210 protein-coding genes and 2 tRNA genes (2 of these 212 cut by a window edge) are annotated in these 230686 nt (G+C 57.8%); 68 read left to right on the top strand and 144 right to left on the bottom strand.

Features of this window, described 5'->3' with window-relative positions; genetic code table 11:
- Window positions 1-886, bottom strand: the 5' portion of a protein-coding gene (locus G547_RS0118555; RefSeq protein WP_027331110.1) for an efflux RND transporter permease subunit. Its footprint begins 2288 nt before the window's first position; only the first 886 of its 3174 coding nucleotides appear in the window; it begins with the start codon at window positions 884-886; its stop codon lies beyond the left edge, outside the window.
- A 3-nt stretch (window positions 887-889) separates the two neighbouring features.
- The gene (locus tag G547_RS22275; RefSeq protein WP_051235720.1) at window positions 890-2020 is read right to left on the bottom strand and encodes an efflux RND transporter periplasmic adaptor subunit; all 1131 of its coding nucleotides are present in this window, start codon (window positions 2018-2020) and stop codon (window positions 890-892) included.
- Between the two features lie 151 nt (window positions 2021-2171).
- Between G547_RS22275 and G547_RS0118545 the strand changes: the two genes are divergently transcribed.
- Together G547_RS0118545 and G547_RS0118540 are read left to right on the top strand one after the other, a co-directional pair.
- Window positions 2172-2528, top strand: coding sequence for a hypothetical protein (locus tag G547_RS0118545; RefSeq protein WP_027331109.1), 357 nt, complete (start codon window positions 2172-2174; stop codon window positions 2526-2528).
- Complete coding sequence (locus G547_RS0118540) at window positions 2518-3078, top strand: hypothetical protein (protein WP_036189355.1); 561 nt, start codon at window positions 2518-2520, stop codon at window positions 3076-3078. Before G547_RS0118545 ends, G547_RS0118540 begins: the two co-directional genes overlap by 11 nt.
- Window positions 3079-3092: 14 nt before the next feature.
- Here G547_RS0118540 and G547_RS0118535 read toward each other — a convergent pair whose 3' ends face one another.
- Window positions 3093-6179 (bottom strand): phosphorylase b kinase regulatory subunit alpha/beta, encoded by a 3087-nt coding sequence (locus G547_RS0118535; protein WP_027331107.1) that lies wholly within the window; start codon window positions 6177-6179, stop codon window positions 3093-3095.
- Window positions 6180-6340: 161 nt separating this feature from the next.
- Here G547_RS0118535 and G547_RS0118530 point away from each other — a divergent pair, with 161 nt between their 5' ends.
- From G547_RS0118530 to G547_RS0118510, 5 genes are all read left to right on the top strand, one after another.
- Window positions 6341-8038: a VRR-NUC domain-containing protein gene (locus tag G547_RS0118530; protein WP_211224593.1), complete on the top strand. Its 1698-nt coding sequence runs from the start codon at window positions 6341-6343 to the stop codon at window positions 8036-8038.
- Window positions 8031-10295: an ATP-dependent DNA helicase gene (locus tag G547_RS0118525; protein WP_027331105.1), complete on the top strand. Its 2265-nt coding sequence runs from the start codon at window positions 8031-8033 to the stop codon at window positions 10293-10295. Before G547_RS0118530 ends, G547_RS0118525 begins: the two co-directional genes overlap by 8 nt.
- Window positions 10296-10404: 109 nt before the next feature.
- Window positions 10405-11286 carry a M23 family metallopeptidase gene (locus tag G547_RS0118520; RefSeq protein ID WP_027331104.1) on the top strand — a complete coding sequence of 294 codons (882 nt, stop codon included), beginning with the start codon at window positions 10405-10407 and terminating at the stop codon, window positions 11284-11286.
- A gap of 135 nt (window positions 11287-11421) precedes the next feature.
- Window positions 11422-12009 carry a hypothetical protein gene (locus G547_RS0118515; RefSeq protein WP_157209941.1) on the top strand — a complete coding sequence of 196 codons (588 nt, stop codon included), beginning with the start codon at window positions 11422-11424 and terminating at the stop codon, window positions 12007-12009.
- A complete protein-coding gene (locus G547_RS0118510; RefSeq protein WP_027331102.1) occupies window positions 12009-13112 on the top strand; it encodes a rhomboid family intramembrane serine protease in 1104 nt (367 codons plus the stop codon). The genes G547_RS0118515 and G547_RS0118510 overlap by 1 nt, the downstream gene beginning before the upstream one ends.
- A 23-nt stretch (window positions 13113-13135) precedes the next feature.
- On the opposite strand, the gene G547_RS0118505 is transcribed toward G547_RS0118510, so the two are convergent.
- The 8 genes from G547_RS0118505 to G547_RS0118470 all read right to left on the bottom strand — a co-directional run bounded on the left by G547_RS0118505 (window position 13136) and on the right by G547_RS0118470 (window position 19492).
- The gene (locus G547_RS0118505) at window positions 13136-13783 is read right to left on the bottom strand and encodes a response regulator transcription factor (protein ID WP_027331101.1); all 648 of its coding nucleotides are present in this window, start codon (window positions 13781-13783) and stop codon (window positions 13136-13138) included.
- 58 nt (window positions 13784-13841) lie between these two features.
- Window positions 13842-14375, bottom strand: a complete 534-nt coding sequence (locus G547_RS22890) for an ion channel (protein ID WP_169449475.1) — start codon at window positions 14373-14375, stop codon at window positions 13842-13844.
- A gap of 99 nt (window positions 14376-14474) precedes the next feature.
- Window positions 14475-14684 carry a hypothetical protein gene (locus G547_RS0118495; RefSeq protein ID WP_027331100.1) on the bottom strand — a complete coding sequence of 70 codons (210 nt, stop codon included), beginning with the start codon at window positions 14682-14684 and terminating at the stop codon, window positions 14475-14477.
- Window positions 14685-14794: 110 nt separating this feature from the next.
- Window positions 14795-15061: a hypothetical protein gene (locus G547_RS0118490; RefSeq protein ID WP_027331099.1), complete on the bottom strand. Its 267-nt coding sequence runs from the start codon at window positions 15059-15061 to the stop codon at window positions 14795-14797.
- 24 nt (window positions 15062-15085) lie between these two features.
- Complete coding sequence (locus G547_RS0118485; RefSeq protein ID WP_027331098.1) at window positions 15086-15316, bottom strand: hypothetical protein; 231 nt, start codon at window positions 15314-15316, stop codon at window positions 15086-15088.
- Between the two features lie 462 nt (window positions 15317-15778).
- Complete coding sequence (locus tag G547_RS0118480; protein WP_027331097.1) at window positions 15779-16213, bottom strand: hypothetical protein; 435 nt, start codon at window positions 16211-16213, stop codon at window positions 15779-15781.
- A gap of 63 nt (window positions 16214-16276) precedes the next feature.
- A complete protein-coding gene (locus G547_RS22265) occupies window positions 16277-17749 on the bottom strand; it encodes an SLC13 family permease (protein WP_169449474.1) in 1473 nt (490 codons plus the stop codon).
- Window positions 17750-18034: 285 nt separating this feature from the next.
- Window positions 18035-19492: a glycosyl hydrolase gene (locus G547_RS0118470; RefSeq protein WP_036189346.1), complete on the bottom strand. Its 1458-nt coding sequence runs from the start codon at window positions 19490-19492 to the stop codon at window positions 18035-18037.
- A 276-nt stretch (window positions 19493-19768) separates the two neighbouring features.
- On the opposite strand from G547_RS0118470, the gene G547_RS0118465 reads away from it, so the two are divergent.
- The 4 genes from G547_RS0118465 (at window position 19769) to G547_RS0118450 (ending at window position 21993) form a co-directional block, all read left to right on the top strand.
- Window positions 19769-20203 carry a hypothetical protein gene (locus tag G547_RS0118465; protein WP_027331095.1) on the top strand — a complete coding sequence of 145 codons (435 nt, stop codon included), beginning with the start codon at window positions 19769-19771 and terminating at the stop codon, window positions 20201-20203.
- Window positions 20204-20459: 256 nt separating this feature from the next.
- The gene (locus G547_RS0118460) at window positions 20460-20738 is read left to right on the top strand and encodes a GNAT family N-acetyltransferase (protein ID WP_027331094.1); all 279 of its coding nucleotides are present in this window, start codon (window positions 20460-20462) and stop codon (window positions 20736-20738) included.
- A 29-nt stretch (window positions 20739-20767) separates the two neighbouring features.
- A complete protein-coding gene (locus G547_RS0118455; protein ID WP_027331093.1) occupies window positions 20768-21532 on the top strand; it encodes an SDR family oxidoreductase in 765 nt (254 codons plus the stop codon).
- 11 nt (window positions 21533-21543) lie between these two features.
- Complete coding sequence (locus G547_RS0118450; RefSeq protein ID WP_027331092.1) at window positions 21544-21993, top strand: YchJ family protein; 450 nt, start codon at window positions 21544-21546, stop codon at window positions 21991-21993.
- Between the two features lie 62 nt (window positions 21994-22055).
- On the opposite strand, the gene G547_RS0118445 is transcribed toward G547_RS0118450, so the two are convergent.
- The 3 genes from G547_RS0118445 to G547_RS22255 form a co-directional block, all read right to left on the bottom strand.
- Window positions 22056-23738 carry a GGDEF domain-containing protein gene (locus G547_RS0118445; protein ID WP_027331091.1) on the bottom strand — a complete coding sequence of 561 codons (1683 nt, stop codon included), beginning with the start codon at window positions 23736-23738 and terminating at the stop codon, window positions 22056-22058.
- Complete coding sequence (locus G547_RS22885; RefSeq protein ID WP_169449473.1) at window positions 23738-25402, bottom strand: PAS domain S-box protein; 1665 nt, start codon at window positions 25400-25402, stop codon at window positions 23738-23740. The genes G547_RS0118445 and G547_RS22885 overlap by 1 nt, the downstream gene beginning before the upstream one ends.
- Window positions 25403-25815: 413 nt before the next feature.
- Entirely contained in the window at window positions 25816-27387 is a 1572-nt protein-coding gene (locus tag G547_RS22255) for a carboxylesterase/lipase family protein (protein ID WP_036189342.1), read from the bottom strand.
- 266 nt (window positions 27388-27653) lie between these two features.
- Between G547_RS22255 and G547_RS0118430 the strand changes: the two genes are divergently transcribed.
- On the top strand, window positions 27654-28100 hold the full coding sequence (locus tag G547_RS0118430) for a hypothetical protein (protein WP_027331090.1): 447 nt from the start codon (window positions 27654-27656) through the stop codon (window positions 28098-28100).
- A gap of 229 nt (window positions 28101-28329) precedes the next feature.
- Here G547_RS0118430 and G547_RS0118425 read toward each other — a convergent pair whose 3' ends face one another.
- From G547_RS0118425 to G547_RS0118330, 20 genes are all read right to left on the bottom strand, one after another.
- Entirely contained in the window at window positions 28330-28737 is a 408-nt protein-coding gene (locus G547_RS0118425) for a 3TM-type holin (protein WP_027331089.1), read from the bottom strand.
- Window positions 28738-28831: 94 nt separating this feature from the next.
- Entirely contained in the window at window positions 28832-29056 is a 225-nt protein-coding gene (locus G547_RS0118415; RefSeq protein ID WP_027331088.1) for a hypothetical protein, read from the bottom strand.
- Complete coding sequence (locus tag G547_RS0118410; protein WP_084646208.1) at window positions 29053-29535, bottom strand: hypothetical protein; 483 nt, start codon at window positions 29533-29535, stop codon at window positions 29053-29055. Before G547_RS0118410 ends, G547_RS0118415 begins: the two co-directional genes overlap by 4 nt.
- Window positions 29536-29537: 2 nt before the next feature.
- Window positions 29538-29945 (bottom strand): hypothetical protein, encoded by a 408-nt coding sequence (locus G547_RS0118405; protein WP_027331086.1) that lies wholly within the window; start codon window positions 29943-29945, stop codon window positions 29538-29540.
- Window positions 29945-31432, bottom strand: coding sequence for a hypothetical protein (locus tag G547_RS0118400; protein WP_027331085.1), 1488 nt, complete (start codon window positions 31430-31432; stop codon window positions 29945-29947). The genes G547_RS0118405 and G547_RS0118400 overlap by 1 nt, the downstream gene beginning before the upstream one ends.
- The gene (locus tag G547_RS0118395) at window positions 31432-32139 is read right to left on the bottom strand and encodes a hypothetical protein (RefSeq protein ID WP_027331084.1); all 708 of its coding nucleotides are present in this window, start codon (window positions 32137-32139) and stop codon (window positions 31432-31434) included. Before G547_RS0118395 ends, G547_RS0118400 begins: the two co-directional genes overlap by 1 nt.
- A gap of 3 nt (window positions 32140-32142) precedes the next feature.
- On the bottom strand, window positions 32143-32373 hold the full coding sequence (locus G547_RS0118390; protein WP_027331083.1) for a hypothetical protein: 231 nt from the start codon (window positions 32371-32373) through the stop codon (window positions 32143-32145).
- 8 nt (window positions 32374-32381) lie between these two features.
- Complete coding sequence (locus tag G547_RS0118385; protein ID WP_157209940.1) at window positions 32382-32660, bottom strand: hypothetical protein; 279 nt, start codon at window positions 32658-32660, stop codon at window positions 32382-32384.
- A gap of 32 nt (window positions 32661-32692) precedes the next feature.
- On the bottom strand, window positions 32693-33547 hold the full coding sequence (locus G547_RS0118380; RefSeq protein ID WP_027331081.1) for a major capsid protein P2: 855 nt from the start codon (window positions 33545-33547) through the stop codon (window positions 32693-32695).
- 9 nt (window positions 33548-33556) lie between these two features.
- On the bottom strand, window positions 33557-33727 hold the full coding sequence (locus tag G547_RS23565) for a hypothetical protein (RefSeq protein ID WP_157209939.1): 171 nt from the start codon (window positions 33725-33727) through the stop codon (window positions 33557-33559).
- A 132-nt stretch (window positions 33728-33859) separates the two neighbouring features.
- Window positions 33860-34432 carry a hypothetical protein gene (locus G547_RS22245; protein WP_245573512.1) on the bottom strand — a complete coding sequence of 191 codons (573 nt, stop codon included), beginning with the start codon at window positions 34430-34432 and terminating at the stop codon, window positions 33860-33862.
- Window positions 34401-34952, bottom strand: a complete 552-nt coding sequence (locus tag G547_RS23895) for a hypothetical protein (RefSeq protein WP_245573511.1) — start codon at window positions 34950-34952, stop codon at window positions 34401-34403. Before G547_RS23895 ends, G547_RS22245 begins: the two co-directional genes overlap by 32 nt.
- On the bottom strand, window positions 34934-35353 hold the full coding sequence (locus tag G547_RS0118365; RefSeq protein WP_027331080.1) for a hypothetical protein: 420 nt from the start codon (window positions 35351-35353) through the stop codon (window positions 34934-34936). The genes G547_RS23895 and G547_RS0118365 overlap by 19 nt, the downstream gene beginning before the upstream one ends.
- Window positions 35353-35505, bottom strand: a complete 153-nt coding sequence (locus G547_RS23560) for a hypothetical protein (RefSeq protein WP_157209938.1) — start codon at window positions 35503-35505, stop codon at window positions 35353-35355. The genes G547_RS0118365 and G547_RS23560 overlap by 1 nt, the downstream gene beginning before the upstream one ends.
- Entirely contained in the window at window positions 35498-35701 is a 204-nt protein-coding gene (locus G547_RS23640; RefSeq protein WP_169449472.1) for a hypothetical protein, read from the bottom strand. The genes G547_RS23560 and G547_RS23640 overlap by 8 nt, the downstream gene beginning before the upstream one ends.
- Before the next feature lie 114 nt (window positions 35702-35815).
- Window positions 35816-36067, bottom strand: a complete 252-nt coding sequence (locus tag G547_RS0118350; RefSeq protein WP_027331078.1) for a hypothetical protein — start codon at window positions 36065-36067, stop codon at window positions 35816-35818.
- A 16-nt stretch (window positions 36068-36083) separates the two neighbouring features.
- Window positions 36084-37328: a hypothetical protein gene (locus tag G547_RS0118345; protein WP_027331077.1), complete on the bottom strand. Its 1245-nt coding sequence runs from the start codon at window positions 37326-37328 to the stop codon at window positions 36084-36086.
- Between the two features lie 525 nt (window positions 37329-37853).
- Window positions 37854-38054 (bottom strand): hypothetical protein, encoded by a 201-nt coding sequence (locus tag G547_RS0118340; protein ID WP_027331076.1) that lies wholly within the window; start codon window positions 38052-38054, stop codon window positions 37854-37856.
- On the bottom strand, window positions 38051-38215 hold the full coding sequence (locus G547_RS23555) for a hypothetical protein (protein ID WP_157209937.1): 165 nt from the start codon (window positions 38213-38215) through the stop codon (window positions 38051-38053). The genes G547_RS0118340 and G547_RS23555 overlap by 4 nt, the downstream gene beginning before the upstream one ends.
- Complete coding sequence (locus tag G547_RS0118330; RefSeq protein ID WP_157209936.1) at window positions 38212-38586, bottom strand: hypothetical protein; 375 nt, start codon at window positions 38584-38586, stop codon at window positions 38212-38214. The genes G547_RS23555 and G547_RS0118330 overlap by 4 nt, the downstream gene beginning before the upstream one ends.
- Window positions 38587-38925: 339 nt before the next feature.
- On the opposite strand from G547_RS0118330, the gene G547_RS23550 reads away from it, so the two are divergent.
- Window positions 38926-39153: a hypothetical protein gene (locus G547_RS23550; protein ID WP_157209935.1), complete on the top strand. Its 228-nt coding sequence runs from the start codon at window positions 38926-38928 to the stop codon at window positions 39151-39153.
- 166 nt (window positions 39154-39319) lie between these two features.
- On the opposite strand, the gene G547_RS22240 is transcribed toward G547_RS23550, so the two are convergent.
- The gene (locus G547_RS22240; protein ID WP_051235715.1) at window positions 39320-40255 is read right to left on the bottom strand and encodes a LysR substrate-binding domain-containing protein; all 936 of its coding nucleotides are present in this window, start codon (window positions 40253-40255) and stop codon (window positions 39320-39322) included.
- Window positions 40256-40373: 118 nt separating this feature from the next.
- Between G547_RS22240 and G547_RS22235 the strand changes: the two genes are divergently transcribed.
- Complete coding sequence (locus G547_RS22235; RefSeq protein WP_051235714.1) at window positions 40374-41276, top strand: pirin family protein; 903 nt, start codon at window positions 40374-40376, stop codon at window positions 41274-41276.
- A 68-nt stretch (window positions 41277-41344) separates the two neighbouring features.
- Here the strand turns inward: G547_RS22235 and G547_RS23240 are convergent, their stop codons facing one another.
- Complete coding sequence (locus G547_RS23240) at window positions 41345-43075, bottom strand: non-reducing end alpha-L-arabinofuranosidase family hydrolase (protein ID WP_027331073.1); 1731 nt, start codon at window positions 43073-43075, stop codon at window positions 41345-41347.
- 267 nt (window positions 43076-43342) lie between these two features.
- Here G547_RS23240 and G547_RS23235 point away from each other — a divergent pair, with 267 nt between their 5' ends.
- From G547_RS23235 to secD, 6 genes are all read left to right on the top strand, one after another.
- The gene (locus G547_RS23235; protein WP_084646206.1) at window positions 43343-43501 is read left to right on the top strand and encodes a ubiquitin family protein; all 159 of its coding nucleotides are present in this window, start codon (window positions 43343-43345) and stop codon (window positions 43499-43501) included.
- Window positions 43502-43698: 197 nt separating this feature from the next.
- The gene (locus G547_RS0118300; protein WP_027331072.1) at window positions 43699-44565 is read left to right on the top strand and encodes a c-type cytochrome; all 867 of its coding nucleotides are present in this window, start codon (window positions 43699-43701) and stop codon (window positions 44563-44565) included.
- 55 nt (window positions 44566-44620) lie between these two features.
- The gene (locus G547_RS22230; RefSeq protein ID WP_051235713.1) at window positions 44621-45994 is read left to right on the top strand and encodes a cbb3-type cytochrome c oxidase subunit I; all 1374 of its coding nucleotides are present in this window, start codon (window positions 44621-44623) and stop codon (window positions 45992-45994) included.
- The gene (locus G547_RS0118290) at window positions 45969-46802 is read left to right on the top strand and encodes a CbbQ/NirQ/NorQ/GpvN family protein (RefSeq protein WP_051235712.1); all 834 of its coding nucleotides are present in this window, start codon (window positions 45969-45971) and stop codon (window positions 46800-46802) included. The genes G547_RS22230 and G547_RS0118290 overlap by 26 nt, the downstream gene beginning before the upstream one ends.
- Before the next feature lie 62 nt (window positions 46803-46864).
- Complete coding sequence (locus G547_RS0118285; protein WP_027331070.1) at window positions 46865-48919, top strand: nitric oxide reductase activation protein NorD; 2055 nt, start codon at window positions 46865-46867, stop codon at window positions 48917-48919.
- A 569-nt stretch (window positions 48920-49488) separates the two neighbouring features.
- Window positions 49489-51795 carry a protein translocase subunit SecD gene (gene secD, locus G547_RS0118280; RefSeq protein ID WP_027331069.1) on the top strand — a complete coding sequence of 769 codons (2307 nt, stop codon included), beginning with the start codon at window positions 49489-49491 and terminating at the stop codon, window positions 51793-51795.
- Window positions 51796-51856: 61 nt separating this feature from the next.
- On the opposite strand, the gene G547_RS0118275 is transcribed toward secD, so the two are convergent.
- Genes G547_RS0118275 through G547_RS0118250 form a run of 6 tightly spaced genes read right to left on the bottom strand, consistent with a single transcriptional unit; the run spans window position 51857 to window position 56822 of the window.
- Window positions 51857-53233, bottom strand: coding sequence for a sensor histidine kinase (locus G547_RS0118275; RefSeq protein WP_027331068.1), 1377 nt, complete (start codon window positions 53231-53233; stop codon window positions 51857-51859).
- Window positions 53230-53898, bottom strand: a complete 669-nt coding sequence (locus G547_RS0118270; protein WP_027331067.1) for a response regulator — start codon at window positions 53896-53898, stop codon at window positions 53230-53232. The genes G547_RS0118275 and G547_RS0118270 overlap by 4 nt, the downstream gene beginning before the upstream one ends.
- The gene (locus G547_RS0118265; RefSeq protein ID WP_211224592.1) at window positions 53895-54785 is read right to left on the bottom strand and encodes an FAD:protein FMN transferase; all 891 of its coding nucleotides are present in this window, start codon (window positions 54783-54785) and stop codon (window positions 53895-53897) included. The genes G547_RS0118270 and G547_RS0118265 overlap by 4 nt, the downstream gene beginning before the upstream one ends.
- Before the next feature lie 54 nt (window positions 54786-54839).
- Entirely contained in the window at window positions 54840-56120 is a 1281-nt protein-coding gene (locus G547_RS0118260) for a DUF3570 domain-containing protein (RefSeq protein ID WP_027331065.1), read from the bottom strand.
- Window positions 56111-56332: a DUF4266 domain-containing protein gene (locus tag G547_RS0118255; protein WP_027331064.1), complete on the bottom strand. Its 222-nt coding sequence runs from the start codon at window positions 56330-56332 to the stop codon at window positions 56111-56113. The genes G547_RS0118260 and G547_RS0118255 overlap by 10 nt, the downstream gene beginning before the upstream one ends.
- 16 nt (window positions 56333-56348) lie before the next feature.
- Window positions 56349-56822, bottom strand: coding sequence for a TlpA disulfide reductase family protein (locus G547_RS0118250; protein WP_027331063.1), 474 nt, complete (start codon window positions 56820-56822; stop codon window positions 56349-56351).
- Window positions 56823-57100: 278 nt separating this feature from the next.
- Between G547_RS0118250 and G547_RS22225 the strand changes: the two genes are divergently transcribed.
- Window positions 57101-58849 (top strand): protein-disulfide reductase DsbD family protein, encoded by a 1749-nt coding sequence (locus G547_RS22225; RefSeq protein WP_051235711.1) that lies wholly within the window; start codon window positions 57101-57103, stop codon window positions 58847-58849.
- A gap of 197 nt (window positions 58850-59046) precedes the next feature.
- Here the strand turns inward: G547_RS22225 and G547_RS0118240 are convergent, their stop codons facing one another.
- Window positions 59047-59478, bottom strand: a complete 432-nt coding sequence (locus G547_RS0118240; RefSeq protein WP_027331062.1) for a CBS domain-containing protein — start codon at window positions 59476-59478, stop codon at window positions 59047-59049.
- Between the two features lie 208 nt (window positions 59479-59686).
- On the opposite strand from G547_RS0118240, the gene G547_RS0118235 reads away from it, so the two are divergent.
- The gene (locus G547_RS0118235) at window positions 59687-60997 is read left to right on the top strand and encodes an acetyl-CoA C-acetyltransferase (RefSeq protein ID WP_027331061.1); all 1311 of its coding nucleotides are present in this window, start codon (window positions 59687-59689) and stop codon (window positions 60995-60997) included.
- Window positions 60998-61009: 12 nt separating this feature from the next.
- A complete protein-coding gene (locus tag G547_RS0118230) occupies window positions 61010-63112 on the top strand; it encodes a 3-hydroxyacyl-CoA dehydrogenase NAD-binding domain-containing protein (protein ID WP_027331060.1) in 2103 nt (700 codons plus the stop codon).
- Between the two features lie 29 nt (window positions 63113-63141).
- Here the strand turns inward: G547_RS0118230 and G547_RS0118225 are convergent, their stop codons facing one another.
- From G547_RS0118225 to glgC, 7 genes are all read right to left on the bottom strand, one after another.
- On the bottom strand, window positions 63142-64554 hold the full coding sequence (locus tag G547_RS0118225; protein ID WP_027331059.1) for a TonB family protein: 1413 nt from the start codon (window positions 64552-64554) through the stop codon (window positions 63142-63144).
- A gap of 5 nt (window positions 64555-64559) precedes the next feature.
- Window positions 64560-65099 carry a hypothetical protein gene (locus tag G547_RS0118220; protein ID WP_027331058.1) on the bottom strand — a complete coding sequence of 180 codons (540 nt, stop codon included), beginning with the start codon at window positions 65097-65099 and terminating at the stop codon, window positions 64560-64562.
- A 79-nt stretch (window positions 65100-65178) separates the two neighbouring features.
- On the bottom strand, window positions 65179-66369 hold the full coding sequence (gene chrA, locus G547_RS0118215) for a chromate efflux transporter (RefSeq protein ID WP_027331057.1): 1191 nt from the start codon (window positions 66367-66369) through the stop codon (window positions 65179-65181).
- A gap of 94 nt (window positions 66370-66463) precedes the next feature.
- Window positions 66464-66898, bottom strand: a complete 435-nt coding sequence (locus G547_RS22875; protein WP_051235710.1) for a PilZ domain-containing protein — start codon at window positions 66896-66898, stop codon at window positions 66464-66466.
- Window positions 66899-66909: 11 nt separating this feature from the next.
- Window positions 66910-68418 (bottom strand): 4-alpha-glucanotransferase, encoded by a 1509-nt coding sequence (gene malQ, locus G547_RS22215; RefSeq protein WP_051235709.1) that lies wholly within the window; start codon window positions 68416-68418, stop codon window positions 66910-66912.
- Entirely contained in the window at window positions 68418-70139 is a 1722-nt protein-coding gene (locus tag G547_RS0118200; protein ID WP_027331056.1) for a glycoside hydrolase family 57 protein, read from the bottom strand. Before G547_RS0118200 ends, malQ begins: the two co-directional genes overlap by 1 nt.
- On the bottom strand, window positions 70129-71397 hold the full coding sequence (glgC, locus tag G547_RS0118195) for a glucose-1-phosphate adenylyltransferase (protein ID WP_027331055.1): 1269 nt from the start codon (window positions 71395-71397) through the stop codon (window positions 70129-70131). Before glgC ends, G547_RS0118200 begins: the two co-directional genes overlap by 11 nt.
- A gap of 309 nt (window positions 71398-71706) precedes the next feature.
- Between glgC and glgB the strand changes: the two genes are divergently transcribed.
- From glgB to G547_RS0118175, 4 genes are all read left to right on the top strand, one after another.
- The gene (gene glgB, locus G547_RS0118190) at window positions 71707-73899 is read left to right on the top strand and encodes a 1,4-alpha-glucan branching protein GlgB (RefSeq protein WP_027331054.1); all 2193 of its coding nucleotides are present in this window, start codon (window positions 71707-71709) and stop codon (window positions 73897-73899) included.
- A complete protein-coding gene (gene glgA / locus G547_RS0118185) occupies window positions 73896-75398 on the top strand; it encodes a glycogen synthase GlgA (protein ID WP_027331053.1) in 1503 nt (500 codons plus the stop codon). Before glgB ends, glgA begins: the two co-directional genes overlap by 4 nt.
- Before the next feature lie 103 nt (window positions 75399-75501).
- A complete protein-coding gene (gene imuA / locus G547_RS22210; RefSeq protein ID WP_051235708.1) occupies window positions 75502-76191 on the top strand; it encodes a translesion DNA synthesis-associated protein ImuA in 690 nt (229 codons plus the stop codon).
- A gap of 9 nt (window positions 76192-76200) precedes the next feature.
- On the top strand, window positions 76201-77607 hold the full coding sequence (locus G547_RS0118175; protein ID WP_027331052.1) for a Y-family DNA polymerase: 1407 nt from the start codon (window positions 76201-76203) through the stop codon (window positions 77605-77607).
- Window positions 77608-77692: 85 nt separating this feature from the next.
- Here G547_RS0118175 and G547_RS0118170 read toward each other — a convergent pair whose 3' ends face one another.
- Both G547_RS0118170 and G547_RS0118165 read right to left on the bottom strand, forming a co-directional pair.
- The gene (locus tag G547_RS0118170; protein ID WP_027331051.1) at window positions 77693-80758 is read right to left on the bottom strand and encodes an efflux RND transporter permease subunit; all 3066 of its coding nucleotides are present in this window, start codon (window positions 80756-80758) and stop codon (window positions 77693-77695) included.
- Between the two features lie 28 nt (window positions 80759-80786).
- On the bottom strand, window positions 80787-81908 hold the full coding sequence (locus tag G547_RS0118165; RefSeq protein WP_027331050.1) for an efflux RND transporter periplasmic adaptor subunit: 1122 nt from the start codon (window positions 81906-81908) through the stop codon (window positions 80787-80789).
- 337 nt (window positions 81909-82245) lie between these two features.
- Between G547_RS0118165 and G547_RS0118160 the strand changes: the two genes are divergently transcribed.
- Window positions 82246-85347, top strand: coding sequence for an error-prone DNA polymerase (locus G547_RS0118160; RefSeq protein ID WP_027331049.1), 3102 nt, complete (start codon window positions 82246-82248; stop codon window positions 85345-85347).
- A gap of 37 nt (window positions 85348-85384) precedes the next feature.
- On the opposite strand, the gene G547_RS0118155 is transcribed toward G547_RS0118160, so the two are convergent.
- The gene (locus G547_RS0118155) at window positions 85385-85987 is read right to left on the bottom strand and encodes a DUF938 domain-containing protein (RefSeq protein WP_027331048.1); all 603 of its coding nucleotides are present in this window, start codon (window positions 85985-85987) and stop codon (window positions 85385-85387) included.
- 45 nt (window positions 85988-86032) lie between these two features.
- Window positions 86033-87616 carry a fused MFS/spermidine synthase gene (locus tag G547_RS22205; protein ID WP_245573509.1) on the bottom strand — a complete coding sequence of 528 codons (1584 nt, stop codon included), beginning with the start codon at window positions 87614-87616 and terminating at the stop codon, window positions 86033-86035.
- 129 nt (window positions 87617-87745) lie between these two features.
- Here G547_RS22205 and G547_RS22200 point away from each other — a divergent pair, with 129 nt between their 5' ends.
- Window positions 87746-88444, top strand: a complete 699-nt coding sequence (locus tag G547_RS22200; protein WP_051235707.1) for a Frag1/DRAM/Sfk1 family protein — start codon at window positions 87746-87748, stop codon at window positions 88442-88444.
- On the opposite strand, the gene rimO is transcribed toward G547_RS22200, so the two are convergent.
- Window positions 88374-89714 carry a 30S ribosomal protein S12 methylthiotransferase RimO gene (gene rimO, locus G547_RS0118140; protein ID WP_027331047.1) on the bottom strand — a complete coding sequence of 447 codons (1341 nt, stop codon included), beginning with the start codon at window positions 89712-89714 and terminating at the stop codon, window positions 88374-88376. The two genes, G547_RS22200 and rimO, sit on opposite strands and share 71 nt — an antisense overlap.
- Before the next feature lie 115 nt (window positions 89715-89829).
- On the opposite strand from rimO, the gene pabB reads away from it, so the two are divergent.
- Window positions 89830-91221 carry an aminodeoxychorismate synthase component I gene (gene pabB / locus G547_RS0118135; RefSeq protein WP_027331046.1) on the top strand — a complete coding sequence of 464 codons (1392 nt, stop codon included), beginning with the start codon at window positions 89830-89832 and terminating at the stop codon, window positions 91219-91221.
- A 51-nt stretch (window positions 91222-91272) separates the two neighbouring features.
- On the opposite strand, the gene thrH is transcribed toward pabB, so the two are convergent.
- Complete coding sequence (thrH, locus tag G547_RS0118130; protein WP_027331045.1) at window positions 91273-91890, bottom strand: bifunctional phosphoserine phosphatase/homoserine phosphotransferase ThrH; 618 nt, start codon at window positions 91888-91890, stop codon at window positions 91273-91275.
- A 479-nt stretch (window positions 91891-92369) separates the two neighbouring features.
- Between thrH and G547_RS0118125 the strand changes: the two genes are divergently transcribed.
- Window positions 92370-93095 carry a phosphoadenylyl-sulfate reductase gene (locus G547_RS0118125; protein ID WP_027331044.1) on the top strand — a complete coding sequence of 242 codons (726 nt, stop codon included), beginning with the start codon at window positions 92370-92372 and terminating at the stop codon, window positions 93093-93095.
- A 38-nt stretch (window positions 93096-93133) separates the two neighbouring features.
- Window positions 93134-93469 (top strand): hypothetical protein, encoded by a 336-nt coding sequence (locus G547_RS0118120; RefSeq protein WP_027331043.1) that lies wholly within the window; start codon window positions 93134-93136, stop codon window positions 93467-93469.
- 72 nt (window positions 93470-93541) lie between these two features.
- Here the strand turns inward: G547_RS0118120 and msrA are convergent, their stop codons facing one another.
- The 8 genes from msrA to G547_RS22190 form a co-directional block, all read right to left on the bottom strand.
- A complete protein-coding gene (gene msrA, locus G547_RS0118115) occupies window positions 93542-94195 on the bottom strand; it encodes a peptide-methionine (S)-S-oxide reductase MsrA (RefSeq protein WP_027331042.1) in 654 nt (217 codons plus the stop codon).
- 355 nt (window positions 94196-94550) lie between these two features.
- Entirely contained in the window at window positions 94551-95612 is a 1062-nt protein-coding gene (gene sohB / locus G547_RS0118110; RefSeq protein ID WP_027331041.1) for a protease SohB, read from the bottom strand.
- A 42-nt stretch (window positions 95613-95654) separates the two neighbouring features.
- Complete coding sequence (locus tag G547_RS0118105) at window positions 95655-96308, bottom strand: hypothetical protein (protein ID WP_027331040.1); 654 nt, start codon at window positions 96306-96308, stop codon at window positions 95655-95657.
- 7 nt (window positions 96309-96315) lie between these two features.
- Window positions 96316-97158: an NAD(+) diphosphatase gene (gene nudC / locus G547_RS22195; protein ID WP_084646202.1), complete on the bottom strand. Its 843-nt coding sequence runs from the start codon at window positions 97156-97158 to the stop codon at window positions 96316-96318.
- Window positions 97133-98842: a FimL-related protein gene (locus G547_RS0118095; protein WP_027331039.1), complete on the bottom strand. Its 1710-nt coding sequence runs from the start codon at window positions 98840-98842 to the stop codon at window positions 97133-97135. Before G547_RS0118095 ends, nudC begins: the two co-directional genes overlap by 26 nt.
- 136 nt (window positions 98843-98978) lie before the next feature.
- Window positions 98979-99686 (bottom strand): DNA polymerase III subunit epsilon, encoded by a 708-nt coding sequence (gene dnaQ / locus G547_RS0118090; RefSeq protein ID WP_027331038.1) that lies wholly within the window; start codon window positions 99684-99686, stop codon window positions 98979-98981.
- A gap of 1 nt (window position 99687) precedes the next feature.
- Entirely contained in the window at window positions 99688-100125 is a 438-nt protein-coding gene (gene rnhA, locus G547_RS0118085) for a ribonuclease HI (RefSeq protein WP_027331037.1), read from the bottom strand.
- 4 nt (window positions 100126-100129) lie between these two features.
- Entirely contained in the window at window positions 100130-100963 is an 834-nt protein-coding gene (locus G547_RS22190; RefSeq protein ID WP_157209932.1) for a class I SAM-dependent methyltransferase, read from the bottom strand.
- 81 nt (window positions 100964-101044) lie between these two features.
- On the opposite strand from G547_RS22190, the gene gloB reads away from it, so the two are divergent.
- Together gloB and G547_RS0118070 are read left to right on the top strand one after the other, a co-directional pair.
- Window positions 101045-101833 carry a hydroxyacylglutathione hydrolase gene (gene gloB / locus G547_RS0118075; protein WP_027331036.1) on the top strand — a complete coding sequence of 263 codons (789 nt, stop codon included), beginning with the start codon at window positions 101045-101047 and terminating at the stop codon, window positions 101831-101833.
- Between the two features lie 130 nt (window positions 101834-101963).
- Window positions 101964-103568, top strand: coding sequence for a lytic transglycosylase (locus tag G547_RS0118070; RefSeq protein ID WP_027331035.1), 1605 nt, complete (start codon window positions 101964-101966; stop codon window positions 103566-103568).
- A gap of 456 nt (window positions 103569-104024) precedes the next feature.
- On the opposite strand, the gene G547_RS0118065 is transcribed toward G547_RS0118070, so the two are convergent.
- The 13 genes from G547_RS0118065 to G547_RS0118005 all read right to left on the bottom strand — a co-directional run bounded on the left by G547_RS0118065 (window position 104025) and on the right by G547_RS0118005 (window position 120482).
- A complete protein-coding gene (locus tag G547_RS0118065) occupies window positions 104025-105890 on the bottom strand; it encodes a SurA N-terminal domain-containing protein (RefSeq protein ID WP_027331034.1) in 1866 nt (621 codons plus the stop codon).
- Between the two features lie 248 nt (window positions 105891-106138).
- Complete coding sequence (locus tag G547_RS0118060) at window positions 106139-106444, bottom strand: HU family DNA-binding protein (protein WP_281167799.1); 306 nt, start codon at window positions 106442-106444, stop codon at window positions 106139-106141.
- Between the two features lie 362 nt (window positions 106445-106806).
- Window positions 106807-109227 (bottom strand): endopeptidase La, encoded by a 2421-nt coding sequence (gene lon, locus G547_RS0118055; RefSeq protein WP_051235704.1) that lies wholly within the window; start codon window positions 109225-109227, stop codon window positions 106807-106809.
- 157 nt (window positions 109228-109384) lie between these two features.
- Window positions 109385-110674: an ATP-dependent Clp protease ATP-binding subunit ClpX gene (gene clpX, locus G547_RS0118050; protein WP_027331031.1), complete on the bottom strand. Its 1290-nt coding sequence runs from the start codon at window positions 110672-110674 to the stop codon at window positions 109385-109387.
- Window positions 110675-110797: 123 nt separating this feature from the next.
- Window positions 110798-111433 (bottom strand): ATP-dependent Clp endopeptidase proteolytic subunit ClpP, encoded by a 636-nt coding sequence (clpP, locus tag G547_RS0118045; protein ID WP_027331030.1) that lies wholly within the window; start codon window positions 111431-111433, stop codon window positions 110798-110800.
- 163 nt (window positions 111434-111596) lie between these two features.
- Window positions 111597-112910, bottom strand: a complete 1314-nt coding sequence (tig, locus tag G547_RS0118040; protein WP_027331029.1) for a trigger factor — start codon at window positions 112908-112910, stop codon at window positions 111597-111599.
- A 71-nt stretch (window positions 112911-112981) separates the two neighbouring features.
- Window positions 112982-113066: transfer RNA gene (locus G547_RS0118035), tRNA-Leu, on the bottom strand.
- Between the two features lie 156 nt (window positions 113067-113222).
- Entirely contained in the window at window positions 113223-114155 is a 933-nt protein-coding gene (locus tag G547_RS0118030) for a TraB/GumN family protein (RefSeq protein ID WP_169449471.1), read from the bottom strand.
- A gap of 203 nt (window positions 114156-114358) precedes the next feature.
- On the bottom strand, window positions 114359-115540 hold the full coding sequence (fadA, locus tag G547_RS0118025; protein ID WP_027331027.1) for an acetyl-CoA C-acyltransferase FadA: 1182 nt from the start codon (window positions 115538-115540) through the stop codon (window positions 114359-114361).
- Window positions 115537-117702 carry a fatty acid oxidation complex subunit alpha FadB gene (gene fadB, locus G547_RS22185; protein ID WP_036189330.1) on the bottom strand — a complete coding sequence of 722 codons (2166 nt, stop codon included), beginning with the start codon at window positions 117700-117702 and terminating at the stop codon, window positions 115537-115539. The genes fadA and fadB overlap by 4 nt, the downstream gene beginning before the upstream one ends.
- 44 nt (window positions 117703-117746) lie before the next feature.
- The gene (locus tag G547_RS22180; protein WP_051235703.1) at window positions 117747-118328 is read right to left on the bottom strand and encodes a helix-turn-helix domain-containing protein; all 582 of its coding nucleotides are present in this window, start codon (window positions 118326-118328) and stop codon (window positions 117747-117749) included.
- A 44-nt stretch (window positions 118329-118372) separates the two neighbouring features.
- Window positions 118373-118732 (bottom strand): MmcQ/YjbR family DNA-binding protein, encoded by a 360-nt coding sequence (locus G547_RS0118010; RefSeq protein ID WP_027331026.1) that lies wholly within the window; start codon window positions 118730-118732, stop codon window positions 118373-118375.
- A gap of 52 nt (window positions 118733-118784) precedes the next feature.
- Window positions 118785-120482 (bottom strand): NAD-dependent malic enzyme, encoded by a 1698-nt coding sequence (locus G547_RS0118005; RefSeq protein WP_027331025.1) that lies wholly within the window; start codon window positions 120480-120482, stop codon window positions 118785-118787.
- A 194-nt stretch (window positions 120483-120676) separates the two neighbouring features.
- Here G547_RS0118005 and G547_RS23545 point away from each other — a divergent pair, with 194 nt between their 5' ends.
- Window positions 120677-120898, top strand: a complete 222-nt coding sequence (locus G547_RS23545) for a hypothetical protein (RefSeq protein ID WP_157209931.1) — start codon at window positions 120677-120679, stop codon at window positions 120896-120898.
- A gap of 53 nt (window positions 120899-120951) precedes the next feature.
- Here G547_RS23545 and G547_RS0118000 read toward each other — a convergent pair whose 3' ends face one another.
- From G547_RS0118000 to ffh, 3 genes are read right to left on the bottom strand one after another with little or no spacing between them, the layout of a single operon-like run.
- Window positions 120952-121458 (bottom strand): SRPBCC family protein, encoded by a 507-nt coding sequence (locus G547_RS0118000; RefSeq protein ID WP_027331024.1) that lies wholly within the window; start codon window positions 121456-121458, stop codon window positions 120952-120954.
- Between the two features lie 11 nt (window positions 121459-121469).
- Window positions 121470-121916, bottom strand: a complete 447-nt coding sequence (locus G547_RS22870; RefSeq protein WP_051235702.1) for an META domain-containing protein — start codon at window positions 121914-121916, stop codon at window positions 121470-121472.
- A 9-nt stretch (window positions 121917-121925) separates the two neighbouring features.
- Window positions 121926-123329, bottom strand: coding sequence for a signal recognition particle protein (gene ffh, locus G547_RS0117990; RefSeq protein ID WP_027331023.1), 1404 nt, complete (start codon window positions 123327-123329; stop codon window positions 121926-121928).
- Window positions 123330-123535: 206 nt separating this feature from the next.
- On the opposite strand from ffh, the gene G547_RS0117985 reads away from it, so the two are divergent.
- Both G547_RS0117985 and G547_RS0117980 read left to right on the top strand, forming a co-directional pair.
- Window positions 123536-124336, top strand: a complete 801-nt coding sequence (locus G547_RS0117985) for a cytochrome C assembly family protein (protein ID WP_036189327.1) — start codon at window positions 123536-123538, stop codon at window positions 124334-124336.
- A gap of 113 nt (window positions 124337-124449) precedes the next feature.
- Window positions 124450-125730 (top strand): HlyC/CorC family transporter, encoded by a 1281-nt coding sequence (locus G547_RS0117980; RefSeq protein WP_027331021.1) that lies wholly within the window; start codon window positions 124450-124452, stop codon window positions 125728-125730.
- Between the two features lie 5 nt (window positions 125731-125735).
- Here the strand turns inward: G547_RS0117980 and G547_RS22170 are convergent, their stop codons facing one another.
- From G547_RS22170 to G547_RS0117920, 12 genes are all read right to left on the bottom strand, one after another.
- On the bottom strand, window positions 125736-125954 hold the full coding sequence (locus G547_RS22170; protein ID WP_036189324.1) for a hypothetical protein: 219 nt from the start codon (window positions 125952-125954) through the stop codon (window positions 125736-125738).
- Between the two features lie 43 nt (window positions 125955-125997).
- Window positions 125998-127389, bottom strand: coding sequence for a cysteine--tRNA ligase (gene cysS / locus G547_RS0117970; RefSeq protein WP_027331020.1), 1392 nt, complete (start codon window positions 127387-127389; stop codon window positions 125998-126000).
- A gap of 3 nt (window positions 127390-127392) precedes the next feature.
- A complete protein-coding gene (locus tag G547_RS0117965) occupies window positions 127393-129111 on the bottom strand; it encodes a glutamine--tRNA ligase/YqeY domain fusion protein (RefSeq protein ID WP_051235701.1) in 1719 nt (572 codons plus the stop codon).
- Between the two features lie 163 nt (window positions 129112-129274).
- Window positions 129275-130309 (bottom strand): endolytic transglycosylase MltG, encoded by a 1035-nt coding sequence (mltG, locus tag G547_RS0117960; RefSeq protein ID WP_027331018.1) that lies wholly within the window; start codon window positions 130307-130309, stop codon window positions 129275-129277.
- A gap of 2 nt (window positions 130310-130311) precedes the next feature.
- Entirely contained in the window at window positions 130312-131166 is an 855-nt protein-coding gene (gene pabC / locus G547_RS0117955; RefSeq protein WP_027331017.1) for an aminodeoxychorismate lyase, read from the bottom strand.
- Window positions 131167-131267: 101 nt separating this feature from the next.
- The gene (gene fabF, locus G547_RS0117950; protein WP_084646195.1) at window positions 131268-132506 is read right to left on the bottom strand and encodes a beta-ketoacyl-ACP synthase II; all 1239 of its coding nucleotides are present in this window, start codon (window positions 132504-132506) and stop codon (window positions 131268-131270) included.
- A 186-nt stretch (window positions 132507-132692) separates the two neighbouring features.
- The gene (gene acpP / locus G547_RS0117945; protein WP_012487300.1) at window positions 132693-132929 is read right to left on the bottom strand and encodes an acyl carrier protein; all 237 of its coding nucleotides are present in this window, start codon (window positions 132927-132929) and stop codon (window positions 132693-132695) included.
- Between the two features lie 208 nt (window positions 132930-133137).
- Window positions 133138-133884 carry a 3-oxoacyl-ACP reductase FabG gene (gene fabG, locus G547_RS0117940; protein WP_027331015.1) on the bottom strand — a complete coding sequence of 249 codons (747 nt, stop codon included), beginning with the start codon at window positions 133882-133884 and terminating at the stop codon, window positions 133138-133140.
- A gap of 6 nt (window positions 133885-133890) precedes the next feature.
- Complete coding sequence (fabD, locus tag G547_RS0117935; RefSeq protein WP_027331014.1) at window positions 133891-134841, bottom strand: ACP S-malonyltransferase; 951 nt, start codon at window positions 134839-134841, stop codon at window positions 133891-133893.
- Window positions 134842-134891: 50 nt separating this feature from the next.
- Window positions 134892-135893 (bottom strand): phosphate acyltransferase PlsX, encoded by a 1002-nt coding sequence (gene plsX / locus G547_RS0117930; RefSeq protein WP_051235700.1) that lies wholly within the window; start codon window positions 135891-135893, stop codon window positions 134892-134894.
- A 33-nt stretch (window positions 135894-135926) separates the two neighbouring features.
- A complete protein-coding gene (rpmF, locus tag G547_RS0117925; RefSeq protein ID WP_027331012.1) occupies window positions 135927-136109 on the bottom strand; it encodes a 50S ribosomal protein L32 in 183 nt (60 codons plus the stop codon).
- A gap of 40 nt (window positions 136110-136149) precedes the next feature.
- Complete coding sequence (locus G547_RS0117920; RefSeq protein ID WP_027331011.1) at window positions 136150-136689, bottom strand: YceD family protein; 540 nt, start codon at window positions 136687-136689, stop codon at window positions 136150-136152.
- Between the two features lie 129 nt (window positions 136690-136818).
- Here G547_RS0117920 and G547_RS0117915 point away from each other — a divergent pair, with 129 nt between their 5' ends.
- Window positions 136819-137412 (top strand): Maf family protein, encoded by a 594-nt coding sequence (locus G547_RS0117915; protein ID WP_036189317.1) that lies wholly within the window; start codon window positions 136819-136821, stop codon window positions 137410-137412.
- 60 nt (window positions 137413-137472) lie between these two features.
- On the opposite strand, the gene G547_RS0117910 is transcribed toward G547_RS0117915, so the two are convergent.
- Together G547_RS0117910 and rluC are read right to left on the bottom strand one after the other, a co-directional pair.
- On the bottom strand, window positions 137473-138108 hold the full coding sequence (locus G547_RS0117910; protein WP_342664702.1) for an HAD-IA family hydrolase: 636 nt from the start codon (window positions 138106-138108) through the stop codon (window positions 137473-137475).
- Between the two features lie 19 nt (window positions 138109-138127).
- Entirely contained in the window at window positions 138128-139138 is a 1011-nt protein-coding gene (gene rluC / locus G547_RS0117905; RefSeq protein WP_084646250.1) for a 23S rRNA pseudouridine(955/2504/2580) synthase RluC, read from the bottom strand.
- Between the two features lie 770 nt (window positions 139139-139908).
- On the opposite strand from rluC, the gene rne reads away from it, so the two are divergent.
- From rne to G547_RS0117870, 7 genes are all read left to right on the top strand, one after another.
- Window positions 139909-143274 (top strand): ribonuclease E, encoded by a 3366-nt coding sequence (rne, locus tag G547_RS0117900; protein WP_027331007.1) that lies wholly within the window; start codon window positions 139909-139911, stop codon window positions 143272-143274.
- A 131-nt stretch (window positions 143275-143405) separates the two neighbouring features.
- Window positions 143406-143496 (top strand) — tRNA-Ser (locus G547_RS0117895).
- Window positions 143497-143719: 223 nt separating this feature from the next.
- Entirely contained in the window at window positions 143720-144403 is a 684-nt protein-coding gene (locus tag G547_RS0117890; protein WP_027331006.1) for a Bax inhibitor-1/YccA family protein, read from the top strand.
- Between the two features lie 70 nt (window positions 144404-144473).
- Window positions 144474-144866, top strand: coding sequence for a sulfurtransferase complex subunit TusD (gene tusD, locus G547_RS0117885; protein ID WP_027331005.1), 393 nt, complete (start codon window positions 144474-144476; stop codon window positions 144864-144866).
- A 1-nt stretch (window position 144867) separates the two neighbouring features.
- Window positions 144868-145230, top strand: coding sequence for a sulfurtransferase complex subunit TusC (gene tusC / locus G547_RS0117880; protein WP_027331004.1), 363 nt, complete (start codon window positions 144868-144870; stop codon window positions 145228-145230).
- Between the two features lie 14 nt (window positions 145231-145244).
- A complete protein-coding gene (gene tusB / locus G547_RS0117875; RefSeq protein WP_027331003.1) occupies window positions 145245-145556 on the top strand; it encodes a sulfurtransferase complex subunit TusB in 312 nt (103 codons plus the stop codon).
- Between the two features lie 3 nt (window positions 145557-145559).
- Window positions 145560-145892, top strand: coding sequence for a TusE/DsrC/DsvC family sulfur relay protein (locus G547_RS0117870; protein WP_027331002.1), 333 nt, complete (start codon window positions 145560-145562; stop codon window positions 145890-145892).
- A gap of 382 nt (window positions 145893-146274) precedes the next feature.
- Here G547_RS0117870 and G547_RS0117865 read toward each other — a convergent pair whose 3' ends face one another.
- The 7 genes from G547_RS0117865 to G547_RS0117835 form a co-directional block, all read right to left on the bottom strand.
- Window positions 146275-147648 carry an alanine/glycine:cation symporter family protein gene (locus tag G547_RS0117865; RefSeq protein ID WP_211224589.1) on the bottom strand — a complete coding sequence of 458 codons (1374 nt, stop codon included), beginning with the start codon at window positions 147646-147648 and terminating at the stop codon, window positions 146275-146277.
- 3 nt (window positions 147649-147651) lie between these two features.
- Window positions 147652-147981 carry a preprotein translocase subunit YajC gene (yajC, locus tag G547_RS0117860; RefSeq protein ID WP_027331000.1) on the bottom strand — a complete coding sequence of 110 codons (330 nt, stop codon included), beginning with the start codon at window positions 147979-147981 and terminating at the stop codon, window positions 147652-147654.
- Window positions 147982-148114: 133 nt separating this feature from the next.
- Entirely contained in the window at window positions 148115-148558 is a 444-nt protein-coding gene (locus G547_RS0117855; protein ID WP_027330999.1) for a helix-turn-helix domain-containing protein, read from the bottom strand.
- A 369-nt stretch (window positions 148559-148927) separates the two neighbouring features.
- Window positions 148928-149401: a thioredoxin-dependent thiol peroxidase gene (gene bcp, locus G547_RS0117850; protein WP_027330998.1), complete on the bottom strand. Its 474-nt coding sequence runs from the start codon at window positions 149399-149401 to the stop codon at window positions 148928-148930.
- Window positions 149402-149459: 58 nt separating this feature from the next.
- Window positions 149460-150341, bottom strand: a complete 882-nt coding sequence (locus tag G547_RS0117845) for a carbon-nitrogen hydrolase (RefSeq protein WP_027330997.1) — start codon at window positions 150339-150341, stop codon at window positions 149460-149462.
- On the bottom strand, window positions 150328-151371 hold the full coding sequence (locus G547_RS0117840; RefSeq protein ID WP_036189312.1) for an agmatine deiminase family protein: 1044 nt from the start codon (window positions 151369-151371) through the stop codon (window positions 150328-150330). Before G547_RS0117840 ends, G547_RS0117845 begins: the two co-directional genes overlap by 14 nt.
- Before the next feature lie 47 nt (window positions 151372-151418).
- On the bottom strand, window positions 151419-151955 hold the full coding sequence (locus G547_RS0117835) for a lipocalin family protein (protein ID WP_084646248.1): 537 nt from the start codon (window positions 151953-151955) through the stop codon (window positions 151419-151421).
- Window positions 151956-152045: 90 nt separating this feature from the next.
- Here G547_RS0117835 and G547_RS0117830 point away from each other — a divergent pair, with 90 nt between their 5' ends.
- Window positions 152046-152522, top strand: coding sequence for a J domain-containing protein (locus G547_RS0117830; protein WP_027330994.1), 477 nt, complete (start codon window positions 152046-152048; stop codon window positions 152520-152522).
- An 11-nt stretch (window positions 152523-152533) separates the two neighbouring features.
- On the opposite strand, the gene G547_RS0117825 is transcribed toward G547_RS0117830, so the two are convergent.
- The 14 genes from G547_RS0117825 to G547_RS0117750 form a co-directional block, all read right to left on the bottom strand.
- The gene (locus tag G547_RS0117825) at window positions 152534-153346 is read right to left on the bottom strand and encodes a methyltransferase domain-containing protein (RefSeq protein WP_027330993.1); all 813 of its coding nucleotides are present in this window, start codon (window positions 153344-153346) and stop codon (window positions 152534-152536) included.
- A gap of 12 nt (window positions 153347-153358) precedes the next feature.
- Window positions 153359-153970: a MiaE family protein gene (locus G547_RS0117820; protein ID WP_027330992.1), complete on the bottom strand. Its 612-nt coding sequence runs from the start codon at window positions 153968-153970 to the stop codon at window positions 153359-153361.
- A gap of 14 nt (window positions 153971-153984) precedes the next feature.
- On the bottom strand, window positions 153985-154485 hold the full coding sequence (locus G547_RS0117815; protein ID WP_027330991.1) for a DUF1289 domain-containing protein: 501 nt from the start codon (window positions 154483-154485) through the stop codon (window positions 153985-153987).
- A gap of 3 nt (window positions 154486-154488) precedes the next feature.
- A complete protein-coding gene (locus tag G547_RS0117810; RefSeq protein ID WP_051235698.1) occupies window positions 154489-155514 on the bottom strand; it encodes an SMP-30/gluconolactonase/LRE family protein in 1026 nt (341 codons plus the stop codon).
- Window positions 155515-155815: 301 nt separating this feature from the next.
- Window positions 155816-160114: a PKD domain-containing protein gene (locus G547_RS23715; protein ID WP_211224588.1), complete on the bottom strand. Its 4299-nt coding sequence runs from the start codon at window positions 160112-160114 to the stop codon at window positions 155816-155818.
- Window positions 160115-160498: 384 nt separating this feature from the next.
- Complete coding sequence (locus tag G547_RS0117790; protein WP_027330989.1) at window positions 160499-161461, bottom strand: AgmX/PglI C-terminal domain-containing protein; 963 nt, start codon at window positions 161459-161461, stop codon at window positions 160499-160501.
- A gap of 3 nt (window positions 161462-161464) precedes the next feature.
- The gene (locus G547_RS22155) at window positions 161465-162043 is read right to left on the bottom strand and encodes an ExbD/TolR family protein (protein WP_245573507.1); all 579 of its coding nucleotides are present in this window, start codon (window positions 162041-162043) and stop codon (window positions 161465-161467) included.
- A gap of 11 nt (window positions 162044-162054) precedes the next feature.
- Window positions 162055-162552 (bottom strand): ExbD/TolR family protein, encoded by a 498-nt coding sequence (locus G547_RS0117780; RefSeq protein WP_027330988.1) that lies wholly within the window; start codon window positions 162550-162552, stop codon window positions 162055-162057.
- A gap of 5 nt (window positions 162553-162557) precedes the next feature.
- Window positions 162558-163262 carry a MotA/TolQ/ExbB proton channel family protein gene (locus G547_RS22150; protein WP_036189305.1) on the bottom strand — a complete coding sequence of 235 codons (705 nt, stop codon included), beginning with the start codon at window positions 163260-163262 and terminating at the stop codon, window positions 162558-162560.
- An 84-nt stretch (window positions 163263-163346) separates the two neighbouring features.
- On the bottom strand, window positions 163347-163646 hold the full coding sequence (locus G547_RS0117770) for a hypothetical protein (RefSeq protein ID WP_027330987.1): 300 nt from the start codon (window positions 163644-163646) through the stop codon (window positions 163347-163349).
- A gap of 6 nt (window positions 163647-163652) precedes the next feature.
- On the bottom strand, window positions 163653-164468 hold the full coding sequence (locus tag G547_RS22145; RefSeq protein ID WP_084646184.1) for a tetratricopeptide repeat protein: 816 nt from the start codon (window positions 164466-164468) through the stop codon (window positions 163653-163655).
- Window positions 164455-167319: a tetratricopeptide repeat protein gene (locus G547_RS0117760; RefSeq protein WP_027330986.1), complete on the bottom strand. Its 2865-nt coding sequence runs from the start codon at window positions 167317-167319 to the stop codon at window positions 164455-164457. The genes G547_RS22145 and G547_RS0117760 overlap by 14 nt, the downstream gene beginning before the upstream one ends.
- Window positions 167320-167327: 8 nt before the next feature.
- Window positions 167328-169058, bottom strand: coding sequence for a tetratricopeptide repeat protein (locus tag G547_RS22140; protein WP_245573506.1), 1731 nt, complete (start codon window positions 169056-169058; stop codon window positions 167328-167330).
- A 28-nt stretch (window positions 169059-169086) separates the two neighbouring features.
- Window positions 169087-169647: a hypothetical protein gene (locus G547_RS0117750; protein ID WP_051235696.1), complete on the bottom strand. Its 561-nt coding sequence runs from the start codon at window positions 169645-169647 to the stop codon at window positions 169087-169089.
- A 452-nt stretch (window positions 169648-170099) separates the two neighbouring features.
- Here G547_RS0117750 and G547_RS22135 point away from each other — a divergent pair, with 452 nt between their 5' ends.
- Window positions 170100-170744, top strand: a complete 645-nt coding sequence (locus G547_RS22135; protein ID WP_051235695.1) for an outer membrane beta-barrel domain-containing protein — start codon at window positions 170100-170102, stop codon at window positions 170742-170744.
- Between the two features lie 44 nt (window positions 170745-170788).
- Here G547_RS22135 and G547_RS0117740 read toward each other — a convergent pair whose 3' ends face one another.
- Complete coding sequence (locus G547_RS0117740; RefSeq protein WP_027330984.1) at window positions 170789-171403, bottom strand: outer membrane beta-barrel domain-containing protein; 615 nt, start codon at window positions 171401-171403, stop codon at window positions 170789-170791.
- A complete protein-coding gene (locus tag G547_RS0117735; RefSeq protein ID WP_027330983.1) occupies window positions 171373-172140 on the bottom strand; it encodes an SH3 domain-containing protein in 768 nt (255 codons plus the stop codon). The genes G547_RS0117740 and G547_RS0117735 overlap by 31 nt, the downstream gene beginning before the upstream one ends.
- A 461-nt stretch (window positions 172141-172601) precedes the next feature.
- Between G547_RS0117735 and acnB the strand changes: the two genes are divergently transcribed.
- The 4 genes from acnB to thpD all read left to right on the top strand — a co-directional run bounded on the left by acnB (window position 172602) and on the right by thpD (window position 178287).
- On the top strand, window positions 172602-175220 hold the full coding sequence (acnB, locus tag G547_RS0117730) for a bifunctional aconitate hydratase 2/2-methylisocitrate dehydratase (protein ID WP_027330982.1): 2619 nt from the start codon (window positions 172602-172604) through the stop codon (window positions 175218-175220).
- An 88-nt stretch (window positions 175221-175308) separates the two neighbouring features.
- The gene (locus G547_RS0117725) at window positions 175309-176046 is read left to right on the top strand and encodes a dienelactone hydrolase family protein (RefSeq protein ID WP_027330981.1); all 738 of its coding nucleotides are present in this window, start codon (window positions 175309-175311) and stop codon (window positions 176044-176046) included.
- Between the two features lie 83 nt (window positions 176047-176129).
- A complete protein-coding gene (locus G547_RS0117720) occupies window positions 176130-177146 on the top strand; it encodes a DUF3080 family protein (protein ID WP_027330980.1) in 1017 nt (338 codons plus the stop codon).
- Window positions 177147-177339: 193 nt separating this feature from the next.
- On the top strand, window positions 177340-178287 hold the full coding sequence (thpD, locus tag G547_RS0117715) for an ectoine hydroxylase (protein ID WP_027330979.1): 948 nt from the start codon (window positions 177340-177342) through the stop codon (window positions 178285-178287).
- On the opposite strand, the gene G547_RS0117710 is transcribed toward thpD, so the two are convergent.
- Both G547_RS0117710 and G547_RS0117705 read right to left on the bottom strand, forming a co-directional pair.
- Window positions 178284-179354, bottom strand: a complete 1071-nt coding sequence (locus tag G547_RS0117710; protein ID WP_027330978.1) for a proline racemase family protein — start codon at window positions 179352-179354, stop codon at window positions 178284-178286. The genes thpD and G547_RS0117710 overlap by 4 nt on opposite strands.
- Window positions 179341-180450: an alcohol dehydrogenase family protein gene (locus tag G547_RS0117705; protein WP_027330977.1), complete on the bottom strand. Its 1110-nt coding sequence runs from the start codon at window positions 180448-180450 to the stop codon at window positions 179341-179343. The genes G547_RS0117710 and G547_RS0117705 overlap by 14 nt, the downstream gene beginning before the upstream one ends.
- A gap of 158 nt (window positions 180451-180608) precedes the next feature.
- Between G547_RS0117705 and G547_RS0117700 the strand changes: the two genes are divergently transcribed.
- Complete coding sequence (locus G547_RS0117700) at window positions 180609-181445, top strand: SDR family oxidoreductase (RefSeq protein WP_027330976.1); 837 nt, start codon at window positions 180609-180611, stop codon at window positions 181443-181445.
- A 42-nt stretch (window positions 181446-181487) separates the two neighbouring features.
- On the opposite strand, the gene G547_RS0117695 is transcribed toward G547_RS0117700, so the two are convergent.
- From G547_RS0117695 to G547_RS0117675, 5 genes are all read right to left on the bottom strand, one after another.
- Window positions 181488-181943 (bottom strand): methylglyoxal synthase, encoded by a 456-nt coding sequence (locus G547_RS0117695; protein WP_027330975.1) that lies wholly within the window; start codon window positions 181941-181943, stop codon window positions 181488-181490.
- A gap of 32 nt (window positions 181944-181975) precedes the next feature.
- Window positions 181976-182998, bottom strand: coding sequence for a quinone-dependent dihydroorotate dehydrogenase (locus G547_RS0117690; RefSeq protein WP_027330974.1), 1023 nt, complete (start codon window positions 182996-182998; stop codon window positions 181976-181978).
- Window positions 182999-183066: 68 nt separating this feature from the next.
- Window positions 183067-183279 carry a DUF2835 domain-containing protein gene (locus tag G547_RS0117685; protein ID WP_342664701.1) on the bottom strand — a complete coding sequence of 71 codons (213 nt, stop codon included), beginning with the start codon at window positions 183277-183279 and terminating at the stop codon, window positions 183067-183069.
- Window positions 183280-183284: 5 nt separating this feature from the next.
- Window positions 183285-184169 carry a substrate-binding periplasmic protein gene (locus tag G547_RS0117680; protein WP_036189300.1) on the bottom strand — a complete coding sequence of 295 codons (885 nt, stop codon included), beginning with the start codon at window positions 184167-184169 and terminating at the stop codon, window positions 183285-183287.
- A gap of 104 nt (window positions 184170-184273) precedes the next feature.
- A complete protein-coding gene (locus G547_RS0117675) occupies window positions 184274-184612 on the bottom strand; it encodes a tRNA-binding protein (RefSeq protein WP_027330971.1) in 339 nt (112 codons plus the stop codon).
- Between the two features lie 192 nt (window positions 184613-184804).
- Between G547_RS0117675 and G547_RS0117670 the strand changes: the two genes are divergently transcribed.
- Window positions 184805-185707, top strand: a complete 903-nt coding sequence (locus tag G547_RS0117670) for a dienelactone hydrolase family protein (protein ID WP_027330970.1) — start codon at window positions 184805-184807, stop codon at window positions 185705-185707.
- A gap of 186 nt (window positions 185708-185893) precedes the next feature.
- Here G547_RS0117670 and G547_RS0117665 read toward each other — a convergent pair whose 3' ends face one another.
- From G547_RS0117665 to G547_RS0117635, 7 genes are all read right to left on the bottom strand, one after another.
- Complete coding sequence (locus G547_RS0117665; protein WP_036189296.1) at window positions 185894-187099, bottom strand: pyridoxal phosphate-dependent aminotransferase; 1206 nt, start codon at window positions 187097-187099, stop codon at window positions 185894-185896.
- A 13-nt stretch (window positions 187100-187112) separates the two neighbouring features.
- Window positions 187113-188519, bottom strand: coding sequence for an amidase (locus G547_RS0117660; RefSeq protein ID WP_036189293.1), 1407 nt, complete (start codon window positions 188517-188519; stop codon window positions 187113-187115).
- Between the two features lie 33 nt (window positions 188520-188552).
- Entirely contained in the window at window positions 188553-189509 is a 957-nt protein-coding gene (locus tag G547_RS0117655) for a D-2-hydroxyacid dehydrogenase (RefSeq protein ID WP_027330967.1), read from the bottom strand.
- A gap of 29 nt (window positions 189510-189538) precedes the next feature.
- Window positions 189539-190801 (bottom strand): aspartate aminotransferase family protein, encoded by a 1263-nt coding sequence (locus G547_RS0117650; protein WP_036189290.1) that lies wholly within the window; start codon window positions 190799-190801, stop codon window positions 189539-189541.
- A gap of 230 nt (window positions 190802-191031) precedes the next feature.
- Window positions 191032-192195, bottom strand: coding sequence for an isocitrate/isopropylmalate dehydrogenase family protein (locus G547_RS0117645; protein ID WP_027330965.1), 1164 nt, complete (start codon window positions 192193-192195; stop codon window positions 191032-191034).
- A gap of 4 nt (window positions 192196-192199) precedes the next feature.
- Window positions 192200-193678, bottom strand: coding sequence for an NAD-dependent succinate-semialdehyde dehydrogenase (locus G547_RS0117640; RefSeq protein WP_027330964.1), 1479 nt, complete (start codon window positions 193676-193678; stop codon window positions 192200-192202).
- Between the two features lie 219 nt (window positions 193679-193897).
- Window positions 193898-198775, bottom strand: coding sequence for an NAD-glutamate dehydrogenase (locus tag G547_RS0117635; protein WP_027330963.1), 4878 nt, complete (start codon window positions 198773-198775; stop codon window positions 193898-193900).
- 191 nt (window positions 198776-198966) lie between these two features.
- On the opposite strand from G547_RS0117635, the gene G547_RS0117630 reads away from it, so the two are divergent.
- From G547_RS0117630 to G547_RS0117580, 11 genes are all read left to right on the top strand, one after another.
- Window positions 198967-199926, top strand: a complete 960-nt coding sequence (locus tag G547_RS0117630; RefSeq protein WP_027330962.1) for an AAA family ATPase — start codon at window positions 198967-198969, stop codon at window positions 199924-199926.
- Window positions 199926-200903, top strand: a complete 978-nt coding sequence (locus G547_RS0117625; RefSeq protein ID WP_245573505.1) for a DUF58 domain-containing protein — start codon at window positions 199926-199928, stop codon at window positions 200901-200903. Before G547_RS0117630 ends, G547_RS0117625 begins: the two co-directional genes overlap by 1 nt.
- A gap of 2 nt (window positions 200904-200905) precedes the next feature.
- Entirely contained in the window at window positions 200906-201454 is a 549-nt protein-coding gene (locus G547_RS22130) for a DUF4381 domain-containing protein (protein WP_051235693.1), read from the top strand.
- A complete protein-coding gene (locus G547_RS0117615; protein ID WP_027330960.1) occupies window positions 201447-202442 on the top strand; it encodes a vWA domain-containing protein in 996 nt (331 codons plus the stop codon). Before G547_RS22130 ends, G547_RS0117615 begins: the two co-directional genes overlap by 8 nt.
- Entirely contained in the window at window positions 202442-204364 is a 1923-nt protein-coding gene (locus tag G547_RS0117610; protein ID WP_027330959.1) for a VWA domain-containing protein, read from the top strand. The genes G547_RS0117615 and G547_RS0117610 overlap by 1 nt, the downstream gene beginning before the upstream one ends.
- Window positions 204365-204691: 327 nt before the next feature.
- Window positions 204692-206389, top strand: coding sequence for a BatD family protein (locus G547_RS22865; RefSeq protein WP_211224587.1), 1698 nt, complete (start codon window positions 204692-204694; stop codon window positions 206387-206389).
- A gap of 16 nt (window positions 206390-206405) precedes the next feature.
- On the top strand, window positions 206406-206693 hold the full coding sequence (locus tag G547_RS0117600; RefSeq protein WP_036189286.1) for a GIY-YIG nuclease family protein: 288 nt from the start codon (window positions 206406-206408) through the stop codon (window positions 206691-206693).
- Window positions 206690-207280, top strand: a complete 591-nt coding sequence (locus G547_RS0117595; protein ID WP_027330956.1) for a tRNA-uridine aminocarboxypropyltransferase — start codon at window positions 206690-206692, stop codon at window positions 207278-207280. The genes G547_RS0117600 and G547_RS0117595 overlap by 4 nt, the downstream gene beginning before the upstream one ends.
- A gap of 85 nt (window positions 207281-207365) precedes the next feature.
- On the top strand, window positions 207366-210302 hold the full coding sequence (locus G547_RS0117590; RefSeq protein WP_027330955.1) for an insulinase family protein: 2937 nt from the start codon (window positions 207366-207368) through the stop codon (window positions 210300-210302).
- Window positions 210303-210395: 93 nt separating this feature from the next.
- Window positions 210396-211247 (top strand): PP2C family protein-serine/threonine phosphatase, encoded by an 852-nt coding sequence (locus tag G547_RS0117585; protein WP_027330954.1) that lies wholly within the window; start codon window positions 210396-210398, stop codon window positions 211245-211247.
- Window positions 211247-213610: a bifunctional serine/threonine-protein kinase/formylglycine-generating enzyme family protein gene (locus G547_RS0117580; RefSeq protein WP_036189283.1), complete on the top strand. Its 2364-nt coding sequence runs from the start codon at window positions 211247-211249 to the stop codon at window positions 213608-213610. Before G547_RS0117585 ends, G547_RS0117580 begins: the two co-directional genes overlap by 1 nt.
- Window positions 213611-213632: 22 nt before the next feature.
- Here the strand turns inward: G547_RS0117580 and murB are convergent, their stop codons facing one another.
- The 7 genes from murB to G547_RS22120 all read right to left on the bottom strand — a co-directional run bounded on the left by murB (window position 213633) and on the right by G547_RS22120 (window position 220949).
- Window positions 213633-214652 carry a UDP-N-acetylmuramate dehydrogenase gene (gene murB / locus G547_RS0117575; RefSeq protein ID WP_027330952.1) on the bottom strand — a complete coding sequence of 340 codons (1020 nt, stop codon included), beginning with the start codon at window positions 214650-214652 and terminating at the stop codon, window positions 213633-213635.
- A gap of 13 nt (window positions 214653-214665) precedes the next feature.
- Window positions 214666-215139 (bottom strand): low molecular weight protein-tyrosine-phosphatase, encoded by a 474-nt coding sequence (locus G547_RS0117570; RefSeq protein WP_027330951.1) that lies wholly within the window; start codon window positions 215137-215139, stop codon window positions 214666-214668.
- Window positions 215140-215582: 443 nt separating this feature from the next.
- A complete protein-coding gene (kdsB, locus tag G547_RS0117560; protein ID WP_027330950.1) occupies window positions 215583-216341 on the bottom strand; it encodes a 3-deoxy-manno-octulosonate cytidylyltransferase in 759 nt (252 codons plus the stop codon).
- Window positions 216338-217369, bottom strand: a complete 1032-nt coding sequence (gene lpxK / locus G547_RS0117555; RefSeq protein WP_027330949.1) for a tetraacyldisaccharide 4'-kinase — start codon at window positions 217367-217369, stop codon at window positions 216338-216340. The genes kdsB and lpxK overlap by 4 nt, the downstream gene beginning before the upstream one ends.
- Before the next feature lie 22 nt (window positions 217370-217391).
- Window positions 217392-217817, bottom strand: coding sequence for an ExbD/TolR family protein (locus G547_RS0117550; RefSeq protein ID WP_027330948.1), 426 nt, complete (start codon window positions 217815-217817; stop codon window positions 217392-217394).
- 46 nt (window positions 217818-217863) lie between these two features.
- Complete coding sequence (locus G547_RS0117545; protein WP_027330947.1) at window positions 217864-218490, bottom strand: MotA/TolQ/ExbB proton channel family protein; 627 nt, start codon at window positions 218488-218490, stop codon at window positions 217864-217866.
- A 131-nt stretch (window positions 218491-218621) separates the two neighbouring features.
- Window positions 218622-220949, bottom strand: a complete 2328-nt coding sequence (locus G547_RS22120; protein ID WP_051235691.1) for a DNA internalization-related competence protein ComEC/Rec2 — start codon at window positions 220947-220949, stop codon at window positions 218622-218624.
- A gap of 169 nt (window positions 220950-221118) precedes the next feature.
- Here G547_RS22120 and G547_RS0117535 point away from each other — a divergent pair, with 169 nt between their 5' ends.
- Together G547_RS0117535 and G547_RS0117530 are read left to right on the top strand one after the other, a co-directional pair.
- Window positions 221119-223275, top strand: a complete 2157-nt coding sequence (locus tag G547_RS0117535; protein WP_027330946.1) for a hypothetical protein — start codon at window positions 221119-221121, stop codon at window positions 223273-223275.
- A 75-nt stretch (window positions 223276-223350) separates the two neighbouring features.
- Window positions 223351-223887, top strand: coding sequence for a DUF2062 domain-containing protein (locus tag G547_RS0117530; protein ID WP_027330945.1), 537 nt, complete (start codon window positions 223351-223353; stop codon window positions 223885-223887).
- 2 nt (window positions 223888-223889) lie between these two features.
- On the opposite strand, the gene G547_RS0117525 is transcribed toward G547_RS0117530, so the two are convergent.
- From G547_RS0117525 to G547_RS0117515, 3 genes are read right to left on the bottom strand one after another with little or no spacing between them, the layout of a single operon-like run.
- Window positions 223890-225125 carry a lipoprotein-releasing ABC transporter permease subunit gene (locus tag G547_RS0117525; protein WP_027330944.1) on the bottom strand — a complete coding sequence of 412 codons (1236 nt, stop codon included), beginning with the start codon at window positions 225123-225125 and terminating at the stop codon, window positions 223890-223892.
- Window positions 225112-225801, bottom strand: coding sequence for a lipoprotein-releasing ABC transporter ATP-binding protein LolD (gene lolD, locus G547_RS0117520; protein ID WP_027330943.1), 690 nt, complete (start codon window positions 225799-225801; stop codon window positions 225112-225114). The genes G547_RS0117525 and lolD overlap by 14 nt, the downstream gene beginning before the upstream one ends.
- The gene (locus tag G547_RS0117515) at window positions 225794-227032 is read right to left on the bottom strand and encodes a lipoprotein-releasing ABC transporter permease subunit (RefSeq protein ID WP_027330942.1); all 1239 of its coding nucleotides are present in this window, start codon (window positions 227030-227032) and stop codon (window positions 225794-225796) included. Before G547_RS0117515 ends, lolD begins: the two co-directional genes overlap by 8 nt.
- Before the next feature lie 116 nt (window positions 227033-227148).
- Here G547_RS0117515 and G547_RS0117510 point away from each other — a divergent pair, with 116 nt between their 5' ends.
- A complete protein-coding gene (locus G547_RS0117510) occupies window positions 227149-227739 on the top strand; it encodes a PilZ domain-containing protein (RefSeq protein ID WP_027330941.1) in 591 nt (196 codons plus the stop codon).
- Window positions 227740-227756: 17 nt separating this feature from the next.
- Complete coding sequence (locus tag G547_RS0117505) at window positions 227757-228086, top strand: hypothetical protein (protein ID WP_027330940.1); 330 nt, start codon at window positions 227757-227759, stop codon at window positions 228084-228086.
- Here G547_RS0117505 and sthA read toward each other — a convergent pair.
- The 3 genes in view from sthA to G547_RS0117490 are tightly spaced (at most 27 nt apart) and all read right to left on the bottom strand, a layout consistent with a single transcriptional unit that may run on beyond the window.
- Window positions 228073-229470 (bottom strand): Si-specific NAD(P)(+) transhydrogenase, encoded by a 1398-nt coding sequence (gene sthA / locus G547_RS0117500; RefSeq protein WP_027330939.1) that lies wholly within the window; start codon window positions 229468-229470, stop codon window positions 228073-228075. The two genes, G547_RS0117505 and sthA, sit on opposite strands and share 14 nt — an antisense overlap.
- Window positions 229470-229781, bottom strand: coding sequence for a (Na+)-NQR maturation NqrM (nqrM, locus tag G547_RS22115; protein ID WP_084646174.1), 312 nt, complete (start codon window positions 229779-229781; stop codon window positions 229470-229472). The genes sthA and nqrM overlap by 1 nt, the downstream gene beginning before the upstream one ends.
- A gap of 27 nt (window positions 229782-229808) precedes the next feature.
- On the bottom strand, window positions 229809-230686 hold the 3' portion of the coding sequence (locus G547_RS0117490; protein ID WP_245573504.1) for an FAD:protein FMN transferase. The gene runs 109 nt beyond the window's last position; the window shows 878 of its 987 coding nt (coding positions 110-987); the start codon falls outside the window, past its right edge; its stop codon occupies window positions 229809-229811.

The raw sequence follows: 230686 nt of genomic DNA, 5'->3' as shown, positions 1-230686 counted from the left end.
CGATGACGTTGGAGCCGCTTTCACGTCGCACCGAGAGGCTGATGACCGGGCGTTCATTCACGTAGGATTTTTCGCGAACTTCGAAATGGTCGAGCCGGACCTCGGCGACATCGGACAGGCGAGTGATACTGTCGCCGTTGCGTTCAATGATCAGCTCTCGCAGATCCTTCAGGTCCTCAAACCGGCCCATGGTTCGCAGCAGATAGCGTCGCTTGCCGCTTTCCACCTCGCCTCCGGAGAGATCCTGGTTACGGGCGCGAATGACATTGCTGACCTGCCTCGGCGTCAGTTCTCGCTCCGCGAGTCGGTCCGGGTCAAGGAGTATCTGAACCTGCCGTTCGGCGCCGCCCCCGACGTTAATCTCGGACACGCCGGGAACACCGGAGAGGCGCGGGCGAACATTGTCCTCGATGTAGTCACGCATCATCACCATATCCAGGCCGCGGGGGTTTCCCTCCAGCGGCGAGATACGGAAGTACATGAATGAGTTGGCGGAGAAGGAGGTGGCAAAAACCCGTGGTTCATCCACGTTTTCGGGGTAGGAAGGCACCTGGGTCAGGGCGTTGTTGACCCGGATCAGGGTTTCGGTGATATCCACGCCGAAAGGGAATTCCAGCTCAATCTGGGCCTCGCCGAAATCCGCGCTGCTTTGCATCTCCGCCAGGTAGGGAATGTTGCGCAGGTATTCTTCCTGCTCAATCAGGATTTCCTTCTCCACATCCTGTGGCGTGGCGCCGGGCCAGCTGGTACGGATGGAGATGGTTCTGACTTCCAGATCCGGGATCATCTGCACGGGGATACGGGTGGCGGCCAGGATCCCCAGCACACAAATGATCAATACCGTGACGGTAACCAGAATGCCGTGCCGGATAATCTGCTGAAACATCGTTTATTGCTCCCCGAAGGCGGAACCGTGATCGTCGATGGACTCGGGCAGGACCCGCTGGCCTTCCTGCAGGGCCTCGTTGCCCCGGGTAATCACGACATCCCCGGTCTCCAGTCCGGAGCGGACTTCGACCCACCCGGACGAGCTCATACCGGTTTGCACCTGTTGTTCGCGTACGGCGCTGACTTCGCCGACGGCGGGCTCGGTCACCACCCAGACGGTCACGCGGCCGTCCGGGTAACGGATCAGTGCATCTCGCGGCACGGCGATGCCGGTCTGGCCGGTGTTCAGCCGCAGTGCGCCGGAGGCTGACATGCCGGGAATCAATGTGACATCATCGTCTGTGGGAGCGGTCACCCGCAGTAAAAAAGTGCGAGTGCCGTTTTCGCTGAGCGGCACGGTGCGATGGATGGCGGCATTGAAGGTGCGGTTCGGATAGCCATCGAAGCGCAGATCCATATTGGCGGAAGGGTCGACCCGGGGATAGTAGCGTTGGGGCACCTGGAAATGAACCCGCAGAGGAGTGATGGCAACCATATCTACCAGGGTGTCGCCGGGGGAAACCCACTCGCCCAGGTCCACGTGTCGGGCGCTGATGATACCGGAATAGGGGGCCCGCACCCGATGCCGCTCCAACTCCGCCTCAAGGCGGGCGACGTTTGCTCGGGCGGCATCCCGAATGGACTCCTGAATCTGAACCTGCGCTTCGAGCGTTCGAATGTCACTGGCGGCGATGGCACCGCTTTCCAGGTTCTGTGCCTCCGTAAGTCGCCGTTGGCGGTCCTGAAGCTCGGCCTCAGCACTTTTCAGCTCGGCCCGGGCCCGATCCCGGTCAATCCCGGTCAGCTCAGGGTCCAGCTCCAGAAGCAGGTCTCCCTGCTGGACCTGATCGCCGATATCGGCGGTAATACGATGGACGAGACCCTCCACCTGGGTGGATACCTGAGACTGGCGCTCGGCGTTCACCGAGCCGGTCAGCGGCACCGTCTCAATCAGCGGTTGGGCTTTCAGGCGCACCGCTTCCACACGGGTCGCGTCCTCGCCCGGTGGCTGCGCCAACGCCCGGGTTTGAAGGAAACTGATCGCGCAGAGCGAAATCAAAAGGAACCGCTGAGCGGTATTCAGGGTCTTCATGTTCCGAGGCTCCCAATATCCGTGGTGAGGCCGGCTTTGAAACGGCCCGGTCATCGCTGTGAGGCGAAATTATGGTACTGTTGGGGCAATTAACGAACCCTTCCGCCTGTAAGGAAGGGTAAAGTAAAGTGAGATGTACGGATTTAATACTATGGCCGATCAACACAACCGGCGCAACGCCGCCTGGCGCGCGGCGCAAGACTGGCGCCAACGGGCGCAGTCGGCCAGCCGCTGGCGGGGACCCAAACTCTTTCTCGCCTGGTTGGTCTTTGGCGTACTGATGGTAATGGGGCTGATCATTGCCCTGGTGTTCCTGCTTATTGGCTGGATCGCCATGCCCTTTCTTCGCCATCGCCTGCGCAAACGCACCGAACACATGCGCGCGCAGGCCCAAGCGGCCGCAGACCGTGCGGCGGGGCGCTCGTCCCGCTCCGGCTCTCGAGGTGATGGCCGAGGGAACGTGATTGAGGGCGACTACTCGGTCGAGGACAAAAATAATGACCGTTGATATCCTCGCACTGAGAGGACTGACGCTCGGACTGCTGCTGTTTGTCTCCGGCTGTGCATTTTGGAAAACCGATATCAGTCGGGAAAACTGGCCGGAGAAGGCGCCTCCGCGCTCTGACTTTGAGGCGGAGTATGCGGCCGACAAAGCCAACCAGGCCGTTCAGTCAGAGAGGGAATACCTGCTCTGGATCAAACGTTTCTATATCGGCTGGCGGTTATACGCCGATGGTTGGAATGACCTGGTCCCTGAAGTGCTTTCGGAAGTGAATGATGCCGAACTCAGGGCCGAGTTAGAAGCCCAGCTTTACGAAATGGGTCAGGATATCGCCAGCGAATGGGCCAAGAATACCGAGGATCGCCGGGTTCACACAAGGCATCTGTCAGTGTGGGGCAATGCCCTACGTGAAGCAATCGCAAGCGGGGAAACCAAGGAGATGATTGCGGAGATTGCCCGCGACGTCGACCAACTGATGGACCACACGCTCACCATCGGAGACATTACCGCTTCCCGTTATCAGGAGTTTGAAGAAGACGACGTCTTTCGTCCTTGATCACTAGCGGTCCCTCAGGCCGGCGCCATCGCCCGATCCATTTCCCTTAGTACCCGGTTAACGTAATCCTGCAATACTCTGGGTGCTTGCTCCAACAGGTTGTCGATGTCCCGGCTGTTGTCGCGCTTGTGGTTGCACTCCTGAACAAAGAGCTTGGCCGCCGCTTCCAATATCTGACTGAATACTACCGGCTTCTCAAAATACGCGTCTTTACGGGTTTGACAGTATTGAGTGAATACAAACAGCGCTTCAACCACGGCGCTTTTGTAATAGGCCGGATGCAGTTGCTGCGTCAGACGGTCAATCAACTGCGCGAAACTTTCTTCTCCAGAGGTCATGGAGCTGCGTACCAGTTCGCAGTCTAGCGTTGAATCGTCGCTATCCCGGTCCCCGAATTCCAGTATGGCGGTGTGCGACAGACTCTGCCAGATGGCTTTGAGAAAGTCGTTGTCAAAGCGGGTGACAAGCCCGCGAGCGAGTCGCCATTCAAACCAGTCCGCGTCCAGAGCGTGGTACTGCACCGCATCACTGATGGCGACGCTATCGGACTCGGCATTCTCAAACGGTTTGCTGAGCTGGATGTCTTCTGAAAAAATCCGGCGCTGGTACGTCAGTATATCCATCAGCCGCTTCATGACGGTGGAAGGGGGCAGAATACCCAGCTCGTCCAGCGACCAATAGCCCTCCGACACATGTCCCTGCCGCAGACACAGCTGCATAAAGTTATGCAGATGAATCGAACGAAGCCCGTCGAACAGTTCCGCCCGGGTGCGAACCAGGGTCCCAATCTGCGCCAACATCTCCTGGGCCAGGGTGCGCTCGACCGGGTCTTTGTAGGTTTTCAGAATGCCGGCCATCAACTGGTCGTTTTTGAGTTGGGCGCTCACCACGAATTCGTGCTTCTGATCACCCAGCACAATCAACAGGTGCCGCATGGCCAGTACCGAGAGGCTACCCGCCAGATCACTGTGGAAACGATTGAGTGCAGCAAAGCAGAAGCGCGCAAGCAGCCAACGGTTCAGTTCCCGGGCGCGTCGATAGAGCACTTCCAACCATCGCTGAACGCAGACCGCTTCGCCCTCGTGAGAGCCGATGACCTCGTCGAGTTTGCGTTTGTGCAAAAACTCTTTCAGTTGTTGTTGAGTCGAGGCTTGCTCACCATCCGCAAACTGCTCCCAGATACTGTGTGCGGTGGGGTCCAGCTCGTCCCAATGGTTCTGGCAGGTAAAGCAGGGGCTCGGAGCCAGCGGCTTGAACTCCATATTGTTGATGCTCAGGGAGTTGACCCTTGAAGCCCGGTGAGCCAGGTTGGCGGAGGCATACCCGACGTGCTCGTGTTCGGTGCGCAGCTGCAGCGACCGGATGGCGTCGAACAATTCCTCCACATTGGGCATCTGGCACAGCTCGTGGGTCAGCAGCAACGTAAAGACAGCCACTTCCTGGTTAATCCAGTGTTTGCGAATGTGTTCGATTTCTTGTGCCAGGCTTTCGCTGAACCAGTGTGCGTCGTATAGCCGATAGTCGTCGTCCTCGCTCTGCAACCAGGACAGGCTCAAGTAGACTTTGCCGTTGATCTGGTAGGTCTGGGAGCTGGCCAGGCTCTGAAGGCGCCGGGCCGGCCGACCGGTAAGACGAAGTGCCGCATTGGCTCCCACAGCGCTGTACGCCTTGACCAGTTCCGGCGCGGAGAGAGCTGTCAGCGGCTGAATATCCTGGAGGGTTTCCGCGATGACGCCGTTCTCGGAGAGGGTGTTTTTGGTGGTTTCATTGTCGGTGAGCACCACCAGGGCAATCTGGGACTTGATGAACTTGGTTGCCCTGCGACGCAGGAACAGGGGGTCCAGGTGGTCCGGCTCCAGCAGCCCTTCGTGCAGAATCAACCCCGTCCAATACAGGCTTTGAGCCCACACAAGTGGCACGTTGTCATTGGGAACCCGCTGCTGAGAGCCGGGCTGCTTTTTCTCTGCCGCAATGGATTCCTCGGGCAGATAGTAGAGTTCCGGCAACAGGCCCAGGCCATCGACGTCCACCATCAGAGATTCGAGCCGCTCCCGGTAGTGCTGGGCGGTGGATTCGTTACCATCAAACAGCGCCTGGATGTAAAGGTAGGTAAAAAACAGCGGCCACTGGGATTCTATGTGCTCGAAGTTGACCAGTTCGGAGTGTTCATAGTAAATCCGTGAGGTCTCTTCCACGGCAGTCTGGTGCCCGTCCCAAATAAAGCGCTTGCAGCCGTAATGGCCGCCCAGCTTTGCCAGAATTTCATCACGGGTTCGGGTCACGAGCTTTTCCCGGCTGACCGCAAAGGCCGGAAAGCCGATGATGCTCAAGAGGGCGCTGTCTACCTCTTTGGACACGGACTCTCGCGGTAACAGAGAGGCGAGGGTAGTTCGCGCCAGAGAAATGGCGTCGGCCACCACGTGAATGGTGGCGCGTTTATCTCCCGAGGGGCCAAACAGATTGAAGCCGTCCAGGGCCTGAAGTGCCGCCTTGGCCATACCCACGGAGCTGGCGTTGATTTCGGTCTTGCCATTGTTGATCTTGTTGCCCCGCTCCCAGATACCGTAGTCCGGGGTCCGGTAGGCACTGGAAATGTAATACACCAGGTTCTGGACGAAATCGACTTCGCTGAAAGTGGTGACAATGCGCAGGCCAGAAGCGCTCATTTGCGCCAGCATCAGCAGGTAGAGTGAGGTGGCATCAATCTGGAGGTGGCCCCAGGCGTCATCCGCCACCACCGTCAGGCCGGTTTCGGTGTCGTATTTGGCGTGCAGCGCGTCTTTCGGATCGAGCGTGGACTTGAAGGTTTCCACTTTGTCCGCCTGGCGCATCATGGCCTGGAGGAGCCCGCGCATCAGTTTGATGGTGGCCTGCTCCAGCTGATCGCTGCGGTCCTTGTCACCGGCGTGGCGCAGCGCCATTCCCAACGACCAGACACAGATGATGGAGTAGACGTTATCGCGCACCCAGGCGTCGGTATAGTCGCCGTGGTGGTTGACGCTGGTGCTGGCGGGTAGCAGCCCCGTTACAGGGTGCTGGCGGCTGAGAATGACCGCCTCAATATCGTGAAATAACCGATTCAGTACTGACTTGCTTTTCATAGGCTGACTACACTACCCGGCCGAGCGGAAGAAAAGGGCTTTAGCCCCCTCAGTATATTGATAGAATAGCAGCGCCGATATGACAATCTTTGGCGTCGATAATCTTCATCCAATAGCAAAGCATAATCTGTGCCCAGCACCCCGGGCACTGGAGCCGTTTTTTGAGCACCCCTGCAACCACACCTGAAACGCAAGGCCCGGCAAGCCTGGACGACCCCCTGTACTATCGGCGCAACTTCGAATGGGTGTTGGAGTGGGTCAACGGTCGCTATGGGGATCTGCTGCCCGACTCCGAGCGCTCGTTTATCGAGACGGTCATGACGCTGCCCGAGGCCAGCCGGGGGTTGTTGGTCCGGATGGTCATGCGCAAGGGCGATCTGTTTCGGCCCGAGGCGTTGGATTACCCGGAACTGGGTGACACCGCGATTGCCGCCGAGTCCCTGTTGCGCCTGGGCTGGCTCAACCCTCAGCCGCTGGTCACGCTCGATGAACTGTTTCGGCTGGTCACCTGGGCCCGCCTGAAAAACGCGCTGAAGCCCCGCCTGGAAGAAACCGGGCTGGTTACGGCCAGCCTCCGCAAGGGGGAGGCCCTGGAGCACCTGAAAGCCCAGGCTCTGGAGCCTCGCCCGGTGGAAGACTGGGGGCTCGCTGAGCAGACCTTCTGGCAGTTGACAGTGATGCCCACCTGCGACCGGCTCCGCTGGTTGTTTTTCGGAAACCCCTATCAAGACTGGTCGGAATTCGTATTGACGGAGCTCGGGCTATACCAGTACGAGCCCGTGGTGTTCGACGAAAGCGCCCGACCGGTGCATTCGCGCACCGAACTGGAAACCTACTGGCAACTGCTGGAGTGCCAACGTCAATGGCAGGACGAGGACGCACCGGAGGCCATTCTGCCGCAACTGCCGCCCGAACCCACGGCCAACCCCTGGTTGGTCCGCCACTATCACCGCCTGCTGTTCAAGCTGGCCCGCCACTGGGAGCGGGTAGGGGAGCTGGAACGGGCCCGGGACCTCTACGAAGTCTGCAACTACCCCGGGGGCCGTGGCCGCCGGCTGCGAGTGTTGGAGCGGCTGGAAGCCTTTGAGCCGGCTCTCGCTCTGGCGACGCAGGCCCAGCAGTCCCCCGAAAGTGAAGCGGAAGCCCAGCAACTGGAGCGGCTGATCCCGAGGCTGAGACGCAAGGTTTTCAGAGAGAAAGCGAGCAGGCCCCGATCCACTAATACGGAACAGATAGCGTTGACGCTACCGAGTAACGGGTTCGTGGAGCAGGCTGTGCTTGAGCACCTCGGCACGCCGGAAGCGCCGATCTACTACGCCGAGAATACCCTGCTCACCGGCCTGTTCGGACTGCTCTGCTGGGAGCCGATCTTCCAGCCGCTGCCCGGGGCTTTCTTCCACCCCTTCCAACGCGGGCCCGCGGACCTGTATTGGCCGGACTTCTACGCGCGACGGGCGGAGGCCTTCGACGCCTGCCTGGCGATGCTGGACGACGGCCGGTACATCGAACAGATCTGGCGTCACTACCGGGAGAAGTGGGGACGCCAATCACCGTTTGTGTTCTGGGGAGCCATGACCGAGGAGCTCCTGGCGGTGGCGCTCGAGTGCATTCCGCCCGAGCACCTCGCCCTCTGCTTCCGACGCCTGCTGCGCGATGTCAAAGCCAACCGCGCCGGACTGCCGGACCTGGTGCAGTTCTTCCCGAATACCGGCGAGTACCGCATGATCGAAGTCAAAGGCCCCGGGGATCGCCTGCAGGATAACCAGAAGCGCTGGTTGGCCTTCTTCGAGCAGCACCGTATGCCCGTGGCGGTCTGCTATGTCGATTGGGCCGACCCGGAGGAAGCCTCCGATGCCTGAGTCCTATCGCGTCTCGGTGCGTGCCCTGTGTGAGTTCACCGCCAAAACCGGCGATCTGGACCTGCGCTTTACGCCCTCTCCAACCGCCCGTGAGGGAATGGAAGGGCACCTGGCCGTGGCGCGGCGGCGCAACGAGGCGTACCAGTCGGAAATCGCCCTGAGCGGGGAATACGACGCGCTGACCGTTCGGGGGCGAGCCGATGGCTACGCCCCGGACGCCAACCGCCTGGAGGAGGTCAAAACCTTTCGCGGCGATCTGGACCTGATGCCGGCCAACCACCGGGCACTGCACTGGGCTCAAGTCAAGGTTTACGGTTGGTTGATGTGTCAGCGGGACGAACTGGAAGCCATCGAGTTGGCGTTGGTGTACTTCGATATCATCAAACAGCAGGAAACGTTGATCAAAGAGTCCTTTCAGGCCAGTGAGTTAGAGGCGTTTTTTAAAGCCCAGTGTGACATTTTTCTTGCCTGGGCCCGGCAGGAAATGGCGCACCGCCAGGCCCGCGACCGCGCCGCTGAAACTCTGACATTTCCCCACGCGGACTTCCGCTTCGGTCAGCGCCCCCTGGCCGAAGCGGTGTACCAGGGCGCCGCTACCGGTCGGTGCCTGCTGGCGGAGGCGCCCACCGGTATTGGCAAAACCCTGGGTACGCTGTTCCCGCTGGTCAAAGCCATGCCCACCCAGCAGGTGGACAAGATTCTGTTTCTCACCGCCAAGACACCGGGCCGTCGGTTGGCGCTTGACGCCCTTGCCCAGTTGGATCAACCCGAGCTGAGAACCCTGGAGCTGGTTGCCCGCGACAAAAGCTGCGAGCACCCGGACAAGGCCTGCCACGGGGATTCCTGCCCCTTGGCCCAAGGCTTTTACGATCGTCTGCCCGCGGCCCGGGCGCAGGCCGTCACAGAACCGCGGCTCACCCAATCCCGCCTGCGGGAACTGGCATTGAGCCACAACATCTGCCCCTATTACCTGAGCCAGGAAATGACCCGCTGGAGCGATGTGATCATCGGGGATTACAACTATTACTACGACCAGAGTGCCATGCTGTATGCCCTGACCACCCAGCAGCAGTGGCGCACGGCGGTGCTGGTCGATGAGGCGCACAATCTGGTGGAGCGGGCGAGAAGCATGTACTCCGCCCGCCTGGATCAGATTCACTTCCGCACCACCAAAAAACAGGCGCCCAAGGCCCTGAAAAAACCACTGGAGAAGGTCCATCGGGCCTGGAATGCGCTGAACCGAGCCCAACCCGAGGACGAAACGTTCATCATCCAGTCCGAACTGCCCGACGAATTTGGCCAGAGTCTGCAACTGGCCACGGCTGCCATTACGGACTATCTGACCGAGCATCCGTTCGCACTGGACAGTGACTTGACCCAGTTTTACTTCGATGCCCTGCAGTTTCTTCGAATTGCCGAGCTCTTCGATGAACAACGCTTTCTCTGCGATGTGGAGTGGCGCTCGCCGAGCCGCGGACGAAAGGGCACTGTGGTCAGCCTGCGCAACCTGATCCCGGCGGAGCAACTCAAGCCCCGGTTTGAAGCCGCGCTCAGCACCACATTATTTTCGGCCACCCTCAAGCCCGCGCGCTATTATCGGGACCTGCTCGGTCTGCCGACAGACACTGTCGCCCTGGAAATGGCCTCACCCTTTACATCGGATCAATTGGCCATTCACATTGCCGGGGATATCTCGACCCGCTACCGGGACCGCGCCGCATCCATTGAACCGATCGCCCGGCTCATTCAGGAGCAGTACCAGGGGATGCCGGGCAATTACCTCGCTTTCTTCAGCAGCTACCAGTACCTGCAACAAGTGCTGGAGCAGGTTCAAACCACGTACCCCGAACTGCCTTTGTGGGTACAGGACCGGCGAATGAGCGAAAGCGCCCGGCAGGCGTTTCTGGATAAGTTTGTCGAAGGCGGGCAGGGCGTCGGCTTCGCGGTACTCGGTGGCGTTTTCGGGGAGGGAGTGGACCTGCCGGGCAACCGTCTGATTGGTGCCTTTATCGCGACCCTCGGCCTGCCCCAGGTCAATCCGGTCAACGAGGCATTAAAACAGCGTCTCGATGAACAGTTCGGCCACGGCTATAACGACACCTACCTCTACCCGGGCCTGAGGAAAGTGGTCCAGGCCGCCGGCCGGGTGATCCGCAGCGAGCAGGACAGGGGAGTGATACACTTGATCGACGACCGTTTTCGGTGGAAGCAAGTGAAAGACCTGTTGCCCACCTGGTGGCCCACCAGTGGTGACTGACCCCGTTACGCTGGCATTCAGAGCACTCGTGCTGGCAATAACCGAACTGGAACGAACCGAATTGAGAGACAATGAGTCAATGTCGGTTAAACGAATAAAAGGACGAAACATGAGACTGGTGGTACTACTGGCGTTGTTGAGCACTCCCTTGATTGCCTTCCCTGGCGCTTCCAATGTTTTCAAGTATCAGGACGAATCCGGTAACTGGGTCTTCACCGATAAGCCGCCCACCGACGCCGAATTCGAACTGATTGAAATCGAAAGCCAAGAGCAATACCAGATCCGGCCCCGACTTTATACCGAAAAAGTCGAAGGGAAAACGGCGATATTCGTTCAAAACCCGCTGTTTGCGCCTATTGAGCTCTTGGTGAAATCGGAGGACGGAACCGTTTCCTTTCAGGGGGTTATCGACGCGCAAAGCGCGAAGCGCGTTTCCACCCTGCAGGGGCGAGAGCGCTACCGGTATAAATGGGCTCTGGGCAGCCCTGCCGCAAAGCACACCTCTCCTTCCTACGGTTTTCCGGTGGCGCAGAAGGGCAAGTACCCGATCAGCCAAGGCGCCAATGGGCGCTTTTCTCACTTCCAGGAACCCAACGTTCACGCCGTGGATGTTGTCATGGCGGTGGGAACGGAAATTGTCGCGGCCAGGGCAGGGACGGTGATCTCCGTAAAGGATGACTACCATATGAGCGGCCAGAATGGTTATTTTCTGGACAAAGCCAATTATGTCAGCGTACTCCATGACGACGGCACCTATGCGACTTACGCGCACACGCTGATGGGCAGCGCCCGAGTTCAGCCGGGAGACGCGGTGGACCTGGGGCAAGTGCTGGCGCAGTCCGGCTCGTCGGGTTTTTCCACCGGTCCTCATTTGCATTTCGTGATCCGTAAAAACGCCGGTATGAGAACCGTCTCCGTTCCCTTCGCGGTGACGACCGATGCGGGACAACAGGTGCCCCTTCGCCGAGGCATTGTGGTGACGAACCCGTAAGCGCGATCCATGTCTCACTTTGGCGCTAAATACCCTTTTTCTCAGCAGCCAACCATTGGCAGCTGCCGTTAAATAGTACAAAATTGCACTCTCGCAATTACGTTTAACCCACCCGTTGTTCAGGGAGTGTTACCAGTGCCCATAAGGACCGTGTTCGGCCGCTTGACCCATCGTTTACGCAATCCCCTGACCTCCGGGGAACTTCGCTACGCCAGCTTCTGGTTCAGTCAGTTGTTGATGATTGGTGCTACTGTCTTGGGTGTGTACCTGGCATCCGCCGAAGGGATGAAGGTGGCCATCCAGTTCAACGAGCTGACTCGAATGGAGCGTAACTACTACTTGCGACAGTCCCTCGCCAACGAGCTTGAGTGGAATGCGTCGATGGTGGTGGAGTACGCCGAAGAAATTCAGGGTGGCATCCCCTCACAGAGTTACTTTCAGATGAACCCGCTGGAACTTGATCAGTTCGTCTGGCAGGCCATGCGTGAGTCGGAAGCCACGCTGGAAACCCCCAGCGGCTTTCTCAGTGCCGCCCAACGGTTTTATCGCGAAGTGCCGGCCATGTACCAGAAGCTTTCGAACCGCTCCGTCGGTGTCAGCTATGGCTCCAAGCAGTTGCTCGCCTCGGCGCAGACCATCCTTGAAGGAACCGTGCCCGCCCTGCGAGAAAACGTGGCTACGCTTAAAACTGAACTGGAACATGCCGGAATGGAGTTGAACTGATGCCCTCGACAATGGCCCGCTGCCCCAACTGTGTCACTCTTACGCTGGTGGAAACTCGCACCGCTCGCCAGGCCGTGCTGCAGTGTGATCACTGCCGGGGTGTCTGGTTTGAGGATGGAGCACTCAACCGCGCCATCGCGCACAAACATGAGCATATTGACGAGTACGATCACGAAGAACATCTCGGGGCCAAAATTGGGAAGGGCGACCGCCTATGTCGTCGGTGCGATAGCGCCATGGAGCGCTACCACCTGTTGAAGCACTACGAGGTGGAGGTGGACTGCTGCCCGAGCTGCGATGGTGTCTGGCTCGATCGCCACGAAGTCACCGAGGTGATGCAGTCTCCTCAGTTGAAGGACGCGCTCGCCACCCTGAACCGATCCACCAGTTGGCGCTCCTGGGCGTTTCAATTGCTGACGCAGATGCCAGTAGAATTTAACCTCAAAGCACACCGCACCCCCTGGGTCACCTACGGCATCATCGTACTTTGCAGTCTATTATTCATTGCCGGACAAGTCGTTCCGGGCCTGGAAATGCCACTCTATGCCTGGCTGGGCTTCAACTCCGACGCGCCTTCATGGCTTCAGCCCTTCCAACTGGTAACCCACCAGTTTATGCACGGGAGCTGGATGCATTTGCTCGGCAATATGTATTTTCTGTGGTTGGTGGGGGATAACATCGAAGACGCACTCGGTCACTGGCGATACCTCATGCTTTACCTGGTTAGCGGCATTGCCGCGGCGTTAGCCGAGTGGCTGTTCTTCGATGCCTCTGGCGGCCCCCTGTTGATGGTGGGGGCCAGCGGCTCCATCGCGGCGCTGTTTGGGGTGTACATGATCTGGTTCCGGTACGCCAGTCTGACCATGATGATCGTTGTTTTCCAGATAAAATTGGCACCTCATTGGTACTTCCTTTTCTGGAGCGGATTCAACATCGTCGGTATGTTGATCGGCGACACCGGCGTGGCCTACTGGGCGCACTTGGGGGGCTTCCTGTTTGGGCTGGTCGTCGGGCTGACGTCAAAGTCAAGGATAATGGAGCAGAACCTCCTCATGAAGCTTCTCAATCAACCCGAGATCAGAGTCCAGCGAAGCTCTCGATGACAGCCTCAAGGCTCAGAGTGTTGTCAACAAATAAGCTTGCGATGCATGGCCTCGTAGACGGCACCAGGCGCATTTGGCACATTGAGCTTGACGAATATACTTTTTCGGTGGTTTTTGATTGTTGATACGCTCATGTGAAGCTTGTCGGCCGTGGATTCCGCCGAGAGCCCTTCTGCGGCACACTTGAGAACCGCGATTTCACGGTCTGTCAGTAGGGGCTGGAGTGCCAGCATCGGGTCCACTTCGTCGCGGTGGCTGAGAAAGCGCTGAATGCCTTGTTGTGCCTCATCAGAGAAGAAGGTTCTCCCCTCCCTGACTTTCCTTATACATTCGATAATAACTTCTTTTCGCTCCTTTTGACTGATGTAGGCATAAACACCCGCAGAGATGGCGCTACTCACCATCTCGCCAGAACAGTTCTGGGAGATGACAATGGTCTTTGCGGGAATTCCCTGACCTTTCAGCCCTGTGCAGATATGAGGAACGGCACCATCCGGGAAGTTCATCTCGGTAAGAATAATTTCAGGCCTGAGCCTCTTTGCCTTTGCTACCACATCGTCCGCCCGGTCGGTTACACCAACGACTTCAAATTCAGGCACTGACGAGATAATGCTTACCAGGCCCTGACGCACAAGGGGCTGGGGGTCTGAGATCAGTATGCGTGCTTTCATTACAAACATCCTCACTGTTTCAGTTATAAGAATACGACAATGTTTAACGAATTGACGCCTAACCAGGCACAAGGTTGACGCTTACCTTGTGAATACCATCTTGCCGAATGATAGTGAATTCCACCGGGTTATTGAGTAGAGCTTTGGTGGTGATATCAAAGACCTGACTGACCCGGTGAACAGGCTTATTGTTAATGAATACAATGACATCTCTATCTTTAATACCGGAGCGACCGAGAGCTCCGCTGCTTGACACCGACAGGGCCACTACGCCCCGAGTGGAGGGGAGGTCCAATTGGTTGGTGAGGCGCCGGCTGTTCTCCAGAATACTGGCTCCCAATATCGGGGCGCTCAGAGTGTTAACGGCTCTGTTGGCAATATCTCTGATGAATATGCCAAACATCGCCACACCGCAGACGACAAAGAGCATGGTGAATACTTTGGAGACGTCGGTAGTCGGAGAAAGGTCGCCGTAGCCAATGGTGGTTAAGGTGATAATGCTGAAATAGAGTGCGTTGATCAAAGACCAGCCCTCTTCCAACGCATAAAAGACGGTGCCGGAAAGCACCACCGCTGCGACAATGGCTACCACTGTCAGAAGGCGCCTCTCATTGGTATGTATAGAGAACAGCATTGGTCTTATCCATTTTATCAAGAAAGAAGGGGCCACAAACGTGGCCCCTTTTCCGCCTCAGTCGGCAGCGGTGGAGGATTGTTGGAACACCAGATTGCGAAGGTCACGGATATCCGCTCGAACCCCATCGATCTGGTTGGTCAGGTCGTTCACCTCGTCCCGCATGATTTCAAGAATGTTGAAAAGGCGATCTTGATTCAGTGACGATTTGATTTGGGACAAATCGTTTCGCATAGCCTCAAGTACGGCTGTTTGATCAGTAGGCATGTTGGCCTCCTTTTGTTAGTTGGTGAGAAATAGGCGAGTCAGCTTGTTCTGACTTTCCGTTATTCGCCGTTCCGCCATGGCGTTACAGCGAATTGATATACGATCTCCTATCAATCCTGTGCCGGGAAGAAGCTTTCGACAATGCGGGTCTGAAGCTCCTCCTGGATGGACATGATGGATTCAATGGTCTTTATTACGCCATCGAGTATGGTTCTCAAGATTTCTTCGGCTTCGCCCTGAAGAGAGCCTGAGGGGCTGTTGGTGATATCAGTCTTGATACTCTCCATCAGGCCAACCAGGCGGTCGATGGTGGTCTGATTGAAATCGATCAGAGTATCGATGATATCGGGCAGAGATACGGTGCCGTGAGTAGACATGGAAGACTCCTTGTTTGCTGGGTTTTAGTGGCCGTCAGTGAGCGTTCTGTTCAGCTCTGAGACATGTTGAATCAGGTTGTCGACACGACTGTCGATGGTTGAAACAATGTTTTCGATATCGTCATCCAGGTTGGGGGTTGACGATTTCAGCTTTTCGATCTGATCTTGAATAATGGAAAAGCGAGCGATCAAGTCGTCGTTTTCATCCATAAGTCGGTCTTTAAGGTTTTTCAGTGAGTCGTCTTGGGGAATCATGAAGTCCTCTCCTTTGTTTTGGTTCAGTTTTATACTAGGACTTTCTGTATTTTTATGGTATCGCAGCTTTGGCCAATAATTCGGCCATTGAATTCCGCCAGCCGAGTAGCCTTTCAGATAGATTGTTATAGACTAATTTTGAAGAATTAATAAAAAAATTGATGTTTAAGTGCGGCTATAAATCAAAAAAATATAGAACACTTCGTTTCCATAATGGAATCTGTCTTTTTTATTAAGAAATAACGTTTATTATCCTTAAAGAATTACATTCGGTAATGAAAATTGGCGCGTCAGGGTAAACGTCAGGAGGTGGCGGGAGGCTTTGATAGAGAGATTCATTCTATAAGAGGGGAGGGGTTATTCGAGATTTCAGCCCATAACGTCAGTACCAGTGGTCCGGTGTTGACCGCATCCTTGCGGTAACTTGTAAAGCCTGGCCGTGTATGACGACGATTGCGAAGGCTAGACGGTTTTTTTAGGGCGAGGGGTGTCAGGTTCGACCGCAGCATCCTTTTGGTGTACGGTCACATTGCTCCCGTTGGCGGCGTTGCTGCTTGCTGCAGCGCCGTCAGGACCAACGGCGACCACCCCAATTTTGCTGGCAGCCGAGGCGGAGTTGGGCCCCACCACAGCCACACCCGCTTCACTCGCCGCCGCCGCATAATCTTTGCCGACGACGACTGAGGCCACTCTGGTACTGGGGGAGTTTTTCCCCACGGCAGAGGCGCTGGCGCTGGCGGCAGCGGGCCCGTCTCCTTGCTCAGCTTCCGCCGCAACCGATGTTGTGGCCGCGAATTCGGGTACGGCCGCACCTGGTGCTGCGGGTTTAGGGCTGGCTTTTGCTTGGTTTTTTTCCTGAGTAACGTCTCCAACGGAGCCGGAAGTTGCACTACTCATAATATTCTCCTGTTTCAGAAAGTTTTCAAATTTGCGGAGCCTTAGCCCGCGCAGAGAAGCTGGTCATAACACATTGAGCCACCGGACCACCAAAAGAACACCGGTGACGACGACGGCAATACCGGACAGGTCGACCAGTAGGCCTGTCTTTACCATTCGCCGAAAAGGAATCTGGCCTGAGCTGTACACGATGGCATTGGCTGAAGTGGAAATTGGCAGCATAAAGCCGTAGATGGCAGCAAAAGTCGCAATCAAAGCCGCTGCTTTGGGGTCTCCACCACCGGAGACGGCTAAGGTGGGAATGATCGGCACCAGCACACTGATACTCACCAGGTTGCTGGTGAGCTCCGACATTGAAATGGCCAGGGCTGCGGCAGCGATGTACACCCAGATCGCGCCCACGCCCGCAATTTCCCCGGCAATGTGTTGCCCCAGCGTTTGCGCCAGGCCGGTTCTCTCCATCATGGTGCCTAACGCCAGCGCGGAGCCCACGAGCAGCAGCGGCCCCCAGTCCATACTGGCGGTGTCTCTCCAGCGCAGAGTGAAGCCCTTTTCTCGGCTGATGGGCAACATGAAAAGCAGGGCCGCCGCCAAAATCGCCACGACCGAAGGCGGCAACTGTCCAGAGGCGAACTGGTAGATCACGTTTTCCTTGCCGACAACCATTCCGATGACTGGCGGTAAAAACCAGAAGGTAACCGCAAAGCAGAAGGCAATAAGCGTGTTGACTTCACCTCGGTCCATTGGCCCCATGGCTTTGAGCTGGTTTTTGATACGCGTTGTGGCATTGGGCAAGGAGCCAATTTCTGGCCGGTTGACCAGCAGAATAATGCCACAGAGAAAGGCAAACATCGTGATCACGATCGGTCCGCCCATGGCCATCCATTCCAGTACGGAAATATCGGTATCAAACTCCGTCTGTATGAACTTCCAGCCGACGAGATTGGACGCATCACCAAAAGGGGTAACCAGTGCTCCAAGGGTGGCTCCGTAGGCGGTAATCAACAAAAGGGCACTGCTCAGCCTGAGCGGCGTGGCGCCATTGACGTTTATGCCTTTTTCTTCCACATCCGACGAAAAAATCTTGACCAGCCCGAGAGCAATCGGAAGCAGCATAGCGGCCACCGCCCCGTTGTCGATAACGCCGGAAAGCAGCGTTGCCAAAGCACCGAAGACAATAATGATGCGGTAAGTGGATCGCGCCACCCCCGGCAAAAGCAATGCCTTTAGAGCAATGCGTTGCCCAAGCCCGTATTTGGACATGGACTGTGTCAAAATGAATCCGCCGATGAGCAGAAACAATGTGGGGGAAGAAAAAGCACCGAAGACGGTGGATGCGGGAGCCACATTGAAAATGATGCAAAGCGCCAGCCCCAGCACGGAAGTGACGGGAATAGGCAAGGGCTGAAATACCCAGAAAGTAACGGTCACAACGATAACCGCCAGCAGGTTCTGCTGCTCCTGTTCGAGACCTGAGGGGAGAAACATGGTGATCAGCATCAATGCCGGACCCAGCAGCAGGCCCAGAATTTTCACTTTGCTGATGCGCCGCTTCTTCGGGCGCTGGCTGTCAGAGCGCACGGGCTCCGAGACGTGGTTGGACGGTTTTTGATTCATAAAACACCCCGAATAATGGCTTGAATTTGATTCTATCGGGGGTTCGGGGTTGCTTAATATCGCCGCTTTGGCTATAAATTCCGCTACTTTTTCTGTCGCCGTTGACTCAAATTATTCGACGTTAAGGTAGCCAAAGGGTGTGTAAAAGAAAATGAAGGAGAAGGGGGGGGGGGGCGGCACGTCCATGTGCCGTTTAACAGTTACTTAAAACGCGGGAAGCTCCTCTAGCGTGATGATGTTTTCATGCGTGTATACGTGAACCTTGTGCTCATCGGTATTGTAATGTTCGCCGGTCCAGAAATTACTGCTACTGGTGACGCCGGCTTCTGAGTCGCCGTCATTCCAGACGACAAACCAGAGCCACCAGGCGCCGTCGGCCGCCATCATATCCGGGTCTGGAATATTGCTGTTCTCGCTCAGGGCAACCATTTTAGTCTGCAGCGGGTACTGCGCTGTTTCGTTGTAAACCTCGATCTGGGATTCGTAGTTCTGTGCGCCGTCGTAGATGTCGGTACTGACGATATCGACATAATCGTTACCCGGATACCAGCCCGCGCTCTGACCGTTCCATACCCAGATCAGGTTGTTCAGACCGTGGTAGTTTGTGAGACGTTCGTAGAGGTGACGCCACAAAACGACCTGTGCATAAGCTGGCGGTACACCGTCGGTGCGAGCACGACCCCACCAGAACCAACCGCCGGAGGCTTCGTGTAGCGGGCGCCAGAGCACGACGACGCCTTCGTCCTCCAGGCGCTGCAGCTCGGCGGCAATAGCGTCGATGTCATTCTGCATGGCATTGAAGGCGTCGCTCTGGGTGTCCAACTGCCCGTCGGCCACGGGTATCTCAAAATCCGTCTGATCCGAATAGAACTGGGCACCACTGTCCGCGAGCGGGTCACGCCAATGCCAGGCAAAAGTGACCAGGCCCCCGCGGTCCCAGTGCGCCATAGCCTCTTCGGTCTGCGTCAATCCCGATCCGGAATTGAAGCCGTAATTCATAAAGTCATAGCCCATAATGGCGGGCGCCTTGCCGGTATCGTCCACCACCCGTTGGTACATGTCCGTGGAATCTTTCCAGGTCAGGTCCTGCTGGCCGGACAGAGTCTCGCTGCCCCAAATCGAGCGGAGGTAGTCGTACACCGCTTCCGCAGTCGCGGAGGCGTTTTCATTCATGAGGTCTTCCGCGAGAGGGGCCTGCTCCTGCGTCCGGTTGGCCGGACAGAAGCTCTCGGAGACGCAGATCTGGCCGCCATCATAGCCCCAACTGGTGTTGTCTACCGAGCAGTAAGACCAGCTGCTGGTGCCAATGACACACCCTTCGAAGTCCCCACGGTCCGGATCGGCGGCGGAGTGACGGACCACGCAAGTCTCGCCGCTTTCCCAGCCCCAGCCATCGCCGTCCGGGTCCGAGCCGGCGGGGGTACAGTAGGGATCACCGTCGGAGGTTTCGACAGGAAGGGCGGGCGAACTGCTTGAGCTGGAGCTACTTTCACCGGCGCTGCTCGTCGTTTCACTTGAGTGACTGGCGTCCGCGGACTGGCTACTGGAGGCGCTGGAAGCAGGCTCCGGGTCAGGCTGGGTACCGCCACCACTGCTGCCACAGGCGCTTAATACCAGAGCGAAACATAGGGACCCAAAACAAGAGAGTTTCAGTTGTGACATGGGTGTCTCCAGAGGACATTATTGTTCTAGTGGCCTTGATGGATGCCGTAATACCCACCAATGTAATCGGTTACTTTCTAGTGTAACCGGTTTTATGGCACAAAAAAAGTGGTTTTGATCGTAACGAAGAGAAGACTCCAGCAAATTCAGGGGGAGGGCGCATCGAGCCCCATCGGGCTGGCAATGAACCCCAGCTTTGCTAGTATTGACCGTGGCAGGCCGCACAGCCAGAGCCTGACCACCTCACCACTATAATGATGACATGGAGTTGAACGGATGCTGTCGACAAAAGCCACTTACGCTCTGGCCGTTCTGGCTGGCTTGGCCATCGGTTTTATCGCCCCGGAAATTCTTGGGTACACCAACGCTATCACACTGCCCGAGTTTTACCGGGAGTTCTCCGGGGGTTGGCAGACGTTCGGTCTGATTCTTTGGGAATGGTTGGTGGTGAGGGTGCCGGCATACGGTTTGCTGGGCGCGCTCGCCGTCGTAGTGCTGATGCGCTCCGGCAGTGGCGCCTGGTTGAAGCTTTGCCTTATTGTCATCGCTGCGGAGCTGATAGTCTCCTTCTGGGTGCTACCCACCTTGTACGGAATGACGCCCCCCATGCGGATGCTCCCGGAAGTGTGGGCATTTCACCTGGCAGCGCTCCTACCGGGGGTATTGATTGCCGGGTTTCTTGAAGGCGGCCGACAGCCGCATTCAGCGTGACGAGACAACATCGGCAAGCAAGCGGGCGGAGCGGTCGCCCCACCCGTGGGTAACATCACACGAAGTGAAAAAAACGATAAGTGGACTGATCATCGTTCCTGTAAACGCTGAAAATGAGCCAATCAAAGAAACAAAAAAAATCGTAACGATCGCGAAAGAGAAACTCTCCTTTGGCGCATGGTTGATCCTACTCGCCCTGTTATACTGACCGATATGACTGCTAACCTACGGTTTACCCATACAGCAGGAGGTTGAGATGAGTAAGAGCGACATCATCCACGAGCCGGAAAACAAGCGTTTTATTATTCCACTCGATGGCGCAGACCCAGCGGAGCTGAACTACGCCATCAGTACGGACCACTCGCGCGATCCGGGCCGGTCCGTCGTCGATTTTACGCGCACCTACGTGCCGCCGGAGCACCGCAATAAAGGCCTGGCCGAAAAACTGGTTCGCCACGGCATAGCCTGGGCGCAAGACCGCGACTGCCGGATGGAAGCCAGCTGTTCCTACGCCGCAAAATTTTTGAAAACTTGATCCCAGGGCTCAATGTATTGAGGTACGAAATGGCGAACGAACCCAAGGTGGCCTTGGTCACCGGAGCGGCCCAGGGCATTGGCAGAGGCATTGCTCACTACCTTCTTGAGAAAGGCTGGCGAGTCGCCCTGTTCGACATTGACGAATCGGCAGGCCTGCAATCTCTGGAGCAACTACCAGAGGGCAGGGCGGCGACGTTTATCGCCGGGGATGTCTCCAACGAAAACGACGTACGCCACGGTATTGAGCGCACGCTGGATTGGGGCGGCCGCCTGGATGCACTGATCAACAACGCCGGCCTGGCCGACCCACACTCAGGCCCCCTGGAAGACCTGTCACTGACCGATTGGCAGCGCCGGCTGGACGTCAACTTGACCGGACCTTTCCTGATGGCAAAGCATGCGGTTAAGGCCTTGCGGAACGCCAAGGGCACCATCGTCAATATCGCCTCAACCCGCGCCCTGCAATCAGAGCCTCAATGCGAATCCTACGCAGCCAGCAAGGGCGGCATAGCGGCCCTGACGCACGCCCTGGCAATGAGCCTCGGCCCGGACGTTCGGGTCAACAGCGTCAGCCCCGGCTGGATTGATGTGCGAGCCCAGCAGGCAGACGCACCGACCAACCTGAAACCCCTGCCCGCCAGTGCCCACGAGCAACACCCGGCCGGCCGGGTAGGGAAGCCGGAAGATGTTGGGGCACTGGTCGCTTACTTGATCTCGCCGGAAGCGTCGTTCGTGACGGGGCAGGATTTCGTCGTGGACGGTGGCATGAGCCGGAAGATGATTTATGAATAGGGAGTCCGGCTATGACTGACACCCGGATGTGCCCCTGCGGCAGCCGCGCAATCTATGAACACTGCTGTGGCCGCTACCATGCCGGAGAGCCAGCGCCGACACCCGAGGCACTGATGCGCTCGCGGTTTAGCGCCTTTGTGGAGAACCGAACGGATTACCTGACGGCGACCTGGCATTCTTCGACTCGCCCCAACACCCTGGATTTGACCGATAGCCCGAACTGGGTGGGGTTGTCGGTGTTGGCGAGCGACGCCAGCGATGACCAGGGCCATGTTCACTTCAAAGCATACTACCGCGCTGGCGAGCAGTGGTGCTTTCTGGAAGAGCACTCGGACTTTGTGCGGGAGGAGGGGCGTTGGTTCTATGTCAGCGGCGAAACCCGGGATGAGGGCTTCAAACCGGGGCGGAATGAAACCTGCCTGTGCGGCAGTGGCCGAAAATTCAAGCGATGTTGTGGTTGATAGCGCTCGCAAGGCACGGTCGCCCTGCGATAAGCCATGCTAAATAGCACCTAATGAGGTGCTTATCCGTAATAAATCTTCACACAGTTTCGTCCGTCGTTTTTAGCGGCGTATAAGGCGCCGTCGGCTCGCTTTAGCGGAAGCTCGATTGAATGCTCGCCAACCTTACACCGGGCAATACCGATGCTGGTCGTCATGCGTATGGTTTTTCCCTCATAGAGTATGTTCATGTCACTGCATGCTTCCCGCAGTCGCTCCGCGATGACCGCAGTGTGGTTCAAGTCGGCTTTCAATAACAATACAGCAAACTCCTCGCCGCCGAGTCTGCCAACGATGTCGCTTTCGCGAAACTGCTGACGCAACAGACCTGCAAAGGCACGCAGTGCCGCGTCTCCGCCAGCATGCCCATATTGGTCATTGATGTTCTTAAAGTAATCAATGTCCATGGTGAGGACTGTAAGGTCTTCATGGTACCGGCCTTGACGTTGCAACTCTTGATTTGCCAGCACATTAAACTGCCGGCGGTTGTTCAGGTTCGTTAGTGGGTCGAGCGAAGCCAGCCGACGCATATCTTCTTCCAACTGATGGCGCTCTGAAGCGTCTACCATTGTCACCTGCAATGCCGGCGCCTCGTCCCAATGCACCGTTGAAGCCACCAGATCAATCCAGATTTCCTTTCCAGTTTGGGTACGCGCCTCCGCGCGAAGCTGAACGCTTTCAATATTGCCGTTTAGTAGTTGTCGCCACTGCTTATCCTCTTCTCTTTCAGCGGGCACAATCGCCATCTTATCGAGGGAATAGTTCTGGCAAAGCTCTTGGTCATCGGAAAAACCAAACAATAGCGCTGCGGCGCTATTGGCAAACAGAATACTATTTCCAGCGTTGGGCGCACAAACGACAACCGCTTGTATTGAACCCTCTGCCAACGACCGAAAACGTCGCTCATTGTTTGCGAGCTCTCTTTTCAGAGCTTCTTCTTCAGTTACGTCGGTGATAATGCCGCTGAACACGACCTCGGTGTCAGTTCTTTTCACCGCTCGGCTTTCCAGTCGCACCCAGCGCCAATCCCCATCCGGGCCGCGCACTCTGAGCTCATAAGACCAATGCGTCGAGTAAAGCTCGACTGAGCCAATGGATCTGCTCATCTCTAGTAAGTCGTCCGGATGAACCAGCGTCGTCCATTCAAGCAGGAATGTTTCCGGTGTTAGACCGAAGAGGTCCTCGGTTCGAGGGCTCACATAGTAAAACCCCATATCACCGTTAAGCCGCTTATACCATTGGTAGACAACCCCAGGGGCTGTTTCGGCAATCTCGCGTATTCGCTCCTCGGACTGGCGGATTGCAACCAAAGCATCGGAAAGCTCTGCGGTGCGTATCTGGACACGCTCCTCCAACTCTTCACGCGCTCGGCGCAGCTCTTTCAGGGCCGACTCACGTAAAGTGACATCATTTTGGATGCCAATAAAATGGGTTAACACGCCTGTCTCGCCATAGACAGGGGCTATGCTTAGTTCGTTAATAAACAAGGTGCCGTCTTTTCGGTAGTTGCGGAGCATCACTTTTGCTTCGCTTCCACCCGCAATGGCGTTGCGGATGGTGACCAAGCCTGTCTGATCGCAGTCAGTGTCCTGCAAAAAACGACAATCTCGACCGATGGCTTCATTTGCGGAATAACCCGTTAACTCCTCGAAGGCAGGATTGACAAACTGGATTGGCTGACCCGCAGCACTCGCCTCGGTGATCACTACGCCGTTAGCGGTGGCAAAAGCGCCCGGTGAAACAAATGCTCAGCATCCTGGGCACGCTTGCGTTCACTGATGTCTTGGATGGCCGCGATCGCCTCAATGATCTGACCATTGGAGTCGCGGTGCAACGAGCCCGTCAAGCTGATCCAAACCACGGAGCCATCTTTACGAATATAGCGCTTATCCATGCTGTAGGACGTTATCTCACCGGCAAACAGTTTGGTGGCCTGGGCCAAGTCAATTTCCAGATCATCTTCGTGAGTGATATTTTGAAAAGTCAGCTCTAGCAGTTCCTCTTTAGGGTAACCAACAATGTCGCAAAGCCGTTGATTGACCTGCAACCAACGACCATCGGTGCCTACAAGAGCAAGACCAACCCCGGTTTGCTCAAAAATGGTCTCAAGTTTCTGTGTGGTTTCTTCCAGCGAGGCGGTTCTGTCGGCCACTTGCTGCTCGAGCCTGGAACGCAGTTGCTTTCGCTCCATATCTAGACGCAGCTGCTCGCCAATATCCAGAATCAGATTGATTGAACCCGATTGGCCATCCAATTCCGGGAAGGGCGCTGCGGTAATACTCACGTCTACGGTTGCGCCGTCCTGCTTTTTCATCCGGGTTCGCAGAGGCTCAGTTGGCAAACCCACTTGCTGACTTTCAATGAGCTGCTTGAAAGCGGGCTCATCTTCGGGTGGCATAAACGTTTCCGAAAGGCCTTCAACGTCAGCTGCTTCATAGCCCAGAAGCCGCTCGGCCGCCGCATTCCACAAAATGATTCGCCCGGCCTCGTCGCGCGCGCACATTGCGATGGGGGCGCTGCTGATCAGGCTCCGTAGACGTTCGTTGGAGCGGTTTAGCTGGGATAGGGCCGCTTCTTTATCCGACAAAAGCGCTCGCCGCTCCTCCAGCACGGCCTCGTGATAAAGCGCACTGGCAACAATATCCCCCATAATCGTCAACGATTTCAGATCCAGGGCGTCAAAAGCGTGCGGCTGTCTGCCGATTATTTTCAGTACCCCGACAACCTCTCCAGAGTGACGCAGAGGCGTACAGACCATGGAGCGCAAGCCAACGCGCCGGCTGGCCGCACGGTCGACCCGCGGATCCAGCTCGCTGTCGTCACACTTCAAAACCTCCCCCAGTCGAACGCACAGGCCAGAAAGGCTCGACTGTATCTTCAACCGCACGCCGATACTTCCGGCCGCGTCGCCATTGGCACTGCGATACACCATCTCGTCGCCTTCGGCGAGCTCGACCACCGCGCCATCAGCGCCGGTGAGCGTCTGTACTTCGTCCACCACCAGTTGCATGAGTGATTCGAGGTCCAGTTTGGTGCTGACGATTCTCGCCTGTGCCTCAATCAATCTCGACAGGCGCTCGACGTCTTCCGCTTTACCGGCCCCAGTACTGGCGCCAATTTTCGGTTGTAACCAGCGCTGGAGCCTCGCCTCCACCCCGTCCCGGGGTGGCGAGAGGTAATCCCAGGCACCTGCATCCAGCGCTGCCAGCCGGGCCGCATTATCGTCAGGCCCGATCACCACCAGAGGGAGGCGCTCGAGCAGCGCGGCTTCGCTCAGGCAGTGGCATGCCGCGACGGCCTGCTCTCCTTGATCGACTACCAGTAGTACCGCATCAGGCAGGGCGCCGCGTTCCGCACTGTGCTTGATCAAGCTGTTTATGTCCGGAAATTGCTCAAGTTGGGCAACAACTGGCGGCAACGTGTGGGTATTTCCGGTAGAGGAGGGGATCAACGCAGTGAACATAAAAGCCATTGGAGAGTAACAAATTGCACGGTAACCGTCCCCCTGTAAACAGTAGGGGAGGTATAGTTAAGGACCTGTGGGTGAGTATAGAGTTGCAATAAGGTGTTTGCGCGATAGAGTTCGCGGATTCAAGGGTGAGGGCGGGGTGGCTCGCAAAGCGCGCGATTATAGAGAAAGACCGCCTCACTGGCCACCCCGAAATCGCGATTTGTCCAGCGCTGCGGCCGCCAGCCCTTCCGGCTGGCCGCTACACTCGTTTGCGACCCCGATCAGTTGGCTTACCTTATGCAGCCGAACATGGGATTGACGAGGTCGGTTTCTTAGTGGCTGTCGTCGATCAGCTCCATCAGCGCCCGGTCGTGGTTGTTTACCACTTCAGGCGTGGCATCGAAAATCATGGTCGCACCGTTTTCCCGGGAATAAGGGGGCCACTCCGGCAACTGGCCGGCCACATTGGGGTCACCGGTGTGGGCAAAATTGATCCATGCCTGGCTCATCACATCCGCCAGCCGCCTGGCCTCCTCGCTGGTGCCGGTCCAGTGCTGGCCCAGCTCAATATTGTTGAATGCCAGCGGTATGTCCAGGCCATGGAACGAGCCGCGGGTACCGCCGTCAACCGGACTTTTCCAGGTCAGCAGATAGCTGTAGACAGGCGCATCGCGTTTCTCTGAGCGAGTATCGGCAGTCTCTATGGTAGTGGGGCGAAAGAGAGTGTCGATCGACAGCAGATCCTGCGGCGTATAGTCCGGATAAGCGTCGGCGTAATGCGCCAAGTAGGCGTCCGTGTCGTCACCATAGGTGTCGGCCAAACGCGCCTTGGCCTCCTCCAGTGTCAGGTCTCTTTCGTCGTAAGCCGTTCTCACCAATTCATTGAGTGTGGTCCCGATTAGCAGGGGAACGCTTTCCGAGGTATCGGCGAAGCCGGGTGAGAAGGGCTGTTGCAGCAGATTCACGCCATCCGGTACAGGCCCGAAACCAAACATGGTGCGCGTGCCGGGCACCCTCAGGCCCACGGTCTTCTCTAGCGCTTTGTTGCCTACGGCGACCAGTTCTTTGTAAGGAAGAGTCTGTAGCGGGCCGAGATCGTCCCCGGAAAGCTCCAGCTCGGCCACCAAAGCCCGGCCGACGGCCCGCGATTTTTCCTGGGTCATCACATTGACCAAGGTGCCGCTCTGAATAATGGCTTTATGAAACAGGCCCTCGGCCGCGGGCATCGACATCAGTGTGCCGACTTTCCCGCCGCCACCTGACTCGCCCACAACCGTCACGTTGTCAGGGTCGCCCCCGAAGGCTTCAATATTGTCCTTGATCCATTCTAGAGCCGCCACAATATCCAGCATGCCGACATTGGCTGAATGGGCGTATTGATCGCCAAAGTCCGACAAATCGAGAAAGCCCAGGATATTAAGCCGATGATTCACCGATACAAACACAATATCGCCGGTTTCTGCCATCCTGTGACCATCCGTGACGGGGTCGTTACTGGAGCCGACGCTAAACCCTCCACCATGAAGCCATAAAATCACCGGCCTTTTCTTGCCGTCGTCCAGTCCCGATGTCCAGACATTCGCAGTGAATAGACGCTTTTCATCCATCGCCGAGCCTGGCGTCCAGTCATTGATTTGCATGGCGACCGGGCCAAACTCCGTGTGTTGACGAATGCCTTGCCAACTATCGGGTTTCCGGGGCGGCATAAATCGCTCAGCCTGGGCGTAAGGGATACCTTTGAAGCTGAAAACCCCATCCTCAATGTGCCCAGAGCTGGTGCCATAAGTGGTCGTGACAAGGGGAGGCTGATGTTGCTCTGGCGGCAAGCTGCAGCCTGCGACAGCAATTCCTAACAGGGCGGCCAAGGTCAGCCAGCCAATGGGCGTATATTTCTTTTGGGTCATGAGCGGGAGAGTCCTTATTAAAGCGGATGTCTGTCTAATTAATATCGACGTAATGATATAGCTTCCGAATGCTGAGTCTAGGCTCAAACACCAAATTTAACATAATATACATTATGCGAAGTGTATGTTATGAGCTACTACAAAACGCCAACAGAATCAACAGCCTACGGGACACCGCCCCCGCATTATATAACGAAACATTCTTACAGCTTGGCGCCAGAATCGCCATTATGCCCGCCCCAAATGGACTACAGGAGTAATTGGGTATGAAATTTGACGAGAGTAACCCCCCTTCATGGCGTCAGATCGTGGATTCTATCGGCGTTTCAGAGCGAACCGCCCGCCGCTGGCTCAAAGACGGCGCCCCGGCCCACGTGGTGCGGTTGATCGACTTGGAGCAACGCGGGCGCATCATCCCGGAGAGCTGGCCGGAGTTTTACCGGTTCAACCACCGCGGCTATTTTGAGACCGGGAGCCACCACAGCGCCGTGACGTGGCAGGAATTGACGTGGCTCGAATACTGCGTCGGACTCTGGCACCAGTCGTTAGAGGCGATCAAGGAAGCCCAGGCGAGCATCGACTATCTGAGCGACAAACTACCGCGCGCGGACGTGATCGAGCTGGAAGCGCACCGGGAGCGGTTGCGGGCGCTGGAACGCCAGAAGCGCGTCACCGTCGCCGATGCACTGGAAATGGCCACACGCGGCCGCTAAGGAGGGAGCGCCCCACGCGGGCGCTTTGTTGGCCGAGCTCTGGCGCTCCAACGCATTTTCCAGTTGCTCAATGCGGTACACCAGGAGCTTTTGCGTGATGGCCATGGCCTCGATTTTCTCAGGGAGCGAGCGCATTTGATTCCCGAACAGGAACAGCACCAGCGTCAGCAGCGCGACGGCCGCGCCGTTTATTTTCCCGCCGTCCATCTTTTGCACCTTATCCAGCCACTCACTCATTGCGCTTTAACACCTGTTTTAGCTGAGGGGCGATTTTCTCGGCGGATCGCCCGACCACGTAGCCACCCAAACCGATCTGCAGAAGGGTCCAGGCTTCACCGGATAGCCGAAATTCGGTTAGGCCCATGGTATCGAGCACGACCAACACCAGGAAGGTCAACATGGTGATAGGCCGCCAACTGCGTTGCAGCCACCCCTGCCCCTGCGCTTCGGCTGTGATGATTTTCGACTGAGCGTCCAGTACTTTGCGTTCGTAATCGACCAGCTTACCGGCCATTTCATTTTGCATGGCCACCAGCTCATTTTTCAGCTGATACTTTTCCGCGTCGCTGGTGTGCAGGTCATCAATCAGACCGGTCACCGGCTTTATCAGCTCGCCCAGGAAGCCAAAAATGTTCACTGGCCATTCCCCCAAATCTGGCGCTTGGCCCACTCGGCGGCAACGCCACCGACCACCGTGGCCGCGATCATGAGTATGAATTTCTTTTCGTTGGTCATCGACCACCACCCCCGATGTCTTCACTGTCTTCACTATCCCCGCCACCTATTTTGTAGCTGAGATAGTCCCAAACGTCTTTGTAAAGCAACGGACTTGACCACCGAATCGCTTTGGAGGTGCCCGCCTCCACCGTTTTTGTGGCCGCTTCGGCTACGCTGGATTTCAGCCACCACAGCCCCAGCCCGATACCCGCCGCCATGTAAAGGTGTTTCTTTTTCATGCCAGCTCGAACGCCTCCGCAATCTGTGCATCGCTGTACGGCTGTTCGCCGTTCTCGTGCAGAATGATGGCTTCCACCAGGGGCCGGTAATGCTGCTGCGTAATGGGCGCATCCGTCGCAATGCCGAGCTTTTGGCTCAGGTGCGCGATGTAGGCGGCCGTGTCGTTCTCGTGCTCGGGCGCGTAGACGCTGATGAGCTTTTCCAAGGTGTTCAACCCGTCTTGATTTATATCGCCAACCACGTCGAGAATCATGGCGCGAATGCCCCACACCGGGTCCGTGAATTGTTCGTAACGGCCATCGGTGTTTTGAGCGTTCGGCACCTTGCCGTTCCACGGAATGTCCGTGATCACCAGATTCCCCGGATTGTTGTTGCGAATGCCCCGCTTTTGGTCGGTCATGCCCTGCCCCTTGGTGTCGTTACTGAATGCCAGCCCCAGCGCCGCGAGCGGCAACAGGGCCGCGAGTGCCCGGAACATGGTTAAACGATGCTCGCGGGCGTTTCGATGCACATTTTGGCGTCGAGCGTGGCTGTTACGCCAGCATCGCCCGCCGTGGTCACATCGACCGACACCGACCAGTCAACAGAGCCGCCCACGTTTTCAATTTGCAGCTCCTTTTCACCGCTGATAATCGCCTGATCCAGAGGCAGACTGATCACCGCCGCCTCGGTTTCGCCCTTGTAGATTTTCAAGGTGGCCACGCCGGTCGCACTGGTTGCGCTGAGTCGCACCAGGTACTTCAACCGGCACGGCTTATAGATCACGTTGGCCAGTGGCCCCAGGCGCGGGCGGTAGGCTTCAACGGTTCGCGTTTCCGCGACCGAATCCAGCGCCAACGCCATTTTGGGTTCAAAATTCAGCTCGGTAATTCCCGCCACGATAGACATTATAGGTAGCCCCCCATCTCGATATCGCTGTCATGTGTAATGGTGATTCGACAGGGTGTTAGCACCGCGCCGGAATCGGTTTCCTTGATGCGCTCAAGGGTGTTATTGCCCCCGCCTTTGCTCTGAATCGGCAGGCCGGTGCCGCCGCGTGAGGCGGCGAAGTGGTAGACGTGATTCATGTAGTTTTTGGGCATCCGCCGCCCGTAGAACGATTCCAGAGCGCACCGGATCACCTCGCCGTTAATCAATGCCCCGTCTGCCACTTCGAACACCTGGACATCAGCCCCGGAATACACCTCTTTGCGCTTTTGCATCACATAGCGGTATTCACTGCCCGCCTCATAAGCGCCGAAGGTGGGAATGGTGGTGAAGTCGATACCGGCGAATTTTTGGATAATGAGCGGGTCCTGATCATTCTTTGCCATGTAGACAAAATTGGCCTTCACCAGCCACTGCGTTTTTCCAGTTGGAAAGGCTGGCCATACTTTCGTGCCGTCCTGCTCTGAGATCAGCTCGAACGTTTCCGCGTTGATAATAATCAAATCGCTGGACCCATACGCCATCCAAATCGTATCCGTCGCCGCGTCATATCGCACTGAATCATAGGTTGTGATCGACCCAATATTGTAGCTTTTAAGCACTGCCTTTTTATTCAGATCATACGCGATCACTTCGCCGTCGCGGCGCTGGTAGGCCACCACGTCTTCACGGATAAAACAGAAACTATTCACCGTCTCATAATCAGGATTAATGGGAAGCTCTAGCAGTTTTTCAAAGGTTCCGCCAATGGTATAAACCCAACCATACTCACCCGGCGAACTGATCAGCGCCAGCAGCCCGTATTTTTCCGAATACGCAAAGTCCCCCACGGTCCCCGCGCCGTCGATGCTGTAAGGCGCTCGACCGCTAAAGTCGATCACCTCACCCTCTTTGGTCATGCGGTAGATGTTATAGGCCGAATCCTCCCCGCCCTCATCATTTCGATTGAAGAACCAAAGTTCATCGTTCGGCCCATCAATTATTTTGTTTTGGCTCTCGCTTTCGCTTATGTAGCCTACGCCGGTTTTGTATTCCTGGACCACATCGCCCTGACTGTAAGGCGTCTGGTCTCGGCTGGTGGACGTGAAGATAAACTCCCGCGTCTGGCGAGTGTCCGGGCGCACGTCACCGAAGGCACCGCGCACCACGTCCTCTGTCTGAACCTCCCCGGTCATGATGTACTGATCATAGTCCCCGGTTCCCACGTCGAACACTACAGGAAATTCCAGCTCGTTACTTAGGTTATCGACCTGAAATGAATCAAAGGCAGCCCGCCCCGGCTCTGTGATTGGAACACGGATTTTTGACCCGGGCGTCATAGTGGTCGGGTTTTCGTTCACCAACACCCGCACCGGGACAGGTGATGACTTCAGGAAAATATAATTCCCCGTCGCATCAACTTTCAGCCCTGTTTGACCGGCCTTAAGATAGACTTTTTTGTCACTCATTAGCTGAACGCCCCTTGCTTGAATGCTTCACGCAACACCAGGGTTGCGCCGATGATGCCGCCGCCCCAGATCAACGCCTTTATGCCCGCGTCCAACACGCCCGCGCCTTCGCTTCGGTTCTGGCTTTCGACAAACGCCATGGACCGATCCACGGTTTGCGAGCTTTGCTCAGACCAGAATTGAAAGTTATCGGACAGCGTGTCGATGGTGTCCCGGTTGGCCTGCTCCACTGTATCAATCGCTTCGCTACCGAAGCCCAGCGCTTCAGAGGTGCCAATGGCCAAGCGATCCATGGCGCTCTCGCCAAAACCAAAGGCGCGGTCACTGTTGTATTCCACGGTGCCCAACGCATCGCGGGCGAAATCACCCACTTCCATAATGGCATCGCCGGTCAGGTCCATCGCCTGCCCTGCCACCGCCTCATTGGACATGAGCGCCTCACCGGCCACCCCCGCAGAGCTTTCGAGCGAGTCCGCCCCAAAGTCCAGCGCCGCAAGGCTTAACTGGTTGGCGTTTTTCAGCGCCCCACCGTCCAGGGAATTGACGATCACATCACCGCTGGTTTGCCCGGTGCTGACGTTCCCACCGATGGACGACCCCTCATAACCAACACGGTTGTCCTCCGTCGCGAGATTATTTTCTTTGGTGGTCTGAGTATTCGTCGTATTGCTTGAACTGTACGACTTGCTATCAGAAAAAAGCCCCATAGGTTACCCCTTCACCACCAGATAAACGCCAGCGACCACCGCCACCAACACCATTGGATTACTGATCACACCTGTCATGGTGTTGGGATTCCCCCCGCCGAAACTGAAATTTTTTGTGCCGGTCGTTGTGGTGCTGGTCACCGGCCCACTGGTTGCGCTGGACTCTGCCGAACTGGTGGCCCCACCCATGGGACCACCGCCGCCACCACCGCCCAACAACGTAAACGGATTCATGGCGCCCCCTATTTCAGCAACCGGATGGCGACCAGCCCACCGATCGCCAGACCGGTAAACGCCAACACTCGACCATCCAGCGGCACACCGCCCACATTGAAAGTGGGCGACGGCGGGCCGTTCACGTCAGTGCGACCGACTGAAGTCTGATCCGGGATCGACTCCGGGCGAACGTCCGGAGACGCTTCACCCGCTTTCGATTCCTTCGCGACCTCAATATCGCGGTAGTAACCCGCGAACCGGTCCAACACGCCCATGAAGCCGCCACTTGAATTTTCAGTAGCCATTTACTTAACCCCACTACGGGGACTCCGGGCGATTAATCGCCCAGGAGCCCGGTGTATTCCAGGATGCCATCAACGGTCATGGCGCCGGAGCAGTCGAACTTGATGCGGAAGTCCTGCACCTTGCTCGCGATCCGCCCGTTTTCGCCGATCTGTGCCAGACCGATCTGGTTGGCCCCATAACCACGCTCAGTGGTATCGAGCACCCACCAGCCCGACACAGGGTTGCGGCCGGCATCGCTGTTGTTCTGCACCCATTCATTCAGCGCGGTATCACGCTCCCAAATGTTGTACAGCTCACGCTCAACGGTCACTTTGTTGATCTGGTTGGCGCTCGGGATGAAGTAAGCGCGGTTCAGCGCCATGGTGGGAATGGTGCCGTAGGTGTAATCCGACACTTCCAGCTCACCCTGCCCAGCGATGTTCCGGCTTGCCTTCATGATATTCAGCATGATGCCCGGACCACCGGCCACCGGGGCCGATTGAGTAGCCCGCATTTCCAGCGATGGCGCCGTCGCATCCGGATGGATATCAATTTCCACTTGAAGCGACTTAATGGCACGGCCATTTTTGTCGAACACGTTGGTGTTGATCGCCGTGGCTTCCTGCTGATCCCGGTTTTTCAGACCCATGCGCTCAAACGGAATTTGCAAAATACCGTTCGCGGCCGCCAAGCCGACAAACTGGTTCATTTTGTCCCGTTGAGTACCGCTGAAACGCTGGAAAACCTTGCCGTTGGCCAGGATGCGGATTTCGGTCATCTGCGCCAGCGTCACGCCGGAGTACTTCAAAAACAGATGGTGAAAGCGCCGACCGATCGGCAGCTTCAACAGTGCTTGGTTGCCTGCGGCCACCCCTTCGAAGGGGGGCATGCGTTGTTCAAGTAGCATAGGTCCCCCTTACTTAGATTTGCGCTGAGTGGCGATGTCAGCCGCTTGCTTCAGCGGTTTGACTTTGGACTTGTGCGCGAGAAAGGCGACAACGCCCAACCCTGCGGCACCCATCGCCGATGAGAATGCGACTTTGCCGTCGAAGTTACGACGCCAAAGCATTTTCAAGTCGTTAAGCATAACGATTGCCCTTTGTTGGTTTGCCCTGTCCGCGAAATGCGTGATTGACAGGGCAAACTTTCGGGCCGGTTACGGTTAACGGCGCAAGGGGGTTTTGGTCACTGTTTGGTCAAGGTTCGGTCACTTTTTCGGTCAGTTCGGTCTAATTATTTTCTTTTCAGTGCCGTGTGAGTCGTCCGGCGTGAAAATATGTCGCTCTTCCGCCCTCAACATGCCGGTGTCCCAATACCAGAAATTACCGCGTTGGGTTGCCCGCAGTGCCTTGGCGTCCACTTCAATCTCGGCCCCGACGCGCTTGGCCGCGAGCGTCCCCATGGACCCGGCGTAAATGATCCCGGCGTTTTCCAGGGCGTCCTTACTGATCGACTGCGGCCGCTGGCTGGTGGCCTGCCAGACCAAGCCGAACTTTCGGCCCTGAGTCCAGCACAGGTAGTGGTTTTCGTCGCGCTGAACGTCGATACCGCCCGCGTTCCGGCACACCGCCCCGTATTCTTCCGCGATGGCGTAGGTCAAGTGGTGACCGTCCAGGACCGCCCACAGTGCCGCGCACCAGTCTTCGAACATATCGGGGCTCGGTTTTGGTGGCGTCAACGCCACCCGGTAACCCTTGCCGCTGGCGTGGCACTTTTTCAGCGCCCGGAAGAAGTCGGCCGGTTTCTCGTATCGGCGGGCGTCATGGTCCCGATTCGGGTCCCATAGCACCACCCTCGCCCCCCTCCGGGGAATAGGGGCTTTGCGCTTGAGGCATTGACTCTTCCCGTGGCCTGATCTCGCCAGGTATAGCGTATGGAGATTGTTCAGCCGGGTGTTCTCGTTGATCGCCATTTTGCTGCTTTTCCCGCTCCCGTTTATCGTTCTCCCACAGCGCTTTGGCCGTGAGCCATGTTTTTTTCATCAGTGCGCCCAACCAGAAACCGGCTTTGATTTCCTCACTGTTGGGCAGCTGGTCTTCACTGACGCCCAGGCCGTACTTGCTCAGCACCGGGCCCAGCTTTTCGCGGCCCTCGCTGTACACGTTTTCGGTGTACTTCAACCGGGGATCGACCCGAGACCAACCGAACTCGACCGCCCGGAGCGTCATATAGGCCAGATTCTCGGCCCCCTCGGTTGGTCTGGATTCGGTCTGCTTTTGGTCAGGCTCCGCTCTGGCTTCGGTCTCTTCCTGCTCGGCACTGTCGTACCGGTCCGCCAGATCATCCAGCGGGTTTACGGCTTCCGGGTCCATACCCAACCCCCTATTGCGCTACCGATGAGCGTCACCCCGGCAATCAGGCGCGGCCAGCTTCGCCCCGGTGTCGGTTCCGGTTCGGTCTCCGGCTCCGGTTCACCTGGGTCAAAGTCCGGTTCACCCTCCGGCTCCCGCTCGGTCTGTGTCGGTTGCGGTTGGTCACCGCCTTCGGTCCCGTCCTCGGTCAAATACTGCACGTTGGACGGCTTTTCCAGCTTTGCCCCCGCGAAAAACTTCGCTTCATTCCAGAGCTGCGTTTGTCGCTTTGCCCCGGTCCGCTGATCCAGACCGCAGCAGGCGCAATTGGTGTACAGATGGTGGCCCCGGCGCTTGGTTTGCATCACATCCGCTTGACCGCCCGCATCGCACCGCCAGTGCCCTATCACTTCATTCGCCATTACTGCCCCCCAGGTACCCAAGAAAGCGTGAAGGTGCCGCCGTCGCCAGTGGCGAACGCGACCGCACCGATAACGATGGCCGCCGCCATCGCGCCCTTTGTGGCCATGCTGGCGATAGCCAGCGCTTTGCCGTATTTGATTAATTCACCCATTCGTGATTGCCTCCGCTACGTTCATCAGTTTGTTTTTCAGCGCCTTCACTTCCAGTTTCAGGCGGTCATTCTCCTTCCACACCTCTGAGATTTTCAGCTTTTCCACCGAATCGACCCGCGTGTAATCCCCGCACTCGAAGTCATCCACCCCAAGAGACGGCGGCTCCGCCAGCGGCGGCGTTTCCGTAGTGATCACAACAATCACCCCGCCTTCACAGTAGGCAAACTCTTCCCCACGGCTAATAGCCTCAAACTGACTGACAGAGAGGCCCACCCTGACCAACTTATCTCTCGAAAAAATGCCCACCGGTCACCCCTTCGCCTGATATTTGTCTTTGAACACCTCACCCGGGCACACGTAGCCACAGACCCCTTCCCGTTGCTCTATCACAACGAAATCACCACGCGACGGGCGCACTTGAGCTGACACAGCTATTTTTTCTTTTCGCCCCGCCACCTTGACCAGCCACCGACCCCTTCCAGCCGCCACGGCTGGAAATGTGATTTTTGCAGCCTTGACCGTTGTCTCTGGCTTCACCTCATAATCTTTGAAACCTTCCATCGCTCACCCCGTACAGTTATTGACACAAGTCCAAGCCCGCCCACTCGGCCCAGGCGTTCGCCGTGGCCGTGCGGGCTTGCTCCCATTGCTGTTGCATCCATGCCGCTATCTGGCCGGTCACCGCGTGGCGCCGGCGCTTCACTTCCTGAAACTTCTTTTTCAGGTTGCGGAAGTAGTGGGCCGACTGCGCCCCCGGTGCCGCACCTGGTTCCCACGCCAATTCCTTCGGCAGCTCCGGCAGCCATTCGGGCGGGCGGTTGCTATCGCCCAGGGCCCAGCTTAGAAACGTCTGCTTTGCCTCTTCGCCCTTCAAAATCACCTGGTACTTGTTACAGCGGATGGGCTCAGCGTTCAGCTTCTCGCGCACCGCCTGCAGGCGCTGGCCGATTTCGTGGCGGGTGGCCGTGGCGGTCTTCGGCGTTTCTTCCAATTTTTTGTTGAGCTCCTTGCGACGGCGGTAGTCGTCGCCGTTTTTTTTGGTGAGGTGGTCGTACACGTCCGCGATAATCTGGCCCATGGCGTGTAGTTGCTTCTGGCCGATGGTCACCCAATCGGGGGCTCGAGCCACTTCACTGATGCCGTACCGGTTGCCGCGAACCTTGCCCTGGTTCCCGTCTTCGCCCTTGGTCATGTAGCCGGCCGCTTTCGCCATGTAAGCGCCGGCGCACTTGCAGTCCTTGATTTTTTCCAGGTGGAAATACCCATTCCCCCAGATGCCCTCGATTCGCTCCGCCCAGTTTTCGAACTGCTTATAGGGCACTTGCCAGCCCAGCAGCATGTGGACGTGAGGGTTTTCTTCGCCGCCTTCGTTCAGCGGCACTTCCACCACCCAGCAATACGGCAAGCCCTCAGCGTGGCCGGGCACCTTTTCGCCGCTTTTCATGGTCCAGCCGCGGCGATACATTTTTTGCATGGCATCCATGCACCGGGAAACTTCCTTCTGGATGGTGGTTTCCCCGTTCGCGATACTGGCCCGCGTTTCTTCGTTGAAGGTGCCGGTCACGAAGGTTTTGTAACCGCCCTTCTGGAGACTCATATACTCGCAGCTTTCGGCGATTTTCTTGGCGCCGCGCTGGCTGAGCATTTCACTAATGCGCTGACCGTCGACCTGAGGGGGCATGTTGTTTGCGGTTTCGACCTGAGTGCGAATGCGCCACTCGTCGGACCACTCGCGGAATTGAATCACCGTGGCGCACCCCGTTTGCCCGGTGGGCGTTACCTGGTGCGTTCGCTCGACTTCGGCGGCGGGTTTCGGAGTCACGGCGCAGTGGCGCAGTTTCTCGGATTCAAAAGCGAACTGGTGGCGAGCTAAGGCGCGCTGAAACTCCCTTTCTGCCCTTGTCGGACTTTTGGAAGCCTCGACAAGCCTATGCGCCGCTCCGCGACGCGGGGCGCTTTGCGCCCCCGAAACCGGGGACAATTTCCCAATTAACAGACCACCCAAAAAAGCCCGCGTGATTAACGCAGGCTGTTGGGTGGTAGGTTTTCGGTAGTGAGTCGGAGGGCTAGAAGGGGAAATCATCATCCAACCCCCATGCTTGGATATCGTGCTGAGCGTGAAGCCACACACAGATATTTCTTTCACACGTCGACATTAGCGGATGGTGCGGATCAAGCCCCCTTTCTGCCAGATCGCGGCGCCGCTTCAGCAACCGTTTCAACTCGGCCAGCGCCGGTCCTTCGATTACCAGCTTATCGGCAGGCTTGGAGGGTTTACGGCAAGAGCAACCCGGCCCCTCGCAGTCAGCTTCTGGGCAGCACATGGCGCGGTTCATTCGGGGCTGAGTCATTGGCCGCACTCCCCTTCCAGCTTCCGCACCAACGCCTTAGCCGCTTTACACAGCTTCGACACCTCTTCCAACTGCAACACGCCGTCTACCTGAAAAATAACGCAGTGGTCTGCGGCGTCGATAACGTCGAGCACTTCCTCTTCGATATCCACCACCAGCGGAACGACAGATTTATTCAATTTATCAAGCCCACTCATGCCACCACCTCGTATTCTTCCACGAAGTCTTCGGGGCTATTTATCTCGTCATCAAAAACGATTACCGGCGTACCCTCACCAATAAATATTTCCAGGTCCGAAGAACAATAGCCCCGGACATAATTACGGCCAAATCCAAAGCAAACTATCATCTTAATCATGCCGCTTTCCCCTCTTCCGCTTTCAGTCCTTCGATACCCTCGTTCATCAACTTGCCAATGGCCTGGATCTGCTTTTTCACTTCTCCCAGCTCACGAATAAACCCGCCCTGAAAATCGGCGGCGCTCTCTTCGGTGCGGTAGCTCACGTGGGGGTTTTGTTTTTCGCTCAGGATCATGAAGGCGAGGTGTTGAGCCCCACGGGTGGCTTCGAGCATCTGGCCGCAGAGCGCCCAAAGCACTTGGGCTTCGGTTTCGGTGAAGTTATACGCGGCCTGCATGGCGCGGTCGGCGTATTGTTGTTCGAGGGTTTTACCCTTGCCCTTTGGGTGGCAGGGGGTGCGATTCATTCTTGATTCAGACTGTTGTGACATGATGGCTTCTCCCGTCAGTTGAACTCGGCCCCTGTCGAGTAGCCCCCCGCGTCGGGTATAACGCCGATGCATCCGAGGGGCGTTCCTGACAGGAACAGGGAGAAAGCTATATTGAGTAACTCAACAGTTCAAGTGCGCTGAACTATGGAAAAGTGACCCACAAGGTCTAGAATGAGGTTTTAATAGCTAATGGATATAGATAACCGGTGCCAGCCAGTGCTAAAGACAGTTGCCATACTTGACCTCTTAAAAGGTCACCTAGGGTCCGATTACAAGACCGCGAAGGCCCTCGGTGTTCCCCCCAACTACATCTCCAACTGGCGCGCCAAAGGCTACGTCATGAACGACGCACATGGCCTGAAAGCTGCGGAAATACTGGACTTCCCAAAAGATGCCATGCTCTTATCACTGGCCGCCGAACGCGCCATGAACACCCCAAATGCGAAGGAAATCCGCCGCCTCGCCGAGCAGCACTACCCCCGCGATTACCCAAAGTCCGACGATATCCAACCCTCCGAGCCCGACGATATCCAACCGCCCCACAAGGCCCACAGAAACGCCTCCTGACTGTCGCCAGAATTGACAGAACGCCGCTTAAGTTAATGCGCTAAAGGTTTGATATAGAAGGGAACTTCGGCGAACGTGGCGCCAACGCTTTATACATTATGCGAAGTAAGGGACAGTTCGTATTCAGGGGTTTTTTCCTTCAATACTCTATCTTGCACCAAACGGCTTATACCCTAGTGGTCGAGATTGATTGTGAATCTTCGCGCTCGTCAATCCGTTCAAACCATTGTTCCAATGCTTCTACCAGCGCCTTTACCGCGGGCAGCTGGCCGCGCCGCGACGTGGTGATCAGGCTGATATAGGGACGCCCGACAGACCATTCGGGAAGTATCCGTATCAAGCTTTTTTCAATGACACAGTCGGCGCAGACATACGTGGGCAAAGCGACGACGCCCAGTCCTTTCTTGGCGGCGTATTTTAATTGCATCATGCTGCCGGAAACATACCGAGCTCGGTTTTGGATGATGACATCCGGCAGATGCTCGTGTTGCAGCGTCCAGCGTTTATCGGGATCATTGCCCGTTAGCAACCTCGGATGTGCCTCAAGCTCCTCGGGTGATTGCGGTTGGTCTCTATTCGCCAGGTATTGGGGCGCGGCAAACAGTCCCCAGCAGACCTGAGCGAGTCTTTTTTGAATTAGTTCGGAATCCGGCAGTGGTTGGTCGTGGGCTCGAATGACCAGATCAAACCCCTCTGCAATCGGGTCAACGTAATGATTGCCAACGTCCTGAACCAACGTAACCTTGGGGTTTTCTTCCAGGAAACGGGGCAAAAGCCCGCCCAGGGCAAATTCCGCAATACCGTGGGAGCAGCTCAGTTTAACGGTGCCAGAAGGCTCGGACAAACGTTGGCCCACGGCGCTCTCCGCCGCCTGCGCCTCAATTAGCATGGCTTTGGCGTGTTCGTAGAGGGACGCACCGATATCCGTCACCGAAAATTGCCTTGAGCTGCGGTGCAGCAACTTTACTTGCAAAGCCTCCTCCAGCGCACTGACGCGACGGCTTAGCCGGGATTTGGGTATACCCAGCTCGCCACTGGCCGCCGTGAACCCGTGGAAGTCCACTACATGGACGAAATATTTCAGGTCGTTTAGATCCAGCAATGTTGAAGCTCCCTACCCTCTATAGTTCTATTTATGGAACGAACTGTTTTATTTTAGGCTATTGAGAACATATTGTCTCAAATATAGGATGATGATTGTCGATTAAAAGGAGAGGAAGATGCAACCCAATAGCAACGTTGTACAACTCGATGGCATTACAACAAGTGGCCCCGTCCGCGGCGGCGAATTTACCAAGGGTCGTGGCTTTTCAGCCCGTCAGTTTCGACGCGAGGATTTCGATGGATTAATGGATCCATTGATCATGGTAGACGATTACGCCATGACCGAGCCCACTTTTGGCGCTCACCCGCATGCGGGCATCGCCGCGATCAGCGTTTTGTTTGAAGACAGCAAGGGGCTGTTCTACAACCACGATTCGCTGGATAATCACTTGGCGCTTCGCGCCGGGGATCTTTACTGGCTGAATGCTGGCAAGGGCGCCATGCACGATGAGTCCCCCCTGCCCCACGAGGCTCGCATTCGCGGTCTGCAAATGTTTTTGAAATTGCCGGCCAACGCCTCCGAGGCGGCTCCTACGGCCCATCATGTTCGCGCCGATGATATTCCCGTGCTCCAATATGATGGTGTCCGGGTACGCGTGATCGCTGGTGAAACCCACGGCCTCTCGGGTTTTTGCAATGATGTCGTGCCGGCCACAGTATTGGATGGGCAAATCGCTACGGGCGCCACCTTTGAATATTCCGCACGAGGGTCCCATGCCGTATGGATTTATGTCGTTTCCGGAGAAGCCCATCTGGGCATTGACGGCCACAGCCAAGTTATTCAATCAGGAGAATCCATTGCCATTCACAATCACCAATCCGATCAGCGCCTCGACATTACCGGAACGCGCGATAGTCATGTGGTTATTGTGGAGTCGCCAATTTCGAGCGAGACCTATGTGAACCATGGGCCTTTTGCGCTGAAAGACTGCAGCGCAATCGCTAACGCTCAAGCTGCAGCGCAAGCGGGTGAGATGGGACAAGTCATTAAAAAAGCGGTCACCAATCTGTCGATATAAGGCGCTCCCAAGCGTTGCGCCCAGTTAACGCGGCACCTCCTTGTGCCGAAGAATGAATGATGAGTCAGTTAGTTAGCGCGAATCAGACCCAGTTCGTATGGCAAGAGGTTGTAATCCGCATTCGAATTGGGGTCCCTACCTTGATACAAAAACTGCATATTGCATGCATCGATTTCCATTGTCTGATCGTGGCCGGCCCGAAGCATTTCGCCGTGGCTGATATCACTGGTCCATCGGCCACCGGGGAAAGACACATTATTTAAACCGGCGAAGGGGTCGGACTCCGAGGTTTTGTAAGGCGTCCAGGGCCCGTCCAGACTGCTTGAAGTCCAGGCTCTGAAGAAACGCGGACCCGACTGCCAGCCTTCTACCAGCAACAGATACTGGTCTCTACCCTGCACCTTGTACACGTTCGCCGCTTCAAACAGCACGTTTTGCGGGCCGTCCATGACGGTGGTGTAACCACTAAAATTAGGGAAATTGCCGATGGTGGTTTTACTCATGTACAAGGCACCATCGTCCCGGGAGAAGAAAAGATAGCAGTGGGTGTCATCACAAATTACCCAGAAATCCAAAGATCCGCTCGGCTCTCCTGCCAACAACGGTTGTAGTGGAGTCCAACTATTGGGGTTGTTGATGTCGGTCGTCGTGGCGTATCGACCACCCCACTGCGTAATGATGTACCAACGATCATGCGGCTCAAAGTAGAACACCTGGGGGGCAACCGTGGAGCTACCACCGGGTGAGAAGCTGATCTGATTGGCCGAGCCCGCCTGATTGATGTCGGTAAAGTTCATGTAAATCGATTTGTAGCCGGAGTTATAAACGGTCGCGAATAAATGGTGCTCACCGTTATAAGGAACGATGGTAGGATCCTTAATCGACACATTGCCATTCTGCGGTGTGATCAATGGCTGCGTGGACGTCCAGTTCAGAGTGTTCGGCAAATCACAGCCCGGTGCGCTGCTCGAACCGCTGCTGGAGGAGCTGTTCGACGAGCCGGACACATCGCCAAAGCTAATATGGCCATTACAATGCATCCACTCACTGTTGGAACCACCCCCGCAGGTGTCGTTCGCCCAAAGGCCGGTATTGGTGCTCTGGTTTTCGGCTTGGCGAGTCTGGCCGTTGACCTGAATATAATCCACCTGAACGTCCCGGTCGCTCGCATCGTTGGTGAAGGCGACCCGGACTTCCCCGGAGAGGTTGGTCGAGGCGGTGTAGTTTTGCAGGCTGGTCGCCATTGTCCAGGTTTCTACCGTGGTACCCCCCACCTGCAGGCTGACCGACTCATCGCCGTTGGTGCCGAGGGCGCGAACGACAACGGTGTTGGCGCCATCATTGGATGACGAACTGGAGCTGCTACTGGATGAACTCGAAAAGCTACTGGAAGAGGAAGAGCTGCTGCTGGATGACGCAGCGTCACCAGAGCAAGTTGGCGCTTGAAAATTGCCGTTGTGTGTCCCCTGGAAGCCAAAAGTGGTGCTCTGCCCCTCGGCCAGATTGCCGTTCCAGCCGCAGCAATTGGTGAATAGGGGTGTCGCGGTATCGCCGTCGCTTTCGGTTGCATTCCAACTGCTGACCACATTAGCCGGCTCGTCGAAGTTGAGCGCAACGGTCCAGCCGCTGATCGAACCCGGGCCGTCATTGGTCACCGTTACGTCCAATTGATAGCCACCACCCCAGACGCTGGTTGAAGTGACAGAACAGCTGTAAGACGCGAACGCTTGGCTTGCCAGGAGCAGGCAGCAAAGAAGCCCAAGCTGGAAATAACGGACAATACATTTATTGGCGTTCATATTATTATTCCTCCACTATTTTAATCGGTTAAAAAAGGGAACCTCTTCTTTAAGCGAGTAGATTAGAATGGGGGCGCAGAGAACGATAGAACTTATGGACAGCTCTTATAAAAAGAGGAGAAATTTCTAGTATTCCTGCGGATTTTTTTATTTCCGAAGCGAGTGAAAACGCCCGAAACCTGATTCAATTCACGCTTTTCAGCGGCCCGATGTTGGGAGACAGCTGTCCACGATCTTTCCCGGTGTTGATTTGAGCGCCAGAGACTGATGATCAATCAATACCTGATCGAGTCCCTCGATGTGCCGCATTCAGAGGTGGCATTGATTGTCGCCTACGGTGTCACTGTGGACCGTCACTATTTGGTGGATCCTGGCGACCGGATTGTCGTTTTACTCGGAGGGGGATGTTGCGCTGTTGATCTTTAAGTTATGTGTGCTAGTGTTTTATGCACTGTTCTGCATTTAGGCGGCACGGAGGAATTATGCAACAGAAAAAGCTATACGCGCCAATAAAGTACGTGAGCTACGCTGTGTTAGTGCTGATGGGATCAGCCATCGTCTACGCGTTTTCCATTGCCATTCTGTATTGGACCGGTATTGGAGTATAAAACAAAGAGGCGACCATGAATAATCGACAAGCCCGTATGTTTGCGGTTGGGTCCACCGCCATTGCTGCTCTTGTGTTTCTGATATTGACGCTCGACAGCCACCGGCAGTTTCCCGAACTGACGCACTCAGAGAATATCACGCCACAAGTCACTCGTGGCAAGGACGTGTGGCACAAATATAATTGTATAAACTGCCATACCCTGTTCGGCGAGGGTGCATACTATGCGCCGGATCTCACCAAGATTACGGAGCACCGCGGGGACGCCTACTTGCAAGCCTACATGCGCGACCCCTCCCAGTTTTACGATGAACAAACCCACCGCCGCTTGATGCCTGATCAGGACTTGAGTGAAGAGGAAATTACTGATCTGATTGCGTTCCTGGATTGGGTCAGCAAAGTAGACAACCAGGGTTGGCCGCCCCGCCCCATTCGTGTTACTGGGGGCCCCATGCAAAGCGCTTCGAGACAGGTCTCCCCTTCTGGTGGCGAGAAAACCAGCGCAGCCGGCACGAAGACATCGGGAACCACACCAGTAACTGAGGAAGATGATTATCGCGCCCAAGGCGAAAGCGTTTTCGAAACGGCTACTCCGGCCTGTACGTCCTGCCATTCCACGGCGCCCGGCGCTGACATGGCTGGACCTACCATGGCGGGCATTGTCTCGCGGGCACGCGAAACACTGAAGTCGGATGATTACACGGGTGATGCCACCGACTTGGAGAGTTATATTCGCGAATCGATAGTAGCGCCCAGCGCTCACATTGTTTCTGGCGGTATGTACTCCTCCGGGGGCACCTCGTTCATGCCCTCCAACTACGAAGAAAGCCTTACCGAAAAAGAAATTGCTCAGTTGGTCGCCTATCTGGCAACGTTGAAATAACATTCGCGGCCTGGAGCCTTCCAGGCGTCTCGCAATAAATTCAGGGAGAACAACAATGCGGTACAGTTCCCAGTCGGTCGCGTATTGGTATTTTGCAGTGGCAATGGTGCTGTTCGGCCTGCAGCTGGTATTTGGTCTGCTCTCTGCCACCAAATACCTTGGTCCGGATCCATTGCTTTACATTCTGCCGTTTGACGTTACCAAGGTCATGCATACAAACCTGTTGATTGTATGGGTGTTGGCAGGCTTTATGGGGGCGAGTTACTGGATGATACCAGAAGAGTCCCGCAGTGAACTGCATAGCGTCAAGCTCGCCTATATTCAATTGGTTTTGTGGACGTTAATGGGCGTGACCGCCATTATTGGGTACTTTTTTCGGTACGGTACGGGCAACAAGTTGTTGGAGCAGCCGCTACCCCATAAATTGGTGATTGTGCTGTGCATGCTGATATTCCTGTACAACATCGGCATGACCATCAAGAAGTCCGGGCGCTTTACGACCACCGAGGGTGTCTTGGTCTTGGGCCTCGTGAGTTCAGCCGTTCTCTTCTTCCCCGCCCTGTTTCACTATGAAAACTACACCGTGTCCATTTTCTATCGCTGGTGGACAATCCACCTGTGGGTTGAAGGGGTATGGATGATGATTATGGGGTCATTCCTCGCGTACCTTCTGATCCGGCTTTCTGGCGCAGACCGGGAAGTCATGGAGAAATGGCTCTATGTAATTGTAGGCCTGGTATTTATTGCAGGCATTCTCGGTACAGCTCACCACTACTATTGGGTTGGCGTACCTCAATACTGGTTGCCCATTGGTGGCTTCTTTAGTGCCTTGGAGCCTCTGGCACTCGCAGGCATGGCAGCGTATGCCTACGCCGCCATGCGCCGCTCCGGGCTGGCGCATCCGAATACCTTGGCACTGCATTGGACCATTGGCAGTGCGGTGTTCTCACTATTCGGGGCGGGTCTGCTGGGTCTCGCGCACACATGGCCCGCTGTGAACAAATGGACCCACGGCACGTTGATCACCGCCATGCATGGACACGCCGCTTTTTACGGCGCCTATGTCATGATCGTGCTGGCTATGATTACTTACGCCCTGCCAGGCTTGACGCAGGGTCGACGGGAGCAAGGTAGCGTTATGGGTTACTGGGCGTTCTGGCTACAGATCGCCGGCATGTTTGGTATGACATTATCGTTCGCCACCGCGGGCATTGGGCAAGTGTACCTTGAGCGTATTATGGGCATGGGCTATCTGGATGCTCAGCTCAAGATCCAGGTTCACTTTTTGATGCTGATTGCCACCGCCTCCTTTTTCACCGTCGGGGTTGCCTTGTTTATTATCGACTTTTTCCGGTATCCACCGCGCCTTAGCGTAGATGAGGCCTCCGACCAGGAAAGTTTGAATGCCGGAGCAGCCAGTGGTCAGTGACAGCGCTCACAAGCTTACCGCCATCGAACCAGCGGAGGAGCCCTACTATGCCCCGACGGGCAATGAAGTCTCGCTGTTTGAGCAGTGCCATGCCCAGCAGCTGGCTGTAATGCTGAAGGGGCCCACCGGTTGCGGTAAAACCCGACTGGTGGAGCATATGGCTTGGCGACTCAAGCGCCCGCTCATTACCATTGCCTGCCATGATGACTTGGCGGCGAGCGACCTTGTGGGCCGCTTTCTCATCCGCCACAACGGCACTGAGTGGCAAGACGGCCCCCTGACACGGGCGGTAAGGGAAGGCGCTATTTGTTACCTTGACGAGGTGGTAGAAGCCCGACAGGACACGGTGGTCGTGCTGCACGCACTGACCGACCACCGCCGAATGTTGCCCATCGATAAAACCGGCGAGACCGTGCAAGCCGCGCCCGGCTTTCAATTGGTGGTGTCATACAACCCCGGTTACCAGCGGATGCTCAAAGACCTGAAACCCAGTACCCGGCAGCGGTTTGTGGCGTTGGACCTCAACTTCCCAACCCTGGAGCAGGAAACCGCCATCGTTGAGCGTGAAAGCGGCACCGATCGCGCTACCGCCCATGCGTTGGTTTACCTCGCACAGCGGATTCGATCCCTGCGCGACCGAGGGTTGGCCGAGGTACCCAGCACCCGCCTGCTTATCGCCACGGCGGCACTGGCACGCCATGGTATCCCGATTCGCGACGCGTGTTACGCCGGTCTGGTTTCGCCGCTGTCCGACGACGAATCTCTCGTCGGTGCCATGGAAGACCTGGTGAACGCAACATTTGTGTAGCCTTCCCGTTTCCAGAGAGCAAATTCGCACGAGGAGGCGGTTGACCCAACCGCGTTTCCCGAATGGCCGAAGCTGAAGAAGTCATTACTGATGCGGCGCGCCACGCTACAGTGTTTGCCCAGAACCTATGGCGTAGGCATCGAACGCCTCCGGAGATGGAGCCCACGGTCACACTGGAAGATGTGATCACGCGTCTTGATCTGTTTGTCAGCGCCGTTTTTGGCGGTAGCTACTCAATACGGCGAGCCCAACTTCCCGCTCGGGCGACGCTTCTATCCGTTGTTTTCAAGCGCCACCAGAAGCCTCGCCTACGCCGGCAAATACCCGCGACCGATGGAATCTCGCTGTGGCTGCCGCCCGACTTACTGCTGACGGATGTAACGCTGGCGACCGAACTTTACCGTGTGATGGCACTACAACAAGCGGTTCGCGCCGGCCGCGCCAGCGCTGGCCATATTAAGCAGGAGTTGAAACCATTGCTGGCAGATGTGTACCTGCTTCTGGAGGCCTATGCCGCAGACGAAGAGCTCGCCGCCCTGCTTCCAGGGATGGCTCAGTCCGTCAATGTGCTGCGACGGCACGCCTTGAGAGCCCGGCCGCCGCTATCGCAATTTCCAAAAGCGCGACAGCCCCTGGAGCGACTTCTCCGCCAGCTACTGAGCAGCGACTGTGGTACCCCCCGTAGCGATGTTCCGATAGCGTATTCTCCCGACCAGTCCCTGGTGCTGGCAAGGGAGCTTATCCGGGACTTTCACCTGGTGCCCAAAGGCTTTACCGAGCGCCAACTGGGCCCTTTTCCACTGGTTAAAGACTGGTGGACCGGGGAGTTACGTCGTCCTCCTCCCGATATTGTGGCTCCGGTTTCGGCCGGTGAACAGGCAGCTCTGGAGAGTGAGCAGGATTCCACACCTCCGCGCGGCGCTCGTCTGAATCGGCGTCCCGAAGAGCGGGAGGCGGAAGACGGCGAGGATGACGACGAGGAGCATCACGGTCCCTGGATGGTTCAAGTGGACGAACCGCACCAGCATGCTGAAGACCCCATGGGCCTTCAGCGGCCCACGGACCGAGACGATGAAACCAGTGCCGAGGAATTTGGTGATCTGGTCTCAGAGCTGCCGGAAGCGCGACTGGTCAGCACTCCGGGGCGACCCAAAGAGGTGCTCTTGTCGGACGACCCGCCCGATGCCCGCGCGCGCAAGGAGTTAAAAACCGCAGTCTCCGAGGGTCGGGGGGTCAGCTATCCCGAATGGGATTATCAAGCCCGGGTCTACCGTGAACACGGCGCCACTGTGCGGCGGCTGTCGACCCCCGCCGGTTCCCAGCAATGGGTGGATCACACAATGGCTGAGCATGAGTCCATGCTCCACAGTATTCGCAGACGCTTTGAAATGCTCAGTGCCCGGCGTGTGTGGCAACGTAAGCAGCTTGATGGGGACGAAGTGGACCTGGATGCCTATATCGAAAGCTACGCCAACTTTCGAGCGGGTAACTCCATGGCCGAAGGCCTGTATCAGACACGACGAACGGCCGATCGCAACACGGCCATCACCTTGCTGATTGATATCAGTGGCTCTACTGACAGTTGGGTTTCCACCAATCGGCGAATTATTGATGTGGAGCGCGAAGCGCTGCTACTGGTGTGCATTGCTTTGGAGGGCCTGGGTGAACCCTACTCGGTTCAGGCTTTCTCCGGCGAAGGGCCTCACGCCGTGACAGTGCGGGAGATAAAGTCTTTTGAGGAAGCCTATAGCAATGACGTGGCGCTGCGAATAAGCTCTCTCCAACCGGAACATTACACCCGCGCCGGCGCGGCCATCCGTCACGCCAGCGTGGACCTGATGCGCCAACCCGCTGCGCATAGACTCTTGCTGCTTTTATCCGATGGCAAACCGAATGATAAGGACAATTATGAAGGGCGCTACGGAGTCGAGGATATGCGTCAAGCGGTTACCGAGGCCAGTCTTCAGGGTATTTCTCCCTTTTGCCTGACAATCGACCGGCAAGCCGCCAACTACCTTCCGCGAATATTCGGTGCTCACCACTATGCCCTGCTGCCCAAACCTGAACTGTTGCCGATGGTCTTGCTGGACTGGATGAAGCGCTTGGTAATATCCTAGCGTGACCCTGTCACGCGCAGCCTGAATTTAAAAAAATGCCCGTGATCGGGTCGTTGAGGAAATTTTGATAGGGGTATATTGACTTTTACCCACTCCGGCCCCACTGTAACTTCACTAACGTTTGGGCCCTACCGGCATGAGCCACTCCACCATACAGACAACCGCTTCGCCACCGCGCCTTGGGCGCGTTTTGTGGCTGGGTTTGTTGTTGCTGTCCGGGTTATCCGTCGGGGTGTGCCTCAACCAATGGTCCTCCTCGGCGGAGGGTTCCGCGCACCTTGACGAGAGTCGGTCTGTCCAGCTCAGCATTCCCTCTGACTCGCTTCGGTGGTGGCAGCGCCTCGGCAATGAGCCCACGAACGACTCCCAGGACGACAACCAGCCGACCGCGGCGCTAGCTGCATGCGTAAACGCTGCTGCCTTTGGAGGCTGCACCCCCCGTCCGTCCGCCCTATCCTTCCAGACGTTCATTGGCCTCGCCAATAATACCCACGCTCCTCGCGGTCCGCCCCTCGTTTAGTCCGTTTCGAGAAAACACAGCTAACCAACGGATTTAACGAGGAATTTTCATGCAATCCCTGAAAAGTCGGGCCATTGTGTATGGCCTATTGATACTGCTCGGCTTATTGAGCGCCCTTCCTAATGTAATGCCAAACGCAAGCCTTGACCGGTTACCCGCATGGTACAGCCAAAACCAGTTGGCCCTCGGGCTGGACTTGAGCGGTGGTTCCCATCTGCTGTTGAATATCGATACCCGTGAACTTGGGCTTGAGTCCATGCCGACCGCTGAACGAGCGACGGTGCTTGATGATGTGATGGAAAAAAGCCTGGAAATGGTGCGCCGGCGTCTGGATGAAACCGGCCTGGTGGACCCGACCGTCACCCGGCAGGGGGAGGATGGCATTCTGGTGCAGCTTCCGGGGGTGGGAGACCCCGGCCGCATTCGGGACCTGCTGGGCACGACTGCGAAAATGACATTCCACTGGGCGGCAAACGACAATACCATTGGGCCGGTCATCCGTTTGAAAGACCGCGATACCGAAGCGCGCTACGCATTGGAGAAAGCCGTGGCGCTGAAGGGCGAACATATTCGCGATGCCCGCATGGCGTTCGATCCGGACACCGGCGAACCGGTGGTGACCTTTTCGTTGGATAACACCGGTGCCCGACGCTTCGGCGAAATGACCCAGAAAAATATCGGCCGTCCCCTGGCAGTGGTACTGGATAACACAGTGCTCACGGCGCCGGTCATCCGCTCCGCCATTATGGGCGGCAGCGGTGAAATCACTGGTGGCTTTACCACTGAAGAAGCCAGTGACCTGGCGTTGATGCTTCGGGCGGGCGCTCTGCCCGCCCCGCTGAATGTGGTGGAAGAGCGCACCGTGGGCCCGGAGCTTGGCAGTGACTCCATCGCCATGGGCGTCAGCACCGGGATCTTGGGCACGGCGTTGGTGTTCGGTTTTATGTTGCTGGTCTACCGGCGTTGGGGGTTGATTGCCTGTACGGCATTGGCCATCAATATTGGGCTGATTTTCGGGCTGTTGAGTCTGTTTCGTGCCACCCTGACGTTACCGGGCATTGCTGGGATCATCCTCAGCATCGGTATGGCGGTGGACGCCAACATTCTGGTGAATGAACGTATCCGCGAGGAGCTGCGCAGCGGCAATCGGCCCTGGAAAGCACTGAATGCGGGTTTCAGTCGAGCCTGGGCGACCATTCTGGACTCGAACATTACGACCTTGATCGCCATCAGTTTATTGTACCTGTTCGGTAGTGGACCGGTTCGCGGTTTCGCGGTGACCATGGCCATTGGTCTGCTGACCTCAATGTTTACCATGATTGCCGTCGCTCGGGTATTGATGGAATGGCGGGTTAATAGCCTGGGCCGACAGTCGCTCCGCCTCTCGGGGCCCGATGGCTTCGGCCGGGATGGCCAAGCGCCCTGGAATATCATGCGCGCCCGTGTCGTAGGCGTGGCCTTGTCCGCCATCCTGTCTCTGGGTTCCATCGGGCTGTTTGTGTACCCGGGGCTGAACTACGGGATTGATTTCACCGGTGGAAGCGTTATTGAAGTGGAAGCCCCCGCCCTGTCCGTGGAGACCTTACGCACAACCCTCGCGAGCGATCCGGCGCTGTCTGGGGCGGCCATTCAGGAGTTCGGTAAGCCGGGATACTTCCAGGTTCGGTTGCCGACACACTCCGCTGAAGAAGTCGCCTCTGGCGACGCCGTCACGGCGTTAAAGGCGGACGTGCTCCAGGCGGATGCAACGGCTGAGTTTCCGAGGGTGGAAATGGTGGGGCCGAAGGTCAGTGGGGATTTCTCAGAAGCGACGATATTGGCGATTCTGATCGCTGGCGCCGGGATGCTGGGTTATCTCTGGTTCCGGTTCGAATCCCATTTTGCCTTGGCGGCGACGCTGACGTTGGCGCTGGATCTGGCCAAAACCATCGGCTTCTTCGCCCTGACCGGTATTGAGTTCAACCTGACAGCCGTGGCAGCGTTGTTGGCCCTGATTGGCTATTCGGTGAACGACAAGGTGGTGGTGTTCGACCGTATTCGGGAGAAGTTGCGGGAAGATCCGGCCCAGCCAATGCTCGCACTGATGAACGCGAGTATCACGGCTACCCTAAGCCGCACACTGCTGACCTCCGTCACCACCTTCCTGGCGATTGTTCCCATGGCCATTGCCGGCGGTAGCGCCGTGGCGAGCTTCGCCTGGCCCATGTTGTTCGGCATCGTAGTTGGCACCAGCTCCTCAATTTTTATTGCCGCTCCCTTACTCTATTGGTTGAGTCAGTGGCGGACTCGCCGTGGGCTGCCTCAGCTGCGCCCGACCGCTGAAGAGTTGAACGCGATGTTGGAAGCCAAGCCGTGATGAAGCGGTACTGACTCCTAAAGGCTACTCTGCTCTGGAGTAGCCTGCTGTCGCTCTCCCGCTAATGAGAGGTGTCGAGCTTTCGGAAGGTGACTTGTACAACCAGACCTTGGGCGTCCTCCCTGTCCAAAAATCTTAGTTCTCCTGCATGAAGATCTACAATTTTTTGTGTTATTGCTAATCCAAGGCCACTGCCATAGGTCTGGGTATCTGAAACACGGAAATTTCGTTTCGTGGAGTTCCTTTTTTGTTCGTTTGTCATGCCTGGTCCACTGTCGATAACCTCCAGAACGGCCAGATTCCCTTCCGTTCTTACCGCAACGACAATGTTGGCCTTTTCATCGCTATACTTTGAAGCGTTTTCAACCAAGTTCCTAATCAAGGCGGCAATGAGTGAACGGTTCCCCAAAACAAACACATTACGTCCGACCAGCTCAATTTCGTTCTTTCTGTGGATCTGCTGCGGCAACAATGATAGGACTTCTTTAGCCAAATCGTACAACCCAACCTCTTCCTGCAAAAGCTCAAGTTTTCTTGAACCAATACTATTGAGCAAAAGCAGTTGCTCGATGGTTTTCGACATGTTTTCTACGCCACGCGTCATACGCGCTAATGATAGCCGCCCCTCATCGCTAACAACCTCTTTTAGCTCCAAATTTTGAGCATGGACCTTTATCGCTGCTAAAGGGGTTCTTAACTCATGTGATAGGTCGGCGCTGAAGCTCTTTTCCTGTTTTAGTGCCTCATCAATGCGTTCAAGAAGACGGTTGACGCCCTTCTTTATCGGGTATAGTTCTTTGCTTACGGGGAGTGCAATGGGGTCAAGATTCTTACCATCGCGGGTAGCAATTTCTCGACTAAAAACCGAAATTGGTCTTGTCCCCAATATGACGCCTAGCGGAACAACAAGAAGAATCAGAAAGGTTACTACCAGCATAGTGAGCAGCTGATCACCTGTAATGAGCTCAATAAGTTCGTCTCGCGCCTCCGATTTCTGTGCGGTGTAAATCCATTTTTGAGTTAAATTTGAATACAGTGAAAAAATGTGCCACACGTCACCATCGTACTCGGTTCGACTAAAACCAGGAGCTGTTGCGGCAAGCGGATAGAGCGGGGCATTCTCAGACATGAGCAAAAGGTTACCCTCCAAATCCCATACCTGATACGCTATTTTCTTCTCGTAATGATGCCCCTGGGCTCCGTGACCAAGCAAATCATCAATATCAGGCACACTGGAAACCGAGGTGTCCTGCCGGTCGGAGATCGCCGTATCGGCGATGATCTGCTCTATCGTTCGCGCCACTTGTGCTTGTTGAGCATTAAAAATTTCCTCGATTTCCTCCTGTGTATGGCGATAGATATAATAGCCGGAGACGATATTGATTACTAATAACGAAACGAATAAAAAGCTGATTATCCGATAGCGAATTGATATCACGAGAAATGCTCTTCCACCAGCATATACCCTACACCTCGAACCGTCTTAATAGCATTATTGCCAAGTTTTTTTCGAAGGCGATGAATATGAACTTCCAGTGAATTACTTTCAATCTCTTCGTCCCAGCTATACGATAGCTCCTCCAGACTTTCGCGAGTAAAGACTTTCCTGGGTCTTTCAAAAAAAGCATGGATTAGCGAAAACTCGCGACGTGAAAATGTAATTCTTGAATTCTTCAGGAAAAGAGCGCGTTCGTTAACGTCCAATTTGGCATCACCCACTTGAAGCACGTCTGTGCGGCGCCCGTTAGCCCGTCGTGTCAGCGTCCGTATTCTCGCTTCAAGCTCATTGATATCGAATGGTTTTACCATGTAATCGTCAGCACCGGCATTTAACCCGGAAATTTTGTCATCGACCTGATCTCTAGCGGTCAATACCAGTATGGGAATATCAAGTTTTCGCTGCCGAGCTCCCGTAAGCACTTGCATGCCATCAATGTCGGGCAACCCGAGATCCAAAATTATCAAAGCATAATCAGCACTTTCCAGCCCTGCGATAGCGTCTTTTCCTGTGCCAACCCAATCTACGCTGTAGTGAAAATGTTTTAGCGCGGTTTTTATACCCTCTGCAAGAAGCTCATCATCCTCCACCAATAAAATTCTCATGTTCGGGTGCACCAATACTTTACGTCTTGATTTTTCAAAAATTGCTCTGCCTCTTTTCCGCTAAGCAAGGCGAGTGTTGCTAAACAGCCGGCTTGAACACAAAGCGGTGCATGTGTCGTCACGGATGACGGCGCGTTTCTGATTGGCCACCCTGTTTTTGGGTTTAGGATATGACCATAACGCTTACCGTTCTTGAGCAGATAGCGCTTCGCATCTCCGCTGGTGGCGAGAGCGCCTTGGATTATAGGAATGACCTGCTTGTGATTTTCTATTCCAACGCGCCAAGGGAGGTTTCTCTCACGAGGTTTTGTGACCTGAATATCCCCTCCCAAGTTTACCAATACAGAAACGTTTGGTGCATGGTGTAGGCATATATCCGATACCGAGCTAACGGCATATTCTTTTCCTATTCCGCCGAAATCAACTTCCATCCCAGGCTGCATTTGAATGTGGCGATCGGTAAATCTCACTTTTTCCCAACCAACAAGCGGGAGCAAATCGTCGATTTGGTGTTGTTGTGGGAGTCGGTCACTACAATCGAACTTCCAAGCACGACGAAGGACGCCAGACGTCAAATCAAACATACCTTCGGAGAGTTCGTAACAGGTTTGTGCGAACGACAAAAGCCGATAGCACTCATCGTCAATCTCGACAGGGGCGCCGTCGGCGTTATTGATAGCGAAACAGAGGTTATTTTTGGCGTATCGACTGAACTTTTCTTCAATTCGCTGGACTTCCGCCACTCCTTTCTCGGAAAGCCACTCTGCAAGCGACTGATCACGTGTATCAAAAAGCAGCTCACAGGGACTCGCCATCGCATGAAATTTAGCAGAAAAATAGGAATTGTGGCGACTAAGCTCATAGTTTTTGAGGGCTCTGATCGCCACGATAGACTCCTAGATCAAGTTAGGTGATGAGTATCGAGAATTATAGCATACGCATCAAAACTTATAGTCAAACTGCAAAATTACGGCATCGAGACTTGGATAGAGATCAAGTGATTCCAACTGGCCCAGCGGTTCTACTCCGACGCTCTGGGGCGCTTGGCTATAGTACTCAAGCCGTACCCCATACTCTCGGCCGTTTTCCAGTTTCTTTCCATATTTGACTCCCAACGTATAGGTGTTTAATTTACCTATTCGATAGTCTGCGCTAGCGAATTCAGGAAGTGACTCACCCTCTCGCAAAAAAGGTGTATAGAAATCCGCCTCACTTTGCTGATAGAAACGAACATGGGGCTCTATATAGCGGTTGTTGCTCAACAGAAAATGATAGCGAGACTCAATTGTATGGCTCTGTATTCCCCAGTCGTCGTTGGTTAACCGATAAGAAATATCCCAGACGGATTTTTCAAAGTGATATTTTGATTGGGCAAAAAATGCCTGTTTGGAGCGGGTTCCCGGCCGGTTTTCATACAGTTGATTTACTGACAAGCCCGAAGTGTCCACTTGGCTGACCACTTTGTAAGGGTCTGTAAGATAGCCATCCACCTCCGACAGGCTGATGTTAAACTGCGTTATCCAACGGCGATTGATGACCTGTGTCAACCCCAACACCACATCCACGGTATCTTTACCGTCCTCGCCACCACTCTGTCTTGTTGCATCAAAGGCCGCCTGGAAGGCCTCGGCGTTCGCAAACTGACCTTCATCAACAACCATCGTGGATAGGCCTACCGGACGGCCGCCGACGGCATCAACGGAGTCCATCGCATAAGAAAGCCCTAACGATACCGTGGTATTTTTGTTGTTCAAATATCGGCCAATCGAACTATTAAATGCTGCTGACTGATAATCATATTCATTTGAGAAGTTTGCACCAGTGGAGACAATGTATTTTTCCCCCAAAGGTTGAGACCACTGCGCAGCAACTTGGACGCGCGTATCCAGAAAGCTGTCATCAAGCGGTGTCTCGCCCGCCCCGGCTGTGTACTGCCCGTTGCCCGACGGTGTGGTAAACGTTTGAGCGGATGTCTGGGGTACCGCTCCATTGGCGGAGGCCCCTGTAAGGGAGTCGACTACGAGCTTGGAACTGAATTCCCGATCATCTTTCAAGGTTCTATTGGCTTTGAATATACCCTCTATCGCTTGAACTCGATCGGACTCCCCGTAGTACATTAGCGCTGCATCAAAGTCCCAGTCCTTCGCGACCGAATTTCCGGCTAATAGGGAGCACGATGCTGCGAACAAGGCCTTTTTGATACTCGTTTTTTTCAGTTGCATCCGCAGCCACCTCCCGCAAAACCACGTCCACCACTGGTACCCTCTTTGCTAAAATAGATATGATCATCAAGGGCCAAGTCGGTAGCGCCTGCGCTTAATGACATTTCTTCTTTTGCCAATAAATCCCTCTCCCAGGGTTGCACGCCAAGGGAGCTGCAGCCTGCCATGCCCAAGGCTACTAGAACCATAGAAAATTTGATTACTTTGAACATTGACCGTTCCTCATATCTATTTCGTTAACAAGGATTTAATTTCTTTCTCATAGGTGGCTTCGCGGTCTTCAAAAAATCCCTTATGAGACATCAATAGGTTGCCTTCATAGTCAACAATAAAGCTGGAAGGCATTCCTTTGAGGTCAAAAATTGTCGCGAGACGTCCTTTGGGGTCATAGAAAACTGGAAACTCAGTATTGATACTTGCTAAAAATTTATCGGCAAGGGCTCGCTCCTTGTCGACATTGACAGCAAGCACTTTGAATCCTTTGGAATGATGTTTTCTAACCATTTCATTCATCCAAGGGAATGATTTCCGGCAGGGGTTGCACCACGACGCCCAAAAATCGATATAAAGAATGTCTCCTTGCTTCATTGATGCTGAAGCCTTTATTTCCTCAAATACCTTGGCAGGAACGACGGATGGTTCAGCCCAGCTACTAATACTTAAAAGTAATAAAGGAATCAGAAAACTAAACTTTTTGAGCATTTCTCACCTCGATAGTGACCTTCCATTCTGAAATAGCCCCGCCACAGCGGGAACCAGGCACGGCATAATACCCAGTCTGTCAGTTGAACCTTAACGAAACCTTACAGCTCCCGAAAAGAAACGGAGGAAGGGTCGGAAAATCCATATACCCGAGGGGTCCAGCCATGTATGAATCCTGGAGTTAATCTGCCATTTTTGGCCAGTGTCTGGCTTCGTAAGGTTACCGTAAGGCTTCTGTGTCACCATGAAAATAACGCAGACTTTGAATGGAGCAATCGGTGAAATTACTATCAACTCAGGTGTTTTTTCTGTGGCTGGCGGCAGCGTTTAGTGGTTTTAGCACTCCCTCGCTTGCGTCTGAATCGGAATCCTTTCTCGACCCAGAGTATGCCTTCCAGCCGGCCGTTTCTTTACACGGCGAGCAACTTCAAGTTCATTGGCAGATAGAAGATGGCTACTTCTTGTACCGCCATGGTTTTAAGATTGAGGCCTTTCTTCCGGGTGGCAACCATGTGGAGATTCCCTACGACGCTCCAACGGGTCAAAGGAAATTTGATGAATTCTTGGAGCGCGAGGTAGAGATATACCACAGCGCCACCACCCTAACCGCTGAGATGAGTCCTTACGTGGGCAGGGGCTTTGATATCGCCGTGACGTCGCAAGGGTGCGCGGATAAAGGGCTTTGCTTCCCTCCGACGTCCTACCGGTTTAGAGTCAGTAAAAGCGGCGAGATTACGACTCTTTCCAACACCAGCAATTTAGGCAGTAAAATTAACGTCGGCGGCCTCCCTCTACAAGGGACTCCAACTTCGCAAAAGACGAGCTTTAGCGAGATCGTACTGACGCTGATTGGGGCATTGCTGGGTGGTCTAATACTGAACTTGATGCCTTGCGTATTTCCTGTTCTTTCCCTCAAAGCGCTGAGTTTTGCCAGCGGACATGAGTCAAAAGCCACGCTTCGAAAACACGGGTGGAGTTACACTCTTGGGGTTGTGGCCTCTTTCCTGTTCGCGGCAACTGCAATTTTGGCCGCACGGTCAGCGGGGCAGACGTTAGGCTGGGGATTTCAACTACAACATCCTGTCTTTGTCGCGCTCATGGCTTACTTGTTTTTTGTAATGGCGCTATCGCTATCTGGTGCCATCGAGCTTGGCGGATCATTTATGGGAATTGGCCAGAAGTGGACGACGGGCAATTCAGTGCAATCGTCATTTTTTACTGGTGTTTTGGCCGCGTTGGTGGCGAGCCCCTGCACGGCCCCTTTCATGGCAACGGCTCTGGGGGTAGCACTGACTCAATCCGCTCCGATATCTCTGCTTATATTTGCTGCGCTCGGGATGGGGATGGCGCTACCGTTTCTTGCGTTGAGTTATAGCCCCGCTCTTTCTCGGTGGATGCCAAAACCCGGTGCCTGGATGGAAAAGTTTAAGCAAGCGCTGTCTTTTCCCATGTATTTGACGGTCATTTGGTTGCTTTGGGTACTTTCGCACCAATCCAGCAGCGACACCGTTATTCTTACACTCGTAGGAATGCTGCTTATTTTCCTCACTTTGTGGATACGCGGACTTTCGGCTCAGAGTAAGCGCGTTGATATCCTGAAAAATGGCCTTGCACTTGTCGTATTCGTTCCTGCCCTTTTGATTGTCGCAAACATGGAAAGCGTCTCCGATAGCCATGGAGCCGATGCGGCGGAGACCTTCACCTTCGAGCGATTGGACCACTACCGATCACAGGGAACTCCTGTTTTCGTAGACCTCACAGCGGATTGGTGTCTTACGTGTAAAGTCAACGAGAAAGTCGCGCTGACGCCCTCTGTAAAAGCACAGTTGAAAGAACATGGGGTGATTTTCCTGGTCGGCGATTGGACCAACAAAAATTCCGAAATTGCTGAGTTGCTCAAACGTCATAATAGAAGTGGTATACCACTATATCTCATGTACCCTGAAGGCGGTGGCGAACCCGAGTTGCTGCCTCAACTACTTAGCGAAAGCATTGTCGAGAATGCGATGGGGCGAGCGCTACTTTAACGACGGCCTGCGGGTCGTTCTGCTGCGTTGTCCTTGCGCCGGAGGGTCTCGCCCGGTGCCTACCGAAAGGGTGGGCTTTTGGGAGCGTCTCAAGGGAGAAGTGTCATTGGCTTAGCCCTTTTTGCACTGTCGTTGAGGGCACCACTGTGGGTAAGAACGGGTGGACCAAACGTTTGGCCCACCGGGCTGGTTGATTATCAGTGATACCGCTGGCAGCAGTTTATTACGCGCTGAGAGGTATCCGGGTCCTTCTTGGCATCGCATTTTTCAGCAATATCACTGAGGCTGATGACACCGACAAAGTCCTTGTTGGTGTCGTTGTTCAGTACAATCAGACGCTGAACGCTTTGCTGGAACATGTTTTGCAAAACGTCTTTGACATCATCGTTTTCATAGCAGTACAGCACCTTACCGCTCATGATCGAACTGACCTTATCATTGGGGGATTTGCCGTTGGTCATGCCCCTGAGCGCGATATCGCGATCGGTGAGCACGCCCACGAGTTTCTCCCGGTCGGCCACCGGTGTAAAACCTCTACCCTCCTGTTCCAGACGCTTGGCGGCTTCACCGATCGTAGCGCTGGCTTCGATGAATTCTGGTTTGGGGCTCATGAGCTTTCTGACTTGCATCACTTGCTCTCCTTCTCATCGTTAATGTGAAGCGTTGCCTTACTAGGGACAAGCCTAGCTGATAAGAATTCCACTTTCCTCCCAGTACGATTCAATCAGCCCCCGTTTTTGTATTGCCTCTGACAATCACGCTGAGTTGTCATTCTGCAAGAGAAGGCCTTATGCTTGAGGGTATCGAAGTGTTTCACTGATCGTTCAAGGAGCCCTCATGGCGAATGATTCCCACTCTACTGCCGGCCATCGTCCGGTTTACCTCGTCGATGGCGCCCGAACCCCGTTTCTGAAAGCGCGGGGACGGCCCGGCCCCTTCACCCCGGTCGATCTGGCGGTTCAGGCGGGACGCCCGCTATTGATGCGCCAACCCTGCGCTCCCACCGCGTTTGATCAGGTGATTCTGGGGTGCGTCAACGTGATCTCCGAAGAGATGAACCCGGCCCGCGTCGCCGCATTGCGGTTGGGCATGGGAGAAAACATGCCAGCCTTTACGGTGCAGATAAACTGCGGTTCCGGCATGCAGTCCATCGATACGGCCTATCGTTATATACAAAGCGGCAGTTCCGACCTGATTCTGGCGGGGGGTGCCGAGGCGCTGAGCCACTCTCCCCTGCTGCTGCAGCAAAGAACCGTCAATTGGCTCGCGGATCTGCAACTCGCCAAAGGGCCGATGGCAAAATTGAAGGCATTGAGCCGGCTCCGGCTCGGCATGTTGAAGCCCGTGGTGGGCCTGGAGCGCGGGCTGACCGACCCCATTGTGGAGCTGAACATGGGGCAGACGGCGGAGGTGATCGCCCAGCTGTTTGGCATCACCCGCCAACAGGCGGATGAGTACGCCGTCAGTAGTCACCTGCGCCTGGCGCAGGCCCAGAAAGAAGGCTGGCTGGACAATGAAGTGGTTCCCGCCATCGCACCGGACGGCACGCTCTACCCGGAAGACAACGGGGTTCGGCGGGACAGCTCGGTCGAGCACCTCGCCAAGCTCAAGCCAGTGTTCGAGCGACCTTACGGTATTGTCACTGCCGGCAACAGCTCCCAGATTACCGATGGCGCCTCCTGGATGATTCTGGCCTCGGAAGAGGCGGTGAAGAAGCATAATCTGACGCCCAAGGCCGTCATTACCGACAGCCACTGGTCCGCGCTAGACCCCCAAATAATGGGCCTGGGGCCGGCCATGAGCATTGCGCAGTTATTGACCCGCCACAATATGAGTCTGGAGGATATTGACCTCTGGGAGCTCAATGAGGCCTTTGCCGTTCAGGTGCTGGCCTGCCTGGCCGCGCTCGATGACGATACCTTCTGCCGGGAAGCGCTCGGTTTGAAACAGCGCTTTGGCCGCATCGATATGGAAAAGCTGAATGTTGATGGCGGCGCCGTTGCGCTTGGGCATCCCGTGGGTACCAGTGGCAACCGCATTGTTCTGCACCTGATGAACACGCTGGAGCGCAAAGGGCTCAAACGCGGTATCGCGACACAATGCATCGGCGGCGGCCAGGCCGGCGCCATGATGATCGAACGACTTTAAGGAGAGCGCCAGATGACAGGTCCCGTATTTTCCGCACTACAGGCACGCGCCCTCGAATTGGGCCCGTTTGGCTATGAGCCCGGGCAGGACAGCAGCGGCCCCTGGAAGCATTGGCAGCTCAAGCGCGACGATGAGGGCATCGCCTGGCTGTTACTCAACAAGGCGGACTCAAGCGTGAATGTAATCTCCGCCGAAGTGTTGGAGGAGCTCAGCCAAGTACTCAACGAGCTTGAGGCCGACCTCCCCAAAGCCTTGGTATTACGCTCGGGAAAAACCGGCAGCTTTTGCGTGGGCGCCGATATCAAGGAGTTTCGCCATCTTCACAGCGAAACGGAGGTGAAAGACAAACTCTCTCACGCTCATGCGGTGGTAAATCGGCTGGTGGATCTTCGCTGCCCCACCGTGGCCGTCATCCACGGTGCCGCGCTCGGTGGCGGCCTGGAGCTGGCACTGTGCTGTGATTACCGCATTGCGGTGAAAGGCGCGACGTTTGGCACGCCGGAAGTGCTGTTGGGGCTGCACCCCGGCCTGGGAGGTACTGGTCGGCTGGTGGATCTGATCAGCCCTGTGCAGGCCATGACCATGATGCTGACCGGCAAAAATACCCGCGACAAAAAAGCCAAAGCGCTGGGCCTGGTGGATGCCCTGGTGCAGGAAAGGCATGTGGCGAACGCGGTGAGAGCGGTGGCGGACGGCAAGCTCTCGCGCCGCAAAAATCACTGGACGGCAAAACTGTTCCGCATTGACCCGGTACGTCGCTACGTCGGCAAGAAAATGCGGTCGCAGGCCGCGAGCAAGGCGCCGCCTGAGCATTACCCGGCGCCCAATGCGCTGATCGAATTGTGGGAAAGGCACGGCCGCAGCGGCAAGGATTTGCTGCGGCACGAAGTCAGCTCCTTCGCCAGACTGTTGACCAGCGAAACCTCCCGCAACCTGGTACGGGTCTTTTTCCTCAGAGAGCAACTTAAAGGCCTGTCGTCGGTCTCCGATGACATACCGCCGGTAAAGCAGGTCCACGTGATCGGTGCTGGGGCCATGGGGGGCGATATCGCTGGCTGGTGCGCGATTCAGGGACTTCGGGTGACGCTATTCGATACCCAGCCGGAAATGATTGCCAAAGCCATCGGGAAAACCGCCGACTTGTGCCGGAAAAAGCGCTTCAGCTCGGCGGACACCCGAGAAGTGCTGGACCGGTTGATCCCCGACTTCACCCACCAGGGGATCGGCCAGGCAGATCTGGTACTTGAAGCCGTCCCCGAGAAGCTGGAAATCAAACACAAAGTGTTCGCCGAGGTCGAGCCCCAGCTCAAAGAGGGGGCGATTCTGGCCTCCAACACCTCAAGTATTCCCCTGGAGCAGTTGCAGGAAGGCCTGAAGCAACCCGAGCGGCTGGTGGGCGTACACTTTTTCAATCCGGTCGCGCAAATGCAACTGGTCGAGGTGGTCAAACACTCGGCCCTCAATGACCACACCTACGACCGGGCCCGCCAGTTTGTCGGGCAGATCAGTCGCCTGCCCTGCCCGGTTTCTAGTGCGCCCGGGTTTCTGGTCAATCGCGCCCTGACGCCCTACCTGATCGAAGCGATCATGATGCTCGATGAGGGCGTCAAGGCGGAGAGCATTGACCGAGTGGCACTGGACTTCGGCATGCCCATGGGGCCGATTGAGCTGGCGGACCAGGTCGGTCTGGATATCTGCCTGGGCGTGGCGGACATGCTGCGCGAGCGGCTCGACAATGACCTGCCGGAGGCGCCACAGTGGTTCCGGGACAAAGTCGAGCAAGGCAAGCTCGGCAAGAAAACCGGTGAAGGCCTGTACCTGTGGGACAAAGGCAAACCGAAAAAGCAGGGGCAGGCCCCCCGAGCGCCAGAAGAGACTCTGGATCGTTTGATCCTGCCCATGCTCAACGCCTGCATGGCCTGCCTGAGCGAAAAGGTCGTGGAGGATGAGGAGCTACTCGACGGCGCCATGATTTTCGGCACTGGCTTTGCCCCCTTCCGTGGCGGCCCGATGAAATACGCCCATGAGCGCGGTTTCGGTGATATTCACCAGCGGCTTCAGCAGTTGGCCCAACTGCATGGGGAGCGCTTTAATCCCGACGCCGGCTGGTCCTGATGGCGCGTTGAGCAAGGACGCTCAGCCGCTTATAAATCCACTCTCAATGGTTTTTGCTGCCGGTATAGCGCCAGGCGATCTTCCCGTCGAGCGGTAGGAATTTTTAGCTCGCGAGCATCCTCTAGGGCCTTCTCCTGCCACTGGACAGCCTTTTCGAAGTCGCCGTTTTCCGCCGCGATGGCGGCAGCCGTCTGATAATAGCGCTGGCGATCGTGGTAGTCCTCATCAAGGGCCGCCCAGTGTTCTCTGGCCAGCTTTCCGTCGCGATAATGGTCGTCTGGGTAAGTGGCCAGAACCCAGGCATACCGGAGTCGAGCAGCGGTATTACTTTGAGCCGCCCGCTGCAGCCAATAGAAGCCCTGGTCCACATCTTTTGTAAATCTCACCCCGTGCAGGAGTTCCATTGCCAGCAGGTATTGCGAGTCTGAAATGCCCTCCTCGGCCGATTGGACCAACCAGAAATGACTCTTGACCGGGTCCGGGTAACAGCCCTTGCCACTGAGCGTATTTCTTCCGAGAAAAAAGCCCGCCACACTGTAGCCCTGTTTGGCGGCTTTCATATACCAGTCGTTTGGATTCTGAAGGTTTTCTTCTGAAAGGAATCGATCATCACCAAAAGACGATCGGGCCGCGCCCGTCAAGTAACCATAAGCGAATTGGTCTTCCGGGTTACCGGTTTCCGCTTTTTCCCGGGCGGAGGTCAATTGCCGGTTCATAAAACGACCTCGTTCTGATTCCGAAGAATTCTCCATCACGAACAGGAAACGGTAGACCACGCCGTGTTCGGGTACCGGCTTGCCCGCCACCGTGGACGGTTCGAACTGGAACGTTCTGAGGGCTTCTATCGCCGCTTCGGAGAAAGCCGAATCAGCGCTGATGTAGGCGTAATGATCGCTGGTGGTGCCGTCGGTTTCGATCGTAAACATGATATCCGCCCAGCCTTGGAGACCCCGGCGGGCCGCCGACCCCGGATAGTCAGGGCGCTGGGTGTGAAGCGGTTGAAAGCCCTTTACAGCCAGGGTTCCGGACGATAAAGCGGGACGCATTCTTTCGCGTAAGGCGTCATCATCGTACTGTTTAGATAACGCTTGATACCGCTTGAGGGCCAACGCTTTCTGGTCCTCTTCGAGAACATTCAATACTTTTTCATGAGTACCCGCTTCACGAAACTCCTCGTCCTGGGCCGCGAGCGCTAACCAGGCATAGGCCTCGACATAATCCTGTTCGACGTATTGGCCTTTCAGGTGCATGACCCCGATATTTCGCTGCGCCAGATGGTCGCCGCGTTTGGCGGCTACATCAAACGCATCGTACGCCAATGCAAAATTCCCGGCTTCGTAATGCTCCAAGGCCTGGGTTACGTTGGCAACGGCGGGCGCACCCATCAAGATCGAAAGCACAAAGGCGGGAACCCGCAATGAGCAAAGCGTCCATTGAATCATTGGGGTCACTCCTGGTTATCGTTGTTGGGCCGATCTTCAAGGGCGTTGTAATGGATGGAGAGCGTGGCTTCATCATCGCGACGAACCCCCTCCACTCGTATCTTTTTTGGAAAATGCTTCAATGGAACCTGATGTTTCTCATCATTCACGGTGGCCGTCAGCGTTGAGCGACCCCAGACCAGTTCGACGTTGAGGGGCTTGCCCCAGGGAATTTCGTTCTCAAAGTAGAGACTCTGGTAACCGTTGCGTTCATTGCTTTCAAACACCAAACGGCCTCGGTGGCCAGCATCACAATCTTCATCCAGGAGCTGAAAAAAGCCGGCCTGGCGCAGTCCACCACTACCCTTCCCGTCGAGGTAGACCGTAACGCGTTCAGCTGGCGCCAGCCGAGTGGTAAAGGTAAGCTTTCCCGCATCGGAGCGGGTGGCTAAATCCCAAGGATCTTTGGCATCGTCAAAGTAAACGTCGTAGGTGCCCGTGCTTTCGCAGGCGCTCAAGAAAAGGCACAGAAGCCCCCAAAGGAGCAAGAAGAAGGCGTGTCGCATAGAGGCAATCCCTGTTTATCAACGCTATTTATTCGTTATATAAATAGTATAACTTGCGCTTTGAGTCGTCAAACACGCACTACAGCACTGGATAGATCAAGGCGGTTGCGATCACCACGAGCCAGGGAGGCAGCCGCCAGAACATCAGAGCCCCAAAGGCAGCCAAGGCCAGCGCAAAATCACCGGCCGTAGCAATCGCACTGGTCCAGACCGGATCATAGAGGGCCGCCAACAGCAGTCCCACCACCGCGGCATTGATGCCTGACAGTGCTCGCCGTAAGGTCTCTTGACGACGCAGACGGCCCCATAGCGGGAACGCGGCCAAAAGCAGTAAAAACCCCGGCAGGAATATCGAGACCAAGGCCAGAAGCCCCAGCACCACGGCTTCCGGCCCCGTGCCGATGGCTGTGCCCAGGTAGCCGGCGAATGTGAATAGCGGGCCCGGTAAGGCCTGCGCCGCGCCGTATCCCGCCAGAAAAACATCAGGGGAAACCCACCCATCCGGTACCAGCTCCGCCTGCAACAGGGGTAAAACCACGTGGCCACCACCAAACACCAGGGCGCCAGCGCGATAGAAGCTGTCCATGAGTGCGAGGTAGGCGGTTCCAAATTGCGTCGACAGAAAAGGCAGGAGGGCCAGCAAAACGGCGAAGAGCAGCAGCGCAACCCAGCCTGTACTCGCCCTGGCCCCCGCAAACTCCCCATCGGTGGCCGTAGCGCGCGCTTTCAGCCAGAACACGCCCGCCGCCGCGCCCAGGGCGATGCCACTGAGCTGTCCCCAGACCCCACCGATCGTCAGGGCCAAAAGCGCTGAAATGACCGCAAGGGTGGCGGTGAGTCGGTCGGGACAGAGCGATTTGCCCATGCCCCAAAGGGCCTGGGCAACCACGGCAACGGCCACCACCTTCAAGCCCGCGAACATCTCGGGCTCGTAGGCCAAGCCGGTCTGGGTAAGCGCCAGGGCAAAGCCGATCATCAATGCGGCAGAGGGTAAGGTAAAACCCAACCAGGCTGCCAGAGAGCCCGGCAAACCCCGGCGGAAAAGGCCGATACCCATACCAACCTGACTGCTGGCGGGCCCCGGTAAAAACTGACACAGCGCCACCAGGTCCGCGTACTCGCTGTCGTTCAGCCAGCGACGGCGCTCAACAAATTCAGTGCGAAAGTAGCCGATGTGAGCCACAGGCCCGCCGAAACTGGTGCAGCCCAACGTGAGAAACGCAAGGAAGACTGAAAACAACGAGTCTCTGTCAGTACCGGGTGATGCCATGGGAAGCCCTTGAGCCTGTTCGCCGAAGCGCCCTATCCTAACCCTTAAGGCTTAAAATCGGCAATTCGAGCGCGGGCTCCATTGGCTCTGTGCTTCAATGGCGCCGCAAGCGAGCCGGGCTATAGCCCACCGGTTCTTCCGGCTCCTTGCTGACCTGTGCCGCGCGTGCGGCCGTCTCGGCCAGAAGATCTCGATGGACCCGGTGCTGATCCAGGCGACGCTGTTCGATAAACGCCCTCAATGGCCGGGCGCCCTGATCTTCCAGGACTTCCAACTCAAGCCCCATGCCAAACTGGGATTTGCGGACAACCAGAGCGCTGATACGGCAGCGTCGGTCACCCTTGATTCGCTGGCCCAACAGGATGTCGAGTTCCAGCTTTTGCAGTTCGCGCACGTCCTCATAGTCGGTTTCAACGTACAGGCCGTGACTGCTGCCATTTTTGATGCGCCCCATTGCCACCGGTGTGCCGTGTTTGTAAATCAGCGCATTGATGTTTAGTGGGACTCTTCGACTGCAGCGATGCTCCATGGCAATACACCTCATAATCGTGAGTGTTCGAGTGGTAAGTTGGGCGGACGCCCGTACAGCGTCAGCCAGTGAACCAGTGTCTGGGACAAATGAGGCGGAATTTGCGGCCAGACGAATCGCCAAAGCCAGTTGCCCTCTTCTGTGCCGGGGCGGTTCATTCGATGTTCGCTGTTAAGCCCCAACAGGTCCTGCAGGGGGATAACCGCGAGGTTGGCGACTGACGACAATGCCAGTCTGACCAATAGCTGCGGCATTCCGTCGTGACTGTGATGGCAATAATCCAGTAAGCGGTTCTGTGCTGCCTCGTCTTGCGAGCAGAACCAGCCGAGGCTGGTATCGTTGTCGTGAGTGCCGGTGTAGACCACCGTATGAGGTTTGTAATTGTGTGGCAGGTGGGGGTTTTTCGAGTCGCCGTCAAAGGCAAATTGCAACACCACCATACCCGGTAACTTGAACGCTTCGCGAAGCGCTTCGACCTCCTCGGTGATAAACCCCAGGTTTTCCGCCACCAGTGGCAGGTTTTTGTGTTCTCGGAACAGGCTGTTCAACAATGCCTTCCCCGGTGCCTCTACCCAGCGCCCGAGGCGCGGTTCTGGGGTTTCGGCGGGAATTTCCCAGAACGCTTCGAGGCCACGGAAATGATCGAGTCGGACCAGGTCAAACCAGAGCAACTGGGTGTTGACACGCTGACGCCACCACCGAAAACCGTTGGCCTGCATTTCGTCCCAGTTGTAGTGGGGGTTTCCCCAGTGTTGCCCGTTTTCGGAAAAATAATCCGGCGGTACGCCCGCCACCGTAAGCGGTTGGCCGGCGGCATCGAGCTGAAACAGAGACTGATTCGCCCAGACATCAGCGCTGTCGTGGGCGACAAAGATGGGCATGTCGCCGAACAGGGCGATTTGCTTTTTCCGAGCGTAATCACGCAATGCTTGCCACTGCTGATTAAAAATAAATTGCTCGAACCGATAGGCTTCAATGCTGTGGCTCAGCTCGCGTCGCATGCGTGCCATGCCTTGAGCCCGGCGTAAACGGATATCATCCGGCCAGTGGGTCCAGTCGCCCTCGGGGTAGCAATCACGCAGGGCCATAAACAGCGCGTAGTCATCCAGCCATTGGCGCTGTTCGAGACAGAACCGCTCGAAACCTTCAGCCCATTCTGGATGTTGGTCATAGCGCGAGAAAAAAGTGTCCGCCGCGCGCCGCCGCGCCTGTTTCGGGCTTTCATTAAAACGGTGCTCATGGGAAAGCCATTGCCTCGCCACCAAGTCATCCAGGTCGATCAACTCCGGGTTACCGGCGTGAACCGACAGCGTCTGGTAGGGGGAGCGGTTGAGATGCGTAGGCCCCAATGGCAACATTTGCCAGAGCGTGAAACCGCAGTCGGATAAGAAATCCACAAAACGGTAGGCATCCGCACCGAGGGTACCGCCCTCACCTTCCCCAGGCAGCGACGTAGGATGGAGCAGAACGCCGGCCCGGCGGTCGCGCAGGAGCGGATGAGGCAGATCACGCAGAGCCATCAGGCGGCGCCCTCCGCATGGCCTTTGCGCATCACGCCACCGGCGGCGGGCGAGCCGCCACCGTGACTGAAGGCCGACTTCAAATACTCTGGCGCCGGCTGTTTCAGGAGCGTATACAGGTTGATCAGATGGCGACGGTACAGGTAGTCAAAGTCTCGCACGCTCTCCGAGGGGTTGTAGTCTCCAAACCACCAGAACCAGTCCGAGCCCTCGCACTGGGCCAGTTGCAGTGCAGCCGCTTCCCGCTCTTCCTCGTCAAGCGTTTCTATCGACTGATCGTAAACCGCTTTGGCTTCACACAACATATCCCAGGCGCGGTTTTTATCCCGGTCCCCAATCCAGGTGGAAAAAGTCCCGTACACCCAGCTTCCCGCGACCATGTGCTTGAGGGAAACCGGTTCGAGTTTACGCTCGCTCAGCGCCGCCTCGTAGGTGGTCATTTCCAGGCGGGGATGATCGCTGATGCGCCGATAGAGGGCTTCAAGAAAGTGCCAGGCATTTTCCGGGTAATATTCCCAGGCGTTTTCCCCATCCATGATGATGGAAATGACACAGTTTTCCGAATCGTTGCTCTGGTTGGCGATATTGACCAGGTGGTTGATCAGATCGCCCACGGCGTCTTCGGCATGCCAATCGGCGTACTGGAAGCCGATCAAGTCCGATAGGCCGTCATCCCGGAAGAAGGTATAAAGGTCACTGCCTTCGAACTGATAGGCCCGATGTAGATGTTTGGGGGCCAGGCCAGCATTGGCCTTGTGCTTGATACTGTTATGCAGTACCGAGTCCCCGGTGGCGCTCCACAGAAACGACTCTTCGCTGAGCAATGCCAGAGTGGCATCGCTCAATGCTCCCTCCGATGCCCAGCAACCTTTCGGGCGACAACCAAAGTATTCCTCAAAAACGGAAAGGCCGTGCTGCAAATGCCAGTGCGCTCGAGCTTCACCACCGGGATATTGCGACGCCTGGGGCAGAGCCACATTGGGCATGGCTTCCCGTGCGCTGCCGAGGTCGATCAGCAAGGGCAGTATGGGATGAGCGTAGGGACTCATCGCCAGTTCGATGCGCCCCTGTTCCTGCAGTTTCCGGTAACCGGGTTTTATCAGTCGAATCTGGTCGGCAATGACCGACAATAACGTTCTCCGGTCCTCCATGGTGAATCCGCCGGCCTTTTTCTGCAGCGCCTTGATATGAGAGCCACTTCTGCGTTGGTGTTCACCGAGCCAGGCCAGGTGATACCAGACCAGCATGTCAATCAGAAACTGTTCGTTTAAATAATTCAGGCCCTGTGGCGCTTCCAGAGTCTGTTCAAACAATTGAACCAATGCGCGATAGGGAGCGAAACGTTCAACCATCCGGTCGCGGTGGGCACGCAAACAGTTCTCGGCCAGCGTCTGGAACGCCTCGGTGCCCGGCGCCGGCAAGGCGTCCTTGGTAAGCGCGGCAAGCATCGGGTCGCGTATCGCCTCGCCCCTATCCAGGTACTGGTCCAATTGCAACAGATAGTCATCCAGCTGCTCAAGCAGGATCGGCGCAAAATTCACCACCGCCCGGGCGCCCGGATGCGCCTCCAGGTGAGCCAACATATCGGTGTAGTCTTTCAAGGCGTGCAGGTAGGTCCAGGGAAAGTAATATTCGCCGGTGAGCCGGTCGCGATAATCCGGTTGGTGCATATGCCAGCAAAACACGACCTTGGCCGAAGGCCGGGTCACTTCAGAACACATGGGGGTAGCCCTCGTCCAACATTTCGGGAGTCACAAGAACGACCCCGTTGGGTGAAACATGGAACCGCTTCCGATCGTCCTCCAGGTTATGACCAATCACTGTGCCGGGAGGAATCTGGCAGCCACGATCAATCAGCGCCTTTTTAATACGACAGTTGCGCCCGACATCAACATTGGGAAACAGTACCGAGTCGGTGACCTCGGCATACGAGTGAACCCTCACTCGAGGAAACAACAGGGAATGGTGTACGTGCGCACCCGATACAATACAGCCACCGGCGACCATGGAGTCCACCGCGCTCCCCCGCCGCCCCTCGTCATCAAATACAAATTTGGCCGGCGGCACCTGCTCCTGGTAAGTCCAGACCGGCCACTCGGAGTTGTACAGATCCAGCTCCGGGGTAATGCCGGTCAGCTCGAGATTGGCCTCCCAGAGGGAGTCGATGGTTCCCACATCCCGCCAGTAGGCTTTGCCACCCGAGACCGGGTCCCGGAAAGGGAAAGCCATGACGCGATGGCTTTTCATCAGGGAGGGAATGATGTCTTTACCGAAGTCGTGGGAGGAGCCCGGCAGGTTTCGGTCATTGAGCAGTTCCCGGAACAACACTTCGGTATTGAACACATAAATGCCCATGGAAGCCAGCGCCTGGTTGGTTGAGCCGGGCATGGGCTCCGGGTTCTTCGGTTTTTCCTGAAACTTGATGATCTTATTGTCCTCATCAATGTTCATTACCCCGAAGGCGCTGGCTTGCTCCAGGGGCACTTCGATGCAACCCACCGTAATGTCGGCTTCTCGTTCCACATGGGCTGCCAACATGGTGCCATAGTCCATTTTGTAAACGTGATCACCCGCCAGGATCAGGACATAGGCGGGGTTGTGTCGGCGGATAATATCCAGGTTCTGTAAAACCGCATCCGCCGTACCCGCGTACCAGTTTTCACCCATACGCTGCTGGGCCGGAAGCAACTCGACAAATTCCCCCAACTCCCCACCAAGAAAACCCCAGCCCCTCTGAATGTGACGATCCAATGAATGGGATTTGTACTGGGTCAGCACGCTGATACGACGGATTCCGGAGTTCACGCAATTGGATAATGGGAAGTCGATAATGCGAAACTTTCCGCCATAGTGCACCGCAGGCTTGGCGCGCCAATTGGTTAACTGGTGCAGGCGGGATCCGCGTCCGCCGGCCAATACAATCGCCAGGGTCTCGCGGGTCAAACGGCTGACAAAACGTCCGGATGTGGAGGTGAGCATAAAGGATCCCCAGAACAGGAAGCCATCGTCAATAGGGTGCCCCCTTCGACAATGGTTTCACGACAACAGTTGAGCAATAAGGGTGCCAAGGATTCCCGCAACGACTGAAACTCTTCGGGCAATCCGTCGGCCGTTTTACATGACTCAATTAAGTGTAGTCATAAAAACGAGAGGTCAACTTGTTCCTGATCAACTCGCGCTGTTTTTTGTGGCACCAAAAGCTTCATTGATGGAAGCTCATAAACCGCTGGTAATATAACGGCATCCCTATTACGCTTTAACGACATACGCTTGGAAGAGTCATGTCCTATGCCAGCGACTGCCTTGAAGGAAGCCAGCGAGCGCTTGGCGCAAGCCCGTCACCACGACCCGTTTCAGGTGCTCGGCCGCCACCCCCTGCCGGGGGACGCTTCATTGGTCACGTTCCGTGTTTTCCTGCCTTACGCGGACAGTATCTCAATATCTGGCGTAACCTCCCCGCTGACGTTAACCCGGAAAACCAAAGACGGCCTCTGGTGCTGGGAGGGGGACAAAGCCTTATTACCCCCCCACCCCGAATTGCACTGGCGGGACGCCAAGGGCTGCACTTATACGGAGCGAACCCCCTACACCTTCGCCCCACAAGTGGGCGAGCTGGACCTGCACCTATTCGGAGAGGGGCGGCATTGGCAAGTGCACGATGTGCTCGGCGCCCACTGCAAAACCGTGGACGGTATCGAAGGCGTGCTGTTCGCGACCTGGGCGCCGGCGGCGGAACGCGTGAGCGTGGTCGGGGATTTCAACTTGTGGGACGAGCGTCGCCATCCAATGCGTATATTGGGTGGCAGCGGCGTCTGGGAGCTGTTTATTCCCGGGCTGAGCCCGGACAGTCTTTATAAATTCTCGGTTCGCAATCGCGACACCGGCCATGTACAAGCCAAAGCCGACCCTTACGGTCGCGCCTTTGAAGTTCGCCCGCAGACCGCCGCCCGGGTGGTGGCTCCCAGCCGTTATCGCTGGGGTGATGCCGACTGGCTCAAGCGACGGTCCGAATGGAATTGGCAAGCGGCTCCTGTTTCGGTGTATGAGTTGCACCTGGGCTCGTGGCAGCAGACCCAAGACGGCGGGTTTATGAACTATCGCGATCTGGCCCACCAGATCGCGGACTATGTGAAACCCCTCGGTTTCACTCACATCGAACTGCTCCCTATCACCGAGCATCCGCTGGACGACTCCTGGGGTTACCAGACCACCGGCTACTATGCCCCTACCAGCCGCTTCGGGTCACCGGATGATTTCCGGTATTTTGTCGACCACCTGCACCGGGCCGGGGTGGGCGTCCTGCTGGACTGGGTTCCCGCCCATTTCCCCAAAGACGAACACGCTCTCGCCCGCTACGACGGCACCGCTTTATACGAACACGAAGACCCCCGTCGGGGAGAACATCGGGACTGGGGCACGCTGATTTACAACTACGGCCGCAATGAAGTGCGCAACTTTCTCTTGGCCAACGCCCTTTATTGGCTGAAAGAGTTTCACATCGACGGGCTGCGGGTCGATGCGGTGGCCTCCATGCTCTACCTGGATTACTCCCGCGAAGAAGGCGACTGGCTGCCCAATCGTTATGGTGGCAACGAGAACCTGGAAGCGATTGATTTCCTGCGCCAGTTGAACGAGCTCTGCCACGGGGAACACCCTGGAGCACTGGTGATGGCAGAGGAGTCCACGGCCTGGCCTCAGGTCACACGCCCCACCTGGGTGGGCGGCCTGGGCTTTTCCATGAAGTGGAACATGGGTTGGATGCACGACACTCTGCTCTACATGAGCAAGGATCCAATTTACCGTCACTACCATCACGACCAACTCACCTTTGGTCTGGTGTACGCCTTCACCGAAAACTTCATGTTGCCGTTTTCTCACGACGAAGTCGTGCACGGCAAAGGTAGCCTGGTGGGGAAAATGCCCGGCGATGACTGGCAAAAGCTCGCCAACCTCCGGTTACTCTACAGTTACCAGTGGACCTACCCGGGTAACAAGCTGTTGTTTATGGGGTCGGAATTTGCCCAGTGGAAAGAATGGGCCTATCGCAAGCCCTTGGACTGGTTCCTGTTGGACCTTGAGGCGCACCGCGGCATTCTGAGCGCGGTGACGAATTTAAACCACCTGTATCGCAACCGGACTGAGCTGCACCAGCGCGGCTTCCGGCCAGAGGGGTTCGAGTGGATCGATTGCCATGACAGCACCCAGTCCATTATCAGCTACCTGCGCTCTAGCGATGCGGGTTTCCTCATCGTAGTTCTGAACTTTACCCCCACCCCCCGGGAAGGCTACCGGCTGGGCGTGCCCTGTGCCGGTCAATATCGAGAAATTTTCAATTCGGATTCCACTTATTACGGGGGAAGTAATATCGGCAATCCGCTGCCCATTCCCTCCGACGCTTCGCCCTGGATGAACCGCCCCCATTCGATTCAGGTGACTCTGCCGCCGTTGGGAGCCATTATTTTTGAATGTCAGGCACTATGAATATTTTGTGGTTGGCGAGTGAAGCGTTCCCCCTGATCAAGACCGGCGGCCTCGCCGATGTGGCCGGTGCCCTGCCCCGGGCGTTGATCAAACGCGGCCACTCGGTCCGTCTGGTGTTGCCCGCCTACGCCTCAGTGTTTCAGAGGCTGGAGTCACACGGTACTGAGGGCAAGGCGCCCCCACTCAAACCCCGGGGCACCTTGCTATTGGATGGGCGCGAGGTTCGTCTCTGGCAGAGCCGCTTGCCGGGTACCCGGGTCATTGCCTGGCTGGTGGATATTCCCGAGTTTTCCGAGCGGGCTGGCAACCCCTATGTCAACGCGCAAGGCCGCGACTGGCCCGACAATCATCGGCGTTTTTACACGCTGTGCCGTGCGGCGGTGGAGTTGGCCATGGGGCGGGCGGGGATCGACTGGAAGGCGGACCTGGTGCATGCCAATGACTGGCAGGGTGCCATGGCCTGCGAGCTGTTGGCCCGGGAGGACAAAGGCAAAACCCGACCACCGGCCAGTGTCTTTACCATTCACAACCTGGCCTATCATGGCCTGTTCAGCCATTCCGCGCTGCAAGAGCTGGGGTTGCCGCCCTGGCTGTGGCAACCCGATTACCTGGAGTTTTACGGTCAATTGTCCTTTATCAAGGGAGGGCTTGTGTTTGCCAACCGGTTGACCACCGTCAGCCCCACCTATGCGCAGGAGGTTCAGACGCCCGACGTCGGCTGCGGACTGGACGGTTTGTTGCGAGCCCGGCGGCATCAGTTCTGCGGCATTCTCAATGGCATTGATATGAACGAGTGGAACCCCAAGCGGGATCCGCACCTGAGTGCCCGCTATGACCGCGAGCATTTGGGAAAGAAAAAGCTCAACAAGCAGGCCCTGTGCGAACAACTCGGCTTGGCCTATGTGCCGGATAAACCGCTGTTGGGTTTTATCGGAAGGATGGTGGAGCAGAAAGGTCTGGATCTGCTGCTGGGGACGCTGCCGGAGTTTCTGGCCCGAAACGAGATTCAGGTTGCCATACTCGGCAGCGGCATGACGGAATATGAAGAGGCGTTCCAAAAGCTGGCCCGGGACTATCCAACGCAGCTGTCCGTCAACCTGGGTTACAACGAGGCATTGGCTCACCGGATTGAGGCGGGCGTCGACCTGTTTTTGATGCCCTCCCTGTTCGAGCCCTGCGGGCTCAACCAGCTATATAGCCTCCGGTATGGAACCTTACCGCTGGTCCACGCCGTGGGCGGCCTGAAAGATACCGTCATTGATGGGGATGACCCGGAACAGGCCAATGGCTTTTGCTTTCAAAGCCCGACCACGAGTGCTCTGCGGGCGACCATCCAGCGTGCCCTGTCACTGTACCGTGAGCACCCCGAGGCCTGGCAGGCAAGGCAGCTCAACGCCATGGGCGGTGACTACTCCTGGGACCGGAGCGCCGCCGAATACGAACGGGTGTATGAAGCGGCCCTTTTGGAGTCCGCTTCGGAGTTACCTTCCATGGGCTGACCCCATATCGCTGTCTCTCAACCGAATTTCTGTCAGTGGAATCCTTTTCAGGCTGGCAGTGGCACGCTATACTGTTTATATATACAGTTTTTGTGAGGTTGATGTGGTATCCACTCTCGAGCAGCTAGAACAGCAACGGTTGATCTGGCGCGGCCGGGAAGCCAATCGTCCGACTCAGGCCCGCCCCAGCGGCTGGGCCGAGCTGGACCAGCACCTGGGTGGCTGGCCCGGCGCCGGGGTGACCTCCATCCACGCTCGCACCGGTGTTGGGGAGTTGCGCTTGCTCTTTCCCTGCCTGCAACAGGCAGCACGGTTGTCGGTGTTCATTGCTCCCCCCTATTCCCTGAACGCGGAAAGCCTGGAGGGCAGCGGTCTCGATCTGGAACAGGTGTTGGTGCTCCACCCCGAGAGCCCCCAAAGTCGGTTGTGGGCGGCGGAACAAAGCCTGAAAAGCGGCGCCTGCCACACGGTTTGCCTCTGGCCGGCTCAACCTCTGCAGATCGTTCAGGCTCGCCGGCTGCAGTTGGCCGCACGCGCGGGCGATGCCAGTCTGTTTCTGTTGACCGGCTCACAGCCTGGGGCCCGCCAGGACACAGGGCTGCCATTGGATTTGTGCCTTGAGTTAACCCCACATTCCCGGGGCGTCATGGTGGCTGTTCCCCGCCGCCGACATGGCTGGGCACTACCGCCTTTTCTGGTTTCCATGGAAAGTGCCTGGCCGGAGCTGACGTCTTCGGCGGTTCAGCCAACAGCCAATCGTTCGACCCGTTGGCGTACGGCTGAAGGTCAATAAAGGACGGGTATGCTGTGGCTTTATCTGTACTTCCCCCGACTGCAACTGGAAACGCAGGAACCGGATAGCCCGCTTCCCTTTGGAATTGTGGATGAGCGGGACAACCGGTTGGTACAACTGAATGACGCGGCCAAACACCAGGGAGTGACGCTTGGAATGGGCCTTGCCACGGCCGCAGCGCTCTGTCCGGGCATTCAGTTACTGCCTTTGAAAGAGGCTATTGCCCAGCGCCGGATTAAGGAGCTGGCCCAGGGCCTTTATGACCTGTCGGGTGATATTTCTCCAGATATACCAGAGGGTATATGGCTTGGAGCCACAAGGATGGTTAAATACCATAATGGATTCGACAATTATTGTAAAAACATTCAGCGTTTTTTATGCCAACAGTCGCTGACTTGCCAGCTCGGTGCCGGCCCTTCTCCTCTCGCAGCCCGACTGCTGGCCAAAGCCGACACTCCTTTGACCGACCAACCCGAAACGTTGGCCCAATCCTATCGTCAATGCCCGCTGGCACTGACCGACTTACCCCAGTCCACCTGTGAACACTTGCAGCGTCTGGGAATTCAGACCCTGGCCGACTTACTGGCATTACCGTTCAAAGCGCTGTCCCGTCGCTTCGATGCGGACCTGGCTCAGTATGTGGGCCGCCTGACCGGACAATTGCCTCACCCACTGCCATTTTTCCAGCCGCCAGAGACGTTCCGGCGTCACCGGGAGCTTCCCCAGGAGCTGGAGACCAGCCAACGGCTAATCCCCTGGATTGAGCGCCTGCTGGGAGAGCTGGAAACGTTTCTCCAAAACCGGGAACAAGTGGTCAAGCGGGTGGAACTGACACTGTACCCCAGGGAGGGTGAGCCCATTGTTCAGTGGATTGGTGCCGCTCGGGGCGAGTCTCGGGCAGCGCGTTGGCTGCCATTGGTTGAATTGACGCTTGAACGCCAGCCCTTGAGCGCGCCGGTCGCCGCGTTGGCGTTATCGGCCCGAGAGTTGCTGCCCCGGCCCAAGGACACTCAGGACTGCCTGGATCCGCACAGTACGGCCAGTCTTTCCTGCGAACAATTGGTGGATTTGTTACAGGCGCGCCTGGGAGAGGAACGGGTTCGACGGCTGGTTGTAAGGGAGGATTTTCGCCCCGACAAGGCTTCCACCGAACAAGACCCCTTGTATCAAACGGAGCGCAACACCGACACCCCTGCGCCACCCAGCCTGCGGCCCGCTTTTCTGTTGGTCACCCCACAGCCCTACTCTCAGCCACTGGAAATCGTCCACGGGCCGGAGCGTATCGCCGCCGGGTGGTGGGACCATCAACCCCAGGTGCGGGATTACTATATAGCCCGAAACAGTGAGGGGCTGTGGTATTGGGTGTTCAGGGAGCCACAACAAACCGGGTGGTTTGTACAGGGATACTTTTCTTGAAAAAAGGGGGCTTGAAAAAGAAGTGGTGTCTGAAGAAGAAATGGGCTCCGTCGCGTTCGCGACGGAGCCCATCAGAGCAGACTCATCAGGCTGGCTGATCCGCTTCGCCATGATAATCCCGTGCGATCCAGAGGTAGACCGCGGGTATCACAAACAGCGTAAACAGCGTCCCGATGGTCATGCCACTGGCAATCACCAGTCCCATGGCGAAGCGAGAACCCGCGCCCGCACCGGTCGCAATCAGCAACGGAACCATACCGAGCACGGTCGCTGCTGTAGTCATCAGAATCGGCCGCAGGCGGATGGCCGTGGCTTCTTCAATTGCTTCGCGCTTGCTACGCCCGTCTTGCTGGAGCTGGTTAGCAAATTCCACGATCAGAATACCGTGCTTGGCGATAAGGCCGATCAACGCCAGCAGCCCCACCTGGGTGTAGATATTGATGCTGGTAAGACCTATGCTGATGAAGATCAGCGCGCCGCAGATACTCATAGGCACCGTTACCATGATGATCAGGCTGTCGCGGAAGGACTCGAACTGCGCCGCCAGTACCAGAAAGATCACCAGCAGGGCGAAGAAAAAGGTCACCACCAGTTGCTGCCCTTCCTGCTTCAACTGCCGCGACTGACCGGCGTAGTCCACACTGAACCCTTCGGGCATGACTTTCGCCGCGATCCGATCGAGCTCGCTCAACGCATCACCCAGAGCGACACCCGGCATAGGCACGCCGCTGATGGTGACCGAATTCAACTGCTGGAAACCGGTCAGAGAACGCGGCTGTACCGAGGATTTCAACGTGACCAAAGAAGACATGGGCACCAGCTCGCCCTGACGGTTACGGGTGTAGTAATCCTTCAACTGGCTGGGATTCAACCGCTCTTCCCGTTCAACCTGGGGAATCACCCGATAGGAACGGTTATCGAGGGAGAATCGCCCGACATAGCCGCCGCCAGTCAGACTACCAAGGTCGGCCGCCGCCCGCTGCATATCAACGCCCATGAGAGCCGCTTTTTCACGGTCAATTTCGACTGTCTCCCGGGGGCGATCGATCTTGAGGTCCTGATCGATAAAGATGAATTTCCCGCTTTGCTGAGCCTGGGAGACGATTTCCGCCACCACTTCATCCATCACCTGATAAGGCTGGGTAGAACCGACCACAAATTGGATCGGCGTACCACCGCCCCCCGGTGAAGGCAGTGAGGGCGGTACCGTGGCGAACACGTTCACCCCAGGCAGATTATTCAGGAACGGTTGAATATCCTGTTGAAGAATTTCATCCGTGCTGCGCTCGCGCTCATCCCACGGAGCCATGACAAAACCGGCAATACCGACGTTGGTGCCGTTGGTGCCGTTGATGATGAACAGGTTTTCCAGCTCTGGAATATCCTCGAGCAACTGCTCAATGTGACGGGTATTGATTTCCAGGTAATCGAGCGTGGCATAAGCATCAGCGGTCGCCTGGGAGAATACGAACCCCTGATCCTCCGCCGGCTCAAGCTCATTCTTGCTGGAGACAAACAGGAAGTAACAGGACGTCAGGATAATGGCCGCAAATACCAGTACCACCGGCATGCTGTTCAAGGTACCGTGCAACAGTCGTTGGTACCGCCGGCGCAGCTTCTCGAAATGATCATCCAGCCAGACTTCCAGCTTCGGGCGCTGCCCTCCGGCATCTCGAGAGCGCAGAATTCTCGAGCACATCATGGGCGAAAGCGTCAGGGCCACCACGCCCGAGAGCACGACCGTGGAGGCCAGAGTAAAGGCAAACTCCACAAACAGCACCCCGGTCAGTCCGCCGACAAAGCCCAGCGGAATGAACACGGCCACCAGCGTGGTAGACATGGCCACAATCGGCCAGGCCAGCTGTTGTGCACCGAGCATCGAGGCGTCCATGCGCGACATGCCCTCTTCCACATGACGCTGGATGTTCTCCAGCATGATGATGGCATCATCCACCACAATGCCGATGGCGAGCACCATGGCCAGCAACGTCAGCAGGTTGATCGAGAAGCCCAGAATCCACATAAGGAAGAAGGTGCCAATCAGTGACAGCGGCACCGCCACTGCAGGCACGATGACACTGCGCACCGAACCCAGGAAGGCGTAGATCACCAGCACCACGATAATCAGCGCCAGAACAATGGTGATGGCGACCTCGTCGATGGCGCTCTCAATGTACTCGGTAGAATCGTAAGGAATATCCGCGCTCAGCCCCTCGGGGAGTTCGGGGATGATCTCATTATCCCAGACATCCCGAACCCGGCCGATCACATCGAGGGCGTTAGAGTCGGGGGATATCTCGATACCGATAAAGGTCGCGGCCTTGCCGTTGAAGCTCACGGAGGACTCGTAACTTTCCGCCCCCAATTCCACATCCGCCACATCGCGCAAACGCACGATGGAGTCGTCGTTGGAGGTGACCACCAGCTCTTCAAAGGCTTCGACACTGCGCAAATCGGTACCGGCGTTCAAGTCAACAGACACCATCTGTCCCTTGGTACGACCGAGCGCCGCCAGCACGTTTTTGGCCCGCAACGCGGTCACCACTTCCGTGCCCGTCAGTCCGAAAGCCGCCATGCGTTGCGGGTCAAGCCAGATGCGCATCGCGAAGGTGCGCCCCCCCAGAATGCGAGCGCGCTGAACCCCGGGAATGGTGGACAGCTGAGGTTCCACCACTCGCACCAGATAGTCGGTAATCTGGTTGTTATCGAGAAGGTCGCTGTAAAAAGACAGATACATGGCCGCCGTATCTTGTCCGACGGACAGGGTAACCACCGGGTCTTCGGCGTTCTCCGGCAGTTCGGAACGTAACGCGTTCACCTGTGCGGCGATCTGCGTCAAGGCCTCGTTCGGGTCGTAATCCAGGCGCAGGAAAGCCTGAACACTGCTCACCCCCGCGGAGGAGGTGGACTTGACGTAGTCGATCCCCTCGGCGGCAGCAACCTCCCGCTCCATGGGCTTGGTAATAAACCCCTGGATCAGATCGGCGTCGGCGCCTATGTAGGTGGTGGAAACGGTCACCACCGCGTTTTTGATCTCGGGGAACTGTCGTACGTTCAAATCAAGCCCGGCACGTCCTCCCAGCAGCAGCAAAAACAGGCTGACAACCGTGGCCAACACCGGCTTGCGGATAAATACATCGGTAAACCGCATGGTTTAGCTCTCCTTAAGGGCTGGCCTGTTACTTGTTTCCGGGGTTCGGGTTCAGCTCACTGGAGGGCTGTACCGCCGGGTCATTGTTGACGTTCACCAGCGCATCGTTGCTCAGCTTGAGCAAGCCGGAGGTCGCGATTCGCTCGCCGACCTTCAGCCCATCAACCACTTCCACAAGATCGCCCCGCCGCTCTCCGGTTTTGATAAAACGGCGTTTGACGCGGGTTTTGCCGTCCTCGTCGGTATAAAGCACGTAAGCCGAATTACCGTAGGGATCAAACTGCACGGCGGTTTGCGGCACGACTTTCAGGTCCTTGGGCTCACCCAGGGTCAGCGTTACCCGGCCAAACATACCCGGCCGTAACTTGTGTTCGGGGTTCTCCAGAGTTGCTTGCACGGTAAAACTGCGGGTAGCTTCGTTGATGGACGGCTCAATGGCGGTCACGACCCCTTGAAAAGTGTCATTGCTATAAGCGTCTACTCGTGCATTCACTGCCTGCTGCTCCGAGATCTGAGGCAGCTCGCTGGTGGGTAGCGTGAACTGCAGGTAGATGGGATCCAGCGCCTGAACCGCCACAACGGGGCTGCCCACGGACACATATTGCCCCACATTCACCTGGCGAATGCCGGAACGGCCGCTGAACGGAGCCCGGATCATTTTCTGGCGAATCCGTGCTTCCTGGGCTTCCAGGGAGGCCTGAGCCTGTTGCGCCTCGCTCTGACGACGCTGCAGCTCTGACTCGGAGCTGTTGCCCTCTTCGAACAGCCGACGGTAGCGCTGCAGCTCCAACGTTGCCAAGCGAGCGGCGGCTTGAAGACGCTTCAGCTCCGCCCGATCGGTCTCGGTGTCGAGGGAGACGAGCAACTGCCCTTTCTCCACCGGTTCACCGTTTTCAAAGTGCACTTCGGTCACGATACCACCCGCTTCGGTGGTCAGTTGCGCGCCATTGACCGCCTTGAATGACCCAACGGCCGTGGTCGTGCTACTCCACGTAGAGGCTTTTACCTCGGTCGCCGTGGTCGCGATGGCCTGCTCCGGCATATTTGCGAAGTACTGGCCCATCATGTAATTACCAAAGGCTTTCCAGCCAAAGACAGCCCCGAAGACAATGCCTACGGCGACTAACATCAGAATCATTCGCTTGGTCATGCGCGTGCTCCCTACTCCTTTCAAACAGTGAAGGCGCTTTTTGGATAACGGTGGGGTTTTTCTCGGACCCTGGAGACGGCAGTACGCAGAACCGGGCCTTTCAGATGAGCGCAAAGCTTACAATACCGACGCGCCAGCGTATACGCCTCTTACAGAATCTTACAAATTGTACAGGTTACGCCCCGCCATTTCATCGGTGGACCTCCTGTGCGGCGTGTTTTGATGCGAGCCCCCCTCTTTTGCGATCTTCACCCCGCGCTTGAAGTCTACATTTCTGCGTATATACTGTATATAAAAACAGTATATCAATACACCCAAGATGCAGAGTGAAGATCCCGTGGGTTATGCCGAGCTGGTCTGTCAAAGCAATTTTTCCTTCCTTGAAGGCGCCTCTCATCCGGAAGAGCTCATGCGCCGGGCCGATGAGCTTGGCTACCGGGCGTTGGCCCTTACCGACGAATGTTCCGTCGCTGGGGTGGTGCGGGCCTATGCCGAGCACCGGCGCCTGAACAGCGAGACCAAGCTGATTGTCGGCAGCCGGATGAAGTTGCCACCGGGCCTGGATGTAGTTCTACTCTGCCCTCACCGGGCGGCCTATGCCGAGCTGTGCCGGGTGATTACCAACGCCCGCCGACGCAGCCCCAAGGGGCAGTATCAACTGGAAAAGTGGGACCTTAAATCCCTCCAACACTGTCTGGTTATCTGGCTCCCCCACGGCGACTGGGCCCGGGACCTGCGCTGGGGACAGTGGCTGCAGAAACACTGTGCCGAGCGACTCTGGCTGGGCCTGCGGCGCCATCTCACTCACCGGGAACATCGCTATATCGCCCATTGCGAACAGCTGGCCGGCACGCTCGGACTGCCCATCAGTGCCTGCGGCGAAGCGTTGATGCACTGCGCCGAGCGCCTGCCTCTGCAGCAGGTGCTGACCGCCATTCGCCTGGGGACCACCGTGGCCAAAGCCGGACGCCGGTTGTGCTCGAATGCCGAGCGCCGGCTGCGCTCCATTGATCGAGTTCAGACCCTGTTCAAAACCGAGTGGTTGGAACAGACCCTCGCCATCGCCGAGCGTTGTCAGTTCGACCTGGGCGAGCTGCGCTACGAATACCCGGCGGAGCTGGTGCCCGCGGGAAAATCACCCTTTACTTATCTCTGTGAGCTGGTCGAACAGGGCGTCGTCAAACGCTTTCCCGAGGGACCTGGCCATGAGGTTCGCGCCACTATCGACAAGGAGCTGGCTCTGATTGAAGAGCTGGGGTACGCCCATTTTTTCCTGACCATTCACGATCTGGTGGTCTTTGCCCAGAGTAATGGCATTCTCTACCAGGGCCGGGGCTCCGCCGCGAACTCGGTGGTGTGCTACTGCCTGGAAATCACCGCGGTCGACCCACGCCATATCAAGGTGCTGTTTGAGCGCTTTCTATCCAAAGAGCGGGATGAACCGCCGGACATTGACGTGGACTTCGAGCATGAACGGCGCGAGGAGGTGATTCAGTACGTCTATGAAAAATACGGTCGCCCTCGGGCGGCGTTGGCCGCCACCGTCATCAGCTACCGCTTCAAAAGTGCCCTGCGGGACGTGGGCAAGGCGCTCGGAATCAATGAGTCCCACCTCGAGTTTCTGATTCGCAACATCAACCGGCGGGACCGGGACTCCGCCTGGGAGGATCAGGTCGGAGATATCGGCTTGACCCCCGGCTCGGAAACCGCCGAGCAACTGATTCGGCTGGTGAATGAGCTGCGCGGTTTCCCCCGGCATCTGTCGCAGCATGTGGGCGGTTTTGTGATCTCCTCAGGCCCCTTGTATGAACTGGTACCGATCGAGAACGCTGCCATGGCCGATCGCACCGTGATTCAGTGGGACAAAGACGACATTGAAACCCTCGGTCTGCTGAAGGTGGACATCCTCGCATTGGGGATGCTCACAGCCCTGCGCAAGAGCTTCGACCTGATCCGGGAACATCAGGGCCATTCTCTGACACTCTCCGGATTGACCGCCACCATGGATGATCCGCAGGTCTACGGAATGATCCAGAAAGCCGATACCGTGGGGCTTTTCCAGATTGAATCACGCGCCCAGATGTCCATGCTGCCCCGGCTCAAACCCGCCCGCTATTACGACCTGGTCATCCAGATTGCCATTGTCCGGCCCGGCCCCATTCAGGGCGGTATGGTTCACCCCTATTTAAAGCGGCGCAATGGCGAAGAGCGCGTGGACTACCCCTCGGAAGAAGTCCGGGGAGTGCTGGAGCGGACCATGGGTGTGCCCATTTTTCAGGAACAGGTGATTCAACTGGCGATGGTCGCCGCCGGCTTTAGCGGTGGCGAAGCCGACCAGCTGCGGCGCGCCATGGCGGCCTGGAAAAAAACCGGTGATCTGGGCAGGTTTCACGGCAAGCTGGTGAACGGTATGGAAGCACGTGGCTATACCAATGAATTCGCGGAACGTATCTACCAACAGATACTGGGCTTTGGCGAGTACGGTTTTCCGGAGTCCCACTCGGCGAGCTTTGCCCTGCTCGCCTACGCCTCGGCCTGGCTCAAGCACTATTACCCGGAAGCGTTTTACACGGCACTGCTCAACAGCCACCCGATGGGTTTTTACTCGCCCTCCCAGCTGATTCAGGACGCCCGACGCCACGGCGTGGTTGTCCATCCCATCTGTGTCAACCATTCTGATCGAGACCACAGGCTCGAGCGAGACGGCGACCGGTTGAGCATCCGGCTCGGGCTAAGGCTGGTCAAGGGGCTGTCCCGCGAGGGGATCGACACTCTGGAAACACAACCCAGAAATAGCTCAGGCATTCGTTTCCAGCAGACGTCACAATTGCAGCACTGCGGCTTGTCCCGGCGCGACCTGGAAGCTCTGGCCAGCGCTAACGCCCTGCACACCCTCAGTGATAACCGCTACCAGTCGCGCTGGCAACTGATGGACCGCAATGAAGAGTTACCGCTTTTCGCTCAAGCCGAACCGACTCTGGCAGCGGCCGAGACTCCGGCGGATTACCTGCCCCAGCCCAGTGAGTTCGACAACCTGGTTGAAGATTACGCCAGCACCGGCCTTACCCTGAATCGTCATCCGGTGGTTTTACTGGAAGAGGCCGGAATGCTCGGCCACTTTGTGCGAGCCCGGGATCTGGTGACTCACCGTCACAAAGCACCGGTGGTGGTGGCGGGTGTTGTGACCGGGCGCCAGAGCCCCGGTACCGCGGCCGGGGTCACCTTCATTACACTGGAGGATGATACTGGTAACAGTAATGTGGTGGTGTGGTTGGCTACGGCAAGGGCACAAAAGCGGGCCTACCTGACCGCCCGGATTCTCAAGGTTCACGGCATACTGGAGCGCGAGGGGTCCGTGGTTCACGTGATCGCAGGCCGGCTGGAGGATATGAGTGATCGGTTGCAGCGCTTATCGGCCAAGTCTCGGGATTTTCACTAAGGCATTAACGCCCCACCCCTCCAGAGCAGTCCAACCGCTATTGGCGCACAAAAACCAGGCAGCGATTGTTGGCCGGCAACTCCAGGGTTGTGTTCAGCATCAGCCCCCGGTCTTGCGCCTCGGCCGCCACCGTCTGTCGGTTTCGAATACCACGGTGCGGTGCCTGTTGGCGGAGCGACTGATCAAAGGCGGCATTGCTGTCGCTGGTAAAGGCGCCCTCTTCATTGAAAGGGCCATAAACAATCAGTTGGCCTCCGGGGGGTAACAACCGCGCCACCCCCTCAAGCAAACTCAACACCGCTTCCCAGGAAATGATGTGAAACGTGTTGGCGGTAAATACCGCATCGGTTTCCTCAATCGGCCATTCGGGATGAGTCACATCCAGCGCCAGCGGCGCCCTGAGGTTGGTACCGGGGTAATCCTCAAGCCACTGCTCGATCGCGTCGTGATTTTGCGGAAGATCGCTGGTCTGCCACACCAGATGGGGCATGGCAGAGGCAAAATGTACCGCGTGTTGGCCGGTCCCGCTGCCGATTTCCAACAGGTGGCGGCAGGTGGCCAAGCGCGGCGCCAATACCGATAAGATGGGCTGCTTGTTGTTTTCACAAGCCTGGGAGAACGGTTTCTGCAAGGTCACCATGGAAAGACTTCACCTACTGCGGGTTTCAATGGCATCCAGTGTAACTCAATAAAACAGAATGTCCTCCCCTACACGCTCAATCAGCAGGTCCCGGTAGTACTCCGCTTTGGCGATATGCAGGGTTTCGAGCGGGTTGAAGTTGTCGGTGATGACCAGATCGGTGTTACCGGCAATAGCCACTTCCCGCTCTTCCAACCAGTTCAGGGCGGTCTCGGGTCCGCTCAGGGCCAGCGGCCGATCCGAGACAAAGAATACAAAGTCATTGAAGGTCGCGTCGGGGGAAGAAACGAACGTGCGACGGTGCTCGAAGACCTGGTCCAAAGTGTGGGCCACCGCTTCCACCGGCGTCTGCTCTCCTTCCAGGGTGAGACCGACAAAGTTCAGGGCCAGAACGCCGCCCGGCTTCAACTTGGCCTTGAGTTCGCGAAACATTTCCAGGCTGAGCAGATGAATAGGCTCGGTACCGCCGGTAAAGCAGTCGTGAATAATAAAGTCGTAGCGCTTGTCCAGTTGCTTAATCTGATAGCGGGCATCGCCCACAATCACATCGCCCGTGGGTTCGAAACTGAAATATTCGTGGGCGGCGTAGGCCACGGCCGGGTCGATTTCGATGGCGTCGGTGCGTACCCCGAACTGCCGGTAGGTATTGACCAGGTGCCCACTCCCCAGCCCCACCAGCAACGCATTCTCCCCCGCTGGATGAAACCGTGGCAGGTGACCGACCACCTGTTGGTAACCCAACAGCCCGGCCCCGGTCTCCAGGTGCTCGGCACCGATGGTGGAGCCCCCGGACATCAGCCACCGAATACCCCGCTCCGGCTGGTCCACCACCCGCACCCAGCCGTAGTGGGTTTCTTCTTCGAAGACCACCTCGGAGCCCGGGTAGTCCCGGGTCCCGAGGGTTGACCCCACGCCCAGGAGCAGAGCCACCGCCAGCACGGCGGTGGTGGCGCCCCACCCGACCAGTGAATTGCCGGCGTTAAGTCGGAGGTTCTCATAGAGCGCGAGCAGAAACGCCAGCACCAGCATCAACAAGCTGAGGCTGAGCACGATATTCTCGGTTCCGAACAGCGGCAGTAAAAAGAAGCCCAGCAGCAAGGTCCCCATCACACTACCCAAGGTGCTGATGGCATAGACCGTGCCGGCGGTTCGCCCGACGCGCTCCAGACCGCTGGTGGCGATCTTGATGACGTAGGGCCCCACCATGCCGAGCGCCAAAAGGCAGGGCGTAAACAGTATCAGGGCGCTCATCAGTGCCCCACCCCGCAAGCCGAGGCCGTTGCTGGCCAGTTGTACCGGTTTGCTCAAAAGCGGGATCACGCCGATCAGGACCGCCGTCACCAGCAGAATATGGGACAGTCGCAACCACGGAGCGGTATCCGCCAGACGCCCACCGAGAAGATAGCCAATCGACAGGGCCAACAGTGCCGTGGAGAGCAACGATGACCAGACAATCATGCTCACACCGTAGTAGGGCCCGATAATGCGTGTGCCGAGCAGTTCAATCATCATTACCGTGGCGCCGGTAATGCTTGCAGTCAGATAGAACAAACCCCGGTCAACCGCCTGTAGTGGCGGGTGCTGAGCGGCGCTGGCCGACGGTTCCTTTTTGTTAGAGTGTTTGGCCACGGTCCTTAACCTCGTTTATTGTTGTTGCGGAGCTTGGTAGCCTATAAGAAGCCAATGAGGTTGCCAATGCCACCTTGGTGTTTTGTGGCTTGGTTCGCAGCTTGTGAAAATTACCTGGAGAGCGCTCCGATGACCGCACGCCTGCCGTCCGCCATTGCCTGGCTGAACTGTGTGGTGCCACTGCTGGCTGTGACCGGCTCCTACGCCATTTCGTTGTATCAGGGCTCAGTGGTAGCCTGCTTCCCCTTCACCCACGGCTGTACCTCCATCAGCGGAGCGGCCCGCTACGGCGATGCATTATTTCTGTTTCGGGGGTTGATGATGCCACTGAGCATGCTGCTGGCGATCTACTGGTGGCTGCAGTGGCACTGGCTCACCCAGCGGGTGGGCCCGCGTCGGCGCCATACGGTCGCCCTCTGGTTGGGCGTGATTTCGGCTCTGGCACTGGTGCTTTACGCCAACTATCTCGGCTCAGGCAGCGGTTTTTATGAGTTTATGCGCCGCACGGGAATTATTTTCCACTTTGCCTTTGCCCTTCTGGCCCAGCTGCTGTGCGTGCAATCCCTGTTCTCAGCGCGCCACCAGTTGCCCGCCCGAACGCTGCGACTGGTGCGCTGGCAGTTTGCTCTGGTGAGCCTTCAGTGGCTTTGGGGGTTTGTCTCGTTGACCATCGATATCACCCAACCGGCCTTTGAGTACGAGGCGAAAAACATCGTCGAGTGGAATTTCGCCTGGGCCATGGTCGGGTTTTACGGCATCAGTGGCTGGCTGTGGTGGCGCGATCCACACTTCCCCACAAGTCGTACTCATCCGCCTGCTCAATCTTGACCATGACTTTGTCACCGGGCTGCATGCCCTGCTCGCCGTTGAGGTAGACGAGGCCATCAATTTCCGGTGCATCGGCATAGCTGCGACCGATTGCCCCTTCTTCGTCCACTTCGTCGATAAGCACTTCCAGGGTGCGCCCGATTTTGGCTTGCAGGCGCCGGGCGGAGATGCCCTGCTGCACCGCCATAAAGCGCTCGAACCGCTCCTGCTTTACATCGTCCGGTACCGGATCCGGCAGCTCGTTCGCCGCCGCCCCTTCTACCGGTGAATACTGGAAACAACCGACGCGATCCAGCTCCGCCTCTTCGAGAAACTCCAGCAGCTGCTGAAAGTCGTCTTCGGTCTCACCGGGAAAGCCGACAATAAACGTAGAGCGAATGGTCAGGTCCGGTACCTGTTCGCGCCAGCTTTTGATGCGCTCAAGGGTTCTCTCTACCTGACCGGGGCGTCGCATCAATTTGAGCATTCGGGGGCTGGCGTGCTGAAAGGGGATGTCCAGATAGGGAAGAATTTTACCCTCCGCCATCAGCGGGATGACGTTGTCCACGTGGGGATACGGGTAGACATAGTGCAGGCGCACCCAGACGCCGAGCTCTCCCAGCGCCTCACAGAGTTTGAGCATGTCGGTCTTGAGCGGACGGCCGTCCCAGAAATCGGTCTTGTACTTGATATCCACGCCGTAGGCCGAGGTGTCCTGGGAAATCACCAGCAGCTCTTTCACACCAGCTTTGGCCAGACGCTCGGCTTCGCTCATTACCTGACCAACAGGCCGGCTGACGAGCTTGCCCCGCATATCCGGGATGATGCAGAAGCTGCACTTATGGTTACAGCCCTCGGAAATCTTCAGGTAAGCGTAATGACGCGGCGTCAGCTTGATGCCCTGAGGCGGCACCAGGTCTACAAAAGGGTTGTGGTCCTGGCTGGGCGGCAGATGCTGGTGCACCTGATCGAGCACCTTTTCATAGGCGTGAGCGCCGGAAATGCCGAGCACCCCAGGATGAACCTCACGAATCTCATCCTCTTTCACCCCCAGACAGCCGGTCACCAGCACCTTCCCGTTCTCTTTCAGGGCTTCACCAATGGTTCCCAGAGATTCTTCCACGGCGCTGTCGATAAAACCGCAGGTGTTCACAATCACCATGTCCGCGTCATTGTAGCTGGGGACGATCTGGTAGCCCTCGGTCCGCAACTGCGTCAGGATCCGTTCGGAATCCACAAGGTTTTTGGGACAGCCCAGGCTGACAAAGCCGACGGTGGGAGTGTGCTTCATAGGGTGTGACTCTCGAGGTGCAGAAAAGGGCGCTATTGTAGGCGTTAATACGGCGGTTTGCATGGGTTCCCATGCTAGAATGTCGGTTTTTCGCCACGAGTTCCGATTCTTTTCCATGCGGCCCAGCCCCCAGGTTATATCCCTGCCCTATTACACGGACAGCGCCCATTGGTTCGCCCTGCTGGCCGAGATGGCCTCCCCGGCCTGGCTCGATAGCGGCCACCCGGGCAGTCAGTACGGCCGGTACGACATCCTCGCCGCGGAACCCCGCCTACAGATCAGCACACGAGGCCACCAGACCCGGGTCGAAGCCGCCGACAAGACAGTGGAACTCACCGAAGACAATCCGCTCAATGTGATCCGCCGGTGGCAGGGCCCGCCCTTGAGGGCCGTACCCGACCTGCCCTTTATTCCCGGTGCCATTGGCTACTTTGGTTACGATCTCGCGCGCCGGCTGGAACAGCTGCCCCAGCAGGCGCAGGCTGACGTCGCCCTGCCCGACCTGTGGCTCGGCTTTTATGACTGGGCCATTATTCAGGACCACCACACCGAGCGGGCTTTCCTGGTGGTCCGGCCCGAAGTGAACCTTGAGTCGCTAAGGCGGCGCCTGCTCTCCAAAGACCCGAAATCAACGTTAAAGCATTTTCTCGGAAATACTCGTAACCAGCTGAAAATTAGCCGTTTTTCTCCAGATATTTCCAGGGAGATGTATCTCGATCGCGTCGCCCGCATACAACGCTATATCGACGCGGGCGACTGCTACCAGGCCAACTTCGCACAGCGCTTCAGCGCCCGATTTGAAGGCAACCCGGCGCTCGGCTTCCTGGCCTTGCGCCGGGCGCTGCCCTCGCCTTTCTCGGGCTACCTGCCGCTGCCCGAAGGGGCCGTCATCAGCCTCTCTCCCGAGCGCTTTGTGGCGGTGCGCGACGGCCGGGTGGAAACCAAACCCATCAAAGGGACCGCCCCCAGGCGCGCCGACCCGGTCGAGGACCGCGCCGAGGGAGAGGCTCTGGCTCGAAGCCTTAAGAACCGGGCGGAAAATCTCATGATTGTCGACCTGCTGCGCAATGACCTGAGCAAAAGCTGCGACCGGGTAGAGGTACCGCAGTTGTTCGAGCTGCAGAGCTTCGCGAACGTCCACCATCTGGTCAGCACCGTCACCGGCGACCTGCGGCCCGGCGCAACAGCACTGGACCTGCTGCAAGGCAGCTTTCCGGGAGGCTCGATTACCGGTGCCCCCAAGATCCGGGCGATGGAGATTATCGAGGAGCTGGAGCCCTGCCGCCGCTCGGTGTACTGCGGCAGTCTTGGCTACCTGAGCGCCGACGGCAACATGGACACCAACATCGCCATTCGCACCCTGGTGTGCGACCGGGACCGGATCTATTGCTGGGGCGGCGGTGGAATCGTGGCCGACTCGGAAGCGGAGAGTGAATATGAGGAGAGCTGGAACAAGGTCAGGGTTCTGATGGACACGCTGAAAAGCGCCTTCGGCACCGATTGTTAAAGCGGGTCGGCCCCGTCCGCCGATCACTGACGGGGCCGCTGCCATTAATCGCTAGAGAGACAGGTCGCGATTACTGGCGGTGATAAAGGCTTTCTTCAGGTCTTCATAATTGTGCACGGCCGGGAACTGCGGAAACTCATCAATCACGTTCTGCGGCGCATGAAACAAGATCCCGGCATCGGCTTCACCCAGCATGGTGGTGTCGTTGTAGGAATCACCCGCGGCAATAATCCGGTAATACAGGGTTTTGAGCGCCAGAACCGACTGGCGCTTGGGGTCCTTCTGGCGCAGGGTGTAGTCCACCACTTTGCCCTGCTCATTGACCTGCAAACGGTGGCAGAGCAGCGTCGGGAAACCCAGCTGACGCATCAGCGGCTGGGAGAACTCGTAAAAGGTGTCAGAGAGAATAATGACCTGAAAGCGCTCGCGCAGCCAGTCGACAAACTCCGGCGCGCCTTCCAGAGGCTTCAGCGTCGCGATCACTTCCTGAATTTCATTCAGACCGAGGTTGTTCTCTTCCAGAATGCGCAGGCGCTGCTTCATCAGCACATCGTAATCCGGAATGTCACGAGTGGTCGCCTTCAACTCTTCGATGCCGGTTACCTTGGCGAATTCGATCCAGATTTCTGGCACCAGGACCCCTTCCAGGTCGAGACAGGCTAATTCCACGCTTACCCCCAAGTTTACAGTATTTGAAATCGGACCCGTGGCCCGAAAAATGGAGAAATTTACCGGTTTCCCCCGCCAAACGCAACTGAGACCGCCCTGCAGCACAGCGTTTAGCCTCCCTTGTCAGCATTTCGGCGTCCGAGGCGTTTTCACGTGGAACATATACCCGAAAGCGATTATAAAATGTTTTTATATGCCATTTTAAACGGACTGATTAGCGAAAATACGACCAATTTGCCGGAATTTTCACCAACATGTAGGCATCCGGCACTCAAAAACCACAAGATGCTGTGCGTAAAACGCTCAAAACGACCATATTTTAGCCATTGTTTCACGGCCGTCATATTTCACTTCAACAAGGACCTTCAAGTCCTCTGAAAAGGCGCTATAACCTCATAAAGTTTGGGTATTAGGAAGTTAATCATCGCTCTGGTATTCTTCTCCGCCCGTGATGAGCCAATTCAATGATGGAAGAATCAATGACGAGTGAATTACTCAATACCGTCGACCTGGACGACGAACTGCAGAAAGCGTCCCCTCAAAAAGTCATCGAGTTCGCGTTGAATGAGTTTGACAATATCGTGGTGTCTTTCAGTGGGGCCGAAGACGTGGTGCTGGTGCACATGGCCCACCAGATTCGCCCGGACATCAAGGTGTTCGTCCTCGACACCGGCCGACTACACGCTGAGACCTATCGCTTTATCGAGCGGGTGCGTGAGCATTACGGCGTCGATATCGATGTACTCTCCCCCGACCCGGAAGCGCTGCGCGACATGGTTCGCAAGAAGGGTTTGTTCAGTTTTTACCAGGACGGTCACCAGGAGTGCTGTGGTATCCGGAAGATCGGCCCTCTGCGGAAAAAGCTGCAGGAAGTGGACGCCTGGATCACCGGCCAGCGCAAAGACCAGAGCCCAGGCACCCGCATGGGCATCCCCGTGATTCAGGATGACAAGCTGTTCGCACGCCCCGACGGCCGGCTTGTGAAGTTCAACCCCTTGGCCAACTGGAGCTCCCAGGAGGTGTGGGACTATATTCGCGCGATGGAGATTCCCTACAACGAACTCCACGATCGTGGTTTCGTTTCTATTGGATGCGAGCCTTGCACCCGTCCGATCGGCCCCGGCCAGCACGAGCGGGAAGGCCGTTGGTGGTGGGAAGAAGCCACCAAGAAAGAGTGCGGCCTGCACGGCGACAACGTAAAGTAATCGCATCGGTTTGCAACACCGAGCAGTGAGGTAAGGTTATGACCATCACGCTGGTTAAGAAAATCCTGCAAGACGGGTCCCCCTGCGCCAAATGTGCCGACGTCCTGGAAAAGCTCGAGCAATCGGGGCATATGGACCGCATTGACGAGATCCTGATCGCGGACGAGCGCGATCCGGACAGCCCCGGCCTTCAGCTGGCACGCGAGCACCAGGTCAACCGGGCACCATTCTTTGTGGTGGAGCGCGAAGGTCAAGCGCCGGAGATCTACACCGTCTACCTGAAGTTCGTACGGGAGGTGCTGGAGCAGGAAACCAGTGAGTCCGATGAACTGAAGGAGATCATGAAGGACAATCCGGACCTGGATTTTCTCTAAGTCTAAAGACGCGGGTAAAACCAAAAACGCCGGCCTGAAAGGGGCCGGCGTTTTTTTATGGCTGGACGCTTTTCAGGCGACTCCGCCCGGGCACGCCACGCCCGTTCCACCCAGGCCGCAATAACCGCCGGGATTCTTCGCCAGGTATTGCTGGTGGTAAGTTTCGGCGTAGTAGAACGGGCCAGCTTCGAGAATTTCGGTGGTAATCTGCCCCTTCCCCGCTCTTTGCAACGCGGCCTGATAGCGATCGCGCGAGGCTTCGGCGGCGTCTAGCTGTTGCTCATTGGAGGCGTAGATGCCGGAGCGGTATTGGGTGCCCCGGTCATTGCCTTGCTGCATGCCCTGGGTGGGGTCGTGGTTTTCCCAGAAGGTTTTGAGTACGGTCTCTAGCGGTGCGACTTTGGGGTCGAATACAACGAGGACGACTTCGTTGTGGCCGGTGTAGCCGGAGCAGACTTCTTCGTAGGTGGGGTTGGGGGTATATCCGGCGGCGTACCCGACGGCGGTGGTGTAGACCCCGGGCAGTTGCCAGAAGCAGCGTTCGGCGCCCCAGAAGCAGCCCATGCCGACGACGATTTGTTCTAAACCCTCTGGGAACGGTGGCACTATCGGGGTACCTTTGACAAAGTGTTTAGCCTGCTCGCCTTCGAGTTTCATGGGCTCGTCCCGACCGGGCAGCGCTTTTTCCCGCGTGGGCATTTCCAGCTTTCTGCTTCCGAAGAACATCTTTAGAGACCTCAAATAAACTCTGGGATGGGTGGTTTCTGTCGCGTCCGGCAAGGGAGGGGGTAGGTACCTCGTGGACCCGCCGTGAACCCATCCATGGGGGCTTCTCATCGGCATCCATGCCTCAGAGAGTCCACGAGGTACCTACCCCCTCCCTTGCCTCTGTGCCAACAAACAGGCTTGGGCAGGATCAATATGGTTTATTCGTGGCACGGAGGTCTTGGGGTGGGTGTACCGGTTGGAGACTCTCTGAGGCATGGATGCCGATGAGAAGCCTACAGGGATGTATTCACGGCGGGTCTCCAACCGGTACACCCACCCCAAGACCGTACTTCAAAAATACCGCTCAACTATACTAAAACCAGCGCTGATTGTTGGACCGCTGCCACCAGCGCAAGAGTAAACGATCCACTGCGCCTTCTGCCGCCATACCAAACTTCTCCTGCAGCGACTTCTTCTGAACGTACTTCACCTCGAAAATATCCGCCTTATCCGACTGCGACAAAAGATACTCATCACTGGTCTTCAAATCATCCACCAGCTTCACTTCCTGCGCGCGACGGCCAAACCAGATCTCGCCCGTCGCCACCTTACCGATATCCACCTGCGGGCGGTGTTCCGACACAAACTCCTTGAACAGCAGATGTGTATCTTCCAGATCCTCAACGAATTTGTCCCGACCCTTCTTCGTGTTCTCACCAAACATCGTTACGGTACGCTTGTATTCGCCAGCGGTAAACATCTCGAAATCGATGTTGCTCTTCTTGAGCAGACGGTGGAAGTTGGGCAGTTGGGCGATCACACCGATGGACCCCAGTACCGCAAAAGGCGCAGCCAGGATGCGGTCGGCGACGCAGGCCATCATGTAGCCACCACTGGCGGCCACTTTGTCCACACATACGGTGAGGGGAATATGCCGATCCCGAACGCGAGCCAGTTGGCTCGAGGCCAGACCGTAGCTGTGCACCAGGCCACCACCGCTTTCGAGCTTGACCACCACCTCATCCGTAGACCGGGCCAGACTGAGGACGGCGCTGATTTCTTCGCGCAGGTTGTCGGTTGCCGAGGCCTTGATGTCACCGTCAAAGTCGAGCACGTAGACGCGCTTTTTATCCGCCTTGGTGTCACCGCTTTTGGCTTTCAGCGCTTTTTTCTTCTCGGCCTGTTCGGCTTTCTCACGCTTCTTGTCGGCTTTTGCCTCGGCCTTGCGCTCGGCGTCGTCCAGGGCCACATTTTTTAAAGCATCGGTCATGTGTTTGAAGCGATCATTCAGTTTGGTCGCTTCGATGTGACCTTTTTCAAGCTTCTTCTTGCCCTTGGCGCCTGCCGCCGCGATCAAACCGATGACCAGGCCAATGGCGACCACGATGATCACCGCTTTGGCGAGGAACAGACCGATATCAGTGATAAATTCCAAAATTTTACTCCGTTGTTATGCGTTTGAATGTGAAGGACCGGCTTATTCCCAATAGGAGACCGCCTCGCGGGCCGGTTCGTTCAGCGGCCGAGCCATAAGTCCGGTGGAGGACAGGCGCACTTCAAACAGTGCGTTATCGGCCATGGGTACGAAGGTCGCGCTGCCGTAGCGAGCATCCACCACCGGGAGCCAGCCCGGATTTTCATTGGCCCAGGCCCAGACGTCGGGGCCCCAGCCCTCCTGCTCCAGCGAATAAACGGTTCGCTCCGCCGAGCGTTCCTCGCTCAGACTGTAGTAGCGTCCGCTGATACGATCGAGCCGGTAGCCCGGTTTGATGCCGAGGCCACCCATAAAACCACGCCATTTGATGATTCGGGCATCAAGCTGCCATTGGTCTCCCCGAAGCTCAAAGGTTTCTTCGCGGCCGTTGTTATGCACCAGCGTGGCTTCAAAATACTGTTGCCCCAGACGTTCAAAACTCAGTGTCGCCACCGGCTCTTCCTGTGCCATCTGACGATAGCTGAAGACATCAAAGGCGATCAACGCCATCGACACCGCAACTACCATAAGGCCCAAACCGACAATACCCCGCACGAACCCCATCAACCAATTTCGTTTGACCAATAAGCGCAGGGCCGCGTAAACCAGTATCAGACCGACCAGAACAATAAAAATCGACAATAGTGTGTAGAACATGGCCTTCCTAAGTGCTCCCTTGAGGACCCTTATTGTGCTGCTGCGCGACAAAATGCGCAATGAGCTGCCCCGCGAGCGTCTCGGGCGGCGGCACCATTGGCAAGCGGTCGTACCGCCACCAGTCCGCCTCCAGAATTTCGTCGCCATCCACCTGGATGTCACCAGAGGCGTACTCGGCATGAAAGCCCAGCATCAGCTGCCCGGGAAAGGGCCAGGGTTGGCTGCCAAAATAGCGCGGGTCGGCAACCCGCAGCCCAACTTCCTCGCGGATTTCCCGGTGAACGGTATCTTCCACCCGTTCACCGATTTCAACAAACCCGGCCAGAGCTGTGTGGAAAGCCTTGCGAGAGCGGGCGTGACGGGCGAGCAGGCAGTGGTCACCGCGGGTGATCAGCGTAATCATGCAGGGGGAAAGACGGGGATAGAAGCGGAGCTCGCAACGGGAGCAGACGTGGGCCGGCTCCCCTGGCAGGGGCCGCGTGGGCGAGCCACAGCGGCCACAAAAGCGGTGGTCAATTCGCCAGCGCGCCCACTGCAGAGCACTACCGGAGAGGGCAAACAGTGTCTCGTCGATGAGCCCCATCTGGGCGCGCAATTCTTGCCACTGCCCCGGAACATTGCTTACTGCGCGGTCCAACTGGCGGGCGTAGACCGGGCGAGAAGCCCAGTACCCGAGGAAGTCCGATTCCGCCTCGGGAGCCAACTGTCGCACCTCGGCCTCGCTGAGCAACCACAGCTCGCCGGTGTCATTACACAGTAACTGCTCACCGGCCACCATCAGAAACAGTGGCCGATTCACTGAAGACGTGGTCTCGTCAGCCACCCTATTGTACCGGGTATCCCAAGGCATCCAAGCTTTCTTCGGCCACCTGGAGGACACTGTCGTCCGTGCGCCGATCCTGCTTGATGCTGTCGATGTAATACTCGAGGCTGATGACGGCGTCGGCAAAGGTTTCCAGCATATGCTGGACCGCCGCGGGCTGTTCATTTTTGAGCAGTGACTGATCGATAAAACGGGTACAGGAGGCCAGTGCCGCCGCCGCCCTGCCCCGGTCCAGAACGACCATACCGCCGCGAATGGTATTGAGTGTGGTGGCGACGTTCTTGATATGCCCCACATCGTAATTCGATTCCACGAATGATGTGAGAGCCCGCTTGATCATGGCCAACCCAGATTCGGCTTCCTCCAACACCAATTCCTCGGCTTCGGCAAGCTGACTGGTGGAGATCACCTCCTCCCGGGAGCGGGCATTGATTCGGGCCAACTGCTCGTCGGACAGGTTCATTTTACCCAACCCGGAGACGGAACTCTCAATGTACAACAAGGTGTCCGCGACCCCCAGCAGCTCTTCCGGATCGACCACCTCATCCGACTTGTGCCAGCGCTGAATCTTCTGAATTTCCTCTTTGAGGCTATTGCTGGGGGAGACCAGCCCTACCACCGCGAGAATATCCGCGACCTTTTTCAGGGTTTCCAGCAGCTCGGGGCTTTCCCGTAACAGCTCGGTCCCCCCCTGGGCGGCCCGCTCCAGAATATTCTTGGTGCTGCGCAGCTCGTCTTTGAGTACCGTGCCCATGGAATGGATTGTGGCGGCGCTGGGGCCTTTGAGAAACTCCAGCTCCCGGGTCAGTTCGGCATCGGTGTAGGGCAGAGGCGAGAGCTCATAGGCTTTTATGACGGTATCGACCCTCGGACCGGAGGCCCGGGAGAGCGCGATGAGATACAGCATATCCCGCAGCAGGTCGGTCGGCGGAGGCACTTCAAGCCCTTCCGCCCCGGAGAGCTGCAACTTCTTGATTTCCCGGTCCAGGGCACTGAACAGTCGCTTGCGGCTGACGCTGATGACCATATTATCGGCGCGCAATGCTTCGAGCGTCGCCGCCGCCACCCACCACAAGGCGGCCCGGGGACGGCCATTGCTGATCGACTCCAGGCGCTCCATGGCACGCCCCATCATTCCGAGGGAAGCCCGCACCTGTTTATTTTGCAGAACGTTGACCAACCCCACCTGATACATGTGCCTGAGCCGTCGCACCAGGGCTCGCATGTCCTCGCCCAGCACGGTGCTGCTCTGCTTATGACCAGCGTAAACCGGGGTAATTTCGAGCGTGTAAAAGTGGCTTTCCGGCAGCGGTGGTGCCTTGCGCAGCTGTCGCAGTTCATTGATATGGGGGATCAGCAGAACCGCCATGCTCTTCGAGGTCTGCAGGCAGTATTCGAGATAGCGCGGCAGAATGAAAAACGCCGATGTCAGAACATCCAACTTGCGATTGGTGTCCTGCTCTTCCCCGAGCGGGATATCGGTGATCTGCTCCACGAGCTCCTGGGCCAGCATGTCGACGCCGCGCAGTTGCAGAAGGTTCAGGGTACCGCTGATCTGCTTGATACTGTTGATGCAATTCTGCAGTAACTCGCCATTGTTGCGGTCGGCGGCAAACTGCTCCAGTTGCGTGGCGGCATGCTCAATGGTCGCCACCAGCTGATCTTGAACCAGCTTCAAAGAGTTGAGGTTGACGTTTTCAGTGCTGCTCACCGCCGCGACCCTTTTGTTTATGAAATGTTTGTTAATGGCGTTTTAGTGCCAATGTAACCCAACTTCACCCATTTTTCACAAAAACTTGAGCAAAGCAACGTAAGTCCTTAAGAATCCGACAGTTTTGGGACATTGGTCAATCATTCCAGAGGACGTGGCCCGCCGCTTTTTCAATCGCTTCCAATTTGGCACGATGGGCAGCCAACTCCTCCTCTGAGGCGCTGATAACCGGCAAGGATGGACGATTGACCGACAGAGGGCGGCGCTCCGTGCCGGAGCTGTCCCCACCCTCTTTGGACGACTGCCCGCCCAGGGACAGCGCCGTCTGCCCGCCGGTCATCAGCAGGTAAACGTCGGCCAGAATTTCGGCATCGAGCAGCGCACCGTGCAGCTCCCGCTGGGTGTTGTCCACCCCGTAGCGCTTACACAGGGCATCCAGGTTGTTCTTCTGGCCCGGGTGCTTGGCTCGGGCCAGCACAAGACTGTCGACCACCCCGCAACGCTTGGTGATCGAACCGTAGCGACCATTCCACTGCTTCAGTTCATGATCGATAAATCCAATATCAAAAGGCGCGTTGTGGATGACCAGCTCCGCCCCCTCGACGAACGCCAGGAACTCCTCCACAACCTGAGCGAATACCGGTTTGTCCGCCAGCATTTCATTGCTGATGCCGTGAACCTCCATGGCGCCAGAGTCAACCTCTCGCTCGGGATTGATGTATTGGTGGTAGTGCCGCCCGGTCAGTTTCCGGTTGACCAGCTCCACGCAGCCAATTTCGATAATACGATGGCCCTGGGCCGTTTCCAGACCGGTGGTTTCCGTATCGAGTACAATTTGCCGCACGTTAACTCCTCATTTCATCAATGCCGAGATTTGCCAGCTCGTCGGCGATCTCGTTCTCCCGGTGGCCACTGTGGCCTTTCACCCAGTGCCATTCAATAGTATGGCGTTGGGCCAATTCATCCAGCGCCTGCCACAGATCCCGGTTTTTAACCGGCTTCTTGGCCGAGGTCTTCCAGCCGTTGCGTTTCCAGCCCGCCATCCATTCGTTGATCCCTTTGCGAACGTACTGGGAGTCGGTCGTCAGACTCACCTCGCAGGGTTCCTTGAGAGCCGAGAGCGCCTCAATGGCGGCGCGCAACTCCATTCGGTTATTGGTGGTCTCCGCTTCTCCACCATGCAGGTGCCTCTCCCGACCATTAAAACGCAGCAACGCTCCCCAGCCACCCGGACCAGGGTTGCCCCGGCAGGCGCCGTCCGTAAAAACTTCAATTTTTTTCAAACTTTCACCGATATCTTGTTGATTTTACTGTTTTTTGATGTCGCCTTAGTGGGCTCACGCCAAACCCGGGCACTGGCCTTTCGGCCGTTTGCCAAGGCGGTTTTATGGGTATGGCCCCGCCGACTTCCTTACAGGCCACCACCACATAAAAGGCCCCACCCGGCCAGTGCAGTCTTTTACCCCAGCGCTCAAGCCAATGCAAACGCCGAAGCGCGCCCGGATAGGTGACGGGCGGGCGAAAAAAACCCCGGCGCACTTGGGCCGGCTGCAGGTCCAGTAACTGCAGCCAATCGAGCAACCGCCCCAATCGCAACCCCTGGTGGCGCCAAAGGGCTCGATCGCTGAACCAACGAGCACACCAACGGACCAGACCAAAACCACTGACCGGGTTGAACCCGACAATGACCAGATGCCCCCGCGGTATCAGCACCCGCTCCGCTTCGCGCAGCAACTGGTGCGGTGTCTGGCTGTAATCCAGCATGTGATGGATGATCAGCAGATCCACTGATTCCGGCGGCAACGGCAACTGGTGGTGATCTGCCACCAGAGGGGACAATGCCGCACGCTGCCTGGCGTGGTGGGCCACCATGACCCGATGGGTAATTCGACTTCCACCACTGACATCAATGCTCGGATCGACCCCCATTTGCAGCAGGTGATATCCAAAGAGATCCTCAAGCTGGGCCTCCAGGCAATTCTGCTCTTCTTCGAGAACCGCCCGCCCCAGGGGCGTCCGGAACCAGGCCGACAGTTCGGGCCCCGACCGCTGCAGGCCGGGGACCCCGAACCGACGATGCTTCCAGGCGCGGAACCGATACAACCATTTCGATGACGCCATAATTAACCACTGTTCGGCGATTGAGGAGAATTCAGGTATGGTGTGAGTATACTCCACTCGATTCTCAAGTCAGGAGTTGGCATGTTCGAACCCATAGCAATTCCCGCCCTCGACAGTAACTATATCTGGCTTCTGCCGGTGGGCGACGCCCCTGATGCCGGCAAACACGACGTCTATCTGATCGATCCCGGCGACGCAGCCCCCGCCGTCGCCGCGCTCGAGGAGCGCTCCTTGACGCTAAAAGCGGTTTTGATCACCCATCACCACTGGGACCACACCGACGGTCTCGACGCTCTGTTGGCAAAGTACCCGGTTCCCGTTTACGGGCCCGACTCTGTGCCGCAGATCACTCATCGGGTCGCCGAGGGGGACCAGTTGACACTACCTGGGCTCACACTGAGTGTTCTCGCCGTGCCGGGCCATACGCTGGACCATCTGGCGTATTTTTACGCTCCCGACACTCAGGGGGAGCCCCCCAGAGTCTTCTGCGGTGACGCCCTGTTTGCCGCCGGCTGTGGCCGACTGTTTGAGGGGACACCGGCCCAGGCACTGGAGTCCGTCCAAAAGCTCAACACCTTGCCGGATGACACCCTCATCTACTGCGCCCATGAATATACCCATACCAACCTGCGCTTTGCCCGAAGTGTCGACCCGCACAATACAGCCATCCCCGAACGTCTGACTCGGGTTGAACAACAGCGCGCCAAACAGACTCCCAGCCTGCCCACAGAGCTGACGCTCGAGCGAGCCACCAACCCCTTTTTGCGTACCCAGGTCACGGGCATTCGCACCACTATTGGGCTCAGTGAAGAGGCCGACGATGCCGAGGTGTTCGCCGAACTCCGTCGCCGCAAAGACCGCTTTCAGTGATGCGTCGGGGGAAAGTCTCAAAGTCGGAATGCAATCCTTGACGCCCTTCCAGAGACTCCCTAGAATCGCCAAAATCCGCGCCTGGCGAAACCCCGTCCGGCATCATTAGACACCAGTACACCGGTAATCAATGACTCGACTCAAGCGCCCTATCGCACTGGCTATCGGCCTGATCACTCTCGGGGGGTGCCAAACGCTGGCGCCCTCTCAGCCCAAACCCGAAAAGGCGGCCCAAAAGCAGAGCGCCGCACTGGTGGTGGACGAGGCCCTGTGCACTCTGAATAAGGAGCAGCGGCAACAGTTTACGGTCTCGGACCGGGGCAACCTGTGGCCGCGGCTTCGTGACGGCTACGGACTTCCCGAGGTGGATCACCCCCGGGTTGGCACCTATCTGGAGTGGTACGCCCGGCACCCGCACTACATGGAGCGGGTCATGGAGCGCGGCCACCGCTACCTCTATTACATCACCGAGCGCCTCGAAGAGGAAGGAATGCCCACGGAGCTGGCCCTGCTTCCCATTGTGGAAAGCGCGTTCGATCCGTTCGCCTACTCCCACGGGCGCGCCTCGGGTATATGGCAGTTTGTACCCGCCACGGGCCGCCAGTACGGCCTGAAGCAGAATTGGTGGTACGACGGGCGCCGGGACATCGTGGCTTCAACCGATGCCGCCATTCGTTACCTGAAGTACCTGAACGAATTATTTGATGGCGACTGGCTGCTGGCCCTGGCGTCCTACAACACCGGCCAGGGCAACGTCATGCGCCGCATGCGCGCCAATGAGCGACAGGGAAAACCCACTGACTTCTGGTCCCTGCGGCTGCCGCGCGAAACCCAGGCTTACGTCCCGCAGTTGCTGGCACTTTCCCAGATCGTGAAGAACCCGGAACGGTTTGATCTGAGCCTGAAGCCGATTCCCGACCAACCTTATTTCAGTATTGTGGACGTCGAGTCCCAAATCGATCTGGCGCAGGCGGCGGAGCTCGCTCAACTCAATCTCGATGAACTCTACATGCTGAACGCCGGCTACAACCGCTGGGCGACTGATCCAGACGGGCCGCATCAGCTGTTGGTGCCTGTCGAGAAGGAAGAGCAGTTTCGCACCCGCCTCGCCAGTATTGACGCCGAGGAGCGTATTGGCTGGCGCCGCTATCGGGTCGCTTCGGGGGACTCTCTGATTACGATCGCCCGCCGCCACCGCACCAGCGTCGATAACATCAAGCGGGTCAACGAGCTCTCAAGCAATATTATCCGCGTGGGTCAGACGCTCATGATCCCGACCGCCAAACACCCGGCGGATCGTTACACGTTCAGCGCCGGTGAGAGGCGGGAGCGTATTCAGGACAATTCCCAGGGCTCCGAGGGCAGCAGCCGGCTCGATTATGAGGTGCGCCCCGGCGACAGTTTCTGGACTATTGCCAAGCGCCACGGCGTGACGGTGGGCGCTCTGACCAACTGGAATGGTATGGCGCCGGGCGATACGTTAATGCCGGGTCAGACGTTGGTGCTTTGGACCGAAGAGGGTGATCTGACAACGGCTCAGTCTGATCATCGCTCGGTGGTTCGCAAGGTAAACTACCGGGTGCGCAAAGGCGATTCCATTGCCCGTATTGCCAACCGTTTCAACCTTTCGGTGAGTGATATTCTGCGCTGGAATAAGGTGTCTCCTTCAAGCTATATCCACCCCGGGCAATCTCTGACGTTGTTTGTTGATGTGACGGAGAATGGTGGGTACTAGCAGCCTACCACTCCATTATGTGCATAGGCGTTATAGTGGGAAGCCAGAGGTTGTTTTATAGCCCGGCGTTTGGTCGGTATACCGGTTGAAGACCCGCCGTAAATACATCCCTGTAGGCTTCTCATCGGCATCCATGCCTCAGAGAGTCTTCAACCGGTATACCGACCAAACGCCTCCGTGCCACAAATAAGCCAACGTCGACCTGAACCACTCAAGGTATTCGATGGCACAGAGGCAAGGGTGGGGGTAGGTAGGTCGTGGACTCTCTGAGGCATGGATGCCGATGAGAAGCCCCCATGGATGGGTTCACGGCGGGTCCACGACCTACCTACCCCCTCCCTTGCCGGAGCCCGAAAAACACAGTGCGTGCGCCGTCAAGAACTTAAAGTAAAATCTAATCCATAAAAAAACCCGCTCGAAAGCGGGTTTTTTAATGCCTTGCTTATATCGAGCGAGCTACTGCTCGACATCCACCTGGGCTCGCAACTGAGTACGATAAGCCGCATATTCCTGCTCACCCTGCATGCGCGCCAGATTACTGCGCAGCGACTGCTGCTGATCATCACTCAACGCCGACCAGGAACCGGGCGTCACATCCGTAAGGCTCACCAGCGCATAACCATTACCAGTGGAAACACCACTGACAACCGCATCGCCCTGAGGCTTCGGCAGAGAAAACACATGGCTCGACAAAGCGCGGGGAATACCCGCCTCATTGCGCTCAGCATCCTCGACGGTCTTCACCTCCAGACCATTCTCTGCCGCCAGCGCCTCCAGTGACTGCCCCTGCTCAAGCGCTTCACGCAGTGCCTCGCCGCGCTCCGCCAACAAGCTGCGAATGCGTTCCTGACGCAACTGATTGCCAATCTGCTCGCTCACTTCCGCCAGCGGCTTGATGAAAGACTCCTTGTGATCAGTCTTTTTCAGGACGACCACCCGATCCGAGGCCAACTCAATCAGATCACTGCTGTTTCCGCGCTCCAACACCTCTTCGGAGAAAGCCGCTTCCGTGACCGCCGGCTGGGAAGCGATACCCGGCCCGCCACTGCGTCCGAACAACCCCGTATTCTCCACATCAAGACCCAGCTCCTCGGCCACCGGAGCCAGGCTCTCAGCGTTATAGGACAACTCACTGAGACGCTCCATCAGGGTCACGAACTCGTTCTCCGCCTGAACGCGCTTCAACTGACGAGCAATCTGGTCGCGGGCATCTTCAAAAGTGACTTCTTCATTGCCACGCTTCTCGAGAACCTTGATCAAGTGCGTCCCCGCGTCGGTGGTAACCGGTTGGGAGACTTCACCCTCTTCCAGAGACTCCGCGGCCGCCACGAACGGCTCGGGAAACCCGTCGGCGGTGATAAAGCCCAGCTCACCGCCCTGCCCCTTGGAGCCGAGGTCGTCAGAGTATTCACTGGCCAGTTCGGCGAAGTCTTCGCCAGAGGCGAGCGCTTCCTGTACTTCGTTCACCCGTTCCTCGGACCCCTTCTCAAACAGAATATGCGCCACTCGGACTTCAACCTGGCGGGACTGCTGGGCGGCCTGATTTTCCTCGAACTGGTCTCGCAGGGTCGCCTCATCGATCTCGATGCGATCCATCAGAGCCTCGACACTCAAATCGATGTAGTCCACAGCCACCTGTTCGGGCTGACGGAACTGCTGCTGGTTTTCGTTGTAGTAGGCCTGAATGTCGGCGTCGGTGATCTCAACCTCATCGGCAACCTGCGCTTGTGTCAGGGTCATGTAGGAGAAGTCGCGAGTCTGGTAATTCAAGGCCGCGAAACGCTCCAATTCATCCGCAGTGACAAAACCACTATTGCCCACACCCATCGCCATCTGGTTCAGCAACAATTCCTGGCGCAGGACCTGTTTGTACTGTGCCGGGGTAAAACCCGAAGAACGCAGCACCTGCTGATAGCGGTTGGAATCAAACTTCCCGTCTTCTCCAGCAAACTGGGGGTTAGTGAGGATCATCTGATCCAGTGTCTGCTCGCTCACGGCCATTCCCCGGTCGCGGGCGTGCTGAATAAGGATCTGACGCTGCACCAGGTTGTTGATGGCGGGTTCACGCAGGCGTTCGTCACTGACAAACTCCGAGGGCACCGAATCGCCGTACTGGCTCAGAATCTGTTGACGTTGCCGGTAAATCTCTCGGGCAACCTGGGTTTCAGTGATCGCCTCACCGCCAACCGTGGCCACTTCGCTGGATTGGGTGCTGCCTGAGAACAGAGCTTCGGCACCGGACAGAGCAAAAATAATGACCAGGAAGCCGACCAGAATACCGGCTATTACACCTTTGGAGTTATCGCGAATCGTCTGCAGCATTGTCTGCTCCTAATCGTGAACCCTTTGGGACGATCATTTCCAAGGGGCGCTTTTTATCATCTTGTCCAGTGCTGAAACCGGAGCAAGTATTTGTTAAATAAAGAAAAGGCGCACCTTGTGAGATGCGCCTCTTCATTCTGCCAGGACCACTATGTCAGGTTAGAGCAACCATTCAATAACTTGATCGGTGCCTGCGACATCCGTCTCTGGCCACCACTGAAGCGCGCAGGGTGCGCGCGCAAAAACGCTTAGTTAACGGCGTCTTTCAGTGCTTTACCCGCTTTGAAACTCGGTACCTTGGCAGCGGCGATTTGAATCTCGGCGCCTGTCTGTGGGTTACGGCCGGTACGCGCGGCACGCTCTTTCACAGCGAAGGTACCAAAACCGACCAGCACAACCTGGTCACCCTTTTTCAGGGCGCCGGTTACGTTGTCAACCATTGCGTCGAGCGCACGGCCGGCAGCAGCTTTTGGAATATCCGCAGATGCGGCAATGGCTTCAATCAGCTCGGATTTGTTCACACTTAACCCCTTTTGATTATTTGCTTCAGAAATCGATGGCGCAGGTCTACTGTTCAACACCTGGTTTCAGGTAACCCCAAACTCTGGTAAACCCTATTCAGGAACGCTTCCACTGGATTCAGGCAAAAATACCACTGGCCTGAACAGTAGCTGGGCTTGGACAGCGATTCGCCCCCCGTGCCGCCTGCTTGGCGAATGAACTGCGATTTATACCAAGGCAGATGAAGCGGGTCAAGAAGACGATGCGTGCTTTGTGCGATTACTTCCTGAGTTGAACGTTATTTAACCATTCCGCCCGGAAAAACCCGCTTGTCAAGGCCCTTTGTTACCAAGTGACCACTCGTGAGAGTGGTCACATTGTTACCTTTGGAAACTCGAATTGGCGATGAGTTCCATCAATGTGTACTGATTCGCCTCGCCGAATCGTCCTGCTCCGCTTTCTTTTCGAGCGCCTTGTACTCTTCATCCGAAAGCGGCTTGGGCAGGCTCTGCAATGCGATCTGCAGCACATCATCAATCCATTGAACCGGCTTGATCTCCAGGTCTTCCTTGATATTATCGGGAATCTCTTTGAGATCCCGCTCGTTTTCCGCCGGAATGATCACCGTTTTGACCCCACCGCGGTGTGCGGCCAACAGTTTTTCCTTCAGGCCACCGATTCGCAGGACTTCCCCACGAAGGGTAATCTCACCGGTCATGGCCACTTCAGAGCGAACCGGTATACCGGTAAGCACGGACACCAAAGCAGTGCACATCGCGATACCCGCGCTCGGCCCGTCTTTGGGTGTGGCACCTTCGGGAACATGAATGTGCACATCCATTTTCTCGTGGTAGTCCGGGGCGATGCCCAACACTTGCGCACGAGAGCGAACCACGGTCAACGCCGCCTGAATCGATTCCTGCATCACATCGCCCAAGGAACCGGTCTTAATAACCCGACCCTTGCCTTTCACCGCTGAAGACTCAATGGTCAACAATTCACCGCCAACCTGAGTCCAGGCCAAGCCGGTAACCTGCCCCACTTGATTGGTCTCTTCCGCTCGCCCGAAGTCGAACTTGCGAACGCCCAGATAATCCTCAATCACGGATGAGTCGACGATATCCTCGCGCAGTCTCTTGTCTTTCACATGGCGGGTCACCACCTTGCGGCAAATCTTGGCGATTTCCCGTTCCAGGCTGCGCACGCCCGCTTCACGGGTGTAGTACCGCACGATATCCTTGATGGCTTCATCCTCAAGCTTAAGTTCGTCCTTTTTCAGGCCATTGGCCTTCATCTGCTTTGGTAGCAAATAGCGCAGCGCAATGTTGAGCTTTTCGTCTTCGGTGTAGCCGGGAATCCGGATCACTTCCATTCGATCAAGCAACGGTCCAGGGATATTCATGGAGTTTGACGTGCACACAAACATCACATCGGACAGGTCGTAATCCACTTCCAGATAGTGGTCATTGAAGTGATTGTTCTGTTCGGGATCGAGCACTTCCAACAGAGCGGACGCCGGGTCTCCGCGGTTATCCATGCCCATTTTGTCTACTTCATCGAGCAGGAACAGTGGGTTTTTTACACCCACCTTGGCCATCTTCTGGACAAGCTTGCCCGGCAGAGAACCAATATAGGTACGACGGTGGCCTCGAATTTCCGCTTCATCCCGAACGCCACCGAGCGCCATACGAATAAACTTCCGGTTGGTTGCCCGGGCAATGGATTCGCCCAAGGACGTTTTACCGACCCCGGGAGGACCAACAAGACAAAGGATGGGCCCTTTGATTTTCTTCACGCGCTGCTGCACCGCAAGGTACTCAAGGATACGCTCTTTGACTTCTTCAAGGCCGAAGTGGTCTTTTTCCAAAACCTCTTCAGCGCGCTCCAGGTCGTGACGAACCTTGCTGCGCTTTTTCCAGGGCACCTTCACCATCCAGTCAATATAGGCACGCACAACCGACGCCTCCGCCGACATGGGAGACATCATTTTCAGCTTGTTCAGTTCGGCCCGCGTTTTTTCTTCGGCTTCTTTGGGCATTCCGGCCTGCTCGATTTTCTGTTCGAGCTCATCGGCTTCGTTGCCCTCATCGCCCATGTCACCGAGTTCTTTCTGAATGGCTTTCATCTGCTCATTCAGATAGTACTCACGCTGACTTTTTTCCATTTGCTGTTTGACGCGACCGCGAATTTTTTTCTCGACCTGAAACAGGTCGATTTCCGCTTCCATCAGGCCCAACAAATGTTCGATGCGTTCTCGCACCGCGACCATTTCGAGAATGGCCTGCTTTTGGCCGAGCTCAAGTGTCATATGAGCCGCGACGGTATCTGCCAGACGGCCCGGATCATCAATGCCACTCAGAGACGTCATGACTTCCGAGGGGACTTTTTTACTCAGGTTAACGTACTGCTCGAACTGATTGACGGTCGAGTTAATGAGTGCATCCGCCTGGTGTCCACTAAGGCTTTCTTCTTCAAGTAGGCTCACTCGCGCGCGGAAATGCTTCTCGATGATTTCCACGTTTTCGATTTGCGCCCGCTCACCGCCTTCGACTAACACCTTCACGGTGCCGTCGGGCAGCTTTAAAAGCTGGAGAATGGTGGCGACGGTGCCCACGGTGTACAGGTCCTCGGCGACGGGGTCGTCATCGCCGGGATTCTTCTGCGCGACAAGCAGTACCTGCTTGTCGCTGGACATGGCGCTTTCCAGGGCCTCGATGGATTTTTCGCGGCCCACGAAAAGCGGAATCACCATGTGGGGGTAAACCACCACGTCGCGCAGCGGCAACAATGGGATATCACTGACTTGTGTGGGGATGGGTGTTTCTTGCTTATCCATCGGTTCGGTCCTCATATTGGAAGGCCTAATGGCTGACTCTTACCCCTAAGGGTTGGGGTGTGGACACTGGATTACAAGTTTCTGAAAGTAAAAAACCGCAAAGAACGCTAAAAGAAGGCGCTCTTTGCGGTCAATCCTACGACTGAAAAAACAGCTGTCAGTCGCCCTTGGCCACTTTGGCCGGCGCCTCACTTTGCTCATACACCAGCAGGGGTTCGGACTCGCCTTTGATCACTGAGCCATCGACAATGACTTTCACGACCCCTTCCTCCGATGGAATCCGGTACATGGTGTCCAAAAGTACCGCTTCCATGATAGAGCGTAGACCCCGAGCGCCGGTTTTGCGATCCATGGCTTTCTGCGCGACCGCCTCCAGGGCATCCCGACGAAAGTCGATATCAACGCCTTCCATTTCGAACAGCCGCTGATACTGCTTGGTCAGGGAGTTCTTCGGTTCAGTCAGGATCTGAATCAGAGCGGCATTATCCAGCTCATCGAGCGTCGCGATCACTGGTAGGCGACCAACGAACTCGGGAATCAGACCGTACTGCACCAGGTCTTCGGGTTCCAGTTGATGCAGGATTTCGCCAAACTTGCGCTTGTCGTCTTTGCTTTTGACTTCCGCGCCAAACCCGATACCCCCCTTCTCAGAGCGCTCGCGAATGACCTTGTCCAGACCGGCAAAAGCACCACCGCAGATGAACAGAATATTGCCGGTGTCCACCTGCAGGAATTCCTGCTGCGGGTGTTTCCGTCCACCCTGAGGGGGAACAGATGCCACCGTCCCCTCAATCAGTTTGAGCAGCGCCTGCTGCACGCCCTCGCCCGACACATCGCGGGTGATGGACGGGTTGTCTGACTTTCGGGAAATCTTGTCGATTTCGTCGATATAGACAATACCCTGCTGCGCCTTGTCGACATCGTAGTCACATTTCTGCAGCAACTTCTGGATAATATTTTCCACGTCCTCACCGACGTAACCGGCCTCGGTGAGTGTGGTGGCATCGGCGATGGTGAACGGCACGTCAAGCAACCGCGCCAGGGTTTCCGCCAACAGGGTTTTACCGCTACCTGTGGGACCCACCAGCAAAATATTGCTCTTGCCGAGTTCAATCGGGTCTTTACCCTTGTCGCCGACCCGCAGTCGCTTGTAGTGGTTGTACACCGCCACTGCCAGCACCTTCTTGGCACGCTGCTGGCCGATGACGTATTCATCCAGAATCCCGGAAATCTCGCTCGGCTTGGGCAGGTGCTCAGAGGGCCCCTCAGCCGCCGCCTCCTGGATTTCCTCCCGGATGATGTCATTACACAGGTCGACACACTCATCGCAGATGAACACCGAGGGTCCGGCGATCAGTTTGCGAACTTCGTGCTGGCTCTTACCACAAAACGAGCAATACAGCAGTTTGCCGTTCTTGTCGCCACTGTCGTTGGTGTGATCGGTCATTAAACCACTCCGTCAAAACGCTTTAGGGTAAAGATGCAACCTTTTCCCCGGAATTTCAAGCCGGGGCGGTCACAACCGCCACCCGCTAATGGATTATACGCTCAGTACGCCGTTTGGATGACCTTATTCGGTCGCGCCACGGTGGCTGACCACCTTGTCCACCAACCCGTACTCCACGGACCGCTGGGCACTCATGAAATTGTCCCGCTCGGTATCGAGCGCGATCTGCTCCACGGATTGGCCGGTATGGTGCGCCATCAGCTCGTTCAGGCGCTCCCGAATGTTCAGGATTTCCCGTGCCTGGATATGGATGTCCGAAGCCTGGCCCTGAGCGCCACCGCTGGGCTGGTGAATCATGACCCGCGAATTGGGCAGGCAGTAACGCTTGCCCTTGGCCCCGGCTGTCAGCAGAAATGCCCCCATACTACAGGCCTGACCCACACACATGGTGCTGATATCGGGCTTGATGAACTGCATGGTATCGTAGATCGCCATACCCGCCGTCACCGAGCCGCCCGGCGAGTTGATGTACAGATGGATGTCCTTGTCCGGGTTTTCCGCTTCCAGAAACAGCAACTGGGCGACCACCAGATTGGCCATATGGTCTTCGACCTGCCCCACCAGAAAGATAACCCGCTCTTTGAGCAGGCGGGAATAGATGTCATAGGAGCGCTCGCCGCGAGCGGTCTGCTCCACCACCATGGGGATCAAGCCGGATGCCATAACGTCAGGTACCTGTTTGGAGAATTCGTTCGACATAGGTTCTTTATGTCCCTTGTTAACTGCGGCGGCCCGGCCGGTGGCCGGGCCGCTGGAGAATGTAGGGAAAGCTTAACCTGAGAATCGCTGATATGCCAGCATCAGGCGAACTTGGCGGGAAGATTGGCCACAAAACAAGCAGTTTGTGGCCTTTTTAAACAATTTACTGCTGTTTCTGGCTGGCGACGATGTCGTCGTAACTGCTGTTTTCTTCAGTCACCTTCGCCTGATCCAGAATGTGGTCGACGACCTGGTCTTCCAGGGCGGCGGACTCCACACCGGAGAGCAGCTCGCGATTCTGGTAGTAGTAATCGACGACCGCATCTGGCTCTTCGTAGGTCGAAGCCAGATCTTCCACCATCTCACGGACGCGCTCGGCGTTGACTTTGATCTCGTTTGCCTTGACGATTTCACCGACAATCAACCCCAGAGCCACGCGGCGCTGTGCCTCTTCCTGGAACATGGTGTCCGGGAGCAGAGATTTGGCATCAAAGTCCTGCGCCTGGCCACCGAAACGCTGCAACATCTGCTGGCGCAGGGTCTCGATTTCGCTGTCAACCAGAGCCTTGGGCAGGTCCGGCTTGTGGTTTTCGAGCAGCGCGTCCATGACCTGAGTCTTGGTCTTGGTTTTGATGGCGTTTTTCAGCTCACGCACCATGTTGGCTTTGACTTCCTTGCGGAACTGGGGCTTACCGCCCTTCTCCACACCGAATTTGGCGTAAAAGTCCTTATCAAGCTCCGGCAGCTCTTTTTCGGAGACGCTTTTGACCGTCACCTTGAATTCAACGTCCGCGCCGCGCAACTCTTCAGCCTGGTAATCCTCCGGGAAGGTCAGCTTCAGGGTCTTCTCGTCGCCGGCCTTCAGGCCAACCAGCCCGTCTTCAAAACCGGGAATCATGGAACCGGAGCCCAGCACAAGGTTCTGACCTTCGGCCTTGCCCCCTTCGAACTCCTCGCCATCGCGGGTACCCACGAAGTCGATGTTGACCTGGTCACCCTCGGCCGCTGCCCGATCCACTTCTTTCCAGGTGGCTTGGTGTTCGCGTAGAACATCGATCATCTTGTCGACGTCCTCGGCGGTGACGTCGGCCTTGTAACGGGTAATCTCGAACGTGGAGAAGTCCCCCAGGTCTACAGACGGGTAAACCTCAAACGTCGCGATGTATTCCAGGTCTTTGCCTTCTTCGAACTGTTTGGGCTCGATCGAAGGCTGGCCGGCGGGCTTGACGTCTTCTTTGCGAACCGCGTCGTAGAAACTGCGGTTGATCAGCTCACCCAGCACCTCTTGACGAACACCGGCGCCGTAACGCTGCTTCACCACTTTCATCGGGACCTTGCCCTTGCGAAAGCCGTTGATACGAATGTTCTTGGCGGCCTGCTGCAAGCGCTTCTGCACTTCGCTGTCCACTTCGGCGGCGGGCACTCCCACCGTCAGGCGACGCTCCAGACCGGATGTTGTCTCTATAGAAACCTGCATTCTCTTCCTCTATACGCTATTCGCATCGGGGGGCCAATGCCGTTAAGGGTGACAAGTGAGTTATCGTAAAGTGGTGCGGTCGGAGAGACTCGAACTCTCACACCTTGCGGCACCAGAACCTAAATCTGGCGTGTCTACCAATTCCACCACGACCGCAAATTCCGGGGCGTTTGCGCTGCATCAAAAGCGTAACGCCCGTCACATGATGCGACAAGTGTTTGATTTCCAATAATTTTTTTGAAAAATCGAACGTCGCACCCGTGCGAAGGCAGGAGATTGTGCCACAAGGTCCGGGAGGGTTCAATAAGCGGGCTAGAGACGTTCCACGGAATAGCCGGCGCGGCGGAGCCCTTCGACCAGACCATCCTCCCCGATCAGGTGACCAATGCCGACCACCAGAAACACGCGTTGACGGGTGCTGAGATAGGACTTCACGGCGTCCGCCATGGCGTCATTGCGGGTCTTGAAGACGCGCTCATACAGGGTTTGGCTGAAAGGATCCTGTCGATCAAAGGCGCCCAGAATGACCGCTTCCAGATCGTTTCGGTTCCCCTCTCGCCAGGCTCGGGCCATACGGTCCAACTGGGGCCCGGTTTTTTCCAGGTCCGCCAGGGTGTGTTCCAGGAAAGCGCTCTGCTCCCCTTCGGTCATGCCGGCGAACAGCGCCAGCTGTTGCTCCAGGGTTTCCAGAGGTTTCACCGGCTTGTCGCCGGCGGCCATGTCCATGAAGTAGCGATCAATACCTTGTCCGGCTTGATAGTCGCTGTGTGCGACCTGAAGGTTCACCAGTTGCAGCGCCGCCAACCAGGGACGCAGGTGGACGATGGATTCGGTTTCCACGCCCAGGCGCTGACTCGCCTCGGTCAGTTGCGACCAGAGCGCTGGGCCGATGCGTTCGGACAACTGGATACCCGAGGGGTATCGACCCAGCCGGTCGAGCGTCGCCCGCATGCGCTGGGGGCCCACCTCGGAGACATCCAGCTCCACCGCCAGCAGCTCAGAGGACTTGTAGGCCTGAAGCACGCTCTCGGGCAAGGGGTAAAAACTGTCGTCTCCAAAATGAAGAGAGCCAAACAGGTAGACTGGTACCGTATGGTCCGGGTGCTGCACCCGCCACAACAGTGGTTGGGCCCGCTCTGGAGTTTCCGCAAAGACCGGCGACGGGGAAAGTAACGCCAATGACGCCACTAGCACGAACAGTAGCGCAACCACTCTGGCGGGAGCGACCAAGACAGCGGGCGACAAGGCGCTCACCGGTGCCCGAAGGCATCGAGAGGAGTGCGTCCCGTCTCTTGTATCGTATGTAACTGCATGCCCGGTCGCCATCGTTGGACCACCTGTTTCATGACGTGGTAGTGATGGCGAAGGAGTCTAGCAGAACCTGCGCGAAAATCGACCCCCTAGTGGTCCAAGTGGCTGGGCGTTGCAGAACCGGCCATAGGGACCACTTATCCGTTCAAACGCTCAATCACGGTGCTGATGCCCTGCCCCAACCCGATACACATGGTCGCGACTCCCAGGGTCATGTCTTTCTCCGCCATGACGGTCAGCAGAGAGCCGGTGATTCGGGTGCCGGAACAGCCGAAGGGATGGCCCAGCGCAATGGCGCCGCCGTTGAGATTGACCCGGTCATCCATATCTTCCAGGAGCCCCAGGTCCTTCAGCACCGGCAAAGATTGGGCGGCAAAGGCTTCGTTGAGCTCCACACACTCGATGTCTTCCATGGTCAGGTTGGCCCCATCCAGCGCTTTTTGGGTCGCCGGCACCGGCCCGTAGCCCATGATCGAGGGATCCACCCCCGCCAGGCCCAGCGACACAACCCGCGCGATGGGTGTCAAGCCCAGAGCCTGGGCCCGCTCCGCGGACATGACCAACATCGACGAGGCACCATCGGAGAGCTGGGAAGACGTGCCTGCGGTCACCTGGCCATTTTTGGGGTCGAAAACCGGGCGCAGTTGGGCCAGCCCTTCCACGGTGGTATCGGCCCGGATGGTTTCATCATCGGCCACCATCAGCGGAAAGCCCTTGTCGTTGTGGCCGGCGACCGGAATAATCTCCCGGCCAAAACTGCCCCGCTCCCGGGCCGCGGCCGCACGCTGGTGAGAGCGGGCGCCAAACTCGTCCATCTGTTGCCGGGTAATATCGTGCAGCCGAGCCAAATATTCCGCGGTGACGCCCATGTTGCCGGCGGCCTTGGCGACGGAGAGCCCCAGCATGGGGTTGGGGTCGATGGCTTCGTACATGGGCAAATGCCCCAGGTGCTCCACCCCGCCAATCAGGTATACATCGCCCAGGCCGGCGCGAATGTTGGCGGTGGCCGTGTGCAGTGCCGCCATGGAGGAGCCACAGAGGCGGTTGACCGTCTGGGCCGGCACGGTGTGGGGCAGCCCGGCCCGCAGCCAGATGTTTCGGGCAATATTGAACGCCTGCTCTTCGCGCTGAAGCACGCAACCCCAAATGAAATCGTCGACCTCGGCCGGGTCCAGCGAGGGATGGCGGGCGAGCAGCCCCTGAATAACCGTTGCGGAAATGTCATCGGCACGACTGTGGCGAAAACAACCGTTCTTGGATCGCCCCATGGCGCTTCGGGCGTAATCCACGATGACCGCGTCTCTGTGATGCAGCGTCATTTCTCACCTCCTTGCTGGGGAGCGGGGTAAAACAGCGTCTCGGTCCGAGCACGCTCATCCAGGCTCGATGGCAATTGATAGAGGGGGCTGAGCGATTCCCAGGGCTGCGCCATGGCTTTCAGTGTGGCGGGGCCAAGGCTGTCCACCCAACGCAGGGGGCCGCCCCGAAATGGCGGAAAGCCGGTGCCGTACACCATGGCCATGTCCGCTTCCGCCGCGGTTTCCACCACGGCTTCATCCAGGCAGCGCACGAGCTCCGTGACCATGGGAATCATCATTCGTGCCACGATTTCCTCATCACTCAGGGACTCGTTGGACAGCGGGCCCAGGCTTTCCCGTGCCTGTTCGCTGCGCTGTTTTTGGGGACGTCCCTTTTTGTCGTCTTCATAGTCGTAGAAGCCGCCGCCACTTTTTTGCCCCAGGCGTCCGGCATCGAACAACACTTCCGTACAGGAGGTATAATCGCGCTTAAGGCGGTCCGGGTAGGCGTCCGCCATGACCTGCTCGGCATGCACGGCCGTATCGAGCCCGACCACATCCAACAGGTACGCCGGCCCCATGGGCCAACCCCAGCGCTCCATCACCCGATCAATGTGTTCATAGTCGACCCCATCGCGAACCAGCATGGCGAAGCCGGCAAAATAGGGAAACAGCACCCGATTCACCAGAAAGCCCGGGCAGTCGTTGACCACCACCGGCTTCTTGCCCAGTTGGGTGGCATAGGCCACGGTGCGCGCAATGGCCTGATCCGAGGTTTTTTCACCGCGAATGACTTCTACCAACGGCATAGCATGCACCGGATTGAAAAAATGCATGCCGCAGAAATTCTCCGGACGCTTGAGCGCCTCGGCCAAAGCGGTAATGGAGATTGTGGACGTGTTGGAAGCCAATACCGTGCGTTCGCTCACCTTACCTTCGGTTTCCGCCAACACCGAGCGCTTGACCTTGGCGTTTTCCACCACGGCTTCCACCACCATGTCGACCTGGTCAAAGCCGTCGTAGGCAAGGGTCGGTTCAATTCGATTAAGCGCTTCGCCCATCGCCTTGGGGGTCATTTTGCCCTTCTCCACCCGTTTGCACAGCAACCGGTTGGCTTCATCGAGGCCCTGTTCGAGGCCTTTCTGGGCAATGTCCTTCATCTTGATCGGCACGCCCTTGTAGGCAGACTGGTAGGCGATTCCGCCGCCCATGATGCCCGCGCCCAATACGGCGGCGCGATTGACACTCTGCTCGTCCCGCTTCTGCCAGCGCTTGGCTTTCTTGCCGAGCAACTGATCACTGATGAAGATGCCCACCAGTGCTTGGGCCACGGGTGTGGTGGCCAAGCGGGCAAAGGTTTTTGCCTCGATTTCAAGGGCGGCATCCCGAGACTCTCCCGCAGCCTCTCGCATCACCTCAATCGCGGCGACGGGCGCCGGATAGTGTCGACCGGCCTGAGCGGCCACCACACTTTTGGCCGTCTCGAATGCCATGGCCGCCTCAATGCGGTTGTGCTTTAGCGGGCTGGTTTTCTGCTGACGGCGCGCCCGATAGTCGAAGCGCCCGGCGCGACATTCGGCCAGGGTGTGAAGGGCCGCGGCACGAAGCTGGTCAACCTCCACGAGCGCATCAACCACTCCGGCTTTCAGGGCCGCTTTAGCGTCCCACTGACGGCCGCTGGCAATCCATTCCGCCGCCGTATCCACGCCCACCAGGCGAGGCAAGCGCACGGTGCCGCCCCAGCCGGGAATGATCCCGAGCGTGGTTTCGGGTAGCCCGATGCGGGTGTCTTCGGTGGCAATCCGGTAATCACAGGCCAGACACAGCTCCATGCCACCTCCGAGCGCGTAGCCCGAGATGGCAATCACCACCGGGAATGGCAGATCCTCCAGACGACAGAAGTTGCGGTTATTCTGGGCGAGGTAGTCCCTCACCGCCTGCTCCCCGGCGGCGAAAAAACTCTGGAATTCGGTGATGTCCGCACCGACCATCAGCGCCGGTTTGGCACTGGTGACGATAAGCCCCGTCACCGACTTGTCGCTGGCAAGCGCATCGAGCGCCTGCTCGAGCTCAATCACCGTTTGACGACTGAACTTGTTGACCGACTCGCCTTCGAGATCAAACGTCAGTTCGACCACTCCGTCATCGAGTCCGGTCAGCTTCAATGTTTTTCCCTGATACATAGACGATCTCTTGTTGGAATCGAAGCGTTGATCCAACCCCGTCTTTAAGACGCCTCGTTGGTAATCATAACGATGGTCGATACGGACGAGGTGTTGCGGGCGCGGAACAACTGCCCCTTGGGCAAATGGAAGCCGTCGCCTTCGTTCAAAGTGTAGCAGCGAACACCGAGGGTCAACTCCAGACTCCCCGATATAACCCACCCGGCTCGCGCCGCCGGAAGTTGTTTGGGAGCGGAGCCGGTATCGGCGCCCGGCGCAAACTGGCAGCGCTCCAACAATCGGGGGCGCCCGCCGGGCACGGGCAGGGATTCAATGGTCAGACCCATATCCGGGCATTCCGTTCGCGCGGCGGAGCCGGCCCGAACAATCCCCCCTTCGGGAGCCTTGGGGTCAAGCGCAAAGAATTGAGCCAGGGAAAGGGGAAAAGCGTCGAGCAGCCGGGCCAGAGACCCCACAGAGGGACTGATCTGGCCCTGTTCGATCAGAGAAATGTTGCTGTTGGTGACCCCCGCGCGGCGTGCCAACTCGCGTTGAGACAGCCCATTGAGCTCGCGCACCTGACGCAGGCGCGCGCCCAACTCCACCGCTTCCGGGTCCCGCTCGCTCCGATCCGCCGTTCGACTCACAGAGATACTCCCTGATTCAATAGGACGCTGACCGCCCGCTGGCGTCAGCGCTTGAGAAGCCGCTCCTGGTCTTGGGGGGGAAGGTTATCCACCACACGTTCAAACGAGTGGTCAATCAGCTCCAGGATAAGATCTTCTGGAACGCTGCCATCGAGCACAATGGTGTTCCAGTGGACCTTGTTCATGCGGTGTCCGGGCTGAATCGCCGGATAAGTGTCGCGTAGCTCCTGGGCGCGGTTTGGATCGCACTTGAGATTGATGTAGGGCACACCATCTTCGCCCTCGGCGAGGGTGGCAAAAAGCTTGTGACACACTTTGAAGGAAGTGACGTCGGGTCCCGCCGGGTGCAGTTCTACCGCTTCGGGTTTCGCCAAAACGCTGGCTTTTGCACTCTCGTAATCCATTGAAGTTGCCTCACTTAGGGTCGTCGGTTAATTTTACAGATAGTTTAACAGCTTAGAAGGACGTTCTGCGATAATCTCGATATTCCGGCTCCCAAAAGTTACGTTCGATCTTCTGCGTCATAACGTCCTCCGATACCGACATTGCCACACCGTCCTCGACGGCCTGCTTGAACACCGCCAGAGCAATCACTCGACTGACCGAGCGGATTTCTCTCAACGGCGGCAGCAACGCCCCTATTCCGGACTGCACCATGGGCGAGCACTCAGACAGGGCGCGACTGGCCGCCACCATCATCTTGTCGGTAATTCTGGTTGCGTTTGACGCCACCACCCCGAGTCCGACGCCCGGGAAGATATAGCTGTTGTTGCACTGCGCGATTTCATGCCGCTGCCCTGCCATATCCACCGGTTTGAACGGACTACCGGTCGCCACAATGGCCTTGCCACCGGTCCAGCGCAGGATGTCCACCGGCTGCGCCTCCACTTGAGAGGTGGGGTTGGATAGCGGCAGAACAACCGGGCGCTCACAATTAAACTGCATGGACTCAATCACAGCTTTGGTAAAAAGCCCCGGTTGCCCGGATACCCCCACCAGCACCGTGGGCTTCGCATTAATAACGACATCGAGCAAACTGATTTGTTCGGGGTCTTTGCTATTGTCCAACGTCCAACTTTTCAGGTGTTTGTCCGGCACACTTAACGGCTTTTGAAAACTCCTTACGCCAGGCGACCCTTCTCGCAACAAGCCAGACCGATTGAGCATGAATATCCGGCGCCGTGCTTCGGACTCAGTCAACCCTTCCTGACACATCAGCACAATGATCTGCTCGGCGATACCGCAGCCGGCCGAACCCGCTCCGGCAAATACAAAGGTCTGCTCCGAGAGGGACTCGCCCTTGGCCTTGCAGGCAGCCAACAACGTACCCACCGTCACCGAGGCCGTCCCCTGTATGTCGTCATTAAAGCAGCACACCCGGTCCTTGTACCGCTCCAAAAGCGGCGTGGCGTTGCCTTGGGCGAAGTCCTCAAACTGAATCAGCGCCTCCGGCCAGCGAACCTTCACCGCCTCGATGAATGCCTCCACAAACTCATGGTAGGCTTCACCGGTAATACGTTCATGGCGCCAGCCCATATACATCGGGTCATTGATCAGGCTTTGATTGTTACAGCCAACGTCAAGCACCACCGGCAGTGTGTAGGCCGGACTGATACCACCACAGGCGGTATAAAGTGCCAACTTTCCGATAGGAATACCCATCCCACCAATGCCTTGGTCACCCAGTCCGAGGATACGTTCACCATCGGTAACCACGATCACTTTGACTTTTTGCTTGGTCGCGTTTTGCAGCATGTCATCAATGCGCTCGCGATCCGGATAGGTGATGAACAGACCGCGCTTGCGGCGGTAAATTTTGGAAAACTGCTGGCACGCCTGGCCCACTGTCGGGGTATAAATGAGGGGCATCACCTCTTCCAGGTGATCCACGATAAGGCGGTAGTACAGAGTCTCGTTGGTGTCCTGAATATTGCGCAGATAAATGTGTTTATCAATATCGCTCTGGAAGGAACACAGCTGCTCGTAAGCACGGGCCTCTTGCTCTTCAATGGTTTCAATACTGTACGGCAGCAGACCTTCCAGGTTAAATTGCTGACGCTCTTGGGTGCTGAATGCGCTACCCTTGTTCAGTAGCGGCGCTTCCAATAGCGCCGGGCCCGCGAAGGGAATATAAATTGGACGTTTTTTCACCATGACACCTAATGCTTATGATCAATCTCACGAATGTTAACACAGCCCCTGTTCCAGAGAAGGTCCGTCTACCCAAGCCTTTACACCGGCGCTGGCCAGGTCCGTTATTGGTCCTGCTGAGTGTCGCATTTTTATGGGGATGCCAGGCTGGAACCGCTCCCTCTGACGAATCGTCAAACGGGCTCCCCGACGCCCTGGTGGACTGTCCCGAAAACCGACCGGACGTGTGCACGCAACAGTACGATCCGGTGTGTGGCTTCGCGGCACCGGGCGTGCCGCTCGGTGACGGACAGTCGTCGGGGCAGGAATGGGCCCGCAATGAGGCCGTTCAGCCCAACCCCCACCGCACCTTCGGCAATGCCTGCAGCGCGTGTAGTAAATCCGAAGTCATCGGGTTTACGGCCGGCGCTTGCGACTGAGCCTAAGACACCGGCTGGGAGACTGGCGCCCTCACGGTGTGGAGCGGGGTGGTTCAGGAGTTGGGAATAAGATTTTCGGCGATGCGGACCATGTTCGCGTTGGCGTTGCGCTGGCTGCGGGCACACGCGGTTTTCAGAGTGGAAACTTTCCAGCGCTGGAAGAAGCCTGTGACGCCGAAAACCTGCATCCGAGCCCGGACCCGGGTGCTCTGCCCCAGATCCTCAAACGTCAGAATCATGCGCGCCCGGTCCCAAGGCATGGGGCCCTCCGCCGAAGGCAGGGGTTCGGGGTGATCTCGGGTGGTGTACTGGTAATCGTAGACAAACCGATCGGGGGCTTGCTGCTCGATCACCTCGACCCGGGTTCGGTATTGGTACTCATCTCCCGGCACTTCCAGCCAGCACACCCTGCCCTCACCCCGAGGGCCCGGCTCAATAAGCAGACGAGTGCCATGAAATTCGGGCAGTTCGGTGAGATAACGGGAAAAGTCGGAGAAGAGTTCAAACACCGCCCTTTGCGGACGCCGAACGGTGTACGAAGTGTCGAAAAAGGGAATCAAACCTGCCTCGTCTATTGAATCCGCATGACGCGAATCAGTTCGTCGCCATCGGACGCATGCAGCACCAGTTCGTTGTCAGCCACTTTGTCCACTGTCACGGCCTGGGGCAGCAATTGAAATAATCGTTGCTCCTGCACCATCACATCCGCCGAGCAGGCCATTTTAGTGCTACCCAATGCCGGCTCGATTATCAGCGCCCGCTCGTGGTAGCGATATACCCCAAAGAACCGGTTGCACCCACCGTTGCCGGTCAGTCGCGGCGGCGCTGAAAACTCAATGAACGCACGACTGCCGTCGGCCACGCCAGCGCCCTGAAGCGCTTTCAACTGCCAACGCCCTTGAAGAGACGCCGCCGAAGGGGCGGAAAACACCCCTTCGCGCTGGGGGGAAGACTGACAGCCAATCAACAGCGCGAGGGCCAAAAGTACCACCAGCCGGCACTGACAGAGAGCACTCATCAGCGGACCTTAGCGACGAAAGCCGGGGGGCAACTGACCGCCGCCACCGCCACCGGGCATACCGCCACCGCCGCCCATCATGCCTCCCATGCCGCGCATCATTTTGTTCATGCCGCCGCCTTTCATTTTTTTCATCATCTTGGACATCTGCTTGTATTGCTTGAGCAGTCGGTTCAGATCCTGAATCTGTGTGCCGGAACCCTGGGTGATTCGGCGCTTGCGGGAGCCGTTGAGTGAGTCGGGGTTGCGGCGCTCAAACGGCGTCATGGAATCGATGATGGTTTCCATGACTTTAAACTGTTTGGTCATGTTCCCCTGTTGCGCCATTTGGGCCATATTGCCCATGCCGGGCAGCTTCTCCATCATCGCGCCCAGGCCGCCCATGCTCTGCATCTGTTGAAGCTGATCTTTCAGGTCTTCCAGGTCAAAACGCTGCCCCTTATTGACCTTCTTCACCAGCTTATCGGCTTTGGCTCTGTCGATTTTCTGCTCGGCCTGCTCAATCAGCGACATCAGGTCGCCCATGCCGAGAATGCGCGAGGCGATCCGGTCCGGATGGAAAGGCTCAAGCGCGTCAACTTTCTCGCCAGTACCGAGGAACTTGATCGGCTTGCCGGTGACATGTCGAACGGACAGGGCCGCACCCCCTCTGGCGTCACCATCGGCTTTGGTGAGTACGACCCCGGTCAGCGGCAACGCATCGTTGAACGCCTTGGCGGTATTGACCGCATCCTGACCGATCATGGCGTCGATCACGAACAGGGTTTCCGCCGGATTCACCGCCTTGTGCAGCGCCTGGATTTCACCCATCAGGGTTTCGTCAATATGCAGCCGCCCCGCGGTATCGACGATAACCACATCGGCAAACTGCTTTCGGCCCTGGGCGATCGCCGCCTCGGCGATGTCCACGGGTTTTTGTTCCGTCGTGGACGGGAAGAAATCGACGCCCACTTCTTCGGCCAGCGTCTCAAGCTGCTTGATGGCCGCCGGACGATAGACGTCGGCACTGACCACCAGCACCTTTTTCTTCTCGCGCTCCTTGAGATAGCGTGCCAGCTTGGCAACGGAGGTCGTTTTACCCGCGCCCTGAAGGCCGGCCATCAGAATGACCGCGGGTGGTTTGACCGCCAGGTCGAGCTTTTCGTTGGCGGCGCCCATGACCTCGACCAGCTCGTCCTGCACGATTTTCAGGAATTGCTCGCCGGGATTCAGTGCCTTGCTGATCTGCTGACCCAGCGCTTTACTGCGAACTTGAGCAACAAAGGCCTTGACCACCGGCAGCGCGACGTCCGCCTCCAGCAGCGCTTTGCGCACCTCACGCAGCGTGTCCTTGATGTTGTCCTCGGTCAGCCTCGCTTTGCCAGTCACCCGGCGCAGCGAATCGGATAAGCGATCACTTAAGGTATTGAACATGGTTACTCTCAACAGCGGATCAGTGTAGGCCGCGATTATACTCCCAAAGGTGGGGCCCGGGTCCAGCCGGACGGCCCCATCCGCCCCCTAGACCCCAAGAGAATGAGAAGCCTTCCGCTTCTCTTTGGGGGCGCCTTGTGACACACTGCATCCTTCGAACCAAACACGCTGAACGAGATACCCATCTGCAAGGATTCCCTGAGACTATGGCCTCACTGCTGCTAAACAGCCTGGCAGCCGCCATCTACCTACTGGCGGGCCTCTACCTGCTCTGGACGCTACGTCTGGGAGATGAACCCAACCGCCGGCGTCTGTTCGCGGCCGTCGCTATCGGCCTGGTCGTGCACGGCCTGGGGCTGCAACAGCTGGTTCATCTCGGCGGTGCGGTTGAGCTGGGTTTTTTCCGGGTTTCCTCGGTGCTTTTCTGGGTGATCAACGCGCTCGTGCTGGTGAGCAGCTTGCGCAAACCCCTTCACAATCTCTTCATGCTGCTACTGCCGCTCTCCGCGCTGGCGGTCCTGGTGTCCATGTTTGCCCGGAGCTCCGGCCACCCTGTGGTGCTGGATTACGCGCTGGCCACCCATGTCCTGCTCTCGGTGCTCGCTTACAGCCTGCTGACCATCGCCACCCTCCAGGCCCTCCTGCTCGCCTGGCAGAATCACCAACTCAAGCACCGCCACCCGACCGGACGGGTCCGGCTGTTGCCGCCCCTGCAGACCATGGAAGCGCTCCTGTTCGAGATTCTCTGGGCCGGCTACTTCGCCCTGACGCTGTCGATCCTCTCGGGGTTCCTTTTTCTGGAAGACCTCTTCGCGCAACATCTTGCGCACAAAACCGTGTTTTCCCTCGCCGCCTGGGTGATCTACAGCGTGTTGCTGTGGGGCCGCCACCAACTGGGATGGCGCGGCTACACGGCCATTCGGTGGACACTCGGCGGGTTCGTATTGCTGATGCTGGCGTACTTTGGCAGCAAGCTCGTGCTCGAGCTTATCCTGGGGCAACCTTGACCCGCCGCCTCAAAAGGGGACGGCCGACAACCGACGCCGGGCATCCACTATTGATTCCCGCCCGGATCTGCTTCAAGATACCCGGCCTCGCAGCAACATGGGCTTAGTCCGCCTTGAATGAAGCACCGCTAGAAATACTGTTTGCCGGCCTGGTGGGCCTGTTGATTCTCTCCGGATTTTTTTCAAGCTCGGAGACCGGGATGATGTCCATCAACCGGTATCGGCTGAAACACCTGAGCAAGAAAGGCGACCCCGGGGCTCTCAGGGTCACCGCGCTGCTGAAGAATCCCGACAAACTGATCGGCCTGATTCTGATCGGCAACAACCTCGTCAATATTTTTGCGGCGTCCATTGCGACCGTCATTGGCGTGCGCCTGTATGGGGACGCCGGCATTGCCGTCGCGGGCCTGCTACTGACCTTCGTCATGCTGGTCTTCTCCGAGGTGACCCCCAAAACACTGGCTGCTCTATATCCCGAGCGTTTTGCGTTTTTCTCCAGTTGGTTCCTCAGGCCCCTGTCTTTCATTCTGGCGCCGGCGGTTTACCTGGTTAACGGTATCTCCAAGAGCATCGCGAAGATGTTCGGGCTGCACAAGTCCCACAGCCATATCGAGCATCTGAATCCGGAAGAGTTGCGGACCGTCGTCGACGAGGCCGGAGACCTGATCCCCGATCAGCACCAGGGCATGCTGCTCAACATCCTTGACCTGGAAAAATCGACGGTCGAGGACATCATGATTCCCCGCAATGAGGTGGAAGGGCTCGATCTCACGCGGCCGGTGGGCGATCTGCTCGAACAGATACGCACCACGGAATATACCCGTCTCCCCCTTTTCGAGAGCGACATCAACAACGTCGTGGGCATTCTGCATCTGCGCAATGCCGCACGGTTCATTCGCGGCACCGATGAAAGCATTACGCTGGACGATTTCCGTCGCTTCGCCAACGAACCTTACTTTGTTCCAGAAGCCACACCCCTGCACACCCAACTGCTGAACTTTCAGCAGCATAAATGCCGCATGGCGCTGGTGGTGGATGAGTATGGTGAGGTTCAGGGCCTGGTTACCCTGGAAGATTTGCTGGAAGAAATTGTCGGCGACTTTACCACCAATTCGGCGGAAGAGTCCGATGAGGACATCCTCCCTCAGGACGATGGCACCTACCTGATTGACGGTGGGACCTTCATACGGGATATTAACCGCAGCCTGGACTGGGATCTGCCTCAGGATGGCCCGAAAACCCTCAACGGCCTGGCGATGGAATACCTGGAAAGCATTCCCGATGCGAACATCGGCTTTGCGCTCGACGGCTACCGCTTTGAAACCACCGAACTCACTGAAAAGATGATTGCCTGGCTGCGCGTGGAAAGGCAACCGGGCGACTCAAAGGATTAGGGCCGCTACTTGTCTCGCATTTGGCGCAGCTTGAACAGAACATAGCCAAGCAGCGCGGCCCCAAGAATCAACCCCACCAGCAACACGGCAGCCGCCCCGAAAAAGCCGGCCAGCTCTTCGAGGCTGACACCCCAACCCCAGACGGCCAGCGCCAGGAAAGCAGCACAGGCGATCAGGCTGACCCAGAGCGTGCGGTAACGACGGTAGGCTTTTCGAAACGACATACTTAAACCTCTTTGGAGTCAGACCCCACCGGCCCGCCTCAGTTCATTCACGCCGCCACTGAGTGCCGTCGGGGGAGTCCTGAAGTACTACGCCCTCAGACTGAAGCTGGTCACGGATCTCATCGGCCCGGGCGAAATTTCTCGCCTTCTTGGCCTCGGCCCGCTCGGCAATCAACGCCTCGACTTTCTCCGCACTGATGTCGTCACCGGCACCGGCCTGCAGGAAGCGTTCGGGCGCCTCCTTAAGCAGACCCAGAATCGAGCCCATCGCCTTCAACTCGGCCGCCAGCAGGCGCGCGTTTTCCGAACTCTTTTCACTGTTGAGCTCTCTGACCAGCTCGTACATTGCTGCCAGCGCCAACCGGGTATTGAAGTCATCATTCAGAGCCGTCACAAAGTCACGATAATAACGACTGTCAGCCAGCGCTTCGGGAGTCGCCGGCGGAACGTCGACATAGTTCTGTAACGCACCATAGAACCGTTCAAGCCCCGAACGGGCTTCGATCAGACTGTCTTCCGAGTAGTTGATCGGGCTGCGGTAGTGGCTGCCAATGAGCAGATAGCGAACCACTTCCGGATGGTATTTTTCGAGCACGTCCCGAATGGTGAAAAAGTTACCCAAGGACTTGGACATCTTTTCGCCGTCAACTCGCAGGGCGCCCGCGTGTACCCAATAGTTCACGTAATGGCAACCATTGGCGGCCTCACTCTGGGCAATCTCATTTTCGTGGTGCGGGAACGGCAAGTCAGGACCACCGCCGTGAATATCAAAGTGCTCGCCCAGGCAGTGCTTGCTCATGGCGGAGCATTCAATGTGCCAACCGGGACGACCGCGCCCCCAGGGGGAGTCCCAACCGGTTTCGCTATCCTCGGCATGTTTCCAGAGGGCAAAGTCCCGCGGGTCTTCTTTCGCGTCCTCCACATCAATACGCGCACCGGCCAGCAACTCTTCCGGGTTTTTGTTGCTGAGTTTGCCGTACTCTTTGAAGTGTTTGACCCGATAATACACGTCGCCATTGCTCGCCGCGTACGCATACTCTTTTTCCACCAGTGTCTGCACCATCGCGATAATATCGTCGATGTGGGCGGTGGCGCGCGGTTCGATATCCGGAGGATCTATCCCCAGGCGCGCCTCGTCCTCGTGAGCGGCTTCGATAAACCGGTGCGTCAGACTCTGGTACGGTTCGCCGTTTTCCTCGGCGCGACGAAGAATTTTGTCGTCAATGTCCGTGATGTTACGCACGTAGGTCAGATCCCAGCCCTGGCTGCGCAGAAAGCGCGCCATCACATCAAACACCACCAGTACACGCGCATGCCCCAAATGGCAATAGTCGTACACAGTGACGCCACAGACGTACATGGAGATCTTGCCCGGCTGAATCGGCTTGAATGCTTCTTTCTGTCGGGTCAGCGTGTTGTACAGGTTTAATGTCATAAGTTATTGCTGGTTCTGAATTTTGGCCCAAGTGTCCCGCAGCTCAATGGTGCGATTGAATACCGGCTTCTCCAATGTGGAGTATTTGCTGTCCAGACAGAAATAGCCGGAGCGTTCGAACTGGTAATGGTCGCCCACCTTTGCGCCCGCCAGGCTGATTTCAGCTTTGCAGTTTTCCAGCACTTTCAGGTTCTCTGGATTGATGGCCTGCAGAAAATTCTTGCCCCCGGCATCCGGTGCCGGATCACTGAACAGGCGATCGTACAGGCGCACCTCGCAGTTGAGGTGGTGAGTTGCAGAGACCCAATGAATCACACCCTTGGGTTTAACGCCATCAGCCGGATCTTTCCCCAGGGTGTCTTCAATAATGCGCGCACGGATTTCGACAATCTCGCCCGACTCGTCTTTGATGGCTTCATCCGCTTCAATCACGTAGGCGTTGCGCAGGCGCACACGCTTACCGAGCACCAGGCGTTTGTATTTCTTGTTGGCCTCTTCGCGGAAATCCTCGTCTTCGATGTACAGCGTGTGGGTAAATGGCAAGACCCGCTCACTGAAATCGTCCCGGTTGGGGTGACCGGGCGCTCGCATTTCCTCGACCCGGTCAGCGGCGTAGTTGGTCAAGGTCACTTTCAGGGGGCGAAGCACACACATGGCTCGCGGTGCGTTTTTATCCAGGTGATCGCGCACGGCATACTCTAGCATACCGACATCCACGACGCTGTCCGACCGGGTCACCCCGATGTTCGCGCAGAAGTTGCGCAGCGCCTCGGGCGGATAACCGCGCCGACGCATACCGGAAATGGTGGGCATCCGGGGGTCATTCCAGGCATCGACATGGCCTTCGTCCACCAACTGCTTGAGCTTGCGCTTGCTGGTGATGGTGTAGTTGATATTCAAGCGGGCGAACTCATATTGCCGAGGCTTGGCTGGCACCGGAAGGTTTTCAAGAAACCATTCGTACAGAGGACGATGGTCTTCAAACTCCAGCGTGCAAATGGAGTGGGTCACCCCTTCAACCGCGTCGCTTTGACCATGAGCGAAATCGTAGGACGGATAGATACTCCAGGTATCGCCCGTATGGTGGTGCTTGGCCTTTTTGATCCGATAAATCACCGGGTCGCGCAAGTTCATGTTGGGTGCGGCCATATCAATCTTGGCCCGCAATACACAACTGCCCTCTTCAAACTCGCCGCGACGCATTTTTTCAAAACGGTCCAGGTTTTCTTCCACGCTGCGTTCGCGATAGGGACTGTTACGCCCCGGCTCGGTCAAGGTACCACGATACTCGCGCGCCTCGTCGGGGTTCAGGTCGCAGACGTAGGCATTGCCTTGTCGAATCAAATGCAGCGCCCAGTCGTAAAGCACCTGGAAATAATCAGAGGTATAACGAACCGGACCACCCCACTGGAAGCCGAGCCACTGCACATCGGCTTTGATGGCGTTAACGTATTCTTCGTTTTCTTTTTCGGGGTTGGTGTCGTCAAAGCGCAAATGGCAGACACCACCAAACTCTTCCGCCATACCAAAATTCAGGCAGATCGACTTGGCGTGACCAATGTGGAGGTAACCATTGGGCTCTGGCGGGAAACGGGTCACCACCTTTTCCACCTTGCCAGCCTCCAGATCCTTACGGATGATCTGCTGGATAAAGTGTTGTGGTTTTTCCGCCGCAGGTTTTTCGACGCTGCTATTGCTTCCGGCGGATGGATGATCGCTCATACGGCTCGCTTTCCCAATTGGCTCAGTGAAGGTCGGGCTCCGAGGTCTCCGACGCAGGAATCTCAGAGCCCGCTAAAACGCGCCCATTGTAAACGCTCCCCGCGGCTTTTCCTAGCAAACCAAGGACTTAGCTGCCCCCGCCCCGTGAGCGTCGAAGGTTCGGTCAGTTCTCACGAGCCGCTGGTGGGGTCGAACGGTAATCCTCCCGGCGGCGAAGCTGATACTCCCGGACCGCTCGGTTGTGCGCTTCGAGCGTATCGGAAAAGACGTGGGTGCCGTCTCCTTTGGCAACAAAGTACAAGGCGGTCCCCTCCGCCGGGTTCATGGCCGCCTCGAGCGCGCCCCGCCCCGGCAGCGCAATGGGTGTGGGAGGCAACCCGGAGATCGTGTAGGTATTGTAATCGGAGGGGGTGCGCAGGTCGCGCCGACTGAGATTACCCTCGTATCGATCACCCATGCCATAGATCACGGTGGGATCAGTCTGCAGACGCATTCCCCGCTGCAATCGACGAACAAAGACGCCCGCAATCTCTTTCCGCTCCCAGGTCGCGCCCGTTTCCCGCTCAATGATGGACGCCATGATCAACGCTTCATAGGGCGAGTCGTAAGGCAGCCCCGTCGCACGGGTCTCCCACAGCGCCTGTAACTGGCGGTCCATCGCTGCATGGGCTCGGCGCAACAGGGCCACATCGGTGGTGCCTCGCACATAGCGGTAGGTGTCGGGAAAGAACCAGCCCTCAGGGTGGGCCAGATCGAGTCCGAGACGCTGAAGCTGCTCGGACTCCGACAGGCCTATGAGCTTCGCGTCAACCGTGGGTTCGGCATGCAACGCCTCGAGTGCCTGTTGGTAGGTCCACCCTTCGATCAGCGTCACCTGATGGAGGATGACATCGCCCTCCACCAACTGGGTCAAAAGCCCTTGCGGTGTCAGGCCCGGCTCCAATTGGTACTCGCCCGCGTGGACCCGAGTCCGATCGATCAGTTGTGCGTAGAGGCTGAGTGCCCGGGGGTGTTTCAGCACCTCCCGCTGCGCCAGGTCGGCCGTAACATGACTCAGACTCTGCCCTCGTTCAAGCTGATAGCCGATACCCTCCGGCGGCAGCTGCAGCGGGCTGTTCAACCAATGGTAACCGTAGGCCATCAACCCCGCCCCCAAGACCAACCCCAACAGGATCAACCGTCCCAATACTCGCAACACGCTCACTCCCCTTTCCCATTCACGCCCGGGCGACTCACCAACCATGATTCAAATGCTCTTTGGAGCTGCAGACTCTGTTCGCCCACGGCCCAATGACCCCCCTCCGGTGCCAGACCGGTAACCGGCCATATTCCGAACACACTGTTACACACAAACCATTCCCGCGCCGACATGAGGTCCTGCAAGCTGATGGTCGCTTCTGAGACGGCAATGCCCTGCGCCGGCGCCAGAGACTCGAGCAGCAACTGCCGCATGACGCCCGCCACGCCGTTGCGCTCAAGCGCTGGCGTGCGCCACCCCGCTTCGAGACGGACGAATACGTTGCTGAGCGTCCCCTCGATGACTCGATCCGCGGCATCAAGCAGCAGCCCCTCCGGATAATCATCCCCCCATTCAGATCGAGCCAGTACGTATTCCAGACGGTTCAGATGCTTCATTCCCGCCAGTGCGGGATTATCTCCCAGCCGGTGCTGACACTGATACAGCGTGACCCCAGTGCGTCCGCGCTCCCAGGCAGGAGATTCGCCTGGGCGAAACTGCCAGCATAAACTCGGCTCGGGGTTAACGGGGGCCTGATAGGCACGCCCGCCCTCCCCGCGGGTCACGATCAGCTTGAGCACACCGTTCTGCGCTTGAGCAGCGTTCAGCACCCGCTCGCGCTCGCGCTCCAGCCGCTCGCCGTCCAGCGGAATACCAAGGCGTCTTGCCCCCGCACTCAACCGTTGCCAATGCAACGCCCAGAGAGGCACCTGGCCGGCCCTGACCCGACAGGTTTCGAACAGACCGTCGCCATAGGCCAACCCCCGGTCCAGGGGGGAGAGGCGGGCGTCAAAAACACCGTTGGTCATCGTAATCATGGAGGGCTCGGGCATGCTGACAGTTTACCAAAAGCAGACACAAAAACGCCGGGGTGAATCACACCCCGGCGCGCGCATTTCAATCGGCAGTGGATACCGCTTTAAACCTTGCGGAAAACCAGAGAGCCGTTGGTGCCACCGAAGCCGAACGAATTGGACAGCACCGCATCAATGGGACGCTCCTGAGCCGTATTCGGCACCAGATTGATATCGCACCCCTCGTCAGGGTTGTCCAGGTTGATGGTCGGCGGAGCGACCTGATCGCGGATGGCCAGAACACTGAAAATCGCCTCCACAGCGCCGGCCGCCCCCAGCAGATGGCCGATCATGGACTTGGTCGAGCTGACCGCCACCTGATCCACCGCCGAACCCATGATGGTTTTCACCGCCTGGCACTCCGCCCGGTCACCGGCCTGAGTCGAGGTGCCATGGGCGTTGATATAGCTGATCGAGTCGACCGGAATACTCGCGTCGTTGATGGCGTTGCGCATGGACAGCGCGGCGCCCGAGCCATCCGCCGGCGGCGAGGTCATATGATACGCATCGCCACTCATGCCAAAGCCTACCAGCTCCGCGTAAATGTTTGCGCCGCGGGCCTTAGCGTGCTCATATTCTTCAAGCACCAACACACCGGCCCCGTCCCCGAGCACAAAACCGTCACGATCTTTATCCCAGGGACGACTGGCCGCCTTCGGATCATCGTTGCGGGTCGACAATGCCCGAGCGGCGGCAAAACCGCCGAGCCCCACGGGCGTGGTCGCCATCTCCGCCCCCCCGGCCAGCATAGCGTCACACTCTCCGTGCATGATGCTGCGCGCGGCATAGCCGATACTGTGGGTACCGGTGGTGCAGGCGGTCGTGATCGCAATGTTGGGACCGCGCAGGCCGTACATGATCGACAGGTTACCGGAAATCATATTGATGATTGCACCGGGCACAAAGAACGGCGATATACGACGCGGCCCCTTGTGCTCGATCAGCATCGCACCATCTTCAATCGAGCCGATACCTCCAATACCGGAGCCGATCGAAACCCCCATGCGATGACTGTTGGATTCGTTGACTTCCAAACCCGAATCGCGCATCGCCTGGATCCCGGCGACCATCCCGAACTGGATGAAGGGATCCATCTTCCGGGCGTCTTTCGCGGGATAATAACCCTCCACGGAAAAGTCCTTCACCGACGCACTGAATCGGGTGGTAAAGGCCGATGTGTCAAAGTGCGTGATCGGCGCAGCACCACTGACGCCATTGACGATTCCACGCCAGCTGTCCGCCACGGTGTTCCCCAATGGACTCACCATACCCAGCCCGGTAACTACGACTCTTTTGCGCGACACCTTAGATGCTCTCCGACATAAATAGCGAACGCCGGAACCGCCCTCTCACCTCGAACCGAGAGAGAGGAAACGGAAACCGACTCAATGCGGGGTTACAACCGACGTTCGGCCACACCCCAAAGAAAAAGCCGTACTATTTCGCAATAATACGGCTTTTCGGAAGACGGTAATCAACCAGCTTGAAGATTACGCCAAGTTGGCATTGATGTAATCGATTGCCAGCTGAACAGTGGTGATTTTTTCGGCTTCTTCGTCGGGAATTTCAGTTTCGAATTCCTCTTCCAGCGCCATCACCAGTTCGACGGTGTCGAGGGAGTCGGCGCCCAGATCTTCGACAAAAGAAGCTTCGTTTTTAACTTCTTCTTCTTTTACACCCAGTTGCTCGGCAACAATTTTTTTAACCCGTTCTTCAATGCTGCTCATGATGTTATATAACTCCTAGTAGGTAGTATCGACGAAGCCGGATCTCGTGCCCTCAAATCACAGGCAGATACCGAGGCGACTCCTTGATTAAGCTACGGACAAAATCGACGCGCATTTTACATCGAATTGCCCTGGGTTGTAATGGATATGGCCAAATTTCTTTGATTTTTACAAAAAACTCATAAAAATCATGAAGTTGGCCAAACCACTATGCCATGTACATGCCACCGTTGACATGTATTGTCTCACCGCTGACGTAACCTCCGGCATCACTGGCCAGGAAAGCAACCACAGCCGCGATTTCCTCCGGCCGACCGAGACGGCCCAGAGGGATCTTGCTCAACAGCTGGTCACGCTGCTCATCCGGCAAGGCCCGAGTCATATCCGTATCGATAAACCCTGGCGCCACCGTATTCACGGTAATACCCCGCGAGCCTACCTCAGCCGCTAGCGATCGTGCAAACCCTGCAACGCCGGCTTTACTGGCGGCATAGTTGGACTGGCCCGGATTACCCATGGCTCCGACCACGGAACTGATGTTGATGATGCGACCCCAGCGGGCTTTCATCATTCCCCGCAGGACAGCCTTACTCAAACGGTAAACGGAGCTCAGGTTGGTGTTGATTACGTCAAACCACTCCTCGTCATTCATGCGCATCAACAGGTTATCTTTGGTGATGCCGGCATTGTTTACCAGTACTTCGGGAACGCCGTGGCGCTCTTTCATGGTCGAAAGTAATGTCTTGATCGATTCGGCGTCGGTAACATTCAGCACCAGCCCTTCACCCTTGATGCCCTTCTCCTGCAGGCGCTGGGTGATTTTCTCCGCACCGGCTTCGCTGGTGGCCGTGCCGATCACAACGGCACCCGCCGCGCCCAACTGGTCCGCTACGGCTGCGCCAATACCACGACTGGCACCGGTGACCAGCGCCACCTTACCTTCGAGATTATTCATGGGTGTCTATTCCCCTCTCACTTGTTGTAAAACCGCCCGGAGCTCGTCCGGCGTTTCAATGGACAGCGTATTGAGTGATTTATCGATGCGTTTGTTCAAGCCCGAAAGCACTTTACCCGGACCGCACTCGACCACCGTATTCACTCCGCGTCCAAGCAGGGTGCGCACACAGTCCACCCACAACACCGGGCTGTAAATCTGTTCAATCATCAACCGCTTGATAGCCTGCGGGTCTGATTCGGTGTCGGCATTGGCGTTGTGAACCACCGGGATGGCGGGCGCACGAAACTCGGTAGATTCAATTTTAGGCGCCAACCCATCCGCCGCCGGGCGCATCAGAGCAGTATGGAAAGGCGCGCTGACCGGCAGAGCCAGAGCCCGCTTGGCCCCGGCGGTTTTGCACAAGGCCATGGCTCGATCGACCGCCGCCGAGGCGCCCGCAATCACCACCTGACCCGGCGAATTGAAGTTCACTGGAACGACCACCTCTCCCTCGGCCCCGCGCTCACAGGCTTCGATAATGTCCGCATCATCCAACCCGATAATGGCGGCCATGCCGCCCTGCCCGGCTGGCACGGCTTCCTGCATCAATTTGCCGCGTTGCTGGACCAGACTGACCGCATCGGCGAAGTCCACGACACCCGCCGCCACCAACGCCGACCATTCGCCCAGACTGTGGCCCGCCAAAAAAGCAGGCCGAGGAGCACCGTTTTGAGCCTGCCAAACACGCCAGACGGCGACGCTGGCGGCCAGCAACAACGGCTGAGTGCGCTCCGTCAGGTTCAGTTGCTCCTGAGGGCCTTTCTGTACCAACTCCCACAGATCGTAGCCGAGCACCGTGGAAGCCTCGGAAAACGTTTCAGTAACCTGGCTGTATTCGGCCGCCAGGTCGGCCAGCATGCCCACTTTCTGCGACCCCTGCCCCGGAAAAACAAAGGCGAGTGATGATTCGGACATAAGCATTTACCTCTTATGATGGTTATTGCCGAGCGAGAGCCGGTGAGCCCTCAATTCTGATTGTCTTGTCTTAGCTCGGAATCGATATGTTCCACAATGCGGCGGCGAACCTGCTCAATGGCCACTTCCAAGGCACGACCAAACGCTGCTTCATCAGCACTGCCATGGCTTTTTATCACGGGGCGGCGCAATCCCAGAAAAATGGCCCCATTGTAGGCCCCGGGGTCCAGCTCTTTCCGCCAGCGCTTCAGAAGGGGCCTGAGCAACGGCATCGCCAGGCGATGGCGACCCCGGGAAAGGACTCCTTCGCGCAATTTCTCACCAATCAGGCGGGCCACCCCCTCACTGGCTTTGAGCGCGACATTGCCGGTAAAGCCATCACAGACCACGACGTCGGCCCGGCCCGAGTAGATATCGTCCCCTTCAATGTAGCCCAGGTAGCGGATTCGTTCGTCCGCGAGGATTAGCGCATTGGCCGCACGTACCAGCTCCGGGCCCTTGAGAGCCTCTGTGCCCACGTTTAACAACGCCACTTCCGCCTCCCGGCCCAACTCCCGGGAGGCGAGCACCGAGCCCATCAAAGCGAACTGGTGAAGCTGTTCCGCAGTAGCCTCGACGTTGGCTCCGAGGTCGAGCATGTAAGTTCGCCCCCGAGAGACCGGCATGGCCTTGCAAATCGCCGGACGCTGAATCCCGGGAAGACTCTTGAGCAGGTACCGCCCCATGGCCATGAGTGCGCCGGTATTACCGGCGCTGACACAAGCGTCTGCCTGCCCGGTGCGCACCAGCTCCAGCGATTGCCACATGGAGGTTTGCCGACCGTGACGCAGCGCACTGCGAGGATCATCACCCATGGCAACCCAGGAGGGCGCGTGATGCACACTGAGGGAAGGCGGAAGGGAATCGGGCAGCAGTCGCTCCAGAGAAGAGCGCTCCCCTACGAGAACGAAGCGGACGCCCGACGCCGCGGACGCAGCCAGTTGGAGCACCGCCGAGATAGCAGTGCGGGGACCTAAGTCCCCGCTCATAGCGTCTACCGCTATACGAATCATTATCGAGTGGCTGAAGAGCTCAGCGGCCCGAGATTACTCGTCGTTGCCGACATCTACCACTTTGCGACCGCGGTAAAAACCGTCGGCAGAGACGTGGTGACGCAAGTGTTTCTCACCGGTGGTCGGATCGATAGACAGCGCCTTACCGGTCAGCGCGTCGTGAGCCCGACGCATGCCACGCTTTGAACGGGTTTTACGGTTTTTTTGAACGGCCATGATGATCTCCTGTTGACAATACAACTGAAGCCGGGGCGCCTCACTTTTTCGGCGAGCCCTTTAATTGCTTCAGAACTTGAAACGGGTTTTCTGCCGGCTCGGGCTCCACGGGCTCTCCACTGCTGAGCAATTGCTCATCAATGCAGGCCTCTTCGTGGTAGGCCACTGTCGGCAAACTCAGTAACAACTCTTCCTCGACCATCGTATAGAGGTCGGTATTCCCCTCCTCGGGCAACAGCCACGGGTCCAGAGTCCGGGGCAATCGCTTGCCTTCTTCCTCGGTCCTAACCATTGCCAGCCCGATGGATGCCTCCACCGGCAAGGTGACGGGCCCCAGGCAACGTTGGCAGGTAAAGACCATATCGGCCTCGGCCCGCCCTTCGACTACCAGTTTTCTCTCCTGACTAATCCCGAAAGCCAAATCGACGCGAGCCGCCTGAGCGTCGCCGTCGTGCAGCAAGTCCTTTATCCGGTCGAGCTCGTCCACCGGCAAATAACCGCTGATCCGGGCGCCCTGTTGCGCAAATTTGCGCGGGTCACCCTGGCGCGGCAGAGGCTTGTCATAGGGGGCAGAAAACATAAGCGCGCAATAATAGGGATAAGCGCCGTCCGTGTCAAAGAAAAAAGCGCTACAAAGGCGCAGTGACGGGGCTTTCCGGTAGAATGAGCGGTTTGTGCCCCCCGGAAACCCCAGATTTGGAGTCTGACCGTGCCAAAACTGCTGCTCGCTTCCAGCTCACCCTATCGCCGTCAACTGCTTGAGCGCCTTGGCCTACCCTTCACGGCAACCTCCCCTGAAGTGGATGAGTCACCGCAGGTGGGAGAGGCTCCCGCCACGCTGGCCTGCCGGCTGGCAGAAAGCAAGGCGCGGGCACTGGCACCACAATCACCTCAAGCGTTACTGATTATCGGCTCCGATCAGGTGGCCAGCCTGGACGGTCACCCATTGGGCAAGCCTGGCGATCACACGCGGGCCACCGAACAACTGCGCGCTGCCAGCGGCCGAATGGTCACCTTTTATACCGGGCTCTGCCTCTACGATGCCCGGACCGGCCAGCAGCAGTCCCGCTGCGAAACCTTCAAGGTTCACTTTCGAGCTCTGAGTGATGCCCAGATCGAATCGTACCTAAAGAAAGAAAGGCCCTACGACTGTGCTGGCGCCTTTAAAATGGAGGGGCTGGGTATCCGGCTGTTCAAACGACTGGAAGGAGAGGACCCCAACACCCTGATCGGCCTGCCACTGATCGCACTGACCGATCTGCTTCTGAGCGCTGGCGTCGATCCACTACTGCCGGACCAATAAAGGCGCGCGCGGACTCTGCAGTCATATATCGCGGGCGCAGCATATATAGAGTCGCAAGACTTATAAGCGATCCCACTGCAACAGCTCGCCAAACTGATCCATGCAAAGCACTGGCTCATAGGGGTGCAGACGATGGATTTCGTGAGCGCCATAGCTGACCGCAATTCTGGCCATTGAAGCGCGCCGCCCCATATCCATATCGTACTCGGTATCGCCGATCATCACCGCCTCTTTGGGGGCTCCACTCAACTCTTCCATCAGCTGGTGCAACATGAGGGGGTGAGGTTTTGAGGCGGTCTCATCGGCGCAACGGGTGGCATGAAAGAACTGCTCCAACCCCATGGATTTCAATATCCGATCCAGCCCCACTCGACTCTTGCCAGTGGCAATCGCCATCTGGTGGCCGTCCTCGCGCAATCGTGTCAAGGTTTCCATCACGCCCGGAAACAGGACGGGAGGACACAACTTATCCTCACGAAGATAGTTTTCCCGGTAACGATCACGGATCTGCCCGCGCCCCTGCTCATCAATGGCGGGAAACAGGGTTACCAGTGCCTCCGGCAAACCGAGACCAATGATATTGTGAACCGCCTTGTCATCTGGAACCGTCCAACCCAAATCTTCAGCAGACTGCTGCATGGCCCGGGTAATCAACCCCGTGGAATCGCTCAAAGTCCCATCCCAATCAAAAATCAACAGCAAACCGACAACCTCATCATAAACGTTTCAATTGCGCCAGAACCTCAGACAAATCCGGCGGCAAAGGGGCCTCTACGTGCGTGAGCTCGCTCTCCCCAGGCAGGTAAAAACCAAGCTTGGCCGCGTGGAGAAACAGGCGCTTGGCCCCTTTTTCACGCCACCGCCGATTGGCCGCATCATCCCCGTACTTTTCATCGCCTACCAGACTGTGGCCGGCCGACTGGGCGTGGACCCGAATCTGGTGGGTGCGCCCGGTTATCAGGTGAGCCTCAACCAGCGTAGCTCCCTCGAAGTATGAAAGCACCGAGAACCGGGTGAGGCTGGGTTTGCCCTCGGGGTGCACTTTCACAATCCGGTCACCTTTGATGTCCAGGCGCATCAGAGGCGCATCCACCATACGGCGCTTCTCCGACCAGCGCCCCAGCACCAACGCCTGGTAAATTTTGGTGACGCCGCTGTCGCTCTTATCCCGCAATGCCGCCTGCAAATGACGCAACATACTGCGCTTTTTGGCCACCATGATACAGCCGGAGGTATCTCGGTCGAGCCTGTGGATCAACTCCAGGAAACGCGCCTCGGGCCGCATCTGCCGCAAGACCTCAATCAGCCCCAGACTGACGCCACTGCCACCATGCACCGCCAGCCCCGGCGGCTTGTTGATCACCAGCAGCCCGTCATTCTCAAACAGAATGCTCCGCTCAAGCTGAGTCGTTAACTGATCACTGGGCTTGGCCGGCTGGGGCCGCTCAGCCACCCGCACCGGCGGAACCCGCACCTGATCCCCGGCCCGCAGCCGATAGTCCGGCTTCACTCTTCCTTTATTGACCCGAACCTCCCCCTTGCGCAGGATGTTGTACACCTTGGATTTGGGAACCCCTTTCAAGCGGGCCATCAGGAAGTTATCCACCCGCTGCCCAGCCTGATCGGCATCAATCGTGAGCCACTGGACTTGCTGTGGGAGCTCGGGGCGCGAGCGCGGCCCCTCCAGGGCGGAGGAAGGCGTTTGGGATTGGGGTGTCTGCGTCATGAGGCGCATGATAGCGCAAAGCCGCCCCGGCGACGATCTCCCGAAGGCCCGAAAAGCGGCCAATTGAAGCTTTTTGCAATTACTGTTATATTCCGCGTTGCTGGGACAGGCAGGTTTCCGGACAGGTAGATGCATAACAGGCCTGTTGCGAGGAAATACCGCTGACAGCAAATTAGGCCCCTCCGGCAATGGTGAGACGATTTACCTCCCCCCGGTGCGGCCAGTGAACTGACAAAACCGGTGCTACCGCAACGGTGCCCGAAAGGCCTGCGGAGCACACCATGACCATCGCGCCAGACGCGTGATAGCCATTGTTGATACTGTACGTGTTTTTGTAGAACTCTGATTTCTACGCAATGCCGGCCAGGTGATTATCCGGCGTCACAACGAAGCAAAGGTCCAGACCGCGCGACAGTGTCCGGCGGACCCCGACACACAGGTGACGACCCGGCACCCGAATACAATCCCGGCACTGCCAGATTCCACGTGGCGCCCCGTTCGAGCCCGGCTCGCAAAGCGCCACCTGAAGCCGAAACCAGAAAACTGAAGTTTCATGGAGCAGGATTGCATGACGATCAAGGCGACTTTGAGCCTCCTCCGCCGACCGGCCCACTGCCGGGCGGATGGTGTGGCTGGACGTTGCCTTCTGTCTCCGACCCCCGGGGTCTGCCAACGGCGGAATCCCTGATGAAACGGTTGTAAAACACAACAGCGTTGACCTTGGTTATTCCGCTCGCCCGGCGCCCGGACTAACACACATTAGGTAACGCATGAAAAGAATGCTCATTAACGCAACTCAACCTGAAGAGTTGCGCGTTGCTCTGGTCGACGGCCAATGGCTGTACGACCTGGACATCGAAAACCGCAATCGCGAGCAGAAGAAAGCCAACATCTACAAAGGGAAAATCACCCGGGTCGAACCCAGCCTGGAAGCGGCCTTTGTTGATTACGGTGCTGACCGCCACGGCTTTCTCCCCCTGAAAGAAATCTCCCGCGAGTATTTCAGCAAGGCCCCGAATGAAGTCGAAGGCCGCATCAAGATCAAAGAAGTGGTCAAAGAAGGCACGGAAGTCATCGTGCAGGTCGACAAGGAAGAGCGTGGCAATAAAGGCGCCGCTCTCACCACCTTTGTCAGCCTCGCCGGTCGCTATCTGGTGTTGATGCCCAACAACCCCCGCGCCGGTGGCATTTCCCGACGCATTGAGGGCGACGACCGAGCCCAGCTCAAAGAGGCCCTGAGTGGCGTCGAGATCCCCTCGGGCATGGGCATTATCATCCGTACCGCGGGCGTAGGCCGCAGCGGGGAAGAGCTCCAATGGGACCTCAACTACCTGCTGCAACTGTGGGACTCCATCGACAAGGCGGCTAAAAGCGCCCCTGCCCCCAACTTCCTGTTTCAGGAAAGCAACGTTATTATTCGCGCCATCCGAGACTACCTGCGTCAAGACGTCGGCGAAGTCATGGTGGACAACAAGGAAGCCTACGACCTGGCCAATGGATTCATCCAGCAGGTGATGCCCAACTTCGGCAGCAAAGTGAAGCTGTACGAGGATGACATCCCGCTGTTCAACCGCTATCAGATCGAAAGCCAGATCGAAACGGCGTTCCAGCGGGAAGTCAAACTCCCCTCTGGTGGCTCGATCGTCATTGACGTGACCGAGGCCCTGGTTTCCATCGATATCAACTCCTCCCGCGCCACCAAAGGCGGCGACATTGAGGAGACTGCCCTTCAGACCAACCTGGAAGCGGCCGACGAAATTGCCCGTCAGTTGCGCCTCCGGGATATGGGCGGCCTGATTGTCATTGACTTTATCGACATGCAGCCCGCACGCAATCAGCGCGAAGTGGAAAACCGCATGCGCGATGCCCTGAATATGGACCGCGCCCGCGTTCAGGTCGGCCGGATCTCCCGCTTTGGTCTGCTGGAAATGTCCCGCCAGCGGCTGCGCCCCTCCCTGGGTGAGGTACACGCCAAGGTTTGCCCCCGCTGTAACGGCCAGGGCACCATCCGCAGCACACGCTCTCTGGCGCTGTCCATTTTGCGCCTGGTGGAAGAAGAAGCGCAGAAAGAGCGTAGCGCCGAAATTCGCGCTATCGCTCCGATGTCCGTGGCGACCTATCTGCTTAACGAGAAACGCAAAACCATTTCCAACATCGAGCAACGCAACAATACTCGAGTAGTCGTTGTGCCGAACGCGGACATGATGACCCCACACTTTGAAGTTCAGCGCTTGCGCGACGATGACGAAGGCACCCTCGAGACCAGCTACAAGATCGTAGCCACGGCCGACGAGCACAGCGAAGAAGAAACGGATGTCCAGGCCAAGCCGATATCGCTGCCACAGCCGGCCGTTCAACCGGCAGCGCCGACCCAGGCTCCACCTCCACCTCCGCCCCCCAAAGCGCCGGGCCTGTGGGAGCGCTTTGTTGCCCTGCTGAGCGGCCTGTTCGAGAGCGAAGAGGACGACAAGAAAAGCACCGATACCAAGGGTAATGGGCACCAGCGCAGCCGTAGTGGCCGTGGCGGCAACCAGAACCGTCGCCGCGAAGGCGGAAATCGGAATCGTCGGGGCAACGGCCGCCGCGATGAGCGCGACGTCCCCAAAGGGGACAAAGATAAACGAAGCGATTCCGACAAAGCCCCGGAAAAAGCAAAGGACGATAGCGACAAAAGTACCGAAGGTGGCAACCGTCGCTCTCGCGGGGGACGCAATCGCCGTAGCGGCAATCGTCCCGACAACCGCCAGGGTGACAACAAGCCGCAGGCGAGCGAGAGCAGGAGCACGCCAACCGATAAAGCACCGTCAACGGGAGACGCCTCAGCCGCTGGAGAATCCTCAGCGGATAGAGAAGCACAAGGCTCCGATGGCGACGCTCAGGACAACCGTCCGCCGAAACGCCCTTCCAGTCGCCGTCCTCGCTCCGGCCCCCGCCGCCGCAACCGTCGCGAGCTGCCGGAAGAGGTCATTGAGAAGGCGAACGACATTCAGGCCGCCAACCAGGCCAGTCAAGAAGGCTCCAAAACGGCCGCTGACGAATCGAATGCGGACGGCGATAAGCCTCGCCGTCAGTCTGAGGGGCCCAGGGCTGAAGCCGCTGGAGACAAGCCCTCAGAAACCTCTGGAGCCAATGCCGAAACGACCGAAAAGCCAAGCTCCAAGGGAGCGCCGGCGAATCAGTCCACCGGCAAAACCGCTTCTGGCGGCCAGAAACAGTCTGATGCCCGCCGGGGTAACCGCTCTGAGCAATTGGAGAAGAGCAGCCCTGAACAAGCGGAAAACAACAGCCCTGAGCGAGTGGAAGACAACAGCCCTGAGCGAGTGAACAACAACAGCCCTGAGCGGCAGGACGATAAAGAGGCTGAGCGGCTAGACAAAAACGGGAGTGAGCAATCAGGAAACGGCTCCCCCGACACCTCGTCGGATCAACCGAAGTCCGCCACCACCCAGGCAACCTCCGAAGCGGTTATTCAAACCCGTCCCACGGAAAAGGCCACTGAGCGTGCTCGCGCCCAGGTAAGCCAACGTCAGGTGGGCGAACCCCCGCGCAAGGTTGAACCGACCTCCGCGCCCGGCGAGGAAAGCGCACAGGCCCGCCCGTCAGATCGACCGGCTCAGGCTTCCACCAAACCGGAGGAACCGGCGGCTAAAGCGACTCAGGAACGCCAGCCCTCGGCGGAGCCAGTGTCAACCAAGGGCGAGGACCAACCATCAGAGACAGGCATGGACCGGACTTCCGCAGACGAAGCACCGGCACGCAAGGAGCGCTCTCCTTCTGCTATGACAGAGTCAGCGCCCGCGGAGGAACCGGCGGAGCCCAACGTGGCCGCAGACGCTGAGAAAGCCAGCACCGGAGAAGCCTCGGAAACGGTGTCCACGACACCGCAAGCCAAAGCCGAACCGACGGCTTCTAAGCCCGCGTCAGCCACGCCCAAGCGTGCCGCCAACGATCCCCGCTTGGCCCCCCACTCCAGGGTTCCCGCCGACATCATTACCGAGCAGCGGGAACGCTCAGCGGCCCAGGCACTGGATACCCGTCAACCACCGTCGGTCAATCACAACCCGCGGCCGCTGGCCCGCGCAGCCAATGACCCGCGTGGGCGCTCAGCGGGAACCGAGTCAGGAGCTAACGAGTAGCAATACTGGAGAAACGGGGTGCACTCTTGACCGAGTGCACCCCGTTTGTACGGTAAGTGTTAGAAATCCTTGGATTTTTTCAGGTTTTCCCCTTGTTCCGCAAAAAAAGCTCTGTATAATTTGCCCCTCTCGGAAGGGTGGCAGAGCGGTTGAATGCAGCGGTCTTGAAAACCGCCGTAGGTTAATAGCCTACCCAGGGTTCGAATCCCTGCCCTTCCGCCATACAAAAACCCTCCTCAGCAATGAGGAGGGTTTTTTTATAGCCTCATTGAATTTCCACCCCGCAAACCTCATATACTGAATAGTGAACCAACAGCGCAGAGCGGTCGTCTAACGCTTGTGCCGCAGTCCTAATCATGTGGACTTGCTCAAAGGTTCCCTAGTATGATCTAGGTCTGATGTTTGATGGTTTCAGGCACAACCTGTTATTTAACGGAGAATTACGATGCGAGAGCTTTACACCCAGAATGCACGGGCCGACATTGGCAGCAGCGTTGAGGTCAACAAGGTGTTGCGAAATACCTATTCGCTGCTGGCGTTGACACTGGTGTTCAGCGCGGTCACTGCCGGTATCGCCATGGCGATCAATTTGCCTCACGGCGCGGGTTTGATCATGAGCCTCGTCGCCCTGGGCCTCATTTGGTTCGTTCTCCCCAGAACGGCCAACTCATCAACCGGTCTGATCGTGGTATTCGCGTTTACCGGTCTTATCGGGGCCAGCTTAGGGCCTATTCTCAACCATTACCTCGCCATGTCCAACGGTGGCAGCATCGTGCTTCAGGCTCTGGGCGGCACGGCCGCAATTTTCCTGGGGCTGTCCGGCTACACCCTGACCACTCGCAAAGACTTCAGCTTCCTGCGCGGTTTCGTTGCGGTTGGCTTGATGGTGATGATTGGCTGCATGCTGCTGTTGATGGGCGCCTCTCTGTTCGGTTTTGATGTCTCTGCGTTAAGCTTGGCCTTCTCCGCCGGCATTGTTTTGCTGATGTCTGCGCTGATTCTGTTCCAGACCAGTGCCATCATCCACGGGGGCGAAACCAATTACATTATGGCGACCACGTCGCTGTATTTGTCGATCATCAACCTGTTTACCAGTCTGCTTCACCTGATCGGTGCCAGCAACGACTAAACAGGGGCCGACAGCCTTCGACAAAAAGCCCCGTCCATACGGGGCTTTTTTCGTTCAGTGGATTCAATCTATGAAGTTTGCGCTTGCAATTTATGCCGCCCCCTTCAGCGTTCAGGCGAGTCAGACCGCCCTGCACTTCGCCCAAACCCTGTTAGAACAAGGTCACGAGGTGATCCGTGTCTTCTTCTACCAGGACGGCGTCCACACGGGCAATCAACTGGCGACTCCACCGCAGGACGAACAGGACATCACGCAAGCCTGGAGAGCGCTGGCGCGAGCCCACCAGTTGGATGTGGTTGTATGTATCGCCACGGCCCTCAAGCGCGGCATCCTGAACGAGGAGGAAGCACAGCGCTACCAGCAACCCGCCAGCAACCTCGCCCCGGAATTCACCCTCAGCGGTCTGGGCCAGTGGGTTGAAGCAGTGGTGCATGCCGACCGCGTCGTGACATTCGGAGCCTGACATGAGTCGAAAAGTTCTGTTTACCCTTCGTCACGCCCCGTATGGCAGCGCTATTGCCCGGGAGGCGCTGGATGCTTTGCTGGCTACGGCTGTATTTGGGCAGGATATCAGCGTATTATTCATGGATGACGGTGTTTTCCAACTGCTACCCGAGCAGGCGCCCGGGGGACTTCCCCAGAAAACACTGTCTTCAAGTCTGTCGGCGCTGCCATTGTACGACGTGGAAAAGCTCTACGTTCACGCACCCTCTCTGGAAGCACGCGGTTTGACCAGGGACGAGCTGGCTTTGGACGGCCTGGTCTCCTTGAGCTCCGAAGACGTCGCCACCCTTTTTAGCGAACAGGATCATTTACTCAGCTTCTGAACTGATGCCAAATCATGAGCACACTGCACACAGTTAACAAGTCGCCCTTTGCGCAACAGACTCTGACCTCTTGCATTAACATCTGTCGAGCGGGGGATGCGCTGTTGCTGATCGAGGATGGTGTTTACGGTGCCCTCCCCTCGGCTCCCACGGCACAGGCCCTGAAGGCTCTGGTGAACGACCGGAAGGTTCATCTCTTCGCATTGGAGCCGGACCTACAGGCTCGTGGTTTGAACGATCGTATTTCTGACTGGGTCAAGGTGGTGGATTATTCTGGCTTTGTGCAGTTGAGTACGGAGCACAAAACGGTTCAAAGCTGGTATTGAACAATGGCGTTGCGAGTGGCTGAACGGGAGATATCGACGGATAAGGAGGGTTATTTGAGGGATCTGACGGATTGGAGTCCGGAGGTGGCGAATGCGCTGGCTCGCGAGTTTGAGTTGGAGTTGACGCCGGAGCATTGGGAGGTGATTGAGTTGTTGCGTGATTTTTATCGGGAGTTTGAGCTTTCTCCCGCAATGCGTCCTTTGGTGAAGCGCGTTGGCCAAAAGCTTGGACCCGAAAAAGGCCGCAGTATTTATCTGATGAAGCTTTTCCCACCCAGCCCCGCCAAAGTCGCCAGCAAAATCGCCGGCCTGCCCCGGCCCGATAACTGTCTTTAAGTTTTAGCCTCGGACCTTCCGTCTCACTTGGTCACCCTCCATCCTTGACCGGCTTGGGTCCGGGTGTACCCTTCCAAGACACGCCGTAAACCCATCCCTGGGGGCTCGAATCGCGAGTCCCTCGCTCCACGGTCTTGGAAGGGTACACCCGGACCCCAGCCTCAGAGGTTAATTTAATGTTTGTAGGTTAATAGCAGGGAACGGTAACAGTCAGATCAATAAGAGTCGCAAGAATCTAGCACTGAGGCAGCGATTCAGGTACACCTTCCCGAGACCGTGGAGCGCGGGACTCGCGATTCGAGCCTACAGGGACGTATTCACGGCGTGTCTCGGGAAGGTGTACCTGAATTGATGCCGGTCTCTCTAGTGGCTTCGAATCCCATCAAAGCCCTAACGGTTCAGTATTCTTCCGGGCAAAATATTCTTTGGTGAGACCGACCACGACACTGGAAAGGGCCAGCAAAGCAATCAGGTTGGGAACCGCCATCAGACCGTTCAGGATATCCGCCACAATCCAGACGACACCCAGACTCACATTGGCGCCGACCGGAATCGCCAGCAGCCAAACCACACGAAACGGCTTAATGATGCGCTCACCAAACAAGTACTGCGCACAACGTTCACCGTAATAACTCCACCCCAACAACGTCGTAAAAGCAAAGAGAGACAGACACAGTGCCACAAGGTGCTGGCCCTGGGGAATCGTCGACGAAAACGCCTCCTGAGACATGGCCGCCCCTTCCGCACCGCTGTACCAGGCGCCGGTCACGATCAATACCAGGCCGGTGACCGTGCACACCACCAGGGTATCGATAAACGTCCCCAGCATCGCCACCATGCCCTGGCGCACCGGGCTGCTGGTTTGAGCGGCGGCATGGGCGATGGGGGCGCTGCCCAGGCCCGCCTCGTTGGAAAAGACACCGCGGGCCACCCCAAACTGGATGGCCATCATGATGGTAGCGCCAGCAAAGCCGCCAGTGGCTGCCGTGCCGGTAAACGCCGATCCGACCACCAGCGCAATGGCGGCGGGAATGGCGCTGAGATGGAATGCAAGAATGGTGAGGCCGCTGACCAGATACAACAGCGCCATAAAGGGAACCAGTTTGCCGGCCACGTTGGCCAAGCGTTTTACGCCACCGATCAACACCGCGCCCACCATGACCATCAGAATGATGCTGGTCGCCCAGGCCGGAATACCGAAACTCTCGCCCAACGCATCGGCCACAGAGTTGGCCTGGACGGTGTTACCGATTCCAAAGCCCGCCAACATGCCGAAGAATGCAAACAGGCCGCCGAGCCACACCCAGCGACGTCCGAGACCATTTTTGATGTAGTACATCGGGCCGCCCACGTGACGACCGTGCTGGTCGGTCTCACGGTAGTGCACGGCACAAACTGCTTCGGCGTACTTTGTGGCCATCCCAACCAGGGCGCTGCACCACATCCAGAACAGTGCCCCAGGGCCGCCAATGCCGATGGCGGTGGCAACACCGACGATATTGCCGGTACCAATAGTGGCCGACAAGGCGGTCATGAGAGCGTTGAAGGAGCTGATATCACCGGCGCCTTCGGAACGGCGGCCGCGGAAGAGTTGGCGGAAGGCGGTACCGATGCGCCTGAGCGGCATTGCGCCAAGACGCACCATTAAAAACAGGCCGGTGCCGAGAATCATCACCAGCATGAACTCCCCCCAGACCAGTCCACTGATGGTGCTCAGCAGGGCCTCAAGCGCTTGCAGGGGGGAGTCATCGCTCATAATTTAGATGGACTTGATGGTGCCTTTGGGAAGAACGGCATGGACCGCCACCTTTTGGAACTTCTGTTCCATGTTCTCACCGACATCGAGAACAATGTAATTGTCATCCACTTTCACAATTTTCCCGAGAAGACCACTGGTCATGACCACTTCGTCTCCTTTGCTCAGGGAAGATACCAGGTTTTGATGCTCTTTCTGACGTTTGCGCTGCGGACGAATAATGAACAGGTACATGAAGACAAAAAGCCCACCGAACATCAGCAGGGTGATCATCGGGTTACCCTGTGGTTGTGCAGCGTCTTGGGCCATTGCGGCGGGAATAAAGAATTCCATGTATCGAGCCTCTTTCTCTAGGTCTGAAAAAGGGCTAACTCTACCTTGTTTATGCTAGGCAGGCAATTGTGACGGCATAGAGGATAAACAGCCCCGGCCGCGGGAAGCGGCCGGGGCAAGGAGTGCGCTTTGATTAAGCGTAATCTCGAAACAGTTTTCGGAACACGCTGGGAGACAGTCCGGTCCAGCGCTTGAAAGCGTTGGTGAAACTGGTGCGGTCGGAAAAATCCAACGCTTTGGATACCGCATCCACGCTCATATGCTGATCAATCAGGAACTTGATCGCATAATGGAAACGTAAGCTGTCCCGCAACTGGGCAAAGTTCTCACCCTGCTGCTGCAAACGACGCTGCAAAGTCCGTTTTGACAGGTCGAGGTCCTCGGCAATGTAGTCAATTGCCAGTGGATCCTGACCCACTCGACGGTGCAGCACATCCAGCACTTTTGAGGCAACCCCTTCTGCCGGGGGAATTCTCGCCAGTTCCAGATACTCATGGTAAGACCGGACACCGGGTGTGGCGAACGGACGCGCTGCGCTATCACTGATTCGATCATCGATACGCTGTAGCTGAATCATACAGGCCTCTCCTTCTGCCAAAAACTCTGGGCATTGAAATTAGTTACGCTGAGTGGTCGCGGAGACGCTGGCGGTCAACTGCCAGTGGCCGAACTCTCGCGATCGTTCTAATAGTACATCGGGTTTTGGCCTGACAACCGTTCCCGACCGTCCTGTCATGCCACTCTGACAGCCCCTTTTGGCGCGGGCTCGAGCCATCATTGACAAGACAACTGTAGTATAGGCCAATCAAAAGCGAAATGTCGCCAACAGAGTCAAAAAAATCGACACACAGCGGGACTAAGATCACATTTTTATTAAAAACCCAATCTTATACCCAAAAGTTTTCATCCGTTTCGCTCTTAATACCTAATGCTGCAAAATGGGGCATTAAAAATGCTCACGTACGTAGTCCAGAATGATGCCATCATGGTTCTTCGTGGTGAACTTTTCTGGGATATGGCGCAAACGCCCTTCTTTATCGATCAGGAAGGTGGTCCGTATCAATCCCATGTATTCCTTACCCGCAAACTGCTTTAAGCCCCAGACACCATACTTTTCAGCAATCTGATGATCCGGATCGGACAGCAAGTCAAAATTCAACCCCTGTTTGGCGATGAACTTCTGTAAAGCCGGCTCTTTGTCAGGGCTTACCCCCAGTACGACCGTTTCATGGTTGCCAAGTTCCGAAAGGGCATCGCGCATACCGCAGGCTTGTACCGTACACCCCGGGGTGGACGCTTTGGGGTAAAAGTACAAAACGACGTTCTTCTTACCCCGAAAGTCCTTCAGGCTTACTTTTTCGCCATCCTGGTTATTCAGGGTAAAGGCCGGGGCCAGATTGCCAATTTTGGGTAATGCCATGATTTCTCCTATAGCGTCTTTCAGTGTTTAAAAAAGCGCCCCATCGTGGGGCGCTTTTTCAATCTCGGTACAACTTCAAAAGATCCCCGTAGTGATCCACCCGCCGATCCCGTAAATAGGGCCAGATTCGGCGAACGTTTTCACTGCGGGCCATATCCACACTGACCACCTCAGTCTCGGGCTGGTCCGTTGTGGCGGTATACAGAATCTCGCCTTGGGGGCCGGCAACAAAGCTGGTGCCCCAGAAGTCGATGCCCTCACCGCCACCGGGGTCGGTTTCGTGACCAATGCGGTTGACACTGATGACTGGCAGTCCGTTGGCCACTGCGTGGGAGCGTTGAATGGTTACCCAGGCCTCGCGCTGACGGGCCTGCTCTTGCGGGTCGTCTTCCCGACTCCAGCCAATGGCCGTGGGGTAGATCAGCAACTGCGCCCCAGCCATCGCCATCAGGCGCGCGGCTTCTGGAAACCATTGGTCCCAACACACCAATACGCCCAATTTGCCCACAGAGGTCTCGATGGGGTGAAACCCCATGTCACCAGGCGTGAAGTAGAATTTTTCGTAAAACCCCGGGTCATCCGGGATATGCATTTTGCGATATTGTCCGGCAATGGTGCCGTCCCGTTCGATGACTACGGCAGTGTTGTGATACAGACCCGGTGCGCGTCGCTCAAACAACGAGGAGACAATCACCACGCCCAGGGATTTGGCCAATGCTCCCAGTCGCTCGGTACTCGGACCGGGAATGGGTTCGGCCAGATCAAACTGGTCGACATCTTCCTGCTGGCAGAAGTAAAGGCCGCGGTGCAACTCCTGAAGCACGACCAGTTGCGCGCCCTGCTCCGCCGCAGCGCGAATGCCTCGCATGGAGATGTCGAGATTGGCGTCCACATCATCGGTACAGGCGTGTTGTACGAGGCCGACATTAAGCTGGGTCATAAAGCACTCCTTCCGGTAGCTGCATGGTGATGCAGTGCAGGCTGCCGCCCTGCTCTATCAGCACCGAGCAGGGAACACCGAAGATGTGGTAACCCGGGAAGGCCTGCATCACCTGTTCGAGCGCCTGCTCATCGGCGGGATTATCGTATTGGGGCACGAGAACCGCCCCGTTGATGATCAAAAAGTTGGCATAGGTCGCGGGCAGGCGGTCGCCGTCGTCGCTGATCACGGGGCCCGGCCAGGGCAGCGGCAGCAGTTGATAAGGTCTCCCGTCGGCGTCGGTCATGGTCGCGAGCTCCGCCTCCATGGCCTGGAGGTCCTGATAATGTTCATCGTCCGGGTCATCGCACTGCATATACAGGATGACGTTGTTGGGACACAGACGGGCAATGGTATCGATGTGGCTGTCAGTATCGTCCCCCGCAAGATGACCGTGGGACAGCCAGTTGATCTTGCGCACCCCGAAGGCAGTCTTCAGGCGCGCTTCAATATCGTCGCGGCTGAGCGTTGGATTGCGATTGGCGTTCAGCAGACAGGCTTCTGTAGTGAGCAGCGTTCCACGACCGTCCACCTCAATCGAGCCTCCTTCCAGAACCCAATCCTGGGTTTGCAGCTCAACCTCGGGAAAGGCGCCATCCCGATGCAGTCGGCGGGTCAATTCGTTATCCAGATCGTGCGCAAACTTGCCACCCCAACCGTTGAACCGAAAGTCCAGCAGACGCGGCTTGCCCTCAACCAGTACCGTCAGCGGGCCGTGATCCCGGGCCCAGGTATCGTTGCTTGGCGCAGGGCGCAGGTGCACCACATCCATGGGGGCGTTCATCGCCTGAAGCCGGGCTTCGATGGTGTCGAGCTCCGCTTCCGGTACGGCGACGATGAGGTCGGCGTAGTCGGAGATCACCGTCACCAACCCTTCGTACAGGGCGGTCACCTCTTCAAGCATCGACGCCCAGTCACTGTGGCGGTGGGGCCAGGTGAGCAGGACGGCGTCCTGTGGCTCCCATTCCGCGGGAAGACGTGGTTGCTCCATAAAAATCCCCTTACAGCCGGACGACAAAGAGCGGGATTATAACGAATTCAACGCTCGGATGGGGCCGGGTAAATCAGCGCGTCGGTATCGAACCCCAGGGCGGCGGCACGTTCGACAAGACGGTGCAGAACCGTTTCATCCAGCACCGGCTCGCGGGCCAGAATCCATAGGTAGGACCGATCCGGCCCCGCCACCATCGAGTAGTCATAATCGTCACTCAACTCAATGATGTTGTATCCGCCGAAAAATGGACCAAAGAACGACACTTTGAGCCGACCGACATTGTCACTACCGATAAAGTAGGCGCGGCCCTCGGCCTCTTCCCAATCGCCGGCTTCCGGATTATAGCCCCGGTTGATCACCCGGACGCCGCCATCCTCACGCGGTGAGTAGGTCGCGGTCACCCGCTCCAGCCCGCGTTCGAATTTGTGATCGAGGCGCGCGATCTCATGCCACTGCCCCAGATACCTCTCCAACTCAAAGTCCCGCACCGGCTCCATTCCCTCCGGGATGCCGGTGTCCGAGCAGGCTGTCAGACCGAGCGCCAGCAACAATCCGGCACCCAGCATCAATAAACGCCTCATATCCATCACTCCCCTGTTTTTCCTGAATCAATCGTCTTTATAATACCGGCTCAACATACGTCGCGCCGGCGCGACTGGACGAGTGTTCTCATGATTCGACTGTTAATTGCCCTGGTGGTCATCATCGGCCTTTGGGCCGCCATGGGCCATATTAAACGTCTGCCCCCGGCCGAACGCAAACGGCTACTCTGGAAACTGGGCCTGTGGGGCGCAGGTGCCGGCCTGCTGTTACTGGTCGCGACAGGCCGCGCCCACTGGATCTTTGCCATCATCGGCGCCCTGCTGCCTCTGGCCAAAACGGCCATCGGCCTGGGGCTTCAGTTCTTTCCGTTGTGGAAGCAAAAACAACAGGCTACCGGCAAACCACCCAGCGCCGGTCTCATGACGGTTCGGGAAGCCATGGATACCCTGGGTCTGAAAGGCGACGAACAGACGGTGACACGGGAGCAGATCGTTTCGGCTCACCGCAAATTGATGCAGAAACTTCACCCGGACCGCGGTGGCAACGACTTCCTGGCCGCCAAGGTGAACGAGGCCAAAGAGCTGCTGATAAAGCGCTTGGGCTGAAGCTGAAACGCTTAATGGCGTTGTGACAGCACGTGCATATAGCGCCCGAGCGAGCGATACGGTTCCTGTTGCGACAGCTGCAACTCCAGTTCAACCACTTTGTCCGGGTGCTGCTCGCGTTGCTGTTTGTCGAGGATATAGTCGTGAAACACGCGAATGCCGCTGCAGGCCAGGCGTCTGAGCGGTAGCTCTGCCAGCCAGGCATCAACCGTTTCAGGGTACAGCGGGTTGATGGGTGACAGGCTGCCCCGAAAGCCACCGTAATCCCCCTGCTCCACTTTTTTGAAATTGGTCCGCAGCAGATTTTTGTACACCGCCCCGTGCAGGTTGTAATAGCTCAAGGATAGATACCCGCCCGGTGCCAGCCAGTTGACCAGGTGCGCCAGAATCGCCTGCGGATCCAGTACCCACTCCAACACCGCGTGACAGATGACCAGGTCAAACGGCTCTGTGTCACGGGCTAAAGCGTCGGCGAGTCCCTGGATCGGCGCCTGAACCAGAGTCACCCGATCGCTGACCCCGAGCTGCTCCGCCTCCAGGCGGGCGCCTTTGAGCATCTGCTCCGAAATATCGCATAAGGTGATCGAGTGCCCGGCCCGGGCCAGCGGCAGAGAGAACTGGCCCTGGCCGCCACCGGCATCCAGAATGCGCAGGGGCGGTTTGCCGGTGTCCGGCACGAAGGGGGGAATCGGGAGGTGATGACCGAAGTCGCGCCGCAACACCGACAGGCGGATGCGCCCCTTCAACCCGCCGTATACGTTACGGGCGAAACGCTCCGCCAGGTCGTCAAAATTGCGATCACCCGTCACGGGTTGTTTGGGCATGGGCTGGGCCTCTCAAGCCGCTCGGGGAACACCACTGTGAAAGCGGAAGGTATCGTCCGGTGACTCAATCAGCGTTTTTTCAAGGGCCAGGAACTCGTTCACCCGCGGTTGAATGTCTTCTTTGCCAGCCGCTTTTTGCGCCAGTTTCAGATAATCCTGAAAATGCCGAGCCTCGGATTTGAGCAGGGACCGATAAAACCCCTGGAGCTCTTCATCCAAGTGGGGCGCCAGCTTGGCGAAGCGCTCACAGGAGCGGGCTTCGATGATGGCGCCCACGATCAGGGTATCGACATAGCGACCGGGCTCATGGGTGCGAACCGGTTGGCGTAACTCCGAGGCGTAGCGGCTGGGGGAAATCTGGCCATAGGCGATGCCGCGTTGCTGCATCAAACTCATGACCTGCTCGTAGTGACGGAGCTCCTCGCGCGCGAGCCGGGACATCTTGTGCATCATCTCGTAGTCGCCCACATAGCGGTACATCAGCGTCAGCGCGGTCGAGGCTGCCTTCTTCTCGCAGTTGGCGTGGTCGAGCAACAATAACGGCTCATTCTCCAGCGCCCAAGTAACCCACGCATCGGGGGTCTCACACTGGAGAAACTCTAGTATTGTTTTAATATCAGTCATTTACGGTCGTTTCTTCACGTTTTTTGTGCAGATTGCAGAGCCGCTTCTTGCATCGCATCCCGGGCGAGGCCCGGCTCGATAAAGCGTTCGTAATGGGCGCAGGACAGTTCGTAAAAGTCCCGATCTATCTGATCCCGCAGCTCCGTCAGTGGCGTGTCCTGCCAGTCCGGTCGAACCCGCAATCCGAAATGACCGGGTTCGCGAATCTGGCTGGCCCCGGCTTTGAGCAGATCAAACACCCAGCAGTACGGGTTCTGATCCGGATTGAAGCGGATTTGCTGGTGTCGCATTTGCTGGAAAAGCGCGGATTCGTCAATGATTTCAAAGCGCAGACTGACCACCTGGGTCAAAAAGGCAGCCAACCGCTCGACAATAATGGCCCGCTGCGATTGATCGTAGGCGTTCCAGTCAATCACCTCATGAGCGAACCGCTTGCAGCCCCGGCAGACGCTGTCACCAATGCCGGTGGAACAGACGCCCACACAGGGGGTCTTTACGCGTTTGAGTATGGTCATAAATCAGTAAGGAAAACCTGCCACTTCCAGGGAAATTTGCCACAGTGTGCCGGCTCCGGTCAGGTAAAGCGTTTTTCGCTCCGGACCACCGAAGGCGGCGTTGGTGATGTTGGCGTCGACCTGGATCTGGGCGATTTCCTCGCCCTCGGGGGTAAATACGCGAACCCTCTGCAGAGCGTGCTCAGTGACGTAGATATTACCCAGACAGTCGATCGCCATTCCATCGGGGATCTCGATTTTGGCCAGATCCCGATGGCTTTCTACCGTCCCGGACGCCGTCAGGGAATACGCCCTGAGCACGCCATTCTCGCCACCGCCAGCGACGTACAAGGTCTTTTCATCCGGAGAGAGCGAGATACCATTGGGGTTACGGATATCGGCCTCGACCACCGAGATGCCCGACTCGGCAATACGGTAGACGCGTGTCTGTGGTTGTCCGCCCGGCGCCGCCGCCCGCTGGAAGGCCGGGTCGGTAAAGTAAATCACTCCGTCCTCCGTCAACGTAAGATCATTGGGCGAGTTGAACGGGTTTCCCTCGAACTCGTTCCAGATAAGTTCCCGCTCCCCGGTAGACAATTCGTAGCGAGAAATCGCTTTGGCGTCGTGGGTGGCCGCCATCAGGAACCCTTCCGAGTCCACGGCCAGACCGTTGCTGCCACTGTCTTCGATGGCGGTTTCCAGTGTGCCTTCGGCAGTCAGCCTCTGAACCCGTGAAGGAAAACCTTCTTCAAAGGTGAAATCGGAAAAGTACAGAGCCCCGTCGATCCAGACCGGCCCCTCGTACAGGCCAGCCTGCTCCCGCTTGCTGGCCGAGCCGGGGATACGCTCAGCGGTCAACTGACCGGAGGGCGCAGTCCCTGGCGAAGCGGGGCACTGCCACGCGCCCTTTTCGTCGGTCGTCGCCGCTGAGGCCGTGACACTTGAGGGGGCCTGGCCAGCTTGTTCTGGCGACCGGGTGTCACAGCCAACGAAACTGACCAATGCCAGCAATGACGCCGTACCCGCGAGTGGTATGTTTTTGAAGATCATAAGGGCTTCCTTCGGTTGAGCCTGGCCATATAAGTGGCTTTAACAATCCGCCCTAACCCATTGATTTACAATAAAAGAGCGGTGATTTATATGTCTGGAAGCCATTATACAGACGTTGCCCCGGCTTGGGCATGGAATCCGCCGTCACCCCACTGGAAGAGTAGAGTCCAACGCAGAAGGAAGAAAAGAGAGAGTCGTCAGCGCGAGAGGCGCAAAGACAGGGTTGAAAAGGAGGGCTTGGTGCTGGAACTGAAAACATAGCGGGGCCTTTCGGCCCCACTTTACTCAAGCGGAGAGCGCGTCAGGGCGACACACACTCCAGATTGATGTTGGTCTGGAACATGAAGTTCGACTCGGAGGTGTGGCGCTCGGCAAAGAACAGATCGAAACTGTAGGTATTGCCGGTTTCGATACCGAGGTAATCAGCCACCTCATCCAGGTTCACACTGCGCTCAATCACGCCGTGGACCCCGCCGATATCAATGGCCAGTTTGCCGTTGATAAAGACCCAAAGATCGTCATCACCGCGGAAGGTGAACACTTCTCCCCCCTCGTAATCGAACTCCAGGTGCGCTTCCAGGGTAAAGTGGAAGTTGCGCTCACGCCCTTCATTGCCCCAGCCTTCTCCGTCCACCGGGAAGAAACGATCATTCTGGTATTCCCAGATGGTGGAGCCGGACTGACGGGTAATTTCCAGTACTTTGGGCAACGTCTTGTTCACCTCAGACACATCGCGATACCACTGGTTGAAGGCATCCGGGCCGTTGGTGGTTTCACTGCCCCGGTCGCCATGCGCGTAGACCGGCAGGCCGTCCGAGCCCAGAGTGTCCTCCACGATGCCGGTTTCCTCCTCAATCCGGTATTCGAAATCCGGATGGGAATCCCGGAAGTCCCGCAGCGTGACCGGTAGCGTCCGGCGGTTCTCGTCCACGATTTCACAGGCCACGGGCGTTGCATTCACGCGCACACTATCCGGCTCACTGTTATAAGTGCCATCGTTAACCACCAGCTCGGCGGTATAGGCACCCGCCAGGTCCGCCTGGAACTCCGGGAAAGCAGTATCGGCCGCCGAGAGAGTCGCCTCACTGCCCGCGGGCTTGCTGACCAGGGCCCACTGATAATCCAGCGGGTAGCCGTCGGGACTGGCGCTGGCTGAACCGTCCAGGTAGACCCACTCGCCCGCTTCTACGGTCTGATCGGTACCCGCGTCGGCTGCCGGCACTTTGGCGGACTGGTCGTGCGGCACGACCACATCGACCGTCGCCATTTCGGAAGCACCAATCGAGTTGTCACACTGAACGCCCAGTGTGTACACCCGGTCCACGCCCGTACCCGAGCGTTCCGCTCGCAAATCGACAGTCAGGTCACTGGTCAGGCGCCAGTCCGGAGCAGTGTTGCCATCACCCACGCCATTGATCGGCTCATTGGCGGTCACGGACGTAATACGGCAGCTGGTTACCTGGGTGCAGCTGTCCGCCGCCTCGGCGGATACAGCCACCTCAACCATTTCGTGGTTGGGGGCCCACAGCTCCGAGGGTGTGGCACTGATCTGCGAAATCGCCGGCTCATCCTCGGGCACACAGACGCCCTGCTCGGCCCGAACAGTTACCTGGCTTTGTTTGCTGTCCAGCACACCGTCGTTAACCACCAGTTGAGCCACGTAGAGACCGGCCTGATCCGGGGTAAAATCGGGATAGGCGGTGCCCCCCCCGGACAGGACAATGCCACTGCCCTCCGGCTTGCTGGTCATGCTCCACTGGAAGCTGAGCGGATCGCCGTCGGGATCATAACTCGAAGAACCATCGAGCATCACCAGATCACCCGTCTCCACCGTCTGGGCCTCGCCGGCGTCGGCAACCGGGCGGACGTTGACCGTATCCAGGACGACGGTATCCGGGGCGCTGTTTTCGTAGCCATCGTTCACCACCAGTTGCGCCACATAGGTGCCCGGCACATCGATATCGATGTTCGCCTGCACGTCGGTGGCACCGGTGAGTGCCGCCTCGCTGCCCTCCGGCCGGCTTGAGAGGCTCCAGTGATAGGTGAGCACATCGCCATCCGCATCCGTGCTTTGCGCACCATCCACAATGACGGTGTCACCGATATGCACGGACTGATCCGGGCCGGCTTGCGCCACCGGTGGGGTGTTTTCGCTATTGATGGTGACTGCGTCCGCTTCGCTCGTGCTGGCACCGTCATGGACTCTGAGCGCGAGCGTATAAACGCCCGGCTCATCGGCCACAAAGGTGGGCATCACATCGCCCGCGGCAGACAGACTGGCCTCGCTCAACTCGGGCCTGGAAACCCATTCCCACTGGTAGGTGAGCGCATCGCCATCGGCGTCGGTGCTGGCGGAGCCATCCAGAGTCACATCATTTCCGGGGACCACGCGCTGGTCCGGGCCAGCATTCGCCACTGGTGCGACGTTTCCGGGAGTGATGGTCACCGTGTCCGGTGCACTGTCCAGTTCGCCATCGTTCACGACCAGTTGCACGCGGTAGGACATGCCCTCGGAAACCGTGAGGGTCGGCATGACTACTGATTGGCTGGATAGAGCGTCATCGGCACCCGCCGGCTGAGTCACGGTCCAGCGGTAAGTCAGCGCGTCGCCATCGGGGTCGCTACTGTCGGTGCCGTCCAGCGTAATGATCTGTCCCGCTTGCGCCTGCTGATCCGCACCGGCGTTGGCGGTGGGGGCGCGATTCTCTGGGTCAGTCGGCTCTCCTGGATCCGTTGGATCCGTTGGATCGGTCGGATCTGTGGGATCCGTCGGATTTGTAGGGTCCGTTGGGTCGGTCGGATTCGAAGGGTCCGTCGGCTCTGTAGGGTCCGTTGGATCAGTCGGGTTCGAAGGATCCGTCGGCTCTGTAGGGTCCGTTGGATCAGTCGGGTTCGAAGGATCCGTCGGATCTTTCGGATCTGGGTCACCGGGATTCGTGGGCTCAGGCTCTCTGGGCTCCTCGGGCTCTTCTGGGTCCACACCGGGATCGCTACAAATCAGTTGCTGGGGCTCGGGCTCGTTGGGCAACTCCGCCTGATAGGCGACGTAGGGCAACGGCTCGCCTCGCTGGGCCTGATTCATTGCCAACTCAGTATAGACACGCCCCTTGTTCGCTCGAACAATCGGCAAACGGGTATCGGTTTGCGGGTCGAACACCCAGATGCCATAGCGGCTCTCGACATCACCACTGGCGAGCCCGTCACGACAAAATTCATTGACGCCGCCTTCTTCCACCGCACACTGGGACCAACTGACCAGCAGCCGCCCGGTACCATCCCGATACGGTGCCACGGCGCTGTACCACCCACCCTGAGAGCGTTGATTCGGGTAGAGATCGACTCCAGAGGAAATCAGTGAACGTGGCGAAAAGCCACCAAAGAGCGTATCGGCGCTGGCGGCTTCGGGCGCCTGCAGTTCAAGAATGTCACCTCCGTGGAACTGGTTGTACTGGTGCTTGATTACGGTGAGAAGCTGGCCACTCTCCGACTGAACCAGTTGATCAGGCACCATAAAAACTTCATCGGAACGCTCCAGACTGACGGTTTTGTACAGTTGCTCGAGCGTGTCACCGTCCGCGTCAATACGCAGCAGAGAATAGTGGTTGCTGGCAATGGCCGCCCCCAGAGGGGTGTTGATCGTGTACTGGCACATTGCCTGCTGAGGCCATTGATCGGGACGGCTCAAGCCCGAAGGAGGAGGCACAGACTCCAGGAGAGAGGCACTGCCAAGCGAATTCGCCGACGCAACATCGAGGCGTTCATCGGGCTGGTCCGAGCACTCTGAAACCAGCTCATAGCGACGGGACCAACGGATAAAGGCGACTCGACCGTCACCCAAGGTGACCGTTTTGACGTCATGGTTGTTGCCGAACGTGAGCTGAACGATGCTTTCCCCATCCAGCGTCATGGAATGCAGAAGGGAAGGACGCTCGTCGGGACCGACTTTGTAGCAGTCCTCGCCGTAAGGGGTATCGGGAATCGTCGGTACTGGCTTGTCTGGATTTCCGGCGGCCCGATCGGTGGAGAAAATGATGGTCCCCTCTTCCGTGTATGTGGGGCTGGTATCCTGACCCGCATTCGCGAGTGCGTCCGAACCGATAATCCGCCGGACTTCTTCCGTTTCAAAATCGTATTCGTAAATATTCCAAGTGTAATCCGTCAGGCTGTCCGCGGGCCCGTGAGCCGCAAAGACAACACGCTCGCCGTCGGCAGAGACACTGAGGTCTTTCACATCATAGGCCGATGTTCCAAAGTAATCCGCCAATACATCCTGATCCATGGCATCCACGCTCAGCCCGGAACGGTTGACCAGGCGAGCCCCAGGATTGAACTCATAGGGGGAGCGCAAGTCCACCGGCGAGCGACCGGCCGTCGCCGTTGCATTGCTAAACTGGGCCGCCAGGGAACCCTCCCCGGCCTCACCGGAGACAGCCTGGGCTCCCACCAGGTCACGCTCGACGTAGACAAACTGCGTGTCGTCTGAAAGGGTTTCTTCCTGTGGCGCTTCGGCCGAACCACCCCCTCCACCGCAGGACGCGACCCCAAGTGACATCATCGCGACCAATATCAGTGTTTTGGAAAACGAAATATTAGTAGGCATACCTATACCCTCAATTCTTTTATCCATCAGGTGGCAAAGCGCAAGGGGGTCACACATAGCCCCAGCAAACGACCTGCCAGGACTGGAAACAGTTTGCGCTTCAATCACCTCAGGAAAAGCCCATCCCCCTAACGAGCAAAACGGCATGTCGATCTACGGTTGGTACCGCAACGGCGGGGTTGAACGCGAGCTGGCGGAAAATTCGTCACTCTTGATCAACATCGACATTCGTTTGAGCAGAGTGCCAGAAATTCGTCATTGAAAAATGTCAGGGATCACAACTTTGAAAAGTTCTTCGACGGTTTCCGACAAACGTTCATCCCGTTTGGACAAAAGGAACCAGCCTTTTCGAAGGCTGGCTCATTAAGCCGCATTTAGAGACGGTCAGCTGGGCAAGAAGACGAAACGATATTCCACCACGGTGGGCGGAACCGGCATTGCACCGAAGTCCACCTGCTCAATTCGTGACAGAATCTGTTGCTCAAGATCCCTCGCACCCAACTCACTGACCAGCAGTGTCAACTGCGAGATGGAACCGTTCGGCTCAATCACCAGCTTGAACGTGAACTCGCCTGTCAGATTGGGATCGTCCTGAAGTGCTCTTTGATACAGCGCATACACGTTACCTTTTGTCCGTTCCAGAGTGCGTCGAATACTCTCCATGTCCCTTTGCCCCGCCTGACCGGACAGGTGGGAGCGGGAGTTACTTGCCGGCAGGCTGTTCATATCCAGCCCTTCTACCTCCGCCGCCTGATGGGCAGACAAAGCGGTAATATCGCTCTGCATGACAGTTTCATCAACCACAGTCCCGTTGCTACGCGCCGTCATTTCCCGACCCAACCGGGCCCGCTCAGTGCGGGCCACCTCGCCGCCCTCGTTATCAGACAGATTTTTGCGCTGCATACTGGCTACATTGACCGCACTGCGCACCGCACTCAATTGATTGGACAACTCATCCATGCCTTGTGAGGTCGCCACCGATTCACGGGTATCCGGTTCGGGCTGGGGCGCTGGCGTCGCAGCCGGTTGAGGCTCGGGGACCGGGGCGGCCACGGGTTCAACCGGCTTGGGCTCCGGCTTCGGTGGTGGTGGAGTCTCGGGCGTCACGGGTTCCGGTTCAGGGGCTTCAATCGGATCCAGAAGCACCTGGGTGCGCTTGACCGCATCGTCTTCCAATTCCAGCCCGCTATCGAAAGTCGGCAACCAGGGGACCACCACAAATAACAAAAGCAGGGGTATAGCCATCCGCTTCAAGGTTCGCTTAAAAGCGGCTTCACGTTGCTCGTCCAGTTCCCACGGCAGGTGTAGATCGAGAGCCATCGGCTCCACGGCAGTGAAATGCGACATGGCTTAACCTCCCTGCCCGGCCTGGCTGACGGAATTGACAACGTCCGGCTCTGCTTCCGGAGCCTCTGGCAGTTTCTCAGCGGGCGCTTTACCTTGGACCTGATTGACCGCCAGTGAAATATTACGGTAGTTACTGTGCTGGCAAGTGGACATCACTTGTCGCAACAGGGAAAAGGACACGCTCTTATCCCCCATGATGGTAACGGCCAGCCCCCTGTTCTGTTCGTATTCCGAGATCTCCTCCAGCTTTTCCGTATTGGCTTTGAGCGCTTCGGCGAGCGGTTCAATCAGCCGCTCGGAGGAGTCAATAACGTCGGAGACCGTCGCCACGACCGTATCTCCTAACAGAATTTCCGTATCGCTGACGGTGATCTTGAGCTCCGTGTGCGGCTGAACCCCACTGACGGAGTCCGGTAGCTTTACAAACTTGGCATTCTCGATTTCCTGGCTATCGCCCGAGTTCAGCAATAGAAAGAACACCAGAATCGTGAAAATATCCATCAACGAAACGAGACTCAGCCGCGCCACGGCCGGCGGCTTTTTTTGCTGATAGAGAACGGTTGATCCAATCATGTCAGTCATTCGCTCTGCATTTATTTGATGTCGCCCAGAGAAATTTCCGGGAAGAGCTCAATTTCAACGACGCTGGCAGCGACCACAGCTTCATAGGAACGCACCGCATCCATGGTGGAGACCAGGCTCTGGTAATCCACCTGCGGGGCGGACAACAACAAGATGGAAGCGTTGTCACTCAGTTGCTTTTTGACTTCCCGCATGACCCGCGTCAGTTGCGCATAGTCGTAGGCTTCGCCCTCTTCTGTCTCGGTCCGCGCCACTTCCTGAATCAACACATCGTCCGGGTAGTAGACCCTGTAGCCGTCCTCCTCAATTCTCACCATCAGTTGGGACTGGGACTCCCCACTCTGATCGCTACCGCCGGTCAGCTCTGGCAGGTGAATATCCAGGACAGTGACCTGGGCAAACGTCAGTGTGATCAACAACACTGGCACCAGAACCACCATCAGATTCATGAACGAGGTCACGTCCAGCTCGGCGTCGTCGGTTCTCCGGGGCGTGAAATTGAAGTTCATGGTCGTTACCCTTCGACCGCCGCCACTTCTTTCTCGTCCGTGCTCTTTTCCGGACGAGGAGTACCGGCTTCAATAAACCGATGCAGCGTCATGATATTAAGGAACTTGACCGCCGACATCTGGATGCTGGAAATGATCGACGCCGTCTTATTCTGCAGAACAGCGTGCAACACCAGCAACGGAATGGCGGCGATCAAGCCGAAGGCGGTGGTGTTCATCGCCACGGAAATGGAGTTCGACAACATGGTCGACTTCTCTGCCGGATCCACATTCGCCACAGCACTGAAAGCGCCGATCAGGCCCACAATGGTACCGAGCAGCCCCAACAGCGTGGCGACATTGGCCAGAACCGCCAGGTAGCCGGTGCGCTGCTCAAGCCGTGGCATGGTTTCAAGCATGCCTTCGTTCATGGAGTTTTCCACATCGGCACGCTGTTTTGAAACCTTCATCATATCGAGGCCACAGGCGATGATCCGGGTCACCGGCGCCTGGCTTTCACGGGAGTACATCTGCATTTTGTCCATATCCGTGGTGCGCAACAGCGGCAGGAAGTCATTGAATGCCCGCCGGTTGCGCCACTTTTCCCGATTCAGAAACACCCACCGCTCAAAAGCGATGGCCAGCCCGATTACCAGCACCACAGAGATGGGGTAGATAAAAAGACCACCCTCCTGAAAGAACTCTGTCACGTTGTTGTATATCTCAGTCATGGTTACACCTATTAATAATCATCAAACACACGTAAGACCCATCGCGGTTGCACTGACGGCGCGCAACCGCTGCCCTTGCAACAGTTACTGCTCGCCTTCCAACTGCATTTCCTGATAAATCGTCACCGTTCGGTGCAACACCTTCCGATCCACCGCTTCAAGGGTGGCGTCATGCTTGTTCTCCATACTCCACTGCAACTTGTCCGGTGTACTGGTGCCCTGCCAGGGAACAAAATAACTGACCGCCGGTTGTTCCTTGTCCCCGATGAAGGTGGACTGTAGCCGGATGGCCGGGTTCTCGGGCGGCGTATCGGGATTCTCTTGAGCCGTTGTCGCTATAGGAAGCGCACCGGCCAGTAGTACCAAGGCAAAAAATGGCTTCATGTCACGTCACTCCATGTTGTCCTGATTGCTGGCAGATTCAGTATTGTCGGCTCGGTAAGAAACCGCCTCCGAACCTTCGGAATCGATCTCAAAACCGGGCGCAATTCCCGTGCGCGAGCGGATTTCTTCCAGCCAGGCGGAGACCCGGGTATTCTCCCCGTCAGTCAGAAACTGATAAGCCTCCATATGCTTCTGTGCCCGCAGCGGATGATTCAGGTAAATGTCGTAGAGTACTGCCAGATTCAGATGAGCCTCCGGGTAATCTGGCCACAATTTGAGCGCTGCCGCATAGGTGTTCTGAGCGTGCAGGTACCGCCCCATTTTGCGTTGGGTCAGGGCCAGCCGCAGGTAGGCGTTGACATTGTCACCGTTGATGGCAATGGCTTTCACATAGGCGTCCAGAGCCTGCTGATGTTCGCCTCTTTCCGAGGCAATATCCCCCAGCATGACCCAAGGACCGGAAAGGTCATCATCGCTCGCCGTCAACTCCAGCAAGAGCGTTTCAGCCTGTTTCCACTCCTCGGCTTTGAAAGCACGACGGGCTTCAATAAAACGGGTCACCGAGTCCTTTTCGATTCGTCCCCGTTGAGCGGTGTAAGGGTTCTCCCTGGGCTCATAGGGCAACCATTGCCCCTCGTCGCCCTGCTCCTGTACCGGGAGGTAGGGATCGGTCGCGACCAGATTCAAGGCCGCCTCTTTTTCCGTCATCCACTGCAGCTCTGTGCCTCCTGTCGAACAGCCAACCAGCGCAAACCCCAACACTGTCAGAGTAACGCCCTGCAAGAATCCGGGACCTGAGCGGAAAAATTTATCGTATTGCATCGCCGTAACTCACAATCAATTCAGATTTATCAAAACGCGAAGGCTCCAGGGTTCGCATCGCGGTAAAGCTCCGGTCAATCCACTGATTGAAGTGCCCCTCCCACGCACGATCAATATTCGCCTGGTGAAGCTTCGAGGCCAGATCGTCAAAAGGCAGCGCCTGTTCGGCGATCAACTCCCGGTACACAACGCGCTGCTCTGCCGACAGCGATCCGGGCACTGGAGACTCACGCAGTGCACTCGCCAATTCACGATACAACTCCGCCGTTTTAAAGCTGGACATGCTGGTGAACTCGAGAATGCCTTGGTCGGCGGCATGCTGGTAGCGATTCGCTGCTTCCTGAAGCAGCGCATTTTTCTCTGGCAGGCTATCCACCAACGGAACGCTGAGACGGTATTCATTGAAGGCCTTGGCATGATGGTCGCCATACTGAATGCTGGCCCAGGCCGTCAGCCAACGGTTGCGATCCGAATCGGCGAACTCGGCACCACCGGCCACCAGTTTGTCGAGCCAGAATAGCTGTCGACGGGTATCGCCCACACGCGCATAGTTCACCGCCAGTTTGTAGCGGGCTTCCATCAGGGTGTCTGTGGGCATCTCGTAGGTGTTGGCGTACTCGCGAAAGAGCCGTAGCGCCTGTTCATAACTTTCGTCGTTCTCGTACATCGTAGCGGCCAAGAACAACGCCTCACGGCGAGTTTCGGCATCTGGATCCTCGCTGGCCAATGCCTCATAGCGTTCGGCAGCCAGCGCCCAATTTTCCTGCTGCTCGTAAGCAAACGCCAGGCGACGGGGGAACTCCACAGCCAGTTCATGCTCGGGCGCAATCTCGATCAATTCCTGAAGCTCTTCAACTGCCCGCGACCATTGTTCCAGGCTGATCAACAACGTCACCGCCTCATACTGCGACGGGACCCGCAACGTCGCCTCGGGCGTCAGGGTTTTAATTTTCAGCAACTGCGCAACGGTTGCTTCTGGATTGCCTTGGCCATCCAGAACTTCCGAGTGACGATACAACGCCGTCGCCAGACGTTCGGTAACCGCTTCGTACTCTTCCGATGAAGGCGACATCAATTCACGTTGTTTGCGGTAGCTTTCTGCCGCCTCGGCATAAGCTTTCAGTTGGAATTGCGAGTGCGCCATAATGCCGAATGCGGTTTCCTTGAGGGACGCATCCAACTGCGGATTGTCTTCCACCAGCTGACTCGACACAGCGAGAGCCCGTTGGTATTCACTCAGGCTGAACAGGTACTCCGCAGCGTTGGTCAAAACCGATACTGCGCGGCTGTCAGAGTGGAACCGGCCGGCGAAACGCAACATGCTGTCGACCGCGCGCGCCTGGGTAGACTGGAGTTCGGCATCGCCCTCCGGAAGGTCGGCAATATGCTCCTGATAGGCGATGATGGCAGCGTAGCCGGCATCGCTCGCGTGCTCGTCCGCGCTGGAACCAAGCGGGCTGTATGCCACTTGCTCATATCCGGCCACGGATTCAATGTATCGCTGCGCGAGGAAGAGCGACTCCGATTTGAGGTAGATCACCTCATCAATGCGCTCGTCACTGGGGAAGGTCTGAGCGTACTCGGCATAGTAGTCGGCGGCGTTGATGTACGCCTGCTCCACTTCGGGATCCAGAGCCTCGCCTGCTGTGGCTGCATTTTCTTCAGAGTCAGTTTGATCTTCGGCGCTGTTCGCCAGCTCCGGTCGATTCTCCGACTCATCTTTTTGGAGACTCTGGCCCTGACTGTAGTGATACCGCGCCAGCTCATCCAGGTAGGTTCGGATCGGTTCTCTGACTTCATTGTAGAGACCATCGGTGTTACCTGCGTAGTCCGAGCGAATACCATAGGCCCGGACATACGCCGCTTTCTCCTCCAGCGCGAGGCTTGGGAAGCCACCGTCGATATAAGTCTGGATGATTTTGCCGTGGAGCCCGGGGGCCCGAGTCGAGTTCGGGTGGTTGGCGATAAAATGACGGAAGGTACCGGCAGCTTTTTCGTACAGCTCTTTTTCCCGGTAGTACTCACCCAGATGATTGTAAAGTAACCAGGTGTAGGGCTGAGCGACGACGTGAGGTAAAGAGGGAATCGCCTCCGCGCCCCCCACCTTGTCCAACGCCAGGCTGATGGAGTGGATCGCATCCTTGGCAACGGGCCGCTCGCCGTCCGCGAGGGACTCGACATCCGCTCGCCCCGCCATCAACTCGTCCAGAACTCTGGAAAACTCGACCAGACTGTCGCGAAACTGCCGCTGTTTGTAATGCGACCACCCCAGCATATAGCGAGCGTTTGTGGCCAGTCGGGGTTCGTCGCTCTCAAGAACGGCGCGATAGGACGCCTCGGCCTGAGCGTAGTCCTCATTGTTGAAATGAATATCGCCCATGCGAAAATGCGCTTCGGCGATATTGGCATAGTAAGGGTGACGATGCGTCAGCTCGGCCAGCATTTTCATGGCCTCATCCTGATTGCCTTCCAGGTCATAGGCCTTGGCCAACTGATACAGCACTTCCGCATTGTCGGGCGAATTGGGATACTTTTCGAGAATATTACGGTAGGCCTTGATCGCTTCGACATAGTGATTACTGGGCTTGGCCGTATGCCGTTGGTCCTGAACCCCTTCCATCATGTAAACGTCTGCCACGCGACGCTCGATCTGTTCTTTCAGCTGTTCGTCTTCAAACAGTTCTGCCAGCTCGCTGTACTCTTCTCGCACCTCTTCGTGGGTAACCGGCTTGGGAGCCTCCGCTTCCTCTTTGGGTGGGGTGTAAGCCAGAGAGCCAATGGTTTTTGGCTGGTTGGCACCGCATGCGGTCAGCAGAACCAGCACGCTGGCCGCCACCGAGATAGTTGCCATTGAGGACTTCATTGCGCCTCCGGGGAATTCAACGCGCCAGCCGCTGGAGCCGATTGCTCAAGCGACAACAGCGCCATATCGTAAAGACGGGCCTTGGCCAACCGCGATTGGGCGGCGTAGTAGTTCATTCGCTCCTCGTGCTTGTCCAGCTCCAGTTTGATCAGTTGGCGCATGACCTGCTCCAACGCGAGAATCTGATCCCCGGTTCGAGCCATCAGGGCTTGAATACGCAGATGATGTTCCCGGACCATGGGCCGATAGTGATCGGGCTGCTCATAAGGACTCTCCACCGCCTGAAGCCGACCAAGTCTATGATTCAGTGCACTTAAATCAGAACGGGTATTGTCCATCAGCGAAGTCAGGCGTTGTCGGTCCTCTTCATCCACCACCAGCGTGTACAGTTCCAGCTCTTCCCAGCGATCGCTCAGTTGCCGGCCGATCACATCTGTGCGATCGAGCATCTCGCGCATACTTCGATCAAAACGCTTCTCCTCGGCCGCCTTCAGAATCGCCTGGTGCTGCTCCGCCTGCTCCGCCCAATAACGCAGGTTGTCTTCAATAACGTAGAGGTCCGCCAACTCCGTCAGCGTTTCGTTGAACGCGTTACTGGCCATCAGGTCAATAAGAAACGGGGTCAGTTTCTCGTAATCCACGGAGGGCTGGCGAGCGTACCAATCGGTATCATCCATGATCGCCTCCAGGTTATTGATAAATTCTCTCGGCACGTCCTGACCATCTATCACGCGACGAGCCTGGGCAATCAGGGACACACCCTCACCAAACTCCTTCTCCGCCTGAATATTGCGGGTAAGCGCTCGTTTAAACAGTCCTTGCTCTTCGTAAACGTGGGCCAACAACACCTTCGCCTCCTGCACTTCGGGGATAGCAATGGAGCGCTCAGCCAATAATTCGAGGGCGGGGATGGCGTCGGTGAACTGCTCGCGATTGATGGCGGCCCAGGCGTAGCTCAACAGTGCGCGATTGGAATACAGGCCGGTCGTTCGGATCTGGCTCAGGTAACCCCACGCCGCCGACAGACGATCGGACTTCATCGCCAATTCCGCCAGCCCATGCCGCGCCCGATCCACCAGCGCCGCCGTAGCACTGCCCTCTTCGGCACCGCTCTGGGTCACGCGCTCCAGGTTGTGGACCGCCGCACTGACATTGCCACGTCCGACCTGGGCTACCGCCAGGTTGAACAGAAAATAAGGAAAGGCCGGGGAGTCTTTGGCGGCCGCCTCAATCATCCCGACCTTTTCCGCAAGTCGTTCTGGATGGCCGGTGACCAAGGTTGCCAGGTAGTGATAGTCCACCAGAATGTCAACGGGAATGGGGCCCTTGACGCTGTCGACGGCAGTTCTGGCGCTGGCAAAATCTCCCTTGTTGTAGTGGAGTTTGGCAAGGTAGAACCAGGCACGGTTGCTCACTTCGTGAGACACGCTCCCTGCCAACAGCTCATCAAACACCGGCTCTGCTTTATCCGGGAGGCCGTAAGACACCAACATACCGCCTTTAACCAACTGCCCGGTAGTTGACAGCGAAGCGCTGTTATCCAGTGACTCGGCGTACTTTTGCTCCACCAGCGCATGAAAATAATCATGCTGAAAATATTCAAAAAGAACGGCACCGTATTCAAGCTCCTGTGCGGAACTGACATTGGATGAAAACGCCCATGCCGCCGCCGGCATGACCGACAACGGGATCAGTGACGCGGCCAACCAGAAACGGGACGCCGCCATGATCTTTTGTGCCCTGTACCTCATAGGCTTACCACTGTTTGATCGCAAATACCGGTTCTTGCTTGACGGGGTCGTCTCCGATGGCGAGCTCTAGATAGCTGCTATTGGCATGCTTCTCGAATTCTAAAGTGGTGGCGCGCTTATAGGATCGCCCCCCCGGGCCGATACCGGTAAAAAACGCCGTCGCACTGTGCTCGCCATCGGCCAGATTCGTTATATAGAGGCGGTGGATGCCACCGCGCAGCATCGCGCTCTGTTGTTTTTCGGAATAGAGGTGAGTGGCGACCATTTTCCCGTTCAGCTTCAACTTTACCGATTCCAGCTGAAAGAACTGGCCGGAACTGAAGGAGACAAAGACGGAGTACTTGGTACTGGAGGGATAGAGAATGCGCTCTTCCATCTGCTTCAGGTCATGATTCAGGTCGACCACATCCGACTTGAGCGACTGCACGTACTTGGAGATGCGTTTAAGTTCCGCCTCAGCATCTACAGACTCGGCCGCGCCCTCGCTGACGGTAACTTCCCCGCCGTCGACACCATCGGCCCAGTGTTGAGATTCGGCAACCTCCGCCGCATAGTTCTGCGCCATCGCAAACGTCAGAACCAACGCACAAGACGTCAGTGACGCCCTGATGAACCCCCTCTTCTCCATGACCTGTGCCCCAAGCATCGTTCAAACCAAGAAAACGCCTATCAGGATTTTTTGATACCAGGATCTTTTTACAAAGATTTTTCCCGTGACGTATCGGACTCGCAAAAATAACTGAAGCCTCTTTAAGAGTCACACGTTGAATGTTGATTTTATGAGCCACGTCTCAAAATATTAGTGCTTTTTAGCGACGCATCACACTTCTATTCCTGGGCTCGACGACGGAAACGAACCTAGGCCCCTCATTTCTTTCATCGAAAACGTCGGTCGGGCTTCAAGATGGGCGCAACAAACCATGGCGTCAATTTCCAAAAGTGAGACATACCTAACGTTGCCGTTCAGCTTTAGGACGTAGACTGTCGGTGAACTTCTGCAGCGAGATAATGGACACTATGCGCTATACCGTTTCCTTCCCCACCTGCCTGGTTGCCCTGGGCTTAAGCGCGCTGCCGTTAAACGGCCATGCTCAAGAACAAGACTCCCGGGTGGAGGTTGTCAAACCACCCGAGCGCACTGAGCGGGCCCAACGAGCCGCTATCGACAGCGAAAACTTTGAAGTGGGTGCCTACCTTGGCGCTTTGTCGGTAGAGGACTTCAGCACCCAGCTTTCTGCCGGATTGACGCTGAACTACCATATAAGCTCGCGCTTTATGGTCCAGGCCCACTACGCGCAATCGGACGTCGAAAGAGCCACCTTTGAGGAGGTTTCCGGGGGCAACTTCCTGTCGGCTTCCGATAGAAGTTTTGAACACCTGAGTGTATTGGCAGGCTATCGACTAGCCGAAGGCCGGTCGTTTTTTGGGGGTAAGCGAAAATTCAACTCTTACATCTATGTGCTTGCCGGACCCAGCCAGGTCAGTTTTGCAGGAGAAGACAATACCGGCCTTGCACTGGGGCTCAGTTATAAGACCGTACTGACAGACTGGGCAACTCTGAATCTGGACGTGCGGGATATTGTCGTCGACCGCTCATTCCTCGGCGACGACAAAACCACGCACAACACTGAATTGGCGGTTGGCCTCAACCTGCTATTTTGATAGCCGATTGAGGCAAGATTCCAACACGATCCCTGGCCCGGCCCTCAAAACAGATAACTGACGCCAGCGCTCAGCTGGTTTGATGTGACTGATTGCTCTTCATCCGCAACCAGACTGGAGTCATACAGGTAGGCGCGATAGTCGAGTCGCACCAACACATCTCGTGTAAGCGCCACTTCGTACCCAACACCCAGGGTGGTGGTAAAGTTTTCTTCGCCCCCAAACCGGGTTTCGCCCGCGCCCCCGACCAAATACAAAGAAGACAGACGCGCCCTCCCCTCATCGGCGAAAAACTCGCTCTGGAAAAGCTTGTACCCCACAAGAAGATCATAGTGACGAAAGGTTCGGTCGCCACCGTCGAACAACAACCCCTGGCTGTTTTCGTAGGCCGAGGGCGAACTGTCTGCCTGGAGAAAGTTGTACTGCAGGAAAAAGTTTTCCGATGCCTGGAAAGTGGCGCTCACTCCAAGGGCCCACTCGCCATTGAAGTCAGCGATATTGACCACGCCTGCCGTGACACCGAGATCAAACACCTCGCTGTCAATGCGATGCGCTGCAGAGGGCTCAGTCTCTTGTGCCAGTGCCATGGGCGTGGCAATCAGGCCCGCCAAGGCGAGCGAACGCGCCTTTAAAAGAACGTGCTGAATCCCATTTTCCATACTTCTAAGCTCTCACTGTTGTTATCCGTATCGACCTCGGACCAGCGGTACTCCCCGCGCAGCACGAAGTTGCGACCGATGTAGTAGTTCACGCCGAGGCCATACTGCGTAAAGTCCTCATCCCCGATCTCCAGCGGGACCAACTTGGGCTGTGAATCAATCGACATCGTGCCCCGCCCCACTATCAGCAGAGGCGACACTTTCCAGTCCGAGAAGGGCTCTATCAACATATTCACGCTGTACAGCTCGCCTTTTATCTCGGAACCGAACACTTTGCCCAGTTCGGCTTCCAGGCCCATCCAGCTCAAGGGGCGATAGCCAACGAGGAAGCTGAACGTATCACTGTCCTCCAGTTCGCCAGCCGTGAATTGCCCAGAGTTGAAACCCACCCGCCAGTGGCTCGCGAGATAATCACCATAACTCACGGACGGCAGATCGGCGGGCTCACCGGTGGTCTGAAGCGTTCGGGAAATTTGTGAGGCGCTGGACCAGCCGGTTCGGCCATTGGCCATTCGAACCTCATACCAACCCGGTCGACGAGTCAGCACATCGACTTTCTCGCCCTGCTCGATCACATAAAAAATGGGATAGCCCCGCCCGGGGCCACTTCGAACATCCACATAAGGGTCGATGACTTCCAGCTGAAGATAGGAGGCCCTACCTTCTTCGTCGGCAACAGCCACCACGGGGGCCACCATTATTAACGCCAGAGTCACACCAAAGAACCAACGCCGCATCGAAACTCCCTACTATCGTTCAGCCTTGCCAGAGGTGGCGGCCGGGAACAGAAGATCCACTCAAATTAACCCGCAATAAGGGTTCCGGCACTACCAAGACGCTACCCTACCCTAATGGCAGCAAAGACCCCACGCGAATTGTTGGATTCGTGACAAACCACAAACTTTAAATGTCAACCAGACCAAAAATCCTTGAGATTTCACCCAGCTCGACCAATGATTCATGCTGCTTCGGCGTTTTGTCATACAATACAAGAGGAGGCCGGAGGGCCGCGCTTAACAGAAAGACGCCCTTACGGTATAATCCGCCGCCGTTTGGTCGTGTCATCAACCGCCTCCCCGGGGCACGGCTGTTGGGAGCTCAAAGCCCCCCAATTACGCATCCATGATGGTCATGGATAGTCTCTCAAGGCAGAGATCCTGTCGCGAGAGTAACCCCACAAAATTAGAGGAACTCAATCGTGCTTGAAGCCTATCGTACTCACGTCGCTGAACGCGCCGCGGAAGGCGTACCCCCGAAACCCCTCACCGCCGAACAAGTCGCCGACCTGGTAGAACTGCTGAAAAATCCCCCGGCGGGCGAAGAGGACACCCTGGTCGAGCTGATCAGTCACCGCGTCCCGGCCGGTGTGGATGAAGCCGCCTACGTGAAAGCTGCCTTCCTGAGCGCCATCGTGAAAGGCGAGGCCGAAAGCCCCCTGATCTCCAAAGAGACCGCCGTCAAGCTGCTCGGCAATATGCACGGTGGCTACAACATCGAGACCCTGGTCGCCCTGCTGGACGACGATGCCCTGGCGCCCCTGGCAGCCGAGGAGCTCAAGCACACCCTCTTGATGTTCGACGCCTTCCATGACGTGGAAGAGAAAGCCAGGTCCGGCAACGGACACGCCAAGGCGATCATGCAATCCTGGGCCAACGCCGAGTGGTTTACCCAACGCCAGAAAGTGCCCGAAAGCATCAAGCTGACCGTGTTCAAGGTCACCGGCGAGACCAACACCGATGATCTGTCTCCCGCGCAGGACGCCTGGTCCCGCCCCGACATCCCTCTGCACGCGCTGGCCATGTACAAGAACGAGCGCGAAGGACTCACGCCGGATGAGCCCGGCACCATCGGCCCGATCAAGCAGATCGACGAGCTGAAGAAAAAGGGTTATCCGCTGGCCATGGTCGGCGACGTAATGGGTACCGGCTCCTCACGTAAATCCGCTACCAACTCTGTCCTCTGGTACATCGGTGAAGACATTCCGGGCGTGCCCAACAAGCGCACCGGCGGTGTCTGTATCGGCAGCAAGGTGGCCCCCATCTTCTACAACACCATGGAAGACGCCGGTGCCCTGGTCTTCGAGGCCCCGGTCGATGACCTGAACATGGGCGATGTGATCGAAGTGCGCCCCTATGAAGGGAAAATCCTCAACGGCGAGACCGGTGAGCTGATCTGCGAGTTCGGACTCAAATCCGACATGCTCCTGGACGAAGTGCAGGCCGGCGGCCGGATTCCGTTGATTGTAGGCCGCGGTTTGACCGGCAAGGCCCGTGAATCCCTGGGTTTGCCCGCTTCCGACGTGTTCCGCAAACCAGAACAGCCCAAGGACACCGGCAAGGGCTACACCCTGGCCCAGAAGATGGTCGGCAAGGCCTGCGGTATGGACGGCGTGCGCCCCGGCACCTACTGCGAACCCTACATGACCACTGTCGGCTCTCAGGACACCACCGGTCCCATGACCCGCGACGAGTTGAAGGACCTGGCCTGCCTGGGCTTCACGGCCGATTTGACCATGCAGTCCTTCTGCCACACCGCCGCCTATCCGAAGCCGGTGGATATCGACACTCAGCACACCCTCCCCGACTTCATCATGACCCGTGGTGGCGTGTCTCTGCGTCCGTCCGACGGCATCATCCACAGCTGGCTGAATCGTATGTTGTTGCCAGATACTGTCGGTACCGGCGGCGACTCCCACACCCGCTTCCCCTTGGGCATCTCCTTTCCGGCCGGTTCGGGCCTGGTGGCCTTTGCCGCTGCTACTGGCGTCATGCCGCTGGATATGCCCGAATCCGTTCTGGTGCGCTTCAAGGGCGAAATGCAACCGGGTATCACCCTGCGTGACCTGGTCAACGCCATCCCCTACTACGCCATTCAGAACGGCCTGCTGACCGTCGAGAAGAAAGGTAAGAAGAACGTCTTCTCGGGTCGTATTCTGGAAGTGGAAGGCCTGCCCGACCTGAAAGTGGAACAGGCCTTCGAAATTTCCGATGCCTCCGCCGAGCGCTCCGCCGCCGGTTGTACCATCAAGCTGGGCAAAGACCCCATCATCGAGTACCTGAAGTCCAACATCACCATGCTGCGCTGGATGATCGAGCAGGGTTACGGCGATGTTCGTACTCTGGAACGTCGTGCCCGCAAGATGGAAGACTGGCTGGAAAACCCGGACTTGATGGAAGCAGATGCCGACGCCGAGTACTTCGAAGTGATCGAGATCGACATGAGCGAGATCACCGAACCGTTGCTGGCCTGCCCGAACGACCCGGACGATGTGAAGAAGCTGTCCGACGTCCAGGAAACCAAAATCGACGAAGTGTTCATCGGTTCCTGCATGACCAACATCGGTCACTTCCGCGCCGCCGGCAAGCTGTTGGACGCCACCAAAGAAGAACTGGCTACCCGCCTCTGGATCGCCCCGCCCACCAAAATGGACGAGCACCAGTTGATGGAAGAAGGCTATTTCAACATCTTCGGTCGCAAAGGCGCCCGCACCGAGATGCCCGGCTGCTCTCTGTGTATGGGCAACCAGGCACGCGTAGCTCCGAACTCGACGGTGGTATCCACCTCCACCCGGAACTTCCCGAACCGTCTGGGACAGGGCGCGAACGTCTACCTGGCCTCAGCCGAGCTGGCGGCGGTCGCCGCCGTCACCGGTAAGCTGCCCACGCCGGAAGAGTATCTGAACTACACCAAAGACCTGAACAGCATGGCGAGCGATATCTATCGTTACCTCAACTTCAACGAAATTGAGAACTACCAGAAGTCCGCGGACGAAGGTAAGCGCATCGCCGCTGTGCAGATCGAGCAAGTAGCGGTGTAAACCATCGCTGGTTATCGATTGTCCGAAAGCCCATTGGCGTGACCAATGGGCTTTTTTATTGGAAAGAACCAAATTTGAGAGGTTCACTATGATTATTCAGAACGATTACGTCGACCTGAACACACCGACGGGGCTCATGCGGACCTACATCTACCGTCCGGTCGCCGAAGGCCGCTACCCGGCAATTATTTTCTATTCCGAAATATTCCAGCAGACGGCCCCGATTGCCCGATCGGCAGCGATCATGGCAGGCCACGGTTTCATTGTCCTGGTCCCTGAAGTGGCCCATGAGCTCAACCCCATCGGCACAGTGCTTGGGTACGATGACGCGGGCAAGGAAAAGGGTAATAACGACAAGTTCGCCAAGCCCCTCAGGGACCACGATACGGATACCCAGGCCATGGTGGACTTCCTGCAACAACGGGACGACTACAGCGGCTCGGTGGGCAGTATGGGCGTGTGCCTGGGCGGACACCTGGCCTTTCGGGCCGCCCTCAACCCTGCGTTGAAAGCCGCCTGTTGCCTTTACGCCACGGATTTGCATTCCAACACCCTGCCCGCCGAGAACAACGAACAGACATTGAACCGGGCCGAGGAAATCCAGGGTGAACTATTGATGATCTGGGGACGCCAAGACCCCCACGTGCCGGATGAACCCCGCGCCACCATCAACCAGGCCTTACGCGACGCCGGCTGTGACTTCAGTTGGGTAGAGGTTAACGGGCAGCATGCCTTCATGCGTGACGAAGGAGACCGCTACGATCCCGAGCTGGCCCTGCAGTGCTACCAGATGGCGGTCAGCCTGTTTCGGAGAACCTTGCGCTGACGGGCAGGTTGAACGAGCAACGATGAGCGCCAGTCAGGGGCCATCACTCGTCCAACCGAGCCGCCGTCACGTAAACTGGTGCTATGCGTACCACAGCCTTTGTGTTTCTGCTCACCCTTCTTTGCGCCTGCCAGCTCAAGCCGCCGGCCGAGGCGCTGTTGGATGACTACCTGACCCGCTTATCGCGGGTGCTCGACGTGGACCGTCCCGCCGTGGCGGCGTCGCTGCCTCCCCGTATGCCACCGACTCGCGCGCTTCAGATCACCATCGAACCGCTCTCTATCGATCTACTGGATTTCTGGGGCTTTCGAAAATGCGGACTGGCGGAAGTGCTGGGGGAGAGAAACAGCGTTCTGGGGCGGGTCATGGTGCCTTCTCAGCACCTGCATATGGACGGGCGTATTCTGGAAGGGCTCCAACAGTGCCGGAGCACGCTGGAAGACGAAACGCTATTGGCCTTGACCGAAGAGCTGATTGATGCCAAGCAAGCGCAGTGGCCACTGCTCTACTGGAACGCCACCGCGGCGGCACCAGAGTTACGCGCCTTTTGGAGCCCCTCATCAGAGCCCCTGGTCCCCGGGCAGGAGGCCAGCTATCAGGCCGCTGAGACCGCGCTCGGATTCCTGGCGGACCTCCCCCACCGGTTGTCCGAAAACCGCTGGCCCGAGCGTGAAAACCTTGAGGCTCACTACCAGGCCCTGGAGCAGTTCGAGCTGGGAGGGCGGCTTCTTCAAAGTCTGGAATTGGGTCATCACTACATCGCCGCAGGCAATCGCATGCTGGAGCAAGCCGCCCGGCGCCAAACCCTCTGCCCGGCAGGTTTGCAAAAGAAGGAACTGGAGTACGCCCGCAACGTCATGGTCAAAGTCTTTGTGGGTGAGGTTCAGCCTTGGCTTGCGGCGGTCAATCGGCGAAGCCAGTCGCTCCAGGCGCAGTACGATACGCTGATGGATCAGCAGGCGCCCGACTTGAGGGAAAAGCTTCAGCCCTTTGAAACCGAAATCGTCGCCCTTCAAGCGCAGTTTGAAAAAACCCTGCGTCAACACGTCGAACATTGGCAACAGCTATTCGACACCTGCGGCAGTAAAGCGCGCCCCTGAAACCCATCACACTGTCGGCACCTTTTTCGACGCTCTTCACAAACCCCGGTATTATCAGCTACGCTTGGCGCACCTTCGTACTTCATCAAAATCAGAGTGGTGCCGGAGGGGAACTCTACCTTTCGAAAAATATCATACAGATACGACCACTTCCGGTTTGGACGACTCTGCACTATAGGGAGGAGAACAGCCAATGCACAATGATGATTTATACCCCACAAGACTCAAGGAACCCATGGAACCTTTCCTGAGGAAGGATCCCGTCATTCATGCACGCAATGAGTATCGCTGGACAGGGCCACTGGATGAAGAGGCTCTATCCCGTTATGAGCGAGATGGTTTCCTGTGGTTCGAAGGCTTTTTCTCTTACGACCGGGTACAACCTTTCTTCCAGGAATTGGTCGACATGGCCAAGAATGAAGAGCTGATGCGCTCGGACAAGGTGATCAGCGACCCGAACAGCGGACGCATCCGCTCTGTGTTCGACATGCACCGCATCTCAGAGCGCTTTGACAAGCTCACAAGAGACCCGCGTATTCTCGGAATGGTCAGGCAACTGCTTGGCAGCGAAGTCTATATTCATCAATCCCGTATCAACGACAAATTCGGTTTCGAAGGCAGCGGCTTTCAGTGGCACTCCGACTTCGAAACCTGGCATTCGGAAGATGGCATGCCCCGAATGCGAGCGGTCAGCGCGTCCATTATGCTCACCGATAACAACGAGTTTAATGGTCCTTTGATGTTGATCCCCGGCTCCCACCACTATTTCGTGCCTTGCGTGGGAGAAACACCGGAGGAAAACTGGATCAGTTCGCTGAAGCGACAAGATACCGGTGTGCCGGACAAGGACAACCTGGCCATGCTCGCCAAGCGCGGAGGTATACAGGCACCAAAAGGCCCGGCGGGGTCGCTATTGTTGTTTGAGTGCAATACGCTGCACGCCTCCAATGAGAACATGTCCCCCTGGCCTCGTTCTAACCTGTTCTTTGTTTACAATAGTTTGAGCAATACGCTGCACGAGCCCTATGCGGCTCCCGGCCGTCGCCCCAATCACCTGGGCAATCGGGACGAAGAAAGTGCGCTCTGCATGCATGATGATTTCCCCGAGCTCTCGGGCCAGGGTGTACCGAATTTGAGCTAACGCAAAGATTGAGAGCGCGGCGGGGTCATCAAGTGTTCGAGGTCGGAAATATCCACCAGAGGATCGTCCAGATCCACGAGCACATGAGAGTGGCTCAGCGTCCAGGCCCGACCGGTGATATGACTGTGGATGGCCGGGTGCACACCCACCCTCGCCTCGCCCAGGCAGGTACCGATAAAGCTGCTGTTGCGCGGTGACACCGTCTCAAGCCACTGCCCTTCGCGAATCAGGCCCTTTTCGGCCATCAGTGCCAGGCGTGCGGAGGTGCCGGTACCGGTGGGGCTGCGGCAGATCACGCCGGGGTGAACATAGGTGGCCGAACGCGAACGAAAGCCGCCGTCCCCCAGCGCCTCCACCGGCCCCATAAAGTGCGCGAAGGGCACGGGTCCCGCCTCCCCCAACTGCGGATGAGGCTCGTTGAACTGCTCGCGCACGGCACGGATAAATTCATCACCGAACGCCGCCAGGGAAACGGCCTCGTCGTGGACCAGCTCAAACCCGTGCTGGCTGGCGTCCACCATCGCAAAGAAGGCACCGCTCCATACCATGTCGTAGGTGACCTGCTGCCCTCTGGGTAGGGTCACCGTCAGGCCTCGCGCCGCCACATAGGCAGGTTCGCCCTGAGTGGTGATGGAATCGACCCGCCCATTGTGATTCACCGCTTTGATGTGCGCCAGCCCCGCCGGTGACTCCAGCACCACCGACTGTTCGCCTTCCTGCATCGGGATAAGGCCGCTTTGCAGCGCCGCCGTGGCAGTACATATCGTATTGGAGCCGGAATACATGGGGTAACCCATGGCTTCCATAATGATGTAACCGGCCTGAGCGTCGGGATGGCTTGGCGGCACAATCAGGTCCACCGACATGGCCGGGTCACCATAGGGCTCGGAAAGCAACAACCGGCGCAGACCATCGCCGTGGGCCTGTAGGTAACGCATCTTCTCCAGAACCGTGCTCCCCGGAATGTTTTCAATACCCTCGTACACAATCCGGCTGACATCGCCGCCAGACTGCATGTCAATCAGGCCTAACTCGCGAAAACGACCGTGATGATTACTTGGCAGCATAGGGGGCTCCTACTGACGCCCATTTAGCATCCGGCACGATGACCAGGTTGCCGATATAGCGCTTGGCCATAAACTCCCGCTGCGCGTCATGAAAGCGCGACAAAGGGAAGGTGCCATGCAATAGCGGGTGGATCTTGCCTTGCTCAATGTACCCGAGCAGGCGGCGGAAAGCGCCACGAGTACCCTGAGAGGACCCGTGCAGTTGCAGTTGCTTGAGGTACATGGTTCTCAGGTCCAGCTCCACCACCGGACCACCGATCGCCCCTGAGGTGGTGTATCGGCCCTCCGGGCGCAGCACCCGCAGCAGGTCATTGAACATCGGGCCGGCCACCAGGTCCGCCACGACATCGACCGGTTGACCCCGGGTGATCCGATCAAGGGCATCCACCAGACCACCCTCTTCGCGCCGGACCGTGTCCTCAGCGCCAATATCGCGCAACGCCGCCTCTTTTCCGGCGCTGGTCACCGCATAGGGGATGGCTCCGCGAACGCGGGCCAACTGCACAACCGCCGACCCCACGCCACCGGACGCACCGGTCACCACAATTCTTTCACCTTCTTTCAGGTTCGCCCGATCCAGCATGTGCTCGCCGGTGAGATAGGCGCAGCAGAAAGTGGCCAACTCGGCATCGCTGATGGGCGCGTCAGTGGCGTGGGCGTTTTCCGAAGGCACGGTAGTGTACTCTGCGTACCCGCCATCGCGGCCGTGTCCGATATAGTCAATATCCGCCAGACTGTCGTCGCCCTCAGGCCGGTTGTACAGGGAAAAATCCACCATCACCCGCTCGCCGATACGCGCATCGGGCACGCCCTTGCCCACCGCAACGATCTTGCCGACGGTGTCCGTGCCTTGAATACGAGGAAACTCCAGCGTGGAGCGCCCCCGTCGCCAGGTGGAAACCGATGCCGGATCGGTATCGCTGCCGTAGGCCCCTTGCCTCACCCAGACATCCGTGTTGTTCATGCCGCAGGCGGTGACTTCAATTAGAACTTCGCCGGAGCCAGGCTTGGGGACCGGCACATCCTCCCGGTACTTCAACTGATCGAGGTCACCATGCCCCGTCAACTGTACCGCTTTCATCGTTTCGGGAATCATTCGTTCAGCCTCCGTCTAACATCGAGTCAAGTCGTTGGCTTTATTGAATAGTGTAGTAACCGGCCTGGGAGGACGCAAAACAACGAACTATCGCGGCTTGCGCGGCTTTCAGGCCACTGCGACAATAGCGTTTTTGTTGTCCCCCACACGGAGCAAGCATGAGTAATCCCAAAGCCGTACTGGTGACCGGAGCTTCAACCGGCATCGGCTATTACTGCGCCAAAGCGCTACAGAAAGACGGATACCGGGTCATCGCCAGTTGCCGCAAGCTACCTGACGTCTCCCGGCTTCAGGCAGAAGGGCTGACCTGCATTCAGCTCGATGTGGCGGATTCCGGCAGCATCCAGCGCGCGGTGGAAGAGACGCTGGCGCTGTGCGAGGGAAGACTCTATGGCCTGTTTAACAACGGTGCCTACGGCCAACCCGGCGCGGTGGAAGACCTTACGCGCGACACACTGCGTCGCCAGTTCGAGACCAATTTTTTCGGTTGGGCGGAGCTGACCAATGCGTTACTGCCCTCCATGATCGCCAACGGCGAGGGCCGGATCGTTCAGAACAGCTCGGTGCTCGGCTTCGCCGCCATGCCCTTTCGGGGCGCCTATAACAGCAGCAAGTTCGCTTTGGAGGGCCTCACGGATACACTGCGTCTTGAACTCAAGGGAACCGGCGTTGAAGTCAGCTTGGTGGAGCCCGGCCCTATTTTGAGTGACTTTCGCAAGAACGCCTTGACCGCGTTAAAGAGCAATGTGGATATGGCAAACAGTCGGCATAGGGAGAAGTATGACGCCGCTCTGGAACGACTGAGCAAGAAAGGGCCGGCACAACGTTTTACCCTGGGGCCAGAAGCAGTCTACAAAAAAGTTAAGCACGCACTGGAAAGTAAGCGTCCGAAGCCTCGCTATTACGTGACATTCCCGACCTACCTGATGGGCTACCTCAAACGGATTTTAAGCACTCGAAAAATGGATAAGATTCTGGGAAAAGTGGCGAGCTAGCAGCCACTGTTCCCTACACTGATACAGGATCCGGCAAACCTTTTATGACCGACTGGCCATATACGCGTCGTAATCCGGAATGGAGCGATCCACTTCGTTATTGAACAGCGGAGAGGCCACCATAAAGTCGGCGGAAATCTGATTGCAGGCCACGGGAATGTTCCATACCGCAGCGATGCGCAGCAACGCTTTTACGTCCGGGTCGTGCGGCAGGGGCTCGAATGGGTCCCAGAAGAAAATCAGGAAATCCACCTTTCCCTCGGTTATTAACGAGCCGACCTGTTGGTCACCCCCCAGCGGACCGCTGATCAATTTATTGATGGTCAGGTCCGTGGATTTTTCGATCACGCTACCCGTGGTGCCGGTGGCGTAAAGAACATGCGAGCTCAAGGTTTCCCGGTGTTTACTGCACCAGGCCACCAGATCTTTTTTCTTGTTGTCATGGGCAATGAGAGCGATTTTTTTGTTGCCCGGCATAGTGACTGTTTTGTAATCCATAAACTGGCTCGCTTGTCGTTGCTTTGGAATTATCAGTCTCGCGACTGGGCGATGGCTTCGGTCACCGTTTCAATCAAGCCCGGCCCCTGATAAATGAAACCCGTGTACACCTGAACCAGCTTTGCCCCCGCGGCCATCTTTTCGACCGCACTGGCCCCGTCACTGATACCGCCCACACCAATGATGGGCAGCTCATCTTTAAGGTGATCGTGCAGCGCAGCAATTACATGAGTACTTTTGTCCCTCACCGGCAGACCACTGAGCCCACCGGTTTCTTCGCTATGCTCCAGATCTTCCACCCCTTCTCGACCAATGGTGGTATTAGTGGCAATCACGCCATCCATACCCTGCTCTTTCAGCACCTTGGCCACCTGTTCAATGGCAACATCGTCCATATCCGGAGCGATTTTTACCACCAGCGGTACATAACGTCCCTCGGCCTGATAATGCTTGCCCTGCTCGGCCTTCAGTCGCTCGAGCATTCGGCTCAGACTGTCGCCAAACTGAAGGTCACGCAGCCCCGGCGTATTGGGCGATGAAATATTGAACGTAATATACTCGGCGTGGGCGTATACCTTGTTCATGCATTCCAGGTAATCGTCCACCGCGTTCTCCAGGGGGGTGGTGGCGTTTTTCCCAATATTGATTCCGAGAATGCCCGAGTAACGGCGACGTTTGACCTGCTCCACCAAGTGATCGACACCCAGGTTATTGAATCCCATCCGGTTGATAATCGCTTCCTGCTCGGGCAGCCGGAACAACCGCGGTTTGGGATTACCGGGCTGCGGACGTGGCGTCACGGTGCCGATTTCGACAAAGCCGAAGCCCAGCTCACCCAGCGCATTGAAGTAGTCCCCGTTTTTGTCCAGACCGGCTGCCAGCCCGAGAGGGTTGGCGAAGCGCAGTCCCATGACCTCCACGGGATTGTAGCGGGCCTTGGGCTTGAAGAGCGGCAGTAGCCGCAGCCGTTCAGCTGCACCGAGCCAATCGAGGCTGATGTGGTGGGCGGTCTCGGGGTCCAGTTGGAACAGGGCTTTGCGGATCAATGAGTACATTCAAAAGCTCTTTGCGGAGGAGCGAATTTGGGTCTGAATCGGCGCAAAGGATACTGGATTTGCCGTTTTTAGTCGATTTTTTCGATCGTCTGAAACCGGTTCTGTGTGTCGAAATGGATCCGGAAACGGCCCCGGATCCCCTCGTGGGTAACAAAGGAGCGCAGAATAGTGGCGGGAAACTGTACGCTCCGACCATCGACGGTCGTGGCATGAACATGTTTGGCACTACCCTGGTACCAGCGCTGGTACTCATCGGGCGAGATATAAAGATTGACTTCCACAGCGTTCACGGCTGATACCAAAGCTCCTCGCGCTCCAGCGGGGTTGAAGGTGTTAACGCCGGGTTCTCGAGCCGGATGACGCGACGTTCACTCAAATTCGCCCGTTCAATGTCGTCACCGAAGTACGTCATCAGCAGTCGGTCAAAAGAGCCGTCTGCGATCGCCACGTTCAGACCTTTCTCAATCAACGCAGCCAGCTCGTGACTGTCCTTTCGGACGAAAAAATAATAAGCGGCGGGATAATACAACACAACATGGTCATCCACCACCAGGTCCAGCTCTTCGAACGTGCGTTGCTCATCCCAGATTTCAAGCACCGAGCGTGGAAAGTAGTCAACCCGCCCCGCATAGAGCATTTTGAACATCCCCTCCCAATGGGGGGTCCTGAATACCTCGAGCCCGTTGGCCTCCAGCACTTGACTGTCCGGCCAATCGTGCCCCTGGACCGCGGTCAACCCCTTGAGCGGCTTTAGCCCGCTCATCCCTTCAAGAAGGTCCTCATCCTGCTGACGCAGCAACAGTAGCCGCCAGCCAATCAGGCCTTTGAAAAGAGGGATACGAATAGGCCGCAACACCATTTCCCGAGTGGGGTTGGTGTTCATCCAGTGGATATCATAAACGCCTTTGGCCACCGACATCACACTGCGACTTTCGCGAAAATTGGACAGGGTAACCGGTTCCAGTCGATAGGGTTCGCCCGCTTTATCCAGTGCAAGGGCCAGCACGCGGGAGAAGTAGTCGTCGCGGGTCTGACCGTAGTCCTCGCTCAGCACAGGGTAGCGGATAACCAATGGCGCCTCTTCCGTCTCTGGGGCGGCAAACAGCAAGCCAGACCACAGAGCGAACAGCAGAGGCAGACCTGGCAAATGTTTTATTATCCAAAAGCTCATAAATACCGCCCAAGCCAACCAATTGTTATAAGAATGATGCCTCATCTTTAACGACAATAGCGCACCGGGGCTTAAAAGCAAGCGGCAGGATCCTAAGTGAGCGCTCAAGCCAGCTTGGTGCCCAGAGGCACTCGCTTATCGGGCACACAGAGCGCTACCTCACCGTTTTCATTGTGAAAACCGGTCACCAGGCATTCTGACATAATGGGCCCTATCTGCTTTTTGGGGAAATTCACCACCGCCACCACCTGGCGGCCGATCAGTTCATCCAAGGTGTACAGCGCGGTAATCTGGGCGCTGGAGCGCTTTATGCCGATCTCCTCGCCAAAATCCACCGTCAGAATATACGCAGGCTTGCGGGCCTCCTTGAAGGTCTCCGCCGTAATAATGCGTCCAACCCTCAACGCCACCTTGGCGAAATCATCCCACTCAATCATGTCCATTATTGGCTCCTTTTCGGTTCCGTCAACGTATCCATTCCCCGCGGCGGGCCGACCAAGCCTGCCAGGGGGAAATCCAGAGACGTTAGAAGTGTCCAGATACTCTTTAAAGTGTAAAGACCCGTGCAATTGCGGCGCGGCCCGCTACTATAAAAACCATTAGCCCCAAATACCACCGCCCAGGAGCTTCAGACCATGACTCAACGCCAGACCGAGATTCCGCCCAAAGCGTTTGAACTCTACGATCAATACGCCCACGGCCATATTGATCGACGACAGTTCCTGCGGGGCCTGACCGGAGTCGCCGTCGGTGGCTATACTGCCAGTGGCCTGATGAGCGCGTTGCTGCCCAACTACGCCCTCGCCGAGCAGGTCTCCTTCAACGACCCGGACATTGTGGCGCACTATAAAACCTTTCCCTCGCCCGACGGGCACGGTACCGGCCGGGGTTACCTTGTGCTCCCCTCAGAACTGGAGGGCACGGCCCCCGTCATACTCGTCATCCACGAAAACCGGGGGCTCAACCCCTATATAAAGGACGTCGCAAGACGCTTGGCGAAAGAGGGTTTTATCGCCTTCGCGCCGGATGCGCTCCACCCGGTCGGGGGCTACCCCGGTAACGATGACAAAGGCCGCAGCCTCCAGGCCAGTCTGGATCGAGACAAACTCTTTGCCGATTTGGTGGCCGCCGCCCGCTTCGCTCGAGGGGTGGACAAGGGTAACGGCAAGCTGGGCGTCGTTGGGTTCTGTTTCGGCGGCTCCATCTCCAACCGGTTGGCGGCGGAGCACCCCGAACTGATTGATGCCGCCGCCCCCTATTATGGTTCCCCTCCCGCGCTGGAAGATGTTGAGGCGATTGACGCTCCCATCCAGGTGCACCTGGGCGAACTGGATGAGCGAATCAACAGCCAGTACCCGGCGTATGAAGAAGCGCTCCAGAAACACAACGTAAACTACGAAATATTCATCTACGAGGGCGCCAACCACGGCTTTCACAATGACTCCACGCCCCGCTATGACGAGGAGGATGCTACACTTGCCTGGACCCGGACGCTGGCGTTTTTTAATCAGCACCTGCGTACAGAACCTATTGAATAACCTTGGATAGCACTGCGCTAAAAGATGCCACCCCCCCCATTTCCGCCGTGGGTATGGCAGGCTCTACCCACAGGGATACTGAGTCCTGGACGAGGGGGAGAAAACCCGACTCGATAACCTGATCCCCGACCCCGTCCATTCTTACTTAACCCGACCCTCGCCGGGATCTACAAATGAGGCCCTATGTCAGTCGAAGTCTTGCTGCTCCATCCAGGGGATAATGCGTTCAAAAGACTTTTCGATGTTTTCCATGGACGTGGAATAACTCAAGCGTAAAGAGTTGTTGCAGCTGCTGCCGAAGGTTTCTCCCGGAATCGTGCATACACCGGTTTCCTTGAGCAGGCGCAGGGCAACGTTGGTCCCGTTGGCGCCTTCAGGGAGCGAAGGGAACAAGTAGAAAGCCCCTTCCGGTTTGTAGCCGGTGAGGTGCGGAGTCTGATCCACCAACTCCACCAGCCGGTCCCGGCGCTTGGTGTACTCATCCAGCATGTAGTGGATAAAATCGTTGCTGCCGTGTAACGCCTCCACCCCGGCCCACTGGCAGGGAGTGTTTGCCACCGTCGTGGTGAACATATGGTAGCGACGCAGTTTTTTGATCGCGCCCTGGCTGCCGATCAACCATCCGATGCGCATGCCCGCCATGCTATAGGTTTTGGAAAAACTGCTGACCACCATGACGTGGTCCAGATCGCTGCAACAGGACAGCACCGAGGGGTAGGTTTTACCGTCGTAGATCAGATGGTCATAGACCTCATCACTGATGATCTGGATTCCCCGGTAGGCCGCCTCCTCCACGATTTTTTCCAGGGTTTCCCGTGGGTAGACGGTGCCGGTGGGATTGCTCGGTGAGTTCAAAATAATGCCGTAGGTGTGCGGCTCGATGGCGTCAATCACCTCGTCCGGGTCGATCTGGTGATTGTTTTCCGCCCGCGTGGGGATCTCCGTCACCTCGCCGCCGTTCATCCGAATCAGCGGGGAGTACAACATGAACGCCGGGTCCGGCACGATGAAGTGGCGGCCTGGGGCGGAAACCGCTGTGATCGCCAGGTAAAGCGCCTCCGTGGCGCCGGTGGTGATCATGATATTTTCCGGGTTGAGCGTCCGGTTATAGCGCTCACCATAGTAGATGGCGAGGGACTCCAATAATTCCGGCAGGCCCGCATCCATTGTGTAACCGGTCTGGCCGCGCTGCATGGCTTCCACCGCCGCGTTCACCACATTCTGCGGTGTCGGCAGGTCCGGCTGGCCAATGGACAGGTGAATCACATCATCCAGCTGTGAGGCGAGGTTCACCATTTTGCGGATACCCGGAATGGGAATGGTCATCAGCGCCGGGTTCCAGATCGGATCCTCGGACTCGTAAAACTCGAAGTCCATATTGCTCAGTGGCATGACTGCCCTCCCCTTACGACATCAGTGATGGACGATGATCAGTCAGATCATTGGCCTGTTGGTAGGCATGCCCGGCCTGCAGTACCAAAGCATCGTTGAAGCGGGCTCCGACCAGCTGTAAACCGATAGGCAAGCCCGCGCTGTCGAACCCACAGGGCACCGATAGCGCCGGCTGTCCGGTCATATTGAACGGATAGGTGAACGGCGTCCAGGTCGGCCAACGGGTGTGTGGCCAGTCTTCCGGCACTTCGCGCCCGGTTTTGAAGGCGGTGATGGGTAGTGTCGGCGTCAGCAGCAGGTCGTACTTCTGATGAAAGTGCGCCATGCGCTCGCGCAAAGCGGTAGATTCCTTCACCGCTCCCATATAATCCAACATCGTCAGCCGGCTGGCCTTATCGGCCACCTTTACCAGTTGCGGATCCATTTTTTCGCGCTTGCGGCTGCCCAGATCCCGCATGGCGTTGGCGGCACCGGAGTAGAACAAGTGCCCGAATGCCGGCAACGGATCGCTAAAGCCCGGGTCCACACGCACCACCTCTGCCCCCAGCTCTCTGAACACCTCAACAGCTTTCGCGACCGCCTTTTCCACTTCGGGATCGACATCGACGTAACCCAGGTTGGGGCTGTAGGCGATTTTGAGGCCCTGAATGCTTCGTCCCAGGTTTGCGGTATAGTCAATGTGCCGACGTGGTATGGCGTAGGTGTCCCGGTGGTCAAACTCGGCAATGACATTCATCATCAACGCGCAGTCTTCTACCGTCCAGGTCAGTGGACCGGGGTGCGCCATGGTGCCAAAGGGGCTCGCCGGCCAGTGCGGCACTTCGCCGAAAGACGGCTTCAAACCAACGACGCCACAGAAGGAGGAAGGAATACGAATCGAGCCTCCGGCATCAGTCCCCAGCGCCAGCGGGCACATGCCCAATGCCACGGCCACGGCACTTCCACCACTGGAACCACCGGCGGTTTTCTCCGGGTTCCAGGGGTTGTTGGTGACCCCATCGGTGGGATTGTCGGTAACCCCCTTCCAGCCAAACTCCGGTGTGGTGGTCTTGCCGACGGGCACATAGCCGTGGCGAGCCAACGCGGCCGTCGCCGGCGCGGACTTGTTGAGGGTGGAATTCGGGTCAACAGTTTTTGAACCCTTGAGCGTGGGCCACATCGGGGTCAGGAACACATCTTTGACGCCTACGGGCACACCGTCCAGCAGTCCCTGGGTCTGATTCTGCGCATATCGCTGTTCGGACTCCCGCGCCAGCGCCAGGGTCGTCTCCCGATCGACCAGACAGAAGCCGTTGGTTTTGCCGTCGACCCGTTCAATCTGATCAAGCATTGCGCCAGCCACGTCCACCGGCGACAGGCTCTTGTCCCGGTAGCGTTCGAGCAGTTGAACAGCGGTCATACGCAAAATGTCTTGGGTCATCGACGTTTCTCCTACCATTGATATTCAAGCCATCTATTGGCCTGCACGAGGTTTACTCACCAGGTTGTGCAACTCTTTTTGAGACTGCCAGCGCAGAAAGTTATCGGTGAACTGCTCACCCAGCGCCCGTCGCCAACCAATAAAGTCGCCCGCCATATGGGCGGACATCATGACGTTGGGTTGGTCCCACAACGGGTGTGTTTCGGGCAGCGGCTCTTGTTCAAACACATCCAACGCCGCGCCGGCCAGTTCGCCCGCATTGAGGGCGTCCAACAGGGCCTGTGTTTTGACAATGGGACCACGACCGACGTTGATCAAGTGCGCGGACGGTTTCATGGCTTTGAACGCCGCCTGATCAAACACGCCTTCAGTATCTGGCGTCAGCGGCGCGGTAACCACCACATAATCCGCGTGGGGCAACCGCTCGCTCATGTCCGACTGAGCGTAGACTTTGACAAAACCCTCGACATCCCGCTCGCTGCGCGCGGTGCCTTCCACTTCCAGGCCGGCCGCGTTGAGCAGTTGGCCCACGGTGGTGCCAATTGAACCGGCACCGACGATCAATACCCGCTGTTTTTCAATCAGGCGGGTCTCCCGGTGTTGCCAGCGGTGTTGCCGCTGATAATGCAGGTTGCCCATGGTGTCTTTGGCAAACAATAAGATGGCGCCCAGCACGTACTCCGCAATGCCGCGATTGAAAATACCCCGGGCATTGGTAATGGGAATATCGGACTCGGCCAGAGCGGGAAACATGAGTGCGTCCACCCCGGCGCTGGTGGCGTGCACCCAGCGGATGCTGGGCTGATCCGGCCACACCCGCTCAATCATACCGGAGCGAAAATCGGTCACTACCAGGACGTCGGCACGGGTGAGCCCCTCTCTCAAGGCCTGCTCGTTACGAACGTGGGTGACAACGATCTCCTCGGGCACTTTATCCAGACCGGGCAGATCCGGTTCATCTTCAGCGGTCAGCACCAATACTTCAGTCATAAACGGTTCCCAATACAATTGTCGATCTATTACTGTAGCTCGGCGGTCACGGCTTCGAGCACTCGATTGAAACGGTCCGCCGCATCGTCGACTTCTTCCTCCGTCACTACGAGCGGCGGCAGCCAGCGGATGATTTGCCCCGCCGTGCCGCAACGAAGCAGCAGGAGACCCCGCTTCTCTGCTTCTGCCGCGAGCCGTTCGGCGATGTCGGCCCTCGGGCGGTCGGGACTGTGGGCGATTTCCATACCCAGCATCAAGCCCTTGCCCCGAAGATCGTCAATCCAGGCAGTGCCCTGACGGAACGCATCCAGTCGGCGATACAGCTGCTCACCACGGGCGGCGGCATTCTCCACCAGCTTTTCATTGTCCACCACGTCGAGGGTGGCCAGCGCGGCGGCACAGGCGACCGCGTTGGCGCCGTAGGTTCCGCCCTGGGAGCCCGGCAGCCCTTTACTCATAAGCTTTTCCGAAGCGGCGATGGCGGAAAGCGGAAAGCCGCTGGCCAGCCCTTTGGCCGTGACGATAATGTCCGGGTGAACACCGGCGTGCTGGTGACTCCAGAAACGGCCGGTGCGACCGTAGCCGGCCTGGATTTCATCAGCGATAAAAAGAATGCCGTGATCCTTGCAGCGCTGCGCCACGCCTTCGAGAAAGGCTTTGGGCGCGGGGTAGTAGCCGTACTCGCCCTGCACCGGTTCGATGATCATGGCGGCGGTGTCGCTCGGAGCGCTGTGGGTTTTGAGGATTTCGTCCAGCTCTTTCAGGCAGAATTCGGTGGCGGTATCTTCGTCCCAACCGTAGCGGTAAAGGTGCGGAAAGGGGCTGGTGACGACGCCAGCCATCATGGGGTGGAAGCCGGTGCGCACTTTGGTACCGGAGGTGGTCATGGAGGCGGCGGCCATGGTGCGGCCATGAAAGCCGCCGTGAAAGGTGAGAATGTTGGCGCGACCGGTAGCCTGGCGCGCGAGCCGCATGGCCATTTCGACAGCTTCGGAGCCCGAGTTGCTGAAGGCGACCGAGTCCAGGCCTTTGGGCATTTTTTCCACGAGCCGGTCGGTGAGCTTGAGCATGGGTTCGTGGGTGACGGTGGTGTATTGAGCGTGGATGATGTTACCCACTTGTTCTTGAGCAGCTTTGACGACGGTTGGGTGGCAGTGGCCGGTGCTGGTGACGCCAATGCCAGCGGTGAAGTCCAGGTATTGGTTGCCACTGGTGTCGTAGAGCCAGGAGCCTTCGCCGTTTTTGACGCAGACTTTGCTGGATTGTTTCAGGAGTGGAGACAGATGGCTCATTGATTTTTGCTCCTGTATTTTGACGTTTGGTTTCAATTCTTTTTTGGAGTTTCGGGGTGGGTGTTGGGTAGCCAGGTCCAAGACACGCGGCAAGTACCTCCCTGTAGCTCGACTGCTGCTCCGGCAGCAGACGGTCTCGGACCTGGCTACCCAACACCCCTGCACCCTTCAATTCTCCAGAGCTTTCCAATCACTCGTTCGTAGTCAGCTGTTTACTTCCGAAAACCTTTTCAACTCATTGAGTTCAAGTTTCTGATAATCGCTTGGGTGACCTCTTCGGTCGACCGGGATTTTTGGTCGCTGTTTTTCTGAGTTTGTAAGTCTTTGGCGACGGCCTGGCGCAATTGTTCCGCTGGCTCGGTAAGGTTGAGCCATTCGAGCATCATGGCAGTGGTCAGGAGCATGGCCGTGGGGTTGGCGATACCCTGGCCGGCGATGTCCGGGGCGCTGCCGTGGGTGGGTTCGAACAGGGCCGGTTGGTGTTTGTCCGCCGGGTTGATGTTGCACGAGGGCGCGACGCCCAAGCCTCCGGCGAGAACGGCAGCCAAGTCGGTGAGGATGTCGCCATGGAGATTGCTGGCGACGACCACGTCGAATTGCCAGGGGCTCTGGACAAATTTCATGCAGGCGGCATCCACGAGTTCGTGATGAACACCGATGTCGGGGAAGTCTTTGGCAATCTGTTCGAACACGTCGGTATACATTTCGCCCCAATAGGGCTGGGCATTGCGTTTGGTGATGAGGCAGACCTGGGCCTTTTGCTTGCCCGCTTCGTCGCACAGGAAATCTTTCTGGGTGCCATTGTTTTCACGCTCTTTGAGCCGTTCGGTGGCCCGCTCGAACGCGTGGTGAATGAGCCGGTGAGCGGCTCGACGGGTAAAAACTTCCAGCTGTGTGGCGACTTCGTCTTCACTCCCAGGGCGCAGTCGCCCGCCCTGGTTGACGTACTCTCCCTCACTGTTTTCACGGATGACGAGCATGTCAATGTCCTTCGCCCGTTCATCTGCCAGGTACTGGGGCGCGCCCGGCAGCAGCCGCGCCGGGCGTTCACAGGCCCAGAGGTCCAGCCCCTTACGGAAGGTGAGCAATGGGGCCAGGGAGATGCCGTCCGGCAGTTTGTAGCGCTTGGCGTCGCTCGAGGGGCCCGGGTCGCCCAGGGCTCCAAGCAGCAAAGCATGGTAGTCACGCAATTGGCTCAAGGCATCTTCCGGCATCATTTCGCCGTGTTCGCGGTGCCAGGAGGTGCTCGGCCAGGGGAGCGTTTCCCACTCCATCGCGAGTTTGTGTTGTTGAGTGAGGGCCTCCAACACACGCTCAGCGGCCGCCATGACTTCAATGCCGATGCCGTCGCCAGGCATGAGGGCGAGCTTGATGGCTTGCGGGGTGGCCGCCATAGCGCTACTCCCCTCCCATGCAGAGGTATTTGATTTCCTCGTACTCTTCCATACCGTGACGCGACCCCTCTCGGCCCAGACCGGAAGATTTCATACCGCCGAAGGGCGCGGTGGCATTGGAAACGGCGCCTTCGTTAACCCCGATGATGCCGCTTTCCAGCGCATCGGCGACGCGCCATACCCGGTGTACATTTTGGCTGTAGAAGTAAGCCGCCAAGCCATAAGGGGTGTCATTGGCGATGCGGATGGCTTCTTCTTCACTGCTGAACTTGAGGATCGGAGCGACTGGTCCGAAGGTTTCTTCGTGGCAGAGCTGCATTTCTGGCGTAATGCCGGTGAGCAGAATGGGTTCAACGTAGTTGCCATTTTTTCCCTCCGGTACCGGCCCGAAGACTCTTTGTGCGCCTTTGCTCATGGCGTCCTGATAGTGTTGCATGACTTTTTCGACGGCCCCGCGGTTGATCAGCGCCGACTGGTTAACGCCTTCTTCAAAACCGTCGCCCACTTTGAGTTTTTTCATTGCCTCGGTCAGCTTTTCCACAAAGGCATCGTGTACGCTGTCCTGTACCAGAATACGGTTGGCACATACGCAGGTTTGCCCGGTGTTGCGGAATTTGGAAGCCATCGCTCCCTCCACCGCCTTGTCCAGATCGGCGTCATCAAACACGATAAAGGGCGCGTTGCCGCCCAACTCCAGAGAAATTTTCTGGATGTGCTCGGCGCATTGCGCCATCAGCTTGCGCCCCACGCCGGTCGAGCCCGTAAAGCTGAGCTTGCGGACCACCGGGCTTCCAGTGAGGGTTTTGCCAATCGGCTGGGGCTTACCGGTGATAACATTCAGTACGCCGTCAGGAATGCCCGCCTCCTGGGCCAGGTAGCCGAGCGCCAACGCCGTGAAAGGTGTCGCTTCGGCAGGCCTGACGATCATCGAGCAGCCAGCAGCCAACGCCGCACCGGCCTTGCGGGTAATCATCGCGGCCGGGAAGTTCCAGGGTGTAATACAGCAGGTCACTCCTACGGGCTGCCGGGTCACCACGATGTGTTGATCAGGCTTCGCGCCGGGAATGGTTTCGCCGTAGGAACGACGGGCCTCCTCCGCGAACCACTTGATAAACGACGCGGCATAGCCGACTTCCCCCTTTGACTCCGCCAAGGGTTTACCCTGTTCCAGAGTCATCAAAGCGCCCAGGTCATCGGTGTGGTCGATCATCAGTTGATACCAGCGATACAACAACTCACTGCGCTCATTGGCCGTTTTCCTACGCCATAGCTGAAACCCCTTGTCGGCTTGGGCAATGGCGCGCGCGGTTTCCGCCTCGCTCAAATCGGGCGTCTGGCCAATGATTTCACCGGTGGCCGGGTTATCGATATCAATCATCGCGCCGTTGTCGGCCTGCACCCATTCGCCGCCGATCAGGCAGGCCTGCTGAAACAGGTTGGGGTTGCTGAGCTTTTTAGGGGCTTGATACTGAGTGCTCGCCATCGTTGTTCCACTCCTTACACCGAAAAATGGGGTAACTGATTAGTGCTCTAAACCTTTGACATCAAAAGAATTTTCAAGGTCTGACACCTTTGCTCCGTTCTGCTTTCAACTCTAGCAGATTACCGCCAACCGAAGGCAAGCGGTTTTTTCTGCTTTTTGTTAAGAAAACGCAACAAACTGCGTTGAACACAAATGTTTTGAACCCGAACATTTCGGGCTCTATGAAGATGGATCACCGTACTGCGTGATCTGGACCAGGTCCAACAGCTCCCGCAACGCCACTGAAAAAATAGCGTAGTCACTGCCGCTGCTGTTCCGTACTTCATTCATCATGCTGCGCCAGCGCTCCAGGTGAGGCCCGAGATATTCCACCCATTGGGCAACGGCCTCGTCCACACCGTCTTTGTGCTCCACCCGAGCACAAACCACCAGTGTCAGATTCCTCAGCTGCGATTCCAGATCATCAAGGTACGTCTCCCGAGCCATGGCTTGCCAGTAGTTTTCAACGGCCGCCTCGGAAATCTGCCGCGCAAACTCATGTAGTTGAAGCTGTTCGTTGATTTGGAGGTACAGTCGCAGCACACTCATCAGGGGTAACTGGGTGTGCCGCGACGCTTCAGCCACACTCAACCCGGAATACAGATGGCCCGGTGTCGCCACGCGGCGCTGCAGGCTCTCGGGCACACCAGCCTGGGTCAGATAGTGTATCTGTGACTCCCAATCCTTCAGCGCCGTTCCGCTCAGATGATCCGGCAACGCGTCCATCACTTTGCACACCAGCGGAGCGAACTGCTCCACTTCAGATGCCGGATCCAGATGACTGCGACGGTTGCGCAGGAACCAGCGCGACGCCCGGCGCACCCGCCGCATCAGAACCTTCATCAGCCCCATCTGGACATCGGCATGGACCTGATAGTCCAATGATTCGAGTTCTCGCCACGTGTTATCCAACTGGTAGATATCCCGTGCGATCACGTAGGCTTTGGCCATATCGCCAGCACTCACACCGGTGGAGTCGAGCAGACGTTGAGCGAAGCTCAGGCCCATGGTGTTCACCAGGTCGTTGGCGACCTGGGTGGCGACCAGCTCGCTGCGCAACCGGTGCTGTTCAATCCACTCCGGGAAATCCTTCTGCAACGGTGTGGGGAAGGCCCGGAACGCGAACTTCGAGATGTAGGGATCATCGGCCAGTTGCGCTTGCGCAAGGTCATTTTTCAAAATCACTTTGGCGTAGGAAATCAGCACCGCCAGCTCGGGGCGAGTCAACCCCTGAGACCGCGCCTGCCGCTCCGCCAGTGCCTCTTCATCCGGCAGAAACTCCAGCTTCCGGTTGAGCCGGCCTTCGCTCTCCCAGACGTTCATCACTCTACGATACTCGGCATCGCGGCGCACCGCGTCCGAGGAGGCTACACTGATGGCCTGAGTCTGGCGGTAATTATTATGCAGGACCAGCGCTGCCACCTCTTCGGTCATCGACTCCAGTCGCTGGTTGCGCTGCTTCTCGGTCAAGTCGCCGTTAATCAGAACGTCGTTGAGCAAAATTTTGATATTGACTTCGTGGTCCGAGCAATCCACGCCGGCGGCGTTGTCGATAAAATCAGAATTGCAGGCGCCGCCATTCAGCGCATATTCGATGCGCCCGCGCTGGGTCATTCCCAGATTGCCGCCCTCGCCCACGACCCGGCAACGCAGTTCACCGCCGTCCACGCGAAGATTGTCGTTCGCTTTGTCCCCGACCTGGGCGTGGCTTTCCGTGCTGGCTTTGACATAAGTCCCTATACCCCCATTCCAGAGCAGGTCCACCGGCGCTTTCAGCAGTTCGTGTATCAGCTCTGTGGGAGTCAATTCCTTCGCATCGATGCCGAAACGGGATTTCATTTCCGGTGTCAACCGGATCGATTTGGCATCGCGCGAGAAAACGCCGCCTCCCTTGCTGATCAAGGTCGAGTCGTAATCGGCCCAGCTGAGCCCCGGTGTATCAAACAGACGCTGTCGCTCTTTAAAACTCTTGGCCGCGTCAGGATTGGGATCGATAAAGATGTGGAGATGATTGAACGCCGCTACCAGTTGAATGTGTTCAGAGAGCAACATACCGTTGCCGAAAACATCGCCCCCCATATCACCGATACCTACTACAGTGAAATCGTCGTGCTGAATATCCACTCCCAATTCCTTGAAGTGTCGTTGCACTGACACCCAGGCCCCTCGGGCGGTAATACCCATTGCCTTGTGGTCATACCCGCGACTGCCACCGGAGGCAAAGGCGTCGCCCAACCAGTGGCCATACTCGGCTGATATCTCATTGGCGATGTCGGAGAACGTGGCCGTTCCTTTGTCCGCCGCCACCACCAGGTAGGGATCGTCCTCATCAAGACGGAGGACGTTTTTCGGGGGAGCAATGTCGCCGTCCACCAGGTTATCGGTCAAGTCGAGCATGCCGCGAATGAGCGTCTGATAACAGCGAATGGCTTCTTGTTGCAGCGCCTGGCGATCCCCACTGCTGGGCGGGCGTTTGCAGACGAAGCCCCCTTTTGCTCCGTTGGGAACGATCACCGCGTTCTTGACCTGTTGGGCTTTGACCAACCCCAACACTTCGGTTCGGTAGTCCTGCAGACGATCGGACCAGCGAAGCCCACCACGGGCCACTTTACCCGCTCGCAGATGAACCCCTTCCATACGGGGGGAATAGACAAAAATTTCATACAATGGCCGCGGCTCGGGAATGTCCGGGATCCGACGCGGCATCAATTTCAATGACAGATACGGCTTCGGCTTTCCATTGGCATCGGTCTGGAAATAGTTGGTGCGCACACAGCCTTCGAGAATCGCCAGGTAGCGCCGGATGATGCGGTCTTCATTGAGGTTCGACACCTTGTCCAGGGCTTGGATGATACGGTCGCGGGCGGACAAGTGCCGCTCCGTTTTGTTAGCGCCCGTATTGGGGTCGAATTGCGCCTTGAACAACGCCATCAGTTCGCGAGTGATTTTGGCATGATTCACCAGCGCTGAGGCAATGTAACCTTCGGTAAAATTGGATAGCGTCTGATGCATATAAGCCGCCAGGGCGCGCAAGACACTGACTTCCCGCCAGGTCAATTGAGCCCCCAACACCAGCCGGTTAAACCCGTCGCTTTCCGCATCGCCACGCCATACCGCAGCAAAGGCTTCCTGAAAATTTTTCCGCACAGAAGCAATATCCAGCCGCTGAGGTGCGTCGTAGGTCAGTTGGAAGTTATGTAGATGAGTCTCTTCGCCCCCGGCAGACACCACTTTGTACGGGTGCTCGGCAATGACTCTCAGGCCAAGGTGTTCCAGCACCGGAATCACATCTGACAATTCAATAGGGGCGTGGCGGCGAAAAACTTTAAAGCGCAGCTCACCGCTTGCACTCTCAGAGGGCTGGTAGAAACTCAACGCCAGATCGCCGTTGCCCCCCAGTCCCAGAATATAATCCAGATCCTGAACCGCCACTCGCGCATCAAAGTGTTCGCGATAGGCGGACGGAAACGCCTCCTGATACTCTTCCAGGAGTTTGACAGCACGCTCCTCGCCTTTGGCTTCGGTCAAGGCTTCCAGCAGCTGATCTTCCCAGGAGCGCGTAATTTCGACGATTTGCGCTTCCAGGTGGCTGACGTCATAGCGCGGGTGCTCATCGCCCTCAATACGGAACACCAGGTGCACCCGGGCCAGAATGGATTCAGAAAAATAGGTGTTGAACTCGACCTCTTCCGCACCCAGGGCTTTGCCCAGCAAGGTTTGAATCTTGACGCGGATTCGCGTGGTGAACAGGTCCCTCGGCACATACACCAGGCAGCTGACAAACTTTCCGAAGGAATCGGGCCGGATGAAAAGCCGTACTCGATAGCGTTCGTTGATCTCCGCCACACCGGTGGCGATTTCATAGAGCTGGCTGGTACTGCTCTGGAACAGCTCATCGCGCGGGAAGGTTTCCAGTATCTGCCGCAAGGCCTTGCCGTCGTGGCTTTTGGAGTCCAGCCCCGAGCGATCAAACACTTCGGAAACTTTTTCCTGTAACAAGGGAATTTCGTACGGGCTCAACGTGTACACGGCGGAGGTGTACAGCCCGAGAATACGGGCCTCGCCACAAAAGCGCCCATCTTCATCGAACCGTTTGATGACGATGTAGTCCGAATAGGCCTGGCGATGCACACGGGACCGCTCGGGCGCCTTGGAAAAAGCAATGAGCTTGGGCGAGAGATGAAACTGCAGGCTACCGGGAGTGTCGTCATTGACCGGTTTGCGATCCGGCGCCGCATTGTCGCGCTTGAACAACCCGAGCCTTGCGTCTTCACGCTCACAGAGCCACTGGCTGCCACGCTCTTGCACCAGGTCGTACTCGGTATAGCCCATGAAGGTGAAATGGTCATCCTGCAACCAGGACAAAAAGCGCTGGCTCTCGGCCACTTTCTGGTTTAGCGGCATTTCCCGCGCCCGCGCCAACTGCTGTGAGACCGCTTCAGTCACCCGCATCAACGGCTGATAGTCCTCTACCACCGTACGAACCTGAGCCATGACCGTCAGCAGTGAGCGACTGATCTGCTTGAGCACCTTTGGATCCGTGTGCAGGCGAATTTCCATGTAGATGATGGCTTCCGCCGGCGCCTCTTTCGGTGCCTCTTCCACCTCAACGCTATTGGCCGGCCAGAGTCGACGCAGACGATGTTTCGCATCCCGCTCGACTTTGACCACCGTACTCTTGATGCTGTGGATGGCAATATTGCGACGGTTCAGCTCGACCCGAATGGAGTCCACCAGAAACGGCATATCCTGTTGCTGCACCAGCAATACGCTGTGAGGACAGAGCCAGCCGTCTTCTTCCAGTGAGGGGTTGAACAGCTTCACCACCGGTTTACTCGGCTGGTGACGTTGAACCAAGTGCCAGGCACTGAAAACCGCGCCGAACACATCGGTCAGAGGGCGCCCCACCCATTCACTCAAAGGCAGGCGGGCAAAAAAAGCCCGGCTGAACGTTTGCCACTGCGGCCAGTCCGCCTCTGGCACGGATTTTCCAGCCCATTCGTCCAAGTCGGAGAACAGTCCTTCTCTGTCCTCGGCATCGACCAAGCGTCTATCCATTCAGCCTCCTTTTCACGGTTCGCGGATATGATGTTGGCGACCCAGTTATCAGTTTGGTCTCTGGGTGTAGACTTGTCGAGCGCAAGTGCTTGAAAAAGCGGGGAACTGACGCCAATAAGGTGAGTCTAGAACAATCTCACAGCGCTACTCGCGCACCTGATCAGATTTTAAGCAACAATAAGTGGGGACTCATGCAGGCTTACGACGCGTTACACACCCTGAATCACTGGCTCAATCAACAAATTGTCGGTCAGGAGCATCTGGTTCAACGCATGCTGATTGCCCTTCTTGCCGACGGCCACCTCTTGGTGGAAGGGGCGCCGGGGTTGGCAAAAACCAAGGCCATCAAAACCCTGTCCGAGGCTGTTGAAGGCAATTTTCATCGCATTCAGTTCACTCCGGATTTGCTTCCCTCGGATGTGACCGGGACGGACATCTACCGCCCCGAGCAAAACCGGTTCGAATTTCAGCCCGGCCCGATCTTTCATAATCTGGTCTTAAGTGACGAAATCAACCGCGCGCCGGCAAAAGTCCAGTCGGCACTCCTGGAGGCCATGGCCGAACGACAAGTGAGCGTGGGCAGTACCACCTACCCCCTGCCGGCGTTGTTTATGGTAATGGCGACCCAGAACCCGATCGAGCAGGAAGGCACCTACCCCCTTCCCGAAGCCCAGCTTGACCGGTTCCTGATGCAGGTCCTGGTTGACTACCCGAACGTTGAGGCCGAACGCCGTATTCTCAAGTTGGCGCGGGCCGAGGCCGCCCACGCGGAGACACCCGCACCCGCTGAGGTGAGCCAAGAAGCGCTGTTTGAAGCGCGCCAGGCGGTACTGGCCATTCACATGGCCGAACCGGTGGAGGAGTACATTATCCAGTTGATCAATGCCAGCCGGCGCCCGGAAGAGTACGACGAGGAATTGGCCCAGTGGCTGGAGTACGGCGCCAGCCCCCGCGCCACCATCGCCCTGGACCGTTGCGCCCGGGCCCACGCCTGGCTCGAAGGCCGGGACTATGTCAGCCCGGACGACGTCCGCGGCATCGCCCACGATGTCTTGCGTCACCGTCTGATTCTGAGCTTCGAGGCGGAAGCGACGGGCGTCAGTCGGGAGAGAGCCATCGATCGACTGTTGGACGTGGTGCCGGTGGCCTGATGGCGATGCCTCAACGTCCGACCCGACACGCGAAGAGCCCCGGCAACCTGTCCCCCAGCGGCGCCTACTGCGAGCTGGCGGATCTGCTTCGATTGCGGTTTGTCGCCCGGGATCTGAAACTGTTCGCCCGCCGCCCGGCCCGCAGTCTGCTAACGGGTGGCGTTCGCACCCGCATGCGCGGGCGCGGCGTGGATTTTGAGGAAGTCAGGCTGTACCAACCCGGCGACGATGTGCGCACCATCGACTGGCGGGTTACGGCCCGCACTCAGGTGCCCCACACCAAAGTCTTTCGGGAGGAGCGCGAAAGACCGGTATTCGTCGTGGCGGATCAACGCGCCTCCATGTTTTTCGGCAGCCGCACCTGCTTCAAATCGGTGCTGACCACCCACATCGGCGCGACAATCGCCTGGGCCGCTCTCAACCAGAGCGATCGCATTGGCGGTCTGGTCTTCGGCGATCACGCGCAACGGGACATTCGGGCCCGGCGCAGCCAACACGCCGCTCTGGAGCTGTTGCACCAGATGCACGACTTCAATCGGGAGTTGGAATCACCCTTGCCGAGCCCGGGGGGCATCAGCCTGGAGACCATCCTCTCGGATACCCGACGCGTGTCCAAACCCGGCAGTGCCGTGTTTATCATCAGCGATTTTCACGACTTCAACCGCCGCTGCGAGCAGCAGCTGTTCGAACTGGCGCGACACACTGATGTCACGCTGATGCACGTCTACGACCCGCTCGAGCGGGAACTGGCGAGCAACCACAACCTGACCGTAAGCGACGGTCGCGATCGGTTACAGCTTCCCGCCCAGGACCGGTCTTTCCAGCGGGCCTACCGGGAAGACTTCGAGCAACACCTGGCGCGCCTGACCGAACGTTGCCAGCGTCTGTCGCTGCCGCTTCTGTCCTATGCCACTGACGACGATATTCATTCGCTGTTGCGTGAGCGCTTTGGCGCCCGCCGGCGTCCGCGAGGCTGACTGTGAATCCGCAAGACCCATTGGCACAACTGAAGGATATTCATCTACCCGAACCCGTCGGCTGGTGGCCGCTGGCCTGGGGCTGGTGGCTGCTGATTGCCCTGCTGCTGATCGCCCTCGGGCTGATTGTCTGGCGTTGGCGGGCACGCCGACGCCGGCAACGCTACCGCCAGGAGGCGTTGGCGGTGCTGCGCCATGCCTATCAGCGTTACCGCGACGAGGCCGACGACTCAGCCGCGGCGAGCCGCGTTTATCTGCAGACCGTCAGCGAGCTATTGCGCCGGACCGCCCTCAGTGCCCTACCGGCAAACCGTCACAGTGACGTCGCGACCTTGGGCGGTCAGCGCTGGCTCCGCTTCCTGGATGCCAGCGCACCGGTCGGCAACGGCTTCACCGAGGGCCCGGGAGCGGCGCTCGCCCAAGGCCCCTATCAACCCAACCCCGCTGTGGATGTGGCGAGCCTGGACGCTCTGGCGGCCCGATGGATCAAACGCCACTCGCTCAACCGCAAAACCCTTCCCCATTTGATGGCGGAGGTCGGCAATGCTTGAGTTCGATTGGCCCTGGTTGTTTTTCCTGCTGCCCCTGCCGTTGTTGGCGCTTTTTCTGCCGGAGGAGCCGAGCCGGGAAACCGCGCTGCGGGTCCCCTTCTTCGGCCGCCTGAGAAAGCTGGAGGAGCAGCGCACCGTCGGCACTGAACGTCGCTGGCTGACGGCCCTCGCCCTTTGGTTGATCTGGGGGGCCACCCTGACGGGCGCCAGCCACCCCCAATGGGTGGGTGAACCCATCGCCATGCCCAGTAGCGGGCGAGACCTGCTGCTGGCCGTGGACATCTCCGGCAGCATGGAAATTGAAGATATGCAGTATCAGGGGCAACCGATCAACCGCCTTCAGGCCGTCAAAGCGGTGGTGGGCGAGTTTGTGCGCGAACGCAAAAGCGATCGCCTGGGGCTGGTGCTGTTTGGCACCCGTGCCTACTTGCAGGCTCCACTGACCTACGACCGGCAGACGGTCTACACCCTGCTTCAGGAAGCCCAAATCGGCTTTGCCGGTGAGAAGACCGCCATCGGGGATGCCATTGGCCTGTCCGTGAAACGCCTGCGCAACCGCCCGGAGGCCAGCCGCGTCCTGATTCTGCTGACCGACGGCGCCAACAACGCCGGCGAGCTGACTCCGCAACGAGCCGCCTATCTGGCCGAGCAGAATGATGTCACCATCTACACCATCGGCTTCGGCGCGGAGAGAATGACCACCCAGACCATTTTTGGTCAGCGTCAGGTCAACCCTTCGCGGGATCTGGATGAAGAGACGCTGCGCGAAGTGGCCGCCCAGACCGGGGGTCGCTACTTCCGCGCGCGCAGTCTGGAGGAACTGCACCAGGTGCAGGAAACCCTGAACCGCCTGGAGCCTATTGAATTCGAAGAGGAAACCTATCGGCCCACCCAGAGCCTGACGCACTGGCCTTTGGCGTTCGCGTTTTTGCTGAGCGTTTTAATGGCCGGAGACCGTTGGTTGAGCAACCGGGGAGGTACTGCCTGATGGATGCCCTACTGAGCGCGTTGAACGACTTCCACTGGCTTAGGCCCCTCTGGCTGCTGGCACTGCTCCCCGCACTACTGCTGACATTATTGCTGTGGCGCCAGGGCCATCAGGCGCGTCAGTGGCGGCAGTTGATTGCACCGGAGTTACTGCGCCACCTGGTCGACTCCGGCAGTCGTCAGAAGCGTCACTCATATTTATGGGGGCTGCTTGTCGCCTGGCTCATCGGGGTATTCGCCCTGGCGGGCCCCACCTGGGAGAAGCGGCCCATGCCGGTACACCGGGCAGAAAATGCACTGATGATCATTCTGGATCTGTCGCCCTCGATGTTGGCGGAGGATCTGACGCCGTCTCGACTGGTACGCGCGCGCCTGAAAATTGCCGACGTATTGCGCGAGCGCAAAGAGGGTTTTACCGGCCTGATTGCTTACGCCGGGGATGCCCATGCCGTCTCCCCGCTTACCGACGACACCGCCACCATACGCAGCCTGCTGACCGCCCTGCACCCGAACATAATGCCTACCCCCGGCAGCCGACCCGAAGCGGCCATCGACATGGCCAAGCAGCTTTTTGAAGACGCCGGTATTACCGAAGGCCAGATTCTGCTGATCACCGATGGAGTGGTGGAAAAGGCGGTAAATTCGATGCTCGACCAATTGGAAGGCACGGATTTCAGGCTGTCCGTTCTGGGCGTTGGCACCGCCGAAGGGGCCCCCATACCCAACGAACGCGGCGGCTTTGTGCGCAATCGTCAGGGCGAAATCGTTGTCGCTCAACTGGAGCAAGACCGGTTAGAGCGGCTGGCCGGTCGCACCGGAGGACGATATGAACGCATTGATGCCAGTGCCGACGATGTGGAATGGTTATTGGAAACTCCCGCCTTTGTGAAAAGTGAAGAGCGTGAGCTGGAGCGGGAGTTTGATGTCTGGCAAGACCGGGGACATTGGTTGGCGCTGTTGTTATTGCCCATTGTCCTGTTCAGCTTCCGTCGCGGCCTTTTGGCCGTTGTGGTCGCACTGCCCCTTTTGGGTCTGCTTGCACCTCAGCCCGCCCAGGCGCAAGACTGGTTGGCGCCCTGGCTGACCCCCGACCAGCGTGGGGCCCGGGCACTGGCGCAAGAGCAGCCGAAAGAGGCGGCCGAGCGTTTCGAAAACCCGGAGTGGAAAGGCTCGGCGCTCTACCGCGCTGAGGACTATAAAGCCGCCGCTGAGGCATTTGCTCAGAGTGACAGCGCACGGGCGGACTACAATCGGGGGAATGCCATGGCCCGGGCCGGAGATCTGGAGGCTGCGCTTGAGGCTTATGAGTCCGCGCTGGAGAAGTCCCCGGATATGAGCGATGCCCAAGCCAATAAGGCGCTGGTGCAACGCTTGCTGGAGCAGAAACAGCAACAAAAACAGCAAAACCAACAGCAGCAGGATGGCGAAAAGCAAGGCGATCAGAGCGACCAGGAGCAGTCCCAGCAGGGTGAGGGCTCCGACAGTTCGCAAGGCCAGCAATCCCAGGACCCGTCGGATCAGCAGGGGCAGAAGAATCAGGGGCAAAACCAAGGCGGCGAGAGTCAGAGCAGTCGTTCCGGCGAAGAGGGCTCTGAAGGCCAGTCCGGTGAGCAACAGTCGTCTTCGGCGCAGGGTGAGAGCGGACAGCAGGCGTCTGAGGGGCAACAGCAGTCTTCCCGTTCGGCGGGCGCTCAAGGAGAGGCTCAGGATGGTCAGGAGGGGGATGCCCGGGCGCAGGGGGCTCGCCTTGAGGAGGGGGATGTGAGTGATGAGGAGCGTCAGTCGATGGAGCAGTGGTTGCGGCGTGTGCCGGATGATCCGGGTGGGTTGTTGCGGCGCAAGTTTGAGTATCAGAGTCAGCAGCGGCGGTTGGAGCGGTTGCGAGGGGAGACGGAAGGTGAAGGGACTGAAGAGCGTTGGTAGCGCCGTCGTCTTTTCATGGTCCGGCCGAGGCCGATACTTCCCTCGGCGCTCCGCCGCAAGAACATCAGAGCGAACATTTGGGTCCGGCTCACCGGCAGGTATCCCCTTCGGAGACCCGCCGTAAACCCATCCATGGGGGCTTCTCATCGGCATCCATGCCGCGGCTTTGGCTCCTGCGTCGCTCTAGCACCTACATCCATGTAGGCGTCAGAGAGTCTCCGAGGGATATACCTGGCGGCGAGCCTCAGTGCCACGCTGAAGGTCCGGTACTCCAGATAACGACATCACATTTAGATTTTGGATGGCAACTCGATTATGACGAGCACTTTGAAGAATCTGACACGTTTGTTTCTGTTGGCGCTGTTTCTGAGCAGTGGCGTAGCGCACGCTCAGGAGCTGGAGGCTGAGGTGGATCGGCGGACGGTGAGTATTAACGACACCTTGACGCTGACGGTGCGGCAAAGTGGACGAAATGTCTCCGGAGGGCCGGACTTTGAGTCGTTGCGGGAGAATTTCGATATTTTGGGGAATCAGCGCAGTCATCAGATGCGGATTGTGAATGGGGATATGCAGGGGCTGACGGAGTGGCGTTTGACCCTGGCGCCCAAGCGGACGGGGTTGCTGGTGATTCCCGGGTTGGAGTTGGACGGGATGGTGACCGAGCCAATTGAGGTGACGGTGCAGGAGCCGCAGCAATCGCCAGATGGATCGGGGCAGGATATTTTTATGGAAACGGAAGTCAACAAGGAGCGGGTGCATGTGCAGGAGCAGGTGTTGCTCACGGTCAAGTTGTATAGCCGGGTGAATCTGGACGGGGCGGAGCTTCAACCCCTGGAGCTGGGTGATGCGGTGGTCAAGGCGGTGAATGAGGAGAATTACATTACCGAGATTGACGGACGCAAACACATTGTTCTGGAAAGTACTTTCGCGCTTTTCCCCCAGAGCAGCGGCGAGCTGGTGATTCCGCCGGTGGTTTACGATCTGGCGGTGAGTCGTGGCCAGCGAGATTTTTGGGGGCGCAGTACGCGCCGCCGGGTTCGCTCTGAGGAGACGACGATTACCGTCGAGCCGATTCCTGACTCGTTTTCCGGGGACACCTGGCTGCCTGCGAAGAACGTTGAGCTTTCTCAGCACTGGAGCGCCGACCCGCAAACGTTGCGCCAGGGCGAACCGGTGACTCGTCGTATTACGCTGGAGGCCGAAGGGCTCACCGCCGCTCAGTTGCCCAGTCTGGTATTGGAGAACACCCCCGGCGTCACCTTCTATCCAGACCGCCCTCAGACTGAGGAGCAGATTGATCAGCAGGGTGTTCATGGGACCAGTACGCTGACGGTGGCGATGGTGCCCAATCAAAGCGGTCGTATTGATCTGCCCCCAGTGAGGCTCCAGTGGTGGGATACCGAGGAGGATACGTTGAAAACCGCCACGCTGCCCGCCACCACGATTCAGGTTACGGCCATCCCCGGGGCGGCACCCTCCCCCCAGGCGTCTGCCTCAAACCCACAGGAAGGCTCAGCCACTCAACCTGTCAGTGCACCGCCCCCGGCGCCCGCAGGCCCCGACTGGTTGACGTGGGTGTTTGCCGGCGCGGCGTTTGTGCTGCTGTGCCTTTGCAGCTGGTTTGCGTTGACCGTGTGGCAGCTCAAGCGCCAGTTGGCCGCGTGGGAAACCCTGGACCAGCAGGAGCGGGATCAGGCGCGGATCGCGCGCGGTCGAGCCTGGCAGTCGGTCAAACGGGCGGCGGCAGGCAACGACCTGCATGCATTGCGTCGCGCGTTACTGGACTGGGGAGCAGCCGTCTGGCCGGAGGTGCCTCCGCGCGGTCTCACCGATCTGGCCGAGCGGCTGGAGGACGATGTGGCCCGGGCTCGCATTCAGGAGCTGGACGCCCTGCTCTTCCGCGACACCGCGACTACGGATTTCGATGCCGATGCCCTGGTAAAGGCGCTGAATCAAAGCCGGGCCGGTCATCGGCAAAAGCGTCGACCGGACGCAGGGCTACAACCCCTTTACCGCGATCAATAATGGGCCGGAGTCGTTGATGGCCGACCCTTGGCAGGTTTATATCATTCTGGGGGATGACGGTCGGTTCTATACCGGCATCACCACCGATATCGAACGCCGGTGGCGCGAGCACACCCAAGGGCCCAGGGGCGCCCGTTATTTTCGCGGACGGCGCCCGGAGCAACTGTGTTACCTGGAGTCCCACCCGGACCGGAGCAGCGCCAGCCGGCGAGAGTACGCCATCAAACAACTGAGCCGTCGGGCGAAGGAGCAGTTGATTGCCACCGCACCGGCCCCCAAAACACCGGACGAGACCACGCCATGAGTCGTGCCCTCTGCCCCCGTTGCCAACGGCCGGTGAGAGCCTGTCTGTGCCAGTGGATTCGACCCACCCCGAACGAAGCGGCGCTGCTCATTCTGCAACACCCCTCCGAGGTCTCACAGGCCAAAAACAGCGCGGGCCTGTTGTCCCTGAGTCTCGCCCGGTGCGAAACCCACGTGGGGGAACAGTGGCCGGAGCACGAGCTGCAGGCCCTGCTCGACCCGAACCGGCAACCGCTACTGCTGTACCCCGACACCGACGATCTGCCCGCTCCCGGGCTCGACACTGAATCGGCGACGGCCCCCAGGCAATGGCAGTTGATTGTGTTGGATGGCACCTGGCGCAAAAGCCGGAAGATGCTCTACCTGAATCCGTTACTCCAGAGGCTGCCCCGACTGGCGCTGACCGATACCCCCGCCTCGCGCTATCGGATTCGCCGGGCCCGCAAGCCGGGGCAACTTTCCACGCTGGAAGCGAGCTGTTACGCTCTGGCGCACCTGGAGGGCGGGCGCGTAGCGTATAGTGCCTTGCTGGAGGCCTTTGACGGCTTTAACGAGCAGCATCTGGCGTTCCGGCCGAGCCAGCCGTGAGCCCCCTCACCAAACAGCGACACAATGCAAGACCACTGAAATTCGCGAAACCGAAACGAACAACGAAACAGGTACTGAGATTTCTATGAGCGACCAAAGCCATCCCGCCTTCGAGCATTTGCGCAACCAGACCATTGACGCCCTGAACCTGCGGGTAGAAGAGTATCGCCATAAGAAAACCGGCGCCCAACACATTCATCTGGCCAGCGACAACCCGGAAAATGTGTTCCTGGTGGCGCTGCGTACCGTGCCCGAAGACTCCCGTGGGGTGGCCCATATACTGGAGCACACCGCACTGTGCGGCAGCGAAAAGTACCCGGTGCGCGACCCGTTTTTCATGATGATCCGGCGTTCTCTCAACACCTTCATGAACGCCTTCACCAGCCCGGACTGGACCGCCTACCCTTTCGCCAGCCAGAACCGCAAGGACTTCGACAACCTGCTGGACGTTTACCTCGATGCGGTGTTCTTCTCAAAGCTCGATGAGCTGGACTTCGCCCAGGAAGGTCACCGCCTGGAGTTCAAGGAACCGGACAACCCCCAATCGCCCCTGACCTACAAGGGGGTGGTGTTCAATGAAATGAAAGGGGCCATGAGTTCGGTTCCGGCGCAACTGTGGCAGTCCCTGTGCCGGTACCTTTACCCGACCACGACCTACCACCACAACAGCGGTGGGGACCCGGAGCATATTCCGGATCTCACCTACGAGCAGCTTCTGGATTTCTATCGGACGCACTACCATCCGAGCAACGCCATCTTCATGACCTACGGCGACATCCCCGCGGTTGAGCACCAACGCACCTTTGAAGAAAAGGCCCTGCACCGCTTCGAGCGACTGGATGAAGTGATCGCCGTGGGCGAAGAGAAGCGCTACCACGCGCCCATTCGGGTGGAAGAAGCCTACGCCCTGGAAGAAGGGGAAGACCCGAGCCACAAAACCCACGTGGTCATGGGCTGGCTGCTGGGCAACATCACCGACCTGGACCAGACCCTGGAAACCCAGTTGCTGACCTCCGTGCTGCTGGACAACAGCGCCTCCCCCCTGCTGCACGCCCTTGAAACCTCCGAACTCGGTCAAGCCCCCTCGCCCCTGTGCGGGATGGACGATTCCCAGTACGAGCTGGCTTTTGGCTGCGGCCTGGAAGGCTGTCAGTTGGAGAGTGTTCCCGCCGTCGAAAAACTGATTCTGGACACCCTTCAGAAAGTAGCCGACGAAGGCGTCCCGCAGGAACTTCTGGACAGCGCCTTGCACCAGTTGGAGCTGCAGCAACGCGAAGTCGGTGGTGACGGTTTCCCCTACGGCCTGCAACTGATCATGAATTGCCTGCCCGCCGCCACGCACCGGGCCGACCCCATCGCCCTGCTCGATCTGGACACCGCTCTGGTCAAACTTCGCGAAAAGGTCAAGGATCCGGACTTCATCCCACGCCTGGTGCGGCAGTGGCTGCTGGAGAACCCCCACCGCCTGCGCCTGACCCTGCGCCCCGACAGTCTGTTCAGCAAACACGCCCAGGAGGCCGAACAACAGCGCCTGAGAACCATTGAAAGCCAACTGACCGACGACGATCGCCAACGCATTGTCGAGCGGGCCAAAGCCCTCCAGGAACGCCAAGAAGCGAAGGACGACGACAGCATTTTACCCAAAGTGGGGCTGGATGATATTCCCAAGACCATGAGCTATGTCGAAGGCAGCCGCGAACCGCTCGATGATCGCAACCCCGCCAGCGCGCCCCTGCGCCGCTACGGTGCCGGCACCAACGGCCTGGTGTACCAGCAGATCACATGCAAGTTGCCCGCTCTCGATGAAGAGGAACAGCCTCTGCTGCCGCTGTACTGCAACGCTCTCACCGAGGTCGGCATCGACGGGCGGGATTATCTCGAAGCCCAGCGCTGGCAGGCCAGCGCCGTTGGGGGAATCACCGCATCGGCCACGGTGCGGGGCGCGACCGATGACGTACAGAACATCGATGCCTACTTCTCTCTGGGCAGCAAGGCGCTCAACCGTAACACCGGCGCCATGAACGAGCTGCTGCGCGCGACCTTGACCGAACCCCGCTTTGACGAACTCAACCGCCTGAAGGAGTTGGTCTCCCAGATGCGGGCGCGGCGAGAACAGAGCATTACCGGCAGTGGCCACAGCCTGGCCATGCTCGCGGCCGGCGCCGGCATGGCGCCCTCGGCCCGGTTGACCCACAGACTCGGCGGGCTGGAGGGCATTGCTCACCTCAAACGGTTGGACCAAGAGCTGAAAGATCCCGAGGCCCTCAAAGCCTACGCCGCACGCCTGGGCAACCTGCACGCGCGTATTCAGGCGGCACCGCGAGAGTTTCTTTTGGTGGGCGAGCCCCACGAGCTGGACCCACTGCGCGAGACGCTTCAGCACCACTGGCCCGCCGAGCCGGCCGGGCCCGACTTTCAGGCCTTCGGGCTGGCCGCCGTCCAGGAAACCGTGCGCGAGGGCTGGCTCACCAACACCCAGGTCAACTTCTGTGCCCAGGCCTATCCCACCGTACCCTCGGAGCACCCGGATGCGGCCGCACTGACCGTCCTTGCCGGCTTCCTGCGCAACGGTTATCTGCACCGGACCATTCGCGAACAGGGCGGCGCCTATGGCGGCGGTGCCAGTCAGGAAAACAACATTGCGGCGTTTCGGTTCTTCTCCTACCGGGACCCACGCCTGGCCGACACTCTCAAAGACTTCGAGGCCGCCGTGGACTGGCTGCTCTCCAGCGAGCACGAGTGGCAGCCATTGGAGGAAGCCATTCTGGGCGTGATGAGCAGCCTGGACAAACCGGCCTCGCCGGCTGGCGAAGCGCGTCAGACCTACCAGGCCGAGCTGTTCGGGCGCACCCGGAAAAAGCGCGAAACCTTCCGCAACCGGGTTTTGGGCGTCACACTTGCGGATATCCAGCGGGTGGCCAATGATTACCTGAGACCGGAACGCGCCAGCACCGCCGTGGTCAGCCATAGTGGTGAACGCAAGGTGCTGGAGTCTCTGGGTCTGGACATCAGGGAGTTGTAATCCGACACCCGGGCCGAGACCCAGTATGTAGTTTTCGGCGGCAAAGTGTTTTAGCATTCCCGGGCACCCGACGACAGGCACAACGGATTTACTATGCCCTATTCCACCCTGGCTTACAGCGCGGCGACCAATGCGGGACATAAGCGCGAAAACAACGAGGACACTTTCCTCAGTCTGCCCGAACGCGGACTGTGGCTGGTGGCCGATGGCATGGGTGGCCACGACGCCGGGGAGGTGGCCAGTGCCATTGTTCGCGACACCCTGTTGGATGAACGTAACAAGAACCTGACCCAGGCCATTCAATCCTCTCACCGGGCGGTACTGGAAGCCGCCGCCCGGGGCAAGGGCGCCCCCGGCATGGGCTCCACCATCGTGGCCCTGCACAGCGAGGGAGACGAATACGAAGTCGCCTGGGTCGGGGACAGCCGCGCCTACCTGTGGACCCACACCGACGACGGCGGCCGACTGGAACGGCTGACCACCGATCACTCCTACGTACAGATGCTGCTCGCCTCCGGTGCCATCGGCGAGGACGAAGTGGAGCGGCATCCGGACAAGAACATCATTACCCAGTGTCTCGGCTCCCACGAACTGCAGAACGTCAAAGTGGATTCGGTGCGCGGCCAGTGGCAGCGGGACCAATGGATTCTGTTGTGCAGCGACGGTTTGACCGATGAGTTGGACGATGAAGACCTGGCGCGACTGCTCTACCGCAGTCGCCACCCCCGCGCCGCGGTGAACAAGTTGATGCGCGCGGCGCTGGACGCCGGCGGGCGGGACAACATCACCCTTCAGTTGGTCCAGTCGCCCCTGAACAGACGCTCCCGCTGGACCACACTCTGGCAATGGGTGCCTCATATCACCGGCAAGCGGGGTCCGGACCTCACCCTGTACGGCGCCGCCCTGCTCTCTCTGGCACTCGTGCTCTACTGGGTGGCCCGCTGATGCATATTCCCGGCTACCGGATCATTCGCAAAATCAACCAGGGAGGCATGTCGAGCGTCTATCTGGCGATTCAGTTGAGTGTCGGACGCGAAGTTGCCCTGAAGGTGATGTCGCCGGCGCTCAACGGCGACCCGGTGTTCAGCGAACGTTTCCAGCGCGAGGCCAATATCGTCGGGCAGCTGTCTCACCCGAACATCGTCTCCATCTACGACATCGGTCGCTACAAGAACCTGAACTACATCGCCATGGACTACCTCTCCGGCGGGTCCATTCACGAGAAAATGGCCACGGGCCTGAGCACTCAGGAAGTGCTGCGAATCACCCGGGAAATCGCCGGCGCTCTGGATCATGCGCATGAGAAAGGTTACATCCACCGGGACATCAAACCGGAAAACATTCTGTTTCGGGAGGACAACTCAGCGGTTCTGTCTGACTTCGGCGTAGCCAAAACGGTCAGCAGCGCCTCGCGCATGACCAACGCCGGAACCGTCGTAGGCACGCCCCACTACATGAGCCCCGAGCAGACGCGAGGCAAACCCGTGGACGGGCGGGCAGACATCTACAGCCTTGGGGTGGTGTTCTTTGAAATGCTCACCGGACAGGTGCCCTACCAGGCGGACGAAGCCGTCGCCATTGCCATCAAGCATCTGACCGCCCCCATCCCCAAACTGCCGCCCCAGTACCAGGCTTACCAGAAAATCCTGAACCATCTGCTCGCCAAGGAGCCGGACAACCGTTTTCAACGCGGCCGGGACCTGATAACGGCCATCGACAACCTCGAGGGTCCCGCCGGGTTACCCCAGACCTACATCACCAGCGCCCATTCCACCCGGGTGCAGCTGCTGTCTCTGGTTCGTGCCCTGCTGTCCACCAGCATCGGTGCGCTACAGGAGCAACTGAGAAGCTATGGGAACGCTGTCTTCTCCCTGCGCTGGACTCCACGGCGGGGGTTGTACCGCCACCCGAGAATTCGGGTCACGGAAATCAAGGGCCCTATGCCCAAAGCCCGGGAACACACCACCGTGGTGTCCACCCAAGTGCAGCAGGCCGCGCATTACCACTCCTTCAGCCGGGGTCGGCTGATCTCCCGGGCGCTGACATTGGGGTTGATGGTATTGATCATCTGGGGCGCGTTCAGCCTGGCACTGAGTCAATGGGAGCTGCCCGGCGAACGGTTCCTGCCCGCCCCGGTCGCGGACACAGCCATGGCCACCGCCAATTTGCTGGTTCCGTCCGTCGCTCAACCTTCCCGCCCCGCGCCGTCGAGCCGGGCAAGCGCGGTGCCCACCACGCCACTGGTGCTTAAGCTGGAGCCGACGACGGAGACCGAAAATACACAGCTCCCGATGACCTCTGTCGGGCTGCCCACTGACGAGCCCAGCACCGAGACACCCACGGCCGCGCCACCGCGCTACGAACTCCGGGTCGAACCCGTGCCTGAGAACGCCCGCGTGCGTATCCTCAATATTGTGGAGCGGTACTACCCGGGTATTCCGCTATTACCGGGCCGCTACCACATTGAAACCAGTTACGATGGCTACGACACGGAGACCCAATGGATTGAAATAGAAGACGAGGCCGTTAAGCTCGACGTGCGTCTTCGCAAAACACCGGTGGCCGGCGCGAATTTTTTTAACGAGCTGAGCAGCGGCGGCCAGGGTCCTGAAATGATCATCGTGCCCGCCGGGCGCTACACCATGGGCAGCAAACTGGACAGTCGCAGCATGCCGGAACGCTCCATCCGCATTCCCACCGCCTTTGCAATCAGCCGATTCGAAATCACCTTCGCGGATTTTACCAAATTCGTCGAAGCCACCGGGCACGCTCTGCCCGATGACAATAACTGGGGGCGGGACAACCGGCCGGTGATCAACGTCAGTTGGAACGAAGCGCAGGCCTACGTGCAATGGCTGAGCGACGTCACCGGAAAGCGCTACCGCTTACCGAGCGAGTCCGAATGGGAGTACGCCGCGCGTGCCGGGACGCAAACCACTTTCTGGTGGGGTGAGGCCGGCACGGACGCGGAAGGATTAGCCAACTGCCGTCGTGGCTGCAACAGCGAATACGCCGGTCTGTTTTTCAGTAAAAGCGCCCCTGTCGGCTCCTATCCCGCGAACGCTTTCGGGTTGCACGACACCGCGGGCAACGTCGCCGAGTGGACCCAGGACTGCTACCGCAACCACCTGTTGGAGATACCTCTGGACGGCGATCCACTGGTAGCCGAGAACTGTCCCGAGCGAAGCGTCAGGGGTGGCTCACTGGCCGACTCGGTCGGCGACATCGCCTCTCATCACCGCACCGGTCAACCTGCGGAATACCGTGACGGCACCGTTGGATTCCGGGTGGTCGTGGAACTGTACTAGAGGCCGAACCCAAAACCCGACACTAGGGATAAACCCGCGGCTCCGCTTCCAGATCCACACCGTATTCTGCGGCGATGGAGTGCCGGATTTCCTCGGCCAACGCCAACACCTCCGCACCTGAGGCACGCCCCGGGTTGGTCAGCACCAGCGCCTGCTCCGAGTGAACGGCCACCGATCCGCGCTGAACACCTTTCCAACCTGCGCGCTCAATCAACCATCCCGCTGCGAGCTTTACATGCCGTGCGTCTATCGGATAAGACACCAGCCCGGGATGACGCATCTGCAATTCCATAAACTGGTCAAGCCCGACCAGCGGGTTCTTAAAAAAACTGCCCACGTTGGGAATCGTCATCGGATCCGGCAACTTGCTCTGTCGAACGGTACACACCGCGCGGCCGACATCCTTAGGGGTTAGGGCTTCAACCGGGATGGACTGCAAGGCCTCGCGCAGAGAAGGATACGTGACTTTCAGATGAGGCTGGCGCAATAGCCGCAGCGTTACCGAGACGATAATGTAGCGATCCCGGCCACCTCGTTTGAACAGACTGTCGCGATAACCAAAGGCACACTCATCTGCGTTGAACTCAACAAGCTCGCCAGAGGCAACGTCAACGGCCTCAAGCCGCTCAAACACATCTTTGAGTTCCACTCCGTAAGCCCCGATATTCTGAATCGGCGCGGCGCCCACAGAGCCGGGAATCAGTGACAGGTTCTCAAGCCCCCAGTACCCGTGTTCCAAGGTAAACTGCACCAGCTCATGCCAGTTCTCGCCCGCCGCGACTTTAAGCCAATAGTGGTGACGGTCTTCAGTCAACAAGGTCTTTCCGGTCAACCGAATATGCAGCACCAGACCGGGAAAATCCCGTTCAAGTACGATATTGCTACCGCCTCCAAGCACCAACAACGGCAGCGCTTCATCCCGGGCGAACCGCAACAGCTCTGGCAGTTGCTCGCGCTCGGTGACTTCCGCGTAATACGCTCCCCTGGCCGGTACGGCCAGGGTGTTGTAGGGCTGAAGGTCAATGTCGGTCTGCAGGTTCACAAGGCGGCCCGTTCTAGAGTTGGTGTCGAATGTCGAGCAGCAGTCCATCGCAGGCGCTTTCGACGAGGTCGAGTACGAGCTGAAAGCCGTCATCACCACCGTAATAAGGATCGGGCACTTCCCGGTACTGGGGGTTGTCTCCAAAGTCGAGAAACAGTCCAAGATGGCCTTTGTAGCTGGATGGTTTCATCCGTTTGAGATCGGCGAGGTTGGCGTTGTCCATGGCGAGGATATACTGGTAAGTCAGGAAGTCGCTGGGGTCGGTCTGACGCGCGCGCAGGTGGCTAAGATCGTAGCCTCTTTCCAGTGCGAACTGGCTGGCTCTGGCGTCGGGGCTTTTGCCAATATGCCACCCACCGGTACCGGCGGAGTCGATCACGATTTCGTCTTGCAGTCCGGCGTTTTTCACTTTCTGCTCAAATATTCCATGAGCGGTCGGCGAACGACAGATATTTCCCAGACAGACGAACAGTACGTTGACAGTCATTACAAACCTTTTTCGTTGTGTTCAGTTTTTACTGAATAACTTTGTGGTCATTATCGAATTCCGCAGAGGGGGAGCATAGCCTTTCGGGGTACGCTACAAGCACATCCATGTGCGCTCATTAGTGCGCCGGTCCCTACGCGCTCCCCGCGCTTCGGGACACTTCCCACATCCATGTGGGTCGTCCACGGCGACTAACGCCCCCGAAAGGCTATACGCCCCGTCTGCTCCGTGCCAACCAACGAGTATATTCCCATGAAGCACGCCCTTTTAGTCAGTCAGTTTAAGATTGGCACGGAGGCGACTGGGACTGTATACCGGTTGGAGACTCTCTGAGGCATGGATGCCGATGAGAAGCCCCCATGGATGGGTTCACGGCGGGTCTCCAACCGGTATACAGTCCCAGTCGCCGGACTCAAAAAGAACTTACCCATCTACCAAAAGAATCAACCAAGGAACAGAAGCCGAACACGCTCAAGATCCGCTTCGGTATCAACCCCACCAGGCACAGCCTCACAAGCTTCAGCCACGTGAATCGTTTCACCCTGCCACATTACCCGCAACTGCTCCAACGACTCAAACCGCTCGAGCGGCGCCTGAGGCCAAGACACAAAGCGATGCAACAATCCAACGCGATACGCATAAATCCCAATATGCCGACGCGCCGACAAACCCTCAGGCAGAGCCCTCCCCTCCCCCGCAAACGCATCCCGCGGATAGGGTATCGGCGCGCGACTGAAATACAACGCCCGGCCGTCCGTGTCCATAACCACCTTCACGATATTCGGATTGCAAAAATCCTCCACCGACTCAATCGGCTCGCACAAGGTCGCCACACTCGCCTTCCCATCAGCCGCGAGATTGGCCGCCACCTGATCAATGACCGCGGCGGGAATCAAGGGTTCATCCCCCTGCACATTCACCACAATCGCCTCATCCGCCAGCTTCAGCTGGGCCACCACTTCCTGCAAACGATCCGTGCCCGACTGGTGTTGATCTGACGTCATACACACCCGCGCGCCGAACGCCTCGGCCGCGGTCTGGATTCGGGCGTCGTCCGTCGCAATCGTGACGGATTCGGCTCCGCTTTCGCAGGCGCGCTCGTAAACATGTTGAATCATCGGCTTGCCCGCAATATCCCGCAACGGCTTGGCGGGCAGACGCGAGGAGGCATAGCGGGCGGGAATGATAACGTGGAAGCTCATGAGTTGGGAGTCCGGGTTGAGTTCTGTACCAAAGCCTTGACGCGGGGCAGAAACGTTTCCCAGAAAGCGTCGGAAAGCGCGGCGCTGACCGAAAGGTACCACCAATTGGGTTCGGCGAAAGGTTGGCATTTTACCGCGTCCTTCGCGGTCATGACCAACGGCAGGGGTGGTTTCAGGTTGAGGTCTTTGGGCCGGTAAACGTAGTGATCCGGGAAGCGATGACAATGGGGGTTGAGCCCCATATCCGCCAGGGTCTGGAAAAACCGCTCCGGGTGCCCAATACCCGCCACGGCGTGCACCGGTTGGCCTGGCTGAAAAATCGAAAGCGGTCGCTCCTGTTCATCGGCCACCGAATGCCAGGCATCGGGCTCCACTCTCATGACGTGCATGGGGGTATCGATATCGAGCGCCTGACGTTTGACGTTTTCCAGCGCACCGTTGACGATCACCCAGTCCACACCGTTTAACCGTTCAATGGGCTCGCGCAAGGGGCCGGCAGGCAGGCAAAAGCCATTGCCGAAGGCCCGCTCACCATCGACGACGGCGATTTCAAGATCCCTGGCCAGGCGGTAGTGCTGCAGACCGTCGTCGCTGAGAATGATATCGCAGCCTTTGACGTTGAGCTCCTTGGCGGCCAACACCCGGTCCGGACTGACGCAGACCGGGCAACCGGTGGCTCGGGCAATGGCCGCCGGTTCATCGCCGCTGTGGGCCACGGGGGTATCGCGCTCCACCATCAATGGATAGCTTGGGGCCCGGCCACCGTAGCCACGACTGATAACGCCGGGCCGGTAACCCTCCTGCTGCAGACGTTTGACCAGAGCGATGATCAGGGGCGTTTTGCCCGTGCCGCCGACGCTGATGTTACCCACGATCACCACCGCCACGCCAGCGGCCTGCGCATCCGCGCTCAAGCGCTCGCGACGGCGCGCCGCCAGCCGGGTAAACAGCCAGCTCAGTGGTCGCAACGTATGTACCCAGCGACTCCCGTCATACCACGCTTTTTCCAATAGGGAACTCGCGACCATGATCAGTGCCCCGGCAACAACATCACTCCCCGGACTCGGGTCGTCGGGTCGTGATACTCAGGTGAACGAAACCCAGTTGACCGGCCGCATCCATGGCTCGCACCACACTCTCGTGGGGCGCCTGTGCATCCGCGGTGATGGTCAGAGGCAGTTCGCTGTCCCCTTCCGACACTTTTTCCAGGGCGGATTTCAGCGTGGCGATTTTGCTGTTCACCAGGCTGCGTCCATTGACCGAATAAGCCCCTTCGGCGGTAATCACGATGTCGATGGGCGCCCGGGCAGCCTCTTCTGAGGGGTCTCCATCGGCCTCCGGCAGATCGATATTCAAGTGAGTTTCTTTGGTAAAGGTGGTGGACACCATAAAGAAAATCAGCAGCAAAAACACCACGTCGATCAATGGCGTCAGATTGATGCTGTCGTTTTCTCGAGGTTGACGTCGAAATTGCACCCGCTCGCTCCTTTCTCCGATTAGTCTCAGCTCGCTCCGATCAGCCTCAGCTCGATTTCACATCGACGCGGCGATCACTGTGGAGCGCGTCAACGAGCTTGACCGCTTCTTCCTCCATCGTGACAACGATGGTATCGACGCGGCGCTGAAAGAACCGGTGGAGAATCATCGCCGGAATGGCCACAGTCAAACCGGCGGCGGTGGTGATCAATGCCTCGGATATGCCGCCGGCCAGTACCCCGGCGTTGCCCGTCCCCTCCAGCATGATGGCGGTGAAGACCTTGATCATCCCGATGACCGTACCGAGCAGACCCAGCAGCGGCGCGATGTTGGCAATGGTACTGAGAATGGTGAGGTACCGCTCCATATCGTGAATGACCTGGCTGGCGGCTTCCTGAATGCTGTCTTTCATCACATCGCGACCATGGCGGGAGTTGCTCAGGCCGGCGGCGAGGATACGACCCAGCGGGGACGATTGTTTCAGCTCCCGCAACTTGCTCGCATCCAGTTGGTTGTTTTTAATCCAGCTCCAGACCTGAGCCAGAAGATGACGCGGGGCGATTTTCTTCGGGTTGAGCGTCCAGTAACGCTCAGCGCCAATGGCGATCACCAATATGGAACAGAAAATGATCGGCACCATCAGCCAGCCGCCAGCGGTAATAATGTCAAACACTGAATCGATCCTCTTTCGGGTCTGTTTTGTTGTTCGGGTTTACAAGGCGGCATTCGCGCCGATAGGGGCGCAAGATAGCACAGACTTTTTCAACCGGGAAAACACCCTGTCACAATTTTCCCCCGCAACCCTTACTCCACGTACCACCACCGACGCCGATGGATGCGCTCGAAATGCGCTGAGCGTTTCCCTTCCCGGTTCCATTCGAACACCAGCGCACCCTTGGTAGCGGTGTTTACTACCTGACTGCCCTGGGCGCGATAACGTTCCACGACGTCTGCTGCCGGATGTCCGTGCCGCCCCTGATACGCCGCGCTCACCAGTGCTGTTTCGGGCCGCGTGTGCGCCACCCACACTGGTGTCGAGGAGCTCAAGGCCCCATGGTGCGGCACCTGCAACAGCGCCAGAGCCTCGGGAAGAACACCCTGACCCACAAGGCGCCACTCGACTTCCCGCTCGATATCCCCCGCCAATACAATGTGTTGATCCCGATACTGGATCCAGAGAACACAAGAGCGATTATTGGGGTTCGGCGCTTCGGGAAAGCCCGCGTGAAGAAAGCGAAACCGTACGTCATTCCAGCGCCACTCTGCCCGGTGGTGACAGTCTTTCGCTCCGGAAAGCCGGCTGGGCTCTCCCGCCCAGACGCGCTCGGCGCCGATTTCGCGGGTCAACCCTGAAAAGCCGCCGGCGTGATCGTCGTGACGATGGCTGATCACCACCGCATCCAACCGACTCACGCCCAGACGTCGCAGATAAGGGGCAATAATGGCGCTGCCGGCATCCATCCGGTCGCTATAAGCCGGCCCGGTATCATACACCAGGCTATGATCGGGCGTCTGCACAACCATTGCCAAGCCCTGCCCCACATCGAGCATGGTCAGCCGCAATGCCGGCGCCGTGGCGTCGGGCAGGCACAGCGCCAACGCGATTGCCGGCAACCCCAACCATCGGGCGGGCAGTCCTCTGGGCAGCAGACACAGCAGAACACCCAGCAAGGCGAGCGCCAGACTGGCCCCCGAAACCGTCGGATGCACCGTGGCCCAGGATCGGAGCGAGGTGAAGCTCTCGAGCCACAATAGCAAAAGGTCCAGGCCGCGATCGGCACACCAGAGCCCCCAGCCTCCCAGCTCCGGCAGCAGTGACGACACCAGCACCGCCCCCAGCAACCAGGGCACCACCAACAGGGTGACAATGGGAATGGCCAGGGTATTGGCGAGCGGGGAAAGAAGCGTGGCCTCGCCGGTCAGCAACAGCAGCGGTACCAGCAGGCCCACAAATATGACCCACTGGGCTTCAAACAGGCGCTGCAGTGCCGGGGAGCGCCAGCCCTCTCGGCGACCTCCCTGCCGTCGCCCTCCAAAAGCCAGCAGCAACACCGCCACGGCGGCGAAGCTCAGCCAGAAGCCGGTATCAAAAACCGCAAGCGGGTCGAACATCAGAACCGCCAACAACGCCAGCGACAAAGCATCCATCGCCCGCACCCGACGGCGACACAAGAGGGCCAACTGCACGACCACGACCATGATCAGTGCCCGCTGCGTGGGAATACTGAACCCCGCCAGCGCGCTGTAGCCGAGGGCAAACATCAACGCCAGAGCGTGACCGGTCGCACTCGCGACCCCACCCCGGAACCCGAGATTGAACAGCCGCCCCAACCCGGCCCCAAGCGCAAACCCCAATACCGCCACGAATCCGATATGAAGGCCGGAAATGGCCAGCAGGTGATTGGTGCCGGTTTCGGTCAGCAGCGCCCATTGCTCCCCATTCAACCCCGAGCGATCGCCCACCAACAGCGCTCGGAGCAAGGCGGGATGTTCAAGAGATGGATTCTCGGCCAGCCAGTCCCGGGCCTGCTCCCGCCAGTGGCTCAACGAGAGGGGATCGGCCGAACCAAGCCGTCGGTTCTCTGGAGCGGCCCGAACGTAACCGGTGGCGTCCACTTGCTGTCGCATCAGCCACAGCTGGTAATCAAAGCCGCCGGGATTCACGAAACCCCGGGGGCGTTTGAGCCGCAGCCGCAACTGCCAGCGTTCGCCGCTGTGCAGTGCCGGGCCGCCGTACCAGCTGACGCGGATTCGTCTCAACGGCCATTGGAGCCGGGCCCCACCCGGGATTTTCAACGACTCTACGGCCATCAGGGCACGCTCGCGGCGCGGATCGTGATCCGGGAGCCCGACAAACGTTCCGGTCACGGTTAGATCCGTATCCTGGTAGGCTGGCGGCAAACGGTGCGCGAGCTGGCAGTGGCCGTGGGCCATGCCCCAGAAAAAGCCGAGGGCCACCAGGAACAGCCCCTGCCGACCAATATCGGCGCGCCAAAGCAGAAGGGGCAGGAACGGCAGCAGCCAGAACCAGTGAATGGAGGGCAACGCCGACACGAACGCCGAAAGCGCGATGCCGAGCGCAAGCGTCAGGGGCAAACAACGAAAGGGAAGTGATATCCGAAAGCGGTTCATCGTGCATCCTTGCCAGCAGAACGCCATCATTATGCGCCAAGATAGAGAACCCCACCAAGGTAGATAGCGTCTATACTCACACCAATCATGGAATTTGTGATCCAGCCCACTTTATTGGTTGACGGAGACGGCTCAGGAGGGGCGAAAGCGAGAGGCTGACGGATAGACCATGCCGGATCCACTGACACTGACCACCATCGTCCTCGGGGAGTTGGTGTTCGTACTGTTATTGACCGCCGCCTTATTGGGTGTATTGTTGCGGCGCGAACGCCTTCAGCAGCAGCGCCTGCTGGCGGCGTACCAGCGTTTGCGCGACTCTCTGCGAAGCGAACGCGCCCGTCAGAACACGGCGTCTGGAGCTCAACGTGAAGAGCAATCGCAAACGACTTTTGGCCAGTACCTCGAGCAACTGAAAAGCGAGGCGCAAGAGCGCTATCACAGTATCACCCAGGCCAACCTGCCCCGACTGGCCCCTGAGCAACCCTTCAGCGCCAAAGTCGCGGCCCTTCGCTACCTCTATTGCGAGGCGGAAGAGCGAGCTTTTCGAAAGACCCAGGCCTCGGGCGACCCCTGGGGGCTTCTGGAAAAACAGCTGTACGACATAGTGCGCTGGATCGCCGAGCGTCAGCCCGCCCGTGAGGGCCGCCAGCGCAACAACCAGATCAAGCTGCTGCAGCAGCGAGTGGAAAAACTCAAAGGCTTCGAAAAGCTCAGTCGCGACCTGCAGCGCAAACTGACCCTGAACCAGAACAAACGGGAGGAACTGGAACAGGTCCAGCGGGAAAACCAGATCACGATCGACAAACTGAGACATATCAACGACATCCTCAGCCTGTCCCAGGACACCGATGCGGGCGCACTCAAAGAGCAGTTGCAGAAAGTTCTGCACAGTGCGCCAGAAGGCCCGCCCGCCCACCAAGAACGTCGCATGACCAATATCGAACACTTCGCCGCCGATAACCAACGCCTGCATGCCGACCTGATCCGGGGCTTCCGGGACTACACATCGGAATACCCATCGGAGCGTACCAACGAGCAACGGGAGACACTTGAGCACACTATCCGCCGGCTCGAAGCGGAACTTTACCGTTCCCAACAACACATCAAGGCCTTGGGGCAGCACGAACCGCCCCCTATCGCCAAAAGCGGTAGCGAGCCCACTGCCAGCCTCGAAAGCGAAGAGGGGCGCAGCGAGGCCATGAGTCACATTGAGGAAACGTTGAAAGTGATTCACACGAACATGGCGGACAGCGTCAAGTCCATGAACACCGGTCGCCCCCCTTCTGCGGGCGCCCCGAGCTACTCCAGAATCGAGATACAGCAACTAAGACAGAACAATACCCGCCAACGCAACCTCATCGTGGATTTACAAAGTGAATTGACCCATCTGCAGGAGGCTTTGCCAGCCAACTCGGAACCCGACGACCAGCAGCGCCGGGAATTGGGGCGCCTTGAACAGCTGGTCAAGGAGTGCGAGCACTGCATTCTGGCGCTGGAGAGCGAAGTAGACATGCTCTACAACCAGCTGCACGAACCTCCGCCGGCACCGGAGCCCGACGATGAGAGCCCTCTGCGCAAGGAACTGGAAGCCATGGCCAGCCGGCTGGAACAGACCCTCGCCAAGGCTGAGCAGGACGCTACCCTGAGCGAATTCGCCCAGCTCAGTTTACAGGCGCAGACGCCGGAAGAGCTGGCCATGGCGATGATCGACACGCTCAAACGCGCCAGACTCACTGCGGGTTTTGTCCTTGATTCAGTCCTGGGAAAGGCGGAATACTTCCCCTCCAAGTCCTTCAGCGAGCGTGAACACGAGCTGGTCAGGACCACCACGACCACCCGCGAGAAAGCCTATCTGAACGAGGGTATTCTGTTTGTTCACCATCATGTCCACCTGCTGCTGAAGAACCCCTCCTCCGACCCGGCCCAGCTTCAGGACACTGAAGCACTCCTGCATGCTTTGCTCACTCTCGCCAGCGCCCGCGCCGAAGCCCTGGCGTTAACGCACACTCAACAGCATCAGAGCCAAGCGTTGAACGAGTGGTCCACTGACACCCATAACACCCTGGTGAACATGGAAATTCGCTACGCCTTTCAAGCGGAGGAAACGCAACGGCTGGTAGATACCCTGGCGGAGCAGATGCGACGGGTGGCCGCCGCCCTGAAGCTGAACGAGGCCAAACAGACCGTGATCGACAACGCCCTGCACGAGTGTCAGGCCCGTGTGCGTCACCTGTTCAACGAGGACGATACGTTGGAAAACGGATTTGATCACCTGTTGTCTGAAGTTGAGGCATTGCCGAAAACACTGCAACAAAGCAACATCTGACACCTTCTATCATCGTTTTTTCATGTAAGGATAGGCATAATGGCCTTCTTTATTTCGGCCGGCATGTGATCGAGTATGGCACGCAAGTTATTACGCCGTTTTATACCCAGCGCGCACGCCATCAAAAGCAATCCCGCTTTGCACTTTCTCGGGGACCTGCTTCACGATCCCAACCTCTTCCATTTGAACCGTCACTCGGTCTCAGTGGCCTTTTTTGTGGGGATTTTTGTCGCCTTTATCCCCCTACCCGGCCAAATGGCCATGGCTGCGCTACTGGCGCTGCTATTCCACTGCAACCTGCCCATTTCCGTGGCGCTGGTTTGGATCAGCAATCCACTGACCATGCCTGCTCTGTTCTTCGCCACTTACCAGTTGGGGCGCTGGCTACTCGGGTTGCCTCCGGTGAGCGTATCGCTGGAGCTGAGCTGGCATTGGTTGATGCACGAATTCAACCTGATCTGGCGGCCGCTGCTGGTCGGCTCACTATTATCCGGATTCGTTTTCGGGGTATTGGGGTATGTGGTTATGCAGCTGTTCTGGCGCTGGACAGTGGTACGCAGCTGGCACCTGCGCAAACAGCGCCGTGCCAGCCAGCGCTCGCGCAACGACTGACCTCACTCGAAGCGCAGCGCATCCGCGGGTTGGACGCGGGTCGCGCGCCAGGCCGGGTAAAGGCTCGCCAGCAGACTCAATACCAGCGCGGTGCCCGCCACTCGCATCACATCGGGCCAGTGCAGGTCCGATGGAAGATAGCTGATGGGATACACATCCGAATGAAGGAATTGGATGCCCAGCAGCCCTTCGAGCCACTGAACCCAATCCGTCACCCAGTACGACAGAGTGACACCGAGCAAGACGCCAATACTGGTGCCCACCACCCCGATAACGCCGCCCTGGACCATGAAGATCCGCAGGACTTCCATGCTGGATGCTCCCAGGGTGCGTAGGATGGCGATATCCCCCTGTTTATCCACAACGACCATGATCAGAGTTGAGACGAGATTGAAAGCCGCGATCGCAATGATCAGGAACAGGAGCAGGCCGACCAGCTGTTTGGACATGTGGATGGCCTGATACAGATTACCGTGCGTGCGGGTCCAATCGGTACTGAAATAACCCGAGGGCAACTCGTAGAGCAACGTGCGGACCTGATCCGGGGCCTGAAACAGATTGTCCACCTGGAGGCGGATACCACTGGCCGACCCGGGATGGGCGGTCAGGCCCGAGGCCAACTCGAGAGTGGTCAAGGCGAGGTTGTTGTCCAACTCCGTGCCGGTATCAAACACCGCCAGCACCTCCAACGCCTGGATACCGGGCGCGCCCTGCCCGTCCCGGGAGGGTACCACCAGCGTCAGTTTGTCCCCCGTCTCCACGGCCAATGAACGGGCCAGTCCGGCTCCCAACAGTACTCCACGCGTGGACTCGGCCAACGCGCGCCAAATATTCTCGGGCAGATATTCAGTCAACACCGCGAGGGATTCCCGCTGCCCTGGCGGCATGCCGTACAGGCTTACAGGAGACACCTCGCGTCGATGGGACAATAGCCCCTCAAGCTGCACAAAGGGCGCGGCGGAGGTTATGCCGGGGCGCTGGCGGACACGTTCGGCCAGCGCTTCATAGTCTTCTATACCCTCGCGATGATAGATCGCCCCATGGGGCATGATGCCCAGAATCCGCTCACGCAGCTCCCGGTCAAAGCCATTCATAATCGAGAGCACCGTGATCAACAGGGCCACGCCGATGACCAGCCCGACAATCGACACCGAAGAGATAAACGACACCATCTGACTGTGCCGACGCGACACCGCATAACGTCGGCCGATCAACCAGGTGAAACTACTCGCTTTCATGCAGCGCTCCTTCCCGAAGCGTCAGCACCCGGTCCATCCTCCGAGCCAGGGTCATATCGTGGGTCACCACCACGAAACTGGTTCCGATATCCCGGTTCAATTCGGTCATCAGCGCCTGAATGGCTTCACCGGTGTGACTGTCGAGGTTTCCGGTGGGTTCATCCATCAGAACACAGGCCGGGTTCGCCACCAGCGCCCGGGCAATAGCCACCCGTTGGCGCTCGCCCCCGGACAACTCGGAGGGTTTGTGGGTCAACCGCTGCCCAAGCCCCACCCGCTCAAGCATGGAAGCTGCTCGCTCCCGAGCCCGTGACCGCTCCAGACGACCAATCAGCAGAGGCATCATGACGTTTTCCAGGGCACTGAATTCGGGTAGGAGGTGGTGGAACTGATAGACAAATCCCAGTTGCCGGTTGCGCAGCCGGCCCCGCTGGTCCGCGCTCAGGGACAGAAGCGACTGCCCCGCCACTTCGACGTCCCCGCTATCGGGCAAATCGAGCCCTCCCAGAATATTGAGCAGGGTGGACTTGCCCGAGCCGGAAGCCCCGACAATGGCCAACCGCTCGCCGGAGGCCACGCTCATATTGATCTGGCTCAACACCGACACGGACTGGGGCCCCTGTCGATAGGTTTTTTCCACCTCGCGACAGCGCAACACCGCTGTGGATTCACTCATAGCGCAATGCCTCCGCTGGTTCAATTTTGGCCGCACGCCAGGCGGGATAAAGTGTGGCCAGAAAGCTCAGTAACAGCGCCACCGCACAAATGACTGCCACATCCTGCCACAACAACTGGGACGGCAGATGACTGATGAAATAGACGGAGGGGTCGAACACCTGCAGATCCAGCAGCGATTCCAGCGCCGCCACCAGAGGGCCGATGTACACCGCCAGGATACAGCCGACCGTCGCGCCGGCCAGGGTTCCGGTCAAGCCCACCACCGACCCCTGCACCACGAACACCGCCATGATCTGCCGCGCGGTCATCCCCAGGGTACGCAACACCGCGATGTCACTGCGTTTATCGGCCACCATCAGAATCAGGCTGGAAACGATGTTGAACGCCGCCACAGCGATGATGATGCCGAGCAGCACCGCGATCACGATTTTCTCCATTTTCACCGCCTGGAACAGACTGCCCTGAGTCTGGCTCCAATCGCGCACCCGATAGTCCCCCGCCAGCTCGTCCGCAATCTGGTTCATAACGGGCGCGGCCCGATAGATATCGTCGACCTGAACCTGAAGGCCCTGTACCCCCTGGTAGCGAAACAGACGCTGGGCATCCCCCAAGTGAATCAGTGCCAGGCTCTGGTCCATCTGGGCACCCACCTCGAACACACCCACTAGCGTGAAGCGTCGCATGCGTGGGAAAACGCCGGCCGGAGTAATTCGAATGTCAGGCAGCGTGATGGTCACCGAATCCCCCAACGCCAATCCAAGTTGTCGGGCCAACAATCGGCCCATGACCACGTTGAATTCACCCGGGCGAAGGTCCTCGGTGGTGCCGAGCAACATCTGTTGCTCCACCACCGAAACCTGGGCCTGGGCCTCCGGGAGGACCCCTTGAATCTGAATTCCCTCAACCCCGCGACCGTAATTGACCAGGCCGAACCCTTCGATATAGGGCGCCACGCCCCGCACCTGCGGGTGTTGTCTGACCTGATCGGCCACCCGCTCCCAGTTATCCAGCTCCGGCTGGGCGTCAATAAAGCCGTGGGGTACCACGCTCAAGATCCGGGCCTTCATTTCCCGGTCGAAGCCATTCATCACCGATAGTACGACGATCAACGCCATAACGCCGAGGGCCATACCCACGAGAGAAAAGGCGCTGATAAAGGAGATAAACTGGTTGCGGCGCTTGGCTCGAGTGTAGCGCAGGCCGATATGTAGAGGCACGTTGGTTGGCATGAGCGCATTTAACCCTATTGAATGACGGGTCACAAGCCCGCAAAATGGTTTTTCCGGGGCGAGCAACGCGGTATGCTAGCGGTGCTTCCAACAAGAACACTATGACTGGACAATCTATGTCTGAGCGCCGCCTTTACTTTCGCATCGATGACTACCTGGATCTGGAGTACCTGAGCATTGATGACAAGACCGTCCGGGAAACGCCAGCGGAGAATCTGTTCCCCGGGTCCGCCGCGCTGAAAGCCTATGCCGAACTGAAAAAGATGGACAGCGAAGCGTCGCAATTGTTCTATCAGATCAAGGACAAGGACCGGCAAATCGCGGATTATCTGCACCTGCTCAACCGAAAAATCGAGCTGATCAGCCAGCAATTGATCAGCGAACCCCGGCTTCGCTCCCATGGGGGCGAGCAGCGCCATGTAAACATCAGCGAGGGCGGGCTCGCCTTCAGCAATGGTGAAGCCCTGTCCGTTGGACAATATGTGGCGCTCAACCTGACCTTTCTGCCGACTTATGTAGGCCTTGCCATTTACGCCCGGGTTTCGCGCTGTGAACCGGTTCGCACCGGTGGGTTTGAAATTGCGGCAGAATTCGAAGCCATGACCGAGTCCCAACAACACATACTGAGTCAGCAGATCATGCGTGCCCAGATGGCCGACAAACGTCGCTATCAGGACCTTGATCCCGAGTCACGGGCTAAACGCTAACCCTGAGGAGCCTTTCCATGAAACGACATCACGTCATTACCTTGAGCCTGACACTCGGCCTGCTCGGCGCTGGCCAAACATACGCGGACCAGTTAGAAGTCCCCGTCGGGCAACAGAGCGGCGCGCACGATCTGGGCCCGGTGCCCACAAACGGTATGACTCAGGAGAAAGTGCGCGAGCGCTTCGGTCAGCCTCAGAGCCGCAAAGCGCCCGTGGGCGACCCGCCGATTTCCAGTTGGGAGTATGCCGACTACGTGGTCTATTTTGAACGCGAGCGGGTGTTGCGGGCCGTCGTCAAGCACCGCCCCCAGACAGGGGCGGCGCCTACAACATCTACCGACGGTTGATACGGTTCACACCGTCCAACGCCGCCAGGCGATAGGCCTCGGCCATGGTGGGATAATTGAAGGTGGTATCCAGGAAAAACTGGATGGTATTGCCCGCACCGCTCTGACTCATGATGGCCTGGCCGATGTGGACAATCTCGGCGGCTTCGGCACCAAAGCAGTGAACGCCGAGAATTTCCAGGCTGTCTACGTGGAAAAGGATTTTGAGCATGCCCACATCCTCCCCACTGATCTGAGCGCGAGCGGTATTTTTGAACAACGCCCGCCCCACTTCGTACGGAACCCGCGCCGCGGTCAACTCAGTCTCGGTCTGTCCGATGGAACTGATTTCCGGCAGGGTATAGATACCGGTCGGGACATTGCTCACCGGTTTGCAGGGCTCGCCGGTAATCACTGAGGCCACCGCCCGCCCCTGATCAAACGAGGCGCTGGCCAGGCTCGGCCATCCGATGACATCCCCCACCGCAAAAATATTGTCCACATTCGTGCGGTAATCCTGAGTCACTTTCAGGTTGCCACGATAGTCCGCCTCCAGCCCCGCCGCCGGCAGATTGAGCTTGTCGGTGTTGCCGCTGCGACCGTTGCACCAGAGAATGGCGTCGGCCTTGAGCCGCTTGCCGGACTTCAGGTGAAGCGTGACACTGCTTTCGCTCGGCTCGATCGACTCGTACTCTTCGCTGTGACGGACCGTTACATCGCTGTCGCGAAGGTGATAGCTGAGCGCGTCGGAAATTTCATCGTCCAGAAACGAAAGCAGCCGGTCCCGGTTGTTGATCAGATCGACCTTGACGCCCAGCCCCGAAAAAATCGAGGCGTATTCACAGCCAATGACACCCGCTCCGTAGATGATCATATGCCGGGGGGTATGTTGCATCTCCAGAATGGTATCGCTGTCGTAGACCCTCGGGTGGTTAAAGTCCACATCGACCGGACGATAAGGCCGCGAGCCGGTGGCAATGATAATAGACTCGGCGGTAATGGTTTCCTGAGCACCATCGCCGAGGTCCACGCTGACGGTATTGGTGTCCACGAACTCGGCAAGCCCCGTGTGCAGAATGACCCGGTTGCGAATATAAAACTCGGTATGCAGCTCTACCTGTTTGGGAATCACTTTGGACGCCGCAGCGAGCACCCGGGGGTAGGACAGCCAGCGGGTATCGCCCATCTCGCGAAACAGGCTGGCACTGTTGTACCGAATCAGTTGCTTGACCGCATGACGCAAAGACTTGGAGGGAATGGTTCCCTTGTGGGCGCAGTTACCCCCAACATGGGCCCGTGCCTCCACCACGGCGACTTTGAGTCCGGATTTGGCCGCCGACATGGCGGCGCTTTCACCAGCTGGTCCGGAACCGATAACCAGCACATCATAGGTGTGATCAGCCACTAAGGTTGGCCTCCTGTTTTGGTATTCGAGGTCGTTGTACGTTTCCCTCTCTCCCCTGCGGGTGATGCACTTTTCTCGCTGGCATCGTAAGCCAAATCGTCAGCGGGCAAACCCGTCTGCTGGCCTTCATTGATCTCTTTACACTTCTGCTCGTCGTTGCCACACAAGTCGCAAACGTAATCTTTTTCCCCCAGTGCGGCGCCCACACCGCCACAGGAGCCTTTGAGCGGCTGTCGGCCAAAAAGTACACCGACGGACATTCCCACAACCACCAGCAACATCACCAACAGTGATACCAGAACCATACTCATAAACCACCTCTCCCCGCAGGGAATTCACTATGGGCGATAGGGTTCGAAGGCGCTCGAAAAGCGGTCCTCATACCCCTCACCGGCTTTGACAATCATATAAACGGCGAGTTTTTCCCGCTCCGCCACCGCCATTCCGGCTTCCGGGCCCAACACATTGAGCGCGGTCGCCCAGGCATCTGCCTCGGCCGCAGTCTCGGCCAGTACCGTGACGGAGGCCAGTTTGTGAACAATCGGACGCCCCGTGCGCGGGTCAATGGTGTGCGAATAGCGCACGCCGTTCCTCTCGTAGTAGTTTCTGTAGTCTCCCGAGGTCGCCATGCCGATATCGCTCAGCGCCAATGCCATCCTCCCGCCTTCCTGGAGCAAGGAAGGCTGCTCCACACCGATGCGCCAGGCATCGCCGCGCGGGCTGACGCCACTGAGGTAAACCTCTCCCCCGATCTCCACCAGATAGTTCTCAAAGCCACGGCTTTCAATCCATCGGGCAATGTGATCGACGCCATACCCCTTGGCAACCGCTGACAGGTCGAGCTGGATGTCCGCAAGACGTCTGGCACGCTGCTCATCAAGTTCCAGTTTGCGGTAACCGACCCGCTGGCGTAATGCCAGAAGCTCCTCCTCAGACGGCACCTGTTCGGGCTCCGCTTCGGGACCGAACCCCCAGAGATTGACCAACGGACCGACGGAAATATCAAACGCACCGTTGCTGCGCTCACTCACTGTTCGGCTGATTGCCAAAACTGCCGCCAGCGGCTCCGACAGGCTTTGCCACGCCCCCACCGGCGAGCGGTTGAAGCGCATCAATTCCGAGTCGGCAATGTAGGTCGACATCTGCTGATTGATCTGAGCCAGCTCCGCGTCGAGACCGCGTTTAAAAGCTTCCGAGTCAAGCGATAACGGTTCGC

Source organism: Marinimicrobium agarilyticum DSM 16975, assembly GCF_000423345.1.
Classification (GTDB): domain Bacteria; phylum Pseudomonadota; class Gammaproteobacteria; order Pseudomonadales; family Cellvibrionaceae; genus Marinimicrobium; species Marinimicrobium agarilyticum.
The sequence above is the reverse complement of the archived record's forward strand: the minus strand, read 5'-3'. Positions and strand labels throughout refer to the sequence as shown.

Coding starts and splice junctions, on each gene's coding strand:
- G547_RS22275 (WP_051235720.1), bottom strand. CDS start 2,020: ATGAAGACCCTGAATACCGCTCAGCGGTTCCTTTTGATTTCGCTCTGC.
- G547_RS0118545 (WP_027331109.1), top strand. CDS start 2,172: ATGGCCGATCAACACAACCGGCGCAACGCCGCCTGGCGCGCGGCGCAA.
- G547_RS0118540 (WP_036189355.1), top strand. CDS start 2,518: ATGACCGTTGATATCCTCGCACTGAGAGGACTGACGCTCGGACTGCTG.
- G547_RS0118535 (WP_027331107.1), bottom strand. CDS start 6,179: ATGAAAAGCAAGTCAGTACTGAATCGGTTATTTCACGATATTGAGGCG.
- G547_RS0118525 (WP_027331105.1), top strand. CDS start 8,031: ATGCCTGAGTCCTATCGCGTCTCGGTGCGTGCCCTGTGTGAGTTCACC.
- G547_RS0118520 (WP_027331104.1), top strand. CDS start 10,405: ATGAGACTGGTGGTACTACTGGCGTTGTTGAGCACTCCCTTGATTGCC.
- G547_RS0118510 (WP_027331102.1), top strand. CDS start 12,009: ATGCCCTCGACAATGGCCCGCTGCCCCAACTGTGTCACTCTTACGCTG.
- G547_RS0118505 (WP_027331101.1), bottom strand. CDS start 13,783: ATGAAAGCACGCATACTGATCTCAGACCCCCAGCCCCTTGTGCGTCAG.
- G547_RS0118495 (WP_027331100.1), bottom strand. CDS start 14,684: ATGCCTACTGATCAAACAGCCGTACTTGAGGCTATGCGAAACGATTTG.
- G547_RS0118490 (WP_027331099.1), bottom strand. CDS start 15,061: ATGTCTACTCACGGCACCGTATCTCTGCCCGATATCATCGATACTCTG.
- G547_RS0118485 (WP_027331098.1), bottom strand. CDS start 15,316: ATGATTCCCCAAGACGACTCACTGAAAAACCTTAAAGACCGACTTATG.
- G547_RS0118480 (WP_027331097.1), bottom strand. CDS start 16,213: ATGAGTAGTGCAACTTCCGGCTCCGTTGGAGACGTTACTCAGGAAAAA.
- G547_RS0118470 (WP_036189346.1), bottom strand. CDS start 19,492: ATGTCACAACTGAAACTCTCTTGTTTTGGGTCCCTATGTTTCGCTCTG.
- G547_RS0118465 (WP_027331095.1), top strand. CDS start 19,769: ATGCTGTCGACAAAAGCCACTTACGCTCTGGCCGTTCTGGCTGGCTTG.
- G547_RS0118460 (WP_027331094.1), top strand. CDS start 20,460: ATGAGTAAGAGCGACATCATCCACGAGCCGGAAAACAAGCGTTTTATT.
- G547_RS0118455 (WP_027331093.1), top strand. CDS start 20,768: ATGGCGAACGAACCCAAGGTGGCCTTGGTCACCGGAGCGGCCCAGGGC.
- G547_RS0118450 (WP_027331092.1), top strand. CDS start 21,544: ATGACTGACACCCGGATGTGCCCCTGCGGCAGCCGCGCAATCTATGAA.
- G547_RS22255 (WP_036189342.1), bottom strand. CDS start 27,387: ATGACCCAAAAGAAATATACGCCCATTGGCTGGCTGACCTTGGCCGCC.
- G547_RS0118430 (WP_027331090.1), top strand. CDS start 27,654: ATGAAATTTGACGAGAGTAACCCCCCTTCATGGCGTCAGATCGTGGAT.
- G547_RS0118415 (WP_027331088.1), bottom strand. CDS start 29,056: ATGAAAAAGAAACACCTTTACATGGCGGCGGGTATCGGGCTGGGGCTG.
- G547_RS0118410 (WP_084646208.1), bottom strand. CDS start 29,535: ATGTTCCGGGCACTCGCGGCCCTGTTGCCGCTCGCGGCGCTGGGGCTG.
- G547_RS0118405 (WP_027331086.1), bottom strand. CDS start 29,945: ATGTCTATCGTGGCGGGAATTACCGAGCTGAATTTTGAACCCAAAATG.
- G547_RS0118400 (WP_027331085.1), bottom strand. CDS start 31,432: ATGAGTGACAAAAAAGTCTATCTTAAGGCCGGTCAAACAGGGCTGAAA.
- G547_RS0118395 (WP_027331084.1), bottom strand. CDS start 32,139: ATGGGGCTTTTTTCTGATAGCAAGTCGTACAGTTCAAGCAATACGACG.
- G547_RS0118390 (WP_027331083.1), bottom strand. CDS start 32,373: ATGAATCCGTTTACGTTGTTGGGCGGTGGTGGCGGCGGTGGTCCCATG.
- G547_RS0118385 (WP_157209940.1), bottom strand. CDS start 32,660: ATGGCTACTGAAAATTCAAGTGGCGGCTTCATGGGCGTGTTGGACCGG.
- G547_RS0118380 (WP_027331081.1), bottom strand. CDS start 33,547: ATGCTACTTGAACAACGCATGCCCCCCTTCGAAGGGGTGGCCGCAGGC.
- G547_RS23565 (WP_157209939.1), bottom strand. CDS start 33,727: ATGCTTAACGACTTGAAAATGCTTTGGCGTCGTAACTTCGACGGCAAA.
- G547_RS23895 (WP_245573511.1), bottom strand. CDS start 34,952: ATGGACCCGGAAGCCGTAAACCCGCTGGATGATCTGGCGGACCGGTAC.
- G547_RS0118365 (WP_027331080.1), bottom strand. CDS start 35,353: ATGGCGAATGAAGTGATAGGGCACTGGCGGTGCGATGCGGGCGGTCAA.
- G547_RS23560 (WP_157209938.1), bottom strand. CDS start 35,505: ATGGGTGAATTAATCAAATACGGCAAAGCGCTGGCTATCGCCAGCATG.
- G547_RS0118350 (WP_027331078.1), bottom strand. CDS start 36,067: ATGGAAGGTTTCAAAGATTATGAGGTGAAGCCAGAGACAACGGTCAAG.
- G547_RS0118340 (WP_027331076.1), bottom strand. CDS start 38,054: ATGAGTGGGCTTGATAAATTGAATAAATCTGTCGTTCCGCTGGTGGTG.
- G547_RS23555 (WP_157209937.1), bottom strand. CDS start 38,215: ATGATTAAGATGATAGTTTGCTTTGGATTTGGCCGTAATTATGTCCGG.
- G547_RS0118330 (WP_157209936.1), bottom strand. CDS start 38,586: ATGTCACAACAGTCTGAATCAAGAATGAATCGCACCCCCTGCCACCCA.
- G547_RS23550 (WP_157209935.1), top strand. CDS start 38,926: ATGAACGACGCACATGGCCTGAAAGCTGCGGAAATACTGGACTTCCCA.
- G547_RS22235 (WP_051235714.1), top strand. CDS start 40,374: ATGCAACCCAATAGCAACGTTGTACAACTCGATGGCATTACAACAAGT.
- G547_RS23240 (WP_027331073.1), bottom strand. CDS start 43,075: ATGAACGCCAATAAATGTATTGTCCGTTATTTCCAGCTTGGGCTTCTT.
- G547_RS23235 (WP_084646206.1), top strand. CDS start 43,343: ATGATCAATCAATACCTGATCGAGTCCCTCGATGTGCCGCATTCAGAG.
- G547_RS0118300 (WP_027331072.1), top strand. CDS start 43,699: ATGAATAATCGACAAGCCCGTATGTTTGCGGTTGGGTCCACCGCCATT.
- G547_RS22230 (WP_051235713.1), top strand. CDS start 44,621: ATGCGGTACAGTTCCCAGTCGGTCGCGTATTGGTATTTTGCAGTGGCA.
- G547_RS0118290 (WP_051235712.1), top strand. CDS start 45,969: ATGCCGGAGCAGCCAGTGGTCAGTGACAGCGCTCACAAGCTTACCGCC.
- G547_RS0118285 (WP_027331070.1), top strand. CDS start 46,865: ATGGCCGAAGCTGAAGAAGTCATTACTGATGCGGCGCGCCACGCTACA.
- secD (WP_027331069.1), top strand. CDS start 49,489: ATGCAATCCCTGAAAAGTCGGGCCATTGTGTATGGCCTATTGATACTG.
- G547_RS0118270 (WP_027331067.1), bottom strand. CDS start 53,898: ATGAGAATTTTATTGGTGGAGGATGATGAGCTTCTTGCAGAGGGTATA.
- G547_RS0118260 (WP_027331065.1), bottom strand. CDS start 56,120: ATGCAACTGAAAAAAACGAGTATCAAAAAGGCCTTGTTCGCAGCATCG.
- G547_RS0118255 (WP_027331064.1), bottom strand. CDS start 56,332: ATGTTCAAAGTAATCAAATTTTCTATGGTTCTAGTAGCCTTGGGCATG.
- G547_RS0118250 (WP_027331063.1), bottom strand. CDS start 56,822: ATGCTCAAAAAGTTTAGTTTTCTGATTCCTTTATTACTTTTAAGTATT.
- G547_RS0118240 (WP_027331062.1), bottom strand. CDS start 59,478: ATGCAAGTCAGAAAGCTCATGAGCCCCAAACCAGAATTCATCGAAGCC.
- G547_RS0118235 (WP_027331061.1), top strand. CDS start 59,687: ATGGCGAATGATTCCCACTCTACTGCCGGCCATCGTCCGGTTTACCTC.
- G547_RS0118230 (WP_027331060.1), top strand. CDS start 61,010: ATGACAGGTCCCGTATTTTCCGCACTACAGGCACGCGCCCTCGAATTG.
- G547_RS0118225 (WP_027331059.1), bottom strand. CDS start 64,554: ATGATTCAATGGACGCTTTGCTCATTGCGGGTTCCCGCCTTTGTGCTT.
- G547_RS0118220 (WP_027331058.1), bottom strand. CDS start 65,099: ATGCGACACGCCTTCTTCTTGCTCCTTTGGGGGCTTCTGTGCCTTTTC.
- chrA (WP_027331057.1), bottom strand. CDS start 66,369: ATGGCATCACCCGGTACTGACAGAGACTCGTTGTTTTCAGTCTTCCTT.
- G547_RS22875 (WP_051235710.1), bottom strand. CDS start 66,898: ATGGAGCATCGCTGCAGTCGAAGAGTCCCACTAAACATCAATGCGCTG.
- malQ (WP_051235709.1), bottom strand. CDS start 68,418: ATGGCTCTGCGTGATCTGCCTCATCCGCTCCTGCGCGACCGCCGGGCC.
- G547_RS0118200 (WP_027331056.1), bottom strand. CDS start 70,139: ATGTGTTCTGAAGTGACCCGGCCTTCGGCCAAGGTCGTGTTTTGCTGG.
- glgC (WP_027331055.1), bottom strand. CDS start 71,397: ATGCTCACCTCCACATCCGGACGTTTTGTCAGCCGTTTGACCCGCGAG.
- glgB (WP_027331054.1), top strand. CDS start 71,707: ATGCCAGCGACTGCCTTGAAGGAAGCCAGCGAGCGCTTGGCGCAAGCC.
- glgA (WP_027331053.1), top strand. CDS start 73,896: ATGAATATTTTGTGGTTGGCGAGTGAAGCGTTCCCCCTGATCAAGACC.
- G547_RS0118175 (WP_027331052.1), top strand. CDS start 76,201: ATGCTGTGGCTTTATCTGTACTTCCCCCGACTGCAACTGGAAACGCAG.
- G547_RS0118170 (WP_027331051.1), bottom strand. CDS start 80,758: ATGCGGTTTACCGATGTATTTATCCGCAAGCCGGTGTTGGCCACGGTT.
- G547_RS0118165 (WP_027331050.1), bottom strand. CDS start 81,908: ATGACCAAGCGAATGATTCTGATGTTAGTCGCCGTAGGCATTGTCTTC.
- G547_RS0118155 (WP_027331048.1), bottom strand. CDS start 85,987: ATGGTGACCTTGCAGAAACCGTTCTCCCAGGCTTGTGAAAACAACAAG.
- G547_RS22200 (WP_051235707.1), top strand. CDS start 87,746: ATGACCGCACGCCTGCCGTCCGCCATTGCCTGGCTGAACTGTGTGGTG.
- rimO (WP_027331047.1), bottom strand. CDS start 89,714: ATGAAGCACACTCCCACCGTCGGCTTTGTCAGCCTGGGCTGTCCCAAA.
- pabB (WP_027331046.1), top strand. CDS start 89,830: ATGCGGCCCAGCCCCCAGGTTATATCCCTGCCCTATTACACGGACAGC.
- G547_RS0118125 (WP_027331044.1), top strand. CDS start 92,370: ATGACGAGTGAATTACTCAATACCGTCGACCTGGACGACGAACTGCAG.
- G547_RS0118120 (WP_027331043.1), top strand. CDS start 93,134: ATGACCATCACGCTGGTTAAGAAAATCCTGCAAGACGGGTCCCCCTGC.
- msrA (WP_027331042.1), bottom strand. CDS start 94,195: ATGTTCTTCGGAAGCAGAAAGCTGGAAATGCCCACGCGGGAAAAAGCG.
- G547_RS0118105 (WP_027331040.1), bottom strand. CDS start 96,308: ATGTTCTACACACTATTGTCGATTTTTATTGTTCTGGTCGGTCTGATA.
- nudC (WP_084646202.1), bottom strand. CDS start 97,158: ATGCCTTGGGATACCCGGTACAATAGGGTGGCTGACGAGACCACGTCT.
- G547_RS22190 (WP_157209932.1), bottom strand. CDS start 100,963: ATGGCGTCATCGAAATGGTTGTATCGGTTCCGCGCCTGGAAGCATCGT.
- gloB (WP_027331036.1), top strand. CDS start 101,045: ATGTTCGAACCCATAGCAATTCCCGCCCTCGACAGTAACTATATCTGG.
- G547_RS0118070 (WP_027331035.1), top strand. CDS start 101,964: ATGACTCGACTCAAGCGCCCTATCGCACTGGCTATCGGCCTGATCACT.
- G547_RS0118065 (WP_027331034.1), bottom strand. CDS start 105,890: ATGCTGCAGACGATTCGCGATAACTCCAAAGGTGTAATAGCCGGTATT.
- lon (WP_051235704.1), bottom strand. CDS start 109,227: ATGGATAAGCAAGAAACACCCATCCCCACACAAGTCAGTGATATCCCA.
- clpX (WP_027331031.1), bottom strand. CDS start 110,674: ATGACCGATCACACCAACGACAGTGGCGACAAGAACGGCAAACTGCTG.
- clpP (WP_027331030.1), bottom strand. CDS start 111,433: ATGTCGAACGAATTCTCCAAACAGGTACCTGACGTTATGGCATCCGGC.
- tig (WP_027331029.1), bottom strand. CDS start 112,910: ATGCAGGTTTCTATAGAGACAACATCCGGTCTGGAGCGTCGCCTGACG.
- fadA (WP_027331027.1), bottom strand. CDS start 115,540: ATGACGCTGCATCACAGAGACGCGGTCATCGTGGATTACGCCCGAAGC.
- fadB (WP_036189330.1), bottom strand. CDS start 117,702: ATGTATCAGGGAAAAACATTGAAGCTGACCGGACTCGATGACGGAGTG.
- G547_RS0118010 (WP_027331026.1), bottom strand. CDS start 118,732: ATGGATTACGAGAGTGCAAAAGCCAGCGTTTTGGCGAAACCCGAAGCG.
- G547_RS0118005 (WP_027331025.1), bottom strand. CDS start 120,482: ATGGTGAAAAAACGTCCAATTTATATTCCCTTCGCGGGCCCGGCGCTA.
- G547_RS22870 (WP_051235702.1), bottom strand. CDS start 121,916: ATGAGTGCTCTCTGTCAGTGCCGGCTGGTGGTACTTTTGGCCCTCGCG.
- ffh (WP_027331023.1), bottom strand. CDS start 123,329: ATGTTCAATACCTTAAGTGATCGCTTATCCGATTCGCTGCGCCGGGTG.
- G547_RS0117985 (WP_036189327.1), top strand. CDS start 123,536: ATGGCCTCACTGCTGCTAAACAGCCTGGCAGCCGCCATCTACCTACTG.
- G547_RS22170 (WP_036189324.1), bottom strand. CDS start 125,954: ATGTCGTTTCGAAAAGCCTACCGTCGTTACCGCACGCTCTGGGTCAGC.
- cysS (WP_027331020.1), bottom strand. CDS start 127,389: ATGACATTAAACCTGTACAACACGCTGACCCGACAGAAAGAAGCATTC.
- G547_RS0117965 (WP_051235701.1), bottom strand. CDS start 129,111: ATGAGCGATCATCCATCCGCCGGAAGCAATAGCAGCGTCGAAAAACCT.
- pabC (WP_027331017.1), bottom strand. CDS start 131,166: ATGATTACGATGACCAACGGTGTTTTTGACGCCCGCCTCTCCCCCCTG.
- acpP (WP_012487300.1), bottom strand. CDS start 132,929: ATGAGCAGCATTGAAGAACGGGTTAAAAAAATTGTTGCCGAGCAACTG.
- fabG (WP_027331015.1), bottom strand. CDS start 133,884: ATGAATAATCTCGAAGGTAAGGTGGCGCTGGTCACCGGTGCCAGTCGT.
- fabD (WP_027331014.1), bottom strand. CDS start 134,841: ATGTCCGAATCATCACTCGCCTTTGTTTTTCCGGGGCAGGGGTCGCAG.
- plsX (WP_051235700.1), bottom strand. CDS start 135,893: ATGATTCGTATAGCGGTAGACGCTATGAGCGGGGACTTAGGTCCCCGC.
- rpmF (WP_027331012.1), bottom strand. CDS start 136,109: ATGGCCGTTCAAAAAAACCGTAAAACCCGTTCAAAGCGTGGCATGCGT.
- G547_RS0117920 (WP_027331011.1), bottom strand. CDS start 136,689: ATGTTTTCTGCCCCCTATGACAAGCCTCTGCCGCGCCAGGGTGACCCG.
- rluC (WP_084646250.1), bottom strand. CDS start 139,138: ATGACGCAGACACCCCAATCCCAAACGCCTTCCTCCGCCCTGGAGGGG.
- rne (WP_027331007.1), top strand. CDS start 139,909: ATGAAAAGAATGCTCATTAACGCAACTCAACCTGAAGAGTTGCGCGTT.
- G547_RS0117890 (WP_027331006.1), top strand. CDS start 143,720: ATGCGAGAGCTTTACACCCAGAATGCACGGGCCGACATTGGCAGCAGC.
- tusD (WP_027331005.1), top strand. CDS start 144,474: ATGAAGTTTGCGCTTGCAATTTATGCCGCCCCCTTCAGCGTTCAGGCG.
- tusC (WP_027331004.1), top strand. CDS start 144,868: ATGAGTCGAAAAGTTCTGTTTACCCTTCGTCACGCCCCGTATGGCAGC.
- tusB (WP_027331003.1), top strand. CDS start 145,245: ATGAGCACACTGCACACAGTTAACAAGTCGCCCTTTGCGCAACAGACT.
- G547_RS0117870 (WP_027331002.1), top strand. CDS start 145,560: ATGGCGTTGCGAGTGGCTGAACGGGAGATATCGACGGATAAGGAGGGT.
- G547_RS0117865 (WP_211224589.1), bottom strand. CDS start 147,648: ATGAGCGATGACTCCCCCCTGCAAGCGCTTGAGGCCCTGCTGAGCACC.
- yajC (WP_027331000.1), bottom strand. CDS start 147,981: ATGGAATTCTTTATTCCCGCCGCAATGGCCCAAGACGCTGCACAACCA.
- G547_RS0117855 (WP_027330999.1), bottom strand. CDS start 148,558: ATGATTCAGCTACAGCGTATCGATGATCGAATCAGTGATAGCGCAGCG.
- bcp (WP_027330998.1), bottom strand. CDS start 149,401: ATGGCATTACCCAAAATTGGCAATCTGGCCCCGGCCTTTACCCTGAAT.
- G547_RS0117845 (WP_027330997.1), bottom strand. CDS start 150,341: ATGACCCAGCTTAATGTCGGCCTCGTACAACACGCCTGTACCGATGAT.
- G547_RS0117840 (WP_036189312.1), bottom strand. CDS start 151,371: ATGGAGCAACCACGTCTTCCCGCGGAATGGGAGCCACAGGACGCCGTC.
- G547_RS0117835 (WP_084646248.1), bottom strand. CDS start 151,955: ATGAGGCGTTTATTGATGCTGGGTGCCGGATTGTTGCTGGCGCTCGGT.
- G547_RS0117830 (WP_027330994.1), top strand. CDS start 152,046: ATGATTCGACTGTTAATTGCCCTGGTGGTCATCATCGGCCTTTGGGCC.
- G547_RS0117825 (WP_027330993.1), bottom strand. CDS start 153,346: ATGCCCAAACAACCCGTGACGGGTGATCGCAATTTTGACGACCTGGCG.
- G547_RS0117820 (WP_027330992.1), bottom strand. CDS start 153,970: ATGACTGATATTAAAACAATACTAGAGTTTCTCCAGTGTGAGACCCCC.
- G547_RS0117815 (WP_027330991.1), bottom strand. CDS start 154,485: ATGACCATACTCAAACGCGTAAAGACCCCCTGTGTGGGCGTCTGTTCC.
- G547_RS0117810 (WP_051235698.1), bottom strand. CDS start 155,514: ATGATCTTCAAAAACATACCACTCGCGGGTACGGCGTCATTGCTGGCA.
- G547_RS23715 (WP_211224588.1), bottom strand. CDS start 160,114: ATGCCTACTAATATTTCGTTTTCCAAAACACTGATATTGGTCGCGATG.
- G547_RS0117790 (WP_027330989.1), bottom strand. CDS start 161,461: ATGTCGCATTTCACTGCCGTGGAGCCGATGGCTCTCGATCTACACCTG.
- G547_RS22155 (WP_245573507.1), bottom strand. CDS start 162,043: ATGACTGACATGATTGGATCAACCGTTCTCTATCAGCAAAAAAAGCCG.
- G547_RS0117780 (WP_027330988.1), bottom strand. CDS start 162,552: ATGAACTTCAATTTCACGCCCCGGAGAACCGACGACGCCGAGCTGGAC.
- G547_RS22150 (WP_036189305.1), bottom strand. CDS start 163,262: ATGACTGAGATATACAACAACGTGACAGAGTTCTTTCAGGAGGGTGGT.
- G547_RS0117770 (WP_027330987.1), bottom strand. CDS start 163,646: ATGAAGCCATTTTTTGCCTTGGTACTACTGGCCGGTGCGCTTCCTATA.
- G547_RS22145 (WP_084646184.1), bottom strand. CDS start 164,468: ATGCAATACGATAAATTTTTCCGCTCAGGTCCCGGATTCTTGCAGGGC.
- G547_RS0117760 (WP_027330986.1), bottom strand. CDS start 167,319: ATGGCAACTATCTCGGTGGCGGCCAGCGTGCTGGTTCTGCTGACCGCA.
- G547_RS22140 (WP_245573506.1), bottom strand. CDS start 169,058: ATGGCGGCGTCCCGTTTCTGGTTGGCCGCGTCACTGATCCCGTTGTCG.
- G547_RS0117750 (WP_051235696.1), bottom strand. CDS start 169,647: ATGGCGCAGAACTATGCGGCGGAGGTTGCCGAATCTCAACACTGGGCC.
- G547_RS22135 (WP_051235695.1), top strand. CDS start 170,100: ATGCGCTATACCGTTTCCTTCCCCACCTGCCTGGTTGCCCTGGGCTTA.
- G547_RS0117740 (WP_027330984.1), bottom strand. CDS start 171,403: ATGGAAAATGGGATTCAGCACGTTCTTTTAAAGGCGCGTTCGCTCGCC.
- G547_RS0117735 (WP_027330983.1), bottom strand. CDS start 172,140: ATGCGGCGTTGGTTCTTTGGTGTGACTCTGGCGTTAATAATGGTGGCC.
- G547_RS0117725 (WP_027330981.1), top strand. CDS start 175,309: ATGATTATTCAGAACGATTACGTCGACCTGAACACACCGACGGGGCTC.
- G547_RS0117720 (WP_027330980.1), top strand. CDS start 176,130: ATGCGTACCACAGCCTTTGTGTTTCTGCTCACCCTTCTTTGCGCCTGC.
- thpD (WP_027330979.1), top strand. CDS start 177,340: ATGCACAATGATGATTTATACCCCACAAGACTCAAGGAACCCATGGAA.
- G547_RS0117710 (WP_027330978.1), bottom strand. CDS start 179,354: ATGCTGCCAAGTAATCATCACGGTCGTTTTCGCGAGTTAGGCCTGATT.
- G547_RS0117705 (WP_027330977.1), bottom strand. CDS start 180,450: ATGATTCCCGAAACGATGAAAGCGGTACAGTTGACGGGGCATGGTGAC.
- G547_RS0117700 (WP_027330976.1), top strand. CDS start 180,609: ATGAGTAATCCCAAAGCCGTACTGGTGACCGGAGCTTCAACCGGCATC.
- G547_RS0117695 (WP_027330975.1), bottom strand. CDS start 181,943: ATGGATTACAAAACAGTCACTATGCCGGGCAACAAAAAAATCGCTCTC.
- G547_RS0117690 (WP_027330974.1), bottom strand. CDS start 182,998: ATGTACTCATTGATCCGCAAAGCCCTGTTCCAACTGGACCCCGAGACC.
- G547_RS0117680 (WP_036189300.1), bottom strand. CDS start 184,169: ATGAGCTTTTGGATAATAAAACATTTGCCAGGTCTGCCTCTGCTGTTC.
- G547_RS0117675 (WP_027330971.1), bottom strand. CDS start 184,612: ATGGACATGATTGAGTGGGATGATTTCGCCAAGGTGGCGTTGAGGGTT.
- G547_RS0117670 (WP_027330970.1), top strand. CDS start 184,805: ATGACTCAACGCCAGACCGAGATTCCGCCCAAAGCGTTTGAACTCTAC.
- G547_RS0117665 (WP_036189296.1), bottom strand. CDS start 187,099: ATGCCACTGAGCAATATGGACTTCGAGTTTTACGAGTCCGAGGATCCG.
- G547_RS0117660 (WP_036189293.1), bottom strand. CDS start 188,519: ATGACCCAAGACATTTTGCGTATGACCGCTGTTCAACTGCTCGAACGC.
- G547_RS0117655 (WP_027330967.1), bottom strand. CDS start 189,509: ATGACTGAAGTATTGGTGCTGACCGCTGAAGATGAACCGGATCTGCCC.
- G547_RS0117650 (WP_036189290.1), bottom strand. CDS start 190,801: ATGAGCCATCTGTCTCCACTCCTGAAACAATCCAGCAAAGTCTGCGTC.
- G547_RS0117645 (WP_027330965.1), bottom strand. CDS start 192,195: ATGGCGGCCACCCCGCAAGCCATCAAGCTCGCCCTCATGCCTGGCGAC.
- G547_RS0117640 (WP_027330964.1), bottom strand. CDS start 193,678: ATGGCGAGCACTCAGTATCAAGCCCCTAAAAAGCTCAGCAACCCCAAC.
- G547_RS0117635 (WP_027330963.1), bottom strand. CDS start 198,775: ATGGATAGACGCTTGGTCGATGCCGAGGACAGAGAAGGACTGTTCTCC.
- G547_RS0117630 (WP_027330962.1), top strand. CDS start 198,967: ATGCAGGCTTACGACGCGTTACACACCCTGAATCACTGGCTCAATCAA.
- G547_RS0117625 (WP_245573505.1), top strand. CDS start 199,926: ATGGCGATGCCTCAACGTCCGACCCGACACGCGAAGAGCCCCGGCAAC.
- G547_RS0117615 (WP_027330960.1), top strand. CDS start 201,447: ATGCTTGAGTTCGATTGGCCCTGGTTGTTTTTCCTGCTGCCCCTGCCG.
- G547_RS0117610 (WP_027330959.1), top strand. CDS start 202,442: ATGGATGCCCTACTGAGCGCGTTGAACGACTTCCACTGGCTTAGGCCC.
- G547_RS0117600 (WP_036189286.1), top strand. CDS start 206,406: ATGGCCGACCCTTGGCAGGTTTATATCATTCTGGGGGATGACGGTCGG.
- G547_RS0117595 (WP_027330956.1), top strand. CDS start 206,690: ATGAGTCGTGCCCTCTGCCCCCGTTGCCAACGGCCGGTGAGAGCCTGT.
- G547_RS0117590 (WP_027330955.1), top strand. CDS start 207,366: ATGAGCGACCAAAGCCATCCCGCCTTCGAGCATTTGCGCAACCAGACC.
- G547_RS0117585 (WP_027330954.1), top strand. CDS start 210,396: ATGCCCTATTCCACCCTGGCTTACAGCGCGGCGACCAATGCGGGACAT.
- G547_RS0117580 (WP_036189283.1), top strand. CDS start 211,247: ATGCATATTCCCGGCTACCGGATCATTCGCAAAATCAACCAGGGAGGC.
- G547_RS0117570 (WP_027330951.1), bottom strand. CDS start 215,139: ATGACTGTCAACGTACTGTTCGTCTGTCTGGGAAATATCTGTCGTTCG.
- kdsB (WP_027330950.1), bottom strand. CDS start 216,341: ATGAGCTTCCACGTTATCATTCCCGCCCGCTATGCCTCCTCGCGTCTG.
- lpxK (WP_027330949.1), bottom strand. CDS start 217,369: ATGGTCGCGAGTTCCCTATTGGAAAAAGCGTGGTATGACGGGAGTCGC.
- G547_RS22120 (WP_051235691.1), bottom strand. CDS start 220,949: ATGAACCGCTTTCGGATATCACTTCCCTTTCGTTGTTTGCCCCTGACG.
- G547_RS0117535 (WP_027330946.1), top strand. CDS start 221,119: ATGCCGGATCCACTGACACTGACCACCATCGTCCTCGGGGAGTTGGTG.
- G547_RS0117530 (WP_027330945.1), top strand. CDS start 223,351: ATGGCACGCAAGTTATTACGCCGTTTTATACCCAGCGCGCACGCCATC.
- G547_RS0117525 (WP_027330944.1), bottom strand. CDS start 225,125: ATGAAAGCGAGTAGTTTCACCTGGTTGATCGGCCGACGTTATGCGGTG.
- lolD (WP_027330943.1), bottom strand. CDS start 225,801: ATGAGTGAATCCACAGCGGTGTTGCGCTGTCGCGAGGTGGAAAAAACC.
- G547_RS0117515 (WP_027330942.1), bottom strand. CDS start 227,032: ATGCCAACCAACGTGCCTCTACATATCGGCCTGCGCTACACTCGAGCC.
- G547_RS0117510 (WP_027330941.1), top strand. CDS start 227,149: ATGTCTGAGCGCCGCCTTTACTTTCGCATCGATGACTACCTGGATCTG.
- G547_RS0117505 (WP_027330940.1), top strand. CDS start 227,757: ATGAAACGACATCACGTCATTACCTTGAGCCTGACACTCGGCCTGCTC.
- nqrM (WP_084646174.1), bottom strand. CDS start 229,781: ATGAGTATGGTTCTGGTATCACTGTTGGTGATGTTGCTGGTGGTTGTG.